We start from the raw sequence: 224,543 nt of genomic DNA on the forward strand, positions 1-224,543 counted from the left end.
CGCCGCGACCTGCGCATCCAGGGTTGAGCCCTGACCGAGGCGATAGCCCACGCGAATGGTCACCGCGGCGGCAAGCGACAGCGGCAGAACGAACATCAGCGAGCTGAAGTTAAGGGCGATCTGGTGACCAGCCACGTTTACTATCCCCAGCGGAGAGACCAGCAGCGCGACCACGGCGAACAGCGTCACCTCGAAGAACAGCGCCAGGGCGATGGGCAGGCCGAGCTGCACCAGACGTTTAACCACATCCATGTCCGGCTTGCTGAACCCCGCGTCGTTGCGGATATCGCGCATGGAGCGGGCGCGCTTCACATAGGAGAGCATACCGAAGTACATCACCCAGTAGACCGCCGCCGTGGCGACGCCGCAGCCGACACCGCCCAGTTCCGGCATGCCGAAATGACCATAAATAAAGATGTAGTTCACCGGAATATTGACCAGCAGGCCGATAAAGCCCATGACCATGCCCGGTTTGGTTTTTGCCAGGCCTTCACACTGATTACGCATCACCTGGAAGAATAAATAGCCTGGTGTACCCCAAAGCAGGGCACGTAAATAGCCGACGGCCTTATCCGCCAGGGCCGGATCGATATTGCGCATGGCGTGAATAATATAGCCGGCGTTCCACAGCACGATCATGATCAACACTGAAACAAAACCGGCCAGCCAGAAGCCCTGGCGGATCTGATGGGCGATACGTTCGCGACGCCCGGAGCCGTTCATCTGGGCGATGACCGGCGTCAGTGCCAGCAGCAGGCCGTGGCCGAAGAGGATAGCCGGGAGCCAGATAGAGGTGCCGATAGCCACCGCCGCCATGTCGGTGGCGCTGTAGCCGCCTGCCATTACGGTATCGACAAATCCCATTGCGGTCTGGGCGATTTGCGCGAGTATCACCGGGATTGCCAGAGCTAATAACTGACGCGCTTCACTCATGTACTTCTGCACGTGAACACCTTTGATATTGTTGTTATTTGAAAGAATAAAAGTCGCTGTGAAAAAACAGCAAAAAGAAGATGCGGGGAAGTCCAGCTATTGTAGCGGGGATAAGCTAATTATCTAGTGAAAAAAACGCCAGAAAAGGTGGGTACTGGCAACCTCTATTTTCAACTGTTATTGTGGTGGGATTAAACGGTGTTACCACCGAAGGAACAAACAGGAGTCGTAAGTATGTTTACTGGTATTGTGCAGGGCACCGCGAAGCTGGTGTCCATTGATGAAAAACCCAACTTCCGCACCCACGTCGTCGCCCTGCCGGATGAGATGCTCGATGGGCTGGAGACCGGGGCATCGGTTGCACACAACGGCTGTTGCCTGACGGTAACCGACATTAACGGTAACCTGGTTAGCTTTGATTTAATGAAAGAGACATTGCGTATCACCAATCTTGGCGATCTGGTTGAGGGTGATATTGTTAACGTTGAACGCGCCGCGAAATTCAGCGACGAAATTGGCGGACATTTAATGTCGGGCCATATTATGACCACTGCGGAAATTGCCAAAATCCTGACGTCGGAAAATAACCGTCAAATCTGGTTTAAAGTTCAGGATCCGTCATTAATGAAATACATCCTCTATAAAGGCTTTATCGGCGTGGACGGCATCAGCCTGACCGTGGGTGAAGTAACGCCAACCCGCTTCTGCGTGCACCTGATCCCGGAGACGCTGCAGCGCACGACGCTCGGCAGCAAAAAGCTGGGCCACAGGGTGAATATCGAGATCGACCCGCAAACCCAGGCGGTGGTGGATACCGTAGAGCGCGTGCTGGCGGCGAAAGAGGCCGCCGCCATTCAACAGACGCTCAACGACGCGTGATAAAAAATACCCCGGCATGCCGGGGTATTTTTTTAGCGGGCAACCCGCAGGCCGTGCTCCACGCCGCGGCTGAATACCACCTGCCACAGCTGAATATCACGGGCGCGAAACGCCCCGGCGCAGGCGTTCAGATAGTAGCTGAACATCCGTTTAAACCGTTCAGAATAGTTGTCGGCGATCTCCGGCCAGCTGGCAATAAAGCGCTCATGCCATGCCATCAGGGTGGTATCGTAGTCGGCGCCAAAGTTATGCCAGTCTTCCATCACAAAATGGGATTCGCTGGCATTGGCAATCTGGCGAACCGAGGGCAAACAGCCATTCGGAAAGATGTACTTATCTATCCAGGGATCGACGCGATGGTCGGTTTTGCGCGAACCGATGGTATGCAGCAGGAACAGGCCGTCGGGCTTCAGGTTACGATCCACCACCTCGAAATAGGTGCGGTAGTTTTTCGGCCCCACGTGTTCGAACATCCCCACCGAAACGATGCGATCGAACTGGTCGTTCAGGTCGCGGTAATCCTGCAAAAGAATGGTGACATCCAGACCGGCGCAGCGCGTCTGCGCCATGCGCTGCTGTTCCGCTGAAATGGTGACGCCCACCACGCTGACGCCATAGTGCTGCGCCATAAACTCTGCCAGGCCACCCCAGCCGCAGCCGATATCCAGCACCCTCATGCCGGGTTCCAGCTGCAGTTTTTCGCAGATGAGTCGCAGTTTATCCTGCTGCGCCTGCTCAAGGTTTGTCGCCTGTTTCCAGTATCCGCAGGAGTACTGCATGGCCGGGTCGAGCATACGGCTGAACAGATCGTTGCCGAGATCGTAATGCTCTTTGCCGACAATCCAGGCGCGCTTTTTACTTTGCAGATTGAACAGGCGGGCCGCGGCAATACGCAGGGTATCCTTGATATGGCCGGGCAGTTGTTGTTCCAGGCCCGCCCGCAGGACATTATTGAAAAATATATCGAGGCGCTCGCACTCCCACCAGCCGTCCATATAGCTTTCGCCAAGGCCAAGGGAGCCTTCCTGCAGGACGCGTTTAAAAAAATCGGGGTGTTTGACCTGCAAATCGAAGGATGCCGGGCCGTTGATGGTGATCCCTGCTCGGCTCAGCATTTCATTGATTATCCGGTACCAGTTATCTTTGCGAACGCTGACTTCTTCCAGACACGATGAACTCATAGCTTCTCCACCACATGATGTGATCAGAACCCTTCAACAGCGTAGCCGCTCTTTGGGGGTTGTGAGAAATCTCACGGTGTAACCCGCGAGGCTAATATCCGACGTAGAACAGAGGAAGGGAGACAACCCTTGCCGAAAGGCCATCCATGCTAAAACGGGAGCACTCCGGCTCCCGTTAATACTTAATAATTTTCGTATTTATCAGAATGCGCTAATAAGTATAGGCCTGATAAATGGGTGCTTCAACAGAAATTCGTTAGCACCCTAATCAGTTATCTCCTCAGGCGCGGGAGGTCTCAGTCTGCATCTCGTTATGCTGCCTGAGGGCAGGGAGATACTGCATCCGGTAGCCCAGAGCGGCCAGCACTACGGTCGCAACCATCACGCTGGTGGTGGTCAGCAGCGGGGTGGCAATCAGCCAGGAGACCAGCAGGCTGGCAAGGAAGCAGAGGCCCAGCTGCAGGGTGTTCTGCAGTGCCGCCGCGCTGCCGGTGGCCTGCGGGAAGGGACGCAGCGCCTGCGCCACCACGACAGGATAAATAGCGCCGTTTGCCACCGCCATCAGGCAGAAGGGCACCAGCAGCTCCGCCAGGCCCACGCCCGGGATAAACCCGACCGCCCAGGTGCCGATCACGCTGATCGCGAACAGGCCCAGCAGCCACGGCAGCATCTGATGACCCTGCCATTTTTGCAGGGCGGCGCGACAGCCATAGCCGCCAATCAGGAAGGCGATAGTTTGCGGCACGTAGCTCAGGCCGATCGCCGCCGGGCTGTAGCCCATGTCGCTGAGGATAAACGGCGAGCCGGTCAGCCAGGCGAAGAAGCTGGCGGAACAGGCGGCGTAGATCAGCACGTTACCGCGATAGATGCGGGAGCGAAGCAGGGTGAAGAACGTCACGCGGGATTCAGGCTGCTCTGCTTTTGCCGCCACAGGTTTCAGGAAAAACGCCGGGATCATCAGCACCAGGGTGATGGCAAACAGCACGGCAAAAATGGCCTGCCAGCTGAAGTGGGCGAGGATCCAGCTGCCGAGCAGCGGCGCCAGCGCCGGTGACAGCCCGACCAGCGGCATGATGGTGGCAAAAATACGGTTGGTTCGGTTGGCCGGGTAGTAATCCGTCACCAGCGCCTGCCAGGTGACCGCCGCGGCGCAGACGCCTACTGCCTGGATAAAGCGCAGCACCAGCAGCCAGGTGGCATCGCGCACCCACAGCATGCCCAGGCAGCCCAGCGCGAAAATGGCTAAGCCTGCCAGCAGAACCGGCTTACGTCCAAAGCGGTCGGACATTGGTCCCCATAACAGCTGCGCGAAGGCAAAACCGGCCAGGAACAGGCTCAGGCTGGCGCTGATGGCGGCAGCGGGGGTTTGCAAATCTTCCTGCATAACCGAGAAGGCAGGCAGATACATATCGGTGGCGAGGAAGCCGAGTACGCTCAGGCCGCCGAGCCAGACTAAAAATCCTTTCCTGGGTTGCATAGTTTTATTGTCCTTATGGGTGCAGGTTGAGATAGCCGCTGAGTGTAGGCAGTGCAATCCCGCTTGTGAAACGCTAATATTTGGCGGTTGCATTCAAATTTTTTGCAGGCAGAAAATGTGGTCTGAATATTCCCTTGAAGTGGTGGACGCCGTGGCGCGTAACGGCAGTTTCAGCGGCGCAGCGCAGGAGCTGCACCGTGTTCCCTCGGCCATCAGTTATACGGTGCGTCAACTTGAGGAGTGGCTGGCGGTGCCGCTGTTTGAACGGCGTCACCGCGACGTGGAGCTGACGCCAGCGGGCATGTGGTTTCTTAAGGAAGGGCGCTCTGTTATCAAAAAAATGCAGATCACCCGGGAGCAGTGCCAGCAGATCGCCAACGGCTGGCGCGGGCACATCTCCATCGCGGTGGACAACATTGTTCGCCCCGAGCGCACCCGGCAGATGATTGTCGACTTTTACCGTCACTTCTCCGACGTCGAGCTGCGGGTCTCCCAGGAGGTCTTTAATGGCGTGTGGGATGCGCTGGCGGACGGCAGGGTGGAGATGGCAATCGGCGCGACCCAGGCCATCCCGGTGGGGGGGCGCTATGCGTTTCGCGATATGGGCATGCTGAGCTGGATCTGCGTGGTGGCGAGCCATCACCCCCTGGCCGCGCTCCCCGGCCCGCTCAGCGATGATACCTTGCGCAACTGGCCGTCGCTGGTGCGGGAAGACACCTCCCGCTCGCTGCCAAAACGTATCACCTGGCTTCTGGACAACCAGCGGCGGATCGTTACCCCGGACTGGGAATCGGCGGCAACCTGCCTCTCGGCCGGGCTGTGCGTGGGGATGGTCCCGGTTCATTTCGCCCGCCCGTGGATCGACAGCGGCAAATGGGTGGAGCTGACGCTGGAAAACCCCTTCCCGGATGCGGCCTGCTGCCTCACATGGCAACAAAACGATATGTCACCGGCGCTGGCGTGGCTGCTGGATTATCTGGGGGACAGTGAAACGATGAACAGGGAGTGGCTGCGGGAGCCAGAGATACTGGCTCCCTGAGCGGATCAACGGCGGTAGTCGCGGAACGGGCCATCGGCGACGGAGCGGCGTTCGATCAAACGCGGATGCACTTCAATGGACTGCGACTCTTCGCGCTTGTTGACGATACGGTCAAGCAGCATGTTGAAGGCCGTTTCCCCTAGCGAATCTTTTGGCTGGTGAATAGTGGTCAGGGCCGGGGTGAAGAAGCGGGCGTTGCGCACGTTATCATACCCGATCAGCGAAACGTCCTGCGGCACGCGCAGCCCCATCTCGTCGGCGGCGCACAGGGCGCCCATCGCCATAATGTCGCCGCCGCAGAAAATCGCGGTCGGGCGCGGGCTCTGGGAGAGGATCTGCTGCATCGCGCGGTAGCCGGACTCCGGTTCAAAGTCGCCCTGCACGATCCAGTTTTCCGGCACCGTGATTAACGCTTCTTCCATCGCCTTCATAAAACCGGCCAGACGCCCGGCACCGGTATTGCGCTCCAGCGCCCCCGGAATAACGCCGATGTCGCGGTGACCGCGTTCAATGAGATACCGTCCTGCCATGTAGCCGCCTTCAAAGGCGTTATCGATCACCGAGTCGGTGAAGTCGGCTTTCGCTTCGCCCCAGTCCATCACCACCATCGGGATGTTGCGATACTCTTCCAGCATCGTCAGCAGGGGCTCCGGGTATTCGGAGCACATCACCAGCAGGCCGTCGACGCGCTTTTGCGCCATCATCGACAGATAGGCCCGCTGTTTCTCCAGGCTGTTCCAGGCGTTGCCAAGGATCAGGGTATAACCTTTCTGGAAGCAGTTTTTCTCTACCGCTTCAATAATTTCTGCGAAGTAGGGGGCTTCGCTGCTGGTCGCCAGCAGGCCGATCGATTTGGTGTGATTCACCTTCAGACTGCGGGCCACGGCGCTCGGAGAGTAGTGCAGCTCTTTAATCGCTGCCCAGACGTTATTACGCGTCTCTTCCGCGACAAAGCGGGTTTTGTTAATAACATGTGATACGGTTGTAGTGGAAACGTTTGCGCGTTTCGCTACGTCTTTAATTGTTGCCATCAGATGTCACTCCAGACCATATCTAAACTCCTGAAAAACCAATAGGTAAACGTTTGCCTTCACTCGCCCTAATTGCGCAATTTGAATTGCGGTACGCCGGGAAAACGACACAGGACGTCAGGAGGGGGTCAATGGCCGGTACGCTAATAAATTTAGCGTGGAATTTTGTCTGATCTTGACCAAAAGGGGAAGAGTAAAAATGGATATCAATCTAAATCCAGCAAGATTTTTACCCTGAACTGTGCAAAAATGAGCAGGCTCACTCTTCATGGGGTGATTCAAAAGGAGAAAAATTGATGAGTACCGATCTTAAGTTTTCGCTGGTTACCACCATTATTGTTCTGGGTCTGATCGTTGCGAGCGGTCTGACGGCTGCGCTGCACTGATATTCGCGAGGGAGCTATCGCTCCCTCGTCTTCCTGCCTTTATTGTTACGCGTCCGGCAAAAATCTTTTGCCAAATTGTTAACTTCTCATTTTTTGTGATTGATGTCATGCTTTCGCCTTCATTGTTCTGTGTCGCCTGACGACACGGTGTCTGGAGTTGAAGTATGAGAATCAATTTTCCGCTGCTGGCCCTGGCCATTGGCGCCTTTGGTATTGGCACCACCGAGTTTTCCCCGATGGGGCTGTTACCGGTTATCGCCCGGGGCGTGGATGTCTCTATTCCCGCTGCAGGCATGCTGATCAGCGCCTACGCCATCGGCGTGATGGTGGGGGCGCCGCTGATGACCCTGCTGCTGTCGCACCGCGGTCGCCGTAACGCGCTGATCTTCCTGATGGCGATCTTTACCCTCGGTAACGTTCTGTCTGCGCTGTCGCCGGATTACACCACGCTGCTCCTGTCACGTATTCTGACCAGCCTCAACCATGGCGCCTTCTTTGGTCTCGGGTCGGTGGTTGCCGCAAGCGTGGTGCCGAAGCACAAACAGGCCAGCGCCGTGGCAACCATGTTTATGGGGCTGACCATCGCCAACATCGGCGGCGTACCTGCCGCGACCTGGATGGGCGAGGCGATCGGCTGGCGTATGTCCTTCCTGGCGACTGCGCTGCTGGGCGTGGTTTCCATGATCGCGCTGTTCTTTTCCCTGCCAGCGGGCGGGGCGGGCGAAAAGCCGGAAGTGCGCAAAGAGCTGGCGGTGCTGATGCGCCCGCAGGTGCTCTCGGCGTTGCTGACCACGGTGCTCGGCGCCGGGGCGATGTTTACGCTTTACACCTACATTGCACCGGTTCTGCATGACATTAATAACGCGACGCCAGCCTTTTTCACCGCGATGCTGGTGCTGATTGGCGTTGGTTTCTCGCTGGGCAATTTCCTCGGAGGCAAGCTGGCGGACCGCTCCGTGAGCGGCACCCTGAAGGGTTTTTTGCTGCTGCTGATCGTCATCATGCTGGCGATCCCATGGCTGGCGCGTAACGAAGTGGGCGCGGCGTTTGCGATGGTGGTATGGGGGATGGCGACCTTTGCGGTAGTACCGCCGCTGCAGATGCGCGTGATGCGTGTCGCGAGCGATGCGCCGGGGCTATCCTCTTCCGTCAATATCGGAGCGTTCAACCTCGGGAATGCGCTGGGGGCGGCGGCCGGTGGGGCGGTGATTTCGGGCGGCCTGGGTTACAGCTTCGTTCCGGTGATGGGCGCTATCATTGCGGCACTGGGGCTGCTGCTGGTGCTGACTGCCGACAGAAAACAGCCTGAAGCGGTTTGCGCTACCGAATAAAACAATAAAGCAGAAGGCCGGGCCTTCTGCTTTTTTCGTTATGCCGCGAAGTTCTTCGCCACAAATTCCCAGTTTACCAGCGCCCAGAAATGCTCGAGGTAGTTCGGGCGCGCATTGCGGTAATCAATGTAGTAGGCGTGCTCCCAGACGTCCACCGTTAACAGCGGGGTGGCGTGGCTTGTCAACGGCGTGCCCGCGTTGGAAGTGGAAACGATCGCCAGTTTGCCGTCCGCCTCTTTCACCAGCCAGGTCCAGCCTGCGCCAAAATTCTTTACCGCAGCGTCGGTGAACTTCGCTTTAAATTCCGCAAAGCTGCCGAAGGCCGCGGCGATGGCGTCTGCCAGTTCACCCGTCGGTTCGCCACCCGCTTGTGGGGCCAGGCAGTGCCAGTAGAAGGTGTGGTTCCACACCTGAGCGGCGTTGTTAAACACGCCCCCCTCGGAACTGCGCACGATCTCTTCCAGCGTTTTCCCTTCAAAGTCGGTGCCGGCGATCAGGTTGTTCAGGTTGGTTACGTAGGTCTGGTGGTGTTTGCCGTAATGATACTCCAGGGTTTCCGCAGAGATGTGCGGAGCCAGGGCGTCTTTTGCATACGGTAATGCAGGTAATTCAAACGACATTGCTTCTCTCCTTATTATAGTGATCCATCCAATAACCCTATTGAATGAAGGGGTAGAGTAGCAAATTGAAAGGGTATGCAAAAGAGGAACTTACCCCGCTGGTATTCCAGCGGGGCAGGGGATTAACGCAGGGTGTTGGGTTTCATCACGCGGCGAGCGCCGACGTAATGGCGCTGCCAGTAGTCTTCGCTCAGGGAGGTGATCTGAATGTCCTGGCCGGTGCGCGGCGACTGGATAAATTTGCCGTTGCCCACATAAACGCCCACGTGATCGGCGGTGCCACGACCCCGGGTGCGGAAGAACACCAGATCGCCGCTCTCGAGTTCGCCGCGATCGACCGGGGAGGCGTCACGCAGGTGGTACATCTCGTTCGCGGTGCGCGGAATACGGAATTTAACCAGATCTTTATAGGCATAATAAACCAGGCCGCTGCAGTCGAAGCCGGTACGTGGCGAGGAACCGCCCCAGCGATAAGGTTTACCAATCTGGCCCATCAGTTTGTTTAACGCCGTTTTCTGCGCTTTTTGCACCCGGACTTTGTGCGCTTCAGCCAGCGTCGTGGTTTTGCTGGTTTTTACGCACTGCGCTTTGCGGCCTTTACGGGTAGTACATTTTTCTGTCACAGCGCGGGAGGCGGTTTGTGTTGAACGGGTCGCGCTGCGGGAGGAATTTTTGCTTTTCTTGCTGGAGGTGGCTGGCTGTGTTTTAGCGAGGCTACTTTTTTTGCTGCTGCTCTTTTTGCTGGTGGTGCTTTTTTTCGTGCTCTCTTTTTTGGTGGTTTTGCTGGTGCTGCTTTTTTTCTTGGGTTCGGTTGCTTTCGCCAGATGCGTTTTATGGGCGGCAGAAGGCCGCGCCTGCTCTGAGGCGTTTGCCACCGGCGTGAAGGTAAGAGATGAAAACAGCAAAGCACAGAGCGTGATCGAGAATGTATTTATTCGCGCCACTGGGCATTCCCCTGGTAATTGCAGGTGATAAATAAGCCTGCGTATGATTTACAAAACTTGTCGATTCTAATCTATAAAAAGCCCTGACGTTAATACTCTTTTTGCATCTAAAACTGCGTTTCGTTAAGGAGTGCAAAAAATCAGAATTTGAATGGGGTGTTTTGTACATTCGCTGAACAAAGCCGCAGGGAATCACGCGATAAGTTAGGTTTGCAATGCAACTTTACCTCCCGCGCGGTAAAATCACAGAGGTGACGAAAATGTTATTTTCCGTAGTCGGCCTGAAACGCTACAATGTCAGACTATTGCCGTAACAGAAGTTAAAGGAAGCAAGACATGAGCACTACTATTGAAAAAATTCAGCAACAAATCGCAGAAAACCCGATCCTGCTGTACATGAAAGGTTCTCCGAAGCTGCCAAGCTGCGGTTTCTCCGCTCAGGCGGTCCAGGCGCTGTCTGCCTGTGGCGAACGTTTTGCTTACGTTGATATTCTGCAGAACCCGGATATCCGCGCAGAGCTGCCAAAATTCGCTAACTGGCCGACCTTCCCGCAGCTGTGGGTGGACGGTGAACTGGTTGGCGGTTGCGACATCCTGATTGAGATGTACCAGCGCGGCGAACTGCAACAGCTGATCAAAGAGACGGCTGCAAAATACAAATCAGAAGAGCCAGGCGCCGAGTAAATCCGCGCTCCGGTAAATAGAAAAGCGACCCTGCGGTCGCTTTTTTTATGCGTTGTTTTCGGCGTCCGGTAACGGCCAGCCGCCAAGGCGTTTCCAGCGGTTAACGATTTCACAAAACAGTTCTGCCGTGCGCTCGGTGTCGTAAAGCGCGGAGTGCGCCTGGGTGCCGTCAAAATCGATACCGGCGGTGATGCAGGCTTTGGAGAGTACGGTCTGCCCCAGCGCCAGCCCGCTCAGGGCCGCGGTATCGAAGGTTACAAACGGATGGAACGGGTTACGCTTGAGCGACGCGCGCTCGGCGGCAGCCATCATAAAGCTGTGATCGAATGTGGCATTGTGCGCCACCATGATCGCGCGATTACAGTTCTGGTCTTTCATTCCCTTGCGCACCATTTTGAAGATGGCATGCAGCGCGTCATATTCGCTCACTGCCCCGCGCAGCGGGTTATGGGGATCGATGCCATTAAACGCCAGCGCCTCAGGCTGCAGGTTCGCCCCTTCAAAGGGTTCAACGTGGAAGTGCAGCGTGGAGTCCTGCAGCAAATTGCCCTGTTCATCCATTTTCAACGTGATGGCGGCAATTTCCAGCAGCGCATCGGTTTTGGCATTAAATCCAGCGGTTTCGACATCAATCACGACAGGATAAAAACCACGAAAACGGTCGCACAGACCGGTAAGTTGAGCGTTATCGGACATCTGGATCTCTTACAAGGGGAAAAAAGCAGTGCGCATTATGGCAAATTTCGCAATGAGATGCAGTAAAACAACGGGCGCATTGCGCGCCCGTCAGGATCAATTGCCCAGACCGCGACCGGCGTCTTTGGCTTCAATCAGTTCAATTTTGTAACCGTCCGGATCTTCAACGAAGGCAATCACCGTGGTGCCGCCTTTAACCGGACCCGCTTCACGGGTGACGTTGCCACCGTTTTTGCGGATACGCTCGCAGGCTTCCGCTGCGTTATCCACTTCCAGCGCAATGTGACCGTAGGCAGTGCCCAGCTCGTAGCTATCCACACCCCAGTTATAGGTGAGTTCGATAACCGCTTCTTCGCTCTCTTCGCCGTAACCCACGAAGGCGAGGGAGTATTTATACTCCGGGTTTTCGCTGGTACGCAGCAGGGTCATGCCCAGCACGTTGGTGTAAAACTCGATGGAACGTTGCAGATCGCCAACGCGCAGCATGGTGTGAAGTAGGCGCATATTATCCTCTTAGCTTTTTATCATCTTGAACAGAAACGATGTTTTAGTATAGCGGCGAATTGTCGCCGCTATCAATGCAGGGATTATAAAGAGGGATAATCGGTATAACCTTCTGCGCCGCCGCCGTAGAAGCTCTCCGGACGCTGCGGGTTCAGCTCGGCTTTGCGCTGCAGGCGGGCAACCAGATCCGGGTTTGCAATGTAGGCGCGGCCAAAGGCCACGGCATCAATCAGCCCTTTGTTGATCAGATCTTCGGCTTTCTCCGGCGTATAGGCGCCCGCGCCGATGATCACACCCGGGAAGCGGTCACGCACTTTCTGACGGAACGCATCTGAGTAGGGTTCGCCGCCAGCCCAGTCTGGCTCGGACATGTGCAGATAGGCGATGCCGCGCTTTGCCAGCTCTTCGATCAGGTACAGGGCGTCCGCTTCTTCGTTCGGGCCATTATCCACATTCTGGAAAGAGCCAATCGGCGAGACGCGGATCCCGATGCGGTCTGCGCTCCACTCTTTCGAGACGGCATCCACCACCTCCAGCACCAGACGGGCGCGGTTCTCCACGCTGCCGCCATACTGGTCGGTACGCTGGTTAGATGAAGGGGAGAGGAACTGGTGCAGCAGATAGCCGTGGGCAGAGTGCAGCTCTACCAGGTCGAAGCCAGCTTCGCGGGCATTGGCAACGGCCTGGCGGAAATCGTTCACGATGCCCGGGATTTCGTCCAGCTCCAGCGCGCGCGGGGTTGTGGTATCCACGCGAATCGCGTTGCCGTTCTCATCACGCAGGGAGGTACGGGTACCTGCGTTAAGCGCAGAGGCAGACACCGGCGCCTGACCGCCAGGCTGGATGCTGCTGTGGGAGATACGCCCGGTGTGCCAGAGCTGAACCGCGATGCGGCCATCTTCGGCGTGCACGCCGTCGGTAATTTTCTTCCACGCGGCGATCTGCTCCGGGCTGTGCAGGCCAGGTGCGCCAGCATAGCCTTTAGCCTGGGCTGAGATCTGCGTGGCTTCAGAGATGATGAGCCCCGAACTGACGCGCTGGCGATAGTATTCGCCCATTAACGGCGTCGGGATATCGCCTGGCTCGATACTGCGCAGACGGGTGAGGGGTGCCATAAAGACACGGTTTGGGGCCTGGATCGCGCCCACTTTGAGCGGGGTAAATAATTTTTCGGCTGACATAATGGCTCCTGAGTAGACCGGTCGTCTAGTAAATCGATAAATAAAAACGCCTGTTAACTGCCAGGCGTAGCAATGATGTTCTTCACATGATCCAGCGCGCTCTCCAGCGGCAGCGCGCTGCGGGACATTTTGGCCTGCAGGTTGGCACCCAGCCACAGGGAATAGAGCACCTGCGCCTGGGTAAGCGGCTCACCGACGAAGGTGAGGGATTTTTCGTCCCGCCCCTTCGCCAGCGCCTGCGCCAGCAGGGTGATGACACCCGTAGCTCCTTTATCCATCGCCGTGCGCATATCTTCGGAGAGATCGCACACTTCGGCAGAGAGTTTAACCGTCAGGCAACCGCTGATAATGCCCTGGGCACAGAACTGGGTCAGCGTCTCCTGATAATAAGCCAGAACACGATGGCGAGAGTTGCCCTTGCCGCTGGCGAAATGGTTGGCCAGACGCTGATGGTAGTCTGCATAGTGGCGCTCCAGCATGGCCACGCCAAACGCCTCTTTTGAGCGAAAGTAGTGATAAAACGACCCCTTCGGCACGTCGGCAGTTTTCAGCAGCTCGCTCAGACCCATCCCGGTAAACCCGCGGTGCATGCAAAGACGCTCGCCGGTCGCCAGGAGATGTTCGCGTGTATCGTGTTCAGTATGCTTATTCATGACGTCAATGTAGTAGACCAATCGGTCTAATGCAAGCTTTATGTTCGGCGACAGTGGCTAAGCAGATCCATTTGCGACTGATAAACCGAGGTCTGGATATTCATCATCCCCAGCACCGTGGAGAAGAGGTTGTCCTGTGACACCGCCTCTTTCGCGGCCTGGTCACGCAGGCACTGCTCATCTACGCCAAAGTTCTTTTTATAGTCCTGCGACAGCCAGAACATAAACGGAATGTGCGTCTGTTGCGAAGGGGCCAGCATGTACGGCGTGCCGTGCAGATAGAGTCCGTTCTCTCCCAGCGATTCGCCGTGATCCGAGAGATACACCAGCGCCGTATTCATCGTCGCCTGACGCGCTTTCAGGGCGTCGATGGTTTGACTCACGATGCTGTCGGTGTACAGGATGGTGTTGTCATAGGTGTTTATCAGCGCCTGATGATCGCAGTCCTGGATCTGGTTGGTGTCGCAGGTCGGGGTGAATTTGCGGTACTGCGCCGGATAGCGCTCATAGTAGGCCGGACCGTGGCTGCCCATCAGGTGGATCACCAGCACCGTATCCTGCTTCAGGCCATCCAGGGTGTCGTTCAGCCGATAGAGGTTAACGTCATCAATACAGGACTTGTCCTTACAGAATTGATCCAGCTTCCACTGCGTCATGTCGGTGTGCGGGATGCGGTTGCAGGCACCTTTACAGCCGCCGTCGTTGTCCCGCCACAGCAGGTTCACCCCGGCATGGCCCAGCACGTCCAGCAGCCCTTCCTGATGATGGGCCAGATCGGCATCGTATTTTTTACGCGGCATCCCGGAAAACATGCAGGGGACGGAGACGGCCGTTTCGGTACCGCAGGAGGAGGCCTGCGGGAAGTTAATCACGTCCTCCTTTTTCAGCTCCGGGTTGGTATCGCGGCTATAGCCGTTCAGGGAGTAGTTTTCCGCCCGGGAGGCTTCACCGATCACCAGCACCAGCACGGTTTTTTTATGCTGCGCCATCAGCACCGGGCCTTTTTGTGCATCTTCCCCAAGACGAATTAAGGTCTGGTCGCCCGCGAACCAGCGTGCCTTGCTGTATTTGGCGATGGCGCTGATGTAGTTGGCTGGGGTCACCATTTTGACAATGCCTTTGTTATTGCGAAACAGCGAGGCGTAATCCTTATAGAAAACCGCCGCCACCAGAATGATGACCACAAGGCTTGCGAGGATCGCCGCCACCCGCATCAGCAGCGTCTGCCACCACTTACCCGGACGGATACGGATCATCGCCAGCACCACGGCAGGGATCAGCCCGGCGACGGCCAGCCACAGCAGCAGCTGAGGCGTAATCAGCGCCGTTGCCTCCTGGGAATTCGTCTCGAAGACGTTGACCATCATATTCTGATCAATCACCGCCCCGTAGGTGAACATAAACCAGGTCGCCGCCGCGCAGCCCAGGGTGAGCATTACCAGCAGCGGTTTGCGGATCAGGGGAATATTGAGAATGCTGAAGACGATAACCCAGCCGCAGAACAGCACCAGCGGCACGGTAAGGGCAAAGATAAAATCATGCAGCCGCGCCGGGGAGATCACCTGCCAGCTGCGGTGAATAAAGAGGGCGTTTAATAGGGTAAACAGGAGTGCGCAGCCCAGGGTAAACTTTGTATCGTTACACTGTAACTTTCTGGATATCAGCATCATCATTAAAACCGGGGATTATTTTGATGAGGCGAGTATAGGGAGCGAAGATTAGTGAAACCTTAATGCCACAATTCTGTGGTTGTCCTCTTGCGTAACCCCGGCTTAAGGTCTTCACTTTACTAAATCTTGGGTCCGGGGAGGTGCGTGTGGCTGAACAACTGGAGTTCTTTCCTGTCCAGAGCCCGTGCCGGGGCATTTGCCAGTCGGATGAGCGCGGATTCTGCCGCGGCTGTATGCGCAGCCGGGAAGAGCGGTTTAACTGGCAGTCCATGAGCGATGCCCAGAAGCAGGAGATCCTGCGCCTGTGCCGTCAGCGTCTTTTGCGTAAAATGCGCGCAAACAAACCCACCGAAGCCGAAGAACCGCAGCAGCCCTCACTGTTTTAGCCCCGTAAAGGCGTATACTCTCCGCAGATTTTTTTAAAGGAAATAACTATGGTTCAGCGTATTACCCTTGCCCCGCAGGGCCCGGAGTTTTCCCGATTTGTGATGGGCTACTGGCGTCTGATGGACTGGAACATGTCCGCCCAACAGCTGGTCAGCTTTATTGAAGAGCATCTGGATTTGGGGATCACCACCGTCGATCACGCCGATATTTATGGTGGCTATCAGTGCGAAGCGGCCTTCGGCGAGGCGATGAAGCTCTCCCCGGCGCTGCGCCAGCGCATGGAGATCGTCACTAAGTGTGGGATCGCCACCACCGCGAAGCCAGAGCATGCCCTCGGCCACTATATTACCGACCGCGACCACATTATTCGCAGCGCCGAGCAGTCTCTCACCCATCTGGCGACCGATTATCTCGACCTGCTGTTGATTCACCGTCCCGACCCGCTGATGGATGCCGATGAGGTTGCCGAAGCCTTCCTCGCCCTGCACCAGAGCGGCAAGGTGCGCCACTTTGGCGTCTCCAACTTCACGCCAGCCCAGTTTGCGCTGCTGCAGTCGCGTCTGCCGTTCACCCTCGCGACCAACCAGGTTGAGATTTCCCCGGTGTATCAGCCGCTGCTGCTGGACGGCACCTTGGATCAGCTCCAGCAGTTGCGCATCCGCCCGATGGCCTGGTCCTGCCTCGGCGGTGGACGTCTGTTCAACGACGAATCCTTCCAGCCGCTGCGCGATGAGCTGGCGCAGGTGGCCCAGGAGCTGAACGCCGAAACCATCGAGCAGGTGGTGTATGCATGGATTTTACGCCTGCCATCCCAGCCGCTGCCGATCATCGGTTCCGGTAAAATCGAACGCGTGCGCTCTGCCCTGGCGGCAGAGCAGCTTAACATGACCCGTCAGCAGTGGTTCCGCATCCGTAAAGCCGCGCTGGGTTATGACGTGCCGTAATTCTCTATTTATCTGACTTTCCGGTTAAAACTTTGCCCCTGGTATAAACTTAAGGGGCAAAAAATAACCAAGGAGGTCATATGAAGCGATTTACTCTGGCAGTATTAACGCTGGTGGTGTGTGCAGGTGCGCAGGCCGCCAGCGAAGAAGTCAAGATGAACCTCGTCACCTCTCAGGGGATAGGCCAGTCCATCGGGACGGTGAAAATCACCGAAACCGATAAGGGCCTGGAGTTTTCCCCGGATCTCAAAGCCCTCCCGCCGGGCGAACACGGCTATCACGTTCACGCCAAAGGCTCCTGCGAACCCGCTATGAAAGACGGCAAACCGTCCGCCGCTGAGGCCGCAGGCGGACACCTCGATCCCCAGAACACCGGCAAACACGAAGGGCCAGAGGGTATGGGCCACTTAGGCGATCTGCCCGCGCTGGTGGTGAATAATGACGGTAAAGCCACCGATCCGGTGGTCGCGCCGCGCCTCAAAAAGCTGGATGAGGTGAAGGGCAAGGCGCTGATGATCCATGTCGGCGGCGATAATATGTCGGATCACCCAAAACCCCTTGGCGGTGGCGGGGCGCGTTACGCCTGCGGAGTGATCTGATCGCTCAGGGTGCCCGGTGCGGGCGCCTGTTCCAGCTGGGATAGCGAGCAGTGCAGCCGCCAGATCAGGGCTGCCAGCTCCTGCCCGGCCGGTTGTGGATGATGCCCCAGGGCATCGCAAATCCGCTGAAGTTCATCCAGGGTGGCGGCCAGCGGCCGCTGCTGTACCCCGCGTTCGCTCATGATATCCCGCAGCAGCGAGACGGCGACATCCCGCACCTGTGCCAGCGGATCCGAACGGGTTTGCCAGTCACGTAGCTGCCACACCACATGGCTGCAGTTAAGCAGCACCACGCCCCAGCGCAGCAGCCAGCGGCGCGCGAGCGCATCCTTGCTGCTGTTAAGCTGGCTCACATGGTGATACACCAGCGATTCATAACCATATTCACTCAGCCGCGGCTTACGGCTGAGCTGATCGACAAACCCCCGACGCAGCTCCCGAATGTGACGTCGGCTTTTTCGCGCGTCCGAGCCCGGGCGCAGCACCGCAAAGGCCAGCCAGGTCAGCCCTACGCCAAGGATTTTTGCCAGGTCATCATTGAGGAAATCGGCAAAGTCATACACCGGCGGGTTGGTCACCGATATAAATGAGCCCATAAAGACAATCAACTGTCCCCATAGCCCGGCCATGGCGGGCATCTGCTGCTTCAGCAATTGCATGGTGGTCAGGAGTGGGAACAGGAAAAGCAGGAACAGCCACAGATCCGAGATCTGCACCATCAGGCCAAATTTGACCACGAAACTGAACAGGGACAGCAGAACCAGGGTGCGCAGCAGCAGGGTGAGGGAGTTAAAGGGCGAGGCCGCTACCGAATAGAGCACGCTGCTGATCGCCGCCAGGGTCAGGGCCGCGCCTCCCGCGTCCCACTGGGCGGCGATGGTCCAGGCACCCACGAGGCTCAGGGCGCAAAAGGTACGAAAGCCGCTCCACAGGGCTTCGAGATTATCGGTATGGCGGGCCAGCGCCGGGCTGCGGGGCACCGCAAACTCCGTAATCGGGGTGGCCGTTTCAACGGCTTTAATCCAGCGGCTGCTGCGCAGATAAAGGCGGCAGAAGTAGCGTAAACGCTGCCAGAAGGCACGATGGCGGTAATCGTTGTTATGTTCCGGCCTGAGCGGGGCGATAATCCGCGCCACGGTATAAAAGTCAGTTTCTGGCCGGGCAAGGGCAGCGAGCAGCTGGTCGATCACTTCCCGGGTATGGGCTGGCGGGTTGGGCCAGTTTAACAGCATGCGGCGAAGGCTTGAGATGGCGCTGGTCATCCGCAGTTGCTGATGAAGAAGATAGTTAAGCAGGGCGTTCTGGCGGCGAAAACGGTAGTGGCTCCAGAAGGCCTGTATACGCAGCAGGTTCATGGTCAGAATCTGGGCGATAACCTTCTCATGGGCCAGGCGAATGGCATCGGTGCTTTCGGGCTGCCACAACAGGCTGGCATGCTCCAGCAGCCGGGTGTGCATGGTTTTCAGCGCCGTAATAAGGGCGGTGCCGTCGGAGGTGCTGGGGAGGATCATCATCATCACCCCGCCGCTGAGGATACCGATAATGACTTCGCACACCCGGGCCTGGGCGATATCCCACAGCTGGGTGGTGTCGAGGATGTCGATGACCGGAAAGGCGATGATTGCCGCCGTGTAACCGGCCAGCTGGAAAGCATAGGCAACGTTATTGGTGAAATGGGCGCAGGCCCAGGTACAGACGGCGAGCCAGGCCGCCATGCTGAACAGAAACAGCCACGGGTCATTAAGGGTATGACCCGCAATGATCAGCGCCGCGGTGGCACCCAGCAGGCTACCCGCCACGCGGCCAAGGCTTTTACTGATCACGCCGCCCACGGTCGGGAAGCTGACCACTGCTGCCGAGGTCATCGCCCAGTAGGGTTCATCCAGATTGAGACAATAGGCGACCGTCAGGGCCAGGCACATCGCAATCCCGTTGCGCAGGGCATAGCGCCACTGGGCCGGGGTCGCTTTCAGCCATGGCAGATTGCGCCAGGAAAAAGCGGGCAACTTCACCGGGCCGTTCCGATGGAGACGGTGCAGGTGGTGCCGGAGACCAGGGTCAGGTCATCTGGCAGCCTGTCAAAACTGATGCGCACCGGAATACGCTGCGCCAGCCGCACCCACGGGATATTGGGCTTCACGTCGGGCACCAGGCCCGAATCGGTCTCCACGCTCTGATCGTAAATGGCGCGACCAATACTGGAAACGTGACCCTGTAACCTTTGCGAACCGCTGTAAAGGACAATCTGCGCGGGCGCACCTTCACGAATATGGCGGAGCTTGGTCTCTTCAAAATAGCCCACGACGTAAAACGAGTGGCTGTCGACAAGGGCAAATACCGGCTGGCCGGTGGTGGCGTAATCTCCCACGCGGGTGGAGAGGTTGGTCACCCAGCCGTCAACCGGGGCTTTGACCACCGTCTGGGTCAGCTGCCACTGGGCCTGTTTAAGGGTTGCTTCTGCTACCGCCACGCTGGCCTGCATTGCTTTGACGTTGATGTTGGCGGTATCCAGATCTTCTGCGGAGATATAGTTTCGTGACAGATGGCGACGACGGTTGGCTTCGTTATTGGCTTTCGCCAGATCGGACTGGGCTTTCGCCACCTGGGCTTCGGCGTTCAGCACTGCAATATGGTATGGCGTGTCATCAATCTGGAACAGCACCTCTCCGGCATGCACGAACTGGTTATCTTTAACCTTAAGGGTGGTAATGGTGCCGGAGATCTGCGGCGTCACGCTGACCTGTTCGGCGCGCACTTTTCCGTCACGGGTCCAGGGGGACTGCATATAATAGTTCCAGAGCCACCAGCCTGCGATCAGCGCGAGGGCCAGAACCAGCAATGATGAAAAATATTTAATTGTTTTCATAATGTTAGTCACCACACAATCAACAGAACCAGGCTCAGGCATACTGCCAGGACAAACAGCGAAAGATCCATCAGCATGGGGTGCCAGATTTCACCGGAATAGATCCAGTCGCGCAGCAAGCGATGGGTGACAAGCCAGAGAATAAAACCCAGCATCACCGCTTTAAATAAAGGGGGAAAATAGATTGAGGCGCCGACAATCAGATCCTGAAGGGGTAACCCCGTGGCGTTTAACGTGAATTTCACGAGCCGGTTCCTTTACAATTGGGGATGTAACCAAAAAAAACAGTTTGACGCCCGCGGGCACCTTATAAAGTGTAAAACAGACAGGCATCAACTTCGAATTCAGTATTGCATTTGTTTTGGCAATATAAATGCTGCACACTATTCTAAAATCAGTATAATAACTTAGCAAGCTAATTATAAGGAGATGAAATTGGAATCGCCACTAGGCTCTGATCTGGCAAGGTTAGTACGCATCTGGCGTGCTCTGATTGACCATCGCCTGAAACCTCTGGAATTGACACAGACGCATTGGGTCACGCTGCATAACATTCACCAGCTGCCGCCCGACCAGTCACAGATCCAACTGGCAAAAGCGATAGGCATCGAGCAGCCTTCACTGGTACGAACGCTCGATCAACTGGAAGAGAAGGGGCTGATTTCACGCCAGACCTGCGCCAGCGATCGTCGTGCCAAGCGGATTAAACTCACGGATAAAGCGACGCCTATCATTACAGAGATGGAGGCGGTCATCAGCAAAACGCGCGGTGAAATTCTCTCCGGGATCTCACCGGCCGAACTGGAAATGCTGATCTCGCTGGTTGCCCGGCTTGAGCACAATATCAATGAGCTACAGTCTCGCGACTGACCTTTAAAAAAGCCTTGCTGACGCAAGGCTTTTTCTTTACTGAAACACGACCACCCGGTTGCGTCCGGTCTCTTTTGCCTCGTACATCGCCTTATCTGCGCATTCCACGCACTCTTCAGCGCTGATTTTCGACATGGTGGTGAAGACCCCCATACTGATGGTGACAGGCTCGGGGAGCTGCCCGTCCGAACTGGCCTTATCGAAGTTGCTCAGTTTTAAACGGATCCGCTCGGCCACCTGACGTGCCGCCTCGGGAGGGGTATGGGTTAACAGCAGGACAAACTCCTCTCCACCGATACGGGCCGCGACGTCCTGCGGCCGAACCGAATCCATCAGCAGTTGGGCGACAAACTGCAATACCTTATCCCCCTGCAGATGCCCGTAGCAGTCGTTGATGCGCTTAAAGCGATCGAGATCGCTGACGATAACCGAGACCGGTTCCGTCGGTTTTACCGTCCGAAGAGCGTGATTGAGCGTGTCATAAAAATAGCTGCGATTGTAGAGACGCGTCAGGGGATCGCGAATGGAGTTCTGATAAGACTGCTGATACTTCAGATGCGACTCGCGATAAAGATTAAAGACGTCATACAGCAGAACGAAAATAATCAGCAGCGTGGCGACGGCCTCAAATAGCCGGGCGTGATACCATGAGAGATCTTCAGCCTGTCCGCCTAAAAACAGCATCGCTAACGTTGTGATATAACAAATACATAAGAAATTACCGCCAATCCAGAAGAGATTACGTACGCGCGTAATACACATCAGGGTTGCTAATGAAATTACCCAGAGTGCAATAAGCGCTATATTCGTAGGGTGTTTCCACAGCAACATATATTGCCGGGTTTCATTATCGACCAGGTCTAAATGTAATAAAGGCGAATTACTCGAGTACAGCCAGGCTATTATCAATATCAGGGCCGTAAAAATAAACATTCCAGAAATGGCTGAGATGTGGAAAGCCCGTGACAGCGGTCTGTTGCGGATGGCATAAAGGATAGCCGATACAACAAAGAGCACGGCCAGCAGCAGATGGCGGAACGTAAAGTAGATCATGGCGTCGTTGTAGTTAACAACGCCAGTCTGATACAGGTCAAGCCATGCGGGATAGCTGGAGAGCGTGCCCACCATCAGTAGCGCCGAACCGGCAAAAGCGAATGCAAAGGCCATCAGATATAGCCGCATTCTGTCGCACCAGTATTTCATCGCCATAAAACTGGCAATAAAAAGGTGGAACACCAGTAAAAAGATGGTGAGCATGGGGAACAGCAGCGGTGAAAACGAGGGGATTTTTTCAACCAGTTCATTAAAGAGAGAGTGCAGGAGACCGATGATAATAAAACAACCCACAAAAAACTGAACATACTTGTTCTTAATATAATGATTTATCGCAAGCATAAATAACTTTAAAATAAAAAGATAAAAGGATTTGCGAATGTTCTCATAAACGCAGGTGTAATACTTTGCGCAGGAACAAGAGAGGGGCATTTTAAATATTAGCGGGGTGAATGTGTTAAGTAAATATATTCAAGAGAATGCTGTTAATGAAAACGGACGTGGTCAGGAGACCACGCCCATAAGGGTATTAGCGTGGAGAGACGGTAACCTGGCTGCCATTGCTGGCCAGCACGACGCGTTGGCCCGCTGCGAACCGGGTGTTGCCCTGCTTCTGGACCACCATAATGGTGCTGCCGTCGTCCTTGCGGATCTCTAACTCAACACCCTGGGATTTGTTTACCGCGCCCTGGACACCCTGACCGGCAACGCCACCGGCTACGGCACCCGCTGCGGTTGCCAGAGAACGGCCTGTGCCGCCACCGACGGTGTTACCAAGGAAACCACCCAGGACCGCACCACCCAGTGCGCCGATCACGTTGTTTTCATCACCGCCCTGAATTTGTACCGGGCGCGCGTTCACGATGGTGCCGTAAGTGACATTCTGAACCTGTTTCGCCTCAGAGGCACTGTATACATCCCCGGAAAGAGAACTGTCATTCACACAGCCAGCCAGAGTGAATCCAACCAGCGAAACGGCCAGTACACGTAAAATCATTTGAATCTCCTGTTCACCAAAAACGCTCTTTGAGCATCCGTCATGGCTAAATTATATGGCATGGAGAGCCATAAATCCTATCTTTGCTCAAACACAATCAGAATGATACTCGAATCTGAATCAACCATAGCTATACAAGCGGCGATCTCACTCTGCGGAAGATACGGATAATTCCTGGAATGATGCCCGACGCCAGCTATTGTTAAAAAGTATTAGTCCGCCGTAGCATTGATAATCGGTTTATGGTGGAGTGAGTCATCAGCCCATACGGATACAAGGAAAACGGATGAAATCGGGTCGCTACATTGGCGTAATGTCAGGAACCAGTCTGGATGGTGTGGATGTCGTTCTTGCGGCAATAGACGAGAATATGGTTGCGCAGCAGGCAAGCCTCAGCTGGCCTATTCCTCAGGAACTGAAACAAGCGATCCTGAATATCTGCCAGGGCCAACAGCTGACCCTGTCGCAGCTGGGGCAACTGGATACGCAACTGGGGCGCCTGTTCGGTGATGCAGTCCAGGCGCTGATGGATCAGGAAAACCTGCGCCCTCAGGATGTGGTGGCGATCGGCTGTCACGGACAAACGGTCTGGCATGAGCCGGGCGGCGAGGCTCCGCATACCCTGCAGATTGGCGATAACAACCAGATCGTCGCGAAAACCGGCGTGACGGTGGTGGGTGATTTCCGCCGCCGGGATATCGCTCTTGGCGGGCAGGGCGCACCGCTGGTTCCCGCGTTCCACCAGGCGCTGCTGGCGCATCCGACGGAGCGCCGCATGGTGCTGAACATCGGCGGCATCGCCAATCTCTCCCTATTGATCCCCGGCCAGCCGGTACGCGGTTTCGACACCGGCCCGGGCAATATGCTGATGGATGCCTGGATCTGGCGTCAGGCGGGTAAACCCTACGATAAAGATGCCCAGTGGGCCTGCAGCGGCAAGGTCATCATCCCGCTACTGCAAAGCATGCTGTGCGATCCCTATTTTGCCGCACCTGCGCCGAAAAGCACCGGCCGCGAATATTTCAACTACGGCTGGCTTGAACGTCAACTGGCGAACTTCCCCGGCCTGGCGCCTGAGGACGTGCAGGCCACGCTGGCAGAGCTCACCGCCGTGTCAGTGTCGGAACAGGTATTGCTGAGCGGCGGCTGCGAGCGTCTTCTGGTGTGCGGCGGCGGCGGCCGTAACCCGCTGGTGATGACGCGCCTCGCCGGTTTGCTGCCGGGCACGGAAGTGACCACCACAGACAAGGCGGGGATCAGCGGTGATGACATGGAAGCGCTGGCCTTTGCCTGGCTGGCGTGGCGCACGGTTGCCGGACTGCCGGGGAATCTACCCTCCGTCACCGGAGCCCGTGAAGCCAGCGTGTTAGGTGCTGTTTTTCCAGCAAATCCGCGGCAAAATCAGAGTTAACCGAATTTCGCTTAAGCACGCAGTGGGTAAAAATACCGGAAAAAACGGGAGGGCGTTCGCGCCCTCCGGGACCAGAAAAGTCTTCGGAATTTACCCATGAAAAAACTGCTTCTTGCTTTTACTCCCCTCCTGCTGGCGAGCTGTAGCGTCTATAACCAGTTCGTCGAGCGCATGCAAACCGACACGCTGGCCTACCAGTGCGATGAAAAACCCCTCACCGTTAAGCTCAATAATCCACGTCAGGAAGTCAGCTTCGTGTATGACAATAAGCTGTTGACGCTGAAGCAGGGCATGTCCGCCTCCGGTACCCGCTACAGTGACGGCGTGTATGTCTTCTGGTCGAAAGGCGACAGCGCGACGGTATACAAGCGCGATCGGATTGTGCTGAACAATTGTCAGATCGAAAATCCGAAGCGTTGAGATTTTGCAGGGGGCGGCGCACAATAGCGTCACCCATTGTCAATGTCAGCTAACGCCATGTCCGATAACGATGAATTGCAGAAAATCGCGCACCTCAGGCGCGAATACACCAAAGGCGGCCTGCGTCGTCAGGATCTCCCCGCCGAGCCGCTGGTGCTGTTTGAGCACTGGCTGAAACAGGCCTGCGAAGCAAAACTGGCCGACCCCACCGCGATGGTGGTCGCCACCGTCGACGAACAGGGTCAACCTTATCAGCGCATTGTCCTGCTTAAGCACTATGACGATAAAGGGCTGGTGTTCTACACCAACCTCGGCAGCCGTAAAGCGCAGCACCTCGAACACAACCCGCGCATCAGTTTGCTCTTCCCGTGGCATATGCTGGAACGTCAGGTGATGGTCACCGGCACCGTCGAGCGTCTCTCCACGCTTGAGGTGGTGAAATATTTCCATAGTCGCCCGCGCGACAGCCAGATTGGCGCCTGGGTCTCTAAACAGTCGAGCCGCATCTCTGCCCGCGGCGTGCTCGAAAGCAAGTTTCTCGAGCTGAAGCAGAAATTCCAGCAGGGCGAAGTCCCCCTGCCGAGCTTCTGGGGCGGTTTCCGCGTCTCAGTCCAGCAGATGGAGTTCTGGCAGGGCGGCGAGCATCGCCTCCACGACCGGTTTTTATACCAGCGCGATAACGGTGCCTGGAAAATCGATCGTCTGGCACCTTAATCCCCGAAATTTGTTCTCTTAAGCGCTGGTACAACGGGTGTCAGCGCTTTATTCTATGTACCTTTCGCGTCTGGCGAAAAGTCGTGTACCGGCAAAGGTGCAGTCGTTTTATACATGGAGAATTTGATGGCAAGCAGTAACTTGATTAAACAATTGCAAGAGCGGGGGCTGGTAGCCCAGGTGACGGACGAAGAAGCGTTAGCAGAGCGACTGGCGCAAGGCCCGATCGCGCTCTATTGCGGCTTCGATCCTACCGCTGACAGCTTGCATTTGGGGCATCTGGTTCCTTTGTTATGCCTGAAACGCTTCCAGCTGGCAGGCCATAAGCCTGTGGCACTGGTCGGTGGCGCAACGGGTCTGATTGGCGACCCGAGCTTTAAAGCCGCAGAGCGTAAACTGAATACGGCAGACACCGTGCAGGAGTGGGTGGCAAAAATCCGCAAACAGGTTGCCCCATTCCTCGACTTCGACTGTGGTGAGAACTCAGCGATTGCCGCCAACAACTACGACTGGTTTGGCAGCATGAACGTGCTGACCTTCCTGCGTGATATCGGCAAGCACTTCTCCGTTAACCAGATGATCAACAAAGAAGCGGTGAAGCAGCGTCTGAACCGTGACGATCAGGGCATCTCCTTTACCGAGTTCTCCTATAACCTGCTGCAGGGTTATGACTTCGCCTGCCTGAACGAGCTGCACGGCGTTGCGCTGCAGATTGGCGGCTCTGACCAGTGGGGTAACATCACCTCCGGTATCGACCTGACCCGTCGTCTGCACCAGAATCAGGTCTTTGGACTCACCGTTCCGCTGATCACCAAAGCCGACGGCACTAAGTTCGGTAAAACGGAAGGCGGCGCAGTGTGGCTCGATCCGAAGAAAACCAGCCCGTATAAGTTCTACCAGTTCTGGATCAATACTGCGGATGCTGACGTCTATCGCTTCCTGAAGTTCTTCACCTTTATGGACATTGAAGCGATCAATGCCCTGGAAGAAGAAGACAAGAACAGCGGTAAAGCACCGCGCGCCCAGTACGTGCTGGCGGATGAGGTGACTAAACTGGTTCACGGTGAAGAGGGCCTGGCGGCGGCGAAGCGTATCACTGCCAGCCTGTTTAACGGCACCCTGAGCGATCTGAGTGAAGCGGACTTCGAACAGCTGGCGCAGGATGGTGTGCCGATGGTTGAGATGGACAAAGGCGCCGATCTGATGCAGGCCCTGGTTGATTCTGAGCTGCAGCCGTCCCGCGGTCAGGCGCGTAAAACCATCGCCTCGAACGCCATCACCATCAACGGTGAAAAACAGTCTGACGCGGAGTACATCTTCGCTGACAGCGATCGCCTGTTTGGTCGTTATACCTTACTGCGTCGCGGCAAGAAAAATTACTGTCTGGTTTGCTGGAAATAATCATAAAAGCACAGGGGCGTGGGAAACCACGCCCCTTTATTTTTTCAGGGTTGTGGTAAGAAAATGAAGAATATCCTCGCCATCCAGTCCCACGTTGTCTTTGGGCATGCTGGCAACAGCGCCGCTGAGTTCCCAATGCGTCGTCTCGGGGCCAACGTCTGGCCGCTAAACACCGTTCAGTTTTCCAACCATACGCAATACGGCAAATGGACCGGTTGCGTGATGCCGCCCGCTCATCTCACGGAGATTGTTCAGGGCATCGCTGATATCGACAAACTCAAAACCTGCGATGCCGTGCTGAGCGGCTACCTGGGGTCTGCCGAACAGGGCGAGCATATTCTCGGTATTGTCCGCCAGGTGAAGGCGGCGAACCCGGCCGCGAAATACTTCTGCGATCCGGTGATGGGTCATCCGGAAAAGGGCTGTATTGTGGCGCCGGGCGTGGCGGAATTTCACGTGCGTCACGCCTTACCGGCCAGCGACATCATCGCCCCGAACCTGATCGAGCTGGAGATCCTTTGCGAACATCCGGTGAACAGCGTGGATGAGGCCGTTGCGGCGTCCCGCGAACTGATTGCGCTGGGGCCGGAGATCGTGCTGGTGAAGCATCTGGCGCGTGCCGGGATTAGCCCGGACCGCTTTGAGATGCTGCTGGTGACCAAAGAGGAAGCCTGGCATATCAGCCGTCCGCTGGTGGACTTTGGCAGCCGTCAGCCGGTGGGCGTGGGCGATGTCACCAGCGGTTTGCTGCTGGTGAAACTGCTGCAGGGGGCAACGGTGCGTGATGCGCTGGAACATGTCACGGCGGCGGTGTATGAGATCATGATCGCCACCAGAGAGATGCAGGAGTATGAATTGCAGGTGGTGGCTGCCCAGGATCGCATCGCGAAGCCAGAACACGTCTTTAGCGCGACTCAGTTGTAACATCAATGCCCGGCGGCGCTAGCGCTTGCCGGGCCTACAAAGCTCGTAGGCCGGGTTAGCGCTAGCGCCACCCGGCAACAAAACTTACTTCAACCCTTCCGCTTCCAGCGCTGCCGCCACGGCAGGACGCTCCGCCATACGCTGCATATAAGCGTCAATATGGCTTAACCCCTCCATGTTCAGCTTCACGGCGCGCGCCCAGCGCAGGACGGTAAACAGATACGCATCGGCGATGGTAAAGCGCTGACCGCAGATCCACTGCTCATCTTTCAGCGAGTCGTTGACGTACTGCAGCTTTTTCTCCAGCAGGGCGCGAACGGCAGGCTTGTACTCTTCCGGGGTATCCGGGCGGAACAGCGGGGTAAAGCCTTTGTGAAGTTCGGTGGCGATATAGTTCATCCACTCGATGGTCTTATAGCGGGCAATGCTGCCGGTAGGGGCCAGCAGCTGGCGGTCTGCCACGCTGTCCGCAAGGTATTGCATGATGGCAACCCCTTCGGTCAGCAGAGTACCGTCTTCCAGCAGCAGGGCAGGAACCTGGCCTTTAGGATTCACCGCGAAAAAATCATCGCCGTTTTCCAGACGCTTTTTCATCAGATCGACACCGTTGAGGGTGAAGTCTTTACCGCTCTCGCGCAGCGTGATGTGGGAGGCAAGAGAGCAGGCGCCTGGTTTATAGAACAGTTTCATCGGTCACTCCTGATTACGTAGGTTTACTCTATGTTAGTGCGCCACAAGGTAAAAAAAAAGCCGCTAACGCACAGTTAGCGGCTTCAGTTCAGTCGTTCCCCGATGACATTACGCGCTCGCGGTTTTGCTCGCTTTAGCGGTAGTGTCGTCGTCCTGAGTCATGCGGTTCAGTTTCGGTGCCGTCAGCATCATCAGCACTGCGATAACTGCGGTAGCGATACCAATCTGCAGGAACACGTCACCGTAGACATGCAGAGACTGCAGCGGATCGGTCACGTCAGACGGCACGGCCATCAGGTTTGCGATTTTACCGGCGATGATGGCAGCACCCGCAGTGGTCAGGAACCAGCTACCCATGATGAAGCCCATCAGACGCTGTGGAACTAGCTGGGCAACCATTGCCAGGCCCAGGCCGGAGATCATCAACTCACCGATAGACTGCAGCGCGTAGCTCAGGATCAGCCAGTTAACGGAGACGATACCCGCGTCGCTGGCGAATTTCGCACCCAGCGGCAGTACGAGGAAGGCACCCGAGCACAGCACCATACCCACAGCAAACTTGTGCGGCATTGGCAGGCGGTCGCCCATCTTATTGTAGATAGCGGCCAGAATCGGGCTACCAACCATGATCCAGAACGGGTTCAGGGCCTGGAACTGCTCAGGTTCGAACGCGATACCCAGGATAGAGTGCTCAACGTTACGGATCGCGAAGAAGTTCAGAGAAGTAGGCATCTGGCTGTACAGTACGAAGAAGACAATCGCTTCAACCATCAGGATGAAGGCAACGATCATCTTACGGCGCGCTGCGCCGTGCATGGCAAAGGCTTCTTTGGCGAAGATGCAGACGATACCCAGCGCAACCACGCCCAGAACGGCACGGGCGATACCCTGGTTGTGCAGCAGCCAGGTCGCAACAGCAACCAGCACCACAATACCCACGATAGTGGCCAGCAGTTTACCCATCTGTACCGGGGCAAAGTCAGGTTTTGAACCGTAGTCTTTCACCCAGCTGCGGCAGAAGAGGAAGTTCACCACGGTGATCAGCATACCGACGAAGCTCAGGGCAAACGCCACGCTCCAGCCGAATTTCGCTGCCAGCCACGGAGTCGCCAGCATAGAGAAGAAGGAACCGATGTTGATGGACATGTAGTACATGGTGAATGCACCGTCCAGACGCGGGTCGTCTTTCTTATAGCAGGTAGAAAGCAGAGCAGACGGGTTCGCTTTGAACAGGCCGTTACCCACCGCGATGGTCGCCATACCCATATAGACCACGCCGGCATCGTGACCGGACCAGGCTACCAGGCCATAACCGATCGCCAGAACGATGGCGCCCAGCAGGATAACACGTTTGGTACCCAGCACTTTATCGCCCAGCCAGCCGCCAATCGCGACCAGACCGTACACCAGAGCACTGAAGGAAGAGAACAGCGTGATGGAATCGGCTTCGGACATACCCAGTTGCTTAACCAGGTAAACCGCCATGATCCCTTGCAGACCGTAGTAACCAAAACGCTCCCACAGCTCAATAGAGAATATGAGATAGAAGGATTTCGGTTGTTTGAAAGCGTTAAGACTTACGCTCTCTTCAGCTGGTTTATTGTTTGCAGTAGACACATATACCTCTTTTTTTACATCCCATATTAACGGGGGTGTTCACAGCGTGATGACCGTAGTCCATCCGCTTTATAGTTATAGTGGGAGGGGAAACGGCGGGTAATGTTCACTATCCTGACCCATCTGGCAAGGTGTTTGTAATGGTCTGTTACATTTAACTCCTGCCCTATAATGCGCCGGAAACCTAAATGTTATTTAGCGTTAAATTTTACCGTTACGTTGAAACTGGTTTTTTTCACTATCCTTTAGCGGAAAAAATCCCCATGTGGCGATATGTTCTGCTGTTAAAGGCGTCAGGTAGTGATATGGCCTACATTCTGAAAAATAACCGGACATATCTACGGGTGTGTAGGGGATAATTCTTGATGCTATAGGGCCTTGGTAGCCTTTTGGACACATAAAATTAACAGCATGTGAACAGAGTGATCGCGATCACATTTGTATAGAAAATTTCGCTGACGAAAAAACAATTAACCTGTTTGATTGTTATATAGCCGCACAATGCGCGAAGCATAAACTCTGGATTAGGTGGAAAAACTGCAAAAGGCAGGGTAGAGAGATAGTCATTCTCAATGCAGGGAAATAGCATGATAAAAAACCGTCAGATGACGGTTTCAGGCGTCGGTTTTCTCTTTATATTCACAGAGATCTTCAATAATACAGGAGCCGCAGCGAGGTTTTCGCGCAATGCAGGTGTAGCGCCCGTGCAGAATCAGCCAGTGATGGCAGTCGACCTTAAACTCCGCAGGCACCACCTTCAGCAGCTTATCTTCAACCTGCTCCACGTTTTTGCCGGGGGCGAAATTTGTCCGGTTACACACGCGGAAGATATGGGTATCCACGGCAATGGTTGGCCAGCCAAAGGCGGTATTCAACACCACATTGGCGGTTTTACGGCCTACGCCGGGCAGGGCTTCCAGCGCGGCGCGATCTTCCGGTACCTCGCCACCGTGAAGCTCTATTAACATCCGGCAGGTCTTAATGACGTTCTCGGCTTTGCTGTTGAACAGGCCGATGGTCTTGATGTACGACTTCACCCCCTCGACGCCGAGCTCCAGCATCGCCTGTGGCGTGTTGGCAACGGGATAAAGCTTCGCGGTGGCTTTGTTCACGCTTACGTCAGTAGCCTGCGCAGAGAGCAGGACCGCAATCAGCAGTTCAAATGGCGAAGTGAAGTTCAGTTCGGTCGTCGGATGCGGGTTGTTCTCCCGCAGGCGCTGCAAAATAGTTAAACGCTTCTCTTTGTTCATGAGGCCTTCTCAGGGATCCCTTCCTCTGCGCTACGTGCGGCAGCGCGGCGCTTACGTTTCTCATCAATCAGGTATTTCACCGCCAGCATCATGCCGAGGCCAATAAAGGCACCCGGGGGCAGCATCGCCAGCAGGAACGGCGTATCGGTGTGGAACACTTCAATACGCAGGGCTTTGGCCCAGCCGCCCAGCAGCGCGTCTGCACCATCGAACAGGGTGCCGTTGCCGAGGATCTCACGCATCGAGCCCAGCACGAACATCGCCCCGGTTGCCCCCATACCGATGGCAAAGCCATCGAGGGCTGAAATCAACGGGTCGTTTTTCACCGCAAAGGCTTCGGCGCGTCCCACCACAATACAGTTGGTCACGATCAGCGGAATAAAAATCCCCAGCGACTGATAGAGGCCAAAGGCGTAGGCGTTGATCAGCATCTGCACGACGCTCACCACCGAGGCGATGATCATCACGTAGATCGGAATACGAATTTCTGAAGGTGTCCAGCGGCGCAGGGCAGAGATCGACAGATTGGTCAGGGTCAGCACCAGCGTGGTGGCAAGGCCCAGGCCCAGGGCGTTGGTGGCGGTCGACGTGACGGCCAGCAGCGGACACATCCCCAGCAGCTGCACCAGAGCGGAGTTGTTCTTCCACAGCCCCTGGACAAAAACCTCTTTAACCTGGCTCATGATCACTCCTCACAGGCGGGCAGATTGTTAAGTTGCGCAGGCAGCGTTTGCGCGTAGACGCCGGCGCGCTTAACGGCATTCACCACCGCGCGTGGAGTAATGGTTGCACCGGTAAACTGATCGATTTCGCCGCCATCTTTTTTCACCGCAAACGCCGGATCGTCAATACCATGAATAACTTTACCGGCAAAATGCAAAATCCAGTCGCTCAAACGGGTCTCGATTTTATCCCCAAGCCCTGGCGTTTCGTGATGTTGCGTCACGCGCGTGCCCAGCACGGTGCCCGAGAAATCAGTGCCAACCAGCAGCTGGATAGCACCGGAGTAACCATCCGGGGCCGTGGCCTCCATTACAGCGCCGACCGGCGTATCGCCTTTACGGGCAATAAAAATACGGTGAGGACCTTTGCCCAGCGCCGGGTCCTGGACAAGGTAGCAGCTCTTTTGCAACGCGTTATCGTACAAATCCGCCGGGATAACCTGGTCAAACAGCGCCTTCTGCTGTCGGGCCGCCTGTTCATCAATGGTGGATTTGGTCAAGCCGTTAACCAGCGCGGTCAGGCCGGTCAGCACCCCGGCAAAGAGCGCCAGCGTCACGCCGTGTTTTTGCATCGTTTTTAACATGGCGTATTCCTTAGCGATGGCCGTACACGCGCGGACGGGTGTAGTAGTCGATGAGCGGTACGGTGATGTTCGCCAGCAGCACGGCGAAGGCTAGGCCATCCGGATAACCGCCAAAGCTGCGGATCAGCCACACCAGCAGACCGGCCAGGGCACCAAAAATAAGTCGTCCACGGTTAGTGGTGGACGCCGTGACCGGGTCGGTAAGAATAAAGAAGGCGCCCAGCATGGTTGCCCCGGAGAGCAGATGGATCTGCGGCGAAGCCAGCGATTCCGGTGAGAATACCCAGCCCAGCCCGGAACAGACCGCGAGGGTCACCAGGAAGCTCACCGGGATATGCCAGCGGATCGCTTTCTGCCACAGCAGAAACAGCCCGCCCGCCAGATACGCGAGGTTAACCCACTGCCAGCCTGCACCCGCCAGCACACCGCTGTAAATCGGGTATTTCAGGATCTGCTCCACACTGTGACCGGCGTGCAGGGAGGTTTTAAACGTATCCAGCGGCGTGGCCTGGCTGATGCCGTCCACTCCCAGGCGCAGGCTGTTCATATCAGCGCCGCTGGCGGTGTGGCCAGAGAAGATCACCTGCACGGCATCGACAAAGCCTGGCACCGTCGCAGCGATGTCATGCGGCGGCAGCCAGCTGGTCATCTGTACCGGGAAGGAGATCAGCAGCACCACATAGCCAATCATCGCCGGGTTAAACGGGTTATGCCCCAGGCCGCCATACAGCTGCTTGGCGATGATTACCGCGAATACGGTGCCGAGCACCACCATCCACCACGGCGCGAAGGGGGGGATACTGATGGCCAGCAGCAGACCGGTAAGCAGGGCGGAGTTGTCCGCCAGAATTTTGCGCACCGCAACGTTACGCAGCCTGAGCACCAGGGCTTCGGCCGCCAGCGCGCTGACGCAGCCGAGGGTAATCTGCAGCAGCGTACCCCAGCCGAAAAACCAGAGCTGAACGGCAATGCCCGGCAGCGCGGCCAGGCAAACCAGCATCATAATGCGCGATGTCTGGCGCTGGTTATGGGTATAAGGGGAGCTTGCGATTCTGAAAACCATTTAATCCTCGTTAACTGCCTTCTGTGCGGCTTTCTTCGCCTGGACGCGCGCGATGGCGGCAGCAACTGCCGCTTTGCGTGGATCGTCATTGGCGGCCGGTTCTTCTTCCTGCTGCGCTGCCTTGCGCGCTTTAGCACGCGCAATGGCCGCTTCGACTGCGGCTTTACGCGGATCGACGGGCGTTTTCTCTTCCGTCGGCGCGGCCTGGCTTTCGTCCGGCTGGGCCGCTTTACGGGCTTTAGCGCGGGCAATAGCCGCTTCGACCGCCGCTTTACGCGGATCGACCGGGGTCGGCTCGATCTGGATATCGTCCGGCTGGGCCGCTTTACGGGCTTTGGCGCGGGCAATGGCCGCTTCGACTGCGGCTTTACGCGGATCGACGGGCGTTTTCTCTTCCGTCGGCGCGGCCTGGCTTTCGTCCGGCTGGGCCGCTTTACGGGCTTTGGCGCGGGCGATAGCCGCTTCAACCGCCGCTTTACGCGGATCGACCGGGGTCGGTTCGGCCTGGCTTTCGTCCGGCTGGGCCGCTTTGCGGGCTTTGGCGCGGGCGATAGCCGCTTCAACCGCCGCTTTACGCGGATCGGCTTCAGGCTGCGCTGCGGCGGCCTGAGCTTTTTCTGACTGACGCGCCCGGGCCTCTGCTTTACGCGCTTCGCGGGCGGCTATGACCTCGCTGTTGTCCGGACGCTGACCCGCCGGGATCACCACCTCTTCGGTGGCGTTCGCTTTCTTCTCGCGTACCCGTGCCAGGGCGGCATTAATGGCATCCTGATCTTTCGCCGCAGGCTGAACCGCGGCTTTCTTATGGCGCTCCTCGCGGGCGGCTTTTTCGCGCTCAAGGCGCTGCTGGCGCGCTTCAAAACGTGCTTTAGCTTCGGCGGCACGCTTCTCTTCCTGGGCGATGGCGTAGATTTCGGCTTTTTCAACGCGGAAATACTGCACCAGCGGAATGTTGCTTGGGCAGACCCAGGCGCAGGCCCCGCACTCAATGCAGTCGGCCAGGTTATGGGATTTCGCTTTGTCGTGGATCTGCCCTTTGCTGTACCAGTAGAGCTGCTGAGGCAGCAGATCGGCAGGGCAGGCGTCGGCGCAGGCGCTACAGCGAATGCAGCCTTTCTCTTCCTGCTCTTCACCCATCTCGCTGACGGACGGTGCCAGCAGGCAGTTGGTAATTTTCACCACCGGGACATCCAGCCACGGCAGGGTAAAGCCCATGAGTGGGCCACCCATGATCACCATCTGCTCAGCGCTCGGGCAGAAGCCAGCCTGGTCAAGCAGGTGACGAACAGGGGTGCCAAGGCGCGCCCAGACGTTGCCGGGGCGGCTGACGGCTTCACCGGTGAGGGTGACGACGCGCTCGGTGAGCGGCTCGCCGTCAATGACCGCACGTTTCACCGCATAGGCGGTGCCGACGTTCTGCATCAGAACGCCGATGTCAGAGGAGCGGCCACCGTGGGGAACCTGCTTGCCGGTTAATATCTGGGTCAGCTGCTTCGCACCGCCCGAAGGGTATTTGGTCGGGATCACGCGCAGGCCGATATCGTGGCTGCCTGCCAGCACCGCACGCAGCATGGAGATGGCCTGCGGTTTGTTATCTTCGATGCCGATCAGCACGTCCTGGGGCTGCAGAATGTGGGCCAGGATACGAATACCTTCGACGATCTGTGCCGCGCAGTCCTGCATCAGACGGTCGTCCGCCGTAATGTACGGCTCGCACTCGGCGGCGTTGATGATCAGGGTCTTAATTTTGTCGCCGCCGCCCTGCAGTTTGTTGCCGGTCGGAAAGCCTGCGCCGCCCAGCCCGGCGACGCCGGACTGATGAATGCGGGTGATGAGTTCTTCCCGGCTGTGGCTGCGATAGTCGCTCCAGCCGTCGCGTTCAATCCAGCGATCTTCGCCATCGGCCTCGATGACGATGCACATTTCAGACAGCGCGGAAGGGTGGGCCACCGTATGCGGAGCAATCGCCACTACGGTGCCGGAGGTCGGGGCGTGTACAGGCAGCATACGCCCGCGCCCGAAGGTCAGCGGCTGGCCGCGTAACACGCTGTCGCCAGGCTTCACGCACAGCTCACCCTCAGCGCCGATGTGCTGTTTCAGGGGGATAATAAAACGGTTGGCCAGCGGGATCTGGCGCAGCGGCGTGCCGCTGGACTGGGTTTTCATCTCCGGCGGATGAATACCGCCGTCGAAATCCCAGATCTTCTCTTTTCTGAAGGCAGAAAATAACTTAAGCATGTTGTTCCACAGGAATAATGCGCACCGGAATGGTCTGAAGATCCCATTTCCAGCTGTCAGTTGTGGTTGCTACCGGGCGTAATTCAATGCACTGGGTCGGGCAGGGGGCGACACAGAGATTACAGCCGGTACACAGGTCTTCCATCACGGTATGCATGGCGCGCGTGGCGCCCACGATGGCATCTACCGGACAGGCCTGAATACATTTGGTGCAGCCGATGCAGTTGGGCTCATCAATGACCGCCAGCATGCGCACCGGCTCCTGGGCGCTTTCATCACCGTCGACCGGCTGGGGATCAACGTTCAACAGCCCAGCTATTTTGAGCATCACCGCTTCGCCACCGGGGGCACAGCGGTTAATTTTCTCGCCGCCGGTGCCCACCGCCTCTGCGTAAGGGCGACAGCCAGGGTAGCCGCACTGTCCGCACTGGCTTTGCGGCAGCAGCTCATCAATTTTTTCAACAACCGGGTCGTCCTCCACTGCAAAGCGGCGCGAGGCATAACCGAGAATAATGCCAAATACCAGCCCCAAAACGCCGAGGACAGCAATGGCAATCCAGATTGCATTCATTACAACTTCACCAGACCACTAAAGCCCATAAAGGCCAGAGACATGAGACCGGCGGTAACCAGTGCGATAGCGTTACCGCGAAACGGTGCCGGGATATCGGCCGCGACAAGGCGTTCGCGGATCGCCGCAAACAGCACCATCACCAGCGAGAAGCCGACCGCGGCGGAAAAGCCGTACAGGGCCGACTGCAGAAAATTGTGCCCAAGGTTTATATTGAGCAGCGCCACGCCGAGCACCGCACAGTTGGTGGTGATCAGCGGCAGGAAGATGCCGAGCAGGCGGTACAGCGCCGGGCTGGTTTTACGCACCACCATTTCGGTGAACTGCACCACCACAGCGATAACCAGAATGAAGGCCAGCGTGCGCAGATAGGTCAGACCGAGGGGGATTAAGATCCAGGTATCTACCCACCAGGCGCAGATTGAGGCGAGGGTCAGCACGAAGGTTGTTGCCAGCCCCATCCCCATCGCGGTTTCCAGCTTTTTAGACACGCCCATAAACGGGCACAGGCCAAGAAACTTCACGAGGACGAAGTTGTTTACCAGCACCGTGCCGACGAAGAGCAGTAAGTAATCGGTCATTATTCAGCCTGACATAAAAAAGCCGCCCATTATCGGATAAACCGCCGCAGGCGACAACAGGTTAACTGTAAGGTTATTACGGGTTCACAAAGGTGTTCTTCACGCGTGCCGAGCGCTTAAAGTAGGGCACGAACAGCGCAGTCACCAGCAGTGGGAAGAAGAGTTGTCTTACTGCCAGCGCATCGGATACGGGCGAAAACGCGAAGGCTTTAACAGCCAGCAATACGGAGACCAGCAGCCAGATAATATAGTGCTTAGGCACGCTGCGGCGACGTTTGAAAAACGCAATGGTCAGCCACAGCGTGTAGTACCACATGGCTATCGCAAAGGCGAAAGAAATAAACCACATGACAATAGCAGTCGTATTTTGCGCACCGAGCGTTTTTAACGCGTGCGGCGTAATTAATGCAGTAGAGTAAAGTACCAGCGCCAGCGAGGCACTTAATAATGCAACCAGCAGCCAGGCAAGCGGAGCAAGTAACCAGCCGCCAATTTTTTCTCCAGCCGTTGTGGTCATGTTCTCTCCCGAAGTCATTAAAGCGCGAACCGCAATTTAGCAGGGGCGAGAGTATATAACATTTCCGGGGAATGGGTATCCTTTTAGAGCACGTAACGCCACACGGACTTTGGCACTTCACCGATGTTAAACAGGCGTCCGCCGGAGACCAGCTCTGCGCGACGGTGATCGGCGGCGCGGTACATGCTGATAATCTCCTGATTATCGTTCAGGGTATAATTCAGATGATCAAACAGCTTTTCCAGGCTTTCAAGGGAATTAATTTTGCGAAACTTTAATAAATAGTCCTGAACTGTCATTTTAATAATTTTCCATATAAGAGTGAGTAATGCCAAAGAAGTAATTCGGTCGAATAATAAACGGTTCAAAAAAGACGTAAACGTTTTGCAGAAACGCAGCGGTAAAAATAAGAATATTCTTTGCTGACGAAATCAGGCGTCGGTCGACGCCTGGCGAAGAAGGTTAACGCTGTTCATGACGGCTGGCAATACGCAACTGACATCATATGTCACTATTTTTGATCAGTGCATGAGGCTTGCCGTGATTGACCGTATTGACCGGTTCTGGCGGCTGGTAGTTATCAATATGGCTGGCCACGCCGAGCAGTATCACCGACACGCCCAGCACAATCCACCCTGCTAACTCGATAATTCGATTAATTATTGTCGTCATGATTCGTTATTTGTTTTATCCATAAATACAGATTCAGAATTTTACAGCGCACTCTGCCTTCCGGCAAGCGCTTTGCATTGATGTTTTGCGATTGTATTCAGCGAGTTATAATTGTTAATCAGAAATAACTGATTGCTTGTATTGTTTTAGGGGAGACGCGCCAGATTAATCTATTGTGAGGCGAGAGGAGATGGTGTGAAATAGAGATGTCAAAAGATGAGAGGCGATTTCATGAGCGACAAAATCCGTGTTGGATTAATAGGTTATGGTTATGCGAGTAAAACATTTCATGCCCCGCTGATTGATGGCACCCCGGGGATGGAGCTGGCAGCAATTTCCAGTAGCGATGCGACGAAGGTCCACGCCGACTGGCCAACCGTGCCGGTAGTTTCCGAGCCGAAGCATCTGTTTAACGATCCGAATATCGACCTGATCGTTATCCCGACACCAAACGATACCCATTTCCCGCTGGCAAAAGCCGCCCTGGAAGCGGGCAAGCATGTGGTGGTGGATAAGCCCTTCACCGTGACGTTGTCACAGGCTCGCGAGCTGGATGCGCTGGCGAAAAGCCTGGGTAAACTGCTCTCCGTCTTCCACAACCGCCGTTGGGACAGCGACTTCCTTACCGTTAAGGCGCTGATTGCCGACGGTTCCCTCGGGGAAGTGGCGTTCTTTGAGTCCCATTTCGACCGTTTCCGTCCGCAGGTGCGTAACCGCTGGCGTGAGCTGGCGGGGCCGGGCAGCGGCATCTGGTACGATCTGGCTCCGCATCTTCTCGACCAGGCCGTCAACCTGTTCGGACTGCCGGTGAGCCTGAACGTCGATCTTGCCCAGCTGCGCCCTGGCGCGCAGGCGACGGACTACTTCCACGCGGTGCTCAGCTACCCGCAGCGTCGCGTAGTGCTGCACGGCACCATGATGGCCGCGGCGGAATCCGCCCGTTATATCGTCCATGGTACCCGCGGCAGCTACGTGAAGTTTGGTCTCGACCCGCAGGAAGATCGTCTGAAAAACGGCGAACGTCTGCCGCAGGAAGACTGGGGCTACGATATGCGTGATGGCGTGCTGACCCGCGTTGAAGGCGAAGAGCGCGTGGAGGAGACCTGGCTGACCCTGCCGGGTAACTATCCGGCCTATTACGCCGGTATCCGCGATGCCCTGAACGGTGACGGGGAAAACCCGGTTCCGGCAAGTCAGGCGATTCAGATTATGGAACTGATTGAGCTGGGTATAGAGTCCGCGAAACATCGCGCGACCCTCTGTCTGGCATAAAAATAACGCCCGGCGGTGCCGGGCGTTCTCTTATCCGCGTGCAACCTTGTCGCGCAGCGCCTGCTTCTCTGCTGGCGTTAAAAATGCCATCTCCAGACCATTGATCTGCGCCTGGCGGATCTGCTCCCGGCTCAGTCCTGCCAGCGGAGCGGCCACATTGTACTCGTGAATGATATCCACCCCCTGAACCGCCGGGTCGTCGGTATTCAGCGACGCCATCACCCCATGCTCAAGGAACGTTTTCAGGGGATGGTGCGCCAGCGTCGCCACGGTGCTGGTCTGGATGTTGGAGGTCAGACAGGATTCGATCCCGATGCGCTGCTCGGCCAGAAAGTCCATCAGGGCTCTGTCTTCTACCGCCTTCACCCCATGCCCGATTCGCCCGGCGCCCAGTTCACGAATGGCCTGCCAGATACTCTCCGGCCCCGCCGCTTCACCGGCATGCACGGTGATGTGCCAGCCCGCATCGCGGGCGCGGTTGAAGTGGGAGAGGAACAGGCTCCCCGGGAAGCCCAGTTCGTCGCCTGCCAGATCCACCGCAACGATACCGTCCCGGTGCGCCAGCAGCGCCTCGAGCTCCTGCAGGCAGGCGGCTTCGCCAAAGGTACGGCTCATAATGCCAATCAGGCGTGCTTCCACGTTAAAGGTCTTGCACCCTTCGCGAACGCCTGCGATCACCGCCTCCACCACACCTTCGACCGGCAAGTTATGGTTCATCGCCATATAGCCCGGCGAGAAACGCAGCTCAACGTAGTGCAGGCCGTTACGCGCGGCATCTTCGATATTTTCAAAGGCGACGCGGCGGCAGGCGTCCAGCGAGGCGAGAACTTTTACCCCCCAGTCGAGTTTGCTTAAAAAGCTGACCAGATCCGGCTCGTTTTCCGTAACCTGCACATGCGGGATGAGTGTCTCAAGGGTTTGCGCGGGCAGGGTTAAATTATACTGACGACCAAGGTCCAGAATGGTCTGGGCGCGGATGTTGCCGTCAAGGTGGCGGTGAACGTCAGTTAGCGGGAGGGTGGTATCAATCATGGTCGCACTCTTTATTAATAGAAGTGCGACCCATTATAAAAACAAAACAGGTGAAAAAGCTAATTGCGCAAAATAAATATCCGTTGCGCAACAAATCACCGCAGGGCGTTGATTCCGGCAATCAGGCGTTCGACGCCTTGCTCCAGCTTGCTGCGCGGGCATCCGGCGTTGAGGCGGATAAAGCCGTTACCCTCTTCGCCGTAGGTATAACCCGGCATAATGGCCACTTTTTGCTGCTCAATCAGCACTTTTTGCAGCGCGCGATCGTCGATATTGAGTGGACGAAGATCCACCCATGCCAGGTAGGTCGCCTCCGGCACTTGCCAGTTTAACGTCGGTAAGGCGGCATTGAGCCTGTCGGCCACATACTGCAGGTTCGCCTCCAGATAACCGCGCAGCGCATCCAGCCAGGTTTCACCCTGCTCATACGCGGCAATATGCGCCACCAGTGCCAGCACCGAGGGCGAAGAGAGCCCGTCGCGCCCTTTAAGCGCCTGCAGATAGGCCGTGCGGCTGGCCTCGTCGCCGATCACCCCGTAAGCCCCGGTGAGGGCGGGAATGTTAAAGCTCTTGGAGCCGGAGGTCAGCAGAGCCCATTTACCGCGGGCCACTTCGCACCAGGGGGTATGTCGGTTGTTGCCCCAGACCATATCCATATGGATCTCATCGCTGATCACCGCCACGCCGTGGCGTGCGCACAGTTCAGCCATGGTGTTCAGCTCCTCCCGGCTCCAGACCTTGCCGGTGGGGTTGTGCGGGCTGCAAAGCAGCAAAATTTTGTTCTGCGGCTGGGCCAGCACCGCTTCCAGTTCAGCCATGTCGCACTGCCATCCCGTAGCGGTTTTATGCAGCCCCACAGAAACTACCTGACGGTCATTGCCCGCAACGGCATTGTAGAATGCGTCGTAGGCCGGGGTGTGGATCACCACGCCGTCCCCCGCAGCTGACCACTGGCGGATCAGCTCCGACACCATATAGATCACCGACGGGCCATAGACGATGGCGTCAGTGTCGATGAGGCTGTTGAAACGCTGATGGAACCAGTGCGCCACCGCGGCAAGAAATTCATCGTTTTTCCAGCGGCTATAGCCAAAGACGCCGTGGCCGATGCGCGACTGCAGGGCGTCGATGATGCAGGGGGCGGTGGCGAAATCCATGTCCGAGATGGTAAACGGCAGCAGATCGGCGGCCCCGAAGCGGTCCGCAATATAGTCCCACTGGGTACACCAGGTGCCGTGACGATCCACGACGGCTGAAAAATCAAACATAACGTGTCCTTAAAAGAAAACCCCCTCAGGTGAGGGGGCTGAGGCATCAGGCTTCTACTGTACGCATCAGGGTCGCCAGCTCATCTTTCACTGACTGTACCTGCGGGCCGATCACCACCTGCAAATTGTGCTGGTTAAGTTGCACCACGCCGATGGCGCGGTTGGCCTTCAGGGCATTGGTATCCACTTTGGACATATCCGCCACCGACAGACGCAGGCGGGTAATGCAGTTGTCCAGCGAGGTGATGTTATCCGCACCGCCCAGCGCCGCGAGGATCGCTGGCGTATTGTAGCCGGATTTGCCGGTCACGCCTGCCACCGCCTGTTCCACGTTTGCCGCGGTATCAACATCGCGTCCCGGGGTTTTCAGGTTAAAGCGGGTAATGGCGAAGCGGAAGATTCCGTAGTACACCGCAAACCAGATAGCGGCTACCACCGGTACCAGGTACCACTTGGTGGACAGGCCGTGCAGGATGCCGAACACCACAAAATCGATGACGTTGCCGTCGGTATTGCCGATGGTTACGCCCAGCACCGCCATGGTGGTGAAGCCCAGGCCGGTCAGCACGGCGTGAATCAGATACAGCACCGGGGCGACGAACAGGAACAGGAATTCGATAGGCTCGGTAGTACCGCCCACCACGCAGGCGATAACGCCGGAGATCAGCAGGCCTTTAATCTTATGACGGTTTTCCGGACGGGCGCAGTGATACATCGCCAGCGCCGCACCCGGCAGGCCGCCGAGGAAGGCCGGCATTTTACCCTGGGAGAGGAAGCGGGTGGCGCTCTCGGAGAAGCCGTGGGTTGTCGGGCAGCTCAGCTGCGCCTGGAAGATGGTCAGCGCGCCGCTGACATCGTGACCGCACACATCCATTGTGCCGCCCGCTTCCGTGAAGCGGATCAGGGCAACAAGAATATGCTGAAGCCCAAACGGCAGCAGCAGACGCTCGCCGGTGCCGAAGATCATCGGGCCAAAATCACCGGCACTGTTGATGATACGGCCAATGCCGGTAATCCCCATGGCGAAGATCGGCCAAATCAGCGGGATCACCAGACCAAACAGACCCATCACCACGAGAGTGATAATCGGCACAAAGCGGGTGCCGCCGAAGAAGGCCAGCGCGTCGGGCAGGCGAATATTGTGGAAGCGTTCGTGCAGCATCCAGATGATCACCCCCGCGATCACCGCCCCGAGGATCCCGGTATCAATGGACTGAATACCGATCACGCTCTGGATGTTGTTGGCTTTCAGTACCGCCGCGTCGGTCGTCGGCAGAATGCCTTTTGCGGTCAGCCAGAAGTTAACCGCCAGGTTCATCACCGCGTAGCCAACGAAACCGGCAAACGCCGCCACGCCTTTGTTTTCGCGGGCCAGACCCAGGGGGATAGCGATACAGAACATCACCGGCAGGAAGCTAAAGGCAAAGGAGCCGACCTTGCTCATCCAGATGAAGATCGCCTGCAGCACAGGGTTCCCCAGCGCCGGGATCAGGGTAATGACATCGTGGCTGCTGAGCGAGCTGCCGATCCCCAGCATGATCCCGCAGAAGGAGAGCAGAGCCACGGGCAGCATAAAGGTTTTACCCAGTTGCTGGAAAAACTCCCACAGCGAGATTTTTTGTGCTGCTTTCGCCGTCATAAAACGACTCCTTTATGGTTAGAATAAGTTTATCTGCCTCAGTGCTGCGAGAAGATAAAACGTTTTATCAAAGTTTAGTGCGCGCTAAATCACATTCTCAGGCATTAGCAGAGGGTATAAAGAGAACGTATTGATAAAACGTTTTACCGATCTCATTATCAGGGAGTCACGCCAACACATGGCTGAAGCGAAAAAGATCACCATTAACGACGTCGCGCTGGCGGCGGGCGTTTCCGTCAGCACGGTTTCACTGGTGCTGAGCGGTAAAGGACGCATCTCCCCCGCAACGGGTCAGCGCGTCAACGAGGCGGTTGAACAGCTGGGATTTGTCCGTAATCGCCAGGCATCGGCCCTGCGGGGTGGGCAAAGTGGGGTGATTGGCCTGATCGTCCGCGACCTCACGTCGCCGTTTTATGCCGAGCTCACCGCAGGCCTGACGGAAGCGCTGGAAGCCCAGGGGCGGATGGTCTTTTTGCTGGCCGGGGGACGCGAGGCCGACCAGCTGCTCCAGCGCCTCGACATGCTGTTGACCCAGGGGGTTGACGGGGTGATCGTCGCCGGCGCGTCCGGGGTGAGTAATGAACTGTGCGAGCGGGCCGCCCGGAAGGGCGTTCCGCTGGTGTTTGCCTCCCGCGCCAGCTATCTGGACGAAGCGGATACCCTGCGCCCGGACAACATGCAGGCGGCACAAATGCTGACCGAACATCTTATTCATCGCGGCCATCAGCGCATCGCCTGGCTGGGCGGTCAAAGCTCCTCCCTGACCCGCGCCGAACGGGTGGGGGGCTACTGCGCGACCCTGATTAAATATGGGCTGCCGTTCCACAGTGAATGGGTTGTGGAGTGTGGATCCAGCCAGAAGCAGGCCGCAGAGGCGATAAACGCGCTGCTGCGCGCCAGCCCGACCATCAGCGCCGTGATCTGCTACAACGACGTCATCGCCATGGGGGCCTGGTTTGGCCTGATCCGTGCCGGACGCCAGAGCGGGGAAGGCGGAGTGGAAACCTTCTTTGGTCATCAGGTGGCGCTCGGCGCCTTTGCGGATGTGTCAGAGAACGCCCTCGACGATCTGCCCATCGTCTGGGCCACGACCCCCGCGCGCGAAATGGGTTATACGCTGGCAGACCGCATTATGCAGCGCATTGAAAAATCCGACGTGCAGGCCGGACACCAGATTGTCCCGGCCCGGCTGGTGACGGTGAAGTAGTATCGGGTTTATGGCGTGAGCGGGTTAAGTACCAGCCGCGCCTCAAGCGCCTCAACAAATTTGCGCACCTTAGCGGGGATCAGCCGCGACGTGGGATACACGGCCCAGACGGCCAGGGCCTCCGGTTGGGCATCCTCCAGCACAATTCGCTCAAGCTGGCCCGTGGCGAAGGCGGGCTCAACGTACCAGCGTGAGAGGTTGGCGATACCCATTCCCCCCAGACACGCCTCAAAGATCGCCTCAATGGAATTGGCTGAAAATCGCCCGGAGACTTTCTGTTTGCTGCGCTGCCCGCCCTGGTCAAAGGTCCAGTGGGTCGTGTCGGAGGTGGTTAAGCAGCCGTGCGCCGCCAGCTCGCTGAGGGTTTTCGGATAGCCGTTCGCCGCCAGATACTCCGGGCTGGCACACAGGTCGCGGGGGTTATCACAGAGGTGATGCGCCACCAGACGGTTGTCCCGCAGCGGCGCGATACGCAACGCCACGTCGATTCCTCTGGCGACAATATCAATCTGCTCATCGGTGGCGAGCAGATCCACCTGCAGGGCGGGATGCTGGCGCATAAAGTCGGGCAGCATCGGGGCGATGATCTTACGCCCAAACGCCGCCGAGGCGGTGATGCGCAGCCGACCGGAAAGGTGCGTGCCATCGGGAAAGAGGTCGGCAAGGGCATTGGTTTTATCCTCCAGCAGCGCCTGGGCATGGGGCAAAAAAACCGCGCCGTCGCTGGTGGGGGAAAGGGAGCGCGTGGTGCGGTGCACCAGCCGGACCCCTAGCTCCGCCTCCAGATTATTCAGGCACCGCGAAGCCGCCATGGCGCTCATCGATAGCCGACGCGCGGCACCCGCCAGGCTACCCGCCTTGATCGCTTCCACGAACACTTCTACCTCTTCCAGTCTCATTATCTCGTTTCTCGTTATGCTGGCCTAACAAATTACACATCTACACTATTTATCGTTATAGCGCCATAGTCACTTCACATTCAGATTAACGGTGAATTGGGAGTGAAGATGAAAAAGATGACCGCAGCGTTAGCCCTCAGCAGCCTGTTTGTGGCGAGCGCCGTCCTGGCGGACGCGCCCGCCCAGATTAAACAGCAGGTGCCGGGATATTACCGCCTGGCTGTCGGGGCCTATGAAGTCACGGCGCTGTTCGACGGCTACAACGATCTCTCGCCGTCATTATTAAAAGGGCTGCCAGCCAGCAAAATAAGCGAGTTGCTGGCGCAACATAAGATCGATGCAGAACGCATGCCCACCTCCTTTAACGCTTTCCTGGTGAATACCGGGAAGCATCTGGTGATGATTGACAGCGGGGCGGGCCACTGTGTGCCACAAACGGCGGGGCAGCTCATCCCCAATATGACTGCATCCGGGTATCGCCCTGAGCAGGTTGACACCATCTTCCTGACGCATCTTCACCTGGATCACGTGTGCGGTCTGAGCGATACCGCCGGTAAAGCGCTGTTCCCCAATGCCACGGTTTACGTGCCGCAGGGTGAAGCCGACTACTGGCTGGATCCGGCGAACGAAGCCCGCGCGCCGGCGAATGCGAAGGAGTATTTCGCTATCGCCCGGAATGCCCTGGCAGCCTATAAGGCGGCCGGAAGACTGAAAACCTTTGTGCCGCCCGCCTCGCCCATTCCGGAGGTTCAGACCGCCTATGCCACCGGTCACACCCCTGGCAGCACCCTCTATCGTTTTGCTTCTCAAGGGAAGGCCGTTAACTTCATTGGCGATTTGATCCACGCCCCCGCCGTGCAGTTCCCGCACCCTGAAGTGACAATCCGCTTTGACGTGGACGCGAAGAAAGCCGCGTCGTCCCGTGAAAAAGAATTTAACGCCCTGGCGAAAGATGGCGAGTGGCTGGCGGCGGCGCATCTGGCTTTTCCGGGCATAGGGCAACTCTCCGCAAACCCGCAGGGTTATAGCTGGAACCCGGTGAACTACGGCCCCTGGCAGCGTGCGGCCGATGTGCCACTGCTGAAATAAGGCGAGGGAACAAAAATGAAAAGTTATACCCTTATGGCTAACGGTATCCGGCAGTATGTGGTGGAAGAGGGCGAAGGCGCGCCGGTTATCCTTCTGCACGGTTTTCCGGAAACCAACTATGCCTGGCGCTACCAGATGCCCGTCCTGTCAAAACATTACCGGGTGATTGCCCCGGATTTGCGCGGGTACGGCGAAACCGATAAACCCGTCTCCGGCTACGATAAACGCAACATGGCGCGAGATATCCGGGAGCTGATGCGCGCGCTGGGGCTGGAGAAAGTGGTGCTGGTGGGGCACGATCGCGGGGCGCGTGTCGCAACCCGTTTTGCGAAAGATTATCCGGAGCTGGTGGACCGCCTGGTGGTGATGGACAACGTCCCCACGCGTATCGTTGCGCGTGATCTGAATGCCGACATCGCCCGGGCGTACTGGTTCTTTCTGTTTCATCTGGTGCCCGATCTGCCGGAAGCCCTGATTGCCGGTCGGGAGCATATCTGGCTGCGGCACTTCTTCTCGGACTGGACGTTTGATCCCTCTGCCATCAGCGGCGAGGCCTTTGATACCTATGTCCGTGCGTATCAGGCCCCCGGTGCCGTGCGCGGAGCTATGGCGGATTATCGCGCTAACGCGGAGGACGTGGCCCAGGATCTTGCCGACGCTGACGTCAAAATTGCCTGTCCGGTGATGTCGCTGTGGGGTAATGATTTTCACGCCGTCGGGAAGCTGTTTGACATGCAAAGCGTCTGGGCGGAAATGGCGGACGATCTCAGAGCTTATGCCATTGAGGAGTGCGGCCATCTGCCGCAGGAGGAGCAGCCGGAGAAGGTCAACGCCCTGCTGCTGGATTTCCTTACCGGCTGGAGAGGATAAGAGGTAATAAAAAACCCCTCAGGAGAGGGGTTTTACCGTTACTGCTGAGGAACCGCAGGGGCTGCCGGAGCGGAAGGTGCTGGCGGTGCTGCAGGCTCTTCCGGTACCGCCAGGTTCAGGGCCGGTACGCCGAACATGCCGACGAACTCTTCCAGCGGCATTTTTTGTCCGTTCAGGGTTACCTGACCATTGCTGTACTGCAGGCTGGTGCTGATGACGTTATCTTCCACGGTGGTGATGCGGAACATCTGTCCCATCGCCGCCAGGCCTTTAACCTGCTGGCTGGCCAGCTTGCCGGCGTCATCCTCGTTGTAGCCTTCCAGTTTCGCAATCTGGGTCATGAACTCGGTGGCCATGTCCATTGGGATAGTCAGCTTGCTCTCCAGGGATTTCACGCTGCGGTCCACTTCCTGGGCCAGCGTCTGGGCTTCGCCCGTCGCGGTGGCCGGATCTTTCATGAACAGTGACAGGTTGAAGTTGGTTTCGCCTTTGCTGTTTTTCCAGCTCAGCGGGGCAAGCGTTATCACCGGCTCGCCTTTGAGAAGGATCGGCAGATTACCAAAGAACGCCTCGGCCACTTTCTGCTGATAGAGCGCCGGGTTATTGGTCATCAGCTCTTTATCTGCCAGCAATGCCTGGCTCTGGGCGCGATACTGCTGGCTGAACTGGTGCCACGCCTGACCATCGATATTGCCGATTTTCAACGTCAGCTTGCCGGCGCCCATGTCCTGATTCTGCACTTTCAGGCTCTTCAGGCTGTAATCCAGCTGGCTGTTGATGCTCTTGCCATCTTTGGACAGATCCGCGGTGGCTTTGAGATCCGTCCCTTCCAGCACCGCCATCTCTTTGCCTTCAATGGCGATAGCCATTTTGTCGAGCGTCAGTTTCTGATCGCCAATACGTTCATCAAAGCTGGTCAGACGGCTGTTGCCATCGATGTTCAGGTTATTGAACGTCAGCTGGACTTTCTGGTTGTACTCGTTCACGGCGTGAACCAGGCCGCTCGCCGCTTCGCCTTTCAGGGTGACGTTTTTGCCGTCGCGATCGGCATCAAGCTGGAAGTTACCGCCGCTGAACGCCACTTTTTCGTCGCCATTCTCGTAATTCAGCGCCTGCAGGGCGATATCGGAACGGGTGTCACCGGCATAGCTGATGCGGGTATTGACCTCGAAAGGTGACTCATTTTTCGCCAGATCGAACAGCGGTTTTGAGGCTTCGTTGTTAAACAGCGTCGATTTCACCGAAGCCATAGAAGGGATCAGGTTGAAGGTTTTCAGCTGGGCCAGCGGGAACGGGCCGTGGTCAACGTCTTCATTCAGCACCAGGCTTTGACCCGGCTGCAGCCACGGATTCGTGCTGCCGGCAACGGGCTTAACCACCATCTGCAGATGGCTGCTGAATACGCCTCGCTGATAATCCTGATAGCTCAGCTCCAGCCCGGCTTCCGGTGCGGTACGCTTAAGTTCACTGTTCGCCTGTGCCACCATCTCTGACAGACGACTCTCCAGCTGTTTCCCGGTGTACCAGGCTGCGCCCGTCCAGACCAGCCCTAACGCAACAATAACGCCTGCAGCTATAACCGATTTTTTCATCGTGATTATCCCTAAAATGAAACCGAGCGGTGAAAACCGCCCGGTGAGGTCATAAGATTACCAATAGCTTAGCAATAATTGTTAAAAAATTCAGCAGGTCACTAAAGCTTGTTGAAAACCCGTGCCAGACGACCCACGCCGCTGACGCTGACCGGGGAGTCATTCGCCGCGATAAAGGCCGACTCGCCAGGCTTAAGCACCAGGCGCTCGTCGCCCTTGCTCAGCACGGCTTCGCCCTCAACGCAGAACAGAATGGCCGCGCTCTGCTGGGCTATACGGGTTTCTTCGCTGCCGAGATCGTGCAGCGAGAAAGCAAAGTCATCCACCGGGATCGGGAAGTCCAGCTCTGCGCCATTTTTTACCGGCTGGGTGAGTAACTCCGCGGCCGGTTTGGCGACGAATTTGACGTTAGCCACCAGTTCAGGGATATCGATGTACTTCGGCGTCAGCCCCGCCCGCAGCACGTTATCGGAGTTCGCCATCACCTCCAGCGCCACCCCCTTAAGATAGGCGTGCGGCGTTTCGGCAAACAGGAACATCGCTTCGCCCGGCTCCAGTTTCACCACGTTCAGCAGCAGCGGAGAGAAGAGGCCGCTGTCGTCCGGGTAAAATTCCGAAATAACGCGGATAGTCTCCCAGGGTTCACCTTTCTGGCTGTTCAGGGCCGCTTTCAGCACCGCCAGGGCGCGAGATTTTTCGTCGCCCTGCATATTGAGCAGGCTGGCGAAGAGGTGGCTCAGGCGATCGGCGTCCGGCTTTTCGAGGAAGTGGGCAATAGCGCTGTGCGCCCCGGCGACCGGCTGCAGCAGGGAGACGATCTCAGAGAACTCGCGGAAGGCATTCATTGCCAGGAACGGGGTCAGGGCGAAGACCAGTTCCGGTTTGTGGTTCGGATCTTTATAGTTACGCTCGGCGGCGTCCAAAGGAATACCGGCGGCGTTCTCTTTCGCGAAGCCCTCTTCGGAGGCCTGCTTGTTCGGGTGAACCTGAATAGAGAGCGGCTGATCGGCGCAAAGCACCTTAAAGAGGAAAGGGAGTTCGCCGAAACGTTCAGCGACGGCACCGCCCAGCAGCGTGGCTTTATCGGCATCGATAACCTCACGCAGGGAACGCACGCCCTGTGCGTCTTCGATTTTTGAGCTGCTCTTCGGGTGCGCCCCCATCCACAGCTCTGCCATTGGCAGGTTGTCCGGGTTGGCAATACCGTAGAGATCCGTTAACGCAGTTTTACTTCCCCAGGCGTAGTTCTGCACTGAGTTGATGAGTTTTTGCATTATCAAGCCCTGTTTCATAGGTGGAATTATTTGCCCGTATTAAAGCAATAAACCGCCCGGAAGTAACCTGCGCGCGGAAAAAGTCGTACTAGTCTCAGTTTTTGTTAAAAATTTGTGTAGGATAGGCTAACTCGCTTTTAAGCCGAGCAGCGGAACATCTGCTCTACATAATCAGACCCAAGCAGTAAGTGAGAGATCAATGTCGAATAAACCCTTCCATTACCAGGATCCTTTCCCGCTGGCGAAGGATCAGACCGAATATTATCTGTTAACCCGCGACCACGTTTCTGTCTCCGAGTTTGAAGGACAGGAGATCCTGAAGGTTGACCCGCAGGCGCTGACCTTACTGGCGCAACACGCTTTCCACGATGCCTCGTTCATGCTGCGCCCGGCGCACCAGCAGCAGGTAGCGGACATCCTCAGCGATCCGCAGGCCAGTGAAAACGACAAATACGTGGCCCTGCAGTTCCTGCGTAACTCCGATATCGCAGCCAAAGGCATTCTGCCGACCTGCCAGGATACCGGCACCGCCATTATTACCGGCAAAAAAGGCCAGCGCGTCTGGACCGGCGGCGGCGATGAAGCCGCCCTGGCGCACGGGGTGTATAACACCTATGTCGAAGATAACCTGCGCTATTCGCAAAACGCCGCGCTGGATATGTACAAAGAGGTCAATACCGGCACCAACCTGCCGGCACAGATCGATATTTACAGCGTTGATGGCGACGAATACAAATTCCTGTGTATCGCCAAGGGTGGCGGTTCTGCCAACAAAACTTACCTCTACCAGGAGACCAAAGCGCTGCTGACGCCGGGCAAGCTGAAGAACTACCTGGTGGAGAAAATGCGCACCCTCGGCACCGCTGCCTGTCCGCCGTACCACATTGCGTTTGTTATCGGTGGCACCTCGGCAGAAAGCACCCTGAAAACCGTCAAGCTGGCCTCGACCAAGTACTACGACGGCCTGCCGACCGAAGGTAACGAGCACGGCCAGGCGTTCCGCGACGTTCAGCTGGAGCAGGAGCTGCTGGTGGAAGCGCAGAACCTCGGTCTCGGCGCGCAGTTTGGCGGCAAATATTTCGCCCACGATATCCGCGTGATCCGTCTGCCACGTCACGGCGCCTCCTGCCCGGTGGGCATGGGCGTCTCCTGCTCGGCGGACCGCAACATCAAGGCTAAGATCAACCGCGACGGCATCTGGATTGAAAAACTGGAAAACAACCCAGGTAAATACATCCCTGAAGCGCTGCGTAAAGCGGGCGAGGGGGAAGCGGTTCGCGTCGACCTGAACCGTCCGATGAGCGAGATCCTCGCGCAGCTTTCTCAGTACCCGGTCTCCACCCGTCTCTCCCTGAACGGCACCATCATCGTGGGCCGCGATATCGCCCACGCGAAGCTGAAAGAGCGTCTGGATAACGGCGAAGGGCTGCCGCAGTACATCAAAGATCACCCGATCTACTACGCAGGCCCGGCCAAAACGCCGGACGGTTATGCATCTGGCTCCTTAGGCCCGACCACTGCCGGTCGTATGGACTCCTACGTAGACCAGCTGCAGGCCAACGGCGGCAGCATGATCATGCTGGCGAAGGGTAACCGCAGCCAGCAGGTGACCGACGCCTGCCACAAACACGGCGGTTTCTACCTCGGCAGTATCGGCGGTCCGGCCGCGGTGCTGGCGCAGGGCAGCATCAAGAGCCTGGAGTGCGTGGAGTACCCGGAACTGGGTATGGAGGCTATCTGGAAGATTGAAGTGGAAGACTTCCCGGCGTTTATCCTTGTGGATGACAAAGGCAATGACTTCTTCAAACAGATCCAGTCTTCACAGTGTTCGGCCTGTGTGAAATAAGATATAAATTTCCCGGCGGCCTTGTAGGCCCGTACAAGCGCAGCGCCGCCGGGCAACAAAAAGAGCGCACAAAGCGCCATACTGTTTCCCCGATCTCATCAATACTTGTTTCTTTGAGCTGTGAGCAACCCACTTCGTTGTTATCAAGGAGAAAGTATGACCACCTCACGCAGTGAGAAAGATTCGATGGGTGCCATCGACGTCCCGCAGGACAAACTCTGGGGCGCACAAACCCAGCGTTCGCTGGAACATTTCCGCATCTCCACTGAAAAAATGCCGGTCTCGTTGATCCAGGCGCTGGCGTTGACCAAACGCGCCGCGGCGAAGGTCAATCAGGATTTGGGCCTGCTGGCGGCGGAAAAAGCCCATGCCATCATCACCGCCGCCGATGAAGTGCTGGCGGGCAAGCATCCCGATGAGTTCCCGCTCGCCATCTGGCAAACCGGCTCCGGTACGCAGAGCAATATGAACATGAACGAGGTGCTGGCGAACCGCGGCAGCGAACTGCTCGGCGGGGTGCGCGGCATGGAGCGCAAGATCCACCCGAATGATGACGTCAACAAAAGTCAGAGCTCTAACGACGTCTTCCCGACGGCGATGCACGTGGCGGCGTTGATTGCCCTGCGCGAACAGCTGATCCCTCAGCTGAACGTGCTGAAGCAGACCCTCAACGACAAAGCGCAGGCTTTTGCGGATATCGTCAAAATCGGCCGTACCCACCTGCAGGATGCCACGCCCCTGACCCTCGGCCAGGAGATCTCCGGCTGGGTGGCGATGCTTGAGCACAACCTGCGGCACATCGACCACAGCCTGCCGCATCTGGCAGAGCTGGCGCTGGGCGGCACGGCGGTGGGGACAGGGCTCAACACCCATCCCGAATACGCGGTACGTGTGGCGGAAGAGCTGGCCTCCATCACGGGGCAGCCGTTTGTCACCGCGCCGAATAAGTTCGAAGCGCTGGCCACCTGTGATGCGCTGGTGCATGCCCACGGAGCGCTGAAAGGGCTGGCGGCCTCGCTGATGAAAATTGCCAACGACGTGCGCTGGCTGGCTTCCGGCCCGCGCTGCGGCATCGGCGAGATCAGCATCCCCGAGAACGAGCCGGGCAGCTCCATCATGCCGGGCAAGGTCAACCCGACCCAGTGCGAAGCCATGACCATGCTCTGCTGTCAGGTGATGGGCAACGACGTGGCGGTGAATATGGGCGGCGCGTCGGGAAACTTTGAGCTTAACGTCTATCGTCCGATGGTCATCCATAACTTCCTGCAGTCGGTGCGTCTGCTGGCCGACGGGATGGAGAGCTTCAACGAGCACTGCGCGGTGGGCATTGAGCCCAATCGCGAGCGCATCAGCCAGCTGCTCAACGAGTCGTTAATGCTGGTGACGGCGCTCAATACCCACATCGGCTACGACAAGGCGGCAGAAATTGCTAAAAAAGCGCACAAAGAGGGGCTGACCCTGAAAGCCTCCGCGCTGGCGCTGGGGTATCTCACCGAGGCCGAGTTCGACAGCTGGGTGCGCCCGCAAGAGATGGTCGGCAGCCTGAAATAGTCACTCCGCCACGTACAGGTGCAGCCGCGGGATAATCAGGCGCAGCGGCTGCGCCTGCGGTTTATAGCGATGCTGAACGTTGTCAGCATCGTAATTCAGCAGCTCGCCGATGTCCGGGATCGTCGCCCCCTGGTCTGCATCGTACAGGGCGATCAGCGGCGTCGGGCAGGCGTACTGCACCTGTTTCTGCTGCCCGGCATACCAGACGCGGGCAATGGGCTGCACCTTCACTGGCCGCTTGATCTTCAACCGGGCATCCGCGGGCAGCGCGTGGATGGCGGTGTACTCTGCCTCCAGCCGCTCAATCCACTGATCCCGCGACCAGGGCGCCTGGGCGCGCGGCGATTTCAGGCTTTTCTCCAGCATCTCCAGCACCTCATCCCGGGTGAAATTCTTGATGATGTGCTTGTTGGCCCAGCCAAAGCGCAGGGTGGCGGGGCGATTGAGGACCGTCAGGGTGCGATAGGCGTTAAGGGTTATCAGTCCCGGCAGCTGGTGGTGCACCCACTCGAAACGGGCCGCGGGAGCGAGGCCCGATTCTTCGGTAACGATTTTTTCAAAGTCCGCTTTTAAGGCATTAATGCTGGCGATGCGGGCGGCGAGTTGCTCCCGGTGCGCGGCATCGCTCTGCAGGCAGATCACCCCCGGCAGGCGCACGGCGGCCTTGCTGCTGCGGGTCTCGGACTGCTGCTGAATAAACAGGTGACGATAGTGCTGGAGCGCCATCGTCAGCGCTTCCTGACCGAGATGCTGCTTCACCGCGATAGCGTTGAGCGGATCGTGTTCGGCGCCTTTGGCGACGTCCGGCAGGGAGAAAACGCGCCCGGCCAGCAACCGGCAGCTTTGTAGCTCGGGCGTCAACTTCGCCAGCGCGTGCTCCATCCGGCGGAAGGTTGAGTTTAAGCGTTCAATAAGATCGTAAGTGGCCATTTTGCACCATAATAGTTACAACATACTGAATATATAGCACAGCACGCCGGGTCAGGCCAGCGTGCGGTTAAGGTCAGTCAGGGATGGGCAGGGCGATGTGGTGCCAGACGGGCCAGTTAAAGCAAAACCGTGCCCCGCCGAGGTCGCTGGCGTCGCAGCTGACGTCGCCGCCCAGCGCCTGGGCGATGGAGTGAACGATCGCCAGCCCCAGGCCACAGCCCCCGGTGGCGCGGTCGCGGCTCGGATCAAGACGGACAAAGGGCTCAAAAACGCGCTGACGGGCCTCTGGTGCGATGCCGGGGCCATCATCTTCCACCGACAGACTGGCGCGGCTGCCGTCCAGCTGCAGTGAAATCCGCAGCCGGTTATCGCTGTAGCGCAGGGCATTGTTGACCAGGTTATCCAGCACGCGCTCCATCAAACGCATATCCAGCGCGCCGTAGTCGCCGTCCATACTGTTGATCAGCAGTGTGCGCTGCGGGTTCAGGCTCTGCACATCCTCCACGTAGCTGCGCAGCCAGGCGGGCAGATCCGGGGTGATGAGCTTAAGCTCGTTTTGCGGCCGGTCGAGGCGGGCGTAGGTCAGCAGCTCCTCAATCAGCGCTTCGAGTTGGCTGATATCGCGGTTCAGCGCCAGCGACTCCGCATCGGTCAGGTTTTCACTCATCTCCAGCCGGTAACGCAGCCGTACCAGCGGGGTGCGCAGTTCGTGGGCGATGCCGTCGATCAGCTGCTTTTTACTGGCAATCAGCGCGTTGATGTTGTCCGCCATCTGGTTAAAGGCCACCCCAAGACGCGCGAAGCTGGAACCGCTGTCAAAATGGATGCGTTCGTTCAGGTGTCCGTCACCAAAACGCTGCGCGGCAGCTTCCAGTCGTAGCATGTCCTGCCAGTGGGGGCGCATCCAGATAAAAACCGGGAAGGCGAGGGAAATGGCGATAAAGGCCAGCAGGGCGATATCCAGCAGGCGCATCTGGTGCAGGAAGTAGAGGTACGGCACCGGGCCGACCGCCAGAACATAATGGCTGCGCGGAATTCGCTGGATAAAGGTGTACTGATCGTCCAGGGCCACAATGTCACCCTGACGCAGTCGCTGCATCGTCGGGGCATCCAGGGTGTATTTCTTCAGCGGCTCGATGCGCAGTTTAAATGACAGATTCAGATCCAGCTCTTTAATGGTGCGCGCCCAGTCGTGAGGGGGGATCTCACGCAGTTCGCTGCGCATCAGGTAGAGCGAGCTTTTCATCAAATCATCCAGCGACTGTCTGCCCGCCCGCTCGGCGGTGAATTTATAGACCAGGCCAACCAACATGGTCATCACCAGAAAGCAGACAAACAGCAGCAGGTAAAACTGCACAAACAGTTTTTTCATGAAATATCACCCAAAAACAACGCGTTAATAATGCTGCCCTACCCAGGAATCACTTTCTCCGGGCGGGCATCGCCTACTTTACGCAATGGGCTGCCTCATGGCATAGCGAATGTTGAAGGTTTCGCCTTGCTTTATGACGTTTGCCTGCACGTGCCAGGCATTTTCAATCAGATGGGGCGTCAGCACAGCATCCGGCGGCCCGCTGGCTATTACCCTGCCGGACTTCAGCAGGACCAGCCGATGGCAGAAGTTGGCGGCGAGATTGAGATCGTGCAGGGCCACGACCACCGTAATGGGCAACCGGGTAATCTGCGTCATCAGTTCCAGCTGATGCTCAATATCCAGATGATTGGTGGGCTCATCGAGGATCAACACGCGCGGCTGCTGGGCCAGAGCGCGGGCAATCTGACAGCGCTGCCGCTCGCCGCCGGAGAGCTGACGCCAGAGCCGGTGACGCAGGGCAGGGAGCTTCATCTGACGGATGGCGCTCTCCACCGCCTGGTCATCACTCTCGCTCCAGCCAAAAAGCCCCCGGCGGTGCGGCGTGCGTCCCAGCCGGATAATGTGCTCCACGCTGAGGTCGCCATCCACCCCCGCATGCTGGGGAACAAACGCCAGCTGTTTTGCCCGATCCCTGACGGAGATTTTATTGAGCGGGGTGCCATCAAACTGAACATGGTGCGCATGCCGTGGGATTAACCCGGCCAGACAGCGCAGCAGCGTCGATTTTCCCGAGCCATTTGGCCCCAGCAAGCCAACGATCTCGCCGCTGCCCAGCTCCAGGTTGATATCCTGAAGCACTTTACGTGACTGCAGGGTAACCTGCAGTTCTCTCAATGAAAGGGTCATACGCTTTTCTCCCGGCTGCGACAGAGCAGAACGACAAAGGCAGGCGCGCCCACCAGAGCGGTGACCACGCCAATTGGTAGCACCTGATGGACAATCAGCGTGCGGGAAACCACATCGGCGAGGATCATAAAGTGACTCCCGACCAGGAAGGTCAGGGGAACCGCGCGACGGTGACCGGGGCCGCAAAGCATCAGGGTGATATGCGGGATCACCAGCCCGACAAACCCCACCGCGCCGATGATGCTGACCATCACCGCCGTCATCAGGGCGCAGGTGAGCAGCAGGATGATGCGTACCAGAGTCACCGGCACGCCAAGGGTGGTGGAGACCTCATCGCCAAAGGTGAAGGTATCCAGCGAGCGCGCAAAGGCGAATATCACCATGAATCCGGCCATGACCACCACCAGCGCCAGCAGAGCATCCGGCCAGCGTACGCCGCTCAGGCTGCCCAGCAGCCAGAACATCACGCTGCGCGACTGCTCGGCATTGGCGGAGGTGCTGACAATGTACGCGGTCATGGCGTTAAAAAGCTGGGTGCCGGCAATGCCCGCCAGCAGGATGCGGGGCGGGCTGTCGGTCATGCCGTGGGTGATCAGCATGATAAGCCCGAATGCGCAGCAGGCGCCGATAAAGGCCCCGCCGCTGATGCCCAGCGTGCTGCTGCCGATCCCGAGCAGCATCACGCAGACGGCACCCAGTGAAGCGCCGGAGGAGATCCCCAGCAGATACGGCTCCGCCAGCGGGTTACGCAGGATCGCCTGCATCACCAGGCCGCAGAGTGCCAGCCCGCCGCCGCTGCAGGCCGCCATCAGCGCCCGGCTCATGCGGTACTGCCAGACAATCCCCTCCTCAACCTGGGGCAGGACATAGCTTCCCAGCCCCAGGCCGTTGAGAATGGCTTTTCCCGCATTGCCATACGACACCGGCATATCCCCGACGGTGGCGGCAAAAACCAGCATCAGCGGCAGGGTCAGTAACCCGACAGCCAGCAGGCTTCCCTGTCGCCAGCGCGGCAGGGAAAAGGGGGCGCGCAGAGTCAACATACTCATCGTTCAGCCTGATACGTCGCCAGTTTATCGCTGATAACTTCGACGGCATCGACATTGCGCAGGGAAGGATTGAGCGACATCGCGGGCACCACTATGATGTGACCCTTCTTCACGGCGGGGATGTTTCGGGTCACAGGATCGTCTTCTAAAAACGCCTTTTTAACCGCCACATCATCGGCCGGGTAAAGCCGACGGGACATTTCAGCGATGACGATCACGTCTGGCTGAGCCTGGGCGATGTGCTCCCAGGTCACAGCGGGCCATTCATCATGGGAGTCAATGATATTTTTCAGCCCAAGGGTGTGGCTGATCCAGCCCGGCGCGCCATAATCGCCCGCGACCCAGGGATCGCCTTTCAGACGGCTGCTGGAGAACCAGTACACCACTTTCAGAGGGCGGGTGTGCTGCCCGGCGGCGCGGGACTGCGCGTTCTCAATACGCTGTTTCAGCGCCTCGTTAAGCGCTTTCCCCTGCGGCTGAACATCGAAGATCTCTGCCAGCTCGCTGATTTCACGCGCGATCTCTGCGATGGAAAAAGGGGTGCTGCGCGCCCCGTCGCTGTTCGAACTGTCGGTGACGCTTTTGCCGATGCAGTCGGCAGGGGAGATCCACGTCGGGATGCCAAGGGAAGCAAACTGCTCCCGGGTGCCGGTTTCTCCCTGCGGCCCGATGTGCCAGTGATATTGCGCCAGCACCAGATCGGGGTTTTGCGCGGTGACCGCTTCAAAGGAGGGGGCGTTATCCGCCAGCTTTTTCAGCCCCTGACCCTGCTCTGAAAGCGCCCCGGGCAGCGGGCCAAACCAGACCGAGGTCGCGCTGATTTTCTTCTCAAGCCCCAGCGCCAGCAGGAGTTCCGTCTCGTGTTGCCCGACCGTCACCACTCGCTGCGGAGCCTGGGTAAACGTCTCTTTCACCCCACAGTTTTCTACCGTCAGCGGGTAGTTTGTTGCGGCGATTGCCGGTTGCGCCAGTGCCGCAAGCACCAACGCCATTGCGCTGTTTTTACTGAACACGTTACCATCCTCACAAATGTTATGTTATAACATAATACATATTATGCGGACGGTAGCAAAAGGTTAATCATCGGGAGCAGGATAATGAACGAGGGCGCTTAATCCTGCGGACGCTGCAGCATCCGCTTACACGTCCCAGGCGTGCGGGGCGAAGAGATAGCCTTTGTTACGCACGGTTTTGATGCGGAACGGCTCGGTGGCGTTATCCAGCAGCTTCTTGCGCAGGCGGGAGATGGCCACGTCCACGCTGCGGTCCAGGCCATCGTAGCTGACGCCGCGCAGATTTTTCAGCAGCGCATCCCGGTCCATAATCTGTCCGGCATGGGTCGCCAGCTCCCACAGCAGATCGAAATCCGCCGTCGACAGCGCCACCTGCTCGCCCGAAAGGAGCACCTGGCGATTCACCGGATCGATGGAGAGCGTGCCGAAACGCAGCGCTTTGTGCGGGGTTAATTGCGGAGCCGGGTTATCGCTCGCGGTGGCAACATGCTGGCGCAGATGCAGGCGCACGCGCGCCAGCAGCACGGCCGGAGGGGTGGTTTTCAGGATGTAGTCGTTCGCACCCATTTCCAGAGAGAGAATATGATTCATGTCGCTGTCGAGAGAGGTGAGCAGCACAATCGGACCCTGCCAGCGGGCGCGCAGATCCCGGCACAGGGTCATGCCGTCTTTGCCCGGCAACATGATATCCAGCAGGACCAGATCGGGTTTTTCCCGCGCCACCACCTCTTCAGCGCGGTCACCGCGCGGTTCGACGATGACCTCAATATCATGTTTACCCAGGTAAGCGGCAATCAGCTGGCCAACTTCGGGCTCATCCTCAACGTATACGATCTTGTTCATACAAAGTCTGTGTCTGCGGAAAACGCCAACATACACCGCGCAACCTTAACCTTCCATTAATCATTCGCAAAATGTTGCCGTTCCGTTATGCTGCCCGGCACGGTTATTGATTTGTTATGGAGAATGGGATGGGGCTGGTGATCAAGGCGGCGATAGGCGCGCTGGTGGTGTTGCTGATTGGCGTTCTGGCGAAAACCAAAAATTACTATATTGCCGGGCTGATCCCGCTGTTTCCGACCTTTGCCTTAATTGCCCACTATATCGTCGCCTCTGAGCGCGGCATTGAGGCCCTGCGGGCAACCATCGTCTTTGGCATGTGGTCGATTATTCCCTATTTTCTCTATCTGCTCTCGCTGTGGTACTTCACCGGTATTATGCGTTTACCCCTGGCGCTGGGCGGGGCCGTGGTGTGCTGGAGCCTCAGCGCCTGGGTGTTAATCTTCTTCTGGAGCCGCTTTCACTAACGCAATGGCCGGCCGCCATCCACGCCAAATGACCGGCCCGTAACGTAGCAGCTGGTCAGAATGTAGTCGATCAAATCAATCACCTCTTTTTCACCCGGGGCGATCTTCATCAAAGACTTATTCAGCGCCTGCTGGCGGTAGTCGGCATCGTCGTGTTCATTGAACATGATCAGCGACGGGGCGATGGCGTTGACTTTGACCTCCGGTGCCAGCTTGCGGGCAAAGGAGCGGGTCATGTTATCCAGGGCGGCTTTGCTGGCGGCATAGGCAATGTGCTTATCGCTGCCGCGCTCAACCACGTAGTCGGTAAAGTGGATGATGTCGCTGGCGGCATGGCCGTGGCCGCGCAGGAGTTCCTGCAGGGCATGGTTCAGCAGGTAAGGGGCATGGACGTGGATCTGCAGCATGCAGGAGAGCGTTTCGCTGAGCGGCGTCTCCGGGCTCTCCGGCATCCATGCGCTGGCATTATGGATGATGGCGCGTAAACCTGTGGTTTCCGCTTTTATCCGTTCGGCAAAGGCCATAATGCCTTCATCGGTAGCGAAATCGGCCTGAATACAGGTGGCCCCCGCCTTGCAAAGCGTCTCGATCGCCGGATATTTCGTGCGATAGCTGATAATCACCGGCTGGTGAAGGTTCAGAAAATGGTGGGCAAGCGCGAGGCCGATGCGACGGCCTCCGCCAGTAATCAGGATCGGGAGCGGTTTTGCCTGTCCCATCGTGTTCTCCTTATCCGTTCGACGATGGGACGCGGTCGCTTATCCCATCAACATCCACGTTGCCGGTAATGCGGCAACCAGTAACAATCCAATCAGCACGATTTCACGACGCTTCAGCGCGTGCTGGAGCTGGTGCGTGCGACGGGCGTAAATAAACACCAGCAGCCCCGGCGCGTAGAGCACGACGGAGAGCAGCAGATGCATCGGTCCGGAGGCGTAGAGCAGCCATAAGCCGTAAATGCAGGCACCCATTCCCACGACAGTATGCATTGGTCGGGTCGCTATTTTTAGCAAATATGCACCCACCAGGAAATAGGGTACCAGAATCATCTCAGAGGCGATGGTTAACAAGGTGTTATAGTCAGAACCTGTGAGCCAGATCAGCACCAGAGAGACCTGCACGCTGAGATTGGTCAACCACAGCGACGCCGACGGGGCATTGTTCTTGTTCTGCTGGCTGAACAGACGCGGGAAGGCTTTATGCGTCGCAGCGAGGAAGGGCACTTCGGCCGCCATGATGGTCCAGCTCAGGTAAGCGCCGCACACGGAGACGATAAGACCAGCGGCAATCACCACTTCGCCCCAGGAGCCCATCATCGTCACCATCAGGCCCGCCATGGACGGGTTACGCATCTCCGCCAGTTCAGGACGCGCCACCACGCCCAGCGACAGCAGCGTCACCAGCAGATAAACGCTCAGGGCGGCCAGTACCGCCAGCAGCGTGGCGCGGCCCACATCGTGCTTATTGCGTGCCCGGGCCGAGACCACCACCGCACCTTCCACCCCGATAAACACCCACAGGGTGATCAGCATGGTATTTTTCACCTGCTCCCAGACCGGGACGCCCAGCGCCACGCCGGAAAAGTCCAGGCTGAAGAGATCGAGACGAAACGCGATAAACGCCAGCACGATAAACAGCCCCAGCGGCACCAGCTTCGCCAGGGTTGCCACCAGGTTGATGCTCGCTGCGGTCTGCACGCCGCGCAGCACCAGGAAGTGCACGACCCACAGCAGTACCGAGGAGCCAACGATGGATTGCCAGGTATTGCCATCGCCAAACAGTTTCAGTTCAGGGGTATCGGTAAAGAAACTCAGCGCAGAAAAGACGATCACCAGATACGAGACGTTGGCGATCACCGCGCACAGCCAGTAGCCCCAGGCGGAACAGAACCCCACCAGCTCACCAAAGCCTTCACGGGCGTAGGTAAAAATGCCGCCGTCGAGATCGGGACGGATGCGCGTCAGCAGCAGCATGGCGAAGGCCAGCAGCAGGATCCCGACGCCGGTGATCCCCCAGCCGATAAGCAGCGCAGACGGGCTGGCAACGGCGGCCATGTTCTGCGGCAGACTGAATACACCCGCACCGAGCATGGAGCTTAAAACGAGCGCAGTTAAAGCGCTCAGGCCAAGTTTCTTTTCCATTGGCTTCCTGTTTGAAAAGGGGTCAGATCCAGAATAATTATTTTGTCGAAGCGCATAAAAATGGTGGATCACGCTAAGGCGCGGGATTTTACGGAGTGTCACTAAAGCATGCAATGAGGATGGGCCGAAATCGGGGTAAAAAGCGAAAAAAAAGGCGGCTCCAGGCCGCCTGAGTGACACCGTTAACTTATTTGTACAGGTCGGCGCTGATGGTCATGTTATTACCGCGTTCCTGCCACTGGCGGGTAATGTGGTAATACTTGGCACCTTTCTTCGCTGCACGCTTCGCCACCTGATAGGAGACTTCGGTCATGTTGGCGTAGTTACCGGTGAATTTGATGCTGTCAAACGGCACCATCTGCGCGGCGGTGGCGTTGTTCAGCTCTTCAATTTTCGTGCCGTCGGTCAGCGTAACGCTGTAGCGGCCGCCTTTGGTGGATTGCGTTTCAAAGAAACGGCCCACGCCGGCAACGCTTGCGGCAGGTGCGGCGCTGGTCGCCACGCCCGGGATCTCAACTTTCTTCGCTTCTTCGCCGCCTTTAGCGACTGCTGCACGGCCTGCATCGGAGTCAGCCGGAATGGCATCCGGGCTCTGGACGATGCGTTTTTTGGCGTCTTTTTTGTAGATATAGGCAGTGATGCGCTGGTTACCGCCCTGGTTTGCATCGATCTGGCGAACGATATAGAAGGCGTCAGCCCCTTTCGCCTTCGCGGCTTTGGTGATGGCTTCGTTCACTTCTGGCTGGCTGCGGTAGAAGCCCTGGATGGTCACGGTGTCATAAGGCTCAAGCAGAACGGCCTGGTCTTTTGGCAGCTCCATCACGCCATTAATCACGCGATTTTTCTGCTCTTCGGCTTTCGGGGCATTTTCTTTATACAGCGCAACAAGTACTCGCTGGTTGCCGCTGTCACCGTAGTCTGAGTTATCAACCACGTAAAATGCGGCGGCGCCTTCTTTATCGGCGCGTTTTGATGCGGCGGAAACTGCATCGCCAATTGAGTTAAAACGACCTACGATCATAACGCGGTCGTAAGGTTTCGTTGCTGCCGCTTGCTCCGGCGTTAACTCTGTCGCTGCATTGGCAGACAGGGCGGTCGCAGAAAGGAGTGCGGACGCCAGGAGAGTGTTCTTAAGCTTCATAAAAAATTATCCTTCGCCTTACGCAAACCAGGTACTGGTGTAGTTGTTAATTTGAAAACGTTGACGATTATTGCATTTAACACCCTCTGCTGTCTGCGGCATTTTTTGCGGCCAATGTCGGGGTGACGATCTCTTTCCATAACATTTAGTGATATGTTGAAAAAACACGCGTTTGACCAGTAAAACTAATAAAGCATATGACTTTCACAAGTTGATTTAATGTTAATAAGTTGTTTCTGGCTGGCGCTATATCGTGTTTTTCCCGCCTCGACTGAGCTAAACATCGGCCCTGGCGGAGAAATAAAGGCAGATATGCCTGTCAGAGATGCCGATCGCTTATTTTTGTCAGTTTAAGACATAAAAAGTGTTTTCTTGCTGTGGATCACAGGCGGTATTTTCAGTAGGTTATAGAAAGTTTGTTACTGTTTATTTTCTGCGGGTATTCGTAAGTGGCAGGTTATGACCTGTCACCGTTGTTCTGTATCCGTGTTGAATGTTCGACAAACCATCATCATAAACCGATGGAAGGGATTACTATGCGTATTGGGGTACCAAAAGAACGGTTTGCCAATGAAACCCGCGTAGCGGCAACACCAAAAACGGTGGAACAGCTACTTAAACTGGGTTTTACCGTCGCGGTTGAAAGCGGCGCGGGCAAGCTGGCAAGTTTTGATGACGAGGCGTTCGTTCAGGCGGGCGCAGAGATTGTAGATGGCGCTAACGTCTGGCACTCGGACGTTATCCTGAAGGTCAATGCACCTGAAGAGGATGAAATCGCGCTGCTGAATCCGGGGACGACCCTGGTGAGCTTTATCTGGCCAGCCCAGAACCCGGAACTGATGGAGAAGCTGGCCGCGCGTGGCGTCACCGTCATGGCAATGGACTCCGTGCCGCGCATCTCGCGTGCGCAGTCGCTGGACGCCCTGAGCTCGATGGCGAATATCGCGGGTTACCGTGCCATCGTCGAGGCGGCTCACGAGTTTGGTCGCTTCTTTACCGGTCAGATCACCGCTGCGGGTAAAGTCCCGCCAGCAAAAGTAATGGTGATTGGTGCAGGCGTTGCGGGCCTCGCCGCCATTGGCGCGGCAAACAGTCTGGGCGCCATCGTCCGTGCTTTTGATACCCGTCCGGAAGTGAAAGAACAGGTGCAGAGTATGGGCGCCGAGTTCCTGGAACTGGACTTCAAAGAAGAAGCCGGCAGCGGCGACGGCTACGCGAAGGTGATGTCCGAGGCGTTCATCAAAGCTGAAATGGCGCTGTTTGCTGCTCAGGCGAAAGAGGTGGACATTATTGTCACCACCGCACTGATCCCGGGCAAGCCGGCGCCGAAGCTGATCACCCGTGAAATGGTTGATAGCATGAAGGCCGGCAGCGTGATCGTCGATCTGGCCGCGCAAAACGGCGGGAACTGCGAATACACCGTGCCGGGCGTAGTCACCACCACCGCCAACGGCGTAAAAGTGATCGGCTATACCGACCTGCCGGGCCGTCTGCCGACCCAGTCTTCTCAGCTGTATGGTACCAACCTGGTCAACCTGCTGAAGCTGCTGTGCAAAGAGAAAGACGGCAACGTCGCCATTGATTTTGAAGACGTCGTGGTGCGTGGCGTGACCGTAGTTCGTGAAGGTGAAATCACCTGGCCGGCACCGCCTATTCAGGTTTCCGCCCAGCCGCAGGCCGCTGCGAAAGCTGCTCCGGCACCACAAGAACCGGAAAAACCGGCCTCGCCGTGGCGCAAGTTCGCCTTTATGGCGCTGGCCATTATCCTCTTTGGCTGGCTGGCAGACGTCGCGCCGAAAGAGTTCCTTGGGCACTTTACGGTCTTCGCGCTCTCCTGCGTAGTGGGTTACTACGTGGTGTGGAACGTCTCCCATGCGCTGCATACCCCTCTGATGTCGGTGACGAACGCCATCTCAGGGATCATCGTGGTCGGGGCATTGCTGCAGATTGGTCACGGCGGCTGGGTCAGCTTCCTCAGCTTTATCGCGGTACTGATCGCCAGTATCAATATTTTCGGTGGTTTCACCGTGACTCAGCGCATGCTGAAAATGTTTCGTAAGGGATAAGGGGTAACCTATGTCTGGAGGATTAGTTACAGCTGCATACATTGTTGCCGCGATCCTGTTTATTTTCAGCCTCGCCGGGCTTTCAAAACATGAAACGTCGCAGCAGGGTAACAACTTTGGTATCGCCGGGATGGCGATTGCGCTGATTGCCACGATTTTCGGGCCGGATACCGGCAACGTGGCGTGGATCCTGGTGGCGATGATCATCGGCGGCGCCATTGGTATCCGTCTCGCTAAACGCGTTGAAATGACGGAAATGCCGGAGCTGGTGGCGATCCTGCACAGTTTCGTCGGTCTGGCGGCAGTGCTGGTTGGCTTTAACAGCTACCTGTATCACGAGCCGGGGATGGAGCCGATTCTGGTCAACATCCACCTGACCGAAGTGTTCCTCGGGATCTTCATCGGGGCGGTGACCTTTACCGGTTCCATCGTGGCATTCGGCAAGCTGCGCGGCAAAATCTCCTCTAAACCGCTGATGCTGCCAAACCGCCACAAGATGAACCTGGCCGCGCTGGTGGTCTCCTTCGTGCTGATGGTGGTGTTCGTGCGTACCGACAGCGTGGGCATGCAGGTGCTGGCGCTGCTGGTGATGACCATCATCGCGCTGGCGTTCGGCTGGCACCTGGTTGCCTCTATCGGCGGCGCTGACATGCCGGTGGTGGTCTCCATGCTGAACTCCTACTCCGGTTGGGCGGCAGCGGCGGCGGGCTTTATGCTGAGCAACGACCTGCTGATCGTTACCGGTGCGCTGGTGGGCTCGAGCGGTGCGATCCTCTCCTACATCATGTGTAAGGCGATGAACCGTTCGTTCATCAGCGTGATTGCCGGGGGCTTCGGTACCGACGGTCAAACCTCCGGCGGTGACGACGAAGTGGGTGAGCATCGTGAGATCAGCGCTGAAGATACCGCTGACATGCTGAAAAACTCGCACACGGTCATCATCACCCCAGGCTACGGCATGGCGGTGGCGCAGGCTCAGTATCCGGTGGCGGAAATCACCGAGCGTCTGCGTGCCCGCGGCATCAAGGTGCGTTTTGGTATTCACCCGGTTGCCGGTCGTCTGCCAGGCCACATGAACGTGCTGCTGGCGGAGGCGAAAGTGCCTTACGACATCGTGCTGGAGATGGATGAGATCAACGACGACTTCTCCGATACCGATACCGTGCTGGTTATCGGCGCCAACGACACCGTTAACCCGGCGGCGCAGGACGATCCGAAGAGCCCAATCGCCGGTATGCCGGTGCTGGAAGTGTGGAAGGCGCAGAACGTTATCGTCTTCAAACGCTCCATGAACACCGGTTACGCTGGCGTGCAGAACCCGCTGTTCTTCAAAGAGAACACTCACATGCTGTTTGGCGATGCCAAAGCCAGCGTGGATGCGATCCTGAAAGCGCTGTAAGCAAGGCGTAATGGCTGATAAAAAAACCGCCCACCAGGGCGGTTTTCTTATTTCTGCCTTCAGTCTATGCCATCTGTCTATACTTTTACCTTTGTGTAAAGGGAGGAGAGATAATGCAGTTTTTGTCCCACTTCAATATTCTGGCGCTCATGATGACCCCCACCTTCTGGATCGGCTTTGCCACCGTGGTGGTGGTGACCCTGCTGGTTTACTGGCTTCTGAAGCGCCTGATCACTTTTGTCCATAAAGGCATAACCAGCTGGGGCGATAAGCATCCCACCACCAACAGGATGCAGTTAGTCCTCACTGAGATGCTTAACAGAACCAGCAGAGTCCTGCTGTTCGTGGTCGCTTTTCTGTTCAGCCTGCGGTTTATTGATCTCCCCGATCGTCTGTTCGGCACCCTGAGCCATGCCTGGTTCCTGGTGTTTGCCATTCAGGTGGCGCTGTGGATGGATCAGGGTGTGGTCTCCTGGCTACGGCACGTGATGCTCGCGCCGGGGAGTCATAAAAACCCGGTCACCCTGGTAATAACCGGCCTGATCCTGCGGGCGATTGTCTGGTCAGTGATGCTGCTGTCTATTCTTGCCAACGCGGGCGTCAACATCACTGCTCTGGTTGCCAGTCTGGGGGTGGGGGGTATCGCCATCGCTCTGGCGGTGCAGACCATTCTCAGCGACGTCTTTGCGTCGCTCTCTATTGGCTTCGACAAGCCCTTTGAGATTGGCGATTTCGTGGTGTTCAACGACGTGGCCGGGACGGTGGAGCACATCGGCCTGAAAACGACGCGCATTCGTAGCCTGAGCGGGGAACAGATTGTCTGCGGCAATGCGATCCTGCTTCAGCAAACGCTGCATAACTACAAGCGTATGCAGACGCGCCGTATCGTCTTCACCTTCGGCGTGGCCAGCGACACCCCGCCAGAAAAGCTGCGCGTAATTGGCGATAACGTGAAGAAGATCATCACTGACATTGGCGAAACGCGCTTTGACCGCGCCCATCTGCTCGGTTTTGACAAGGACAGGCTGACCTTTGAGGTGGTGCATATCGTTAATACAGCTGATTACAACAAATACATGGATATCCAGCAGGAGATTAACATCCGGATTCTGGAGAGCCTGAATGATGAGGGCGTAAAACTGGCCCTGCCAAGCATGGTGCTGCATGCACCCTGGATGAAAGAGGGCGAGGGCGCACAGCCGTCTTCTCAACAGCCCGCCACCCAGAGCTAAAAAAAAGCCCGCCAGATGGCGGGCTTTTTTTCGCTTAGTCGTCTTCCTCGTCGTCGAGTTCGACCGGGGTCTGATACTGATCCGGCTTGATGACCAGCAGGTCACAGCGCAGATGGTCAATCACCTGTTCCGCGGTGTTGCCCAGGAACGCGGCGGAAATTCCGGTGCGGCCAATAGTGCCTAACACCACGATACCGGCCTGCAGATGCTCTGACAGGTCCGGGATCACCTCTTCCGGCAGCCCTTTTTCAACGTGGGTCAGTTTTTCATCGATGCCGAACTTCTGTCGCAGCGCTTTCATCGCCAGCAGATGCTGTCCGCGGATGGCATCGTTATAAACGGTGGGATCAAATTCCGGGAGTTCGATAGCAATGTTGATGGGGGTGATCGGGTAGGCGCCAACAAGGTGGACTTCAGTGTGGTTGACCTTCTCGGCGAGATAGACCGTCTCTTTGACCAGCTTCTCGTTCAGGGCGTTGTGGTAATTCTCTTCGCTGGCGAGGTTCACCGCCACTACCGCTTTACCGCCTTCCGGCCACGGCTGGTCTTTGACCATCCATACCGGGCACGGGCATTTGCGCAGCAGGTGCCAGTCGGTCGGGGTGAAAATCACCGCCTCAAGCTTATCGTGCTGGTGGGCCATTTTCAGCAGCAGATCGTGTTCGCCGCTGATCACTTCCTGAATGATGGCTTCAAACGGACGGTTGTGCCACACCACTTTAATTTCGATAGGCACACCGGCATCAAGATAGAATTTTGCCTGCTCGCGGATCCATGCGGTGCGCTGGCTGATCACTCCCTGACGCATAGCGGTGCGTTCGTCAGGCGACAGAAGGGTGGTCATTTCGTAAGAGAAGTCATATATCGGCAGAAACGCTTTGATTCTGCCACCAATCCGTTGATGTAAATAGACAGCTCGTCGTAACGCCGGTTGATCGTCCTGATTAGGATCGATGGCCACCAGCATGTTTTGATACTTTGCCATACAGGTCTCCTTACTACTGTCACCACAGTCTGTAATTAAAAGAGTAACCTATATATCTGAAATGAAACAGGGGGGAAGTTTTGCCAGATCAATAAATCAGTAAAATTACCGATCTGGCAAGCAGAAGTCAGATGAATTTATGCCACGTTGCGCGAGTGGCCCGCCAGCACCGCCAGCGCTTCACCGTTTTCAATGGTGATGTACTTGCCTTTTACCGCCAGCATGCCGCTTTTCTGGAAACGTCCCAGCAGACGGCTGATGGTTTCAACGGTCAGGCCCAGGTAGTTACCAATATCGCCACGGGTCATGGTCAGACGGAACTCGCGAGGAGAGAAACCGCGCTCGGCAAAACGACGGGAGAGGTTATAGATAAACGCCGCCAGACGCTCTTCTGCATTCTTTTTAGAAAGCAGCAGAATCATGTCCTGATCGCCTTTGATCTCGCCGCTCATCAGACGCATCATCTGCTGACGCAGGTTTGGCATTTTGCCTGACAGATCGTCGAGGGTTTCAAACGGGATTTCGCAAACCATTGAGGTCTCGAGCGCCTGAGCAAAGCTCGGGTGGTTACCGGTGCCGATAGCGTCAAAGCCAACCAGATCGCCTGCCAGGTGGAAGCCCGTGATCTGTTCGTCGCCCTGCTCGGTGATGGTATAGCTTTTGATGGTGCCAGAGCGGATAGCGTACAGCGACTTCAGTTCGTCTCCCGCTTTAAACAGCGTCTGCCCTTTCTGAATCGGCTTTTTACGCTCGATAATGTTATCAAGCTGATCAAGCTCGTGCTCATTCAGGGTAAACGGGATACAGAGCTGGCTGATGCTGCAGTCCTGACAATGGATAGCACAACCGCCAGACTGAATGCGTCGAATAATTCGCTTTTCCGGGATCATAGGTTTGCTCAAGCCTTAATTGATATTGGTCAATTTTAACATCTTTTTTGACCCTGTGTAAGCCTGGTAAACCATCATTAAGGACAAGTTACGTGAATGTGCCAGCATCTTCTTGAAATTCCACAACTTGGCTGCGGATATTTCGTCTAACTTAAGGAATATTAAGCACTAAAAGCCTGGAGCTACAGTAATAAATAGCCTTCGTGACGCAGTAACCACTCCTTGCGCTGCACCCCGCCTGCATAGCCTGTGAGGGCGCCGCTACGTCCGATTACGCGGTGGCAGGGCACCACAATACTGACCGGATTGGCGCCGTTTGCCGCACCGACGGCACGTGCCGCACCCGGGCGGCCAAGCTGCTCTGCCAGCTGCCCGTAATGCATCACCTGCCCGCAGGGGATCGCGCGCAACGCCTGCCACACTTCACGCTGAAAAGGGGTGCCGCCGGTTGCGGTGGGCAGGGTATCGATAATGCTGAGATCGCCCTCGAACCAGGCGGTGAGCTTATCGCTCAATCCGCCCGGATTGCGGGCGCTGATGCGCTCATAGCCCTGCGCCCGGTAGTGGATATTCAGCAGCTCCACCATCCGGTTGCTGTGCTCTTCCCACTCCACCGCGCGCAGGTTGAATTGCTCATCGGCAATTACCCACAGTGGCCCCAGGGGCGTCGCAATTTTGTCTTCGAGCAATCTCAGCATCAGGTGTTCCTTAGTTCAGTCGCGGGTAGATACCAGGCCCGATGGGCAGGCCGACAAGATACCACGCCACCAGCATCAGCAACCATACCCCTAAAAAGAGAAGCGGATAGGGCAGCACCAGCGAATAGTAGGTACCCAGCTTCGCCTCGGGCTTATAGCGTTGCAGGAAGCCCAGGAACAGCGGCACGAACGGCGACACCGGGGCCAGCGGGATCACCGACGAATCCGCCACGCGGAACAGGATCTGCGCAAATGCCGGGTGGAAGCCGAGCAGCATAAACATCGGCACGAAGATAGGGGCGAGGATGGACCAGATGGCCGACCCGCTGGCGATAAACATACACAGCAGGGACGACAGCAGCGCCAGGCCAACGAACGCCGGTACGCCACTCAGCCCGGCAGACTCCAGAATGTCGGTCAGCCCCACCGCCATAAACTTGCCCATGTTGCTCCAGTTAAACATGGCAACAAACTGCGCCAGCGGGAACACCATCACAATAAACCCGGCCATCTCTTTCATCGGCTCGATCATCAGCTGGGGCAGATCGCCCTGACGACGCACTTTGCCGGTGGCAATGCCGTAGGCCAGCGAGACAACAAAGAAGAAGAGGATGATCAGCGGCACGATACCTTTAATAAAGGGCGAGGGCAGGACGGTATGCTTCACCGGATCGCGCAGGATGCCGTTCTCCGGCACCACCATCAGCGCAATGGCGGCGATGAACAGCAGGGATACCACCCCGGCCACGCGCAGGCCCCGGCGCTGTTCAGGCGATAACGCATCCAGCTTCTCGTCGCTGCTACCCTGCCACTTGCCCAGACGCGGTTCGACAATCTTATCGGTAATAAGCCCGCCGACAATGGTCAGCACAATCACCGAACTGGCCATAAAGTACCAGTTGTCGATCACGCTGACGTGCATTGCAGCATCGATGGATTTTGCCGCCTCGGTGCTGATGCCCGAGAGCAGCACGTCGGTAGTGACAATCAGCAGGTTGGCGGTAAAGCCGCAGCCGACCCCGGCAATGGCCGCCAGCAGGCCCGCTACCGGATGCCGTCCTACCGCCAGGAAGATCAGCGCCCCCATTGGCGGCATGATCACCAGCGCGGCATCCGAGGAGATATGGCTGAAGAAAGCGATAAACAGCACCATATAGCTGGCATAACGGGCACTGACGTGAGAGGCCATTTTGACCATCAGCGCAGGCAGCAAGCCGGAGCGCTCAGCCAGACCCGCCCCGAGCACCAGCGCAAGGATGGCACCCAGCGGCGCAAAGCCGCTGAAGTTTTTGATCACGTTGGGTAAAAACCAGTGCAGGCCTTCGACGCTGAGCAGGTTTTTCACCGCCACCATGCTGCCGTCAGCCGGGTTGCGGGCGCTGACGTCAAAAGCGGACAGGACTGCGGTAGCGATCATCAAAATCACAATCAAATAGACAAAAAGCAGGAAAGGATGCGGCACTTTATTGCCGACCCTTTCAACCCAACCATAGAGCTTGCCGGATGGGGAATGCGAAGGTATGGATGACATACTCATGGGCGTTCCTCGGGAGTGTTGTGTTGTTATGTTGTTGTGATGTTTTATTATTTTAAAGGTGACGGCGTCACATTGTCTGGGATCGGACAGTGATACGGTTTGTCAGTGAGCTGTTGAGTAAACTCCTCCCGGCAGGCGGCCAGCAGCGCGGAATCCTGCATCAGGTTAAGGACGGTTGCGCCCATCACTTTGCCGGCGTGCAGCATGCCTTTATGGGCGATAGAGGTGCGGCCCTGCGCCACCAGTTGCCAGGTATGCAGCGGGGTGCCCACGGTGAAGCAGGGGCTGAAGCACTGGGCCACGGGCATTTTCCAGCTGACATCGCCCACGTCGGTGGAGCCTGCCAGCACGTCATCGGTGATGGCGTAAGGCGCCACTTCGTCAATCAGCAGGGTCTGCTGATGGCGGCGGGCGAACGCTTTACCCTCTTTCCCCCCGGTTGCGGCAATGTTTTTCAGGCTATTTTGCAGATCGTTGTCGCTCAGCGTGGCGCGGATCTCTGCGGCAAAGGCGCGTTCCTCCTCGCTCCATGCCGGGGTGCCGTAATGCTGAACGGCGCTGTACATAGCCGCCTCCAGCGTACGGTTAGGCAGATAGCTGGAGCAGGCCTTTTCAAAGCGACGTTCTACGGTGGTTTCAGTCATCATTGCTGCGCCCTGGGCAATCTTTTCGATACGCTCGTAGATCTGCTGCGCGTCGGCCATTTCCGGGGCGCGGATCAGATACAGCACTTCCGCCTGGGCCTGCACCACGTTCGGTGAAATCCCGCCGGTGTCGGTGATGGCGTAATGGACCCGGGCTTTCTCAATGATGTGTTCATTCAGGAAATTAGTGCCGGTCGTCATCAGCGTGACGGCATCCAGCGCGCTGCGCCCCAGATGCGGAGAGTTCGCCGCATGGGCCGCCGTGCCGTGAAAACGCCAGGCGACCTGGATGTTGGCCAGGGTACTGACGTTAAACATGCCGGCGAAGGCTTCGGGATGCCAGGTGACGGCAGCGTCCACGTCATCGAACAGCCCCTCGCGCACCATAAAGGTTTTACCCGAGCCGCCTTCTTCCCCTGGACAGCCGTAAAAGCGCACGGTGCCGCTGCCGCCGTGCTGCTCCAGCCAGCTTTTGACCGCCACGGCCCCTGCGAGAGCGGCGGTGCCAAGCAGGTTATGCCCGCAGCCGTGGCCGTTAGCACCCGGCGTATCGCTTTGTGGTGTGGCACAGTGCGCCTGCTGGCTCAAACCCGCCAGGGCGTCGTATTCCCCCAGCAGGGCGATAACCGGTTTCCCTTCGCCGTAGCTGGCAATAAAGGCGTTCGGCACGCCGCCGGCTTCACGGGTAAGGGTAAAACCTGCCTCTTCCAGGGCGCCGGCAAGCCGTTCGGCAGACCAGAACTCTTCAAATCGGGTTTCCGGATGATCCCAGATCTCATCGGCAATGGCGGTGAAATGGTGAGCGCGGGTCTCAATGGCATCATCAACAAAACGGTAAACTGGCTGCATTACACACCTCGCGTCCACGGGAAGTTAAGCGCGGTACGCGCCAGGGTTTCGATGGCAATCAGCATCACCGTCTCGTCAAAGTCGAATTTTTCGTTGTGATGTCCGGCGCTGAGGGTAGTGCCAAACACCATATAGGAGGCGAGCCCGCCGTTTTGCTGAACCCGCGCCATCATCAGGGTGGCGTCTTCAGAGCCGGCAGGGGCTTTCACCCTGTCGATGGCCTGCTCAACGCCGGGAACCTGGGCCGCCTGTTCGCGCAGGTAACTTACCCACGCCGGGGATGGCGTGCTGGAAGTCGCCGCACCCATCAGTCGTAGCTCATGGCTGACCCCGTGCATTGCTGCTGCGCCGTCGATCACCGCTTTCGCGCGCTCGAACACATAGTTGTTGATGGCTTCGCTCTCGCCGCGCGTCTCTATCTTCAGCAGGGCGCTGGCGGGCACAACGTTACGGCCGCTGCCCGCCTGCATCACGCCAACGTTCACCCGGGATGCCCCTTCGCTGTGCGGGGCGATACTGTGCAGACCGATGGCGGCTTGGGCGGCGGCCAGCAGGGCGTTACGCCCCTCTTCGGGTTTACCGCCTGCGTGCGCCGCCACGCCGGTGAAGCGCACGTCAAATTTGGTGGTGGCCATAAAGTTATCGCTGCCGCAGATCACGGTGCCCGCCGGTACGCCGGTGCCGATATGAATGGCGGTGAAGTAATCCACGCCGTCCAGCGCGCCTGCCGCAACCATTGCCCGCGCGCCGCGGGTGCCCTCTTCGGCAGGCTGGAAGATGAGTTTGATGGTGCCGTTAAGCTGCTCGCGGTACTGCATCAGCACGTGCGCCAGCCCAAGACCGATGGTGGTGTGACCGTCGTGGGCGCAGGCATGCATCATGCCGTCGTTACAGGAGGCAAAACCTTCCCGGAAGGGAAGATGGTCGTTGTCGCGGGCTTCATCCAGATCCAGCGCGTCCATATCCACGCGAAACGCCATCGTCGGCCCAGGGCGGCCGGAGTGCAACGTGGCGACAATACCGGCGAAGCCGCCTTCAAAAGCGCCAAGCCATTTTTCAGGCGCGCCCTGCTCACGGGCCCGGGCAAAGGCTGCTGCCAGAGTGGCATCGTCAGGCAGGCCCATCCGGCTGTCAGCATCGACCACATCGCGCCCCATTGCCAGGTCGTAGCCCAGCTGGTCCAGCACCTCTGCGACCTTTGCCGCCGTGCGGAACTCGACCCATCCGGATTCAGCAAAATGGTGGAAATCACGCCGCCAGGCGATGAGTTGCGGGAAGAGGGCCTTCAGATCCTGCGCCAGATTATGCATATCGTTTCCTGTATCATAAGAATATGTGAACTGCTTCACACTGTGATAGTTTTTACTTATCACTAACCGTTTTTTCACAGATTTAACCGTTCTTGGCTTACCCTGGCACAATCAATTCCATTACAGTAGATGACAGTTTCTTTTCTCTGATAAACAACGGTTATCGGTTCCGACATGACATTTCAGGTTAAATTTCATCAGCTGCGGGCGTTTGTGGAAGTGGCGAAACAGGGAAGCATTCGTGGTGCCAGCCGGGTGCTTAACCTGTCGCAACCGGCGTTAACCAAATCCATTAAAGAGCTGGAGGAAGGGATCTCGGCGCAGCTGTTTATCCGGCGCAGCAAAGGGGTAACCCTTACCGAGTGCGGCGAGAGCTTTTACCAGCATGCCAGCCTGATCCTCGAGGAGCTGCGCAACGCCCAGGATGATATCCGGCAGCGGCAGGGCCAGCAGGCCGGGCAGATTAATATCGGTATGGGTGCCAGTATCGCCCGTATGTTAATGCCTGCCGTTATTACCCGCTTTCATCAGCAGCATCCGCAGGTCAAGGTGCGGATAATGGAGGGGCAATTAGTTTCGATGATAAATGAATTACGCCAGGGCGAACTCGATTTCACGATTAATACCTATTACCAGGGGCCTTATGATCATGAATTCACGTTCGAAAAATTGTTTGAGAAACCCTTTGCGATATTTTGTCGGGAAGGCCATCCGGCGACTGGCGCTAAATCCATTAATGAGTTACTGAAATATAGCTGGACGATGCCAACCCCGCGCGGCAGTTATTATAAGCAACTGGAAGAGATGTTTTCCCACCGGGAACAGATCCCGCATATTGGCGTGGTATGTGAAACCTTTTCGTCGAGCATCAGCCTGGTGGCGCAAAGCGATTTTCTCAGCATTTTGCCGCAGGAGCTGGGCTGCGACCCGCTTCTGGCGCACCGTCTGGTGATGATCCCGGTGAAAGAGCCGTTACCCAGAGCAACCTATTACCTTATACAGAGAAGAGACTCTCGTCAGACGCCATTAACCGCGTCATTAATCACACAATTCAGACGACACGCCCGACAGGTTATTTCTTAACCAACTTAAGGATAAAAAAATGGAGCCTGTCGACATCCAACAGACCCCACAGTACACACAGCATTGCTCCACATGCGACTCTGCTTATTGTTTCCATAGTGCAGATACCTTTATATATAGCATTTCCTGACAATAATACAGATAAGAAAGCGCCTGGTTTTAAAAAGTTTAATGTAAGTCATAAAGTTAAACGTTCATAAAAATAAACTTAAGTACAGTTTAAATAATTAATAAATTAACTGTATTTATTATTGTTTTTTAAACGATGGGCAGGAACCCTGTCCGTCAGGACCACGGTGCATTGAGCCAGATGTTGGGCGCAGGTATAGTAGCCTGTCAGCTAAGCAGGAGGATGCCATGAAACCAGACGATAAATCGCTTTTTCTTGATGCGATGGGAGAGGTCCAGCCTCTCAAGCGCTGTACTGATGTCCACTGGCAACCCGCCCGCACCACGCGCACCCGCCAGCCTGTGGATACCAGCCAGCTCGATAACTTTCTGACGACCGGTTTTCTGGACGTCATCCCTCTGGCCGAGCCGCTGGCTTTCCAGCGTGAAGGGGTACAGCAGGGCGTCACGGACAAACTGCGTTCGGGAAAATACCCGCGCCAGGCGAGCCTGACCCTGCTTCGCCAGACCGTTGAGCAGTGCCGCCAGCAGCTGTATACCTTTATCCGCCAGGCGGAGCGCGACGGCCTGCGTAACCTGATCATCATTCACGGTAAAGGCCGCGATGATAACTCTCATGCCAACATCGTACGCAGTTATCTGGCGCGCTGGCTGACCGAGTTCGATGCGGTGCAGGCGTATTGCGTGGCCCAACCGCACCACGGCGGGAGCGGCGCCTGCTACGTTGCGCTGCGTAAATCCGGCGAAGCGAAGCAGGAAAACTTTGAGCGTCACGCCAAACGCAGCCGCTAAGTCCTGAAGCGTATGGAAAACACCGCGTTATATTACCGCCAGTTTGGTGAGCCCGAGGCTGTTCTGCAGCGGGAGACGGCGCTAAAAGCCCCGCTGCATCCGGGAGAACTTCGGGTGCAGATGCTGATGGCCCCCGTTAACGCCTCGGATTTGATCCCCATTACCGGTGCTTACCGGCATCGCATCAGGTTACCGGCCATCGCCGGATACGAGGGGGTGGGGCGCGTGATTGCCGCCCCGCCCAGCGCCGCGGCTCTGGTGGGTCAACGGGTGTTGCCCCTGCGTGGGGAAGGCACCTGGCAGCAGTGTGTGGATTGCCCGGCGGCACTGGCAATCCCGGTGCCCGATACTCTTGCCACATCCCTGGCGGCGCGAGCGTTTATCAACCCGATGGCGGCCTGGCTGATGCTCAGCCTTTACCCCGTTCAGGGTAAACGGGTGCTGCTGACCGCCGCCGGATCGGACTGCGGCATTCTGCTTGGGCAGTGGGCACGACGGCAGGGGGCCACGGCGGTGTATGGTATTCATCGTTCAGCGATCCATGCAGAGCGGCTGAGGGGGATGGGGATCGAACCCATTGCCCAACAGGACAGCGACAGCGTACGCGCCATTGCGGCGGAGAGCGATCTGGTTTTCGACGCCACCGGCGGTGAGCTGGCGCAGACAATCCTGGGCGCGATGGATAAAAGCGCGGCGTTTATCTGCTATGGATTGCTCTCCGGCCAACCCTTTTCGTTACAGCGTCACTTTCCATCCCTGCACTGGTTCCATATCCGTAACTATTTTGAGCGGCTCAATCCGCAGGCGTGGCAGGCGGCTTTTGCCGGGATCTGGCCATTGCTTGCCGCCAGCCAGTACAGTGACGCCACGTTAATGCCGTTCGCCGACTGGCCGTCGGCCCTTGCCCGCTACCGGCAGGCGGGACGAACCAGCAAGCCGGTGCTGGTTTTTGAATAACCGCTAACGGGAATGGCTCATATCACTGAGCAGCAACGCAATGCTTTTGCCGCCCTCGGTTTGCTCCAGCGCAATCTTAACGATAATTGTCAGGGGAACCGAGAGCAGCATCCCCACCGGCCCCAGCAGCCAGCCCCAGAAAATCAGCGACAAAAAGACCACCAGCGTGGAGAGGCCCAGCCCGCGACCCATTAAACGGGGCTCAAGGATGTTGCCGAAAATCAGATTCACTAACAGATAGCCAGCCAGCAGCACCAGCGCAGCATAAAAGCCGCTGAATACCAGCATCTGGGCAATGGGCGGGATGGCGGCCAGCACCGAGCCGATATTGGGAATATAGTTCAGGGCAAAGGCCAGCAGCGCCCAGACAAAGGCAAACCGCACCTCCAGCACCGTCAGCATCCCCCAGACCACCAGCCCGGTTACCAGACTGATGGCGGTTTTCAGCACCAGATAGTGCGACACGCTGTCGAGCGCGCGCTGAATGGCGGCCATGCCTTCAACCGGGCGGGTCATCAGGGGCTGCAGCTTGGCCGGTAGCTGCGGCACCTCCAGCAGCATAAACACCACGGTCAGCAGCAGTAAAAAGATAGAGGTCATGGCGCTGGAGAGCTGTGACAGCAGGGCGGTCACGAGGGTCATGGCGGCATTGGGATCGATATACCTCAGCAACTCTTCCATCGACACTTCAATCCCGGCCCGCTGCAGCCAGGGCTCCAGATGCAGCAGCGGAACGGCCAGCGAGGTGCGATAGTGCGGCAGGGTGCGGGCCAGTTCATTCAGCGAGGTGCCAAGATAGGCCACCAGTAACGCCATCAGCACCACGATAAGCACGATCGGCAGCGTGATTGCCAACACCCGCGGCAGGCGCAGGCGCATCAGACGCCGCACAACGGGCTGAAGTATCACGGCGATAAACAGCGCCAGGATAAAGGGCACAATAATATCCGCCGCGAAGCGGACCCCGGTCAGTACAATCACCAGCATGCCAAGCATGATGACTATTTTTAATCCGCTGAGAGTAATAATGGGCTTTGCCATGCTGGCTCCTGCTGCTGTCCTTTTTTATTTATTCTAACGGCGCCGCCCCTTTAATAAATTAACCAAAAACAAACAGAGAGGGTAAAGAAATGAAAAGGCTTTGAGTAAAATCCTGGCTTATGGTAAAAATCAGCTGTGTTTAACTACCGGAGACAATTTTCATCTGCACTGACGAGAAGCAACACCGCAGATAATTGTAATTTTATGGACAATCTGTTCAGCACCGTTTTATCAAATCTCAGTCCCGCTCTGTACTCCTCTTTTTGCCTGCTGTCTGGCGAGCAACACTGGCGCAACGCGCTGTAGACCCTCTCTCTGCCTGAGCTGGCGCATCGCGTCCGGCTAATCTGTCATATTTTTTTACCCGGCTGCCGCTAATGGCGAGCCGCGAAGGATTATATTCTCAAGCAGGAGAAAAACATGTTTTACTGGATCCTCTTAGCCCTGGCTATTCTCGCTGAAATAACCGGCACCCTTTCCATGAAATGGGCCAGCGTCACGGGCAGCCACAGCGGCTATATTTTAATGCTGTCGATGATTGCGCTGTCCTATATTTTCCTCAGTTTTGCGGTTAAAAAAATCGCACTGGGCGTGGCGTACGCGTTATGGGAAGGCATTGGTATTCTTTTAATTACCCTGTTCAGCGTTATGCTGTTCGATGAGTCGCTTTCAGCCATGAAAATTGCCGGCCTGACGACGCTGGTGGCGGGGATAATATTAATCAAATCCGGAACGCGCAAACCGGCGAAACCGCGTGCGGAGGTGCCCCATGCAACAGTTTGAGTGGGTGCATGCTGCCTGGTTAGGTTTTGCCATCGTGCTGGAGATCGCCGCCAACGTTCTGCTGAAATTTTCCGACGGTTTTCGCCGCAAAACCTATGGTCTGCTCTCCATCGCCGCCGTTCTCGGCGCGTTCAGCGCCCTGTCTCAGGCGGTAAAAGGCATCGATCTCTCGGTTGCGTATGCCCTGTGGAGCGGGTTTGGTATCGCGGCAACGCTTGCTGCGGGCTGGATCCTGTTTGGTCAACGGTTGAACCATAAAGGTTGGATGGGGCTGCTTCTGCTGCTCGCCGGAATGATCATGATAAAACTGGCCTGATAACGTCGCTGCCTGTCATTACAGGCAGCGAAATTCATGTCCTGTATTACGCTTAGACTGAGGCATAAAAAAGGACGGTGAATGAATGCGTAACCCTTTAAGCTGGCGTAAAATTCCTTCTGCCAGGACCTTGTTTGTTATGATCTTCATGGCAGGGGTCGGTTTAATCTTCTCCGTTGTCGCCCTGTTATACCTCTCCCTCAACCTCATCAGTACCAAAGCCAACGAAATCGACGAACAGCGCACGGCACTCTCGGTGCAGGGCGCGGTCCAGACCTCGGTAAACCGGGTCTGGTCGCTGGTTATTGATAATGCCGTCTGGGATGACGCGGTGCGTGAGGCTTACCGCCCGGCGCTCGACATCGACTGGCTCTATAACACCTGGGGAGCGGGCTATAAGGTCAATAATCTTTATGACGGCACCTTTGTGCTCGACGAGCGGTTTCGGGTGCTGTGGGGTTCGTTCAAAAGCCAGCCGTTCACGGAGAAAAACCTCGACTTCTTTGGTGACGGCTTAAAGTCGCTGATCCTGATGCACACCCACTCCCTGCGATCGGATAAGAATATCTATGCCGGGATCACCCGCACCCGGGCGGGTATCGCTTTTGTTGGCGTGGGCCTGATCCGCCCGACGATTGGCAGCCTGCAGGTGGGAGACAGTACCCGCCGCTATCTGGTGATCACCCGTCATATCAACCCGCAAATCCTGCAGGACCTCGGAGATACGTTTCAGATCGACGCCCTGACGTTTACGCCGGAACGGGTCAGCGACGTCAGCGTCCCGCTAAACAGCTCCTCAGGGGAAGTGCTGGGGTATCTGTCGTGGCAACCGCGTCTGCCGGGGGCGGCTGCGGCGAAAGCGGCATCTCTGGATATCACCCAGATTGTGTTGCTCACCGCGGCGCTGATTTTACTGTTTATCCTCTTCAGCTGCGTAGGGCTGTATAAACTGGCGCGCGGAGAGACGCTGGCACGTTCGGTGGCGCGAACCGACTGGCTCAGCCATTTGCCCAACCGCCGGGCGCTAATCGAAGAGCTGGAGCGGGTAAGCCAGCGCGGTGATACCGATCCCAAAAGCGTAGTGTTTATCGATCTCGATGGCTTTAAGGACGTCAATGATATCTACGGCCATGAGGTGGGCGACGAGCTGATTGTCACTATCGCGGGTGCGCTGCGCGACAATGTTCCCAAAGACGGCATGCTGGCCCGGATGGGCGGGGATGAGTTCGCCATGACCATCGGCGGTGACAACGCCGAAGCGCTGGCCTCGGCATTTGCAGGTTTTGTTCTGGATTACCTTCATTCGCCGATTATCGTTGGCGAGCGCTCCATCCATATTGGCGCCAGTATTGGCATCGCCAGCTGCACGCTGGTGGAGTGCACCAGCAACGAACTGTTTCGCCGGGCCGATATCGCCATGTACCACTCCAAAATCACCGGTAAAGGGCGGGTCACACACTATGATGCCGAACTGAACAACGCGCGTGAGCGTCGGATGGCCCTTGAAGGGCAGATCCGTCATGGTCTGGAGCATAACGAGTTTGATGTCTGGTATCAGCCGATCATTGATGCCCGCAGCCAGAAAATGGACGGCGTGGAGGCGCTGGTGCGCTGGCCGCGTCGACCGGAAGGGCCGCTGCCGCCGGATGAGTTTATCACCGTCGCCGAAACCAGCGGGCTGATTTACGCCCTGGGGCAGTTTGTCCTCAGCCGGGCCTGTCAGGATCTGGAGCCCTGCACCGACCTGAAGCTGTCGGTGAATATCTCCCCGGCGCAGTTTCGTGATCCTGAATTTGAAGCCAAAGTGGAGGGGGCGCTGGCGCTAAGCCATTTCCCCGCCACGCGCCTGCAGCTGGAAGTAACGGAAACCTATGTGCTGGAAAACCCGGAGCGCGCCCGTTCAGCTATCAATAATCTCAAGGCGCAGGGCATTGCGGTGGCGCTGGACGATTTTGGCACCGGCTACTCCAGCATTGGCTATCTGCGCCGCTTTAACTTCAATACCATCAAGATCGATAAATCGCTGGCCGGGCTGGTGGATCACGACGAACAGGCCTCGGCGCTGGTGAGCGGTACGGTGCGCATTGCCAGCGCGCTGGGAATGAAGGTGGTGGCTGAAGGCGTGGAGAACGAAAAACAGATGAAGCTGCTGCGACTGGCGGGCTGCGATCAGCTTCAGGGTTACTGGTACAGCCAGCCATTGCCGATAGAGGCGATTATGGCGCTACGCCAGCAGCGCCAGTGCTGATTCACTGCTGGGCCAGTTCGGCCAGTTTGTCACGAAAACCGGTGATCGCCAGGGCGCGGTTATCGGCCCGCCAGCGATCTTTCGCCGCCGGGGCTGAGCTTTGAACGCCAATAAGCTGCCAGCCCGCGGCGGTTTTCAGCATCAGGGGCGAACCGCTGTCGCCGGGCAGGGTATCGCACTGATGGGACAGGACGCTGTTTTGCGCCCAGCCGGTGACAATGCAGTCCTTATGGGTAAAGAGCACATCCAGATGATCTTCGGGGTAGCCCGCCTGGCTCACCTTGCGATCGGCCTCTTTCAGGGCGGCAGTCAGCTCTTCTTTCGTGCCGGCAAACAGCGGCAGCGGCGTGATGCCCGACGGCGGATTGCGCAACACCACCAGGCCAAAATCCCAGGACGCGGCAGAAGGCGGAACGATCCAGCCATCGCCGTCGGCTTTCAGCCGTCGGCCTAATGAGGCATCAACCCGGCCTTCAATGCCGTGGATTTCATAGCGCCAGCTCCCTTTTTGCGACACGAAGCGCAGGGCAACGGCGGTATCCGGTTTCCCTTTTGGCGGCACCAGCAGACAGTGGCCGGCAGTCAGCGCCAGCTGAGGAGTAATGAGGGTTGCAGTACAGAGGTTTCCGCTGGCCGTTTCCAGCTGACCAATGGCGTCCCACGGCGCACGGGAAGGATCGGCGACACGCGTGCGATCGTCATGCCCAAAAAACAGGGTTTGTACCTCTTTGGCGTTCGCGGCCTCGTCGTCACCATTGTCCGCATGACTAAATCCAGAAAAGAGAAAAAACGTTCCCAGTACAATCACAACAGATTTACGCATATCACACTCTGAAGGGAATAATTATGATTATTAAATATGAACCCTGGTAATTAACTATAGACGGGACAGCGCGAAAGTGGGAGTAAAATCAGCGTGCTACAATCAGGAAATGTAAAACACACCTGCGACGAGTGCGCATAAAATAAGCGTGATGAGAATCACCTCAAACCGATAGCGCTGCAACATAACGCCCTCCGGATAAAAAAACGGCGCTGCCACCATGCCGGGACAGCGCCGGATGACCAACGTGCCCGGACGGACACGTTGAGCTAAGCGGGCTTATGCAGCCGGTTGTGCAGCTGGAGCGGCTGCGTCGTGTTTCACCGCTTTCTTATGATGTTTTTTTGCAGCCTGCGCTTTCTGGGCGACCGGTGCGGTCTCTTCTTTCTTCACTGCTTTTTTGTGGTGTTTTTTAGCAGCCTGCGCTTTCTGCACAGCGGCTTTCTTGTGTTTTTTGTGGTGCACAGTTTTGGCTGCCGGCGCCGCGGTGGTGGTTTCGGTCGCAGCAGGTGCAGCGGTTTTAGCGACAGTGTCAGCCGCGAATGCAGCAGAAGAGAGACCCATAGCAGCGGCAACAACCAGAGCTAATACTTTTTTCATCATCTTACCCTCGAATTGGTTTTTTCATTTAACCCCACTGCGGGGCCGTTGAAAGAACTATATCCCTGAAAATTCGGGGCTTCCGTGAGTGATTGGTATCGGCGTGTAACCGTATGTACAACGCCGGACAGAAGCCCGGCGTGATGGGTTACAGATAACGTGAGGTCAGATGATCGCGGAAATAGCGGCTGTTGAGATCTTCCCCGGTCGCCTGCTCAATCAGCTGGGCGGTGGTGAAGCGGCTGCCGTGCTGCCAGATGTTCTGGCGCAGCCAGTCGAACAGGGCGCTGAAATCCCCGGCGGCGATGGCGTTATCCAGTCCAGGCAATGCATTTTTGGCGGCACTGAACAGCTGTGCGGCGTACATGGCGCCCAGGGTGTACGACGGGAAGTAACCGAAGCCGCCATCGGTCCAGTGAATATCCTGCATACAGCCGTTGCGGTAGTTATCTTTTGTCGACAGCCCCAGCCACGCCTGCATTTTCTCATCCCACAGCGCCGGGATGTCCTCCACCTCGATATCGCCATTGATCAGCGCCCGCTCAATCTCATAGCGCAGAACCACGTGCGCCGGATAGCTCACCTCGTCGGCATCCACGCGGATATAGCCGGGCTTCACCCGCTGGTTCCAGGCGACAAAATTATCCGGGGTAAACGCCGCCTGGCTACCGAAACGTTCCTGGACCGCAGGCAACAGGTGGTTAAGGAAGGCTTTGCTGCGCCCGAGCTGCATTTCAAAGAACAGGCTCTGTGATTCGTGGATGGCGGTTGAGCGCGCAAGGGCGATGGGCTGACCGAGCCAGTTACGGGGCAGGTTCTGTTCGTAGCGCGCGTGGCCGGTTTCGTGGATCACGCCAAACAGGGCGCTCAGCAGCTCATCTTCATCGTAACGGGTGGTGATGCGCACGTCTTCCGGTACGCCGCCGCAGAACGGATGGGCGCTGACGTCCAGACGCCCCGCGTTAAAATCGAACCCGAGGGTTTTCATCGCCTGCAGCCCCAGCTCACGCTGAACAGCGGTAGGGAACGGGCCCTGAGGGGGCACGAAGGACTGCTGCGCCTGCTTCTCGACCACCTGCGCCAGCAGATCCGGCAGCCAGGTTTTGAGATCGCCAAACAGGCCGTCCAGCCGGGCGCTGGTCATATCCGGTTCGAAAATATCCAGGAGCGCATCGTAAGGGGTGCAGCCTTTCGCTTCGGCACGCAGGCGAGCCTCTTCCCGGCTCAGCTTCACCACCTCTTTCAGGTTGGCGGAAAAACCCTGCCAGTCATTCGCCGGACGCTGGGTACGCCAGGCGTGCTCGCACTGGCTGCCCGCCAGGGATTTCGCTTCCACCAGTGATTCAGGGAGCAGCGCGGCCTGCTGATAGTGGCGGGCCATCTCGCGCAGGTTAGCCTGTTCGACGTCGTTAAGATCTTCGCATTCGGCCTGGCGTAGCCAGTCGGCCACTTTTTTGTCCGTCAGGATCTGGTGTTGCAGGACGCTCAACTCGGCCAGCGCTTCCCCTCTGGCGGCGCTGCCGCCGGGAGGCATCATGGTGAACATGTCCCAGCTGGCGATGGAAGAGAGATGGGAGAAGCGGGAGAGACGCTGGAAGGTGCGGGTGAGCTGCTGATAAGAAACGTTTTTCTGCATCGTTATTGTTCTCGTTCAGGTGAGTGTGTTGCAGGGAGTGTAACCTGATTGAGGCGCAATTCATGCACTTTTCATATATCAATCTCACCGCTATTGTGAACGATGCTTTAAAAGAGCCTGACAATGTCAGGCTCTGGATTACATTAGTAAGAAATAGTCATTACTGCGGTGCCTTTAACTTCACCTGGGGTGACGTTTGCGGCTGTTCTCACGTAAGTGGCTTTATAACGCAGATAGGTAGGAGTGCCGTACTGATAAGCGACAGTCTGGCTATGAGAACCGTCAAAATTAATACGGCTGTTATCACGATTGATTAATGTGACGGATGCATTCTGCGCAGCGCCTGAAGCGATCTGGTTGAGCAGAACATTGGGCATATCAGAGAGAGCTTCACCGCTGATATTGACATTCAGATTGCCCGAATAATTAGCGCCGCCCGTCTTACAATCTTCGACTTTATAGACAACGTCTTTAGCGGCCGCCAGGGAAGGGGTATTTACCGCCAGTCCTTCGAGAACGTCCGCTTTAATATCATCAAGAATGATGGTGTTGTTAACCAGGGCGCCTGCCTGGGTAACGTTACAAGATTCTGAGTCGTCGAAGACTTCTCCGTGGATAACAAGGTTTGCTGTGTTTCCTGCAGCCATAGCGGGAAGCGCTACCACTGCCGTCGCGGCAACAAAAATAGCGAGAATCGTTTTTTTCATTTTACAGTCCATATTAAATTGAATGGCAATTCCTGATGCAAATAGAATTCATCATTTCTATTTAAATTAATGATGAATTCTGCTTTGCTTTTTTGCTTTAAAGCACATTCAATAATATCTTTCTCTTTACTTCATCAGAAGGGGCTTTTTTCTGAATATAAACCCAGGCTACAAAATGGTTATCGTTATTTTTCATTCAGCCATTGAAAGGTTGCATTACAGACGTGTTTTGCGTGGCGAAGCGGTTTATGAATGTGTCATTAATAAAGGCCCGGCAGGATTTATGATTCCGGGCCTGAAAAGCGTTCTATTAACACGCTTATTTTAATCGTCGGTGAAGGCTTCTGCCCACCATAAGCGCTACACACAACATTAATGCAATAAACCCGCCCACGCCGTTCCAGCCGTACTGGTGCCAGAATACGCCGCCGAGCGTCCCGGCGATGCTGGAGCCGAGATAGTAGCTGAAGAGATAGAGCGACGAGGCCTGGCCTTTTGCGCGGCGCGCCCGCGGGCCGATCCAGCTGCTGGCAACGGAGTGGGCGGCAAAGAACCCCGCGGAGAAGAGCAGCATCCCGCCGAAAATCACCCACAGGTTGCCGGACAGGGTCAACACTACCCCGGCCAGCATAATCCCCGTCGAGGTCAGCATCACCGGACCGCGTCCAAAGCGGGTGGTCATCGCCCCTGCTTTCGGGGAGCTCCAGGTACCGGTCAGATAGGCCACCGACAACAGGCCGACCAGCGCCTGGCTCAGATGCCATGGCGAGAGCATCAGCCGGTAGCCAATGTAGTTAAACAGGGTCACAAAGGAGCCCATCAGCAGAAAACCGGTGAGAAACAGCAGGGGCAGCCCTTTATCGCGCCAGTGCAGGCGAAAGTTAATCAGCAGCGTTTTGGGCCGCAATGCGGTGGGGCGAAAGTGGCGCGATTCCGGCAGGATTTTCCAGAACATCAGCGCGGAGGCCAGCGCAAAACAGCCGATCGCCGCCAGGGCTATCCGCCAGCTAAATAAATCGGTAAATACGCCGCTCAGCAGTCGTCCGCTCATGCCGCCAATGGAGTTGCCGCTGATGTAGAGCCCCATTGAGAAGGCGACGACGCTGGGATGGATCTCCTCGCTGAGGTAGGTCATCCCTACCGCCGCCACGCCGCTAAGAGAAAGACCGATCAGCGCGCGCATAATCAAAATCCCGTGCCAGCTGGTCATCATCGTCGACAGCAAGGTACAGACCGACGCCAGCAGCAGCGCGGTGACCATCACCGGTTTACGCCCGATGGCGTCCGAGAGCGGGCCGGTAAACAGCAGGCCGACCGCCAGCATCCCGGTCGAGATCGACAGCGAAATACTGCTGCTGGCCGGAGAGACGCCAAACTCATGGGATAGCACCGGCAGGATGGGCTGCACGCAATAGAGCAGGGCGAAGGTGGCAAGACCGGCGGAAAAGAGCGCCAGGGTAACGCGCATAAACTGCCGGGTGCCGCGCTTGATGAACTGCGCCGGTAAGGCGTTGTTCGGTAAGAGATCGATATCATTGCCGGGGGCGATATCAGCCGTTGTTGTACGACTCACGTAAATTCCTTGCTTCAACATCCCCGTGATTTCTGGTGACGGGTATGACCACAAGGATCAGGGTAGGAAATTGTAAATATTCTGTCTAATATATTAATAATCTCAAATGATACGTTAAAAATATGAATATCGAACTGCGTCATCTGCGCTATTTTGTTGCTGTCGCCGAAGAGCTGCATTTTGGTCGCGCGGCGGCGCGGCTCAATATCTCGCAACCGCCGCTGAGCCAGCAAGTTCAGGCGCTGGAGCAGCAGGTGGGGGCCCGCCTGCTGGCGCGAACCAATCGCAGCGTCGGGCTGACGGCGGCAGGGCGTCAGTTTCTGGCCGACAGCCGCCAGATTTTGAGCATGGTAGACGAGGCGGCAGCCCGGGCAGAGCGCCTGCACCTGGGTGAAACCGGCGAGCTACGCATCGGATTTACCTCCTCCGCCCCCTTTATCAGTGCTATCTCGCACACGCTGTCCTCGTTTCGTCGCCTGTCGCCGGATGTGCATATACAGACCCGGGAGATGAATACCCGCGAGCAGATCGTCCCGCTCAGCGAAGGCTCGCTCGATCTCGGCCTGATGCGTAATACCCAACTGCCGGATACCCTGTCCTGGCAACGGGTGCTGCGCGAACCGCTGCTGGCGATGATCCATCGGGACCACCCCCTGGCGGCAAAGCCTGAAATCTCGGTGACGGAACTGGCCCAGGAGCCCTTTGTCTTTTTCGACCCCCATGTCGGCACTGGCCTGTACGACGACATCCTGGGATTGCTGCGCCGCCACGGAGTAAACCCGGTCATTACCCAGGAGGTGGGTGAGGCGATGACCATTATCGGGCTGGTGGCGGCAGGGCTCGGGGTATCTATCCTGCCCGCCTCGTTCAGGCGGCTTCAGCTGCAAGAAATGCGCTGGGTGGCGATTGCTGAACCGGACGCGGTTTCAGAGATGTGGCTGGTGTGGTCCCGACATCATGAACTCAGCGCAGCGGCACAGCGATTTAAGGATCTCCTGATTAGCGCCTCTCCGGGGGGCTAAGCGGCAAAAAAAGCGGGTAAAAATGTGCTGTAAATCACAAGGCTAAGTAAAAATTTGACGATTACTGTAGAAGTGCTTCACCATAGCCCACAGTTTATTTCGAAGCGCGAAAATAAGGGAGTACGTGGTGGTTGCTGATAGTCAGCCAGGGCATATAGATCAGATTAAGCAGACCAATGCGGGCGCAGTGTATCGCCTGATTGATCAGCTTGGGCCGGTCTCGCGCATCGATCTTTCCCGTCTTGCGCAACTGGCGCCAGCCAGTATCACCAAGATTGTGCGTGAGATGCTTGAAGCGCATCTGGTGCAGGAAACAGAAATTCAGGAGCCGGGCAGCCGTGGCCGTCCGGCCGTCGGGCTGGTGGTGGAAACCGAAGCCTGGCACTACCTCTCGTTGCGCATCAGTCGCGGTGAGATCTACCTTGCGCTGCGCGATCTCAGCAGCAAGCTGGTGGTGGAAGACAAGCTGCCGCTCGAACTGAAAGCCGCCGAGCCGCTGGAAGTGCGGATCACAGCCCTTATCGATCGGTTTTTTATTCATCATCAGCAGAAGCTGGAACGTCTTACTGCCATCGCGATCACGTTGCCGGGAATCATTGATACGGAAAATGGCATCGTGCACCGCATGCCGTTTTACGATGACGTCAAAGAGATGCCGCTCGGTGAGGTGCTGAGAAATCACACCGGCGTCCCGGTCTATATTCAGCATGACATCAGCGCCTGGACGATGGCCGAGGCGCTGTTTGGCGCCTCTCGCGGCGCGCGGGACGTCATTCAGGTGGTGATCGACCACAACGTGGGGGCCGGGGTGATCACCGATGGCCGCCTGCTGCACGCAGGCAGCAGCAGCCTGGTGGAGATCGGCCACACCCAGGTCGATCCCTATGGCAAGCGCTGTTACTGCGGTAACCACGGCTGCCTGGAAACCATCGCCAGCGTCGAAAGCGTGCTGGAGCTGGCCCAGCTCAGGCTCGGTCAGTCGATGAGTTCGACGCTGCACGGCCAGCCCCTGACGGTGGAGTCGCTTTGCGCGGCCGCGCAGCAGGGCGATCTGCTGGCAAAAGATATTATTACCGGCGTCGGCATTAACGTCGGGCGCATTATTGCCATCATGGTTAACCTCTTTAACCCGCAAAAAATACTGATTGGCTCGCCCCTGAGCCAGGCATCCGACGTTCTTTTCCCGGCGATCGCTGACTCGATCCGCCAGCAGTCATTACCGGCCTACAGCAGGCACATTGTGGTTGAAAGCACCCAGTTCACCAATCAGGGCACCATGGCAGGGGCGGCGCTGGTAAAAGATGCGATGTATAACGGTTCACTATTGATCCGTTTGTTGCAGGGTTAACTGTTTTTTACAGTCTTACCAAAAATTGCGCTATCTCAAACCGGGCAGATAGCGCATGCCTTAGACTCCCTCCACTGAATTATTTCCTTCATTTATATTTTCAGAGCATAACGGTGGAGTAAGTGATGCTTAAGCGTTTCTTTGTAACGGGTACTGATACTTCTGTCGGCAAGACGGTGGTGTCCCGCGCCTTGCTGCAAGCCATGATGGCCAGCGGTAAGCGTGTTGCAGGGTACAAGCCGGTAGCCAAAGGGAGTAAAGAGACGCCAGAAGGATTGCGCAATAAAGATGCGCTGGTGCTACAAAGCGTCTCCTCTTTAGACCTGCCTTATCACGCCATTAATCCCATTGCCCTCAGCGAAGATGAGAGCAGCGTGGCGCACAGCGGGCTGGTGAATTACACCCTGTTGTCGAACGGCCTTGCCAGCCTGTGCGAAAAAGTCGATCACGTGGTGGTGGAAGGCACCGGCGGCTGGCGCAGTCTGATGAATGATTTGCGCCCGCTCTCAGAGTGGGTGGTGCAGGAGCAACTGCCGGTGCTGATGGTGGTGGGTATTCAGGAAGGCTGTATCAATCACGCCCTGCTGACGGCGCAGGCCATCGCCAATGACGGCCTGCCGCTGGTGGGGTGGGTGGCAAACCGCATCAACCCGGGCCTGGCGCATTATGCCGAAATTATTGAGGTGCTCGGCAAAAAGCTGCCCGCTCCGCTGGTGGGTGAACTACCCTACCTGCCGCGCGCCGAACAGCGCGAACTAGCGCACTATATCGATCTCTCTGCTTTCGGCAGCGTGCTCTCCGTAGATCGAGTCGTGGCGTAACGTCCGCGACAGTACCGACGCCACCACGCAGGCAATCAACAGGCCGGGCAACAGGAAATACTGCCCGGTCATTTCACAGACCATCAGCGCCGACATGATCGGCGCGTGCGTCGTGGCGGCGAGCAGCGTCGCCATCCCTGCCAGTCCCAGCAAAATCGCCGTTTCTGAACCGGGTAGCCACAGCATAAACAGCTGGGCGAACAGCATCCCGGTCGCCATGCCGACAAACAGCGTTGGCGTGAACACGCCGCCCGGCGCGCCAGAGCCGCTGCTGGCCAGCACCGCCAGCAGCTTGCAGATGAATACCCCCGCAATCACCGACAGCAGCGGTGGCGCGAGCAGGAACCCCTGCAGCACGCTGTAGCCATTGCCCCATACTTTAGGTGTCAGCAGCGACAGCAGCCCGACGATGAGTCCCCCCAGCGCCAGCTGCCATGGCGGAGAGAGCTTAAGGCGCAGAAAAAGAGAGTGGCTGAAGGCCATGAGCCACATCAGCCCCGGGCCGCAGAGGCCCGCCAGCAATCCCATTCCCACAATCAATGAATAATCCATCGCGGTCAGCGTCTCGCTGAGGTGTACTTCGTACAAAGTGTTCGCGCCAGGGCTAAGCAGGCGGGTGGTGAGCAGCGCCACCACGGCGGCAATGACCACCGGCCCCAGCGACGCCAGCATCAGCGTGCCAAACAGGATCTCAGCGATAAACAGGCTGCCGGCTAACGGGGCGTGATAGGCGCTGGCCATCCCGGCGGCGGCCCCGCAGGCGATCCACAGCTTCCATTCGGTTCTGGGCGTAAAGCGTTGTGCAAAAAAAGAGGCGGCGAGGGCGGCCAGCAGGATCATCGCCCCTTCGCGGCCAATGGCGCTGCCGCTGGCGACCACCAGTAGCGACGCCAGGGATTTCACCAGGCTGGCGGCATAGTCAAACTGCCCGTCACCCGTCTCCAGCGCTTCCATATAGTCGGTGGGGGCATGGGGACGCTGGGCGGTCATTCGCTGCCATCCCCAGAGCAACAGCCCGGCAGCCAGCCCGCCAAGAGCAGGCGTCAGCGCGCGTCGCCAGGGCGAAAGGCCGCTGGCGGCATTCACCAGGCTGCCGCTGTCGTTACTCAGAAAAAGCCACTCCAGCAGATACAGGGCATGTCGAAACAGGGCCACGGCAAGCGCCGCCAGCACGCCGGTAACGCTGGCAATCAGTAACCGGCGAAACATGGCCCGGATATCAGGGTAAGCATGAAGTCGATGCATGGGCTACGCGTAAACGGGAAAGATACAATATTCTGGCGGGAAAACGCGGGCTTAGCAATGCGAAGAGCCGGGCAATGCCCGGCTATTAAGATTAATTTTCGCTGTGAATATTCAGCGCCCGGCGCGTGCGGCCAGAGCTCAGGTATTCCGCAATATAGTCCTGAGAAATTTCGCCGTTGTAGCGGCCTTCCTCATCGACAATCGGCATCCAGCTGGTGTTGCTCTCGTACAGGCGGGAGAGCACCACGCGCAGGTTGTCTTCGGCTTTACCGGTCATGCGGAACGGATGCAGAATATCGGCGCAGCTGCCGCTGGCGTTACGCGCTTCGCGGCGCTTAACAAAGCCCAGCGGTTTGCCGTTTTCATCCACCACGGTAACGGCGCGAATGTCGTTTTCATCCATGATGCCAAACGCCTCGCTGAGCGGCGTGGCCGGGCGCACGGTAAGGGTAGGCTGCTGATCCGTGACGTCGCCTGCCGATACCAGCAGCAGACGCTTCAGGGTGCGGTCCTGGCCGACAAAGGAGCCGACAAACTCGTTGGCCGGTTTCGCCAGCAGTTCGTCCGGGCTGGCGCACTGGACAATTTTCCCCTGGCGGAAGACGGCGATACGATCCCCCAGCTTCAGGGCTTCGTCGATGTCATGGCTCACCAGCATCACCGTCTTTTTCAGCTTACGCTGCATCTCCAGGAACTGGTTCTGGATCACCTCGCGGTTAATCGGGTCCACTGCGCCGAAAGGTTCATCCATGAGCAGAACCGGAGGATCCGCCGCCAGGGCGCGGATAACGCCGATACGCTGCTGCTGGCCGCCGGACATCTCGCGCGGATAGCGGTTTAGGAATTTATGCGGATCCATCGCCACCATATCCATCAGCTCCTCGGCGCGGGTTTTGCACCGGGCTTTATCCCAGCCCAGCATCCGCGGCACCACGGTGATGTTCTCTTCAATGGTCATGTTCGGGAACAGACCAATCTGCTGGATCACGTAGCCGATGTTGCGGCGCAGGGTCACGGTGTCCATGTCGGTGGTGTCCTGGCCGTTAATCTGGATGGTGCCGCTGCTCGGGGTAATCAGCCGGTTAATCATCTTCAGGGTGGTAGTTTTGCCGCAGCCCGACGGACCAAGCAGGACGCACATCTCCCCTTCAGGTACGTTCAGGTTAACATTGTCCACGGCTTTAAACGTCTGGCCCTGCTTCTGTGAAAATTGTTTGGTGAGGTTTTCCAGTTTTATCATTATCGAATCCCCTTTGGAGTCAGTACGATCTGCAGACGGTGCAGTAACCAGTCGAGCACAATCGCTAAAAGACAAATCATCAGCGCGCCCGCAATCAGCATACGAATATCGCTTCCGCCAATGCCGTTAAGCAGCAGCAGGCCCAGTCCGCCCGCGCCGATGACGGCGGCAATGGCCATCACGCCGATATTCATGACGACGGCGGTGCGGATGCCGCCGAAAATCACCGGCAGCGCCATCGGAATCTCTACCCAGCGCAGGCGCTGCCAGAAGGTCATGCCGATACCGCGACCCGCTTCGCGCAGGCCGGGCGGCAGGCTGTCCAGCGCGGTATGGGTGTTACGCACAATCGGCAGCAGCGAGTAAAGAAACACCGCCGTAATTGCGGGCAGGGCGCCAATGCCCTGACCGATCAGCGAAAAGAGCGGGATCATCAGGCCGAACAGGGCAATGGACGGAATGGTCAGCACCAGGGTGGCAATCCCCAGCACTGGCGTGGCCAGCCATTTGTGGCGCACAATCAGAATGCCCAGCGGCACGCCGATAATAATGGCCAGGCCCACGGCCAGCGCGACCAGCCACAGATGTTGCAGCGTCAGGCTTAACAGATAGCCCCAGTTATCCATGATGTAGTGAACGGTTTCCATAGCGCCTCCTTACAGCAGCTGCTTGCTACGCAGGAAATCACGGGCGACCTGCTGCGGTGACTGATGATCGATATCCACCTTCTTGTTCAGCTCGGTGATAACGTCGTTATTAAGCTGGGCGGAGAGGGTGTTCAGCGCCTCTTCCAGGCCCGGGTTCGCCTCCAGCGTGTCCTTACGCACCACCGGCGTCACCGCGTAGCTCGGGAAGAAGCCTTTGTCATCTTCCAGCACCTTCAGGTCAAAGCCTTTTACGCGCCCGTCGGTGGTGTAAACAAGGCCCGCATCGACAAAGCCGTCTCGCACCGCGTTATAGACCAGACCCGGGTCCATCTGACGGATTTGCGGGCGATCCAGCTCCATTTGATAGGCGGCCTGCAGCGGCTTCATGCCGTCGCTGCGCCCGGCAAACTCCAGGTCTAAGCCCAGCATCCAGTTGTTATCCGGATCGGTTTTACGCACCTGCTCAATCTTCGCCACCATCTCGGACATGGTGTTGATGTGCTCTGCTTCGGCGCGCTTACGCTGCATGGCAAAGGCGTAGGTATTGTTCATGTTGGCGGGTTTGAGCCATACCAGACCGTGCTTCGCATCCAGGCGTTTTACCGTCTCGTAAGACTCCTCCGGCGACATGCGCTTATTGATGTGGTTAAAGATGATCAGCGATGTGCCGGTGTACTCCCACGTCATATCGATTTGCTTGTTGATCATCGCGTTACGGGAGATCACGGTGGCGATGTTTGTTTTGGGCTGAACCTGAAAGCCTTTCTTCTGCAGGTACTGCACGGTCAGGGCCGACAGGATATGCTGCTCGGTAAAACTTTTGGTCGCCAGTGTGACGGGCGCAGCAAGCGCCTGGCTGGTAAAGAGCGCGGCGGTACAGAGCGCCGCCAGGCCGGAAAACAGTCTCATAGAAGCTCCTTGTTATAATTATCGCGCGAGATGCGGGCTCATCAGACGGCCCAGCGCCGCCAGCAACGTATCCAGGATCAGGGCAAACAGGGCGGTGGCCGCCGCGCCCAGAATCAGCGTCGGGAAGTCGTTCAGATAAATGCCGGGGAAAATCAGTTCGCCGTAGCTGCTGGCGCCAATCAGGAAGGCCAGCGGAGCGGTACCGACGTTGATGGCGGTCGCGATGCGAATGCCGGAGAGCATCACCGGCCAGGCGTTAGGCAGTTCCACCTGGCGAAGACGCTGCCATTTTGTCATCCCGATGCCGTTTGCCGCTTCCAGCAGTGAAGACGGAACCGAGCACAGCCCGGCGTAAGTGTTACGCACAATGGGCAGCAGCGAGGCGAGGAAGAGGGCAATAATGGCTGGCGTATCGCCGATACCAATCACCACCATCGCCAGGGCCAGCACCGCCAGCGGTGGCAGGGTGTTGCCCACGTTAAAGATTTGCATGACGTATTCTGCGATGCCGCGTGCAGCGGGGCGGCTCAGCATAATACCGCTGGGAATACCGACCAGCAGCGCGAAGAACATCGACGAGAAGACTAAAATCAGGTGCTGTTGCCCGAGATAGACCAGATCGACCTGACGCGCTTTTATCGTTTCAGGCCCGATCCCCCAGACGAGGAGGGCGATAACCACGATAATGGCGCCGACAAATAGCAGCGAGCGTTTGAGTAATGGATGCATTGCGGTGTGTCTCCCTGTGCGCATGCGTTATAGCAACCACCGGTTGCCTGTTGTTATGCCATGTTTAGGCAGGGGTATTTGAGCTATAGCAAGGGATCGGGAAGGGTTCCAGCGAGGCGGCTAAATTCGTAACCCTATGAAAGTTGCGGAAACCCGGGCTTAAGCCTTACGGGGTAAGGCCTGGTCAGGGGGTAGACAGAATAGTCTTAAAGGCGGTTGCATTAAGTGACACCGTCACTTAATGTAAAAGTGCTGTCTCTTATTTGCTCAGCACAGCGCGAACTTTTCGAACGCGTAGCGAGGTACTCAAAATAGAAAAGGCAGCCACCAATACCAGCATCAGCCCCAGGGCCAGCATCGCGCTAAAGCCAAACCATCTGAACAGTATCAGCCCTGCAATGCCACCGCTTATAAACGAGAAAAGGGTGGTGAGATGGGTTTTGAGCTGGTTACTTTGGGCTGTCGTATCTTTGGAGAAATCCCGGCGCAGCATCGCCACCACAACGGAGGCCAGTGAAATGCCTGCGTCGGTTAAGGTGCCGGTGATGTGAGTGGATCTTACCCGTCCGCCGGAGAGCTGCGTGGAGGTGGAATTATGGATCCCCATCAGGCCGCAGAGAAAAACAATAATTTCACGATTGGTGGTCAGCGTATGAAAGAACAATTCGTACAGGGAGACGCCGGTCAGTAATATTCCTTCAATGAATAACACCTGGCAAAAAATGAGCCGGACATTGTGAATAATGCCCCACATAACGATAATTCGCGCAATAATTGCGCCGGTCACAAACGACAGAATAATTGTCGCGAAGAAAATAATATCGTTCAGATCCGTTGAAGAGACTTCGCTGGAAAATTGCGAGGTATTGCCTGTCATATGGGAAGGAAAAAAGCCGAATGCCCCCAGCGCAATGGCGTTCAGCAATCCTGCGGAGGTCGCGAGCCAGAGGGCAAGGCGACGATCCTCCTGATGCGTTCGTTCTTTCTTCAGTTTAATCAGCAAAGAATACCTCCGGTTTGCGCTTTGCCTGAATCATCAGGCTAGCAAAGCCAATTTCTGAATTGTCCAGGATAGTACTTAATTCTTAAGTCTCCGGAGGCGGATATGGATTATGTAATTAATTAAAATAACCGTGATAAAAAAGGGATTATTTCACCTCATCGCGCCAGGCTCACAACATGCCATTATTACCGTGGCGTAAAAATGCCGGGCGCTGGTTTAAGCGTTCAAACCAGGCTTCAATTGCGGGCATCTCCGGATGTTCAAAGGGCGTCATCTTCCAACGGTTCACTGACAATCCCAGCACCACGTCCGCCAGGGTAAAGGTCTCTCCGGCCGCCCAGGCGCCGGTTTTTTGCAGCTGCTGTTCCAGGATGGCGACGCAGTGATTCCACTCCTCAATTCCCGCGGCAATGCGATTCGGGTCGTTGAAATCAGGATCTTTGCGCCCCAGCGCGGGGACCACATATCGCCAGGCGTTGTTAAATTCTGATGCCTGCCAGTCCATCCAGCGCTCAACGTTGGCGCAGGCCTGGGGTTCAACGGGAAGCAGGTCGTCGCGCCCGGTTTTACGTACCAGATAGCGGCAGATGGCGTTGGATTCCCACAGCACGAAATCATCGTCAATCAGCACCGGCACCATGGCGTTCGGGTTCAACTGGCGAAACTCATCGGTTTGGGTGGAGGCAAAGCCGCTGCCGTAATCTTCCTGCAGATAGTCCAGGCCCGCTTCTTCGCAGGTCCAGAGTACTTTGCGTACGTTGATGGAGGTGGTCTTGCCGAGGATTTTTAGCATGATGCAGATGTCCTTTTTAAATGTGTTTAAGAGCAGGTCAACCCTAAATAGGGTAGTAGTTCCTCCCGCCTTTATCGCGTTAGTCTGTCGGCGCCACAAGGAACGCATAAAGGGAAAATTCATGCATACCGCAACTCTCCGTACAATGATCCAGGGGACTTTTTTATTGATGTCAGTCTTATTCTCAGCGTCCGCAGCGCAGTCTCTTCCAGTACCTTCCGAACAGCCGAACGCGCAGCGTATCTCTGTGCAGACGCAAGGTTCAGGAACGGATGTCATATTGATTCCGGGGCTGGCGTCGTCTCGCGAAGTTTGGGCCGGTTTAGCATCAGGATTACGTATGAACCACCGCATTCATCTTATAGAGCTTGCGGGATTTGCGAATACACCAGCTATTTCCAGGCCGGAGGGGAAGGTCGTCGCTCCGGCAGTTGACGCCATCGCAGAATACATCCGCACTCAGCACATCAACGCCCCTGCGGTTATTGGTCACTCTCTTGGAGGAGAAATCGCATTGATGTTGGGAGCCCGTCATCCCGACCTGGTGGGGCGCTTGATGATCGTCGATGCTTTGCCGTTCTATACGTTGATGATTGACCCTGCTGCGACCAGCGAAACTGCGGCACCCCATGCCACGGCTATGCGGGATTGGCTCTTGTCGCAGTCGCCGGAGCAGGTCGCAGAGTTTCAGAATACCTCCATCGTCCGTTTAGCGAAGACCGAGGCGGTGAGACCTGCTCTGGTGGCTGCGGGGATCAATTCCGATCGCAAAACCGTAGCGGATGCCATGTATGAATTGATGACTACCGATCTGCGTCCCGAGCTTGGCCGCATTCGAGTGCCGGTTGAGATCCTGTATGCCTGGGACCCTTTATTCGGGGTACCTGCAGCCAGCGTGGATACAATGTACCGTCAAGCCTATGCCTCTGCGCAAGTTGTCCGTTTCACGCGTATTGATGACAGTTTTCACTTTGTGATGCTCGATCAGCCAGAACGGTTCTCCAGCGCGGTCGAGTCATTCCTGAATGAATAGACGCCCATCAGGGCGGTGTTGCTCTGGCCCGAGGCGTAATCTCAGACCCCAGGCTCATATCGTAACGTCTCAATAATCATCGACAGGGCTGGCAACAGTTGTCGCTCGCTGGCGTAGAAAATGTGGAAGCCCTGGCGCAGCGGGCACCACTCATCAAGCACTGAGTGAAGACGGCCCTTATCCAGCCAGGGGCGGGCGATGCTCTCCGGCACAAAAGCCAGGCCATATCCCGCCAGTGCGGCGTCGAGCGCGGCATATACCGAGTTAAAGATCAAAGGGCCATCGACACGAAAAGCCTCCAGTGTGTCGCCCTTTTTCAGTTCCCAGGGGCTGATCCCCTCCTTCATGGAGTAGCGGGTATTGATGTAGGCATGCCGGGCCAAATCCTCCGGCGTGAGCGGCAGATGTCTTCTGGAAAGATAATCCGGGGAGCCCACAATGACATTTCGCCACTCGGGAGAGATCCGGACCGAAGCCATATTTTTGCCGATCCTGTCCCCTGGCCTGATACCGGCGTCAAAGCGCTCGGCAACGATATCGGTGAGGGCCGGATCGTTCGACACCTCCAGTTTTACGTCTGGATAGTGAAGCAAAGCAGTGGAAAGGCGCGGCCAGACAAACGTGTTCCACGCGAAATCCGAAACCGTGATGCGGACCGTTCCGGCGATCTTGCTGCCCAGCTCGCTCAGGGAGGCCAGTTCATTGGCAATCACATCGAAGCGGGGAGAAACCCGCTCGAGCAAGCGTAGCCCCGCCTCAGTAGGAGAGACGCTGCGCGTGGTGCGGATCAGCAGGCGTAGCCCCAGCCGCGCTTCAAGATTGCGGATGGTATGGCTTAACGCCGACTGGGAAACGCCCAGCTCAGCGGCAGCCCGGGTAAAACTGCGCTCCCGGGCGATAGTGATAAACGCCACGATATCCCTGAAGATTTCGCCTGACATAGTCCGCCTCCGTTATGCCTGATTTTCATGGAAACGCAACGCTTCAACCATCAGCGTCATGGCCCGGGAATGCTGGCGCCGGTTAGGGTAGTAGAGATGCAGGCCCGGCCAGAGCGGACACCACTCTTCGAGTACCGATACCAGCTCCCCTGAATCCAGCCAGGGCTGAACCATATCCTGCGGCAGGTAGGCAAGTCCCAATCCCGCTTTCGCGGCCTCAAGAATGTCGTAGGCGTTGTTACAGATGATCGGGCCGCTAATCCTGACGGCAAACTCACGCTGACCCTCGGTAAATTCCCAGTCATAAAGGCCACCATAGGTAGAGGTGCGCAGCCGAATGCATCTGTGCTGGTCGAGTGCCTCTGGCCGTCCGGGGAGTGGAAAACGCGTAAAATAGTCAGCCGAGCCGACCACCGTATTCTTCACATCCGGGCCGATACGCACGGAGATCATATCCTGCGCCAGCTCCATGCCAAATCTGACCCCGGCGTCATAGCCTCTGGCGGCTATATCGACGCTGGCATACTCGCTGATCAGCTCAACGGTGATATCCGGATACTGCTGCAAAAAGGGGGAGAGTTTAGGCCACAATACCTGGCGAATGGCGTAGTCAATGGCCGTGATGCGCAGGGTGCCGGTCGGCTTGTCCCGCAGATCGTTCAGGGATTCGAGCTCTTTCTCGATGTAGTCAAATTCGGGAACGATCCTGTCCACCAGATGTTGCCCCGCCATGGTCAGGCTTACCCGACGCGTGCTACGCAGCAGCACACGTACGCCGAGCCGCTCCTCCAGACCGCGGATGCTGGCGCTGAGGGCTGGCTGCGTAACGCCCAGTTGCGCCGCTGCCCGGGTAAAACTTCCGGTTTGCGCCACCGCAATAAGCGCTAATAAATCGCTGAAACCCTCACGAGCCATCTTTTCCTCACGCAGACGCGACACAGAGATAAGTCAGATTTAAAAAACATTAATGAATTCTGTTTATAAATGCAAGAAACGGGCCGCACTGTTCGGGGCGGACAACCTTATGTATATTTATCAGCAGGCAAAGACGGAGGGCAGAAAATAATTCCGTCAGGCGCGATTAAACAAGAGTGCCAAATATATTAAACGACGCAGATGAATAATTCCATCACGCTGGTCGTTTGCAATAAATATCACCGCAACACATCAATCATACTGATATCAATATCGGTCAGGAGGCGTCATGCCATTATCTAAAGTTTCATTATTGCTGGCATCATTACTTATTACCAGCGCTGCATATGCTGAACAAACCCAGCCAACCACCGTTGCTGAAGGTATTAATACCATGAACGCGAAAAAAGTATCGTTTCAGAATGGCGATGTCAAAATGGCGGCTAATCTTTACCTGCCACCGAATTACGATAGCGCAAAAAAATATCCTGCTATCGTGGTTTCTCATCCCTGGGGCGGAGTAAAAGAGCAGACCTCGGGTCTCTACGCCCGGCAGCTGGCAAAGCGCGGATTTATTACCCTGGCCTATGATGCATCTCACTACGGTGAAAGCGGCGGTTTGCCGCGTGACCTGGAAAACCCGGCAGACCGGGTGCAGGATATTCGCAGTGCGATTGGCTACCTGAGCAGTCTGCCGCAGGTTGATGCCGCCCGCATCGGGACGCTGGGCATCTGTGCTGGCGGCGGGTATACCCTCCACGAAGCGCAAACCGATCTGCGGGTAAAAGCGGTCGCCGGGGTCGTGACCTACGACATTGGGGATGCGACCCGTAACGGTATTGAGGGATCGCCGGTCACTGCTGCCGACCGGCTCACATTATTGCAAAGCGTTGATGCCCAGTTAAATAAAGAGGCCGCCGGCGCCCCGCTGAGGGTTGAACAGCTGCTCCCGGCGCGTGATAGCCTTGATGCCAGTACACCGAATTTCGTGCGGGAAGCGACGGAATATTATCTCACCCCACGGGGGGCGCATCCAAATGCCCGAAATCGCTATGTCGTGACCAGCCCGGGGCTGCATATGGCCTATTATCCGCTGGAGCATATGGGGAATATTTCTCCCCGGCCGGTATTATTAATTGCGGGCGAAAAAGCAGAAACCCGTAAATTTAGCCAGCAGGCCTACGATAATGCCAGACAGCCGAAGGAATTAACGATTATTCCGGGCGCATCGCATTTCGACCTGTATGACAAGCCGCAGTATGTCACTCCGGCGGTAGATAAACTCGCCGCGTTCTTCGCTAAAAATCTTTAATAGCCAGCGTTGTATATAAACAGGAAAATATGATGACCTATTCACTCAATAATAAAATTGCTTTAGTGACCGGTGCCGCTTCGGGTATTGGTCTCGCCACCGCACAGGCCTATGCCGCGGCCGGGGCTTCCGTCGTGCTGGCGGATATTAACGGCGGGGCGGTGACGCAGGCCGCCGAGTCGCTGGTGGCTTCCGGCTATATCGCCAAAGCGGTGACCTGCAATGCAGCGGATCTGGATAGCGTCGCCGCGATGGTGCAGGAGACCGTTGCGACCTTTGGCCGCCTGGATATCGCCTTCAACAACGCCGGGATCCAGAATGTGCTGGCCGAGATCGCGGACGCAACAACAGAGGATTTCGACCGCGTCACGGCGGTGAACCTGCGCGGCGTCTGGGGCTGCATGAAATACGAGCTGCAGCAGATGCGTAAGCAGGGCAGCGGCGTTATTGTGAACTGCTCCTCTATCGGCGGGATTGTGGGCGGCGCAGAACGCGCTAACTACCACGCTGCCAAGCACGGCGTACTTGGCCTGACCAAAAGTGCTGCGCTTGAGTATGCCGCGCGCAATATTCGCGTCAATGCCGTCTGTCCGGGGCTTATCTGGACACCTATGGTTGACGCCATGGTCGCCTCGGGTCAGAAGGAGGCGCTGGAAGCGATGGTGCAGGGGGTACCTATGCAGCGCCATGGCAGGGCAGAAGAAATTGCAGACGTGGTCCTTTGGCTCTCCAGCGATGCCTCCTCCTACGTAACGGGCCAGTCCATATCCATTGATGGTGGCCTGACCATGCGTTAACGCAGCGATATCGCGCAGGCCTGAAGCCTCGAGCTCGATATCGATCCTGAAAACGTCTGGCAAGAGTGGGTGATGTTCAAAGCAGGCTGACTCAATAACGTCGGGTCAGCCTGTCTGAGAGATAAAGCCTATTTCACCAGCGCGAAGAGATCGTTCAGCGATTCGCTCATGGTGGGGTGGGTGAAGATCTGATCCCGCAGCACGCTGTAAGGCAGATTTGCATCCATCACCGTTTTCACGATGTTGATCACCTCGTGGGAATCCGCCGCCAGCAATGTCACGCCCAGTATCCGCTGGCTGTCATTATCGACCACGGCCTTCAGCACACCCCGGGTATCGTTGATAACCCGTGCCCGTGGGATCGCCGCTACCGGCAGTGACACCACCTGGATATTTTTCCCCAGCTCCCGCGCCTGCGCTTCCGTTAAGCCGATGCGCGACAGCGTTGGGGTCATAAATACGGAATAAGGGATGTTCACCCGATCGTCCGTGGTACGCCTGTCCTTGCCCAGCAGTTGATCGTGCACAATACGGTAATCATCGAGGGAGACATAGGTAAACTGCGGCCCGCCGGTGACGTCACCCATCGCCCAGATATGATCTGTCGAGGTTTTCAGTCTCTTATCGACCTGGATGGCGCCACGCGCGTCCGTCAACACCCCGGCATTTTCCAGCTTCAGCGCCCCGGTTGCCGGGCGGCGCCCGGTGGCAACCAGCAGGACATCCATCGGACGATCCCCCTGCGGGGTGTGCAGGGTCACGCTGTCACTGCTGCTGGTAACGGATTTCACTGACGCGTTCAGCTCTATAGTGACGCCCTGATCCTTCAGGATAGTGGCGACGGCCGCGCTGATATCATCATCTTCACGGGCCAGAAATTTTGGTGCAGTTTCAAAGAGGGTGACCTTGCTGCCGAAACGGGCAAACATGGAGGCGAACTCTACGCCGATATAGCCGCCACCAAGAATACCTAGACGTTCAGGCAGGCGGGTTAAATTCAGGATACCGGTGCTGTCCACAATGCGCGGCCCGGCGATCAGACCATCGATGTCCGGAAAACGGGCTTCAGCGCCGGTATTAATGAAAATGCGGTCTGCGCTGAGCGTGCGGATCTCCTCCTGCGAGGTGATTTTTAACGTATGGGGATCGAGGAACTCCGCCTGCCCGTCAATAACGTCAACTGTCTCCAGATTAGCCAGATTGAGATAGTTTTTTTCCCGCAGGAATTCAACCACTGACGCTTTACGCTGCGCGGCTTCACTGAAGTCAGTGGCCGTTTGCGCATCATGGACCAGCGCTTTAGTGGGAATACAGCCGATGTTAATACAGGTGCCGCCGTACATGGATTTCGACTTTTCGACGATCGCCACACGCCAGCCCGCGCGACCCAGCGCCGCTGCCAGCGTTTTGCCTGCTTTGCCAAAGCCAATAATGGCTGCCTGATAATGGTTCATGATGTTCTCCGCTGTAGAGGCGTTAACAGGTCCACGCCGTTATCTACCATTCAACCGTGATTTTCCCGAAGTGCTTTCCACCCGCCAGATGGCTGAATGCATCAGCAACCGAAGCCAGGCCTTCAAACCTGTCGGAAATGACGGGACGGATCCCTGTCTGATTCAGCGCTCTGACAAACTCCTGCTGCATACGATTGCTGCCGACAACCAGCCCCTGGAGACGGGCCTGTTTCGCCATCAGCATCGCGGTCGGCACAACGCCCTCCATACCCGTCAGGACGCCAATCAAGGCAATATGGCCGCCAATACGCACCGCGTTTATCGACTGCGCCAGCGTCCCCGGCCCGCCGAGCTCAATGACGACATCCGCACCGCGGCCGTGGGTGATTTCCCTGACCTTTTCACCCCACTGCGGGGTTGAGCGGTAATTAATAACGTGATCGGCGCCCAGCGCTTTCACCCGCGCCAGCTTCTCATCCGAAGAGGAGGTGACAATCACCTTCGCCCCCATACTTTTCGCTATCTGCAGGGCCGTAATGGAAACCCCACCGGTCCCTAAGGTCAGCACCGTATCGCCCGCCTTTAATCCTGCATCCACCACCAGGGCGCGCCATGCCGTCAGGCCAGAGGTGGTCAGCGTGGCGGCTTCAGCGTGACTCCAGCCAGCAGGCGCAAGGGTAAAATGCGAGGCAGGACGAACAACGTATTCCGCGGCAAACCCTTCGGCACCGTCACCGGGCGTCTGACCGAAATCACCGACGCCCTCCATCGCTGCACCCTCTGTCCACTGGGGGAAAAAGGTGGATACAACCCTGTCGCCGGGCTTGAACTCAGTGACCCCGTCGCCAGTCGCCTCTACGACGCCGGCGCCGTCCGCCATCAGGATGCGCCGATCGGCGGTTGGCACCTTACCGCTGGCGACCAGTAAGTCGTGAAAGTTTAAGGACGTAGCATGGATCGCCACGCGAAGCTGGCCCGGACCGGGTTGGCCCGGGTCTGGCAGATCTTCTAACGCAATATGATCGAGCCCACCAGGGGCGTTCAGCACGACTGCCTTCATAAACGTCTCGCTTTGACTATAAGACGGTTGAGTCACCGTCGATACTATGGATGAAGGCCAGCGTTACTGGCTGGCCGCCGGGATTACTGCAGATGGATTTTAAGCTGATAACCCGCCTGGTTGAGCGCGGCTCTCACCGCAGGCTCCTCGCTCAGGGCGTTTAACAGGCCATAATCATGGATCAAACCGTTATAACGGGTGACGGTGACAGGCACACCCGCCTTATCGAGCTTACGTCCGAACGCTTCGCCTTCGTCACGCAGCACGTCCAGCTCTGCGGTCTGAATAAGGGTAGGCGGCAGCCCCTGGAGTTGTTCCGTTGTCGCGCGTAAAGGCGAGGCCAGAACAGTATTTCGCTCTTTCTCGGATGGGGTGTAATTATCCCAGAACCATTTCATCATGTTGCGGGTAAGAAAATAACCGTCAGCGAACTCAGTATAGGAGGCGGTATCAAAGTGCGCGTCCGTTACCGGCCACAGCATGACGTTATAACGGATCGCCGGGCTATGATGTTGTTTTGCCTGGAGCGCAACGGCAGCCACCATATTTCCGCCGACGCTGTTCCCGGCCAGCGCCAGCCGTTTTCCGTCGACCCCAATTTCTTCGCCGTTTTCAGCCACCCATTTTGTCGCTTCATAGGCCTGCGTGATAGCAACGGGATAGTGGGATTCAGGAGAAGGATCGTAATTGACGAAAACGGCAGCCGCACCCGATGCGTTTACCAGATCCCGAACCAGCCGCTCATGGGTTGGATAATCCCCCAGTACCCAGCCGCCCCCATGGAAGAACATAAACACCGGCAGCGTCTGCGCCGCGGCATTTTCAGGCTTTACAATTGTCAGGGTGAGTGGCTTGCCCTGGACAGTAATTGTTTTTTCGCTGACCTGCGCCGGAGGCAATTTTGCCCCTTGCTGGGCTGAAACCAGGACCTGCCGCGCCTCCTGTGGGGTCAGGGCTTCCATCGGCTTTCCGTCGCTGCTGTTGAGCACCTTAAGAAATGCCGCCACGCCTGCAGTGGGCTGCGGGCTGTTTTGCGCGGGTGCGCCCCATGCTGCGGTGACCTGCGTCGCTAATAACAAGGCACTGACGCTCAGTTTCGTTTTCATTATTTTTCCTGGTGAAGAGTTGAAGGTGAATATCCGATGAAACCTGTTGGCCACGCTGTTCCTGTGGCATTACCCCTTTTAAGAAGGCCGATAGCGCGCAGCCGGCACGTTGTGAGAGAAGTCTTCAATGATCGCCTGACGCGCCTGCTCCCACTGCTGAAAACGGCTTTCATCATGCAGCGAAGGGATGGTAATCAGCTCGCCGCGCTGGAACCCAACCAGTGCCGCATTGACCATCTCTTCCGCCTGCATCACGATACCCGGATCCAGCTTACTCAGCGGCAGACCGCCGTTATCCCAGAATGGCGTGGCTGTTGCGCCAGGCAGTACCGCCTGAACCTGAATACCTTTGTCGGCTAATTCACGGTGAAGAGAGCGGGTAAATGCCAGCACATAGGCTTTACTGCCGCCGTATACCCCATTTAATACTTCCGGGGCGATACCCACGATGGAGGCAATATTGATGATGGCTCCCCGGCCACGCTTAACGAAGCCGGGCACCACCGCGTAGGTCAGCCGGGTGAGGGCGACGACGTTCAGGTTAATCATGCTGGTCATCTGTTCGACGTTACTGTCCAGCAGCTGAGTGTGTGTGCCCATTCCGGCGTTATTCACCAGCAGCGTGATGCTCGCGTCGTTGCGAAGCCGCTCTTCCAGGGCCGCCAGTTGCTGCGGATCGTTCAGGTCCGCCGCCACAACCTCCACGTTTCGCGCGCTGTCGGCGGTGATGTGGCTTGCCATCTGATTAAGCCGGTTATGATTGCGGGCAACGATGATCAGGTCGTAACCCATTCTTGCAAGCCGGGCAGCATACAGGGCGCCCATTCCGGTTGATGCGCCCGTGACAACCGCCGTTCCTTTCGCTGAATCACTCATTTAATTAACCTCAATTGGGTGTGTGGGATGAATTGAGATTACGTGAAGACGCCAGAGAGAAAATGACGTAAAGGGGCACGATTTCAGACATAGTGCAGCGTCGCGTTGATAAACCGGGAAAAGCGAGTGATTGCCGGAAATTAACCTGTTGCCTGATGATTCATTTTTTTGGTAAATGTTTGCCTATGAAAATGATGAAAACAGGCGTCCAGACAGCGGTGCTTTTAACCCGCTATTAATAAGGGTTATTGAGACGTTACTGAAAGAGGATTAATAATATGCATCGGGTCGGGCTCCTTATTTCTGAACAGTTTCAGTCTCTCGCGCTATCGACACTGACCATTTTTGAATTTGCTAACCTGGTATTAGGTGAACCCTTCTACCAGTGCACCGTTTATTCAGAAAAGGGGGGAGAGGTTGCGTCCTCTTACGGAATAAGTGTTATCAGCCAGCCTCTGTCCGAAGAGATCCCGGTGGATACCTGGCTGGTGGGAGGCGTGCTGACGCCGGTCACCTTACCGGCCACGGCGGGGGTGATCCATTTTTTGCAAAATCATGCATCCGGCGCGCGCCGTATTGCCGGTATTTGTACCGGCGCCTTCGTTCTGGCGCAGGCCGGGCTTTTGCAGGATAAACGCGCCACCACGCACTGGGTCTATACGGACAGTCTCAAAGTCCTTCATCCCACCATACAAACTGAAGACGACCTGATCTACATCATCGACGATCAGATCTGGACCTCGGCAGGGATGACCGCCGGGTTTGATATGGTGCTGGCGATGGTTGAAAAAGATCACGGTACCGATATCGCACGTAATATCGCGCACCGGATGGTTATGAATCAGCGCCGGACAGGGGGGCAGCGCCAGCACTCGGAACTGCTGGCGCTCTCTCCAAAAAGCGACCGCCTGCAGATGGCGATTGAGTATGTCCGGAAGAATCTGAGCAAAACGCTCACCGTTGAACACCTGGCGCACGCCGTCCATCTGAGCGCCCGTCAACTCAATCGCCTGTTCTTAAATGAAACAGGTAAATCCCCGGCGCGCGTTATTGAGCGGTTGCGGCTTGAGGCGGCACGGCTGATGATTGAGAAGAGCCGCTTACCGCTGGAGGTGATCGCCCGTGAGTCTGGCTTCCGGGATCGCCGTCATATGCGCAACGTCTTTATGCGCGGATACGGTATTCCTCCGCAGTCATTACGAACGGGCAAGAGCGCGCTGGTATCCTGATGTTCAGCCATTCCGGTTACTCTCCATAACAGTTGCGGCGCACCGATCCTGGCTCAGGGCGTTTGTCCCGGAATCTCCTTTGCGCGCAATTTGCCACGCCAGCAGCGCCAGTCCCAGGGCGATCGCCGACAGCAGCGCGCCTGCCCAGTCAGGCGAATCCAGACGCCGCCATCAGGAATACGCAGGCCGCAGCGATAATCTGATTATCCACGTTGACCCAGAGGACGAGCAGAACCACAGCCTGCGCCGCAAGGGTGATTAACAGGGCGCCAAACAGCGAACAGTCTGCGAAGCGTCCAAAGCGAAGCGCCCCCGGCAAGCCCTTTCTGGAATGCGCCTCGCAAACCCCAAATTAACCCTGTGTAATTCAGGGTTAACGCTTTTCTTCGCACCGTCCCGGTCGTAAAGTCACTGCGTTGCGGCATATCCGCAATCGGGCGCAGGAACCCGTGAGCATAAAGCGATATGGTTTTGTCGCCACAGCGTGCTGTCACGGTGGCGCTGGCAGAGCAGCCGTAGGGCTGGCCGTTTTCTTTATGCGCGGTATTCCTACCTCCGTCAGCGCTACCTCCATGAGCGTAGGAACTCAGGGAAGTGAATGTTTGCATAAAGAGGATCTTTTATATGACTACTGTCCCAACTCTGGCTTATCGCCAGACTGACGAACATATTATTCAGCAACTTATTGCCCAGCCGGTTCCGGCCGATCTTGTCGAGACCGCCGATCGTTGCGCCGCCCTGGCGAGCGTGCTGCTGGAAACCGACGATACCCCAATCCGCGCCGCGCTCGGCGAGCGTCTGCTGCAAACCCTTCGTCAGCTGCGACAGCTCTGTGATGCCGATCTTCCGCCGCATTGGGTAGCCCAGCTCATCGAAGGGGACAAACTCACCTCCTGCGTGCCGGCCTGCTGGCAGGACACCGCGATCCAGGTGGACCATGCTCTGGCCCTGACGCAAGCGATTATGGGCGGAACCCTTCCTGCCAGCGTCGAGGAAGGTCTGACCGGGTTGCTGCACGATCTGGTCTGGTTGCTGGCGGAGTTTGTGAAGGAGCCCCATATTCCGGCGCACTGATTGCAGGGGATGTAATAAGGGGCTTATCGCCCCTTTGATGACAGCGGCCAGGATAAGTGAACTGAAGGTCTGCCTGGAGTGAAAAGTGGATGTCAAAATCCTGAACAAAAAAATAGCCAGATTTGGCTGTCAGGACTAGATTGAATTCAGTTTATAACTGGTATGACCACGTGAGTAAGGCTCAGCGAATGAATTCAATAACAATACCTGTAAAAGAAAGCGGGTTTCTGGCTGCCACGCTCTGGGAAAGACGAGATGCTAAAGCACTGGTCATTCTCCACCCGGCAACGGCGGTTGTGCAGACGTTTTATAAGGGGTTCGCAGAATACCTTTTTGACAAAGGATTCAGCGTCCTCACTTATGATTATCGTGGCACAGGTCTTTCTAAGTCCGGGAAGCTCCGTAACTGCAGCGTCTCAATGTCAGACTGGATCGAGCAGGACGTCGAATGCGTAACAGCCTGGGCTAACACATCTTTCCCTGACGTCACCTTGCTGGCGGTAGGGCACAGTATAGGAGGACATGCTGTTCTGCTTTCGACAGCCACTCATGCCCTGAAGGCCGCAGTTATTGTGGCGTCACATGCCGGTGTGACGAGTTCCATAAAGCACACGAAAGAAAAGGTGCGAGTCTGGTGCCTGCTGCGTGTTCTGGGTCCTGTCCTCTGCCGTATTTTCGGGTATATGCCTGCCAGACGCCTGGGACTGGGAGAAGATTTACCGGCGCCGGTGATGCTTCAGTGGGGGCGCTGGAGCGCTATGCCTGGTTATTTCTACGATGATCCCAGCTGGAATGCGCGTCAGCGAGCAAGTGAGATCACACTGCCTCTACTGGTAATGGGGTTTGATGACGATCCCTGGGCCAACCCTGAAGCCATTGCGCAACTGATTGAGCCGGTGCGTAACGCAAAAGTGGAACGCCGTGACATACGGCGCGCGGATTATGGTATATCCGCCATTGGTCATATGGGCTTTTTTCGTAAACGATGTGCTGAAGCGTTATGGCCTGACGTCGGTCAATGGTTGCAGGAGAAGTGTCAGGATTGAACGATGCGCGGGCGTTACGTTATGAGCTCGTCATATGGTCCGCTTCTGGCACGGAGCGGACCGTCTGAAGGACTTTAGTTGCACCGTCCGTTCTGCATGCATCGGATGCCCGGCATCTGCGCATATAGCCAGGCCGACATTGAACGTGCGTGCCGTAATAACACACTCCGCTTCCCCGGATAAAAAATAATCCGACTCGCCGGGATGAAGATACATTTTTCGGTAAAAGGAAACAGGTTGCTTCGAAGAGATGACACATGCGCCGATGCCTGGCTTACGGTTTGTGACTTGCAAAGGTGCACCTGCAACAATCGTCATATCATACCGCTCAGCTAAGGTCTGAAGCGGCAGGAGGCAGGTCTTATCGGCGAGAGCCAATCTAAGAGCCATCTCGGGTTCATAACCCGTTAAAGAGAGTTCCGGAAAAATGATGAGGTTAACGCCTGCGGATGCAGCTGTACTAATCAACAATTCGTGATAGCGCATATTCTCTTCAATACAGCCGCGAACCGGAGCAACTGTCCCGCGGCGATCCTCAACCTTTTCTGAAAACTGGCCATTATTATTCCCGCAATGTTCTTAAAATCAGTAGCTAACATACAAAAATAAGCTCCATTCTTCATCTCAAGACTGCATCGAGCTGAAAGGTACGTAATACTTTAATTTCAAAAAGCTTAAAATAAGTTAGATGCATAACATATAAAGCTAAAGGACAGACATGACAGCATATTCAAACATTGATGCGGCAAGGGATTTACGCCCGGCTTTAGACAAGGCGCCCGCTGGCGCTGTAAAGGGTGAATGGTTCTTTATCACCGAACAGGCTGGAGTCTCCTCACAAACCGGAGGCTATATGTATGCCAACGGGAGTCACGCTGCAGACAATTTCTCTTTAAAACGCGTTAGGGAGGTTGTCGAGAAACTCGAAGCATCACAGAGAGAGACCTTTAATAAGGTAATTGTCCGCTGGACAAGGCCTAAAATACCTTTCATGCGGGGTCGCGTTACGGTTGATACAATATTCGATGAGGCAATTGTGCCGCGTGGTCCTCAACATCCAGTTTATGAAGCAGCCGCTGTGGCAAGGCGAGCATTTTGGGAAATGTATGGCGACGTCTCAGAGGGTTTTAGTGTTGAACAAGGCGACGCAAATGTACACAACCAGACAAATTGGTTCGGACCCCATCGCCGTGTGCTCAATACTAAGAGCAACACCAGATTGACGCTGGCCACTGATGGCCTCTCCACGCCCTGGGCCGGCATTGCAGAGCCGGAAAACGGCGTAGGATGCGAACTTTTCATGGAGTTAGATGCTTCGGATATTACCCCCCGCCAGATTGATGACTGGGCGCATCTCCTGATGAGTGTGGGGGATCTCGTTGCCGATGGGTATCAGGTTGCTGCCGATGTTGAAAAATATGGAGCAATCCTGTTTTGCGCTCTTGCAGACGAATATAGCCCAATGACCCGAATCATTCTCAGCCGCGATGCCCGCAGGATCGATAATTTGCCTTTTGGTTCAGTTCCGCTAATTCGTGTTACGCCGATAGCAGAGTCAGAGATTGAACACCTGGACCCACTCGATGAATGGGCATCAAACGTAGCAAGACATGCTCTCGCAGAAAGGCGGATAGAAATATAGTCAATTATCAGATCGTTATTCACACCTTATTATGAGGCAGAGTGAGTTCAGCCAGCGTCCTGAAGGAAGAACAGCCAGCATCAAATGATTTAACCGTTATCCGCCGTGAGCGAGAAGCAGACCAGAAACAGCTCAGCTAATTACGTTATGTAAGTTGATTGTGATGGGGCTGTGCATTGGGTCATGTCTTAAGTTTACAGCCGTCAGGCAGCGGGCGAGCCTGATCCAGGCTTTCTTGCAACCCACTTCAGGCCGTTCATCTATAATGACTATTGCAGTTGAAATTGCACAGGAAGCCGCACCCTGGTCAACGATAAAACTCAAGAATGAACAAAGTTCTGCTTATCCGGGAGATTAAAATGAAATTAATCAGGTTTGTCTATTCCGCTTTGATTGGCGTTGTCGCCAGCTGCCGTTCTATGACGCCGATGGCGGCCCTGGCAGCAGCACGCCTTGCCAGGCGCGACACACCGGGGAGCCTCATGCTGCTGGACCGTCCGTTATTCAAATATGGCGCCTTAGCGATGGGGGCAGGTGAGCTGTATGGCGACAAGATGAAGTCAGCGCCAGACCGCACCGTGTTTCTGGGCTTGTCTGCGCGTGTGGCCAGTGCAGGAATTGCGGGCGCCGCGTTGGCACCCAGGGGAGAAGAAAAAACCGGGGCAGCGATCGCTATCTCCGCCGCTGTGCCACTTGCCTATGCCACACTTGCGGCACGCAAAAAAGCCATAGCAGAAATTGGGCAGACCAGAAGTGGCCTGATTGAAGATACGCTCATCGTCGCTATCGGAGCCGCGGTAGTCTACTTCGCAACACGGCCAAAACGTTATTAAACGTGCTCAGTCTTAAAAGGTTGATCCCGCCAGTTTTTCGCGAGTTGGGCCTTCAAAGTAGATGCTACTGATATGGCAACTACGCGGTTGAGTCAGCACAAATCGAATTGTTTCCCAGACTGAACGCCCATTCAGCAGACGTTCCCCCATCCTGGGTTGGCTATCGACAAGCGCATCCAGCCCTGTCAGTTCGAAATCCGGGGGATATAACCCAGTCACACGTATATTTTCTTCGGACAACTGGTTGGAAATTTTAGTTGTAAACCCGCTAAGCCCATGTTTGCTGGCAAAAAAAGCGGGGTGTGCAATTGAATCTGTAAAATTCGGGATCCCGCATGAAGATATAATTGAGACGATATCCGCGCTTTCTGAACGTCTTAACCCGGGCAGTAATGCCTGAGTCAGCAGAATCGAACCTGTCAGTCCTGAACTGACGGTATTGATGATTTCTGTGTCGGGTTGATCGTCTAACGTTCCTGACAGCCACTGAGCCGCATTGAGGATCAAAATATCTATGGGCTTGTCTGACGTTAACAATTGTGAAGAAAACTGAGAAAGAGATTCAGGCTGGGTCAAATCACAGACGTACCCTTTGGCTATTCCGCCTTCAGACGCGATGATACTGCAAGTTTTTTGAATATCATCAGCTCGCCTCGCGCAAAATTCCACCTCGACGCCTTCTCGCGCCAGCCATACGCTCAGCGCCTGACCCAATCCCGCGCCGCCACCGGTAATCACAGCTCTTTTACCACTCAGCATCTTCATCCATCCTTTCTTAATGACTCTGTGTGGATATAGATATACATGAGGGGAAAAAGTGGCATCTTCCCGTGAGTGCCTTTTTACACGGGGGGGCGAATGCAATGTCTGCGCCTGCATGAAGCGAGTAAGCTGGCCGGGTCGACGGTCCGCTACGAGCGTGGAGCGGAAATGAGCATTTATCAGAGCTTAAAATTCACGACCAACGTTAAAGCGATGCAACGCTCACTGTTTACTAAGGAACTATGAGAAATCCCAATTAAGAACGATAGCGCCACAGTGTTTACATGAGAATTTATAAACGCCCTGATCTCCTCCGGGTACGTATCCGCTCATAAAGCTATCCCAGTCATTCCGACTCTGGTCATATCTTTCCATCCAGATTTGGATAGTGTTTTCATCTGCTCACTCTGATTATGCGCGGCTTTCTGACCTTAATCCGAAACCAGCCACATATCGGCTTCTTCAAACATCTCTTCCAGCATACGGTTCAGCTTTTCCCGATCGCTTTTACTGGCATCGCTGTTCAGGCCGTTTGCCTGCATCGGCTTAACCTTCACCTCGGCATCCGGAAAGATCCGGTGTACGCGCCGGGTTAATTCCTCCAGGATGATCTCCCGGGCATTTGCGAGTCCAGCAACATTTCTTTTATCGTAAACCAGTTCAACGAACATAACAGACCCTATAAATACTGTTTTAATGTACAGCATTTTCACCGGGGTAATGATATCTGTCAAGGTCAAAGGTAGGGCCGCTTCAGAGCATGTTGAGCGTGCTGTCTAACCAGCCGGGAAGATGTTCCTGATACCATTTTTGGTACAGGGGGAATGCGCTTTTTTGGCGTTCATGGAGTAATACAATGACTTCAGTAACGATCCAGGCTTTGGCGATGGCTATTTCCCGCGCCAGTTCATTAACCTTATGGTGGCAGGAGAGGTGGCAGTAGCGTTCAGCAAGGTCCATAAATGCTTGTGTTGTTCCCATCCCCTTTATCAGAGGAGCAAGGTCGATAGCTGGACTTCCTTTGCCAAACCTCTCCCAGTCGAAAAGCACCAACTCACCGTTTTCTCTTCTCCCCCAGTTTCCCGCGTTGCTGTCGCCGGAAACCAGGCTTTGATCGTTAAACAATCCATCACTACACCGCTGAAATCGCCGTAGCTTGCGGGCGCTTTTATCCACCAGGGCCAGCAGCCCGAGCGATTGTTCAAGCGCGATCTCTGTCCATGAGTGGGTGTGGTAGCGCCACGCGGCATTCACCGGATAACGATGCAGGTGTGCCAGCATCGTTAAAACATCATCACTGGCAATGACTGACTGCTCAACCGGGTGAGGAATATACTCCATGCGTAATTTGCGCAGGATGGCATCGGCGGAAAAGAGCCTGGGGGTCGCGATACCTGCCTGATTAAGCTCAGCCGCCGCATCCTGATAAAAGCGAAATTCCACCTCGCCAACGGGACACTTTTCAATAACGGCCTGGCCACTATGACTGACAGTTATCGCTACATTGGCGGCGCCCATTCTGGATATATCCCTTGCAGGCATACCGAATCCTCTCAGCATTAGCGGGTGGGTACTCAGGATCCAGAGTGTAACGTAAACGGGCCGTTGCGCTAAACACTGCCGCCCGCGTTGCAGGCGGCAGCCACTGTCAGAACAGAACCGAGTAGTTCAGGCCGAAGGTACGGCCGCGGCCCTTGTAGGTGTAGAGGTTTTCAGCACCGTAGGTTGGGCTGTAGAGTCCCGGGGCGCGCTGTCCCCACGCGGTGGTGTAGTCTTCATCCAGAATGTTTTCTACGCTGAAGCTCAGCTTGCCCACCGGCAGCAGGTAACTGCCGATGAAGTCAGCGGTGTTGTAGCCCTCGATCTTCTTACCAGCTTCATCAGACAGATCGAATGTCTGGGTGCTTTGCACGCGCAACGTCCAGTCGCCCGGCGCCCAGGTGACCCATGCGCTCATCTTCGACGGGCTGGCGCTGTCGACCGTCAGCTTTTCCCATTTTCCGTCGACGCGGGTTTCCGATTTGATGACGTTGAAGTTGGTACCGGTGCTCCACTCGCTGTCGGTGAAGAAATAGTCGATCTGGCCTTCAACGCCGTAGATGCGGCGCTCGTCATCTTCGACGTTGATGGTCATATCGCTTTTATTGATGTTGATGGTTTTGTCAGAAAGGGAGTAGTACCCGGCAATCTGCGTGCGCAGGTTATCGCCGGTGTAGCGCCAGCCCAGCTCGTAAGCATCAACTTTAATTCCGTCGAGTTTGGAGTCGTTCACGTTCACGCTGTTGACCAGACGATAATGGCCGTTCACCAGCTGGTAGGTGCCTGAGCCGTAATATTTCGCCAGATCCGGGATCTCAAAGCCCTGGGAGAAGTTAAACCACAGCTGCTGGCGTTCGGTCAGATGTCCCAGAATACCGGCGTTAAACAGCAGGTTGTTGTAGTCGGTTTTCCCGCCCGGCACGGCGTCCGCCGAGGTGGCCCGGCCCGTGGCGATAGCCTGCTGCTGGGCATAGCCCACAAAGTCATCGACTTTGTTTTCGGTGTACTGATAGCGCACGCCGCCGCTCAGGGTGATAGCCGAGAAGTCGTAGCTGCTCTGCAGGAACGGCGCGAGGTTGGTGATGCTGTAGCCCGGGTAGCGTCCCACGTTATAGGCGTTATCCAGCTTCATACCGCCGCTGGCCGCGGCCTTGTTGAGGTCGAAAAATTGCTGGTTGGCGTCGAAGGTTTCATGCTCGGCGTCCACACCCCACGTCAGCGTCAACGCATCCAGCGGCTTGCTGTTGATGGTGAGCTTGCCGCCGTAGAAGTCGGTTTTCTGCTGTGATGCGCCGATGCTGGTCACCCGGCCACCGGAAAGCGTAGGGAAGGGGTAGTACGTCAGGCTTTCATCGCGGTAGTAAATCTGCGCGAGCAGATCCTGGCCCCAGAAATCGGTGTTGGAATACTGAAGGTTGATCAGGTGACGTTCGGTGCCGGGAATTCGGTCCGAGTCGAGATTATTTTTGTTGTAGGCGTCGCCAGCCCCTGTTACCGCCGAGAAGTTCTCGCCAAGATAGAGGCCGTGCTTACCGTCGGATTCACTCTTGTAATACTGGGTGGTGAGCTGCAGCTGCTGAGTATCGTCGATATTCAGCGTGCCGGTGCCCATCACGTCCAGACGGTCAGAGTACTGCAGGCCGGTCTGGGTGTTATCAATGATCACCTCGTCGCCGTTGCCGTCGTACCAGCCGCCAAAACGCTGATATGCCACTGACAGACGGCCGGAAGCGTTGTCATTACCCCCGCTGACCGCTGCCGCGACGTTTTCGTCGTTGTCGTTATGGCTGTTGAAGCCGGTTTTCAGGCCGGTCTGGAACTCAACTTCGGTTTCCGGCTGGCCCTTTTTGGTGACGATATTGATCAAGCCGCCGGTACTGCCGCCGCCGTACAGGGAGGTGGCGCCGGAGATAACCTCGATGCGGGCGATATTAAAGGGATCGATAGAATCCAGCTGGCGGCTGTCGCTGCGCGAGGAGTTTAAACGTACGCCGTCGACCATCACCATCATGGATCGACCACGCATGTTCATACCGTAGTTGGTACGTCCCTGGCTGCTGACATCCATGCCGGGAATTAACTGCGCCAGCACCTCTTTAAGCTCTTTGCCGCCCTGAACCTGCTGTTCGATTTCAGCCTGTTCAACGACCCAGGTGGTCTGGGCCATGTCGGCAATGCTGTGGTTGGTACGGCTGGCGGCCACCACCAGCGTGTCATCTTTTTGTACTTCGGCAGAGGCATTGGCGGCTAATGTCATAAATAAACAAGAACTTAGCGCGCGATAACTGTGCGATTTCATTATTATGATCGTCCTGAATTTTCAACGTGCCGGGGACAAAGCGACCCCGTAGCGCAAGAACATCACCGTCAAAGGTGATAGTGATTATCAAGATGATATGAATAATCATTACAAAGTAAACAGCTAGTGTTAAAAATTGTTTCCGCAAAGGCATGATATTCATGGGGTTTTTGATGGATGATACAGATAAGAAAAAACGGGCCGTGAAAGAAAGCCCATGAATACCGGGAAGGGAGAGCGGTTAAAGGTCCAGGGAGGAGTAAGGGGGCGCTCGTCTGTTGGTAACGCTTTATGCCGCCCCCTGATAATGGGGGGGACCTCTCCTCGCGTCAGAAGAGAGCCGAATGTTACCATGGGCCTCGCTTGATTCTCGCCCCTGCGGGTCGCGACAAATCTTGTACGTTTTTGAACACGAATCACTTTTTACAGTCGCCGCCTGTATCCAGGTGGGTGATCCAGAACGGAAATCGCTATGTCTGAACTAAACACTATTCGCATTGCTGCAGCGGTCATCATGGATGAAAAAGGGCGCTTACTCCTTGTCAGGAAAAGAGGCACCCTGTTTTTTATGCAGCCCGGCGGAAAGATTGAGCCAGGAGAAGACGCTCAGTCAGCACTCGTTCGTGAACTCAGGGAAGAGCTGAATATTGAAATCACGCCTGAGGAGCTGACACCGCTTGGCGAATTTACAGATATAGCGGCTAATGAGCCCGGACATCAGCTTCATGCCTGTATGTTCAGAACAGCAAACTGGATTCAGGACGTGCAACCCGCCGCTGAAATTGAGGAGATCCTCTGGTTATCCCCGTCGGATACCACTTCTCATCAACTGGCGCCGCTAACGGCAAACAAAATTGTCCCACGCGTTTGGCCATCGGCACTCCAGACAACCGGTTGAGATCTTTCCCCTCCGTCAACCGGAGGGGAGAGGCGCTGATAGAGGGATCAGGCTTCATTGTTACAGGGCTCCGGGAGCATCACGGGTTTTGTCAGCTTTTCCGACAGCCGCAGGCTGACCAGCGCCAGCAAAATAAAGACCACAGACATGCCGGCCAGCCCGTAAAACCCCGCGAGTGGATAAACCCACGAAGCTACCGCCGAGCCAAAGCCGATGCCGCCAAACATAAAGGCGCTGGTCAGCGCCAGAGCAATGCCGCGATGCCGGACAGAGGAGAGTTCGACGATCCTGCGTTGCTGGCTGGGCCAGAGCAGGTCTGTGGCAAAGGCCCAGACAATGAGCATCACCAGCAATACTCCCACTATTTTTGGCAGCAGGGCAATCAGCGCGGTGTCCACAATCAGCAGAACCATGCCCGTCGTCAGCAGCTTTTCCGAGGTAAAGCGTGCTGCAGAACGGGTGACCCAGAGGTTTCCCAGCACGCCCGCGATGCCCAGTACCGCAAGCGCCGCGGAGACGGCATGCGTCCCGCCGGTGTAGGTATCGCGAATGAGCGGGGCGATGAATGAATAAAAGCTGTAAACACCGGAGGTGATGAAAAACACCACCAGGAATGCCGTCAGGTATTTCCCTTGCGACAGCACGTTAACCATCTCAGTAAGCCGGATGCGGGAACCTGTACTCTCATTGGGTACCGTCAGGAGAATATTCAGCCCGCTCAGCAGGCTGACGACGCCCACCAGAGCAAAAAGCGCCTTTGCTCCCCACAGGCTGGCAATCCACGCGGCGAGGGGAATACCGGCAAGGCTCGCCATTGATACCCCCAGCAGCACCATGCCGATAGCCCGCCCGCGTTGCTCCTCATGCACCAGCTCAGCGCCCAGCGCAACCAGCACCGGGCCAATAAATCCTGCCCCTGCGCCCATCACTATGCGGGAAGCCAGTAGTGCGTCGTAGGCTGGTGACAGCGCAAAAGCGAAGGCGCCAAGGCCAAAAAGCCCGATCCCCGTGAGCACCAGCTGGCGACGGCGCCAGTGGCCAAACATCACCTGTACCAGCGGGGCGGCCAGCGCAAAGGTCAGGCCGAAAATACTCAGTAAGCGTGCGCTCTGTGCATCGGTTAGCTGCCAGGCGGCGGAAATAGCGGGCAGGCTTCCTGCGACAGAGAGAGCACCGGTCGCCTGGACAAAATAAGCGATGCCCAGCGCGCGGAGGGCGCGGCGCTGGGAGGACGTGATGACAGCGTTCATGATTCATCTCCGGCAATACAGGGGCGCGAGGCCCCTGCTGAGGTTACTGAACTGGGATGGGGTTATCCGCGACCGACTGGTTGAACTGGTTCACCAGGGTATGTTCGTTTGCACCCGGGTTATCGCGAACAGGCAGCACGCGGTCGACGATGGCTTCAATGGTGTCGGTACCGAGCTTGTCAAACGTCTCGCTGATAAACGCATCCAGCGGCATGGCGCGCGGGTCACCGCTCTTGTAAATCAGATCCGTATCCACCCACGGCGGAGAGATTTCGATCACCTGCACGCTGGTATCGCGCAGCAGGAAACGCTGTGAAAGGGTGTAGGAGTGAATCGCAGCCTTCGTCGCCGAGTAAAGCGCGTTGGTCGCCAGCGGCAGGAAAGCCAGCACCGAGCTGTTGTTGATCAGCACGGCGTCCGGCTGCTGTTTGAGGTGCTCAATAAACGCCGCGCTGACGCGTACCGGTCCCAGAATGTTGGTGTTCAGCAGCGTAACCGCCTGGGCGTCATCCAGCTCGCCTGCCGCGTTGTCAAACGGCATGATACCGGCGTTATTGATGACCACGTTCAGGGCCGGATAACGCTTAAGCACCTGCTCTGCGGCGGCCTGAATGCTGTCGGCGCGGGTCACGTCCAGCACCACATAATCCATGCCCGGACTGGCGGCGGTAACGTCCTTCAGCAGCGCCTCCCGACGCCCGGAGATGATCACCTGGTTGCCCAGCTGATGGAATTTTTCTGCCATGGCGCGGCCGATGCCAGAGGTGCCGCCAGTGATAAAGATGGTGTTATTGGTCAGTTTCATGGTCTTACTCCTTCACAGAATAGTTATTAAGGTTATGGGGTGAAAAATCGTTAGTGCACGGTTACAGGCTGGTAGCGTTCAGCGGGTGCGTTACTGCCCAGGTGCGGCATCATGGCCTGACGCGCCTGTTCATAGCGCAACCAGAGCATCTCGTCATGCAGTGACGGGATGGTAATGAGTTCGCCGCGAGCAAATCCGATGAGCGCCGCGTCAACCATCTCCTGTGCGCTCATGACGATGTTGGGATCGAGCTGCTCAACCGGCAGACCGCCGTTGTCCCAGAACGCTGTGGCGGTGGCGCCGGGCAGTACGGCCTGTACCTGAATGCCTTTATCGGCCAGCTCGTGATGCAGTGACTGGCTGAACGCCAGGACGTAAGCCTTGCTCCCGCCGTAGACACCGTTTAACAGCTCCGGAGCCACGCTGACGATAGAGGCGATGTTGATGATGGCCCCGCGACCGCGAGCCACCATGCCGGGCACCACTGCGCGGGTCAGGCGGGTCAGGGCGATGACGTTGAGGTTAATCATGGCGGTCATCTGTTCAATGTCGCTCTGCAGCAACGGCGTGTGCGTACCGATACCGGCGTTATTGACCAGCAGGGTGACGCTCGCGTCCTGGCGCAGCTTTTCTTCCAGCATGCTCAACTGGGCGGCATCGGCCAGGTCTGCGGCAACCACTTCCACGCTGCGGCCGCTGTCGGTGGTGATCTGTTTCGCCAGTTCATTCAGGCGATGGTGATTGCGCGCCACAATGATGAGGTCATACCCCATGCGTGCCAGACGGCCTGCATAAAGTGCGCCCATGCCGGTAGAGGCGCCGGTGATGACGGCAGTGCCGCGGTCGGGGTGTGATTGCTGCGTCATGTTGTTCACCTTGTCAGTTATTGGGTTGGTGAATACATAGTACGCAGTCAGGTGCCGGCGCGGCTGACGAGAAAGGTCGTGATTTCGGACATCATGATGGCCGGGGACCGGTCATCATGAGTGGAGAGGGAGAGGAGCCAGAAAAAAGAGGACGGTCAGGCTTTACCGGTGCGCAGTGACTGGGGCGGGATGCCGTAACCACGGATGAAGACCTCACGCATATGGCGGCGATCGCGGAAGCCGGACTCACGGGCAATGACCTCCATCGACAGCTTGCTCTGCTCGATCAGCAGCCGGGCATTTTCCAGCCGCAGTCCCTCTATCGCTTTGGCTGGCGACTTACCCGTTTCAGTGCGGAACAGGCGGCTGAGCTGCCGCGCGCTGACGTGGACCGCATCCGCAATGCTCTCGATGGTCAGGGGTTTGCTGAGGTTGTTGCGCGCATACTCCAGGGCTGACTGCAGGCGGTCGCTGCGAGGGGAGAGCATCAGCATCTCAGAGTGCTGCGTCTGCCCGCCGGAGCGTCGGTGGTGCATAACCAGCAGGTGTGCCACGGAGCGGGCCACTTCGGCACCGAGATCTTTCTCAACCATGCCCAGCGCCATATCCAGTCCGGCGGTAAGACCCGCGGATGTCCAGATTGCATCGTCAATAATAAAGATACGATCTTCTTCTACCCGGGTGGTGGGATGCAGGGCCTTGAGGCTCTGCGCATGCACCCAGTGGGTAGTGGCGCGACGGTCAGATAACAGGCCCGCCTGACCCAGCACAAAGGCTCCGGTACAGATCCCTGCCACCCGTCGCGCCCGGGGCGCGTGCGTCTGCAGAAAATCAACAATGCCCGGCGAAGCGGGCAGCTCCAGCGGCGTCAACACGCCCGCAACCAGCCAGGTATCGATCTCCATATTTGCAGCAACAGGCTGGCTGTCAACGCCAAAGCCGTAAGAGGTTTTCACCGAGCCGCCGTGCTCTGAATAAACGTGACAGTCGTAGAAAGGTTCGCCAGCCACCTGATTTGCAAACTCAAAGATACTTAGCGTGGACAACCCCAGAATCTGAAAATGATCGGAAATCAGTAAGCCTACCCGGTGCATCATTGTCTCCTTAATATTGCTGTGCCCAGTACCCGGCTGCGGACAGCCCGGACGTCACCACAGCGCTAAAAATTATCTTCACATCCAGAGTGAAAGTCTTTGCTGCAACCCGATCTGTTTCATCTGAACGCAGAAGCCTATTATTCATTTCACGCAAGGCAGATAGCTCATGCATCGCTTTGAAAATCATGAATATTCTATTAATACTGCATAAGGTACATAGTATGAAAATTGTAAAATCCGTTCTGATGATTGCCGCTCTGTCAGCCGTTTCATTTGGCAGCTTTGCCCAGAGCATTACGGCCACCGCGACCACCCTGGATGATGCGGAAGCGCAAATTGCCCGCCAGGCGCAGCAGGCGGGGGCAGAATATAAAATCACCGAAAGCTATAACGGCAATCAGGTTCATATGACCGCAACGCTGTCAAAATAAGCCCGGAAAGGCCATTTCAATGAAATGGCCTTTTGTTATGCGCTCTGGTTTGCGGGCTGCGCCTCCTGAGCACCTGGCAAAAAAGCAGGGTGAGTGTGCATCAGCGCCGTGACAGCTTTGAGTTGTTCACGCAACTGCGTATGCAGCTCGCGTATCGCAGGGGAGAACTGTTTACGGTGAGGGCAGATAAGATTAAGCGGTACCCCTTCCCCGGGCTGTTCCGGCAGCAGCACCTCAAGCCGCCCTGCCAGGACGTCCGCGCTGACATCGATCCATGATTTATACGCAATCCCCATCCCCGCCACGGCCCAGCGACGGGTAAGATCCGCATCGTCACACAGCATCCGGCTGCTCACGGTCAACTGGCGTCTGACGCCATTCTCCGGGAAAGTCCATTTGTCATAAACGTGGCCGTTGAGGGTAAAAAGCAGACAGTGATGCAGAACCAGATCGTCAAGCTGACGGGGGCGGCCATGCTTATTCAGATAGGAGGGAGAGGCGACCAGCACGCGCCTGTTATCTTCAGCCAGAGGCAGGGCAACGTAGCTGCTGTTTTCCAGTACGCCGTAGCGGATAGCCACGTCCACCGGATCGCGAAACACATCGCTGACGTTATCGGACATGAAGATACGCAGCGATACACCGGGATGCTTCTCACAGAACGCGGTGATCACCGGCAGTAAAACGTTGCGCCCGAGATCTGACGGAACGGAAATTTTTAGCTCACCCTGGATTTCATTCTCACTGCCCTGGAGCCGTTCACTACCCGCCTGCAGGATATTCAGCATCTCCTGGGCATAGGGCAGCCAGGCTTCGCCTTCGGCGGTGAGACGAAGGCTGCGGGTTGAGCGTGCAAACAGCCGTTTATTCAGATCCCGCTCAAGGCGATTAACCGCGGCGCTGACCTGGCCGGGGAGAATATCGGCTTCACGGGCCGCGCTGGAAAAACTGCCCAGCGCGGCGGAACGGACGAACAAGGTAACATCTTCAAGACGTATCATGCAGGCTCCAGAGTACGAAAGGTTTGCAGTTCCACGCTGACAGCGGGCTTATCGTTAGCGGCCAGGCTTAAGAAATGTCAGCAGACGCGTCACCCGCTGCCGCCAGGCCTTTTTGTCGAGGGCATCGTTCGCCTCAAGGCAGGCTTCAGCCAGGGTAGACCAGATAATGTCAGCCATCACGTCGCGGTTCTCTCCGGCCTCTTCATCAGGAATGTTCAGCCCTATCTGCGCCACGACCGTGCTGCGGAAGTTGCGCACAATGGTCAGTGCTTCGGCAGGGAGATCCCCCACCTCGCGGGAAGAGTTAACCAGAAAACAGCCGTCAAAGGCGGGGTTGTTGAAGGGCGCGGCCAGCAGGAAGGCTTCAATGTTGTCCCAGCCATGCGGTTGTTTTTGCAGCAAAAACTGGGCCGGGGCGCGACTGACATAATGTTCCAGCGCGCTTACGAACAGCCGTTCTTTACTGCAGAAGGCGGCGTACAGGCTTGAGCGGTTAACATCCGTGGCTTCCTCCAGCTGCCCGAGGCTGGTGCCCGCCAGTCCACTTTTCCAGAAGACCGGGATGGCCCTATCCAGGACATCTTCATTACTTATCTTTTTGGGTCTGGCCATCAGCCACCTCCATTTTAAACCAATCGTTTTAATATGCGCGCTGAGCGTCAAAAAAGCCAGAGCATCGAAAATAAGAAACTGATCAGTTTAAAATACCTTGCTATTTGAGAAGAAGTGCGGCTAGTTTTAAAACGAACAGTTTAAAACTAAGGTTGCCCGATGAAATCACCCCTCAAGTCTGCCCGGTTCGCTTTCTGGATCAGCGCCGCCGTTGTGGCACACACGCTGTGGACGAGCGCGGCGCCCTCCATGATCTATCCACTCTACGCCGCGCAGTGGAAGCTGACGATGACGGTGCTGGCGGTTATCTTTGGCCTCTATCCGCTGAGCGTGGTTCTGACCATGCTGCTGTCGGCTGGGCTGTCCGACAGGGTGGGGCGAAAGCGGGTCATGCTGGCGGGCCTGGCCAGCTCCGCCGCAGGCGTACTGTTGTTTGCCGTGGCCGGTGAGGTCTCTACCCTGATGGCGGGCAGAGTGATGATGGGGATCGGGGTCGGGCTATCAGCCGGTCCTTCCGCCGCGGCCCTCGTTGACTATGCCGGTAAGGGTGGCGCAGGCCGCGCCGCCTCGGTCACCCTCGGTGCTCAGTCGGTGGGTTTCGCCGGTGCGCTGCTGCTTGCGGGGGCGCTGGTCACCTGGGCACCAGCGCCCACACGCCTGAGCTTTTACGTTCTCTTCGTGCTGCTGCTTCTGCTTTTCCTGCTTTGCCTGTTTATTTCCTCCGATCGGCCATCCGGTTCAAGCCGCCTGCTGGCGCGCCCTCAGGTTCCGCGCTACCTGCGCCGCAGCTTTATCTATGCCGCACTGGCGATTATGGGCGCTTATACCCACGGGGTGATGATCGCCTCTCTTGGTGCCCAGGTTGCCCGCAGCCTGATTGGCTCCCCGGACGCGTGGGTAAACAGTCTGGCGCTGGCGCTGTTTCCGGCGGCGCTCGGCATCGCTGGTGGCCTCGCCAGAAAGATTGAAGCCCGGCGGGCGATCGTAACGGGATCCGCGCTATCCGTGATGGGTATGGCGTGCCTTTGCGTATCCGTATCCACTCACAGCCTGGCCTGTTTTGTCGGCGCCTCACTGGTGTCGGGGGCCGGATACGCCTTTATGACCTTTGGCGGGCTGGCGATGATTGCGCAGGAAGCCCGGCGCGAAGATCGGGGAAATGCCATGTCCATGCTGTTTGTCTTTGCTTATCTCTTTACCGGCGGGCTGGCTATCGCCCTGGGTAAAACCGCCACCAGCCTCAACCTTTCAACTGCCGTTTACGCCGGCGCACTCATTCTCACCGCTGTCTGTCTGGGACTGATTGTTCAGGGCCTGTATCAGCGGCGCTCCCGGCATCCGCTTTCCGTTAACGATGCCTGAACTCTGTTTTATTCCCGCAGCGCGCAACGATGGTGCGCTGCGACAACCTTTAAATGAAATCTGGAGAACGCCATGGCTTTAAAAATTTACCCCCTGAACCTCGGTAATATCACGCTGGACAAGTCGGGGCTGGTCTTATTCCAGGATGCCGGGATCAAAACCACTATTCCAACGCTCTCGTTTTTGATCACCGGCGGAGAATATCCTGTGCTGGTGGATTCCGGATCGCGTTCCACCGAATATTACAGCCAGTTTGGCTTTGAAGCGGAACAGACGCGGGAAATGACGCTGGAGTGGAATCTCGCCCGGCATGGCCTGACGCCTGCGGATATCCGCTACGTTATTCATACCCACGCCCACGTTGACCATGCCGGCGGCGACCACCTTTTCCCTATGACCACTACGGTCAGCCTCTCCCGCCGTGAGCTCGCTTTTGCCGCGTCCGGTATTATGGGGCCGGCCATGTATGCCCTTGAGGATACGCGGCATCAGCTCGACAGGCTGTATACGCGGGGGGCGCTGCGCCTGTTTGACGTGGACGGCAGCTTTGAAGAAGAGGTGATCCCGGGCGTGACGGTGCGTCTCAGCGGGGGTCATACGCCAGGCTCCATTTCCGTTCTGGTGGAGACGGAAGAAGGGCTGGCAAACATCTGCGGAGACGTGGTTTATAACCTGGAAGGCAGCCTCATCGATCCTTTCCTCGACAGCCTTAACCCCGGAGAGCCTACCATCACCGGTAACCGGGCCATGTCCACGCTGGAGGAGAAAACGGCGATCAAGAAAGCGCTATCCGGCGTGCGGTTTATCCTCCCCAGCCATGACCTGCCCGCGCTGGTGCAGGGCGGACGGGTAACCGGACTTCTGCACAACGCCATTTCAAATCCGCAAGCTCGCGTCAGCGATATTTCAGCCTATACCCTTCTGTAGCTTCCTTCGGGCCTGCGGGCCCGCTTTCTGCCCAGCGCTGCCCGGATTTTCACTCCCCGAGTGAAAGTGCTGATGCCCACACCCCGTTTTTCTGCGTCAGTGGCTTCCGTACTCTGCACTTAACGCGCCGGAACCCCGGCCGCCATATCACCTCTTAATGAACCGGGAACAGACTATGAAAGCGATTGTTTATACCCAGCACGGGCTACCCATCACCGACCCCCGTTCGCTCTTTGAGACCGAACTGCCAAAACCCCAGCCGGGCGGCCATGACCTGCTGGTGAAGATCCGGGCCATCTCCGTTAACCCGGCAGACACCAAAGTGCGCGCCAGTTCACCCGTCACCCAGCCGCGCATTCTCGGCTGGGATGCGGTAGGCGTGGTCGAAGCCATCGGCAATGACGTCACGCTGTTCAGACCCGGCGATGAAGTGTACTACGCGGGCGCCATTAACCGCCCGGGCTCCTATGCAGAATACGGCCTGGTGGATGAACGTATCGCGGCCCGCAAACCGGCTTCCCTGAGTGATGCCGGGGCGGCCGCACTACCGCTTACCTCACTCACCGCCTGGGAACTGCTGTTTGACCGTCTGGAGGTCAGGGAAGGGGATGGCGATGCGATCCTTATCATCGGTGCTGGCGGGGGCGTCGGCTCGGTTCTTACTCAGCTGGCCAGCAGGCTGACCGGCCTGCGCGTTATCGGTACCGCCTCTCGCGCGGAGACGGCGGAATGGGTACGTGAGCTCGGCGCCCATGACGTGATCGACCATTCCCGCCCGCTGCTGGAGGGCCTGCGTGAAATTGGCCTCTCCTCCGTGCGTTATGTCGCAAGCCTGACGCAGACCGATAAACACTATCAGCAGATCGTGGAAGTCCTGGCGCCCCAGGGTCGTCTGGCGGTGATTGACGACCCGGATTCGCTCGATGCGGTTCCGCTAAAACGTAAAGCCGCTTCCCTCCACTGGGAACTGATGTTTACCCGCTCGCTGTTCCAGACCCCGGACATGATCCGCCAGCACGAGATTCTGGAGAGCGTGCGCAAGCTGATCGAGGAGGGCACCCTGCGCACCACGAAAGGGGAGCATTACGGAAAAATCAGCGCGGAAAATCTCCGCCGGGCCCATGCTTTTATCGAAAGCGGGCGGGCGCGCGGAAAAATTGTTCTGGAAGGTTTCTGATTTCCCTGCCGGTCAGGCAACAGGCTGGCCGGCTCACTCAATATCTCAGGAAGATGCAAAGATGAAAAAAACGATGATGAAAACGGCGTTAGCGCTGTCTGTCGCTCTGGTGACAGGCAGCACCGCCCTCAATGCTCTGGCGGCGGAAGCCCGGGCGCTGCCTGCTCTCAGCGAGTTGGCTCAGGATCGCGCAATCGGCAAACCCGAAGTGGTGGCGACGTTTAGCGGTGCCATGCCGACCGGGGTCACCGTCAGCGAAACGGGCCGTATTTTCGTGAATTTCCCGCGCTGGGGTGACGACGTGCCCTTTACCGTGGCCGAGGTAAAAGGTAACCGACTGATACCGTACCCGGACGCCGCGATAAATACCCCGGACAATGCCGCTGCCCGCACGCATCTGCTGAGCGTGCAGAGCGTAGTGGCCGATGGCCGGGGCAGGGTCTGGATACTGGACACCGCCGCGCCGGGCTTTTCCACACCGGTGGCGGGCGGCGCCAAGCTTGTCGCGGTTAACCTGAAAACCAATCAGGTGGAGAAAACGGTTGTTTTCCCGGCTGACGTCATTAAGCCCGCCACCTACGTCAACGATATGCGTTTTGATTTTCGCATCGGGAAAGCCGGCGTAGCGTACGTGACCGACTCCTCGCTGTCCGGTACCGGGGCTATCATCGTTATTGACCTGGACAGCGGCAAAGCGCTTCGCCGTCTGGAAGGGGACCGCACAACGTCACCCGAAGCTGGTTTTTCACCTGTCGTAGAGGGCGAGAAGCTGTTGCAGCGCCACCCGGACGGCACGACCGCGCCGTTCAGCGTGGCCTCCGACGGCATTGCTATCTCGCCGGACGGTAAAACCCTCTATTACAGTCCGCTGTCGGGGCGTCACCTGTATGCCGTGTCCACGGCGCTGCTTCGCGATCCGAACGTCACCGAGGCTCAGCTCTCCGCGTCCGTGAAGGATCTGGGAGAAAAAGGGGCGTCAGATGGTCTTGAAAGCGATGCGGAAGGTACGGTCTATGCGGGTGACTATGAGCGTAACGCTATCCGTAAGCTGCCGGCAGGCGGGGCGTGGACAACCATCGCCCACGGCCCGGAAATCCTCTGGCCGGATACGCTGTCGGTGGGGCCGGATGGTTATCTCTACTTCACTACCAACCAGTTAAACCGCCAGCCCGGTTTCCACGGCGGTAAAGATCTGCGTCAGAAGCCTTACGCCCTGTTACGCATCAAGATCAATGCCGCACCTGCACCAACGCACTAAATCCCTTCACCTCAGGGGCCTTGCGCCCCTGCCATCACGTTCAGCCAACGTTCCCGGCGGGGTAAAAGCCTTTTGCCGTCCCATAAAGAAGGGCCCGACGCTTTACGCACCGGGCCCGTTAAACAGTAAAATTTCGCAGGAGAGGCGGTTGCTCTCCTGCGTCTCTGTCCTAAAGAAAATCAGCTCACTTTGGGAAAATCGACAACGGTGTCGTTCACGCGGTTGACCATATTGGTAAACAGGATGGCGCTAACGGCACCGATAGTTTCCACGACCTGCTGGTCGCTGAATCCCGCCTGACGGAAGGTCTCGACATGCTCAGCCGCCACGGTACCGCGGGATGAAACCAGGTACTGAACGAACTTCACCAGCGCATCAATGTGCGCATCATCGCTGAAGCGGGCTTCGCGTAATTCACGCGTCTGATCGTCACTGTATCCGGCCTTTTTTGCCATCAGCGTATGTGCCGCCAGGCAGTAGTCACAGCCAGACTCTTCGCTCACCGCAAGATTAATGGCTTCCAGCTCGCGTGCGCTGAGGCTTCCCTTATGCAGTGCGGCGTTCAGCTGCAGCATCTGACCCAGAATCTCCGGGGACTGCGTGCCGATGGTCAGATAGGCGTTCGGCACTTTACCCATGCTGCCTTTGATAGCGCTGAACAGCTGCGCGGTTTTACCGGTGGCTTCGCCTTCGGTGATGGTATGTAAACGGCTCATCATTTGCTCCTGATTTCATTGAGGTAATAGTCAGGTGACGGAACGTGAATTGTTTTGTCACGCTGGGTTCAGCAGCACAATACTGCGCCAGCAGAAGAGGAAAAAGTGACCAGCCGAATTAAGACTTTCTCTCGAAGAGGTAAAATGGGGGGATGCTGCGGTAAAGATTCCCATTCAATCAGGGGGAGAAGAATGATCCCCTATACTGACAACTGCGGTTGTCATTGATACAGGAGGCGACGCGCGGTTAATGACCTGACACTACCCTACCTATGACTTTCAGGAGAACACTATGCAAAAGCGTAACACCTTTAAAATGCTGCTGACCGCATCGGCAGTAGCCGCAATGTTCTGCACCGTCGGCGTACAGGCGCAGACGACGAGCTCCGCGCAGTCCAGCGCCGCAAAACCGTCCGCTTCGGGCGAAAAGCTCAGCTCTGGTGATGAAAAAGCGTTAAAGGATATGGCCCAGGCCAATATCAATGAAGTTGCCGCCGGGAAGCTTGCGCTGAGTAAGGCCGAGAGCAGCGATGTCAAAGCCTTCGCCCAGAAGATGGTTGACGACCACGGTAGCGCCCTGACCAAAGTCCAGGCGGTCGCGGAGAAAAAAGGCGTGACGCTGCCGACGGAGCCAGACGCTAAGCATAAGGCGATGGCCGATAAGCTGGAGAAAGCGAGCGGCGCCGAATTCGACAAGATGTATATGGAGAACGCCGGCACTAAAGATCATGAGATGGTGCTGTCTAAACTGAAAAGTGATGCCAAAAACATCAAGGATGCAGATGTGATGGCCCTGGCCGACGCACACACCCCGGTGGTGGAGCAGCACCTCAAGTCAGCCGAGCAGATGACGATGAATTCAGACAAGAAAGAGAACAAGTAATCCGGTTGTTCGGCGGGCGCGGAATAGCCAGCGCCCGCCAGGCACCATCACAGTGCACTATCTTCGTTCCCCCTCACCAAAACGGTGATAACCCCTCGCCTGAAAATTCCAGGCTACTGATAATCCTGATAAAAAATTCCTGGCACATCCTTTGCTTTAACAAAAGTGAAAGGGCAGTGCACCACACAATCTGAAAATAGCTGGCTAGGGTTCCGGTTCACGTAAGTGAATGGCTGGTCCAAGAGCTGGCGACCTCTGAGAGGTTACACGGCGGGACAAAAGCCCGGGAGACAGCAGCACCCACGGTGTCGCGCTGCCCCCTAATTTTGTGCCACTCAGAGGTCAAGCATGAAGAAAACGCCATTACTCCGCACCCTTGTACTGTCGCTGGCGATGCTGGTCAGTCTCCCCACCTTTGCCGCCGTCAAAAAAGAGTTCAACGTCTGCTGGACCATCTACGCCGGGTGGATGCCCTGGGGCACTATCAGCACCAGTAAAATCATCGATAAATGGGCCGACAAATACGGCATCAAAATCAACGTCGTACAGCTCAACGACTACATCGAATCCATCAACCAGTACACCGCCGGCCAGTTTGACGGCTGCACCATGACCAACATGGATGCACTCACCATTCCCGCGGCGGGCGGGGTGGACACCACGGCGCTGATCCTCGGCAGCTACTCGGAAGGCAACGACGGGGTGGTGATGAAAGGCGAGGGCAAAACCCTCTCCGACCTGAAAGGGATGAAAATCTACCTGCCGGAGCTGTCGGTATCCCACTATCTGCTGGTGCGCGGGCTGGAGAAGGCCGGGCTGGCGGAGAAAGACGTCACCGTGGTCAACACCTCCGACGCGGACATCGTCTCCGCCTTCGGCACCGACGGCGTGCAGGCCGCCGTGGCCTGGAACCCGCAGCTGTCGGTGATTAAAGCCACGCCGAAAACCACCGAAGTGTTCAGCTCCTCGCAGGTGCCGGGGGAGTTGATCGACATGATGGTGGTCAACAGCGAAACCCTGAAGGATAACCCGGCGCTGGGCAAAGCGCTCACCGGGGCATGGTACGAGATGATGGGCCTGATGAAAGCCCAGGACGCCAGCGCCCTGAATGCGATGGCGGCGGCGTCGGGCACCGATCTGGCGGGCTACCAGGCCCAGCTGAAAACCACCCATCTGTTCTACACCCCGCAGGACAACCTGGCCTTTGTGACCTCGCCGGAGCTGGCAAAAACCATGCAGCGCGTGGCGGCATTCTCCTTTGATAAGGGGCTGCTGGGCGAGGGGGCGCAGAGCGCCGATTTTATCGGCATGAGCTTCCCCGGCAACCTGACCCAGGGGGATGCTGGCAACGTGAAGCTGCGCTTTGACGACAGCTTCGTGAAAATGGCCGCCGCGGGCCAGCTGTGATGAGTGACGGAGTCTCCATGCGACAGATTAATCGCCATCCCACCTCAGGCATGCGGCTGATGCTGGTGATGCTGCCGTTTGTCCTCCTGCTGGCCGCTTACTTCTTCGGCTCAGCGGTGCGGCTGGATGCCAATCCGCATGACAAGCTGCTGCCCGGCCTGCAGCAGATGCTGGATGCCGTCTCCCGGATGGCATTCACTCCGGACAAGCGCAGCGGCGAGTATCTGTTCTGGGTTGACACCCTGGTGAGCCTCGCCCGGCTGCTGGTGGGGCTGGCGATCGCCTCCCTTATCGGTCTGTGCATCGGCATCACCGCCGGGGTGTTTCCGATGTGGCGTGCGTCCCTTTCGCCGCTGATGACGGTGCTGTCGATGATCCCGCCCCTGGCGATCCTGCCGGTGCTGTTTATCGTCTTCGGTCTGGACGAGCTGTCGAAAATCATGCTGATTGTTATCGGCATCACGCCGATGCTGGCCCGGGATCTGGAGCACCGCGCCTGCGAAATCCCGCCGGAAATCCTGATTAAGGCCCAGACGCTGGGGGCCAACAGCTGGACGCTGGTGCTGCGGGTGGTGCTTCCGCAGCTGCTGTCGCGCCTGCTCACCTCCCTGCGCCTGCTGCTGGGGTCGGCGTGGTTATTCCTTATCTCGGCTGAGGCCATCTCGTCCACCGCCGGGCTCGGATACCGCATATTCCTTGTGCGCCGCTATATGGCGATGGACGTCATCATCCCGTATGTCCTGTGGATCACCCTGCTGGCCTGGCTGATGGATCTGGCCCTGCGCCGGCTGCACAAGCGCTGTTTCCCGTGGGCGGAAGGAGGCAAAGCATGAGTTTTATCACTATCGACAATATCTGGCAGGAGTACGGCGACCACGTGGTGCTGGAGCGCCTGAACCTGCAGATCAAAGAGGGCGAGTTCTGCTCGATGGTCGGCGCGTCCGGCTGCGGGAAATCGACCTTTCTGCGCCTGCTGCTTGGTCAGGAGCGGCCCAGCCGGGGCGTCATCACCCTCGACGGCAAGCCGCTGGTCGCCGAGCCGGACAGCCGCCGGGGCGTAGTGTTCCAGCGCTACTCCGTCTTTCCGCATCTCAGCGTGCTGGATAACGTAGCCATCGGCCTCGAACTGCCGCAATCCCCGCTGCTCGGAAGACTCTTTGGCGCGAAAAAACGCGCTGCCCGGGCGCAGGCGGCAGAGATGCTGGAGAAGGTCGGCCTCGGTCATGCCCTGGATAAATACCCGGCCCAGCTCTCGGGCGGCATGCAGCAGCGCCTGGCCATTGCCCAGGCCTTCATCATGCAGCCGCGGGTGTTGCTGCTTGACGAGCCCTTTGGCGCGCTCGACCCGGGCATCCGCAAGGATATGCATGGGCTGCTGCTGAAGCTGTGGGGCGAAACCCGCATGACGGTCTTTATGGTCACCCACGATCTCTCCGAAGGCTTTAACCTCGGCACCCGCCTGCTGGTGTTCGACAAGGTGCGCCTCGATCCCCAGGCCCCGAACGCCTACGGGGCGCGCATTACCTACGACATTCCGCTCAACGAGACGCGACTCTCCACCCTGAGCGGGACGGTTTCCAATAACGTTTATGCATTGAGAGGGTAAACCTGTGAACACGACTCTACGCGACGAGATCCTGCCGGGCGGCGGCCATCTCTCTTTTGTGCTCAAGCGCGGGCAGATCCTGCGTATCACCGACATCGAAGGCGGGGCCAACGTCAGCCTGATGCTGCTCAACGCCCATGAGAAAAGCGAGCGCCTGAACCTGCCGGATACCCTGAAGGGCCAGCACACCGCGCGCCTCACCGCCGGGCACTGCTTCTACTCCGATATGGGCCGCGTGCTGGCGGGCATCACCACCGATACCTGCGGCTGGCACGACCCCTTCGGCGGCGTGCTCAACGCCGCCGAAACCACGGAAAAATACGGTCAGGGGCGCTATCAGGAGCTGCGCAACGGCTTCTTCCGCAACGGCACCGATAACCTGCTGGTGGAGATGGGCAAGTGGGATCTTAACCTTGAAGATCTGCTGATGGTGGTGAACCTCTTCAGCAAAGTGACGGTGGATCAGCAGGGCCAGTTCAGCTTCCACAGCGGCTACTCGCAGCCGGGCAGCTATGTGGATCTGTTCGCCCCGATGGACACCCTGGTGGTGATGACCGCGCTGCAACACCCGATGGATCCCTCCCGGGAGTATGCCCCGCGCCCGGTACAGCTCTGCTGGCGACAGGCAGAGGACGAACAGGCGGCGATTAACGCCCTGTTGACGCGTCCTGAAAACGAACGCGCCATCACCAACACCCAACTTTTCGCCCTGTAAGGAGCCACATCATGACCGTAGCCAGCGAAAAACATACCCAGGACGCCAGCTTCCGCCATGTGATCCCGGCGGGGGAGCCTTACCTGTTTGAAGTCAAAAAAGGCCAGACCCTGCGCCTGCTGGATCTGGAAGGTAACCAGGCGGTAGACACCCTGTTTTATAACGCCGATAACCCGCGCGAGCGCTACGACGCCCAGCGCACCCTGCGTCGCCAGAACAACGCCTATCTCACCCGCGGCAGCGTGCTCTGGTCCAACCTGGGTAATCCGCTGCTGACTATTGTGGCGGATACCTGCGGACGGCACGACACCCTCGGCGGCGCCTGCGCCCAGGAGAGCAACACCGTGCGTTATGCCCTCGACAAAGGCCACATGCACAGCTGCCGGGATAACTTCCTCTGCGCCTGTCTGCACGATGGCCGTCTGCAAAAGCGGGATATCGCGGCCAACATCAACTTCTTTATGAACGTGCCGGTTACCCCGGAGGGGGGCCTGACCTTTGCCGACGGCATCTCGGCCCCGGGTAAATACGTCGAGCTGCGCGCGGAGTGCAACGTCATCGTGCTGATCTCCAACTGCCCGCAGCTGAATAACCCCTGCAACGGCTGGAACCCGACGCCCGCGGAGGTGCTGGTATGGAATTAACCACAACCCGCTGGCAGCGCCTGCGCCAGATGATTTACCGCCTGTTTGAAGTGCGAGCCGGACGGATCCTGCCGTAAATCTTTTATCCCCGTGGACGACCATGCGGTGAGCCAGTTTCCGGCGGGACGACCCGCCACCATTGAGTCTGAACTATGTTGACGAAACTCCTGATTGCTAACCGCGGGGCGATTGCCTGCCGCATTCTGCGCACCCTGCGCGCCATGAACATCGGCGGCGTGGCGGTCTATTCCGAGGCGGATATCAGCAGCCTGCATATCCGCGAGGCCGACGACGCCCTGAGCCTGGGCGATGGCCCGGCGGCGAATACCTATCTGGTGAGTGACAAAATTATCGCCGCAGCGCTTGCGAGCGGGGCAGAGGCTATTCACCCCGGCTACGGCTTTCTCTCGGAGAACGCCGCCTTTGCCGAAGCCTGCGAAGCCGCGGGCATTGCCTTTGTCGGCCCCACGCCGGAGCAGCTGCGCCTGTTTGGCCTGAAACACACCGCCCGGGCGCTGGCGAAAACGCACGGCGTGCCGATGCTGGAGGGCACCGGGCTGCTGGCGGATGTGCATGATGCCTTGCAGGCGGCAGAGCAGGTCGGCTATCCGGTGATGCTCAAAAGCACGGCGGGCGGGGGCGGGATCGGCATGCGCGTCTGTTACAGCGCGGCGGAACTCTCGGATGCCTACGACGCCGTAGTGCGGCTGGGTAAAAACAACTTCAGCGATGCGGGCGTCTTTATCGAGAAGTACATCGAGCGGGCGCGTCACCTTGAGGTGCAACTCTTTGGCGACGGCAACGGAGAGGTGATTGCCCTGGGCGTACGGGACTGTTCTGTACAGCGCCGCAACCAGAAGGTCATCGAAGAGACCCCCGCGCCCAACCTGCCGGACGGCATGGCGGAGGCGCTCTGCGCGGCCGCAATCAAGCTCGGCAAAGCGGTCAACTACCGCAGCGCGGGCACGGTGGAGTTTGTCTATGACAGCGACGCGGCCCGGTTCTATTTCCTCGAAGTGAATACCCGTTTACAGGTGGAGCACGGCGTCACCGAGCAGGTGTGGGGCGTGGATCTGGTGCGCTGGATGATTGAGCTGGCGGCAGGCACCCTGCCGCCGCTGGCGATTCTGGCTGAAAGCCTGACCCCTGAGGGCCACGTCATTCAGGCGCGGGTCTATGCCGAAGATCCGGGCCGCCAGTTCCAGCCTTCACCCGGCCTGCTGACCGAAGTGGTGTTCCCGGCAGACGATCGCCGCACGCTGCGCATCGACAGCTGGGTGGAGTCGGGCTGCGAGGTGCCGCCCTTTTTTGACCCGATGCTGGCGAAAATCATCGCCTGGCAACCGACGCGTGAAGCCGCCATTGACGCCCTGCACGCCGCGCTGGGTGATACCCGCCTGTATGGCGTGGAGACTAACCGCAGCTACCTGCAGCAGATTTTAACCTTCACGCCGTTTGCCCGCGGCGAGCCCTGGACCCGCTGTCTGGAAGGGCTCGTTTATCAGGCCGTGACCCTTGAGGTGCTCAGCCCCGGGACGCAAACCACGATTCAGGACTATCCGGGACGCACCGGCTACTGGGCGGTGGGCGTACCGCCATCAGGTCCGATGGACAGCCGCGCGCTGCGTCTTGGCAACCGGCTTCTCGGCAACGACGAGGGGGCCGCCGGGCTGGAGATCACCCTCAGCGGCCCGACGCTGAAGTTTAACTGCGATGCCCAGCTGGCGGTGACCGGGGCGGAAATTGCCCTGACCCTGGACGGCGAGCCGCTGGAGAACAACCGGGTCTACCGGGTGCGGAGCGGCATGACGCTGCGGATGGGCGATATTCGCGGCGAGGGCGTGCGCAGCTATCTCTGCCTGCGCGGGGGCGTCAACGTGCCGGATTATCTCGGCAGCAAAAGCACCTTTACGCTGGGGCAGTTTGGCGGCCACGCCGGTCGCGCGCTGCGTACCGGCGACGTGCTGCATCTTTCGCCATTGACATCGTTATGCCCGGCGCAGTCGCTGCCCCCGGCCCTGCGCACCACCCTGGCTGCCGTGCGCACTCTGAGGGTGATCTACGGCCCGCACGGCGCGCCGGAGTATTTCACGCCTGGCTACATGAACACCTTTTTTGCCACCGACTGGGAGGTGCATTTCAACTCCAGCCGCACCGGCGTGCGCCTGATCGGGCCTAAACCCGAGTGGGTGCGCGAGAGCGGCGGCGAGGCGGGGCTGCATCCGTCGAATATTCACGACAACCCCTACGCCATCGGCGCGGTGGATTTTACCGGCGACATGCCGGTGATCCTCGGCCCGGATGGCCCCAGCCTGGGCGGGTTCGTCTGCCCGGTGACCATCATTGAAGCCGACCTCCACGCGGTAGGGCAGCTGAAGGCGGGGGATAAGGTGCGCTTTGTGCCGGTGGATATCGCCACCGCCCGCCAGCTGGCCCAGGCGCAGGCCACGCAGATCGCCAGCCTGCACCCGATGGACGTGGCATGGCAGCCCGTGGAACCGGCCTCGCCGGTGGTGCTGGTGCAGGGACAGGCCGATAAGCGGCTGGTGGCCCGGCTCTCCGGCGACACCCATCTGCTGCTGGAGATTGGCGACCCGGAGCTGGATCTGGTCCTGCGTTTTCGCGCCCACGCCCTGATGCAGGCCCTTGAGGCGCGGGCGCTGGACGGCGTTATCGATCTGACCCCGGGGATCCGCTCCCTGCAGATCCACTATCAGCCGGAGTCGCTCACGCTGGCGAGCCTGCTGGATACCCTCGCCGGGCTGTGGCAGGCGGTCTGCGAGCAGGATGCCCTTGAGGTGCCGTCGCGCATCGTCTGGCTGCCGCTCTCCTGGGACGACCCGGCCTGCCAGAAGGCCATCGACAAATACATGACCACCGTGCGCCGGGACGCCCCCTGGTGTCCGAGCAACCTGGAGTTCATCCGCCGGATTAACGATCTGGCGAATGTGGATGAAGTCTACCGAACGGTGTTCGACGCCAGCTATCTGGTGATGGGGCTGGGAGATGTCTACCTCGGTGCGCCGGTGGCTACGCCGCTGGATCCGCGGCATCGTCTGGTCACCACCAAGTACAACCCGGCCCGCACCTGGACGGCAGAAAACTCGGTGGGCATCGGCGGAGCCTATCTCTGCGTCTACGGCATGGAGGGGCCGGGGGGGTATCAGTTTGTCGGCCGCACCCTGCAGATGTGGAGTCGCTATCACGCGGTGGCGGATTTTGGCGGCAAGCCCTGGCTGCTGCGCTTCTTCGACCAGATCCGCTTCTACCCGGTCTCGGCCGACGAGCTGCTCACCATTCGCCGCGATTTCCCGCTGGGGCGCTATCCGCTGCGCATCGAGCACACCAGCCTGAAGCTGGCGGAGTATCAGCAGTTCCTCGCCGACGACGCCCAGGAGATAGACGCCTTTCGCGCTCATCAGCAGGCGGCTTTTAACGCCGAGCGCGAGCGCTGGATCGCCAACGGCCAGGCGCATTTCGACAGCAGCGACGTGCTGGCGGAGGAGGGCGACGATGCGCCGCTCCAGCCGGGACAGGAGGGCATCGACAGCCCGGTCTCCGGCAACCTGTGGCAGGTGAGCGTTGAGGTCGGCAAAGCCGTGCGCGAGGGCGATGTGCTGGTGGTGCTGGAGTCGATGAAGATGGAGATCCCGCTGCTTGCCACGCAGGACGGTATTGTCAGCCAGGTGCGCGTCCAGCCGGGTTCTCCGGTCCGGGCGGGTCAGTGTGTGGTGGTTCTGGAGAAAACAGCATGAAGCATCTTTATGATTTACGCCTCGATGTCCTGGCGCAGGCTTACGGTGAAGGCCGCCTTACGCCGCGGGAAGTGGTGAGTAACCTGCGCGAGCGGGCGCTGGCCCTGAACCCGGAGTTCAATGCCTTTATCTGTCTGCTCACCCCGGAAGAGCTGGAACCTTATCTGACGGCGCTTGAGGGCCACTCCTTGCAGACGCTGCCGCTTTATGGCGTGCCCTTTGCCATTAAAGATAATATCGATCTGGCGGGCGTCGTGACGACCGCCGCCTGCCCGGCGTTTGCTTATCGTGCAGAGCAGGACGCCACCGTCGTCGGGCAGCTGATCGCCCTGGGGGCAATCCCGCTGGGGAAAACCAATCTCGACCAGTTCGCCACCGGACTGAACGGCACCCGCTCCCCCTATGGCGCGTGTCGCAACAGCGTGCATGCGGACTATCCGTCGGGCGGCTCCAGCGCCGGGTCATCGCTGGCGGTGGCGCTGGGGCTGGTGAGTTTTGCGCTCGGCACCGACACCGCCGGGAGCGGACGCGTGCCCGCCGCGCTGAACAACCTCGTCGGGCTGAAAGCCACCAAAGGGTTGATCTCCACCGCTGGGGTGGTGCCTGCCTGCCGCACGCTGGACTGCGTGACCTTCTTTACCACCACCGCAGCGGAAGCCAGCCAGCTGCTGGCCCTGACGGCGGTTCAGGATCCGCGTGATGACTACAGCCGCGCTAACCCGGCGTGGAACGGGGCGCAGGCGTTTGGCGTACCCGCAGCAGGTTTTCGTTTCGGCGTGCCGGACCGGCTGGAATTTCTCGGCTGCACCGAGAGCGAGGCGCTGTATCACGCCGCCAAAGACCGCTTAATCGCCCTGGGGGGCGTGCCGGTGACCATCGATTTCTCGCCGTTTCTGGCGGCGGCGTCGCTGCTCTATAATGGCCCGTGGGTGGCGGAGCGTTATCATGTGGCGGGCAAACTCATTGAACAGCAGCCGGATGCGGTGCTGCCGGTTATTCGCGATGTGCTGAGCAACGCCCCGGGCACCGATGCGGTGGCGGCCTTTGAAGCCCAGTACCAGCTTCAGCATTTCAAACGCCAGTGCGATGAGATAATGGCGGATCTGGACTGCGTGCTCACGCCCACTTACCCGCGCCCGGTGACCCTGGCGGAGCTGGCGGAAGAGCCGGTTAAGCGCAACTCCGATCTGGGGATCTACACCAACTTTATGAACCTACTGGACTATGCCGCCGTGGCGGTGCCTGACGGGCATATGGCCAACGGTCTGCCCTCGGGCGTGACGTTGTTTGGCCGGGCGTTCACCGACCAGTATCTGCTGAGCCTTGCCGGTGCCCTGGAGCGTCACCAGAATCTGGTGCTGCCCGGGGATCGCGCCCTGCACGAAACTGTCCCTGACAACACGGCCAGCCACGATCGCCTGTCGATCGTGGTTTGCGGGGCGCATCTGGACGGGCTGGCGCTCAATCACCAGCTGCGCCAGCGTGGAGCAAGGTTACGCGAGACCACCCGTAGCGCGCCGCACTATTGCCTGTATGCCCTGGCCGACGGAAAACGGCCCGGCATGGTCCGCGACCGCGAACGGGGGGCGGCGATTGCCGTGGAAGTGTGGGAGCTGCCCCACGCCGAAGTGGGATCCTTTCTGGCAGGAATTCCTGCCCCGCTGGGGCTCGGGAAAGTGGAACTGGAGGACGGGCGCTGGTTGACCGGTTTCATCTGCGAGGAGTATGGCCTGCAGGGGGCGAAGGATATTACGGCGTTCGGTGGCTGGAGAGCCTGGCTTACTCAGGCTGAGTAAGCCAGGGAGAGGTTAACGGTAGAGCGGTTTTTCGGCCACGGGTATCAGCAGGCCGGATTGCCACTCTGCCAGCGTCAACCGGGTCAGTTTGCCCAGCGCGCGGTAGAAGGGGTGGTTTGCGTTTTCAATGAACACGGAAAGAAAACGGCTGCTCCAGGGCAGCAGATGCCAGGCCAGAAGCTGGTCGCGCTCCGCGTCACGGCCGGTTTCAGACAGCCAGGCCGCCATCAGCAGCAGGGCACCAAAGTGATCTTCCGGCTCGTTTTGCGCCATCTCGAAGGCAATGCCGTTGTCCCGCATCCACTGGCGCAGCGCCAGGGTGGAATCCCCGAACAGCACCGACTCGCGATCCAGCCACACTGACCCCCACGGCGGCGCGGGCAGCGCCCACGGGCCGACAAACAGACGCTGCCAGGCGGTGCGTAACGGCTCATCCCCCGGCTCGCGCAGTTCGTCGGCGACGGGGCCCAGCAGGGTGTTATCCAGCGGCCAGTCGTGCAGCCAGTCGGTCTGCGTCAAACCCGTAACCAGCGGCGCAGCCTCAGGGCTGTCCGGCGCGTAGTAAAACAGTGCGCCCAACACGCGGGCAGTAAAAGCAAACGACTCTCTCATACTTCATCCTTCAACGGCGCGGGTTGCCCCGCGCGAACTCATTGTGACTACGCTTTTTCGATTTGTACCAGGTTGGTGTGCTGCGGGTTGCCCTTCGCCAGCGGGGACGGGCGGTGGGTGGTCAGGGTGTTGATGCACGAACCGTGGTCAATGCGATCCCCGGTCATGTTGGCATCGTGCCACGCCCCCTGGCCCATGGCGCTGACGCCCGGCATGATGCGCGGCGTGACTTTGGCCGGAATGCGCAGCTCGCCCCGGGCGTTCCAGACCCGCACCATGTCACCGTTTTCGATCCCGCGGGATGCAGCATCCACCGGGTTAAGCCACACCTCCTGACGGCAGGCGGCCTGCAGTACATCGACGTTGCCATAGCTGGAGTGGGTGCGGGCCTTGTAGTGGAAGCCAAACAGCTGCAGCGGGAACTGGCTGCGGTCGGGATCGTCCCAGCCTTCAAAGGTGGAGGCATACACCGGCAGGGGACTGATGGTTTCATCTTTTTCCAGCTGCCATTTCCCGGCAATATCGGCCAGCCTGCTGGAGTAGATCTCGATTTTCCCCGACGGCGTTTTCAGCGGGTTAGCCGCCGGATCCTCGCGGAATTTTTTATAGGCGACGAAATGCCCGTTCGGATCTTTACGTTTATAGATGCCCATCGCTTTCAACGCCTCATAAGAGGGGAGCTGCGGATCTTTAGCCACCATCTTAGCGTAAAGGTACTGCAACCATTCCGCCTGGGTCCGGCCTTCGGTAAAGCGCTGATAAACGTTCGGCCCCAGGCGCTTCGCCACTTCGCTCATGATCCAGTAGATGGGCTTGCGTTCAAATTTGGGCGCGGTCACCGGTTGGAGGAAGATCAGATACCCCATATTCCCGGCATAGTCGTTGGGAATGATGTCCTCCTGCTCGACGGTCATCAGATCCGGCAGCAGCAGATCGGCGTATTTCGCCGAGGAGGTCATAAAGTTGTCGATCACCACAATCATTTCGCACTTGCTCTCGTCCTGCAAAATGTCGTGGGTTTTGTTGATATCCGAATGCTGGTTAATGATGGTGTTACCGGCATAGTTCCAGATGAACTTGATCGGCACGTCGAGCTTATCCTTGCCGCGCACCCCATCCCGGGTGGCGGTCATCTCCGGGCCGCGGGCGATGGCGTCGGTCCAGCTGAAGCAGGAGATCTGGGTTTTAACCGGGTTCTCCGGCAGCGGCATACGTTCGATGGTGATGGTGTAGGTGGATTCACGTGCGCCGCTGTTGCCGCCGTTAATGCCGACGTTGCCGGTGAGGATCGGCAGCATAGCGATGGCCCGGGAGGTCAGCTCGCCATTGGCCTGACGCTGCGGCCCCCAGCCCTGGCAGATGTAAGCCGGTTTCGCCGTGCCGATTTCCCGGGCCAGCTTAACGATCCGATCGACGGGAATGCCGGTGATACGCGAGGCCCACTCCGGCGTTTTGGCGGTGGCGTCCTCGCCCTGGCCCAGAATATAGGCCTTGTAGTGGCCGTTAGCGGGCGCGCCTTCCGGCAGGGTGGTTTCGTCGTAACCGACGCAGTATTTATCCAGGAACGGCTGATCGACGAGATCTTCATTAATCAGGACCCAGGCGATGCCCGCTACCAGCGCGGCATCTGTCCCCGGCCGAATCGGGATCCACTCATCTTCACGCCCGGCGGCGGTGTCGGTATAGCGAGGATCGATAACGATCATGCGCGCATTCGAGCGTTCCCGCGCCTGTTCAAGGTAGTACGTGATCCCGCCGCCGCTCATGCGCGTTTCCGCCGGGTTATTGCCGAACATCACCACCAGCTTGCTGTTTTCGATATCAGACGTGCTGTTGCCTTCGTTGCTGCCGTAGGTGTAAGGCATGGCGCAGGCGATCTGCGCGGTGCTGTAGGTACCGTAATGGCTCAGGAACCCGCCGTAGCAGTTCATCAGTCGGGCAACCAGAGAGGCATAAGGCGAGGAGCGGGTGATGTTACCGCCAACAATTCCGGAAGAGTAATTAATGTAGACCGCTTCGTTGCCGTATTTAGCCACCACGTCGCGCAGGCTGGTGGTGAGCAGATCCAGGGCTTCATCCCAGGAGATTCGTTCGAACTTGCCTTCTCCGCGTTTACCCACCCGCTTCATGGGGTAGTTCAGGCGGTCGGGATGGTTGATGCGCCGACGGATCGAGCGTCCGCGCAGGCAGGCGCGCACCTGATGGTTGCCATAGATGTCGTCGCCGGTGTTATCGGTTTCTACCCAGTAAACTTCATCGTCACGTACGTGCAGGCGCAGCGCGCAGCGGCTGCCGCAGTTGACCGAACAGGCGCCCCAGACCACTTTGTCCTCGCGCGCCTGCTGCACGGCAGCGGCAGCGGGGCGTAAACCAAAGGGCAATGACAGACCGCCCGCGGCAAGCGCAAGGGATCCGATGGCGGTCGATTTGACGAGGGTACGGCGGCTAATCCCGCCGCTATGCTCATTATCTGACATGACTCACTCCATTACGTTCGTCGTTGAAAACTGATTTCAGCCGTGATGACGATCGGGCTAATGGAGAGGAGTGTTACCCATTAAGGGGGAGTTGTTATTAATGTATATCAAAACAAAGGGGATTCCCCCGCGTTAACGGGGGAAAACTCACTGCGGCTCGCGGGGGGCAGGAGCCTGATTGCCGCCTCCGCTCACCGGATAGTTGCCGCTGCTGGTGCGGGTATAGAGGATTTTGAGGGTGTCATTGGCGCAGTGGCCTACCACTTCGGCGTCGGGTTTATCGGCCTGATCGTTAGGCACAATGTTCAGCATAAAGCCGCTCTCCGGCACGCCGTTATTGATAATCCGCTGTTGAATGTCGCTTTTGATCCGCTCGCAGTTATCGGGTGCCGCCAGCGCGGCCGGGGCAATGCCCGCGAGCAAAAGTGCAGTAATCCAGGGTAACCGTTTCATATCTGCCTCCTTACGACTGTGTGTGACTATAATAATAGCTAATGTAAACGGTTGTATTTGTTAATATGCCTGGAATTATCTTCTGCTATCGGTAGGTCATGTGAATAAACACGCGCTTATGCTTGTCCTGGCAGCTCTGTTGATGGGGTGTGACAACACCGCCGCGCCGCTGTCGTTTACGCCAGAAATGGCCAGTTTTTCAAACGAATTTGATTTCGATCCCCTGCGCGGGCCGGTGAAAGACTTCAGCCAGACGCTGATCAATGAAAAAGGGGAAGTGGCCAAGCGCGTCAGCGGCACGCTCTCGGAGGAAGGCTGCTTTGACAGCCTGGAGCTGCACGATCTCGAAGCTAACACCGGCATCGCGCTGGTGCTGGACGCCAACTACTATCTGGATGCCCAGACCCACCAGAAAAGGCTGCGCCTGCAGGGGAAATGCCAGCTGGCGGAACTGCCCGCGTCGGGGATTTCATGGGATACGGATGACAACGGCTTTATCGTCAGCGCCCACGGCAAGGATATGGAAGTAAACTATCGCTATGATGCCGACGGCTATCCGCTGGGCAAAACCACCGTGTCCGGGGAGCAGCATCTCTCCATTACGGCGACCCCCGCGGCTGACAAGCGTAAGAAGCTCGACTACACCTCGATCAGCCAGTTGAACGATAAGCCGCTGGGCAATGTGAAACAGACCTGTGATTACGACAGCCACGACAACCCGGTAGAATGCGAGCTGGTCGTGGTGGATGAAAGCGTGAAGCCTGCAGTGTCGCGTAAGTACACCATCAAAAATAACATCGAATACTACTAAACACCGCGCAGCGTGCTGCGCGGTGGCTGCGAAAAGTCATCAGGGGGCCATCACGCGGCCGGTACGACGGTCGAGGCAGCGCAGGGTGTTGGGCTCCCAGTAGGCGTTGACATTGGCGCTCTGCTGGCATTTATCCCGCGCGTCAAAGGCCACATCCTCTTTGTCCCACTCTTTCTCCGCGCGGGTATTCACCTTCTGGCGCAGGCTGCGGGTGTCGTTCCATTGCTCTTTATCCATGGCGGCATTCTGACGGCTCTGGGCGCTGTCGCCGGATTCAATAATCAGTTTGCTGGTGTTGGCGGAGACTGGCGCGATGAAAACAGCGGCCAGCAGGGCAGCCAGACAGAGGCGTGTGTTCAGTTTACGCATAGTGTTTTCCTTACAGACGGTGGACATTCGAATAACCACCGGGGTTCTACAACAGTCCATTGTGAGGTCATACCCACATCAGGTATGTGGAAGGGTTCCTTTCACATTCGGTTATGATAACCCATCCCTCACTAGACAACGTTAAATATGTTTAAAACAACTCTGCTCTTTTTTGCTACCGCCCTGTGTGAAATTCTCGGCTGTTTTCTGCCCTGGCTATGGCTGAAGAAAGGAGCCTCGGTTCTGCTGCTCATTCCCGCTGGCGTTGCCCTGGCGCTGTTTGTCTGGCTGCTGACGCTGCACCCGGCGGCAAGCGGACGCGTCTACGCCGCCTATGGCGGGGTGTACGTTTGCACCGCGCTGCTGTGGCTGCGGGTGGTGGATGGGGTCAGGCTGAGCCTGTATGACTGGGCGGGTGCCGCGGTTGCGCTGTGCGGCATGCTGATCATCGTGGCGGGTTGGGGGCGCGCTTAAGCGCCCAATCTGTGATCGAGCGAGGATTTTTCGATCTTCATACTTGTATGGTAGTAGGGTGATTGCGTAGATTTCTTCCATCACAACACATGATGTAAGGAACCGGAACATGAAGATCGTAGGGGCTGAAGTATTTGTCACCTGTCCTGGGCGTAACTTTGTCACGCTGAAAATCACCACCGACGAAGGGATCGTCGGCCTGGGTGATGCCACCCTGAATGGCCGCGAGCTCTCCGTCGCGTCCTACCTGAAAGATCATCTCTGCCCGCAGTTAATTGGCCGCGATGCTCACCGTATCGAAGATATCTGGCAGTTCTTCTATAAAGGCGCGTACTGGCGTCGCGGCCCGGTCACCATGTCGGCCATTTCCGCCATCGACATGGCGCTGTGGGATATCAAAGCCAAAGCCGCCAATATGCCGCTGTACCAGCTGCTGGGCGGCGCCTCCCGTGAAGGGGTGATGGTGTACTGCCACACCACCGGTCACACCATCGACGACGTGCTGGAAGATTACGCCCGCCACAAAGAGATGGGCTTCAAGGCGATCCGCGTTCAGTGCGGCGTGCCGGGAATGAAAACCACTTACGGCATGTCTAAAGGGAAAGGGCTGGCGTATGAGCCAGCCACCAAAGGCAACTGGCCGGAAGAGCAGCTGTGGTCAACCGAAAAATACCTCGATTTTACGCCGAAATTATTTGACGCCGTACGTAACAAGTATGGCTTTAATGAACACCTGCTGCACGACATGCACCACCGTCTGACGCCGATCGAAGCGGCGCGTTTCGGTAAGAGCATCGAACAGTACCGGATGTTCTGGATGGAAGACCCGACCCCAGCCGAGAACCAGGAGTGCTTCCGTCTGATCCGCCAGCACACCGTCACCCCAATTGCCGTGGGCGAAGTGTTCAACAGCATCTGGGACTGCAAGCAGCTGATCGAAGAGCAGCTGATCGACTACATCCGCACCACCATCACCCATGCGGGCGGGATTACCGGAATGCGTCGGATTGCCGATTTCGCCTCGCTCTACCAGGTGCGTACCGGCTCGCATGGCCCATCGGATCTCTCCCCGATTTGCCACGCGGCGGCACTGCACTTCGACCTGTGGGTACCGAACTTTGGCGTGCAGGAGTACATGGGTTATTCCGAACAGATGCTGGAAGTGTTCCACCATAACTGGACCTTCGAAGATGGCTACATGCATCCGGGCGATAAGCCGGGCCTGGGCATCGATTTTGACGAGAAACTGGCGGCGAAATATCCCTACGATCCCGCTTACCTGCCGGTTGCGCGTCTTGAAGATGGCACGCTGTGGAACTGGTAAAGGAGCAGAAGATGAAAAGTATCGTTATTCAACAACCGAATGCGCTGGCGATCGAAGAGCGTCCGTTACCGACGCCTGCCGCAGGCGAAGTGCGCGTCAAGGTAAAGCTGGCGGGGATCTGCGGTTCCGACAGCCACATCTATCGCGGCCACAACCCGTTCGCCAAATACCCGCGCGTGATTGGCCATGAGTTCTTTGGCGTCATCGATGCTGTCGGCGAAGGCGTCGACGCCGCGCGCCTGGGCCAGCGCGTCTCGGTTGATCCGGTGATCAGCTGCGGTCATTGCTACCCGTGCTCGGTGGGCAAGCCGAACGTCTGCACCTCGCTGGTGGTGCTGGGCGTCCACCGCGACGGCGGTTTCAGTGAATTCGCCGTTGTGCCGGCTAAAAATGCCTGGGTCATTCCGAATGCCATCAGCGATAAGCACGCGGTAATGGTTGAACCCTTCACGATTGCCGCCAACGTCACCGGCCATGTCAGTCCGACAGAGCAGGATATTGCGCTGATTTATGGCGCCGGGCCGATGGGGCTGGTCACCGTTCAGGCGCTGAAGGGCGTCTACAAGGTGAAACAGGTGATTGTGGTTGATCGCATCGAAGAGCGTCTGGCGATGGCAGAGCGCAGCGGGGCAGACTGGGTCATCAACAACAGCGATCAGTCCCTGCAGGCGCTGCTGGAAGAGAAGGGCATCAAGCCGACGCTGATTATTGATGCGGCCTGTCACCCGTCTATTTTGCAGGAAGCGGTCAATCTGGCCTCGCCGGGCGGGCGGATTGTGCTGATGGGCTTCTCCAGCGATCCAAGCCAGGTTGCGCAGCAGGGGATCACCGGCAAAGAGCTCTCGATTTTCTCATCACGCCTGAACGCCAATAAGTTCCCGGTGGTTATCAACTGGCTGGAGAAAAGGCTTATCGATCCCGACAAATTGATTACTCACAGCTTTGAGTATCAGCACGTTAAAGACGCCATTGAACTGTTTGAAAAAGACCAGCGGCAGTGCTGCAAGGTATTACTGACGTTCTCTGAATAATAATTCTGAATGCGGTTTAGCGGTACGCATCTTACCCTGTTGAGATAGCTAATATGACTCAAGTACAACATGAAAGATCAACATCAGATCTGATCAAAGCCGCCGTGTCAGGGTGGCTCGGCACTGCGTTAGAGTTCATGGACTTCCAGCTTTATTCCCTGGGCGCGGCGTTAGTTTTCCATGAGATCTTCTTCCCGGAGCAATCCGCGGCGATGGCGCTAATTCTGGCGATGGGCACCTATGGCGCGGGCTATATAGCCCGTATCGTCGGCGCCTTTATTTTCGGCAAAATGGGCGACCGCGTGGGCCGTAAGAAGGTGCTGTTTATCACCATCACCATGATGGGGATCTGTACCACCCTCATCGGCGTGCTGCCAACCTATGCACAGATTGGTATTTTCGCCCCGGTGCTGCTGGTGACCCTGCGAATTATCCAGGGGCTGGGGGCAGGCGCGGAGATCTCCGGTGCAGGCACCATGCTGGCGGAATACGCGCCGAAAGGGAAACGCGGCATCATCTCTTCCCTGGTGGCGATGGGCACCAACTGCGGCACCCTGAGCGCCACGGCGATTTGGGCGGTGATGTTCTTTGCCCTCGACCGTGAAGAGCTGATTGCCTGGGGCTGGCGTGTGCCGTTCCTCGCGAGCGTGGTGGTGATGATCTTTGCCATCTGGCTGCGTATGAACCTGAAAGAGAGCCCGGTCTTTGAGCAGGTTGCGGAAGATGCGCCGGTGCAGGCGGTTGCACAGGAAAACACCCTGGGCGCAATGCTGAAGAGCAAATCGTTCTGGCTTGCCACCGGCCTGCGTTTCGGCCAGGCGGGTAACTCAGGCCTGATCCAGACCTTCCTTGCGGGTTATCTGGTGCAGAGCCTGATGTTTGATAAAGCGATTCCGACCGACGCCTTAATGATCAGCTCTATTCTCGGGTTTATTACTATTCCGCTGCTGGGCTGGTTGTCCGATAAATTTGGCCGTCGTCTGCCTTATATTCTGCTGAGCATTTCGGCCATTATTCTGGCCTACCCGATGATATCGATTATTGTCGATAAGTCGTACAGCCCTGGCGTCATCATGGCCTCGATTATCGTGATTCATAACTTTGCGGTACTTGGCCTGTTTGCCCTGGAAAACATCACCATGGCAGAGATGTTTGGCTCCCGTAACCGCTTTACCCGGATGGCCATTTCGAAAGAGGCGGGCGGTCTTGTGGCGGTGGGCTTTGGTCCGGTGCTGGCGGGTATCTTCTGCAACATGACCGGTTCCTGGTGGCCCATTGTCGCGATGGTGATTGTCTACTCCTGCATCGGCCTGATCTCAGCCCTGCTGATGCCTGAAGTGTGTGACCGCGACCTCAGCACGCTGGAAGACGCCGCAGACGACAAATCTGCTGCGCTGGGGATTAACGGTAAGCATCGCGCCATCTCCTGATATCTCAGGACTCCCCTGTAAAAGCAGGGGAGTCTTTTCACCTTTCAAAAGCGCACTAATGAGTTTCCCGCCATCTCCTCACATCATTGGTTTATAGCCTTGAGGTTTTTATCGAATGCTGTCACACAACTTTTAATTGATGTCACACCAGATGGTGAAAAGTTAACGTAAATCAATATCGACGTACCAACAATCAGTATGGTTAACGGCAGAGAAATATTTATTTTATCTACCATTCTAGTTGGGTTAGTTGGCCGGGCAGGGTGAAGCAGACCGGCCCGGATCCATCGCTTAATCACATTAACGAGTACAATCATGAAAAATCCGTTATTACATGCGCAAGCCACGCTTCCTCAATACAACCGCGACAACCTGCAGACACGCATCGTGCATCTGGGGTTCGGAGCCTTTCATCGCGCGCACCAGGCGGTCTATGCCGATATTCTGGCCGCCGGGCACGGCAGCGACTGGGGCTACTGCGAGGTCAATCTGATTGGCGGCGAGCAGCAGATCGCGGATCTCAAGGCGCAGGATAATCTCTTCACCGTGGCTGAAATGTCTGCCGATGCCTGGACGGCGCGGGTTGTTGGCGTGGTCAAAAAAGCGCTGCATGCCCAGGTTGATGGGCTGGAAGCGGTGCTGGCGGCCATGTGCGAACCGCAGGTGGCGATCGTCTCGTTAACCATCACCGAAAAAGGATACTGCCACGCCCCGGCCACCGGAGAGTTGATGCTCGATCATCCGCTGATCGCCGCCGATCTGCAAAATCCGCACCAGCCGGTTTCCGCTGTGGGCGTGGTGGTAGAAGCCCTGGCCCGACGTAAAAATGCCGGACTGCCGGCCTTTACCGTGATGTCCTGCGACAACATGCCGGAAAACGGCCACGTAATGCGCAACGTCACCTGTGCCTATGCCCGCGCGGTGAGCGCTGAGCTGGCGGAGTGGATCGAAACGCACGTTACGTTCCCGTCGACCATGGTCGACCGTATTGTGCCTGCCGTCACTGCCGATACCCTGAACAAAATCGAGCAGATCACCGGCGTGCGCGATCCGGCAGGTGTGGCCTGTGAACCGTTCCGCCAGTGGGTGATTGAAGATAACTTTGTTGCGGGTCGTCCGGCGTGGGAGAAAGCCGGGGCCGAGCTGGTGGCCGACGTTATTCCGTTCGAAGAGATGAAGCTGCGCATGCTGAACGGCAGCCACTCCTTCCTGGCCTATCTGGGCTATCTGGCGGGCTATCAGCACATTAACGACTGCATGGAGGATGCAAATTACAAGCGCGCCGCCCGCGCACTGATGCTCAACGAGCAGGCTCCAACCCTGAAAGTCACCGGCGTGGACCTCGGGCGTTACGCCGATCTGCTGATCGAACGTTACAGCAACCCGGCCCTGCGCCACCGCACCTGGCAGATCGCCATGGACGGCAGCCAGAAGCTGCCGCAGCGTATGCTGGACTCCGTGCGCTGGCACCGGGTGCATCAGAAGCCGTTCCCGCTGCTGGCGCTGGGCGTTGCGGGCTGGATGCGTTATGTCGGTGGAGTGGATGAGCAGGGTGAAACCATTGAGGTGTGCGACCCGCTGCTGCCGGTCATTCAGGCAGCGGTTAAAGGCAGTGCGGAAGGTGAAGACCGCGTCAAAGCCCTGCTGGGAATTGACACTATTTTCGGTAAAGAGTTACCTCAGGACCGCGTATTTGTTGATGCCGTCATGAACGCCTACGCGGCATTATTAAAAGACGGGGCGAAAGCCACAGTGGCACAATACGCCGCAGATATTTAATCTCCTTTTATGCCGCCGTTCGCGGCGGCATAGTCTAAACACTTCTTTACTTCTGACGCTTATTTCCTGACCGAGTCGTTTAAGGTTCGTTTCATGACATCATGCCACTCTTAATATCGTTAACAAGCAAGTTATCGATATAAGGAGAAAGGCTATGTATAAAAAAATATTGATGCCTGTCGATGTATTTGAAATGGATTTAAGTGATAAGGCTGTGCGTCATGCCGCGTTTCTGGCGAGGGCGGATAACGCTGAAATCACGCTGTTAAATGTTCTTCCAGTCAACAGTCGCGCACTGCTCCGGGGCTTCTCTTCGGATATCATTAAGTTCGAAACCTATATGACCGAAGAGTCCAGGAAAAAGATGAACGAATTAAAACGGCTCTTTGATGTACCGCCGGAGAGAATGCATACCGAAGTGCGTTTTGGCAGCGTGCGCGATGAAATCATCGCGATGGGGACTGAGGGTAAATTCGATATTATTGTTATCGGTTCGAAAAAGCCTGGCGTAACTACCCATCTGCTGGGTTCAAATGCGGAATCGGTATTACGCTATGCTAAAATTCCGGTATTAGTGGTGCGCTAACAAACCTGTTTGCCGCATCCCGGATAAACGACGGGATGCGGAAGTTTTACTCTTCGCTAAACCAGTCGCTGTTTTCCTGACGAATTAACTGTACCGACTCGCCAATTTCCTGCAAATGCAGGGTCATCGCTTTTTCAACCGCATCGGCGTCGCGTTTTTCCAGGGCGTGGAAAATATCCAGATGCTGACGCAGCAGCATCTCCGGCGGTGAAACGTGGTCAAGACTCATATAACGCACCCGATCCATGGTCGCCTTGATGTTCTCGATGGTATCCCACGCCAGCTGACAACCGGCAATTTGCGCCAGCTTCTGGTGAAATTCGTCGTCAAGCAGGAAGAAATCATTCAGCTGTTTACGTTCAATGGCGATGCGCTGTTGATGCAGATTCTGCTCAAGGTGATAGCACTGATTGTCGTCGACCAGACTTGCCGCCCGACGGACCACGGCACACTCGATGGCCTGACGGACAAAACAGCCGTTTTGCACCTGGCTGAGTGAGATCTTATTGACGTAGCTGCCGCGCTGGGGGCGGATCTGGATCAGGCCATTTTCGGCAAGCTTGATAAAGGCTTCGCGAACCGGCTGGCGGGAGACGTCAAAGCGGACCGACACCTCTTTTTCAGAAAGTGGGGTACCCGGTGGGATCAGACAATGCACGATGTCGCTGCGCAAAATACGATAAATTTGCTGATTAACGGGTTGGGTCGGATTAAGTTGCGATTCAGCGGCCATTCGATGTGATTTCTCAGAGAGTTAACCAGGAAATACTACCATTCTTTTGCCCGCTAGCCCATACCCGGCCAGCAGGCCGGGCGGGGAAAAATCATCCGCGGTGGACGCTCAGGCCAGCAAAACTCTGCGTAACCGGCATCATTTCAACGGTATTGATGTTGACGTGTTTCGGCAGGGTCGCTACCCACCAGACGGCTTCGGTAACGTCTTCCGGCGTCAGGGCGGTGGTGTTCTCGTAGGTTTTACCTGCTTTGTCGTCATCGCCTTTAAAGCGGACGTTGGAGAACTCTGTGCCGCCAACCAGACCCGGCTCAATATCCGTCACCCGGATGGCGGTACCGTGCAGGTCGGTGCGCAGGTTCAGGCTGAACTGGCGCACAAAGGCTTTGGTCGCGCCATAGACGTTGCCGCCTGCATACGGCCAGCTACCGGCAGTGGAGCCGATGTTGATCACGTGACCGCGGTTGCGCTCGACCATGCCAGGCAACACGGCGCGGGTCATGTAGACCAGGCCTTTGTTGTTGGTGTCAATCATCGTTTCCCAGTCTTCGACGCTGGCTTTGTGCGCAGGCTCAAGCCCCAGCGCCAGCCCGGCGTTGTTAACCAGCACGTCGATGTCACGCCATTCGGCAGGCAGGTTGGCAATCATCTCTTCAATGGATGCGCGGTTACGCACGTCCAGCTGCGCGGTCAGAATGCTGTCGCCGAGCGCATCTTTCAGCTCCTGCAGACGCTCCTGACGACGGCCGGTAGCAATCACTTTATGTCCGTTGGCAACAAAACGACGCGTGATGCTTTCACCAAAACCCGCAGTCGCTCCGGTAACTAAAATTATCATCTCACTGTTCCTCAACGCTTTTTGTGTTGTACTACCATAGCATGCGATCTGACGCAGGGTAAGGTGACTTTTTATGCCCTGAAGACGAGAAGGATTGCAGCGCATGTCGGGCTGGCCTACTCTGGGGAGATTCACCCTATTCAGGAGTCTGATATGTCTGGCACCAATCCTTTTTTTGCAGGCAGCACGCTGCCGTACCAGGCGCCGCATTTTGATCTGATCCGCGACGAAGATTACCGTCCGGCCTTCGACGAGGCTATTCGCCAGAAACGCGACGAGATCGCGGCGATTGCCGGGTCTGCGGCTGCCCCCGATTTCGCCAATACCGTGCTGGCGCTGGAGAAAAGCGGCGAACTGCTTGGCCGGGTAAGCAGCGTCTTCTTCGCCATGACCTCGGCGCACACCAATGACTATCTGCAGCAGCTGGAAGAGGCGATTTCAACCGAGCTGGCGGCGCTGGCTAACGATATCTGGCTGAATGACGCGCTCTTTGCGCGCGTGGATGCCCTCTACAACGATCGGCAGGCGCTGGCGCCGGACGCTGAGTCTCTGCGCCTGATTGAGGAGCTGCACCAGCGCTTTATTCTGGCCGGTGCCCGGCTGGGCGAAGCGGAAAAGCAGGCGCTGAAAGCGCTTAATACCGAAGCCGCCACCCTGATCAGCCAGTTTAACCAGCGCCTGCTGGCCGCTGACAAAGCGGGCGGGCTGGTGGTGGATTTTCTGCACCAGCTGGATGGCCTGAGCCAGGCGGAACAGGCGTCGGCAGCCCAGGCTGCGGCGGATAAGGGGCTCAACGACCGCTGGCTTATTCCCCTGTTGAACACCACCCAGCAACCGGCGCTGCAACAACTGCGCGACCGTAAGGTCAGGGAAAATCTCTTCAAGGCGGGCTGGCTGCGCACGCAAAAAAACGATGCTAACGACACCCGGGAGGTGGTCGCCCGGCTGGTGGCATTGCGCGCCCGTCAGGCGGAACTGCTGGGCTACAGCAACTACGCCAGCTGGAAAATCGCCGATCAGATGGCCAAAACCCCCGATGCCGCGCTGCAGTTTATGCGCGGTATCGTTCCGGCCGCACGGGGCCGCGCCCTGCAGGAGCAGGCGGACATTCAGAAAGTGATCGATGACGAGCAGGGACATTTCCAGGTGCAGGCCTGGGACTGGTCGTACTACGCCGAGCGCGTGCGTCTGGCGAAGTACGCCCTGGATGAGGCACAGGTTAAACCCTATTTTGCCCTCAACAGCGTCCTGACCGACGGCGTTTTCTGGGCGGCGACCCAGCTCTTTGGCATTACCTTTGCCGAGCGCAATGACATTCCGGTCTACCATCCTGACGTGCGCGTCTGGGAGATCTTCGATCACAACGGGGAGGGGATGGCGCTGTTTTACGGTGACTTCTTCGCACGCGACTCAAAAGGCGGCGGGGCGTGGATGGGCAACTTTGTCGAGCAATCCACTGAGTTCGGGACGCGTCCGGTTATTTATAACGTCTGCAACTATCAAAAACCCGCGGAAGGCCAGCCGGCGCTGATCTCCTGGGATGATGTCATCACCGTGTTCCATGAGTTTGGCCATACCCTGCACGGCCTGTTTGCCAGCCAGCGTTACGCCACGCTCTCCGGCACCAACACGCCGCGCGATTTTGTCGAATTCCCGTCGCAAATTAACGAACACTGGGCCAGCCATCCCGATGTCTTTGCCCACTATGCCCGCCACTATCAGACCGGGGAGCCGATGCCCGACGCCCTGCGCGAGAAAATGCTCAGCGCCACCCAGTTTAATAAAGGCTACGACATGACCGAGCTGCTCAGCGCCGCGCTGCTGGATATGAACTGGCACGGAATTGCCGTCAGCGAGGCGCCCGCAGACGTCGAGGCGTTTGAAACCGCAGCGCTGAAACGTGAGCAACTGGATCTCCCTGCCGTACCGCCGCGCTACCGCAGCAGTTACTTCGCCCATATCTTCGGGGGCGGCTACGCGGCGGGTTATTACGCCTATCTGTGGACGCAAATGCTGGCCGACGACGGCTATCAGTGGTTCGTGGAAGAGGGCGGATTAACCCGCGAAAACGGACAGAAATTCCGCGAGGCGATTTTGTCGCGCGGGAATAGTACTGATTTAGCTGAACTTTATCGCCAGTGGCGCGGGCACGATCCGCAGATTGAACCGATGCTGGTGAATCGCGGGTTGAGCGCGTAAGGTTTTTTCAGGCTGGAAACAGAACCGGGCGCGATGCCCGGTTTTTTGTCCGTTTTTTCTTCCCCAAAACTCCTCCAAAATTCCTCCCCAAAATGAATCCTTAAATTCTGCGAAATTTGCAGGGGGATACGGCCCAATTATTCACGTAGCTACACCTTCACTTTCACCCAGTCGAGTCCGCGATCGTTATGATACTGCGCAGTCATCCTGTCTGATGAGTGACCCAGTAGCTGCTGGGTGTTGATGCCTTGTTCCTCATACAGACGCTCGGATAGAGAGCGCTGCTCGTGAAACGTAGGCATTGTTTTCCCGTCATCTACGGAAATGCCCGTGCTGTCGATCGCGAGTTTGAAGGAGACGCTAAGGCTGTTCTCGCCAATCTGATCGCCCGCCTTCACATTACCGCTTGATGTCACATGATGAAGAAGCCAAGGGCTCACGACCCGGTCTCTACATCGCTTAATCACCTGCGCCAGGGTGATATCCAACATCTCGCACCGTAGCGAGAGAGGTATAGCCAGTTTCACCCCCGTCTTTTGCTGCTCAATATGGAGATAGCCGTCCCAGACATCCGAGAACTTCATCTTGGCGATATCACCGCGGCGTTGCCCGGTGACCACCGCCAGAAGCATGGAGTTTTGGACGTAGGGCGCCATATTGCCGGCCGTTTCAAATATCACTTTCCACATTTCCAGGTTCAGTCGAGAACGGGTCACCCGGACAGTGACTTTTCTTGTGGCCAACGCCGGGTTATATCCCGGCTCAACTTCACCTGCGTGCTGCGCTTCTCTGAACAGATCAATCCAGACACTCCTGAGCGTTTGCGCCATCCGCGCTTTGCCTCTGGCTTTATATTCGTCGGTAATGGACGCCAGCATTTTGGTGGTGACCTCCTGAATGCCAATGTCAGGCATCCTTTCAGCCAGCACGTTGGTGCAGGTCCTTCTGGATTTAAGCGTATTATTTTTTATCTCCTTATTACTAAGCCGCTCCTCCTGAATTTTCAAATACCGTTCGATCCATACGCGCATTCTTATCGATTTCTTTGAGTTAACCTTCTTGTGGTTGACCATATCGATCAGGGCGAACGACTGCGCAGCTTCCTGCTGCGCCAGCAGTCGATTCAACTCAGTGGCGGCCAGTCTGGCCGCCTCCTGATCTGTACCAAAACCGATAAATTGACCGGTTAAAGGGTGCCGGTATTGCCAGTAGGTTTTGCTGTTGCGCTTATCCAGCTTGCAGTAGAGATTTGGGATATCAACCCTGTGATTACGTGGTCTGGCTGCCATTAATTACTCGCTCCATAAGCGTCTTCACCGCTTTCGGCATGCGTGGTGGTAGAACCGGCGAGGCGAGTAAACCAATGAATTTGGCCTCTTCATCAATAACCCACCGCCGACCTTGTTTCAGCGCCCTTGGAATTGTTTGTCCTGTTTTTGCAATCCTGTGCAGCGACGCTCTGGATGGTGGTTGCTTAAAGCCGTTTGGACCGGAAGCCCAGTCCTCCAGGCTAACGAGCTGTCCCATGAAAACCTCCAGTTGATTAATATGAGCAATCAAAGCCCGATAGGGTGATATTTCAATATCAGGCAGCCTGCCCGGGTAAGGATCGCAGGCGGCGCATGCCGGTCATCGCCGTGGCCACGTAGCTCGCCTTGCGGTTCACCACCTCCACCCAGACCTTCACTCCCTCCACCCGCACCGTGTATGTTTCTTTCATCCGGCTGCGCCCGTAGTTGCCATAGCGTTCCTGATGGGCTGCCAGGGCGATGTCGCATGCTTGGCGCGTCAGCGGTGACTGTGTGCTGCGGTTTATTAATCGCATAATTTTTCTATCGGGAGGGCGAACCCTCCCGCCTCCCTTAGGCCACGTATTCCGGTTTCATATCTGCCAGGGTGATGCTGAACTTATCGTGCAGGTCATCGCCCAAGTGACGTTTGGCCGCCGCCAGTACGCGCTCGACTTCCTCGAAGCGCTCGGCACCATCCGGTTCGCCGGATTGCGGCAGGGAGTTGATCGCCGCCTCGACCCGGTTATACGCATCAACCAGGTGGTAACGCTTCACGGCCTTGTTTTTCAGCTCGGTATACAGGGCTGAGCCAAGGGTGTTCTTGGCGCTTTCGATGTCGGCCCGTACTGCTTTGGCGTTATCCACGTCCTGCGCCGCTTCAATGCGATCCCGGAAATCATCGGCCAGACCATCGATGTTGGCGGCCGATTCCTGCGCGCTGTGCGTTGTTGTTACGCTGTCACTTTTGATATCAGACAGGCTCACGCGCTGGGCGGGGGCCGGGTTGATTTCCTTCTCGGTGCGCTGCTCAACTTCATCCGGGGTGTACACACCGAGGACGACCGCAGGGCAGTAAAGGCGCGCCCAGTATTTGAGAGCCAGGTAAGCGATCTGCTGTTTCGGATTTGAAATCCACAGCGGAGAGTTACGCGTAATCACACTGGAGAGGAACACCGGTTCGCCCCAGGTGATCTCGCTCTCGCCACGAATAACGGCACCCACACGAACCGACAGACCCTGTTCGTCAGCACTGGTCCAGCCTCGAACCATTTCTTTCTTGTCGTACGTACCACCGCCTTTTGCCGGCTTCTTCACGATCTCTTCGCGGCTGCTGGCGCATTTCGACCAGTCGCCCTCGTACTCATAGTGGAAGCGGCCCACAATGGCGTTAGAGCTGGAGATTACTGCGTTTACCAGTTGCGCCTCGTAGCCCAACACGCCGTTGACCAGGTGCGTTTTCTGCGCCACCGCGTACGGGTTCATGCCCCACTGCATGGCCTGCATAATGATGGCCATGCAGTCGGCTGGGTTACCGCGAAGATGTTCAGGGACCGTTACGGCGGCCTGAGCCATCAAACCGGCAACGGCCTGCAGTTGGGTTAATGCCTGCACATTGAAGATGGCGTTGCTGGCAGAGATAGTGTTTGGAGCCTGCTGCTCCGCAGTTACGATATTCATGTTTTCCATCGTCATTCCCCTTATGCCTGAGTACGCAGCGCTTCAAGGCGGCGCAGGTCGAAGTCGTTCAGTTCGTCGGTGTAGTCTTCGGTGATCGGCGCTGGCCACTCGCCAGTGTCGAACGCGTTAGCGATGCGGTTCATCGCCTGGCGATACTCCAGCATGCCAAGCTCAATCAGCTCCTCGCTGGCCTCGACGATGGCGATCCAGTGATAACCTTCGTCTTTGTTGACGAAAATCCAGAAGAACTGGTCCAGTGCAGCGGTCTGCATATACATGGCCGCGCTGAGGTGATAATCGCGGTCGATGATTTCCCGATGCAGGCGGGCGCGCAGGCCGGACTGCTTCACGTTCCACATGCTGATGGTTTTCAGGTCGGCGCCGACCCGCACGCCGTCGATGTCGATTTCCAGATCCGGGCGCACGCGGATTTCCAGCCCGGTCTCTTCGTCGATACCGAAATAGCTCGTCTCAACAGCGCGATCAGGGTGCAGCAGCAGTTTCCCGGCGGTCGGGTGCTCATGCAGCGCTTTCTGAATGGCCAGCGCCGTTTGCATCTGCTGTTGGGTCACTAGAATCTTGTCGCCCGGGTTCTCGCGCCAGGCGTCCAGCAGTTCGTCAGCAAATACCGCATCCGGCTTCACAGACTTCACCGCCTGGATCATCTCCGCTTTGGTGCCGGACACTTTCAGCGGTGCCGGTTTCTGCGCTTCCTGCGCCACCAGGTCAGGATTGATGATCGCCAGCTGCTCCAGCAGCGCGTCGCGGCTGCCGCTGGTTTTCACCTGCGCGGGCAGGATGGCGTTGTACTCTTTGATGCAGGCCTTCATCGCGGCAGCAGCCTGCTTCTGGTCTGCCTCGATACGCTGAAACTCAGCTGGCAGCGTCATATAGCTCTGCGCTGTTTCTTCGAGGCTGCCGCCCATCGGCACCTGCGCGGGCAGGGTGGCGTTGTGCTCTTCCAGCAGCGCTTTGATATCGTCAGCGCTCAGCAGTGCCGGCAGGCTGGCATTGTGCTCGTCGATAAAGGCGCGCAGGGTCGCCGCAGTAGTGAATGCCCCCTCTGGGATCACCGGCTCCACGCTGAACTCTTCGTCGAGGTTTTCTGGCTGCAGTGCCAGCGCATGAACCAGGTTTCCCATATCCAGCACTTTGGAACCTTCGCGCGGGATGGTCTTGGCGACGTGGCGCGCGTTGAAGTACATCAGGCTGACGCGCGCGTCTTTCACTTGGGTGCTGCTGATCCCGTTCGCTGCGTGATAAACGTTATTCGGCAGGCTCACATAGCGGCCCGGTTCGAAGTAGGCAGGGTATTCCGGCGTTTCGATGGTTACTTCCGGCTGCGTGGCGTTCGCCAGCTCCGGCGCCGCGGCGGCAAGTACCTCAGCCGGGATCAGGGCATTTGTTTGCGGATCAGCTGCATTAGTGCTTTCGCCTGGTTGAACCGGGTTACCAGCTTCTCCTTCCGCCGGGTCAGTCTCTTCCATCTGCACATCGCTGGTGGTCTCCTCTGTAACCGGTGAACGGTCATCTGTTTGTGGTTGTTTTTCGTTCATCAGACCCTCGATGGAGAACATCCCGCCACCGAGGTTTGCGACATGCGGCTGGCTGGTAGTGGTCAGGTCTTCTTTAACCCACTTCGGATCGGCTGGGTCGCTGACGCCTTCGACAAATTCGCCGCGGTCGGCCGCCAGCTGCCCATCAATAAATTGGCTTTCAATTTCAGGTTCTGGTTGTGCGATCGGGAGTGGCAGCAGCTCAGTTGCAGCATTGAAATCAGCCGTCATCGTCTGGTTAACGAACTCCAGATGCGCAGCCGGCGTCAGGTGGATATTCTCCGGCGCGATGCGCACCAGGTTGAAGATGGCCGCGCGGTTAACTGCCAGAACTCCTGGCTGATTGCGCAGAATTTTGCTCCACGATTTCCATGGTTCTTCTTTGGTCGCGACAATCTCTTTGGCGCGGCGCAAAATACTGGAAGGAATTTCAAAGGGATGGAAATCCATCGGCAGCAGGGCGCAGGCGATTTCCAGATCGAGGGTGTCCAGGGTGTGGTGTGCGCCTTCGCCACGGTCAGTTACATATCCGCCGTCGGCATTGGTGCCTGCGTCAGTGCGTTGTACGAGGTTAATGCGATTGCCGGCGGCCCATTCACGCGTCAGGATCCCGCGGTCGATATATGGGGTGGCTACCCAGGCCTTTGTGAACTGCAAAAGCAAAGCCAGTTCATGGCTTTTTTCCATGCTGAAGACTTCTCGGATCGCTTTCGTGTAACGCCACAGGTCTTTGGTGTCATAAGCCTTAACTTCTGGAGAATTCTCGGCGGCCAGGAGCAGGTTCTGGACATATCCGTTATCCGTGTCCATTTCCATCACATGGATTTCCGCGTGTTCTTTGCGGCTGATGTGATGGCGCAGTTCGCTTGCTGTCAGTTGGGACAGCAACTGTTTGCGGAATGGCATTTTGCAGACGGGGTAGTGGGCACCACCATCATCGTGCTCGCTGATCTTCAGGCCATACTCATATAGGGGTTTTGCAGTCTCAGAGATATCTGCTTCGCTGGAAACTGAAGGCAAAGTGTGGCGCGGGGTTACAAAATTCGCACGCAGTTGGCTTAAGGCATCAGCGCCGTGCTGATCTTCTGTTGCACCTGTGTCAGGGTTATTGCTACCAGGGATCACGTTCCAGGTGCGCTGGTCGTCGGCCAGGGTGTAGCGCTTACAGAACTCGAAGCAGACGACACCTTCTTCAGGCAGATCGTTAATAACTGGAATGTCGGTGCGTACTGGCTTGGCGTAGTCTTTACCACGGCCAGTTTCGATGCCTGCATCTTCCAGCGCGACATCCAGCTGCAACGCAGCTCGTGATTGGGTGTTGGCGGAGAGCCACACTACAGCGTCAGGCTTCCCTGACTTCTGAGTGGCCTTAACCAGGTAGAAAAATTCCATGTCAGATCCTCATTTTTGGATGTAAGATCCCCGGGCCAGAGATTGCGCCCATTGGGTGTGTTTTTGGTTTTGAGTAGTTTTCCGGTGTAACTTTGGTCGGTGGCACCGGACGTAGACCCCGCCTTGCGCGGGTTTTACGTTAGGCTTCGTGGGCCATCTGGTCGTACGAAGCGCAACGCACAGAACAGTAATCACGTTCTTCGCGCGCCAGCTGGGTGCCGCGGATGAAGAGCAAAACGTTTTTAACTTCTTTCCCTTGCTCGATTGGTTTGCGGCAGTACGCGCATTCTTTCGAGTCACACATCAGGATTCCCCTTCTGCGCCAGCAGGTAACAGATGCGGCGAATAAACGCCCCAAGAGAACTCAGTTTTACGGCCTGCTGCCGTACTGGTTTACGTGCGAAATCAGTCATACCTCCCCCTTACCAGACCTTTGGCCAGCCTGCTATTACGGCAGCGGTGCCAATTTCATATTCCGGCTCATCCGGTCGTTCGCAGCGATAGATGGTCGTGGCAATCTGGTCTGCCTCTTTCCAATCATTCGCTTTCACCTGATATGTGCGATATCCACCACTGCCGGAGATCACGACGGTAAATCTCAACTTAGCCATGTATACCTCTTTGCCTTTGTCGCCAGGCTGGCGGAACGTAACTTGAACCTGATGCGCGTTAATCACTCCACCTCATCCGACTATTCGTATGCCGTCGGCGGCTACTTAGTGGGCTCCATGCCTGGGTGGTTCGTGGTGCGTCTTGGTGGGATTATATTAAGTCTGCGGCTTAAATTGTGTCAAGCCTAGAGCGAAGTTAATTTGTAAGTTTGAAGCTTAATCGTGATGTTTGATGTAGAAATAGAGCGCAAACTCACTCTGTTTAGTGGCAGTTTGTCGCTAAACACGCTCAGTTTTAGTTCGATTCTGGTGGTGCTAATCTTTCTGAGGGTACAACGGAGCGGAACGATGAAGAACAAAGACGAACAGACTGGGTTGGTTGGCTTGGCGATTGGCGCTGCAGTTATTGGCCTGGTATCAGCTCAAAAAACCATTAACCGGGCGAGCATCATTGACGAACTGGTGAGGCTGGGGAGACAGAAGGGCGATGGTGTTCAGGATGAGGTGTTTGATAAGGCGGCGGAGCTGGTAAGTAAAGGGATATAAAAAACCCGGCGCAGTGGCCGGGTGGAATTTTATGAGTCTATTATTGACTATGTGCAACCCCTCGAAAAATAATAAGAGGTGTTATACCGAATGAACCAAAGGGCCTGCCCATTATGCTTCGCATCATGTTCAACATGCCTTGCATACCCTGTTTTAATTCATTGGTCGCTGTAGGATATGGTGCATCAGGATTATCAAGCTTGAGATCGTCAGCATAAGCATCGACAATGCAAAGAATATACCATTCACCAGGAATGAAAGGACCATACTTTAACGAAACATCACTTAATGTTGTTGTCAAATTTGAGGGTTCAACAGACATCCAGCTCTGGTTTCCACACGAATCAGCAAAATCAATATGAGTGGTTGGAGGTAGTATTTTTACCAATTCTTCTGCATTATCGAGATTGGCAATTTCATTTTTTAATAACGCCTTAGCCTGAGCGTTTCTTTCTTTTTTTATTTCGTTTAACTTTATTTTCTTAACAATAGGCATACAAAGATGAACCATCTGAGCATCGAATATTTTCATCATGCCTTTGATTAAAACCAGATCACCTAGTTTAGCATCATTGAGACTTGTTTTAACTATCCCAGTTTCTGACAGTTTATTTAATAGATTTAATGGCATGCTCCATGAAGAATCAAAAGTCCTTTCTTGGGTGCGTGAATATGCTTCTGATGCGCTAGAACGTCCCCCTAAGAGAGGTATGCCTGCCTTCAACTCATTTAGGCCATTTTCAGATTCGGAGGAGGTCTGTTTAACTGAATTTAATACACCAGAGGGATAAAGTTGCGCTGTTAATGCACTAACACGCTCCTTGTCATAATAAAAATAATCAAATAGTGAATCTATGCTTTGTGAGTCTTGAGCCATCAAAATGTTCCTCTTTGATTTTTTTTCTTTCTTCAGCAATTTTCTTTTGCGCAGACTCGATATCATCCTGAATTTTTTGCAAATCATCGACGCCCACCTTAGATGGTTGTTCAGTGACTTGTTTCAGTAGTCTGCGAATCATGACAAATTCTCCAAAGAGGTTATAGCTTGATTATGTCCTCTCCAAAGTGATAAAGCAATTTTGTCATGCAGGGTCAAAAAAGCCGTGTCTGTCAAGTGACTGTATTTACTGTTTTTTTCCAAAAAATAACAAACCACGACTGTTATCTGCTTTAGCGACCAAGTCGATGCTGTATTTTCAACTCAGTTCTCTTGCGACCGAATCCGCCCCTTCATGTACTTCTCATACAGTTCATCCAGTTCTTTCAGGCGGATCGCGAAGATGCGGAGCATGTTCTGCTGCTCTTCTTCAGGCAACTGACGGTAGAGCTCCAGCAGGCGCTGTTCGTCAGGCTTGAGTCCGTCTTTCTCTCCGACATCTTCACCGAGCAGCCAAGGCACCGAAACGCCAGCTGCGTCAGCAACCGCTAAGGCTGATTTCTTACTGATCACACCTTTCTTGAACCAGCCGTTTACTGACTGCGGAGTTACCCCAGCAACCCGGGCCATATCAGATTTGGTCATGCCGCGCCCATTCAGCTCTGAAAGGCGCTCGACAAGTGTCGGATTAAGTACGGTTTTCTCTTTCATGGTTAGAAGAATAAGCCTTTTGCTTAAACTTGAAAATTCGCCTCAGACTTGACAATAAATTAAGTCTCAGGCTTAATTTGATTGTATTCAAATCGGAGACAACGATGAACGGGTTAACAAAAGCCATTAAGTCTGCAGGTACTGCAACAAATCTCGCAACCATGCTGGGCATCAAGCCGATGTCAGTCAGCCGCTGGAAAAACCGGTACCAGGGCGTGGTGCCTGCTGATCGGGTCCTTCAAATCCACGCAGCCACCGGTGTGACTCCCCACGAACTGCGCCCTGATCTTTACCCAAATCCCACTGACGGTTTACCAAAGTAGGAGAACTGGCAATGCAAACACGAATTTTTAACCATGATAGCAGCCCGGCCCCAAGCCGGGTGACATCGAAATATCAAGAGCTTCCGCGCCAATCGTGCAAACTCTCGAACATCCGGGAGGCTGTAAAAGCCTGGAACAGGGCAACGCCCGGCGATGCGCAAAACTACATCTCGCAGCTGGTTGCGAAAGAGTGGTTTGCCAGTGGTGGTCGTGGCCTGCTACTGGCCGGTTCGGTGCATGGCACCAAAGTTAACTTCTTCCGGATGATTAATAACACCGGGCCGAAGTATGACAAGTACCTGGTGATGCTGACTCCGGCGATCGTGGCGGTGATGGCTCGCGATAACGAAGCAGTAGCGCGCGAGTTCGGCCTGGTGACCGGCAAAACCAATGAAGAGCTAATCGCAGATGCCATCAAAGAGTGTGGCGAAGCGCAGCAGGCGAAGTTACTTGGTCAGCCAATTCAGCGACTGGAGAAAGAGGTCCGGGAAGCAGCAGAAGCATTACTGCGTTTTCTGCCGACTGATTCCCTCGGCCCGGTTCTGGCGAGCCTGGCGACGATGGTTCCGGGGGTAATGTGATGGCAGGTATCAAAAAGGCGAAAGCCGCGGTGCTCGAACACCAACGGCTTTCTGGTGCAACAAACGTCAGTCAATTGCGGAGATAAGTATGTCAAATACCGCTGAAATATACAAATTCCCCGCGCAGCAGGGGAAACAGGAGAGCCGCATGGCTGAACTGGAAAACGGCTATTTGCGTTTAGCCAACCAGATTCAGGATGCCCTGTGTATCGTCGAGCTATCGGGTCGGGAATTCCGTGTTCTGAATGCCATCGTTCGGCTGACGTATGGCTGGTCGAAAAAATCTGACCGGATCGCCAATAGCCTCATCGCAGACAAAACGACGCTGAAGGTGAAGCATGTTTCTGAAGCCGTTCTGAGCCTGGCTTACCGGAACATCATCATCCTGCGCCGGATTGGGCAAACCAGATACATAGGGATTAATACCCACCTGGATAAATGGGCTTACGCCAAGCCGAATTGTATGAAGTGTCCAGCGGCTTTCCCTGCTGCTGAAGTTGTCACATGGGTTATCACCATCCCTGAATTCAGGGATGGCAATTTTACCCCTTCAACCATCCCTGAAAACGGGGATAACCATCCCCAAAAACAGGGAAAGGGATCCCTGAAAACAGGGAACACCAAAGACATTCTTCCAAAGACAAATATAAATACAGATCTAACCCCCTCTAATCCCCCAAGGGGGAAGGTGAAGTTTGACCCGTTGAGTATCCCGGTTCCTGAATGGCTGGATGCGTCGTCATGGGGTGAGTGGGTTGCCTATCGTCAGCAATCTGGCAAAGCCATTAAAACCGAACTGACTGTCACCAAGGCGTTCGGCCTGCTGAAACAGTGTCTGGACGAAGGTCACGATCCGGTAGCCGTAATCAACGCCAGTATCGCCAACGGGTACCAGGGACTGTTTAAGCCGAAATTCGGACTGAGTAGCCGCAATGCGGGCCGGGATGTTAATCACATTTCCCAGCCGGACAAAAAAATTCCAGCGGGTTTCAGGGGGGCAAAATGAAGAGCGTCATCGGAACTGGCAGTGCGCTTGAGCGCCTGAAGAAGTTCATCCCGGCCAGCGTGCAGCCGAAATTTAACAGCGTCGAAGAGTGGCAGGCCTGGCAGGAAGCTGAGGGCCGCAAGCGTTCTGAGGAGATCGACAAGCAGAATCAGCGTGCGCGCTCGGAGAAGATTTTTGGTCGTGCCGGCATCCAGGCTCTGCACCGCAGCTGCTCGTTCGCAAATTACCAGGTGTCCAGCCAGGAGCAGCGCCAGGCGTACAGCATGGCCAAGAGCTACGCGCAGAACTTTGGTGGCGGCGGATTCGCAAGCTTCGTATTCAGCGGCGCGCCGGGGACCGGAAAGAACCACCTGGCGGCGGCGATCGGTAACTACCTGCTGGCCGCTGGCCACTCCGTTCTGGTGGTGACCATCCCTGACCTGATGCTCCGTGTGCGCGAATGCTACGACGACGGCCAGTCCGAATCGTCACTTCTGAATGACCTGTGCAACGTCGATCTGCTGGTACTGGACGAGGTAGGGATTCAGCGCGGCTCGAGCGGTGAGAAGGTGATCATCAACCAGGTAATCGACCGCCGCCTATCCGCCATGAAGCCAGTAGGCATCCTGAGCAACCTGAATTACGACGAACTGGTGGCCACCCTGGGCGCACGGGTCATCGATCGTCTGCGGATGGACTCGGGTATCTGGGTCAACTTCGACTGGGCAAGCTATCGCGGGAACGTGTCGCACCTGCGCTCTGTTAAATAATTTTCGGAAGGCAAAACGATGGAAACAGTAACTCAAGCACTGGAAAAGATGGGCAGGGCAACGTACCGCGAAGTGGCAGCCCGTCTGGATATCGAACCTGTTGACGCTCTGAACATGCTGCGCGAACAGCGCGATCAGGGGCTGTGTGATTTTTCCGATGGCGGCTGGTTCATTGGCAAAGTGACTGGTGCGAAACGCACTGCGCTGGCGCCAGCGGCTAAACCAGTACTTCATGGCGTAGCGCCTGATCCCGTTGACCCTGAAGTAATCAAGGCGCTGCTGGCGAAGAACGGCGCCATGGATACAGCGTCGTTGGCTCTGGCAGTTAATCGCAACGGGCGTGGGATGACCTCGGCAATGCGCGCGCTCGAGCGCCAGGGTGTCGTTGTGAAGAACGGGCAGGGCAAGGGCGTAACCTGGTCACTGCCGTCGGTGCCAGCTAAACCTGAGCCGGTACCTGCAGCGCCTGCAGTTCCCGTGTTAACCGATGCCGATAAGCCGCTGGAGCAGTTCGTCAGCGAGATACCCGCGTTCACCGAACGGCATGTTGCAGGGCAGGTGATCCCGACGGCCCAGGTTATTTCCCGAGAAATCCGCCGCACCAGAAACAAACTGGCGAGCCTGGAGAAACTGCGTGATGAGGTCCGGGTTGTTGGCCGCCACAAAAATCTCGTTAACCAGCTGGTGGAGGAGGCGAATCATGCCAAGGCCCAAAACTCGTAAAGAACGCTCCCTGTTCATCGCCTGGATTATCGAGCTGGTGAAAACGCATGGCCGCGCAACGACCAACGAGGTCGCCGCCATGTTCGGCCTGCATCGCACCACCGCCGAGAAATACATCCGGGCTGCCATAGAGCAGGGCCAGCTTATCCGCCACGGTCGCAGCGGCGTCTTCCGCGACCAGCGCGCAGTTATCGACTTTGACATGGAACGTTATACGCACCGAGGAGCATCCCATGAGTGATTCACTGAACAACAAAGAGCTGGTGGCCGTTGGTCATCATTTTGCCAAAGCGATGAGCAGCGACACGCCGATCATGGATATCGCGAAGATTGTTTCTCGCCTGGCCGAACGGCTGGACTGCACAACAGCTGCGCTGCGCGAGATTACGAAGCAGCGGGACGCGCTGGCGGCCATGCAGCAGCGGGGTATCCGCAAAGCGCTGGATGAATGCTCCGAGTATCTCGACAGGGACTGCATCATGGAGACGAACGGCATTAGCTACGAAGAAGCAGCTCAGCGAGAAGTCGGCGCAAAGGCTCTTCATGATGCGTTACTTCGCCAGGGAGCAGCCCAATGAGCAGACGCACGAACACCAAAGCTCGTATTGAGAAAAAATTTACTAAATCTGCAAAAGACTTGCTGTTGAAGTTAATGCCAAAGACCTTTACTGATGACGATTTGAGTTTTGAGGGTGATCGTATTCATTGCCTGCACGGTACCGTTTATTACGACGTGTGGGTTGTATGGGATGCACCGGATTATTAGACCGGTGAGCAAGATTATCGAGATACATTCTACGCGCTGCATGAGGTGCTGATTGCTAACACAACGAATTGGGACGGGATTGGTAAGGCTCATGACGCTGTAGGTTGGGAGCCGGGCATCAAGGTTGATGAATCGCCGTTTTACTCGCCGTGGCGCTTGGGTGATGCAAGCCGCGCCCAGGTTATTTCACACTGCCGCAAACTGGCCGCCGCTGGCGTTACATGGGGATGAGGGATATGTCCGAGCTTACTATTTTGGACATGTGCTGCGGTTCTCGCATGTTCTGGTTCGATAAGCAGGATAAGCGCGCCGTATTCAGCGACATCCGCGCCGAGGAGCACACCCTTTGTGATGGACGCCATCTGGTCATCAGTCCGGATGTGATCGCCGACTTCCGTGCGCTTCCGTTCGCTGAGAACACTTTCCCTGTGGTGGTGTTCGACCCGCCACATCTTGAACGCGTTGGTGACGATGCCTGGATGGGTAAGAAATACGGGAGGCTGAACAAAGACAGCTGGCGCGACGATCTGCGCGCCGGGTTTGCTGAGGCGTTCCGGGTCTTGCGGCCACACGGCGTTCTCATCTTCAAATGGAACGAAACGCAGATCCCGGTTAGCCAGATTCTGGCGCTTACAGACGTTAAGCCAATCATCGGCCAGCGCACCGGGAAGAATGACAAGACCCACTGGATAATTTTTGTGAAGGACTAATGCAGAAGGTTGGCTACATAGCGCGCAAAAAAAAGCAGGATAATAATCCTGCTTTATTCTGTGGATTCTTAGTTATTTTCCAGACAGCTTTTTCCAGATGCCCTGGCTAATGCCAAAAGCAATAGCTAAGAAAACAAGACCAGACCAACGCTCTATCCCTTGCGCCATCACCAGCATAGCAACTCCGATACATCCTAGAGGAATTGCAGTGATAACAAAAAGAATAATACCCCAAAAAAATTGGCCTGCAGTGGGCTCTTGAGACATAACAACACCTTTAATGAAGGAAACCGTTTACTAACGCGCGAATTTTTTTAGTTATTATGTAGTTCCATGTAGCACTGAGGCTGATGTAGTTGCTGTACCTTCCATAGGCGTGTCGTATAATTTTACAAAGGTAACTAATTGTTTCAATCCCCATTTTTAGTAGGAATTTAGTTCCGTCAGGCCATGAACAGACCATTAAAGCGATATGGGAATCCCCATATCGACAGGAACGCCCTCTACAAAGGGGCCTTCTTGCACAGTTTGATTCCACATAACCAATAAGTCATAATATCACCGCCGTCGGATTTGAACGCCCGGCGGTACCCCTGCGCATATAATGGGGACGTTATATGCGTAAAAAAACTTGGGGATTTATCCCCAAACTTGTATATGTTTCCGTTACCTGTGTCTTTTGCTTAACCACCATAATAAGTTTTGCACTGTTTGCTTTGCTGGGACTGGGCATTGTTGAATTGAGTGATACGGCTATAAGAACACTCGGAGGTATGACTATTGCTCTCGTCACTTTAATGAGAACGATTGTTAAGCTGGCCGGGCAGGTGATGTTACACGGAAGCTAAAAACCTCCTTTGCGGGAGGTTTTTTTTCGCCCTTCGCTCAGCCTCTCCTCCATGAGCTCAAGCTTGTTCTGCTTCAAATCTTGTCGGCTCAGGGTCCATGCGACACCTGATCGATAATACCGATCGATATCAGAATATTGATCTATGAAATCGATCAGTTAATAACCGTGGCGCGGCAACAAATTACCAACCTGACAGGATACGTCACCGCCGCAATATACCCTCAGAGGCTGGCCCGCATACGGTTATACGCTGCTCAGGGTCTTCTAATCAGATATTTACTCCAGCAGTTTCTGCCGCGCGGAAGTGTTAAAAATAACGGTCAGTTTTTAAAGGTAAGTATCAACAAAATTTATTCAAATCAATCAGATGAATGGACTTGCACAGACATGTATTTCATGTGCATACTTAAGCGAAACGAATAAATACTGTTTATGCATACAGTATTTTGTTGTATGGTTTAGATGCTACAGAGAAAAATGAATTTTTCTTCCGGCGAACCTATTAGGAAATTTGCGTCATTTGTAATTTTGGCTCTGTGGAGTGGAGTTCTCCCCGCCGGGAGAGGGTATTTGTGGATAGCAAAGTGAGGGGGTTGATGTGAGAGAGAGTAAGGCGCAGGGTGACTGGTATGACATTATCAGGCGTTCAGACGGCAAGGTTATTGGTTCTATGCCGTTCGAAAGCCGATGTCTCGTTTATACCCGAAATGGGCTTGTATCATGCCGCCCGCTGCTGGAGGATGAAGGGATCTTCAATCTCTCGTCCGGAACTCGTTTTCTTCGCCGTCTCGGCTACCACGTCAAGCAACCCTCTGATATTATGATATCAACGGACTGAACACCCGTTGACCTGATGCGCCACGGAGAACACCATGGCGCAGTTACAACTCATCAAGCAGTCATCAGGAATCCTGATCCCGGCCACGCCCGAGACCAGCGATTTTCTGCATTCAAAATGTAAGCTCGGCGCCGTGCTGGTGGCCGACTTTAAACAGGTCCGTAACCCGGCCTTTCATCGTCGCTTCTTCGCTCTGCTAAACCTCGGCTTCGAATACTGGGAGCCAACCGGCGGTGCTATCTCATCCAACGAACGCAAGCTGGTGACCGGCTATGCGAAGTTCCTGGCCTCGATCGGTGGTAGCGAAGCTGCACTGCTGGACGCTGCTGAGCAGTATCTCGAGCAGGTGGGCAGCCGCCGCATCACCAATGGCATCAGCCTGTGCAAATCCTTCGACGCCTACCGCGCTTGGGTGACCATCGAATCCGGCCACTATGACACCATCCAGCTGCCTGACGGAACCCTCCGGAAACATCCCCGCAGCATCGCCTTCGCCAATATGGACGAGACCGAGTTTCAGCAACTCTACAGGGCCGCGCTCGATGTACTGTGGCGCTGGATTCTGTCACGGGCATTCAGGGACCAGCGCGAGGCCGAGAACGCCGCTGCGCAGCTGCTGAGCTTCGGGGGCTGACCAGATGGCGAAATCATGGTTCCACTACACCGAGTGCACAACTGAGCAGGCCGATGAACTTCAGCGGCAGTACCAGCGCCGCGGCGTAGTTGTTAAGCGCAGCCTCAATCCTGATTACCTCACCTGGACCGTCAGCGTAGAGCGGCAGGAGGTTACGTACCTCGAGCCCACGCCGCGGACATACCTCCAAAAGGCGTGGAGGTGAGCATGGCTAAACTACCTCGCAAAAAATGCATCAATAAATCGTGCCGCCAGTGGTTTCACCCGGTGCGCAACGGGCAGGTGGTCTGCTGCTACGAGTGCGCCACCGCCGTTGCCAAAGCGCAGACCGCGAAGAATCGGGCCGAGGCTCTGCGTGCTGAGAAGAAACGCCAGCGCGAAGAGGAGAAGGCGGGGCGCCAGCGCCGCAAGGAGCGACTGGCAGAACTACGGCCTGCGGGTTACTACAAGGCACAGGCTCAGCAAGCATTCAACGCCTTCATCCGCGCGCGTGATGCTGATTTGCCATGCATCAGCTGTGGAGAGACCAATCCTCCCGATCTGCACGGCGGCCAGTGGGATTGCGGTCACTTCAAAACGGTAGGCGCTAACCCTGAGTTGCGATTTGAAGAGCGCAACGCGCATAAGCAATGCAAGTCCTGCAATGCCGGCTCCGGTAAGTACACAGCCAAAGAGGCGACTGTGGCTAAGAACTACGAAGACGGGCTGATCGCTCGTTACGGGCAGGAGTATGTCGACTGGCTGAATGGACCTCACGAAATGACCAATTACCGCCGCGATGACTTCATCCGGATCCGCGACGAGTATCGCGCAAAACTCAAAGAACTTAAGCAGCAGGTGGCCGCATGAAACCAGAACTGATTGAATCGCTTCGCATGCGCTGGCTGCGCCTCCGCATTTATCGCCGCCCGGGTACGGTGCTGGTGGACTACCGCATTCTTCGAAACTTTATTCGCATCTACCAGATTGCAGGAGCTGCAGCGTGAACACTCAATACCTGGAATTTGTACGCCAGCAGCTCATCGTTGCGACCGCAGATCTGAGCGGGGCGACGAAAGGGCAGTTGATGGCCTGGCTGGAGAACGCCCAGTTTGAAACGAAGACCTTTAAGCGGAAGAAGCCGCGCGTGAAGGATGAAGTGACTGGGGAGATGATAACGCTGGATAACCCTCCGATCCCCGGCAAACAGTCACACGCGAAGGGCTCACACATCCCTCTGGTTCAGCCGGTCGAATACTCCACCGCATCGTGGCGCCGGGCGGTCCTGTCGCTTGAGGAGCACCAGAAAGCATGGTTGCTATGGAACTACAGCGAAAACACGCGCTGGGAGAACCAGGTGGCGATTACCCAATGGGCCTGGGCCGAGTTCATGGCGCAACTGGGCACCAGGAAGATTGCCGGCAAAACCATGGACAGGCTGAAGGCGTTAATCTGGTTGGCGGCGCAGGACGTGAAGGAGGTATTGGCGGGGCGTGACCCTTATCAGTATGGGGATCTGGCCGCGCTGGTGGGCGTGAACAAAACCAATTGGTCTCAGAACTATGTCGAGCATTGGGAGAAGATGACAGGGCTGTTTTGCCGCTTGGATACCAGCTCACTGAAGCAAGTTTCGCGATCACGTTCACAACAAAAAGCAACAAATTACCAACCAAGTATTGCAGAAATGAACTAATTGACGTATATTTCGACTAAATCTGATATCGTCGCCATAGCTTTGGTTGTCGACCGAATCACACAAAAGAGCCCGAGGTTAACGCCTTGGGCTTTTTGTTTGTGTTGGTAGATCCCTTTGCTTACCGCCCACTCCGTGATATGTAAATACCTTAGAAACTAAAGGGAGGGGGAAGGCGATGAGCAATGCGGTTTGCAGCAATGAAAAATGCAAGAAAGAATTTATTTACTGGGAGCACAGCGGTGGTTATCCAGGCGGTAAAGAAAAAGAAACAATAGTCTGCCCATACTGTGACCACGAGAACGGCTATATAATGACCAGTGGGTTGATTTCAAGTAAGAAACTTGAGGATAAGTAGTTAACAGGTCTCGGCAATCCGCCGGGCTTTTTTCATTTCAAAAGGCTGCCGATTGGTGGCCTTTTTCTATTTCAGGCTCCCGGAACCCCCATCACTCGTCTTGTCGTTAATTCGTCCGGAGAGCCTGATCCTACCTACGCACAGCACCCCGGAACTATCGGAGGTGAGAGATGTTACGAATGGACAAAATAACCACAGGCGCAGCTTATGGCGCCTCTGCGGGGAGCGTGTTGAACGGCATTCTTAACGCATACAGCCCTGAGCAGTGGAACGCCATCGGCGTGCTGGTGGGCATAGTAGTTGCTGTTCTTACGTACCTGACAAATTTGTATTTCAAAATCCGCGAAGAAAACCGTCGCAACAGGAGCCGGCATGAACCCGACGTTGAGGAATAAGCTGGTGGCCGCAATCGCTGGCGGCTCGGGAGCTATCACGATTGCAGCAGTAATGCTGGGCAATGCTGATGGGCTGGAAGGGCGACGTTATTACGCTTACCAGGATGTCGTTGGCGTCTGGACTGTATGCGATGGGCACACTGGAACTGACGTACGCCGCGGTCACCGCTATACCGACCGGGAATGCGATGCTCTATTGCAGTCAGACCTGCGCAAGGTGGCAGCAGCCATCGATCCACTGATTAAGATTCGTATCCCTGAAACCACCAGGGCGGCGCTTTACTCGTTCACATATAACGTGGGCGCTGGCGCATTCGGCAAATCCACGCTGCTGAAAAAGCTGAATACTGGTGATGTAGCTGGTGCCTGCAAAGAGCTTCAGCGCTGGACGTATGCTGGCGGGCAGCAGTGGAAAGGCCTCATCACCCGGCGCGAGATAGAACGCTCAGTCTGTGAGTGGCAGCAAAAGCCGCAGCTGTTTAACGGTGGCGCCGGGCCGCTTAACGCAGGAACTCCACCATCAGCCCCGGGAGTATTCTGATGAAACTCCATTACCTTATCGCGATCGCCTTATTCATCATCTGCCTGTTCGGCGGGGCGTGCTGGTCAGCCTGGTATTACAGCGACAAAGCCAGTCGGGAAAAGGTGCGAGCGGATAGCGCAGAACAGCAGGCCGAATCGGCAAACATCATCACCGCCAACGTCATTCAGGCCGTGAACATCATCGACGCCATTTCAGAGGCTAACCAGGATGCAAAGAACCAGAACGCACTGGAGTCACAGAGAGCCCAGGCAGATATCAAAGTGGCTGTTGCGAATGATGACTGCGCTAATCGGCCTGTGCCTACTGCAGCTGCTGACCGGCTGCGGCAATTCGCGGACAGTTTACGTGAAGATTCCGGTGGTGCCGCTTCCGGCAAACCTGACAGCTGAGACGCAACATCCAGCCATTCCCGACCCGCTGACCTACGGGGCCAGTCTGGATCTGAATGTGAGTCTGCTGTCGGCGCTGGGCCAGTGCAACATCGATAAGGCCAGTATCAGGAAGGTTGAAGTATCGCGAGCCTCACAATAGCGGGGCTTTATAACATCTGAGGAAATCTAATGAGCGAAGCAAAACCGCAGGACGGAAGCACCGTAAAGGGATATCGAACCTTAACGGAAGGTGACATTCAGGTGATGAACCGCCTCAAAGACGTAAGCCGACATTTTTTGAGCTTGCTGGATACCGCCAAAGAAACCGGCGCTGATCCGCGCTGGGTTGCAATGGCGAAAACTGAGATGCAAAAGGCATGCATGTTCGCCTGCCGCTCAGTGGCAAAGCCTGACGAAGACTGCTAGCCATTCCAAAGCGTCCTATCCCGGGCGCTTGATAATGGTGACAAATATCTCAATTTTTATTGTGGTTGACATAAAATCCTTTATTTTCATTGTGATATAATCATCAGGCATCAATGAAAAGGAGGTGCATATGTTTGAGGTGATAATGTTTGGCGGCGGGGAAAACGGTAACATTACGCATACAGAAAAGATTGAACGCGTAATTAAATTGTCCGACCCACGCTTTCAACACCACCCGATTGTAAATGGTGTAGCTACCGCTCCAGAGATCGAATACCGAGTTGTCGAGTTCCAGCTTGATGGCTCAATATATCTGGTTGGCTACCATGGGAATAAGCCAAGCGATGCTGTTATTAGTTCTAACATCAGGCATAGCGATCCCAAGCTCAAGCCATACAAAACACTGTAACCGCCTCCGGGCGGTTTTTTATTGTCATCACCATGGGTAGACTCATCGTAATGGCTATAACGGTTAAATCGTAAATATACCCTACAGGGGGTAAAGAGGTTTTATGGCTGACATTCACCAGATCACGATAACCCTTGATATGAAGGAGCACGTTGCACGCTCTCAAGAAGTGCTTGAGGAACTGCAGCGAAGGGTGAGTGAGCTTAGTCCGCGTGTCTCAGAAGAGGACGCGCTGCGGATCCTTCTTCTCGACATGACATTTGATTACTTGAAGGCTAAGAAATCATTGGCGGATTAAAACTACTGTCTTTGAATGTTTTCCCATTGGCGTCGATGCTCCTCCTTCTCATCCACACAGGAAGGGCACAGTAATCCGCCGTAGTACATGTCATTTTGAATGGCGCTCTCAAGATCATCACCTTCAAGAACGTGCTGGCAGTCATTGTGATACCCGCCAGGGTCGGTTACTCCATCGCAAGGTTTGGTGAGAAACGGCACTAGTACCGCTTTTTGTCGTGGAGTTAAGCTTTCATAACCATTGTTTACAGCCCTCTGAGCTATTCCAGCCACCATAGCATCTTGGCCATGGAAGCGATCATGTTCGAGCATGGTATTGAGAAGAGATTCCGTAGACATAAATAAACCTTTCATTGTGGAATAAAAATGGCACTCACCGACAAACAAGATATGTTCTGTCGCGAGTACCTCATCGATTTAAACGCCACGCAAGCGGCTATTCGGGCGGGGTACAGCGTCAAAACTGCCAACCGCATCGCCGCCAAGTTATTGTCAAAAGTTGACATCCAAAACAGAATCGCCGAACTCAAAACGAAGCGCAATGAAGTTGTGGGTATTGATGCCGATTATGTGCTCCGGCGCTTGGTTGAGATCGACCAGATGGATGTATTGGACATCCTGAATGACGACGGCAGCCTAAGGCCGATCACCTCATGGCCTAAAGCCTGGCGAATTTCGCTAACCGGTTTGGACATCAGCACGACCATTCAAAACTTCGACGAAGAGACCGCCGAGACCATCCTTAAAAAGATTAAGTGGCCTGATAAGGTTAAAAACCTCGAATTGCTCGGCAAGCATGTGCGCGTGCAGGCATTCAAAGAGCAGGTGGAGCAGAAGGTCACCGCAACCCACAGCATCATGCCGGTCCCGTCCTGCGATAACGTAGACGACTGGGAAGCAGCAGCGCAGAAGCAACAGAACGAGGTTCTTGGTGGATGAATTACAAAGCCGTCTGGAAACCTTTGCCGGGATCGCAGTCGCTCTCCCTGAGTTGCCCGTGTAACGAAATTCTCTACGAGGGGACGCGCGGACCGGGTAAAACTGCCGCGCAGCTGGCGCGCTTTCGTCGCCTGGTTGGTCTGGGCTACGGCTCGTTCTGGCGTGGCGTGATATTCGATACCGAGTATAAAAACCTCACCGATATCATCACCCAGTCAAAGCGCATGTATCGCCTGTTTAATGACGGCGCACGCTATCTGGCGTCAGCGTCTGAACTACGCTGGGTGTGGCCAACTGGCGAAGAGCTGCTGTTCCGCTTCGGGAAGGAGGAGGGCGACTACTGGGACTATCACGGTCAGGAGTTCCCGTTCATCGGCTTTAACGAGCTGACCAAGCAGCAGTCGGGTGAATTCTACGAGATGATGTTCTCCTGCCGACGCTCATCGTTCAGGCCGGAGAACTATCCGCGGGATGATGGCTCGTTACTAAAGCCGATCCCGCTGGAGACGTTCAGCACCACGAACCCGTTTGGCATCGGCCATACCTGGGTGAAGAAACGCTTCATCGAGCCAGCTCCCCGCGGCACCATCATTCGCGAGACGCAAAAGGTGTTCAACCCGCAGACCGAGCGAGAAGAGGACGTGACGCTGACGCGCGTTGCGATTCATGGCTCGTTCAAAGAGAACCCATATCTCGACCCGCAGTACATCGCAACACTGATGGCAATCAAAGATCCCAACCGGCGCAAAGCCTGGGTTGAGGGTTCCTGGGACGTTACCAGCGGCGGACGCTTTGACCATCTGTGGAATGCCTCGCTGCACGTCATTAAGCCGTTCCGCATTCCGGACAGTTGGACTGTTGACCGCTCCCATGACTGGGGCGAGTCGAAGCCGTTCTCAAACCTGTGGTGGGCACGCGCCGACGGCACCGCCGCCGAGCTGCCTGATGGTCGCCAGTTCTGCCCGCCTGCCGGGTCGCTGATCCTGATTGGGGAATGGTATGGCTGCCCGCCTGATGAACTCAACAAAGGTCTGAATATGTCGTCCACAAACGTCGCCAAAGGTGTGGCGTGGGTGGATAAGCGGCTGGTGGGCGAAGAGCTTGCTGAGCCCGAAGAGATAAAACTCAACGGGGTAACTCAGGGGCAACTGAACATCATGCCCGGCATCTGCAAGAAGGTTATACCCGGCCCGGCTGACGGGGCTATCTACAACACCGGCGATGACGAACTCTCCATTGCCCAGAAGATGGAATCGCAGGGCGTTAAGTGGGTTCCATCCAACAAGAAACCGGGATCGCGCGTGAACGGCGCGGCCCTGTTTGCTGACATGCTTGAGGCCGTCATTGAAGGTAAGAAGCTGGAATCAGGCATGCCAGAGAAGCCAGCATTCTACGTATTCGACTACTGCAGGGGCTGGATAAGCCGTGTTCCGGTGCTCGTGCGCGACAGTAAGAACCCTGACGACGTAGATACCCAGCAGGAAGATCACGACTGGGATGGCACACGCTACGCCGTCCTCCATTCACCGCCGAAGAAAGTCGGCAAAGTCACCAACCTACGGATCTAACCCCATGCCTGATATTTCAACCCCCAATCTGGACTATGGGAACATGGTGCAGGCGTGGGACATTAACGACGCCCTGATGGGCGGTACGCTGTACATGCGCCAGTTGGGTGAGGCTTATCTCCCGCGCTGGCCGAAAGAGGATAAAGAGGATTACAAAAAGCGCCTGGCTGTGGCCACGCTCCTCCCGGCATACGAAGAGACGATCAACCAGAACGTCGGACGCGTTTTCGCGGAGCCAATCCAACTGGGCGAGAACGTCCCGGATGCTCTGCGCGAGTTCGCGAAGAACGTGGATCTTGAAGGCAGTCGCCTCGATGTATGGGCGCAGGCGTTCTTCAGCCTGGCGATGCAGTACGGTCTGTCCCATGCGCTGGTGGACTACCCTCGTATCGATGCCGAACAGGTGAAGACCAAGGCTGATGAAAAGGCCACCGGCGCACGCCCCTACGTGACGATGCTGAATCCCCGCCAGGTGATCGGCTGGAAGTCGAAGATGACCGGGGGCAAGGTGGTGCTCACGGCTCTGCGTATCAAAGAGGTGGTGGTCGAAGACGGTGACGACTTCGGGCAGACGAAAGTAGAACAGATACGCCTGCTCACGCCCGGGCAGGTGCAAATCTACCGCAAGGCCACTGGTGCCGACGGCCAGGCGAACTGGGCGCTGCACGATGAATGGACAACATCCCGGCAGGACATCACCCTGGTCACGCTCTACACCAAACGCACCGGCTTTATGTGTGGCTCACCGCCGCTGCTCAATATGGCGCTGCTGAACGTCAAGCACTGGCAGAGCCAGAGCGAGCAGGACAACATCCTCCACGTCGCCCGGGTGCCCATCCTCACCGTGTTCGGGCTGGAGGAGGGGCAGGAGCTGGTAATTGGTTCTTCATCTGCGGCAAGTTTCAATGATCGGCAGAAACAGGGCCTCGAGTACGTCGAGCACACCGGCTCCTCCATCGGCGCTGGCAAAGAGTCGCTGGCTGAGCTGGTGGAGCAGATGCGCCAGGCTGGCGCGAAGCTGCTGCGCACCGACAATACCTCGACCAAGTCCGTAGACCAGACCTCAGAAGAGAAGATGCAGGAGCAGTCCCCGCTCTACACCATGGCAACCAGCCTGGAAGACGCGATCGACAACATCCTGCAAATCATGGCCGAGTACATCGGGGAGAAAGACGGCGGCAGTGTCGATGTCCGCACTGAACTGGATGTCGAGTCGAAAGAGTTCAACCCTCCGGCGGCGCTGGCTATTCAGTCCCTGCGTCAGGGTGGTGACCTCCGTCGTATTGATGCCATCAAAGCCCTGCAGAAGCTCAACCTGATTGATGCTGATGCCGACCCTGAGAAGGTCCTGGATGAACTACTGACTGAATCGGCCTCGCTGACGGAACCGCCACTGGACGAGGTGTGATATGGCCCGCTCCGTCAACGATCGCCTGCAGGACGAGACGATAGCGCATGGTCTGTATGTGAACCGCTACGGTACGGGCGTCGCCCGGCGCATGGTGTCGCTGCTGAACAAGCTGGACGCCGACCTGGCCGCAAAGTTGCTGGTGCTGCTGGATGGCAAGCGCGCGGACACCTACAGTGCCCGCCGCCTGGCTTCGCTGCTGGCTGGGGTACGTGACCTCAACCAACAGGCCTATGAGCCAGTTAACGATGCGCTGGCGAGGGAACTGACGCGCTACGTTGAGTATGAGGTCGGGTACCAGCTGGACCTGTTCAGTAGCATCATTCCGAACCAGATCCTCAAGCATGTGCCGCTACAGAGCATTGCACCCGAGCAGGTTTACGCCGCAGCAGTGGCGCAGCCTTTCCAGGGGCGCTTGCTGAAAGAGTGGGGCCAGAAGCTTGAAGCCGATCGGCTGGACAAAATCACCAACGCTGTGCGCTCCGGGTTCCTCCAGGGTGAGACGGTAGAGCAGATTGTCCGGCGCGTTACCGGCACACCGAAACTCAATCGTGAAGACGGGGTGATTAACGCATCCCGGCGCGACCTGGCGGTGGTGACCCGCACCGCTGTGAATCACATGGCCGCCACGGCGCGTCAGGACTTCGCCCAGGCCAACAGCGATATCGTGAAGGCCAAGCAGTGGTCCTCCACGCTGGATACGCATACCAGCCAGTGGTGCATCATCCGCGACCGCAAGCTCTACACGCTCGACGGCAAGCCGCTGGGGCATGTGGTCCCGTACCTGCGCGGTCCTGGCAAAATCCACTTCTGCTGCCGCTCCGGCGAAATCCTGATTACCAAATCGTGGGAAGAATTGCAGATAGCCTCTGACGAGCTGAGCAGCGCCACACGTGCTTCTATGGATGGGCAGGTGCCAGCGCATACCAACTACGCCGACTGGCTCGCCAGGCAGCCATACGCGCGGCAGGAGCAGGTGCTGGGCGTCACCCGGGCGCAGATGCTACGTGACGGCAAAATTACCGTGCCGGAGATGTTCAACGATGCCGGGGAATTCCTGACCCTGGACGAACTGCGCCGCGTGGATGCGTCGGCATTTGAATAACACAATCCTAATCAACATCAAGGCTGCCTCCGGGCAGCTTTTTTTATGCCTGCCGCCGAGCGGATGCGACGCGGTGACCGGGTCGGATGACCCACTACCAATGGCCGGAAGGCTGGAGCAAAACAATGAAACTCAAACTCGATGCTAACGGCAATGTGGTCGTTGAAAACGGTATGCCTGTGTACGTCCATGACGACGGCAAAGAGATCCCGTTCGATGCGGTCGCAGCTATGAACAAAATCACTTCCCTGAATGGCGAGGCGAAAACTCACCGTGAAGCGAAGGAAGCGGCGGAAGCCAGTCTCGCGAAATTCGCTGGCATCTCCGACCCGACCAAGGCGCTCGAAGCCCTGGAGATGATGACCAAAATCGACCAGAAGAAGCTGATCGACGCTGGCGCCGTTGACCAGGTGAAGGCTGAAATCACCAAGGTATTCCAGCAGCAACTGGACGAAGCGAACGGCAAGACCAAACAGCTGGAAACCCAGCTCTACGACGAGATGATCGGCGGCCGCTTCGGTGGTTCGAAGTTCATCTCCGAGAAGATGGCGATCCCGGCTGAGTTCGTGCGTTCCCACTTCGGTCAGAACTTCAAAATCGAAGATGGCAAGGTCGTGGCTTACGACGGGCAGGGCAATAAGGTGTTCTCCCGTACCAAACCCGGTGAACTCGCTAGCTTTGACGAAGCGCTGGAATCACTGGTCGAGTTGCATCCGCAGAAAGACTACATCCTCAAAGCGTCCGGCAACAGCGGCGGTGGCTCTCATCAGTCGCAGTATCAGGCCGGGCAGAAAACCATGAAACGCGCTGCTTTCGACGCCTTACCGCCTGTTGAACAACAAACGGTAATTGGCGGCGGCACGAGCATCGTTGATTAACCGAAAGGAAACCTAAATGTCCAACACCCTCACTGGCCTCATCCCAACCATCTTCACCGCCCTGAATCGCGTATCGCGCGAGCAGGTGGGCTTTATCCCGGCGGTGGCCCGTAACGCCAAAGCCGATGCCGCGGCTAAAGACCAAACCGTGACCGCACCGGTGGCACCAAAAACCACCACCGTTGATATCACCCCGGCGGCAACCGCGCCAAACGACGGTGATCAGAACATTGGTACTGTGGACGTCAAAATCACCAAATCCAAAATGGCCCCGGTCAAATGGAATGGTGAAGAGCAGCTTGCCATCGGACCATCAGGCACCTATGACATTGTCCTGGCTGACCAGTTCTCTCAGGCGTTCCGCGCACTGAGCAACGAAATGGATGCTGACCTGGCATCGCTGGCTTACAAGTCTTCCCGCGCTGTTGGTGCTCCAAAAGATACACCGTTCAGTGTCAAAGACGACCTGTCTGATGCGGCGAACGCTCGCCAGGTGCTGACTGATAACGGCGCACCTACCACTGACCTGCGCATGGTACTGGGCGGCGAAGCGATGGCATCCATTCGTGGCAAACAGTCCGTACTGTTCAAAGCGAACGAAGCAGGTACCGATCAGCTTCTGCGTGAAGGCATCATTGGTCGTGTGATGGGCTTTAACCTGCACGAATCCGCCAACATCAAGCGCACTGCGAAAAGCACTGCGGCGGGCTATAAGGTCAACGGCGCGAAGAAAGAGGGCGACATCATTGTTGCTATCTCTGCTGGCACTGGCGGTATTGCTGCCGGGACTGCAGTGAAGTTCGATGGCGATGACAACCAGTACATGGTCGTAGCGGCAACCTCTTCCACTATCACCATCGGCGCGCCGGGCCTGCGCCAGGATCTTGCAGACCAGGCAACTGTCACTGTGCTGAGCGAGTTCGCGCCAAACGTTGCTTTTGACCGTAACGCATTCCTGCTGGCTTGCCGTACCCCGGCCATGCCAAAAGGCGGCGATACCGCTGACGATGTGATGAACGTAACCGATCCTGTCTCTGGTATTACCTTCCAGATCGCGCTGTACCGCCAGTACCGTCAGGTGCGTTACGAGGTTGGCCTGGCGTGGGGTGTGGCATCCGTTCAGCCTGAACATTCCACCATCATCATGGGTTAACCACTGGGGCTTCGGCCCCTTTGTTTTAAGGAGGCCCAATGGCCGGATTGACCAAAGAGCAGCGCGCACAGCGTGAGGCTGAAAAGCTTGCCGCGCAGAATGGCGCTGAACAAACTTCTGCCCAGCAGGACCAGCAGCAGGACCAGCAGCAGGACCAGCAGCAGGACCAGCAGCAGGACCAGCAGGGTGTTGAGCTTGTGGTGATGGTGCGCGATGAGCCTGAATTCCCCGGCGGCCCGCTGAGCGCTGAGGTTCACCCTGACGAGGTGGATAACTGGCTGGCGCTGGACTGGCGTCTGGAGGACTAACCATGCTGGTTGTCGATCCCCATTCGCCTGACTTCAACAGCTACGCCAGCGTTATGGACCTGCGCACGTTCGCGGCGGGGCGCGGATATGCCGTTCCTTCGGATGATGGCGAATGTAGCCAGATGCTGATGCAGGCAATGGACTATCTGGAAGGCAAGACATGGCGCGGCGAGCGCTCCAGTGCATCACAGCCGCTATCGTGGCCGCGCGCGGGCGTGCGCTTCGACGGCGTTGACCTACCAGATGACACCATCCCACAGCGCCTGGTTGATGCGCAGTGCCGCCTGGCTCTCGAATCGCAGGAGATTGATCTCACGCCGTCTGTCGCTGGTGGTGGTGCGGTAACGATGGAGCGCGTAGAGGGCGCAGTCACGGTCCAGTACGAACCAGGTACGAATAAGGCGGCACCGTCATTCCCCTGGCTCTACTCCTCGTTGCGTGGGCTGGTGGTGGGCGGCAATCAGATCCGCATCGAAAGGGGGTGATATGCCAATCGACTACCGCCGCATGCGAAACACCGCAACGCGACTGCTGACCGAGAACGGGAAGGCTTATCCGCTTACCCGCGGTGGCGGCACTACCCGCGATCAGTCCGGCAAAGAGGTATCCACCCCGGCTATAACTGCGACCGTCACTGGCGTTGTCACTGAATACTCCTCTCGTGAAATAGATGGCTCTCTGATTACTACTGGCGATAAAAAGCTGGCGGCCACAGCCGAAACGGAAGTGCGTATTGACGACCGCATCGAGATCGACGGCAAAGCATGGCGGGTGGTGCAGCCTAATCCGGTTAAGCCTGCCGATGTACTCATCTCATATAACATCCAGTTGAGGGCGTGACTATGGCCAGCTCTGTTAATCAGCCGTTCCTGGCTGCCATTCAGTTATTTGTGGATAGTTCGAAGCAGGAGATGGATCAGGCAGTGCGCCGGACGGGCATTAAAATCCTCGCTCAACTGGTTGAGATGTCCCCGGTGGGCCAGCCGGATATCTGGCAGGTCAACCAGACCGCGACGGCGTACAACACTGCGGTGCGGGAACATAACGCGACCCTGCGTGATGATCCTGCCAACCTGACCAAATCAGGACGGCTTAAGCGCGGGCTGCGAGTGAACGACTCGATGGACATCAAAAAGCCTGATGGCTATGTCGGTGGGCGGTTCAAAAACAACTGGTATGTGGGGTTTGATAGCCAACCGACCCAGACCAATGATACACCGGACGCTTCCGGCCAGGGTTCAAACTCCCGCGGCCTGGCAGTGCTGGAGGTGTTCCGGGTAGGGCAGGTCAGCTCGATCTACTTCACCAATAACCTGCCGTATGCACAGGCGCTGGAGAACGGGCACTCCGGTCAGGCCCCCGGTGGCATGGTGGGCATCACCGCGCTGGATGCCGCGCAGCTGTTCCGTCAGGCAATGAGCGAGGTGCGCAATGGCCGGTGACCAGTCAATGCGGATCGCGGACCTGCTGGAAGGTCGTGTCGCGGCTATCTGCTCTTCGCTCGGGCTGCCAGTGGCGTGGCCGAACATCGCGTTTACTCCCCCGGATGATGCGCCTTACGGGCGTGTTTACGTTCTACCGGCGCAAACCGTGGGACAGGACCTGGAAGGCCAGTTGCGTACGTACCAGGGCATTCTGCAGCTCAATATCGTTGCGCCAGCAGGCAGTGGCGTGAATCAGGCCAGAGAGCTGGCTCAGTCCATCGCTGACGCCTTCCCCGAAGGGCTGCCGCTGGTGGATGGTGACCTGACTGTTTATATCAACGGCCCGCCGCAGGTGCGTACGCCGATACAGGATCGCCCGACATCTGCACCAAACGGCAGTAGCGGCTCCATCACCTACACCACCCCCGTCAGCATGCAGTACCGCGCTGATTACTGACCCGCCGCCTGGCGGGTTTTTTATTACCTCAATTCAGGAGAATGCAATGGCATTCGCAATCCCTAACGGGTCACGTGTGAACGTGGCCAGGGCCTATCAGGTCCCCATTACCTTTACCGCAGCCTCCAACGCGACGGAATGCGAACTGACCGTTGCCTCGGCTGCCGGGATCCTTGCGGGCGATGTCGTCCAGGTAAACTCTGGCTGGCTCAAGCTCGATAACATGGTGCTGCGCGTTAAGTCCGTAACCACCACCAAAATTGTGCTGGAAGCCTTCGATACCACCGACACCAAGAAATTCCCGGCGGGCACTGGCGCGGGTACGCTGCGCAAAGTCGACTCCTGGATCACCATGCCGCAGGTGATGACCCTGTCCACAGAAGGCGGTGACCAGCAGTCCATCTCTATCCAGTTCCTGGAAGATGATAAGGCTCGCACTATCCCGACGTTCAAAAACGCCGTGGTTCAGGTCTACACCTTCGCGCATGACCCGATGCTGGCGATCTACAAGCGCCTCATCGACCTGGACGACTCCAGCGACACCACGGCGGTCTGGTTCCATAACCCGCGCGGTAAAGCGGATCGTTACTACTCCGCCAAAGTGTCGTTCCAGCGCGTGCCGCGCACCGAAATTAACGCAGTAGAAAGTAACGAAGCGCGTATGAACTTCGAATCGGATATGCAGATTTACCCGATCGCTGATTCATCCGTGCTGCCGCTGGCATTCCTGACTGACCTGCCGTCCACTAAAGCACTCGCAACTGGCGCTGCGCTGGATCTGGCTGTGGTTATGCAGGGTGGTTCCGCGCCCTACACCTACGTGTGGAAGAAGGGCAGCACCGCTATCCCTGGCAAAACCGCCTCGACGTTCAACATCCCGTCGGTCGCATCCAGCGATGCTGGTGTCTACACCTGCGAGGTCACAGACGCCGCAGGCAAAACCATTACCTCAGCTGCGTGCACCGTCACTGTCAGCTAACCAACAAGGCCCGGTTCGTCGGGCCATTCTGAGATGAATCAATGACCCAATTCTCCCTGATCCCAAATCCTACCTTTTCCGTCACTGCCAGCATCCCGCGCGCTGGCGCTGAAGACGGCAAACTCACCTTCACCTTCCGCCACAAGACGCTGCAGGAACTCCGCGCAATGGACGAGAAGCTGCAAAAAGCAACTGAAGGCAAAAAGGCAGCAGTAGAGCCGCAGGCCGATTACCTCATGGAAATCGTCGAAGGCTGGGCGCTGCCGGACGAATTTACCCGCGATAACGTGATCGTCCTCCTGCAGAACTACCCTCGCGCGTTCGACAGCATCGGTCTGGCCTACACCAAAGAGCTGATGGGCATCCGCGAAAAAAACTGAGGCAGGTCGCCGCAGCGATGTATACACCGGGACCGACTCTCGCGGAATTAGCCGCTTTTGGTTTAACGCCTGAGGACGTGGAGGAAGAGGTGGGGATCCTGCCATCCATATGGGAGGCCTTTACCGTCTTCTCCGCCCTGGCGACCCAATGGCGCGTCGGTGCGAGCGGTGCGACCGGTCTTGATTACAACGTTCTCCCTTGGCTGTTTCAGTTGCACGGGGTTGAGGATGCGGCGGCCTGCATGGCTGATATTCGAATCATGGAAAGCGAGGCTCTCAAAGTGATGCATAAGGAGACGGCCTGATGAGTGATCAAATCGCCTCGATCACATTGCGTGCTGACGTATCCGATCTGAAAACGGCCAGCAATGAACTGGATAAACTCGGTGAAGCCGCGGCGGGTGCCGTAGGTAAAGCCGACGACCTTAACAGCGTATTTCGCGCTGGCGCTGAGTCTGCAAAGCAGGGCAGCGAAGGTCTCAAAGAGCAACAGACCGCGCTCAAAGGCCTGCTGGAGAACATCGACCCGGTCACTAAGGCGCTGAACCGCCTGGACGAACAGCAGGCCGCGCTGCGTAACTTCCAGACCAGGGGCTTTCTGGATACCGATACCTTCCAGGCCTATAACAAGATCCTGGATGACACCCGGCTGAAGCTGACCGACACCGCCGAGGCAGCGGCGCGGGCGCAGGCAGAACTGGCCGCCACCCAGGCGGCAGAGAAGCAGTCCGCCGCGCTGAAAAACCTGCTGGGTTCTATCGACCCGACTATCCGCGCCTTCCACTCACTGGATGAGCAGCATGCTCAGCTGGTGGCGCACTTCGAAGCTGGCCGCATCAATGGCGCTCAATTCGAGCACTTCAACAGCATCCTCAATCAGACACGTGAGCGGCTCTCTAATGTGGCTGACGTGCTGCCCGAGGCGTTATCCCGGCAGGAGCTGGCCGCCCGCCGTGCTGGTATCTCTGTGGGCCAGTACAGCGCGGCCATGCGCACGTTGCCAGCCCAGTTCACTGATATCGCCACGCAGCTGGCTGGTGGGCAGTCACCGTTCCTTATCCTGCTCCAGCAGGGCGGCCAGATTAAGGACCAGTTTGGCTCAGTGCAGGGGGCGCTGTCCGGCGTCGGCGAATACATCCGCAGCATGGCCGGGATGATTAACCCAACCACGATTGCCCTGGGCGGCCTGGTGGGCACCATCGGCCTGCTGGCAGCAGCCGCTTACAATTCGTCTGAACAGTTCGATCAGGTGGCCCGCTCTGTCATTATGATGGGCGGTGCCGGTTTCGCCTCAATGCAGCAGCTCAACCAGGCCGCTGAAGAGGTGGCGGGTAAGACAAACACCTCGGTCAGTTCCACCGTCGATACCCTGGTTGCGCTGAATGACACTGGCAAGTACACCGCCAGCCAGATGAAGCAGATCGCCACGTCCATTACCCTGATGGGCAAGGCAGGCAGCGACACCATAACGGCAATGTCCGACTTTGGCAAGATCGTCAGCGACCCGGTAAAAGGGCTGGCCAGCCTGAATGAGCAATATGGCTTTGTCGATGAAGCCATGATGAAGCACATCATCCAGTTGCGTAAGCAGAAGGGGGAACAGGCGGCGGTTACCGAAGCCATTGATCTGTTTGCTGGCGTGATGGCAAAACGAGCAGAAGAGACCAATAAGGCCACTGATAATATCGGGCAGACATGGCAGTGGCTGAAGAAAACAGCATCTGACACCTTCGATGATATCGGGATTACTGTCCGTGCCTGGGGAAATCAGGTGATCGATATTTTCAACCTGTTTGAAGCTTCGATAAAGGATCTATTCCTCAATATCACCTCACTGGATGCCAAGTTTACGGGAACCATAGCTGGCTGGGCAGAAAAAATCCCGGGCGGCGGGGCGCTGGCTAATTTCCTCGGCATGGACGTTGAGTCCATGAAAAAGGCCGGGGTCGAAGCTGACAAAGAGATCGCTGCAAACAAAAAACGCTACGAAGAGCTCTGGAAACGGGTCAAAGCGCCTAACGCGCAGGCGAACTATGAAGCCGAGGCGCGAGGGGCCAGTGTTAAAGGGGAAGGGGGCTCGAGCCGCGAATCGAGGGATGCGGTATCAAAACTTGCTGAAGATTCTGCCAAAAAGACCAAAGAGGCCAAGTCCACGCTGGATGCTGGCGATCGCACCCTGGAGAATTACCGCGCCCAGGCAAGAACTCTAACGGAAACCCTCGAAACCCTGCGGCAGACCGGAGAAACCCACGCCAAAAATACCGAGTTCAGTAAACAGCAATCCCACTTTGCTGAGCTGGATGAGGCCGCCAAAACCCGCGCGCTGACCGCTCAGGAGAAGTCCCTCCTGTCGAGCCGCGAGGCCATTCTGAACGCCGCTAAGGTGGTGGATCAGAAGAATAAGGAAGTCGAAGTCCAGCAGAAGATTAATGGTCTGGCGCAGCAGGCTAATAAGTACGTCACCCAAATGTCGGAGAAGACCGATGCTTTGCGCGATAGTGCAGGCCTCAGCAGTCGTCAGACGCAGCGCTTGATGGAGGAGGCGCAACTTCGTCAGGGCTGGCTGAACGGAGGCGGCAAGCTTGAAGACGCTGGATATGAGAAGGAGCTAGCAGCGCTTCGAAAATATTATGCTGAAGAAGATAAGCTGCGCGGCGACTGGAAATCAGGCGCTATTAGCGGCTGGAATGAGTATCTGGACGCTGCCACCAATACTTATGACACCGTTAAAAATGTAGCCAGTTCAACCCTGACAGGTCTTAGCGACATGCTGACCGAACTCATGACCACCGGCAAAGCATCAGTTAAAGAGTTCGGCAAATCGATGCTCAAGATGATCCTGGATGTAACCAATCGTCTCATGGTTGCCTATGCGGTACAGGCGGCTATGGGGTGGGTTAGTGGCAGTGCTGGCGGCGGTTCAACACCCGGCGTGGCTTATGCCAATGCTGCTGCAGGTGTAACGTTCAATGCTAAAGGCAGTGTGTACGAGTCATCCGGTCTCAGTAAGTATGTGAATGGGGTCTATGACTCTCCTCAGTACTTCACTTTCCAGGGCGCGTCGAAGTTTGCTAAAGGGGGCGTGTTTGCCGAGGCCGGGCCGGAGGCGATCATGCCACTTACTCGTGACTCTGCTGGTCGGCTTGGTGTTAGAGCGCAAGGTGGGGTTGGGGCGCAGCCGCAGGTTAACATTGATATCTACGTCGATAACAAGGGTAACGCATCATCAAACACGTCTGGAGATGGAAGTGCTGCGGCGCGGGCTTTAGGGAGGGAAATCGAAGCCAAGGTGACCGAGATCCTTATGAGGGCGGCTAGAAGCGATGGCCTACTTGGTAGGCAGTTCCAGTCCAAGTAATAATCTCCTGGCTTTGGTTTTGAGATAGTAATATCAGCCGTGCCTGGTTACACCTATGCACACCCTAGTTATCATGTTCATAAACATACTAATCAGGGGATGATAGTGCTTAAAAAAATACTCATGAAGATTCTCAAGACCATTGGGCTGCTCATTCTTCTTATCATTGTGATCGGTATTGCTGCAGTACTTAACAAGCCTTCCGAAGCAGAAAAAAAGCAAAAGGAAGCCAAAGAACTATCCGATACAAAAATGGATGAGCTTCGGGGAGCGTGTGAGGCTTATGTGAAAAAGTCGGTCATTAACAAAAGCACCTTGGATATGTCGACGTTCGACTCGAAGAGGTGGCAGGGGAATGATGGAAAGTTTTATGCAACGCAGGAGTTTAGCGCCAAGAACAAATTCGGCCTTGAGCAAAAATTCAGGGCCGTTTGCATCGAAGATAAATATGGTAAAAGTGATTATCGACTTGAAGAAGTGACCGGAAGTTAAGTCGAAGTGAGTACTTAACCTAGCCCACCCGGGCCACCCAACCGACCTCGAGCCTCGCTAACGCGGGGCTTTTAGGTCTATAGTCGATTGAGATCAATGAATCAGCATTTGCCGTTGCGCCTGTGCTATCCCCTGATAGGATTAATCTTATCTTTAACTGATGGGGATAGGGATGTGGAGAAAATTCTTGTTGTTCTATTGGTGTCACTTTTCTCGCTAACAGCAACGGCTGCAAACAAACCATGCTCAGGTAAGAAAGGTGGAATATCGCATTGCTCAGGTGAAAAGTTTGTTTGTAATGATGGAACTATCAGCAAGTCTAAGAAGGTTTGCCAGAAATAGCTGTTTATAAATGGCTCCCACTATCTAATTCAAACCCAGCTCCGGCTGGGTTTTTTTATGGAGTAAATATGGTAGTTGAAACCTACGGCTGGCGCTCACAGCTGGGCGCTGGCCCTGTTGAATATGACCAGACGGTGCGCGTTGCGCAGTTTGGCGATGGCTATGAACAGGTGGCCGAGAACGGCATCAACTCCACAGCCATTCAGGTGCCGATGAAGCACACCGGCACAGAGGCCGAGGTAAACGCGATCCGCGACTTTCTGCTGGCCCATACCGTAAAGGCTTTCATCATCACGCCGCCAGGCGAAGAGAAGGGGCTTTACCGGACTGTCGCTAACTCGGTGCGCAAGAACCAGATCAGCAGCAAATTCTCTGAGCTGACCTTCACCATCAAACGGGCCTACGGGGTATACGCATAATGGCACTTGTTGATCAGGCGGCAAAGCTGGCACCGGGCGGCAGGGTCCGCCTGGTCGAAGTGGATGCCTCAGAATTCAGCGGCGGGATCCACCGCTTCCATTACGCACCATTCCCCCATACGCCAGCAGAAATTGATGCGGCGAACGACGACGAGTCGAAGCTGGGGCCGAAGCCAATAATCTGGGCTGGCAACGCATACGAGTTCTGGCCCTTCCAGATGGCCGGGCTGGAGCTGTCAACGGATCAGGCCGCAGAGCCGACGCTCAGTGTTTCCAATCTTGATGGTCATATCACCGCGCTGTGCCTTCAGTTTAAAGACATGGTTAACGCGAAGGTGAGCATCATCGACACCTACGCCGTATATCTCGATGCGGTGAACTTCCCGGGCGGCGTTAACCCGTCAGCAGATCCAACCGCCTTCTCCCTGCAAACCTTCTGGCTGGATACCAAAACGGCTGAAGACGATGAGGTCGTTTCGTGGTCGCTGAGCAGCCCGGCAGACCTGCAGGGGCAGGTGATCCCGACCCGGCAGATAACCTCGCTCTGCGAGTGGGCGCTGCGCGGGCAATACCGCAGCGGTGACGGCTGCACCTACAACGGCACGGCGTATTTCGATGCCAAGGGTAATGCAGTGGCCGACCCTGCATTTGATGTATGCGGCGGCTGCCTGAGCGACTGCCGTAAGCGTTTCGGTGCCGGGCTGGCAGAGCCTAACGCGGCAAACCTCGATTTTGGCGGCTTCCCGGCAACCGTTCTCTTCTCCCGATAACCGGACATCAAAATGAACAAAACCATTATGGCGGCGATCCGCGCGCATGCGCTGGAGGAATCCCCACGCGAGTGCTGCGGCTTCGTCATCCAGTCGGGGCGACGCCAGCGTTACATCCCGGTGCCGAACAGCCACGAAAACCCGACGGAGCATTTCCGCATTGACGGCGAGCACTGGGCGAATGCTGAGGATGCCGGAACCATTATCCGGGTCATTCACTCCCACCCGGGCGACGGCGCACGGCCTATCCCGTCAGACCTCGACCGCCAGCAGTGCAATAACTCCGGCGTGGTCTGGGGCATCTATGCGTCGGACTGTGATGAATACGCAGAAATAACGCCGGACGCCATACCGCTGATTGGCCGACCGTTCATTCTGGGCTCGCACGACTGCTGGGGGCTGGTCATGGACTGGCACGCCACCCAGGGCGTGATACTTAACGATTTCCGCGTTGATTACCCATGGTGGGAAAGCCAGTACCCGGACAACCTCTATTTCGAGAACTGGGAGCGGGAAGGGTTTGTCGAATGCGACCCGGCACCCGGCTGCATGGTCATCATGCAGGTGGAGTCTGCCAAGTGGAACCACGCGGGGATCATCACCGAAGAAGGCGAACTGCTTCACCACCTCTACGGGCAGCCATCCTGCATCACGCCGTATGCCCGGGGTTACTTCAAAGACCGGACCATGATCTGCGTTCGCCACAAAGACTTGCCGCAGGAGATACAGCCATGGCGCGTTTGACCACGATTCGATTGTATGGGGTCCTGGGGGCCCGGTTTGGCCGCGTTCACCGGCTGGCGGTTCAGACTTCAGCAGAAGCTGTAAAGGCGCTATGCATCAATCTCGACGGGCTGGAAAGCTACCTCCTGGACGCCAAAAAGAATGGCATGACGTTCGCAGTGTTTCGCGGTAAACGCAACATCGGCGTTGATGACTTTAAGGCGCTGTCAGGGGACACCGATATCCGCATCGCACCAGTGATGGAGGGGGCCAAAAAAGCCGGCATTTTTCAAACCATCCTTGGTGCCGTGATGGTGGTTGCGGGCATTGTAGTGTCTGGCCTTTCTGCAGGCTGGGCCAGTCCTGTTGGTGGGGCGATGATATCCGCTGGTATCGGCATGATGGCTGGCGGCATTTACCAGATGCTCTCACCACAGCCCAAAGGCCTGCAGGGGCGCGATGACCCGGACAACAAACCCAGCTATGCCTTCGGCGGTGCAGTGAATACCCTGGCAATGGGTAACCCGGTCGCATTGCTGTATGGCGAGCGCGAGATCGGTGGCGCGATTATCAGTGCGGGGATCTTGGCCGAGGACATCTGACAACTTCTTTCTCTTCAATTAGCACTCAATCGGGTGCTTTTTTTATGGATGCAATATGGCAACGATTACTGGTGCAAAGGGCGGCAGCCAGAAGCAGCACACGCCTGTAGAACAGCCTGATTCAGCCCAATCCATGGCGCGTTGCCGCATGCTGCTGGCGCTTGGCGAAGGTGAATTTGCTGGTGGGCTGGATGCGACCCGGATCTTCCTGGATGGCACGCCGCTGGGCAACGCCGACGGCTCAATGAACTTTGAGAACGTCTCCTGGGATTTTCGCCCCGGAACGCAGACGCAGACGCCGATCCCCGGTTTTCCCGCCGTGGAGAACGAGACAAGCATCGGCGTATCGCTGACGAAGGCAACTCCCTGGACCCGCGCTATCAGCAATACCCAGATTGATGCGGTGCTGGTGCGCATCGGTATCACCGGTCTGCAACTGCAGGAGAACGACGGCGATATCGTCGGAACGACCGTCGCATACCACATTGACGTTGCGGTCGATGGCGGGGCTTACCAGACAGTGCTCACCAAAACGGTAACGGAAAAGCTCAGTTCACTGTACGAACTGACGCACCGCATTAATCTGCCTAAAGCTACTACTGGCTGGCAGATCCGCGTGGTCCGCGATACTGCCGACAGCGCCAGCCAGATGCTGCAGAACAAAACGCAGGTGCAGGCCATCACCGAGGTCATCGACGCCCGCCTGCGCTACCCGCATACCGCGCTGCTGTATGTGTCGTTTAACGCTAAAGCATTCAGCAACATCCCGAAGATATCCTGCAAGCCGAAAGGCCGGGTGATCCGCATCCCGCAGAACTACGATCCAGACACGCGGACGTACATCGGCACATGGGACGGTACATTCAAGTGGGGCTGGACCAATAACCCGGCGTGGATCTGGTTTGACGTGCTAACTGAGCCGCGCTTTGGCCTTGGCCGCCGGGTCACGGTGGATATGCTCGATAAATGGGAACTCTACCGCATCGCTCAGCGCTGCGATCAGCAGGTGCCGGACGGGAAGGGCGGTACCGGCACAGAGCCGCGTTTCATGTTTGACGTCTATATCCAGTCGCAGGCCGACGCCTGGCAGGTGATCAAGGATATCGCTGCTGGATTCAACGGCATGACGTTCTGGGGCAACAACATGTTCAATGTTGTCTCTGATATGCCGGCAGATACCTCGAAACTGCAGATCCTCACCCGCGCATCAGTGGTGGGCAAGCCGACCTATTCCAGCGGCAGCGAAAAGACGCGATTCTCGAGCGCGCTGATTAACTTCAGCGACCCGGATAACCATTATCAGGACCGCACCACCGCAGTAATGTTTCCTGAGTTGGTGAAGCAGTTCAAATTTAAGCAGACTCAGCTTACGGCCATCGGCTGTACGCGGGAGAGCGAGGCGCAGCGCCGTGGCGGATGGGCGGTTTATTCTAACTCGCTGGACCGCATCATTACATTGCAGACCGGGCTGGACGGCTTCGCCTATGTACCGGGCACGGTGTTTGCCTTTGCTGATGAGCGCGTCTCAGGGCGGGTTTATGGCGGGCGCGTCATGGACTATAACGCCGGGCTTAAAGCGGTAACAACTGACCGCGGTACCAGCGCAGTGGCGGGCGATACACTGATGATCCGCACCCTGGGCGGTATTGTTGAAAGCCGGGTGATCCAGGCGGTCAACGGTACGCAGTTGATTGTGGACAAAGCATTCACGGCAGCGCCAGCGCCAAATGCCGTCTTCGTTATTGATGCCGGTCAGTTGCGCCTCCAGTATTTCCGCGTTACGAACCTGGCTTTTAACGACGAGGAGAACACCTATTCGATCACCGGCGCAGAATACAACGCATCTAAATATGATGCTGTGGACCACAATGCCCGGCTGGATATTCCGCCGATCAGCCTCATCCCCACGGGGGTTGTATCACAGCCCGGCAATATCGTGGTGTCGAGTTACGAGTCGGTGCGCCAGGGCCAGCGCATAGCGACGCTGACCGCATCCTGGGATGTTCCGCTGGATAAAGCAGGTAAGCCTCAGGCCGATGTGATCGCCTATCAGGCTCAGTGGCGCCGGAACGACAGCGAGTGGATAAACGTCCCTCAGACAGGCCTTCGCAATATTGAGGTACCCGGCATTTTTGAAGGTGATTACCTGGTGCGGGTCCGGGCGATAAACTCAGGCGGGGCGTCCAGCCTGTGGGCAACGTCAACGCTGACACACCTCAAAGGCCGGGTGGGTGATGTTCCAAAGCCAGTGAATTTCCGCACTACGCCATTGCTCTGGGGCGTGCAACTGGATTGGGATTTCCCTGCGGGCACCGGCGATACGCTGCAGACAGAAATTCAGTATTCCACGGCATCAACCGGTGCGAATCCCATGCTGCTGGCTGGCGTGCCGTATCCCCAGCAAATATACCAGCAGTTGGGCCTGAAAGCCGGGGTAGGGTTCTGGTACCGGGCGCGGCTGGTCGATCGCACCGGCAACAAGTCTGCCTGGACTGACTTCATTCAGGGCAGCAGCAGCTCGGTTGCCGCTGATTACCTGGTGGATATCGATAACCAGATCAAACAGACCGACGCCTATAAGAACCTTGTTTCGGACATCACGGATCTGGGTGATGATCTAAAGTCTGCGCATGACGACATCAAGACGGTTACGACGGAATCGGCGACGACGAAAGCAGGTCTGGCGCAGGAAGTCACGGACCGAAAGAAAGCCATCACCGACGAGGCCGCCGCGCGCGGGCAGGCGCTGCTGACCGAGAAGAACGAGCGTCTGGCGGATATCAGCAACGTCAACCAGACGATTCAGACCAGCACCGAATCGCTGGCGCAGCAGATCGCCCAGGTATCAGCTGGCACCGGCTCGCAGTTCGATCCGGCCAAAATCTGGTATTTCGATACATCAGTCGAGGGCTGGTCCGGGAACGGGACACCGACCATTGTCGATGGCTGGCTTCGTCCTGCTAACCATGCATCTGATCCTTGGGTGTCATCACCGGGCTCGCTGGGCATAACAGCTGCTGCTTATCGCTTTCTGAAGCTGCGCATCAAGAAAGTGGGTACTCCCGCCTGGGTGGGGGAAATTCGCTGGCGCAACACGGCTGGTTTCAACGACACTAACCGGTTCACCGTGGCGGAGCCCGCTTATAACTCTGACGGCGTCGCCACACTTGAGTGTGACGATATCCCCTGGCTGGCCGACACGACGATCAACCAGATTCGACTGGACCTGTCCACGAAACAGGACGCGACGAACTACTTTCTGATTGACTGGGTGGCAGTCGGGCGGCCAACGCCGGGAGCCGGGATGGCGGCGCTGCAGCAGGAAACGGCGGCGCGCGTATCAGGTGACCAGGCGGAAGCCACGGCGCGCGAGACACTGGCGACGCAGATCCGGGGCGGCTATACCGGTGACGACCCGTCAAAACTGGCATCGGGGCTGCTGTATACCGAACGCCAGGCGCGCATCACCGCGCAGGAAGCAGAGGTGACAGAGCGGAAGAAGCTGGAGTCGACCGTCAACGCTAACCAAGCTTCCGTTACACAGGAGCTGGCGACGCTGACAACTGAGCAGGATGCTCAGGCCACTACGCTTTCGGGACTGCAGGTTACCGTCGGCAAAAACACCGCTGATATCACTACGGTCACCAAAGCCGTTGCTGATAACAATAAGGCGCAGACCACCGCGCTGGCTGCGGTTAAGGCCACGACTGACCAGAATAAGACGGATATCAGCACGGAAACCACGGCCCGCACGGATAGTGACAGCGCGCTGGGCCGCCGTATTGACAGTCTGAAAGTTGATGTGGACGGCAACACGGCCAGCCGGGACGCCGGGATTATCGGCAACGTCACCAATGCGCTCGCCAACTTCACAGCGTTCTCGGATCAGCGCGTCACGTTCGCTGTTGGCGAAACGAAAACGATGGCCGAGATCACCGACGTCAGGAAGACCTCTGCAGACGCCACAAGCGCCGTTGCGGAGCAGGTCACCTCGCTTAAGGCCACGGTTGAGCAGAACGGCCAGACCAACGCTGCCGCCATTACGCGCATTGATAAAGCCGTTACGGATCTGGAGAGCGCCACGGCGACCAGCATTCAGCAGGTCACGGCATCGATTGGGCAAACCAACGCCAACGTCCAGACGACAAGTCAGGCTGTTGCTGATATCAACGGTAAGCTGAGTGCTCAGTGGGGCGTAAAAGTCCAGGTCGAAGCGAACGGCATCAAACGTATCGCGGGTATCCAGTTGGGCATTGATGCCTCGGGCTCTTCTAACTTCCTCGTCAGCGCCGACACGTTCGCGGTGTATAACCCGACGACTACCGGACAGGAACTGGTGTTTGCGGCGACCGGCGGGCAGATGTTTTTGCGATCGGTGTTCATCCAGGATGGTTCTATGGATAACGCCAAGATCGGCAATTACATCCAGTCCAGTAACTGGGACGGGACCGGCAACGTTGGCTGGCATATCAATAAATCCGGGTATGCCACGTTCAACGGCGTGACCGTTCGCGGGACGATCTATGCCACTGACGGGAGTTTTAAAGGCAGAGTTGAGGCGACCAGCGGGAGCTTCAGGGGCACGGTTGAAGCGACATCTTTCATTGGAGATGTAGCCAACACTGGGGTATTCCCCGACGCCACCGGCAGATCAAACGGCATCGCAACTGCGACCGTGAACATGTATTACACCGATTCCAGCAATAACGGACTCGGCAAAAACGCCGTTGTGGAGGCGATGATCTACGTGCGGGGGATTACAGGTGCGGTCACGGCCACCGTGCAGATGGTCATTGCAGGCAACATCCGCACGATTAACTACGATGTCCCCATTGGTGGGGTATGGCTCACCGCCCGACATGCGGCGTCCGGCATGGGCGGCCAGCGTATCGACGCCAGCATCACCGTTACTTCCAGTAATGCGTCGGTCGGTGTTACTGCCCCGACAATGACGGTAACGCGCGGCACCGGCTCTTTCTCCTCCTGATCCTCATAACTTCACCTCAATAACCCGGCTCCGGCTGGGTTTTTCATTTTAAGGACATCACGAATGGCAACGATTGATGACGATTTAGCGAAATCCGTCACGGAAGGATTTCGCCAGGCGCAAATTGATATCGTCAACCAGGACCTGATTTTATCGGGTACCGGTGACGTCACAGTAACGCTGGCTGACGGTTCGAAAAAGACCGGCCCGAGCTGGTCCAGGCTGATCACCGCAGCTAACGCGGCAGGAACCAGCGCCGCTGCAGCCAAAACCAGTGAAACGAATGCTCTGGCGTCAAAAAATGCAGCAGCACAAAGCGCCACGAACGCGGCAACGTCTGAGGGTAACGCACTCGCATCGAAGAATGCCGCCAAAACCTCAGAAACCAATGCGAAAACGTCTGAGACGAATGCCAAAACGTCGGAGACTAACGCAACAGCCAGTGCCAGCAGTGCCGCATCCTCCCTGGCCGCCGCCCAGCTGCTGACGTCTGTGCCCTATGAGGCCGCGCCGCACCCGGATGTGTGGGTGCCGTTCAACGATAGTATGAAAATGGAAGGTATTGCACCTTACGATACTTTGACTATTTCCGGAAAGATGGTGGAATTACCATCAAAGTCTGCAACATTCACCCGGTCAACTGTCGCAACTTATATCGAGAAATCCGGGATAATGCGAAACGCGGATATTAATGAACCTCGTTTCGAGAAAGAGGGACTATTAATTGAGCCACAAATCACGAACCTGTATACCTATTCTGAGCAATGGGGGACAGGTTCAAGAGTCGTTACGACCAATAATAGCGGCGACTCGCCTCGCGCCGATAAGACAATGGCGCTGGTAGTTGAAGATACAGCAACCGCGGAACACTACGCGCAAGACCGTAACATCACCTTAACTGCCGGCACGATATACTGTTATTCAGTATTTGTTAAAGCTCATACAAACTCTCGTCTTTTATATTTACGCGTCGCAACGGGAACCACAGCGGGCGTGTTCTTTGACCCCGTTGCAGGGGCCTTCGTTGGTGGCGCTGTCGGTGCTCAATACCTTGATCGTGGTTTTGAAGACCTCGGAAATGGTGTTTACCGTGTCTGGATGGCAGTTACAGCCGGGGCTACTCAGAGTAGCGTTTTCCGTCTGCAATTAGCGAAAGATGGTGTGACCGCAAGCTATGCCGGTGACGGTGTATCTGGTTTATATGTCTGGGGCGCACAGGTAGAAGATGGACCATTCCCGACATCATACATTCAGACCGGAGCATCAGCAGCTACAAGAGGTGCGGATCTCTGGCAAATCCCCAAAGAAAACTGCGGATACCCGTCTCTCGCAAGTTTATTTAACAGGACTTTGGCGTTTGAGTTTTACCCTAAATATTTGCAAAGCGCCGCGGGTTATGTCGAGGTTGTTAAAGTGCAGGGTCCAAGCAATGACATTATTTGCAGGTGGGCTAACGACAATACTATAAGGTCATACCGTGACGGCGGAGGTATAAGTGTGCCCTGCCCTCAGGGTGGAAGCGGTGTATTTGTCCACACGACGGAAGGAAATAAAATATCCAGTTATTACAGCGGTGCAACCAATTCAAAAACCAGCCCTCCAAACGGCACGACTCAGGGCATTTCTTACATAGGAAATATAAACCAATCGCTATCTGTGAGATTTGTTTACCACATTCGCAACTTCCGTATCTGGCATCGCCTGTTAACCCCTAACCAAATTAATGGACTCCGCTAATGAGAGACTTATATCTGCGTTTTAACGACGCTGCTGAAATGCGCATGCAATTAATCGCGGCTGGGTTTGTGGATGATGATGAGCAGGGTGGTCTATCTCACCCGGATATCAGCCTGGATGTGGTCGGCGTGATTATCGTACCCGGAGAAATTATTAATCCCGGTGAGGAAAACGAAACTATTAAATACACCACTGAACCCGGCTATCACGTCAATTTGCGTGTCACTGACGACTCACTGGAACTGGCATCATTAGACCCGTTCAACGTATTCCCTGCCACCCCATACCGGGTCTGGGCATAAGGAGCACAACATGGCAAACAGAAAAGATACTATTAGCCTTGCCGCTGCGGACATCTCTGGGCTGAAGTCAGCTGCACAGCGGGATGTCGGAACATCCTCAGGAAACGTGATGGAGGTCGGTGCTTTTGGACTGGGCAGCAGTAATTTGGCGAGCATCAACCAGGGTGATCGTAAAGGATTTGGGGCTTATAACGCCAAGATGCTGCTGGGCGGCATCGACAACAATACTGCAGTGCTGGGCATGCCCTTTGATGCCTCAACCGCATTTCAGTTTTGCTTCCCGGCACGCCTTGATGTGCCGCCTGAGTTATACCTGCGGCTGCTCAGTTCATCTCCAACGTATGACGGGAAAATCTGTAAGGTATATACCGATTCCAATACCACCAAAGCAGCCGATGGCACGTTAAAGTCAGCATCCCCAATCGTCAAAGTTTATGCCGATGGCTCTTCGGAAACGAACTATGAATCTGAAGGCGTGACCGTAACGCGCCAGGGGGAAGGCGTTTATCTCATCACGGGCTGTCTCGGGCTGAATGCTGATGCAGCGTGGGGTGGTATCGATGGCGGGTTTGATATCCCCAAAGACCGCAATCGCCAGCCGCTGATCTGGCTGGATTACAAAGTGAACCCGGACGGTTCAGTGCTGGTGAAAACGTATCATCGGACTCACCCGGGCGCGCCGGAGTTCGCCCGTAACGAACGGGAAGGTTTTAACGAAGGTGACCCAATCGACATTCCAGCGGATCAGTATGTCTCCATCCGCGTGGAGATGCCGGTGGACAGCATCTGGAATGAGCGCCAGCTGGAGGCCGCGGCTGCTATGGCTGAAACAGTCCCAGAAGAACAGCCGGATGTTCAGCCATAATTATCATCAGCCGTATCTGCGAACAACTCAAGATAGAAAAAAAGCCCGCACGGGAGCGGGCGTAACTCCCTAAGTGTTGTTATCAATCCCGCGTTCAGGGCGCAGGTTATTAACGTATCGGCAGCATAAGCCATTACTTTAGGTAGATAGCATTAGCGCTTCGTTTAAAATCATCTAAATTTAATGAAGTTGAATCCCCCTGTGCGGCGGGGCAATCCAGTTAACTGCTGAATGCAGATATGCTTGCGGCTCGTGTGACTGATAACGAGTCACCGGGAGACACCCGGCACCTGTATCAGGGTAAGCTATATGTTTGTGCTGATTTCATTTGCCTGCTTAATCGGCAGGCATTTTTTACAACTTTGAGAAGGAATCTCTGATGGCGGGAGTTGTTTTGTTAGCCGTTTTGTTTGTGCTTATCGTGTCGGGTCTTATCGGTCTTTCCCGGGCATTATTAAATATCTGGTGCGGTCCGGAGCAACATTAACTCGTTCAGGATGACGCGTGGCTCTACCCTAAACTGCGAGCGCTGCTGGTTCATTGCATTTGGTCATGTTTGTTAGTCAGTGCTTTTAAGCCTGGCTACAAAAACATTAAGAAATGTTAATCATTGCACCTTTATTTATAACGAAACTATGTATGATGTCAGTTCAGCCAGCGCCGTGAGGGTCATACCTGTTATGAAATTTCTCTGTCCTGTATGCAGAAGTAACCGGTTCTTTTTCACATCCTTCGATCCCATACAAAATCTGCCACACGGTGCGTTATGTTCTGTATGCGGAACCCGGCTTACTACGCGCTCCATCCTTCCAGCGTCGCGCAAAAGGCGCTGGCCTAAACAAGTGGTTTAGGCTTCTTGTGATACAAAGCTGACCACCTGAAGCGTCGCGAGGTCTGCTAAGAGCGAAAAGCGGACGCCCGCATAGCGTAAACAGGCGTCCGATATTTTGAAGTGGGCAGATTACTTAACCCGCTTCCCCGTTTCGTCAATGACCTTCTCGCCATCCTCTTTGGTAAACACTCCTTTCTGGCCTTCCGGTAGAATATCCAGCACTATTTCTGAAGGACGGCAAAGACGAGTGCCAAGCGGCGTAACGACAATCGGCCGATTAATCAGGATCGGATGTTGAAGCATGAAATCAATCAACTGCTCATCACTAAATTTCTCTTCATCAAGTCCCAGTTGTTCATAAGGCTCAACATTCTTACGCAGCAATGCACGTACCGTAATTCCCATATCTGAAATAAGTTTAATCAACTCATCGTGGGTCGGGGGCGTATCGAGATAATAAATTATCGTCGGTTCGTTGCCGCTGTTACGGATCATCTCCAGCGTGTTGCGTGAGGTGCCACAGGCTGGGTTGTGATAGATGGTAATGTTGCTCATATCAGTATCTCATTACAAAGTGACAGAGAGCCGCCACGCCAGCGCGGCCAAGGTGACAAACAGCACCGGCACAGTCATGACAATGCCGGTACGGAAGTAATATCCCCAGGTAATCTTTATATTTTTCTGGGCAAGCACATGCAGCCACAGCAGGGTTGCCAGACTGCCAATCGGGGTGATTTTCGGGCCTAAATCGCAGCCAATCACATTGGCATAAACCATTGCCTCTTTGACGACGCCGGTCGCCGTACTCCCGTCAATCGAGAGCGCGCCAATCAGTACCGTCGGCATATTGTTCATCACAGACGACAGAAACGCAGTCATAAAACCGGTACCAAACGTGGCAGCCCATAAACCTTTGTCTGCCAACATATTGAGTACGGCAGAAAGATATTCAGTTAGTCCTGCGTTACGCATACCGTAGACGACCAGATACATGCCCAGCGAGAAAATAACGATCTGCCATGGCGCACCGCGCAGGACTTTCCCGGTGTTGATGGCATGGCCTCGTTTCGCCACCACAAACAACACTGCTGCGCCAGCCGCCGCTATCGCACTGACCGGGATCCCCAGCGGCTCCAGAACAAAGAAACCGACAAGCAGCAATAACAGGACAATCCAGCCCGCCCTGAAGGTTGCCGGATCCTTGATTGCACTGGCAGGCTTCTTCAGCAGCGAAACGTCATACGTTGCCGGAATATCCCTGCGGAAGAAGAGATGCAGCATGACCAGTGTGGCCGCAATCGCTGCCGCATCCACGGGGATCATCACGGAGGCGTACTGCGTAAAGCCCAGACCGAAGAAGTCTGCCGAGACGATATTCACAAGGTTAGAAACAATGAGCGGCAGGCTGGCCGTATCTGCAATAAATCCTGCGGCCATGACAAAGGCCAGTGTCGTGCCCTGGCTGAATCCCAGTGCGAGCAGCATCGCAATTACAATCGGCGTCAGGATTAGTGCGGCGCCGTCATTGGCAAATAACGCAGCAACAGCAGCCCCGAGCAAGACTATCCAGGTAAACAAAAGGCGGCCACGTCCGTTACCCCAGCGGGAGACGTGCAGTGCGGCCCATTCAAAGAAGCCGGACTCATCGAGCAACAGGCTGATGATGATGACCGCAATAAATGCCGCTGTCGCGTTCCAGACGATATTCCAGACAACGGGAATATCAGCGATATGGATGACTCCAGTACCCAGCGCCAGCGCAGCTCCGATACTCGCGCTCCAGCCAATACTCAGGCCTCTGGGTTGCCAGATCACCAGTACCAGCGTCAGTAAAAATATACTCCCTGCCAGAAGCATCTCAGACTCCATCATATATGGTTATGTATATGTATTTTCCTGCCTCAGCAGGAGGTGCAGGCTGATTTATCCAGCCATTCACGCACATCCTCGCGCATACACTGCCAGGACGTTGTGATTGTCTCAGCTGCCCACGCCGGTATGTGGGGTGACAGACGATAGTGGATCCATTTGCCTTCACGACGGTCAAGAACCAGCCCAGCATCGCGAAGGATAGCCATATGTCGCGAGATTTTGGGCTGCGATTCGGAGGTGGCCGCGCAGATATCGCAGACGCACAGTTCACCGGTCTCCCGGAGAAGCATGATGATGGCGAGCCGGGTTTCATCCGACAGGATTTTGAAAAGCTGAACAGGTTGTAGCATTTTTCACTCCGTTCCCTTTAGAATATACATATGATAAATCATATATGTTAACTTTGAAATCATCTGCTCTCTCTGGAGGAGAAAAATGGAACAATTTCCTGCCCTGAACACCGAATGCTTTGATCAACACATCGCTGAACGCCTGCACCTGCAGGAGCCGCCACGGATTCTGATCCTGTATGGCTCAGTAAGAGAGCGCTCCTACAGCCGCTTTGCCGCGGAAGAAGCCGGTCGCCTGCTGACGGCAATGGGCGCGGAGGTAAAACTCTTTAACCCCTCCGGTTTACCCCTGCCGGATGATGCTCCGGACACGAATCCTAAAGTCACAGAGCTACGCGGTCTGGTCAGATGGTGTGACGGGATGGTGTGGAGTTCTCCGGAACGGCACGGGGCTATGAGCGCAGTTATGAAGGCGCAGATCGACTGGATACCCTTAAGTGAAGGCGCGGTTCGTCCTTCACAGGGCAAAACACTGGCAGTAATGCAGGTTTGCGGCGGCTCCCAGTCCTTCAATGCAGTAAACCAGATGCGTATTCTGGGCCGCTGGATGCGGATGTTTACGATCCCCAACCAGTCTTCTGTGGCTAAAGCCTGGCAGGAATTCGATGAAAATGGACGTATGAAACCTTCGTCATGGTATGACCGCATCGTCGATGTAGCCGAGGAGCTGTTTAAAATCACGCTGCTGCTTAAGGGACAAACCGGCTATCTTGCGGATCGTTACAGCGAGCGAAAAGAGAGCCATCAGGAGCTTTCATCCCGTGTCAATCAGGACAAAATATAATGCCTTTTCTTCGTTAATCCATACTGCATGAGCTTAACAACGTCCGCTATTGGCACACAGCGGACGAAGTGTACGAAGCGGTGCGTACCTTCAAATCTTACAAACGGATTGATGGCAATTTTGCCAAGGTGGGTGTCGTTGTAGAGCGGCGGGTGTGATTTCTGGAAGCGGTTACGCAAAGTTTCAATGGTATGGTTTTTATGTCTCCTAGCGGTTTTTAGGTATTAATTGTGTGAAATGTGAGCATTATGAGTGGGTGTATGGTGTTTCTGTGAGAAATTCTTCCCCAAAACGATATGCAACCTACTGAATAGCATGGAGTTGTATTGGTAGCGGAAATGGTGCAAATCAACACTTCAATTGCAACTTATCCCTTTGTTTTCAATTAATAAAAATGCCATTTGAATAGTATGCTTCGCCCATATCTTCGGGGGCGGCTACGCAGCCGGCTATTACGCCTATCTGTGGACCCAAATGCTGGCCGACGACGGCTATCAGTGGTTCGTAGAAGAGGGCGGACTGACCCGCGAAAACGGCCAGAAATTCCGCGAGGCGATTTTGTCCCGCGGGAACAGCACTGATTTAGCTGAACTTTATCGCCAGTGGCGCGGGCACGATCCGCAGATCGAGCCGATGCTGGTGAATCGCGGCTTGAGCGCGTAAGGGCTTTTTCAGGCTGGAAACAGAACCGGGCGCAATGCCCGGTTTTTTGTTCGCTTTTTTCTTGCCCAAAATGAATCCTTAAATTCTGCGAAATTTGCAGGGGGATACGGCCCGATTATTCACGTAGCCACATCTTCACATTTCCGCTTGAGATTACATGATAAAGAAGCCAGGGGCTAAAGACCCATCCGGACATTCCGCGAGGCGATTGCCGCCAACGCAGCAAAAAATATCCCTTCCTAATCGAAATCCTACGCTTCAGAAGGGAGACCAAATGGTCATCGTTTCAAGGAGACGTGAATGTAATTGAATTGTTAGGAAAAGTCTCAGTTATAAGAATTTATATCTGATAATTTAGGTTTAGGGTTTCATCTAATACTGGAGCGCGACAACCACTAAAGAGATTAATCACGCCTTGGACACAACAGATGATTAGGTTTGGGGAGGAACGGGAATGGGTGTCGTCCTTGACATTGTCTCCAGCCGGTAACGCCAGGCGTAACCGTAAAGTTATCTTCTACATCGTTCCCGGCCGGAGCCGGACTACATTTCGGAGTATCTGATCTTTTCGTCGTTCAGGCCCAATATCGTCTTAATATAAGGCACGGACACTACATCTCTTTCGGTGGCCTGAATAAGCCAGTTTCTGGTCTCAGAAATTGAATAAATACGCTCCTCGCTTATGCTTCCCTCAGCCATGCGGGTGAGTTCTCTGATAATAGATGGAACAGTAATATCCAGATCTTTGAGTGCGAGTGAGAGTGCCGCTTCTCCGATTATGACATAGCCTTTTTCGTCGTATAGATTAGACAATAAAACCTCCAGTTTGTTGATGATAACTTCATAATCAATGCTAGCCAAAGTTAGAGGAACTGCATTCAGAATGCTCTTCACTTTAACTATTGCGGTTGCCACTATGACGTTGGCCTTCTCTTTATGAGCAAGTTGTATGTTGTACCGGATAATTATTCTGAATTGCCCGCCAAAGATAAAAAAATGAAATGTAAAAGCGCCTGCACAGCAGTCCAGAGGCTGAGGGTCTGTTGGGCATTTTCAGACGGGAGACAGAACCGGGCGCGATGCCCGGTTTTTTTCATTTTTGGTTAAGTTTTGCGAGCTAACGCTTTGAGCATTCAATAAATAAAATAATTGCTTACGTCTTTATGCTCTCGCCTCGCTCGATATAACCATAAGCATGTCTTATATTTTAAGAGCGGCAGGTTGCCGCATACACCCACAGGAGTTCAAAATGAAATCCAACGATCAAGGTGCTAACAAAGATCAGTCTAAGCAGTCTCAAAAGAACCCGAAAGACGATCAGTCCCAACAGAAACCGGGTAAAGCTAAGTAGTCCCTCATACCATGTTTGACGGAGGTTTTATGACCGATCGTCCCGATTACGTTGATCCTCTTCCTGATGATGAACCGCTTCCTGATGATGACATTCCTGACGTACCCGATGTGAATGACCCGCCGGTCGTTGACGATCCTGACGTAACCAGGAAACCGCTCTAAAAACATTTTAACCGCCTTCGGGCGGTTTTTTACGTTCTGAACAAATGCCCTGCTAAGGCCCGGAAATCTTTCTTTCATATTCCTGCGCAGTCTTATTATGATGGCGCGTTTAACGTTGCCTGTTTAAAGGATGATGATGGATTTTTCCCCTGTACTACATGCCTTAGCGGCCGTCACTGTTCAGTGTTTATGTGGCCTGAAAGGGGGCCGGTGGGGCGTCGGCGGGGCGCTGGGTGCGCTGTGGTTTATCGCCCGGGAGCAGACCCAGGCTGAATACCGCTGGATTGCGCTCTTTGGGCACGGCAAGCGGGCCAACATGCCGTGGTGGGGCGGGTTTGACTGGCAGGTATGGAATGTGGCCAGCCTGCTCGACTGGCTGGTGCCGGTGGTGGCCTGCACCCTGGTGTGGCTGTTGTCCCGGGCCTTGCGCCAGAAAAGTGCCAGCAGACAGGGGGCGTAGAGCAAGGTTGTTTAGTCTTCATTTATCTTCACCATGCTAGCTTGTTCAGGATCCGCAGCCCGGTATGGATTGCCGGGTCCGTAGATATCAAAATACAAATCTATCCATGCAAGCATTTACCGCCAGTCTCTGGCGGTTTTTTTTGCCCTTTCGCTGGATCATGAATTTTTTTCAACACCGATGAATTTTTCTCGTTTGCTCCCGAGCCCGCGCTGTGACATCTTTTGGACATATAGCCATCCAGAAGTCTAAATATTCAAATAATGAATTATCACTGTCGGCAATTACCTGGCGGCAGTTAAAGGAGATAAGCATGCAGCGACAACACGCCCCGTACCGTGCCGATGTGGTAGGTAGCTTTTTACGTCCCGACGCCATCAAACAGGCGCGAGTGAAATTTGCCAGCGGTGAGATCGATGCCCAGCAGCTGCGTGCCGTAGAAGATGAAGCGATTCGTCATGTGGTTGAACAGCAGTGCGCCTGCGGTCTTCATGTAGTAACGGACGGCGAGTTTCGTCGCGCCTGGTGGCACTTTGATTTCTTCGACGGCCTGCAGGGCGTGGAGCGTTACGAATCCGAGCAGGGGATCCAGTTCAACGGCGTGCAGACCAAAGCCCACGGGGTGCGCGTCACCGGTAAGCTGGGCTTTGGCAGCCATCCGATGCTCGACGACTTCCGCTATCTGCAAAGCGTCAGCGGCAATGCTCAGCCGAAGATGACCATCCCGAGCCCGAGCGTGCTGCATTTCCGCGGCGGGCGTAAGGTCATCGACGCCACAGTTTATCCGGATCTGGAGGTCTACTTCGATGACCTGGCCCGGACCTGGCGCGATGCAATCCATGCCTTCTATGCCGCGGGCTGCCGCAACCTGCAGCTGGACGACACCGTCTGGGCCTACCTTTGCTCGGACGATCAGCGCCGTCAGATTCTGGAGCGTGGCGACGACCCGGACCAGCTGGCGCGTACCTATGCTCGCGTATTAAACAAGGCGCTGGAAGGCAAACCGGACGATCTGACCATCGGGCTGCACGTCTGCCGGGGTAACTTCCGCTCGACCTGGATCTCTGAAGGGGGCTACGAGCCGGTGGCGGAGATCCTGTTCGGCACCGTCAACGTCGATGCATTCTTCCTGGAATACGATAACGATCGCAGCGGCGACTTTGCCCCGTTACGCTTTATTCGTCCCGGCAAGCAGCAGGTAGTCCTGGGACTTATCACCACCAAAAGCGGCGAGCTGGAGAACCCGGAAGGGGTGAAAGCGCGTCTGGAAGAGGCGGCGAAATATGTGGCGAAAGACCAGATCTGCCTTAGCCCGCAGTGCGGCTTTGCCTCTACCGAAGAGGGTAACGCCCTGACCGAAGCCCAGCAGTGGGACAAGGTTCGCCTGGTCACGCAAATCGCCAGCGAAGTCTGGTAATCCCTTATCCACAGCGTTGCATTAATAAAGTGCAACGCTGTGCCATCCTGATCCGCGCCTGCCTGTCAAATCCTCTCCAGCCTCCTGAACTCGCTGAATTTTCGTTCTGGCATCCTTTTTGCTCTGTCTGATCCTGAATGCTTTTTCTGCGTCCACGCCGTAACGGACGATTTCGCACAGCTTTCTTTTCAGGAGTGAAAATTATGCATCGTCGTACCTTGTTAAAAGCCTTTGCTTTATCGGCCTCCGTGGTGGCCATGGGGATGAGTTTTAGCGTGCAGGCCGCCGACACCATAAAAATTGGCATCATGCATTCGCTCTCCGGGACGATGGCCATCTCCGAAACGCCGCTGAAAGACGTGGCGCTGATGACCATCGATGAAATCAACGCCAAAGGCGGCGTACTGGGCAAAAAACTGGAGCCGGTGGTGGTCGACCCGGCCTCTAACTGGCCGCTGTTTGCCGAGAAAGCCCGCCAGCTGTTAAGCCAGGATAAGGTGGCTGCGGTGTTTGGCTGCTGGACCTCGGTGTCGCGCAAATCGGTCCTGCCGGTGTTTGAGGAGCTGAACGGCCTGCTGTTCTATCCGGTGCAGTACGAAGGGGAAGAGATGTCCCCGAACGTTTTCTACACCGGGGCTGCGCCTAACCAGCAGGCTATTCCGGCGGTGGAATACCTGATGAGCGAGGACGGCGGGGCGGCGAAGCGCTTCTTCCTGCTGGGCACCGACTACGTCTACCCACGCACCACCAACAAGATCCTGCGCGCCTTCCTGCACTCGAAAGGGGTACAGGATAAAGACATCGAAGAGGTCTACACCCCGTTCGGCCACAGCGATTACCAGACCATCGTTGCCAGCATTAAGAAGTTCTCCGCTGGCGGCAAAACTGCGGTGGTCTCTACCATCAACGGCGACTCCAACGTGCCGTTCTACAAAGAGCTGGCGAACCAGGGGGTGAAAGCCACCGACGTGCCGGTCGTTGCCTTCTCCGTGGGTGAAGAGGAGCTGCGCGGTATCGATACCAAACCGCTGGTGGGTAACCTGGCGGCGTGGAACTACTTCGAATCGGTGGATAACCCGGCCAACCAGACCTTCGTGGCGGCGTACAAAAACTGGGCGAAAACGCAGAAGCTGCCGAACGCCGATACGGTCGTGACCAACGACCCGATGGAAGCCACCTACGTGGGGATCCATATGTGGGCCCAGGCGGTGGAAAAAGCCGGTACTACCGACGTGGATAAGGTGCGTGCCGCCATGGCGGGCCAGTCCTTCAAAGCCCCGTCGGGCTTCACCCTGACCATGGATGCCACCAACCACCATCTGCATAAACCGGTGATGATTGGCGAAATCGAAGGCAACGGCCAGTTCAACGTGGTGTGGCAGACCGAAGAGCCGGTACGCGCCCAGCCGTGGAGCCCATACATCGCCGGGAATGACAAAAAGCCCGACACGCCGATTAAAACAGCCAGCAACTGATTACGGATCATAAAGGGGTAAAGCCATGAACGTCATGCGCATGATCTTCGCTCTCGTATGGCTTGCCGGGCTGCTGCCAGGGATGGCACAGGCAACGGACGCCGATAATTTTGTTGCCGCCAGCCGCAGCCAGCAGGCCGTACTGCTGGAGCAGTGGGCCGCCGCGCCGGATCCGGCCCGGCTGCCGCTCCTGCGCGCGCTGAAGCAAGAGAACCTCGTTGTCGACGACAACAAACATGCCTTTACCCGCCAGGACGGCGGGGTTATTGCCCTGGGGGAAGCCGCTCGGGCACAGGGCTCCACGAAGGCGGTGCGTCTCACTAACCGCCTCAGGGTGCTGGCCGCCACGGCACTCGCCACCCATCAACTTACAGGTGACAGTGTCACTGAAAGGCTGGCGGCCGCACGTCAACTGCAGCGCGACCCGCAGCCGCAGATGCTGCCCTTTTTACAACGCCAGCTGGTGGGCGAAAAAGACGATGCCGTGCGCCAGGTACTGAGCCTTGCCGTCGCCAGCCTGCAACTGACCAGCCCGCAACCTGCGGTGCGCAAGCAGGCCGTGACGCTGCTGGGTGAGTCGAGCGATCCGGAAGTGCAGGCCCGTCTGTTGCCCTATACCCGCGCGCAGACGGAGCCAGATGCCGGCGTGCGTGAAGCCGCCGCGGAAAGCCTGCGCCAGATCCAGCATCGCCAGACGATCGGCGACCTGCTGGGCCAGGCCTTTATGGGCCTCTCGCTGGGTTCCATTCTGCTGCTGGCGGCGCTCGGGCTGGCGATCACCTACGGCCTGCTGGGCGTGATTAATATGGCCCACGGGGAGATGCTGATGCTCGGGGCCTATGCCACCTGGCTGGTGCAGCAGGCGATGGCGCAGTTTACCCCGCAGTGGCTCACCTTTTACCCGCTGGTGGCGCTGCCGGTCGCCTTTATGCTGACGGCGACGGTGGGGATGGCCCTTGAGCGCACGGTGATCCGCCACCTGTATGGCCGACCGCTGGAGACGCTGCTCGCAACATGGGGCATCAGCCTGATGCTGATCCAGCTGGTGCGGATGCTGTTTGGCGCCCAAAACCTCGAAGTGGCCAACCCGGCGTGGCTCTCCGGGGGCGTGCAGGTGTATGCCAGCCTGATCCTGCCGTGGAACCGGCTGGTGGTGCTCGGCTTTGTCCTGCTGGTGCTGTTCTTCACCTGGCTCATCCTCAATAAAACCCGTCTGGGGCTGAACGTGCGGGCGGTGACGCAGAACCGCAGCATGGCGGCCTGTTGCGGGGTGCCCACCGGGCGCGTGGACATGCTCGCCTTCGGGCTGGGTTCCGGAATTGCTGGGCTCGGCGGGGTGGCGCTGTCGCAGCTGGGCAACGTCGGGCCGGAGCTGGGCCAGGGCTACATTATCGATTCCTTCCTGGTGGTCGTGCTTGGCGGCGTCGGGCAACTGGCCGGGAGCGTGGCGGCCGCCTTCGGGCTTGGGATTTTCAATAAAATCCTCGAGCCGCAGATGGGCGCCGTGCTCGGCAAAATCGTGATTCTGGTGGCGATCGTTCTGTTTATTCAGAAACGTCCGCAGGGGTTATTTGCACTGAAAGGGAGGGTAATCGACTGATGAGCCAGCCAATGACCTTAACGCTGGCGCGCAAGGCGCCGCGCAGCGTATCGATACTCGGCGCCCTGATCCTGACGGCACTGCTGGTGCTGCCGTTTCTGGCCCTGCTGCCCGCCAGCCATCCGCTTGCCGTATCCACCTGGATGCTGACGCTGGTGGGTAAAATTCTCTGCTACGCCATTGTCGCGGTGGCGCTCGATCTGGTGTGGGGCTACGCCGGGATGCTGTCTCTCGGCCACGGCCTGTTTTTTGCCCTTGGCGGCTATGCCATGGGGATGTACCTGATGCGCCAGGCCGCAGGCGACGGTTTACCGGCCTTTATGTCGTTCCTCTCCTGGAGCGAGCTGCCCTGGTACTGGTGGGGTACCCAGCATTTTGCCTGGGCGCTGGCGCTGATTGTCCTGGTGCCGGGCCTGCTGGCGCTGTTGTTCGGCTGGTTTGCCTTCCGCTCAAAAATCAAAGGGGTCTATTTCTCCATCATGACCCAGGCGCTGACCTTCGCCGGAATGCTGCTGTTCTTTCGCAATGAAACCGGCTTTGGCGGCAACAACGGTTTTACCGGCTTCACCACGCTGCTGGGCTTCCCGGTTACGGCCACCACAACGCGTATCGGGCTCTTTATTGCCACCGTGCTGCTGCTGGCCGTGTCGCTGGCGGTGGGCTATGCGCTGGCGAAAAGCAAATTTGGCCGCATTCTGACCGCGGTGCGCGATGCGGAAAACCGCCTGACCTTCTGCGGCTACGATCCTCGCGGCTTTAAGTTGCTGGTCTGGACATTATCCGCCGTGCTGTGCGGGCTGGCCGGGGCGCTCTATGTTCCGCAGGTGGGGATCATCAACCCCGGCGAGATGTCGCCCACCAACTCCATTGAAGCGGCGATCTGGGTGGCCCTTGGCGGGCGCGGAACCCTGATTGGCCCGGTGGTAGGCGCTGCCCTGGTTAACGGGGCGAAAAGCCTCTTTACGGTGGTGATGCCGGAGTACTGGCAGCTGTTTCTGGGGCTGATCTTTATTGCCGTCACGCTGTTTTTACCGCACGGGGTCATGGGCCTGTTGCGCAAAGGGGATAAATGATGCAGCCAGCCGAAGCGTTATTCACCCGCCAGCTTCCCGGGGATCGCTATCGCGACCAGACCGACCCGGTGTTGCAGCTGGAGGGGATCAACGTCAGCTTTGACGGTTTTAAGGCCCTTACCGACCTGTCGCTGAACATCGGCGTGGGGGAACTGCGCTGCGTGATCGGCCCCAACGGCGCGGGCAAAACCACGCTGATGGACGTCATCACCGGTAAAACGCGCCCCCAGAGCGGGCGGGCGATTTACGATCAGTCCACGGATCTCACCAGTCTCGATTCGATAGCCATTGCCCGCCAGGGCATCGGGCGCAAGTTCCAGAAGCCGACCGTGTTTGAGGCGCTGACGGTATGGGAAAACCTCGAGCTGGCGATGAAGGGCGATAAATCGGTGTGGGCCAGCCTGCGCGCCCGGCTGAACAGCGAGCAGGGCGACCGCATCAATGAGATGCTGGGCCTGCTGCGGCTGGGGGCGGAGCGTCATCGCCGGGCGGGGCTGCTGTCCCACGGTCAAAAGCAGTTTCTGGAGATCGGCATGCTGCTGGTGCAGGAGCCGCATCTGCTGCTGCTCGATGAACCGGCCGCGGGGATGACCGACGCCGAAACCGAGTACACCGCGGAGCTGTTTCGCACTCTGGCGGGCAAACATTCGCTGATGGTGGTGGAGCATGACATGGGCTTTGTCGAAACCATTGCCGATCGCGTGACGGTTCTCCATCAGGGCCGGGTGCTGGCGGAGGGCTCGCTGCGCGAGGTGCAGGCCAACGAGCAGGTGATTGAAGTCTATCTTGGACGCTAAGGAGCGCGGATGCTTAAGGTTAACGAACTGAATCAGTATTACGGCGGGAGCCACATCCTGCGCGGGGTCAGTTTTGAGGCGCTGCCCGGCGAAGTCACCTGCCTGCTCGGGCGCAACGGGGTGGGTAAAACCACGCTGCTGAAGTGCCTGATGGGGCTGATCCCGGCGCGCAACGGCGAGATCCTCTGGCAGGGCAAAAACATCACTCAGGCCCGACCGCACCAGCGGGTGCAGGCGGGGGTGGCTTACGTGCCCCAGGGGCGGGATATTTTCCCCCGCCTCACGGTGGAGGAAAACCTGCTGCTGGGGCTGTCGCGATTCCCCGCCAAAGAGGCCAGGCAGGTCCCCGACGAAATCTGGCGGCTGTTTCCGGTTTTACAGGAGATGAAGCAGCGCCGGGGCGGCGATCTCTCGGGCGGCCAGCAACAGCAGCTGGCGATTGGCCGGGCGCTGGCCAGCCGTCCGCAGTTGCTCATTCTGGACGAACCGACGGAGGGCATTCAGCCGTCGGTGATCAAGGAGATTGGGCAGGTGATCCGCCAGCTCGCGAACCGGGGCGACATGGCGATCCTGCTGGTGGAGCAGTTCTATGACTTTGCCGCCGAACTGGCCGACAGCTATCTGCTCATGTCCAGGGGAAGCATCATCCAGCGCGGACGCGGCGAGAATATGGAGCAGGAGGGCGTTCGCGGCCTGGTGGCGATTTAACAGGGTTGTCTTGTGAGATGTTATACTATAACATCCTCACTCTCTAAACGGAGTGAGGACATCATCTTGGCAGGACATATTGGTAAATTTGCAATGACTCTGGGGGCGCTGCTGGTCAGCGGCCAGCTTTATGCCCATTCGCATGGACATCAGATGACCGAGGCGGAACAAAAAGCGGCAAACGGCGTATTCGACGATAAAGACGTCAAGGATCGCCCGCTCTCCAACTGGGACGGCGTCTGGCAGTCGGTTTATCCGTTTTTGCTGAGCGGCGATCTCGACCCGGTGTTTAAAAAGAAAGCCGAAAAAGACAAGAGTAAAACCTTTGAGCAGGTGAAAGCCTATTACCGTACCGGTTATGCCACCGACGTCGAGACCATCGGTATCGAAAATAACGTGATGGAATTTCATCGCGGGAAAAACGTCGCCAGCTGTGAATATGTCTCTAACGGCTACAAAATTCTGACCTACGCGTCCGGTAAAAAGGGTGTGCGCTATTTGTTTGAATGTAAGGACGCCAGCAGCCAGGCACCGAAGTTTGTCCAGTTCAGCGACCATACTATCGGCCCGCGCCAGTCCAGCCATTTCCATATCTTTATGGGCAACACTTCCCACGAGGCGTTATTAAAAGAGATGGATAACTGGCCAACCTATTATCCGAACGAAATGTATAAAGAGCAGGTGGTTGAGGAGATGTTGCACCATTAATTTGAGTGCGACCTGCGTGCCGGGTGGCGCATCGCTTACCCGGCCTACGGTTTGTTGACTTTGTAGGCCCGTGCAAGCGGAGCGCCGCCGGGCAATTACCGCGATACTAAATTGGGCATTTCAACCCACGCCTTCACCTGCATTCCGCGCAGAATCATCAGCCACGCCAGCACGATGGCAACCATCATGATCGCAAACAGTGACCAGTGCGGGAGATGGGTCAGGATCAGCCCGGTGATCATCGGGTTGAACGCCGCGCCGAGCCAGCCGAGCGCCTGGGCGGAGAAGTAGCTGGCTTTCATACCCGGAGGAGCGATGTTGTCGATCAGCATATATTCACCCGGAGCATAGATGATTTCACCGATGGTAAACACTGCCGCGGCGATCCCCCAGTAAACCAGGTTCTCACCGGAGAGCATAAACCCAGCCAGACCGAGGACAAAAAACAGGGTGCCGAGGGTCATTAGCGGGCGGATATTACGCGCCGACAGCTTGCGGCCAATGATGTACTGCAGCGAGACCACCATCGCGGCGTTCACCGGCAGCACTACGGCCACCACGTTCTGGGCAAAATCACTGTCATAATCCGCCGCCAGCACGTACTGCGAAATACAGCTGGCGAACGAGCCGCCCACGTAGGAGGCCAGCAGCCCGGAGAGCGTGTACCAGAGCAGCGCCCGGTCGCGCAGCAGTACCGACGGCTGCCACGGCACCGGGGCCTGTTCAGCGTCCGCCGCCACGCTTTTCTTTACATAGCGCTGAATCAAAACCAGCGGCAGCGCAGCGCAGAAGGCCGCGACCCAGAACGGCAGTTGCAGGCTGTACATTACCAGCAGGGTGCTGAGCGGCGGCCCGATGGTCCAGCCGATATTCAGAAAGCTGTAGTTAAGGGAGAATACCCGCGCCTTTTCCGCCGGGTTCAGCACGTCGGAAAACCAGGCTTTCAGCACCGTGGAAAAGACCGAATAGGCACAGTTGATCAGCGAAAAGGCCAGCACCACCAGCACCACGTTATTCACCAGCGGGATCGCGAGGAAACCCAGCGCCACCGCGATAATGGCGATCAGCATGTAGCGGTTTTTATCGAACTTATCGGCCAGAATGCCAAAACCCAGGCTGAACACCACCCCAATCGTCAGGGCTACCGTCAGGGCATAACCAATATTCTCCACGCTCATGTTATAGACGCGGGTCAGATAGATGGTCATAAACGGCAGCGTGGCACCGCGGCCAATGGTGAGGAGTAGCGATGACGCCAGCAGCGCTGCGGTTGAACGCCTGAGAGAGTGCTTCATTTGTATGCCCGACAATTGCGTGTAAATTTTTGTAATGTGTTATCAGGATTAACACGCCATAAGCGTCTTGTATAGCGCCTAATTTATCCGTAAGTGCTTCGCCTGCCTGTCAGAAATAATGATCTGTTCCTTCCCGGATTTTTTCGTTACTTTGGTAAGTGTTTACAAAAATTTAATAAACAGGGGCAGGGTATGACGCGCAAAGACGGGCTGCTGGCATTGCTGGTGGTGGTGGTTTGGGGGCTGAATTTTGTGGTGATCAAGGTCGGGTTGCACAATATGCCTCCGCTGATGCTGGCCGGTTTACGCTTTATGCTGGTGGCCTTCCCGGCGCTGTTCTTTGTTGCCCGTCCGAAGATCCCGTTTCGTCTGCTGCTGGGCTACGGCCTGACCATCAGCTTCGGCCAGTTCGCCTTCCTGTTTTGCGCCATTAACTTCGGCATGCCCGCCGGGCTGGCTTCGCTGGTGCTGCAGGCCCAGGCATTCTTTACCATCATTCTGGGGGCGGTGGTGTTTGGCGAGCGGTTGCAGAGCAAACAGCTGGCGGGTATCGCCCTGGCGGTAGTGGGCGTGCTGGTGCTGGCCGAAGCCAGCCTCAACGGGCAGCATGTTGCGCTGCTGGGCTTCTTGCTGACCCTGGCGGCCGCCTTCAGCTGGGCGTGCGGCAATATCTTCAACAAAAAGATCATGCAGCTCGAGGCGCGCCCGGCGGTCATGTCGCTGGTGGTGTGGAGCGCCCTGATCCCGATCGTGCCGTTTATGCTGGCGTCGTATCTGCTGGATGGCCCGACGGTGATGCTCAACAGTCTCGTAACCATTGACGTGACCACCATTCTGTCGCTGGTCTATCTGGCGTTTGTTGCCACCATCATCGGCTACGGTATCTGGGGCACGCTGCTCGGGCGCTATGAAACCTGGCGGGTGGCACCGCTGTCGCTGCTCGTCCCGGTTGTCGGGATCGCCAGTGCGGCGCTGCTGCTGGATGAAAAACTCGGTGCGTTGCAGCTGGTCGGGGCCGTTCTGGTGATGGCAGGACTCTATATTAATGTCTTTGGCTTTCGCGTACGCCGGACGGCGCGGGTGAGAGGCTAAAAAAAGCCCCGCGCGGGCGGGGCAAAACGAATTAATTGTGCTGATTGTAATACGGCACCCCTAACTCGTCGGATTTGTCGCTGCCTGCGCCCATATGGTTAAAATCGTGGGGCGACTGACCGTTTGCGGTCGGCAGGATCATGGTGTCGCGGCTGTGTGGCTGCGGCACAGAAGGCGTTTGCTCCGCAAAACTCTGAGCAGAGACCAGCACCAGGGCGGTGAAGGCGGCGGATGCGAATAATTTCATAAATTCCTCGATACGTCTTAAAGCCTGGCCCATTAGGCTATTTTATTTGCCATTTTGAACCTGGGCAGTGCTCACAATCCTCACGTACTTCAAGTACGCTCCGGTTGTTCCGCGCTGGCCATGTTCAAACTGGCTGCAACAATTACGCCTACTGGGCCAGGCTCTTTTACAGGCGATTAGCAGTTACAGTGATTGATCGGAAGCAGATACCGGGATTCCCCGTGCATGTTGGTAATACGGTATTTATGCGGTGGCACATCGAAGTAGTTCTTGAACGTGCGGGTCAGCGTCTGCTGCGATTCAAACCCGTAACGCTCAGCCAGATAGAGGATCGGCTCGTTACTTTCCTTCAGTTTCTGTGCGATTTCCGTTAATTTGCGGCTGCGGATGTACTGGCCTAATGAGTGGCCGGTCTCTTTTTTAAACATCCGTTGCAGGTGCCATTTTGAGTAACCTGAACGCTCAGACACTTTCTCAAGCGAGAGCGGCGACTCCAGGTTATCTTCGATCCAGCCCAAAATGCTATGAATAGTGATGGCGTCAGTATTGCGTCTGGACATCGTCATACCTCTTTCTGTTTACGGCAGGATTTTCTTAAGCAAAAGCTCAAGAGTTGCCACTTCATCTGCCGTTAAGTTTTTTGTTAGTTCCTGGTGCAGTTCTTGTCCTACTAATTGATGACATTGTTCACACATTGCCGCGCCGTCGCTGGTCAGTTGCAACAGCACGCCGCGTTTGTCATTCGGATTAGGGCGGCGCTCAATCCAGCCCTTGCAGACCAGCCTGTCGATCATTCGCGTCAACGCGCCAAGGTCGACGGATAAGATTTTCTTAAGCTCAACCGGCGTAATACACACTTCGCAGCGCACGGAGCAGAGCACCTTAAATTGCGTTGCGGTGATATCCAGCGGTGACAGATAGTCATTGAGCAGGCGATCTTTCTTCTGGTTAACCATATAGATAAGGCGACCCAGCGGAATGATTTCGTTAAAGAGGTCACTGGTGCTTTTCACAATGGTTGCCCTGGCAAGTAGTTTAATCACGGCAGATATTATTGCTCAGGCAACTATAAGTCAACTGAATGCATTTGCTTATGACACGATTTGCTAAAGCGATTCAGATCACTTTTTTGCCCGGTTTGCCGAACGACATATAAATGGGGTGAATTGATTTCGGAGAGAAAATATTACTTACGCTACGCGCATAGTCTAAACCGGGGTTTTCACCTTATACTTGCCAGGATAATTTTTGATAAGGACAACTCCGTAAAATGGTTGATTTAATTAAAGCAATTGGCCTTGGGCTGGTGGTTCTGCTGCCGCTGGCTAACCCATTGACCACCGTTGCGCTGTTCCTGGGCCTGGCGGGGGATATGAACCGTACTGAGCGTAATCATCAGTCGCTCATGGCGTCTGTTTACGTCTTCGCGATCATGATGGTGGCCTATTACGCCGGACAGCTGGTGATGAATACCTTCGGGATCTCTATTCCCGGTCTGCGTATCGCGGGTGGTCTGATCGTTGCCTTTATCGGTTTCAGAATGCTTTTCCCGGCGCAGAAAGCGACGGATACCACTGACGCGCAGGAGGCGCTTGAAGACAGACCGGGTAGACAGGCGCCAAATATCGCCTTTGTCCCGCTGGCGATGCCAAGCACCGCAGGCCCGGGTACCATCGCCATGATCATCAGCTCCGCCTCAACGGTGCGCAGCGGCACGGACTTCCCGGACTGGGTCGTGACGGTTGCGCCGCCGCTGATCTTCGCCCTTATCGGGGTGATCCTGTGGGGTTGTCTGCGTAGCTCAGGGGCGATTATGCGCTGGGTAGGCAAAGACGGTATCGAAGCGATCTCGCGTCTGATGGGCTTTTTGCTGGTCTGTATGGGCGTGCAGTTTATTATCAACGGCGTGCTGGAAATTATTAAAAACTATCCGGCATAACCTGACCGGGTGGCGTCCTGCCACCCGCAATTTTTATCCGTGATGCGGCTGCTCTTCCAGAGTAACGGGCCATTTGCGGAAGATCAGCACTGACCAGATCAACGCCGCCAGGGCCGGTATCGCCCCCAGATAGCCAACCGACGCCATCGACAGATGCAGGCTGATTTGATTCCCAACCAGCGCTCCTGCGCCAATCCCCAGATTGAAAATCCCGGAAAAGAGCGCCATCGCCACGTCGGTGGCATCCGGCGCCAGCGCCAGCACCTTAACCTGCATCCCGAGACCGATAATCATGATCGCCACACCCCAGACAATGCTCAGCAGCGCCAGGTTCATCTCGCTTCCCGAGGCGGGCAGCAGAAGCAGCAGACACGCCATCAGCAGGCCTATCGCGCTGCTTACCAGCAGGGAGGCGTGACGGTTGCCGAGCTTGCCAAACAGCACGCTGCCGATAATGCCTGCGCCCCCCAGCAGCAACAGCAGGATAGTGGCGAAACGGGCGCTAAACCCGGCGACCGACTGCACAAAAGGCTCGATATAGCTGTAGGCGGTGTAGTGCGCCGTCACCACAACGACCGTCAGCAGATAAATACTCATCAGCGCCGGACGGCGCACCAGCAGAGGCAGGCTTTTCAGCGAACCGGAGTGCTCGCTCGGCAGTTTCGGCAGCAGTTTAATCAGGCACAGCAGGGTGAACAGCGCCCCGAGACCGATAACGAAAAAGGTGGTGCGCCAGCCAAACATCTGCCCGACGATGCGTCCGAGCGGCAGGCCAAGCACCATCGCCAGGGCTGTACCGGTCGCCAGCAGGCTCAGCGCCTGGGCACGCTTTCCGGCCGGGGCCAGCCGGATAGCCAGCGAGGCAGTTATCGACCAGAAAATCGCGTGGGCGAAGGCAATGCCGATCCGGCTTATCACCAGCACCCTGAAGTCCCACGCCAGGAACGACAGCACATGGCTGGCGATGAACAGCACGAAGAGCCCGATCAGCAGTTTGCGGCGTTCAATCTGGCTGGTGAGCAGCATAAAGGGCAACGACATCAGCGCCACGACCCAGGCGTAAATGGTGAGCATGATCCCCACCTGGGCGGTCTCCATGCCGAAGCTGCTGGCGATATCCGAGAGCAGGCCGACAGGAACAAATTCCGTGGTGTTGAAGATAAACGCGGCAACGGCGAGCGTCACCACCCGTAGCCATGCGACCCGGCGGGAGACTGTGTGAGTTGTCATAGGGATGTCTGGGATGGGTTACGTAAATGTGGTGTAACGATCTTAAAACCATCCCTGATGAAAATACAATCATTTTGTGATCAAGATCTCACTATGGCGCCGCAGTATTCGCTGGTGAAATCGGTTATTTTCCATGAATATAGGATGCAACATAACGTTAACAACAGGTAAAGCGATGCAGGATATCGAGTTTTTTCTGGTCGATGCGTTCAGCGATGACGCATTTGGCGGTAACCCGGCGGCGGTGTGCCCGCTGCCGGAATGGTTGCCCGACGACACGCTGCTGAAGATGACGCAAGAGCATAACCAGTCGGAGACCGCCTTTTTCGTGCGCCACAAAGGCGGCATTGAACTGCGCTGGTTTACCACCTACGGCGAGGTTAATCTCTGCGGCCATGCGACCCTGGCCACCGCCTGGGTGTTGTTCAACGAGATGGACTATCCCGATGCCCGGATCCATTTTGATACGGCATCCGGCAGGCTTACCGTTACCCGCGACGGCGACTGGTTAACGCTCGATTTTCCGGCCTGTCCGACGCAACCAGAGACCCCACCACCAGAGATGCTCCGCGCGCTGGGGTTAAGCCATTACCTTGAAGCCCGCAAGGGGCGCGCCTGGGTGCTGGTGCTGGAAAACCGCCAGCAGGTTGAGGCGGTAGTGCCGGATATCCACGCCATGACGCCGGGCGAGCACAAAGTGTCGATCACCGCCCGGGGCGAAGGCGAATACGATTTTGTGAGCCGCTTTTTCTCGCCAGGCGTGGCGCTGTGGGAAGACCCGGTCACTGGCTCGGCGCACACGATGCTGATCCCGTACTGGAGTGAAAAACTCAACAAAACGGCGCTCTTTGCCCGGCAGGTCTCTGCCCGGGGCGGCGACGTCCGTTGTGAACTGAAGGGCGACCGGGTGCTAATGAGCGGCAAGGCATCGCTGTATATGAAAGGTCATCTGTTTTTGCGCTAAATAAGGGTTAACCCAATGAAAGAAATAGAATTCTATCTGGTCGATGCGTTTAGTGACCGCGCGTTTGGTGGAAATCCCGCAGCCGTTTGCCCGCTGGAGGCCTGGCTGCCGGATGACGTGCTGTTGAAAATGGCACAGCAGCATAACCAGTCGGAAACCGCGTTTTTCGTGCGCAACGACACCGGCTTTGAGCTGCGCTGGTTTACCACGCAGTATGAAATCAACCTTTGCGGTCACGCCACGCTTGCCAGCGCGCACGTGATTTTTGAGTATCTCGACTATCCGCAGACCGAGATTGTCTTCTCCACCCGCTTCGTGGGCGACCTCAGGGTCAAGCGCAGCGGCGACTGGCTGACGCTCGACTTCCCGGCATGGGGCTGCGATCCGGTCGCCAACCCGCCTGAACTGCTGTTCAAAACGCTGGGCATCCGCGAGGCGAAGGAGGTGCGGGTAGGGCGCGATTACCTGGTGGTGCTGGAAAACCAGCAGCAGGTAGAGGCCTTAACCCCGGATATCGACGGCATGATGCCGCTGGACAAGATGGTCTGCGTGACCGCGCCGGGGGACGAGTATGATTTTGTCAGCCGCTTTTTCTGCCCGGGGGAAGGTGTGGCGGAAGATCCGGTCACCGGCTCTGCTCACAGCATGCTGATCCCCTACTGGAGCGAGAAGCTGGGTAAAACCACGATGCTGGCCCGCCAGGTTTCCGCCCGCGGCGGGGATCTGCGCTGCGAGCTGAAGGGCGACCGGGTGTTGATCGGCGGGCAGGCGGCGCTTTATCTCAAAGGCACCGTGTTCCTGCGTTAGCATCAAAAGCCTTTGTTGTGTTTAAGCCACTCCACCTCTTGAGGGGTGGAGTGGCGATTTAGCAGGCTGTTGCGGTGCGGATAGCGGCCAAAGCGCTCAATGATGGCCCGGTGTTTAATCTCCGCCTTCAAAAAGCCCGGCTCGTTCAGGGCGATAAACAGCCGCTCGGCCTCCTGATGAATGACCCTCGATTCCGCATGCATCATTGGCAGCAGCGATACCCCTTTTTCATTGTTGTTGAGTTCATTCCACATCGGTTGATACACCAGCTCCTGGGAGAGGATCAGCGCCATGCCGTCCTGCTGCCAGGCCTTGCCATCGTTGCGGTTAAGGTTGCGGGATAACTGATCCAGAAGAATGATTTCAGCCAGCCGCCCGTGGGCCGTGGCGCGCCAGTGAAACAGCTCACCCCGGCAGGCGGCCTGCCATAGCGGGGCGAAGCGATATTTGCACTTGGCGTCAAACGCGTCGTTGCGGGTAAACCAAAGGGGTTGATGCTGGTCGTGAAACCAGAATTCAAGCAGAGGGGTGTATTCCATAAGGTGTCCGGGGTTGAGTTTTTGGTGGTTACACCGTAGCACAACTCCGCCCGGCAGCGCTGCGCTTGCACGGGCCTACGAACACCCCTCCCGAAAAGTAGGCCGGGTAAGGCGCAGCCGCCACCCGGCAAACAGGCCGCACCTTACCCCTCTGCATCGCCCGGCGGCGCTGCGCTTGCACGGGTCTGCGAACACTACCCCGAAAAGTAGGCCGGGTAAGGCGTAGCCGCCACCCGGCAAACAGGCCGCACAAATCACCCCAAAGACGCCCCGCCGCACAGCACCAGTTCCTGCCCGGTGACGGGGGCGGCATCATCGCTCAGCAGATAACTTACCATCGCTGCCACCTCGTCCGGGGTGATTAATCTCCCCATCGGCGGCACTTTTGGCGGCGACGTCTGGCGTCCCGGCGCGCTTAGCATTGGGGTCTGGGTCGCGCCCGGGGCTACAACGTTGGCGGTGATCCCGCGCGGAGCCAGCTCTGCTGCCCAGCTGCGCATCATCCCCACCAGCGCCGCTTTGGTCGCCACGTACTGCGAACGCCCGGCGGCACCCCGGGAGGTGCGGCTGCCGATGGCGACCAGCCGTCCACCCGCGCTCATTCGTGGTGCAAAGTGGTTAAACAAAACCTCGGCGGCGTGAATATGCAGCCCCCAAAGACGGGCGCTGACCGCATGTTCAAGCTCCCCGAGCGGGGCGGCGGCCATCATTCCTGCGGCGTGAACAATCG

Annotated in this window: 236 protein-coding genes, 1 pseudogene and 1 riboswitch (2 of these 238 running past the window's edge); of the genes and pseudogenes, 128 read left to right on the forward strand and 109 right to left on the reverse strand. The window is 56.7% G+C overall.

The window, feature by feature from the left end; translation table 11 throughout:
* Positions 1-945, reverse strand: the 5' portion of a protein-coding gene (mdtK, locus tag NB069_RS09560) for an MdtK family multidrug efflux MATE transporter (protein WP_250589120.1). 429 nt of this gene lie to the left of the window's left edge; only the first 945 of its 1,374 coding nucleotides appear in the window; the start codon lies at positions 943-945; its stop codon lies off the left edge, out of view.
* Between the two features lie 222 nt (positions 946-1,167).
* On the opposite strand from mdtK, the gene NB069_RS09565 reads away from it, so the two are divergent.
* Positions 1,168-1,812 (forward strand): riboflavin synthase subunit alpha, encoded by a 645-nt coding sequence (locus tag NB069_RS09565; protein WP_250589121.1) that lies wholly within the window; start codon positions 1,168-1,170, stop codon positions 1,810-1,812.
* Between the two features lie 32 nt (positions 1,813-1,844).
* Here the strand turns inward: NB069_RS09565 and cfa are convergent, their stop codons facing one another.
* Both cfa and punC read right to left on the reverse strand, forming a co-directional pair.
* Entirely contained in the window at positions 1,845-2,993 is a 1,149-nt protein-coding gene (cfa, locus tag NB069_RS09570) for a cyclopropane fatty acyl phospholipid synthase (RefSeq protein WP_250589122.1), read from the reverse strand.
* A gap of 280 nt (positions 2,994-3,273) precedes the next feature.
* Positions 3,274-4,470, reverse strand: coding sequence for a purine nucleoside transporter PunC (gene punC / locus NB069_RS09575; RefSeq protein WP_250589123.1), 1,197 nt, complete (start codon positions 4,468-4,470; stop codon positions 3,274-3,276).
* A 115-nt stretch (positions 4,471-4,585) separates the two neighbouring features.
* On the opposite strand from punC, the gene punR reads away from it, so the two are divergent.
* A complete protein-coding gene (gene punR / locus NB069_RS09580; RefSeq protein ID WP_250589124.1) occupies positions 4,586-5,509 on the forward strand; it encodes a DNA-binding transcriptional activator PunR in 924 nt (307 codons plus the stop codon).
* A gap of 5 nt (positions 5,510-5,514) precedes the next feature.
* On the opposite strand, the gene purR is transcribed toward punR, so the two are convergent.
* Positions 5,515-6,540, reverse strand: a complete 1,026-nt coding sequence (gene purR, locus NB069_RS09585) for an HTH-type transcriptional repressor PurR (RefSeq protein ID WP_039029137.1) — start codon at positions 6,538-6,540, stop codon at positions 5,515-5,517.
* A 296-nt stretch (positions 6,541-6,836) separates the two neighbouring features.
* Between purR and cydH the strand changes: the two genes are divergently transcribed.
* Both cydH and NB069_RS09595 read left to right on the forward strand, forming a co-directional pair.
* A complete protein-coding gene (gene cydH / locus NB069_RS09590; protein ID WP_072036634.1) occupies positions 6,837-6,926 on the forward strand; it encodes a cytochrome bd-I accessory subunit CydH in 90 nt (29 codons plus the stop codon).
* Positions 6,927-7,090: 164 nt separating this feature from the next.
* On the forward strand, positions 7,091-8,257 hold the full coding sequence (locus NB069_RS09595; RefSeq protein WP_250589125.1) for an MFS transporter: 1,167 nt from the start codon (positions 7,091-7,093) through the stop codon (positions 8,255-8,257).
* A 38-nt stretch (positions 8,258-8,295) separates the two neighbouring features.
* On the opposite strand, the gene sodB is transcribed toward NB069_RS09595, so the two are convergent.
* The gene (gene sodB / locus NB069_RS09600; RefSeq protein ID WP_250589126.1) at positions 8,296-8,877 is read right to left on the reverse strand and encodes a superoxide dismutase [Fe]; all 582 of its coding nucleotides are present in this window, start codon (positions 8,875-8,877) and stop codon (positions 8,296-8,298) included.
* 122 nt (positions 8,878-8,999) lie between these two features.
* Positions 9,000-9,821 (reverse strand): C40 family peptidase, encoded by an 822-nt coding sequence (locus tag NB069_RS09605; protein ID WP_250589127.1) that lies wholly within the window; start codon positions 9,819-9,821, stop codon positions 9,000-9,002.
* Between the two features lie 336 nt (positions 9,822-10,157).
* Between NB069_RS09605 and grxD the strand changes: the two genes are divergently transcribed.
* Positions 10,158-10,505: a monothiol glutaredoxin 4 gene (gene grxD, locus NB069_RS09610; protein ID WP_250589128.1), complete on the forward strand. Its 348-nt coding sequence runs from the start codon at positions 10,158-10,160 to the stop codon at positions 10,503-10,505.
* Positions 10,506-10,550: 45 nt separating this feature from the next.
* Here the strand turns inward: grxD and rnt are convergent, their stop codons facing one another.
* The 5 genes from rnt to eptA all read right to left on the reverse strand — a co-directional run bounded on the left by rnt (position 10,551) and on the right by eptA (position 15,206).
* Positions 10,551-11,201, reverse strand: a complete 651-nt coding sequence (gene rnt, locus NB069_RS09615) for a ribonuclease T (RefSeq protein WP_138368829.1) — start codon at positions 11,199-11,201, stop codon at positions 10,551-10,553.
* Between the two features lie 96 nt (positions 11,202-11,297).
* Complete coding sequence (gloA, locus tag NB069_RS09620; RefSeq protein ID WP_250589129.1) at positions 11,298-11,705, reverse strand: lactoylglutathione lyase; 408 nt, start codon at positions 11,703-11,705, stop codon at positions 11,298-11,300.
* 83 nt (positions 11,706-11,788) lie between these two features.
* Positions 11,789-12,886 carry an alkene reductase gene (locus tag NB069_RS09625; protein WP_250589130.1) on the reverse strand — a complete coding sequence of 366 codons (1,098 nt, stop codon included), beginning with the start codon at positions 12,884-12,886 and terminating at the stop codon, positions 11,789-11,791.
* Positions 12,887-12,939: 53 nt separating this feature from the next.
* On the reverse strand, positions 12,940-13,539 hold the full coding sequence (locus tag NB069_RS09630; RefSeq protein ID WP_250589131.1) for a TetR/AcrR family transcriptional regulator: 600 nt from the start codon (positions 13,537-13,539) through the stop codon (positions 12,940-12,942).
* Positions 13,540-13,577: 38 nt separating this feature from the next.
* The gene (gene eptA / locus NB069_RS09635; RefSeq protein WP_250589483.1) at positions 13,578-15,206 is read right to left on the reverse strand and encodes a phosphoethanolamine transferase EptA; all 1,629 of its coding nucleotides are present in this window, start codon (positions 15,204-15,206) and stop codon (positions 13,578-13,580) included.
* A gap of 149 nt (positions 15,207-15,355) precedes the next feature.
* Between eptA and NB069_RS09640 the strand changes: the two genes are divergently transcribed.
* From NB069_RS09640 to sodC, 3 genes are all read left to right on the forward strand, one after another.
* The gene (locus NB069_RS09640; protein ID WP_250589132.1) at positions 15,356-15,595 is read left to right on the forward strand and encodes a DUF1289 domain-containing protein; all 240 of its coding nucleotides are present in this window, start codon (positions 15,356-15,358) and stop codon (positions 15,593-15,595) included.
* Positions 15,596-15,643: 48 nt separating this feature from the next.
* Positions 15,644-16,540, forward strand: coding sequence for an aldo/keto reductase (locus tag NB069_RS09645; protein ID WP_250589133.1), 897 nt, complete (start codon positions 15,644-15,646; stop codon positions 16,538-16,540).
* Positions 16,541-16,620: 80 nt separating this feature from the next.
* Positions 16,621-17,139, forward strand: a complete 519-nt coding sequence (gene sodC / locus NB069_RS09650) for a superoxide dismutase [Cu-Zn] SodC (RefSeq protein ID WP_250589134.1) — start codon at positions 16,621-16,623, stop codon at positions 17,137-17,139.
* Here the strand turns inward: sodC and NB069_RS09655 are convergent.
* The 3 genes from NB069_RS09655 to NB069_RS09665 are packed head-to-tail and all read right to left on the reverse strand — an operon-like array spanning position 17,118 to position 20,250.
* On the reverse strand, positions 17,118-19,151 hold the full coding sequence (locus NB069_RS09655) for an FUSC family protein (protein WP_250589135.1): 2,034 nt from the start codon (positions 19,149-19,151) through the stop codon (positions 17,118-17,120). The two genes, sodC and NB069_RS09655, sit on opposite strands and share 22 nt — an antisense overlap.
* Positions 19,148-20,005, reverse strand: coding sequence for an efflux RND transporter periplasmic adaptor subunit (locus NB069_RS09660; protein ID WP_250589136.1), 858 nt, complete (start codon positions 20,003-20,005; stop codon positions 19,148-19,150). The genes NB069_RS09655 and NB069_RS09660 overlap by 4 nt, the downstream gene beginning before the upstream one ends.
* 8 nt (positions 20,006-20,013) lie before the next feature.
* On the reverse strand, positions 20,014-20,250 hold the full coding sequence (locus NB069_RS09665) for a DUF1656 domain-containing protein (protein ID WP_250589137.1): 237 nt from the start codon (positions 20,248-20,250) through the stop codon (positions 20,014-20,016).
* 184 nt (positions 20,251-20,434) lie between these two features.
* Between NB069_RS09665 and slyA the strand changes: the two genes are divergently transcribed.
* The gene (gene slyA, locus NB069_RS09670; RefSeq protein ID WP_250589138.1) at positions 20,435-20,875 is read left to right on the forward strand and encodes a transcriptional regulator SlyA; all 441 of its coding nucleotides are present in this window, start codon (positions 20,435-20,437) and stop codon (positions 20,873-20,875) included.
* 36 nt (positions 20,876-20,911) lie between these two features.
* Here the strand turns inward: slyA and NB069_RS09675 are convergent, their stop codons facing one another.
* Together NB069_RS09675 and slyB are read right to left on the reverse strand one after the other, a co-directional pair.
* Positions 20,912-22,270 (reverse strand): sensor domain-containing diguanylate cyclase, encoded by a 1,359-nt coding sequence (locus NB069_RS09675; protein ID WP_250589139.1) that lies wholly within the window; start codon positions 22,268-22,270, stop codon positions 20,912-20,914.
* A gap of 187 nt (positions 22,271-22,457) precedes the next feature.
* A complete protein-coding gene (gene slyB, locus NB069_RS09680) occupies positions 22,458-22,925 on the reverse strand; it encodes an outer membrane lipoprotein SlyB (RefSeq protein ID WP_250589140.1) in 468 nt (155 codons plus the stop codon).
* A gap of 286 nt (positions 22,926-23,211) precedes the next feature.
* Between slyB and anmK the strand changes: the two genes are divergently transcribed.
* From anmK to pdxY, 5 genes are all read left to right on the forward strand, one after another.
* Positions 23,212-24,336, forward strand: coding sequence for an anhydro-N-acetylmuramic acid kinase (gene anmK / locus NB069_RS09685; protein ID WP_250589141.1), 1,125 nt, complete (start codon positions 23,212-23,214; stop codon positions 24,334-24,336).
* Positions 24,337-24,432: 96 nt separating this feature from the next.
* Positions 24,433-24,756 (forward strand): C-type lysozyme inhibitor, encoded by a 324-nt coding sequence (gene mliC, locus NB069_RS09690; RefSeq protein ID WP_250589142.1) that lies wholly within the window; start codon positions 24,433-24,435, stop codon positions 24,754-24,756.
* Positions 24,757-24,813: 57 nt separating this feature from the next.
* Positions 24,814-25,470 carry a pyridoxamine 5'-phosphate oxidase gene (gene pdxH / locus NB069_RS09695; protein WP_250589143.1) on the forward strand — a complete coding sequence of 219 codons (657 nt, stop codon included), beginning with the start codon at positions 24,814-24,816 and terminating at the stop codon, positions 25,468-25,470.
* Positions 25,471-25,596: 126 nt separating this feature from the next.
* The gene (gene tyrS / locus NB069_RS09700; RefSeq protein WP_250589144.1) at positions 25,597-26,871 is read left to right on the forward strand and encodes a tyrosine--tRNA ligase; all 1,275 of its coding nucleotides are present in this window, start codon (positions 25,597-25,599) and stop codon (positions 26,869-26,871) included.
* Positions 26,872-26,934: 63 nt separating this feature from the next.
* Positions 26,935-27,795: a pyridoxal kinase PdxY gene (gene pdxY, locus NB069_RS09705; RefSeq protein ID WP_250589145.1), complete on the forward strand. Its 861-nt coding sequence runs from the start codon at positions 26,935-26,937 to the stop codon at positions 27,793-27,795.
* Between the two features lie 84 nt (positions 27,796-27,879).
* Here the strand turns inward: pdxY and gstA are convergent, their stop codons facing one another.
* The 12 genes from gstA to blr form a co-directional block, all read right to left on the reverse strand.
* Entirely contained in the window at positions 27,880-28,485 is a 606-nt protein-coding gene (gstA, locus tag NB069_RS09710) for a glutathione transferase GstA (protein WP_250589146.1), read from the reverse strand.
* Between the two features lie 108 nt (positions 28,486-28,593).
* Positions 28,594-30,102, reverse strand: a complete 1,509-nt coding sequence (dtpA, locus tag NB069_RS09715) for a dipeptide/tripeptide permease DtpA (RefSeq protein WP_250589147.1) — start codon at positions 30,100-30,102, stop codon at positions 28,594-28,596.
* Between the two features lie 614 nt (positions 30,103-30,716).
* Positions 30,717-31,352, reverse strand: coding sequence for an endonuclease III (gene nth / locus NB069_RS09720; RefSeq protein ID WP_250589148.1), 636 nt, complete (start codon positions 31,350-31,352; stop codon positions 30,717-30,719).
* Positions 31,349-32,035 carry an electron transport complex subunit E gene (locus tag NB069_RS09725; RefSeq protein ID WP_250589149.1) on the reverse strand — a complete coding sequence of 229 codons (687 nt, stop codon included), beginning with the start codon at positions 32,033-32,035 and terminating at the stop codon, positions 31,349-31,351. The genes nth and NB069_RS09725 overlap by 4 nt, the downstream gene beginning before the upstream one ends.
* A 2-nt stretch (positions 32,036-32,037) precedes the next feature.
* On the reverse strand, positions 32,038-32,658 hold the full coding sequence (gene rsxG, locus NB069_RS09730; RefSeq protein ID WP_250589150.1) for an electron transport complex subunit RsxG: 621 nt from the start codon (positions 32,656-32,658) through the stop codon (positions 32,038-32,040).
* Positions 32,659-32,668: 10 nt separating this feature from the next.
* Positions 32,669-33,721, reverse strand: a complete 1,053-nt coding sequence (gene rsxD, locus NB069_RS09735; protein ID WP_250589151.1) for an electron transport complex subunit RsxD — start codon at positions 33,719-33,721, stop codon at positions 32,669-32,671.
* On the reverse strand, positions 33,722-35,959 hold the full coding sequence (gene rsxC, locus NB069_RS09740) for an electron transport complex subunit RsxC (protein WP_250589152.1): 2,238 nt from the start codon (positions 35,957-35,959) through the stop codon (positions 33,722-33,724).
* Complete coding sequence (rsxB, locus tag NB069_RS09745; RefSeq protein ID WP_250589153.1) at positions 35,952-36,530, reverse strand: electron transport complex subunit RsxB; 579 nt, start codon at positions 36,528-36,530, stop codon at positions 35,952-35,954. The genes rsxC and rsxB overlap by 8 nt, the downstream gene beginning before the upstream one ends.
* Positions 36,530-37,111: an electron transport complex subunit RsxA gene (rsxA, locus tag NB069_RS09750; RefSeq protein WP_039029166.1), complete on the reverse strand. Its 582-nt coding sequence runs from the start codon at positions 37,109-37,111 to the stop codon at positions 36,530-36,532. Before rsxA ends, rsxB begins: the two co-directional genes overlap by 1 nt.
* 76 nt (positions 37,112-37,187) lie before the next feature.
* Positions 37,188-37,628 carry a DUF2569 domain-containing protein gene (locus NB069_RS09755; RefSeq protein WP_250589154.1) on the reverse strand — a complete coding sequence of 147 codons (441 nt, stop codon included), beginning with the start codon at positions 37,626-37,628 and terminating at the stop codon, positions 37,188-37,190.
* 83 nt (positions 37,629-37,711) lie between these two features.
* A complete protein-coding gene (gene ydgT, locus NB069_RS09760; RefSeq protein WP_250589155.1) occupies positions 37,712-37,927 on the reverse strand; it encodes a transcription modulator YdgT in 216 nt (71 codons plus the stop codon).
* Positions 37,928-38,129: 202 nt separating this feature from the next.
* Entirely contained in the window at positions 38,130-38,288 is a 159-nt protein-coding gene (gene blr, locus NB069_RS22610; RefSeq protein ID WP_434543624.1) for a division septum protein Blr, read from the reverse strand.
* Between the two features lie 243 nt (positions 38,289-38,531).
* Between blr and NB069_RS09770 the strand changes: the two genes are divergently transcribed.
* Complete coding sequence (locus NB069_RS09770) at positions 38,532-39,572, forward strand: oxidoreductase (RefSeq protein ID WP_250589156.1); 1,041 nt, start codon at positions 38,532-38,534, stop codon at positions 39,570-39,572.
* A 30-nt stretch (positions 39,573-39,602) separates the two neighbouring features.
* Here the strand turns inward: NB069_RS09770 and add are convergent, their stop codons facing one another.
* From add to malX, 3 genes are all read right to left on the reverse strand, one after another.
* Complete coding sequence (gene add / locus NB069_RS09775; RefSeq protein WP_250589157.1) at positions 39,603-40,604, reverse strand: adenosine deaminase; 1,002 nt, start codon at positions 40,602-40,604, stop codon at positions 39,603-39,605.
* Positions 40,605-40,699: 95 nt separating this feature from the next.
* Positions 40,700-41,872: a MalY/PatB family protein gene (locus tag NB069_RS09780; RefSeq protein WP_250589158.1), complete on the reverse strand. Its 1,173-nt coding sequence runs from the start codon at positions 41,870-41,872 to the stop codon at positions 40,700-40,702.
* 46 nt (positions 41,873-41,918) lie between these two features.
* Complete coding sequence (malX, locus tag NB069_RS09785) at positions 41,919-43,511, reverse strand: maltose/glucose-specific PTS transporter subunit IIBC (RefSeq protein WP_250589159.1); 1,593 nt, start codon at positions 43,509-43,511, stop codon at positions 41,919-41,921.
* Between the two features lie 178 nt (positions 43,512-43,689).
* On the opposite strand from malX, the gene NB069_RS09790 reads away from it, so the two are divergent.
* A complete protein-coding gene (locus NB069_RS09790) occupies positions 43,690-44,718 on the forward strand; it encodes a Mal regulon transcriptional regulator MalI (protein ID WP_250589160.1) in 1,029 nt (342 codons plus the stop codon).
* 8 nt (positions 44,719-44,726) lie between these two features.
* On the opposite strand, the gene NB069_RS09795 is transcribed toward NB069_RS09790, so the two are convergent.
* Positions 44,727-45,617 (reverse strand): LysR family transcriptional regulator, encoded by an 891-nt coding sequence (locus tag NB069_RS09795; RefSeq protein WP_250589161.1) that lies wholly within the window; start codon positions 45,615-45,617, stop codon positions 44,727-44,729.
* A gap of 108 nt (positions 45,618-45,725) precedes the next feature.
* On the opposite strand from NB069_RS09795, the gene NB069_RS09800 reads away from it, so the two are divergent.
* On the forward strand, positions 45,726-46,706 hold the full coding sequence (locus tag NB069_RS09800) for an MBL fold metallo-hydrolase (protein ID WP_250589162.1): 981 nt from the start codon (positions 45,726-45,728) through the stop codon (positions 46,704-46,706).
* A gap of 15 nt (positions 46,707-46,721) precedes the next feature.
* The gene (locus tag NB069_RS09805; RefSeq protein WP_250589163.1) at positions 46,722-47,576 is read left to right on the forward strand and encodes an alpha/beta fold hydrolase; all 855 of its coding nucleotides are present in this window, start codon (positions 46,722-46,724) and stop codon (positions 47,574-47,576) included.
* Positions 47,577-47,614: 38 nt separating this feature from the next.
* Here NB069_RS09805 and NB069_RS09810 read toward each other — a convergent pair whose 3' ends face one another.
* Together NB069_RS09810 and manA are read right to left on the reverse strand one after the other, a co-directional pair.
* The gene (locus NB069_RS09810; protein ID WP_250589164.1) at positions 47,615-49,168 is read right to left on the reverse strand and encodes a YdgA family protein; all 1,554 of its coding nucleotides are present in this window, start codon (positions 49,166-49,168) and stop codon (positions 47,615-47,617) included.
* Positions 49,169-49,269: 101 nt separating this feature from the next.
* Positions 49,270-50,442: a mannose-6-phosphate isomerase gene (manA, locus tag NB069_RS09815; RefSeq protein WP_250589165.1), complete on the reverse strand. Its 1,173-nt coding sequence runs from the start codon at positions 50,440-50,442 to the stop codon at positions 49,270-49,272.
* Positions 50,443-50,641: 199 nt separating this feature from the next.
* On the opposite strand from manA, the gene fumA reads away from it, so the two are divergent.
* The gene (fumA, locus tag NB069_RS09820) at positions 50,642-52,288 is read left to right on the forward strand and encodes a class I fumarate hydratase FumA (RefSeq protein WP_250589166.1); all 1,647 of its coding nucleotides are present in this window, start codon (positions 50,642-50,644) and stop codon (positions 52,286-52,288) included.
* 156 nt (positions 52,289-52,444) lie between these two features.
* Positions 52,445-53,839 (forward strand): class II fumarate hydratase, encoded by a 1,395-nt coding sequence (gene fumC / locus NB069_RS09825; RefSeq protein ID WP_250589167.1) that lies wholly within the window; start codon positions 52,445-52,447, stop codon positions 53,837-53,839.
* On the opposite strand, the gene tus is transcribed toward fumC, so the two are convergent.
* The 6 genes from tus to rstA all read right to left on the reverse strand — a co-directional run bounded on the left by tus (position 53,840) and on the right by rstA (position 59,895).
* Positions 53,840-54,769: a DNA replication terminus site-binding protein gene (gene tus, locus NB069_RS09830; protein WP_250589168.1), complete on the reverse strand. Its 930-nt coding sequence runs from the start codon at positions 54,767-54,769 to the stop codon at positions 53,840-53,842.
* 73 nt (positions 54,770-54,842) lie between these two features.
* Positions 54,843-56,141 carry a two-component system sensor histidine kinase RstB gene (gene rstB / locus NB069_RS09835; protein ID WP_250589169.1) on the reverse strand — a complete coding sequence of 433 codons (1,299 nt, stop codon included), beginning with the start codon at positions 56,139-56,141 and terminating at the stop codon, positions 54,843-54,845.
* A gap of 78 nt (positions 56,142-56,219) precedes the next feature.
* A complete protein-coding gene (locus NB069_RS09840; RefSeq protein ID WP_250589170.1) occupies positions 56,220-56,990 on the reverse strand; it encodes an ABC transporter ATP-binding protein in 771 nt (256 codons plus the stop codon).
* Positions 56,987-58,033 carry a FecCD family ABC transporter permease gene (locus tag NB069_RS09845; protein WP_434543625.1) on the reverse strand — a complete coding sequence of 349 codons (1,047 nt, stop codon included), beginning with the start codon at positions 58,031-58,033 and terminating at the stop codon, positions 56,987-56,989. The genes NB069_RS09840 and NB069_RS09845 overlap by 4 nt, the downstream gene beginning before the upstream one ends.
* A gap of 2 nt (positions 58,034-58,035) precedes the next feature.
* The gene (locus tag NB069_RS09850) at positions 58,036-59,031 is read right to left on the reverse strand and encodes an ABC transporter substrate-binding protein (RefSeq protein WP_250589484.1); all 996 of its coding nucleotides are present in this window, start codon (positions 59,029-59,031) and stop codon (positions 58,036-58,038) included.
* A gap of 147 nt (positions 59,032-59,178) precedes the next feature.
* Positions 59,179-59,895, reverse strand: a complete 717-nt coding sequence (gene rstA, locus NB069_RS09855; RefSeq protein ID WP_250589172.1) for a two-component system response regulator RstA — start codon at positions 59,893-59,895, stop codon at positions 59,179-59,181.
* A 128-nt stretch (positions 59,896-60,023) separates the two neighbouring features.
* Here rstA and NB069_RS09860 point away from each other — a divergent pair, with 128 nt between their 5' ends.
* Positions 60,024-60,359 carry a GlpM family protein gene (locus NB069_RS09860; RefSeq protein ID WP_250589485.1) on the forward strand — a complete coding sequence of 112 codons (336 nt, stop codon included), beginning with the start codon at positions 60,024-60,026 and terminating at the stop codon, positions 60,357-60,359.
* Here NB069_RS09860 and folM read toward each other — a convergent pair.
* From folM to ydgH, 3 genes are all read right to left on the reverse strand, one after another.
* Positions 60,356-61,078 carry a dihydromonapterin reductase gene (gene folM, locus NB069_RS09865; RefSeq protein ID WP_250589173.1) on the reverse strand — a complete coding sequence of 241 codons (723 nt, stop codon included), beginning with the start codon at positions 61,076-61,078 and terminating at the stop codon, positions 60,356-60,358. The genes NB069_RS09860 and folM overlap by 4 nt on opposite strands.
* A gap of 39 nt (positions 61,079-61,117) precedes the next feature.
* Entirely contained in the window at positions 61,118-62,500 is a 1,383-nt protein-coding gene (locus NB069_RS09870) for an amino acid permease (RefSeq protein ID WP_250589174.1), read from the reverse strand.
* A 187-nt stretch (positions 62,501-62,687) separates the two neighbouring features.
* Entirely contained in the window at positions 62,688-63,641 is a 954-nt protein-coding gene (gene ydgH, locus NB069_RS09875; RefSeq protein WP_250589175.1) for a DUF1471 family protein YdgH, read from the reverse strand.
* Between the two features lie 536 nt (positions 63,642-64,177).
* Here ydgH and pntA point away from each other — a divergent pair.
* From pntA to NB069_RS09890, 3 genes are all read left to right on the forward strand, one after another.
* The gene (gene pntA, locus NB069_RS09880) at positions 64,178-65,707 is read left to right on the forward strand and encodes a Re/Si-specific NAD(P)(+) transhydrogenase subunit alpha (protein ID WP_250589176.1); all 1,530 of its coding nucleotides are present in this window, start codon (positions 64,178-64,180) and stop codon (positions 65,705-65,707) included.
* Between the two features lie 10 nt (positions 65,708-65,717).
* Positions 65,718-67,106: a Re/Si-specific NAD(P)(+) transhydrogenase subunit beta gene (gene pntB / locus NB069_RS09885; protein ID WP_250589177.1), complete on the forward strand. Its 1,389-nt coding sequence runs from the start codon at positions 65,718-65,720 to the stop codon at positions 67,104-67,106.
* A gap of 113 nt (positions 67,107-67,219) precedes the next feature.
* Positions 67,220-68,338, forward strand: coding sequence for a mechanosensitive ion channel family protein (locus NB069_RS09890; protein WP_250589178.1), 1,119 nt, complete (start codon positions 67,220-67,222; stop codon positions 68,336-68,338).
* Between the two features lie 34 nt (positions 68,339-68,372).
* Here the strand turns inward: NB069_RS09890 and uspE are convergent, their stop codons facing one another.
* From uspE to NB069_RS09920, 6 genes are all read right to left on the reverse strand, one after another.
* The gene (gene uspE, locus NB069_RS09895; RefSeq protein ID WP_250589179.1) at positions 68,373-69,323 is read right to left on the reverse strand and encodes a universal stress protein UspE; all 951 of its coding nucleotides are present in this window, start codon (positions 69,321-69,323) and stop codon (positions 68,373-68,375) included.
* A 137-nt stretch (positions 69,324-69,460) separates the two neighbouring features.
* Complete coding sequence (fnr, locus tag NB069_RS09900) at positions 69,461-70,213, reverse strand: fumarate/nitrate reduction transcriptional regulator Fnr (protein ID WP_032617879.1); 753 nt, start codon at positions 70,211-70,213, stop codon at positions 69,461-69,463.
* Positions 70,214-70,395: 182 nt separating this feature from the next.
* Positions 70,396-70,911 (reverse strand): methylated-DNA--[protein]-cysteine S-methyltransferase, encoded by a 516-nt coding sequence (gene ogt, locus NB069_RS09905; RefSeq protein WP_250589181.1) that lies wholly within the window; start codon positions 70,909-70,911, stop codon positions 70,396-70,398.
* 10 nt (positions 70,912-70,921) lie between these two features.
* A complete protein-coding gene (abgT, locus tag NB069_RS09910; protein WP_250589182.1) occupies positions 70,922-72,448 on the reverse strand; it encodes a p-aminobenzoyl-glutamate transporter in 1,527 nt (508 codons plus the stop codon).
* A gap of 47 nt (positions 72,449-72,495) precedes the next feature.
* Positions 72,496-73,941, reverse strand: a complete 1,446-nt coding sequence (locus NB069_RS09915; protein WP_250589183.1) for a M20 family metallopeptidase — start codon at positions 73,939-73,941, stop codon at positions 72,496-72,498.
* The gene (locus NB069_RS09920) at positions 73,941-75,251 is read right to left on the reverse strand and encodes a M20 family metallo-hydrolase (protein ID WP_250589184.1); all 1,311 of its coding nucleotides are present in this window, start codon (positions 75,249-75,251) and stop codon (positions 73,941-73,943) included. Before NB069_RS09920 ends, NB069_RS09915 begins: the two co-directional genes overlap by 1 nt.
* Positions 75,252-75,425: 174 nt before the next feature.
* On the opposite strand from NB069_RS09920, the gene NB069_RS09925 reads away from it, so the two are divergent.
* The 3 genes from NB069_RS09925 (at position 75,426) to NB069_RS09935 (ending at position 78,212) form a co-directional block, all read left to right on the forward strand.
* Positions 75,426-76,334 carry a LysR family transcriptional regulator gene (locus NB069_RS09925; RefSeq protein WP_250589185.1) on the forward strand — a complete coding sequence of 303 codons (909 nt, stop codon included), beginning with the start codon at positions 75,426-75,428 and terminating at the stop codon, positions 76,332-76,334.
* A 357-nt stretch (positions 76,335-76,691) separates the two neighbouring features.
* Positions 76,692-77,255, forward strand: a complete 564-nt coding sequence (smrA, locus tag NB069_RS09930; protein ID WP_250589186.1) for a DNA endonuclease SmrA — start codon at positions 76,692-76,694, stop codon at positions 77,253-77,255.
* A gap of 12 nt (positions 77,256-77,267) precedes the next feature.
* Positions 77,268-78,212: a zinc-dependent alcohol dehydrogenase family protein gene (locus tag NB069_RS09935; RefSeq protein ID WP_250589187.1), complete on the forward strand. Its 945-nt coding sequence runs from the start codon at positions 77,268-77,270 to the stop codon at positions 78,210-78,212.
* Between the two features lie 3 nt (positions 78,213-78,215).
* On the opposite strand, the gene NB069_RS09940 is transcribed toward NB069_RS09935, so the two are convergent.
* Positions 78,216-79,253: an AI-2E family transporter gene (locus NB069_RS09940; RefSeq protein ID WP_250589188.1), complete on the reverse strand. Its 1,038-nt coding sequence runs from the start codon at positions 79,251-79,253 to the stop codon at positions 78,216-78,218.
* Positions 79,254-79,388: 135 nt separating this feature from the next.
* On the opposite strand from NB069_RS09940, the gene NB069_RS22615 reads away from it, so the two are divergent.
* From NB069_RS22615 to NB069_RS09955, 4 genes are all read left to right on the forward strand, one after another.
* Positions 79,389-79,559 (forward strand): protein YdgV, encoded by a 171-nt coding sequence (locus tag NB069_RS22615; protein WP_434543611.1) that lies wholly within the window; start codon positions 79,389-79,391, stop codon positions 79,557-79,559.
* 114 nt (positions 79,560-79,673) lie between these two features.
* Positions 79,674-80,036: a multidrug/spermidine efflux SMR transporter subunit MdtJ gene (mdtJ, locus tag NB069_RS09945; protein WP_250589189.1), complete on the forward strand. Its 363-nt coding sequence runs from the start codon at positions 79,674-79,676 to the stop codon at positions 80,034-80,036.
* Positions 80,023-80,352 (forward strand): multidrug/spermidine efflux SMR transporter subunit MdtI, encoded by a 330-nt coding sequence (gene mdtI / locus NB069_RS09950; protein ID WP_250589190.1) that lies wholly within the window; start codon positions 80,023-80,025, stop codon positions 80,350-80,352. The genes mdtJ and mdtI overlap by 14 nt, the downstream gene beginning before the upstream one ends.
* 85 nt (positions 80,353-80,437) lie before the next feature.
* The gene (locus NB069_RS09955; protein ID WP_250589191.1) at positions 80,438-82,600 is read left to right on the forward strand and encodes a bifunctional diguanylate cyclase/phosphodiesterase; all 2,163 of its coding nucleotides are present in this window, start codon (positions 80,438-80,440) and stop codon (positions 82,598-82,600) included.
* A gap of 1 nt (position 82,601) precedes the next feature.
* Here NB069_RS09955 and NB069_RS09960 read toward each other — a convergent pair whose 3' ends face one another.
* From NB069_RS09960 to NB069_RS09980, 5 genes are all read right to left on the reverse strand, one after another.
* Positions 82,602-83,423: a trypsin-like serine peptidase gene (locus NB069_RS09960; RefSeq protein WP_250589192.1), complete on the reverse strand. Its 822-nt coding sequence runs from the start codon at positions 83,421-83,423 to the stop codon at positions 82,602-82,604.
* A gap of 279 nt (positions 83,424-83,702) precedes the next feature.
* Entirely contained in the window at positions 83,703-84,023 is a 321-nt protein-coding gene (gene asr / locus NB069_RS09965; protein ID WP_250589193.1) for an acid resistance repetitive basic protein Asr, read from the reverse strand.
* A gap of 148 nt (positions 84,024-84,171) precedes the next feature.
* Positions 84,172-85,659 carry a carboxypeptidase M32 gene (locus NB069_RS09970; RefSeq protein ID WP_250589194.1) on the reverse strand — a complete coding sequence of 496 codons (1,488 nt, stop codon included), beginning with the start codon at positions 85,657-85,659 and terminating at the stop codon, positions 84,172-84,174.
* Between the two features lie 143 nt (positions 85,660-85,802).
* Positions 85,803-86,366, reverse strand: a complete 564-nt coding sequence (locus tag NB069_RS09975; RefSeq protein ID WP_250589195.1) for a fimbrial protein — start codon at positions 86,364-86,366, stop codon at positions 85,803-85,805.
* Positions 86,367-86,685: 319 nt separating this feature from the next.
* Entirely contained in the window at positions 86,686-87,939 is a 1,254-nt protein-coding gene (locus tag NB069_RS09980) for an MFS transporter (RefSeq protein ID WP_250589196.1), read from the reverse strand.
* A 122-nt stretch (positions 87,940-88,061) separates the two neighbouring features.
* On the opposite strand from NB069_RS09980, the gene NB069_RS09985 reads away from it, so the two are divergent.
* The 3 genes from NB069_RS09985 (at position 88,062) to bioD (ending at position 91,130) form a co-directional block, all read left to right on the forward strand.
* Positions 88,062-88,961, forward strand: coding sequence for a LysR family transcriptional regulator (locus NB069_RS09985; RefSeq protein WP_250589197.1), 900 nt, complete (start codon positions 88,062-88,064; stop codon positions 88,959-88,961).
* 127 nt (positions 88,962-89,088) lie between these two features.
* A complete protein-coding gene (mlc, locus tag NB069_RS09990) occupies positions 89,089-90,309 on the forward strand; it encodes a sugar metabolism global transcriptional regulator Mlc (protein ID WP_250589198.1) in 1,221 nt (406 codons plus the stop codon).
* Positions 90,310-90,434: 125 nt separating this feature from the next.
* The gene (gene bioD / locus NB069_RS09995; protein WP_250589199.1) at positions 90,435-91,130 is read left to right on the forward strand and encodes a dethiobiotin synthase; all 696 of its coding nucleotides are present in this window, start codon (positions 90,435-90,437) and stop codon (positions 91,128-91,130) included.
* Here the strand turns inward: bioD and clcB are convergent.
* The 7 genes from clcB to NB069_RS10030 form a co-directional block, all read right to left on the reverse strand.
* Entirely contained in the window at positions 91,065-92,375 is a 1,311-nt protein-coding gene (gene clcB / locus NB069_RS10000) for a voltage-gated ClC-type chloride channel ClcB (protein WP_250589200.1), read from the reverse strand. The two genes, bioD and clcB, sit on opposite strands and share 66 nt — an antisense overlap.
* A 91-nt stretch (positions 92,376-92,466) precedes the next feature.
* Positions 92,467-93,615, reverse strand: coding sequence for an osmoprotectant ABC transporter ATP-binding protein OsmV (gene osmV, locus NB069_RS10005; RefSeq protein ID WP_250589201.1), 1,149 nt, complete (start codon positions 93,613-93,615; stop codon positions 92,467-92,469).
* The gene (osmW, locus tag NB069_RS10010) at positions 93,615-94,262 is read right to left on the reverse strand and encodes an osmoprotectant ABC transporter permease OsmW (protein ID WP_250589202.1); all 648 of its coding nucleotides are present in this window, start codon (positions 94,260-94,262) and stop codon (positions 93,615-93,617) included. Before osmW ends, osmV begins: the two co-directional genes overlap by 1 nt.
* Before the next feature lie 9 nt (positions 94,263-94,271).
* Positions 94,272-95,171 (reverse strand): osmoprotectant ABC transporter substrate-binding protein OsmX, encoded by a 900-nt coding sequence (gene osmX / locus NB069_RS10015; protein WP_250589203.1) that lies wholly within the window; start codon positions 95,169-95,171, stop codon positions 94,272-94,274.
* Between the two features lie 18 nt (positions 95,172-95,189).
* Entirely contained in the window at positions 95,190-95,900 is a 711-nt protein-coding gene (osmY, locus tag NB069_RS10020; RefSeq protein ID WP_250589204.1) for an osmoprotectant ABC transporter permease OsmY, read from the reverse strand.
* 259 nt (positions 95,901-96,159) lie between these two features.
* Positions 96,160-96,903, reverse strand: coding sequence for a YoaK family protein (locus NB069_RS10025; RefSeq protein WP_250589205.1), 744 nt, complete (start codon positions 96,901-96,903; stop codon positions 96,160-96,162).
* Between the two features lie 169 nt (positions 96,904-97,072).
* Positions 97,073-97,696, reverse strand: coding sequence for a glutathione S-transferase family protein (locus NB069_RS10030; protein WP_250589206.1), 624 nt, complete (start codon positions 97,694-97,696; stop codon positions 97,073-97,075).
* A 121-nt stretch (positions 97,697-97,817) separates the two neighbouring features.
* Between NB069_RS10030 and NB069_RS10035 the strand changes: the two genes are divergently transcribed.
* Positions 97,818-98,729, forward strand: coding sequence for an alpha/beta fold hydrolase (locus NB069_RS10035; RefSeq protein WP_250589486.1), 912 nt, complete (start codon positions 97,818-97,820; stop codon positions 98,727-98,729).
* A 41-nt stretch (positions 98,730-98,770) separates the two neighbouring features.
* Here the strand turns inward: NB069_RS10035 and NB069_RS10040 are convergent, their stop codons facing one another.
* Together NB069_RS10040 and NB069_RS10045 are read right to left on the reverse strand one after the other, a co-directional pair.
* Entirely contained in the window at positions 98,771-99,670 is a 900-nt protein-coding gene (locus NB069_RS10040) for a LysR family transcriptional regulator (RefSeq protein WP_250589207.1), read from the reverse strand.
* 12 nt (positions 99,671-99,682) lie between these two features.
* A complete protein-coding gene (locus NB069_RS10045; RefSeq protein WP_250589208.1) occupies positions 99,683-100,585 on the reverse strand; it encodes a LysR family transcriptional regulator in 903 nt (300 codons plus the stop codon).
* A 289-nt stretch (positions 100,586-100,874) separates the two neighbouring features.
* Between NB069_RS10045 and NB069_RS10050 the strand changes: the two genes are divergently transcribed.
* Complete coding sequence (locus tag NB069_RS10050) at positions 100,875-101,897, forward strand: alpha/beta hydrolase (protein ID WP_250589209.1); 1,023 nt, start codon at positions 100,875-100,877, stop codon at positions 101,895-101,897.
* 29 nt (positions 101,898-101,926) lie between these two features.
* A complete protein-coding gene (locus tag NB069_RS10055; RefSeq protein WP_250589210.1) occupies positions 101,927-102,694 on the forward strand; it encodes an SDR family NAD(P)-dependent oxidoreductase in 768 nt (255 codons plus the stop codon).
* A 128-nt stretch (positions 102,695-102,822) separates the two neighbouring features.
* Here the strand turns inward: NB069_RS10055 and rclA are convergent, their stop codons facing one another.
* From rclA to NB069_RS10075, 4 genes are all read right to left on the reverse strand, one after another.
* Positions 102,823-104,148: a reactive chlorine resistance oxidoreductase RclA gene (rclA, locus tag NB069_RS10060; RefSeq protein ID WP_250589211.1), complete on the reverse strand. Its 1,326-nt coding sequence runs from the start codon at positions 104,146-104,148 to the stop codon at positions 102,823-102,825.
* A 43-nt stretch (positions 104,149-104,191) separates the two neighbouring features.
* On the reverse strand, positions 104,192-105,208 hold the full coding sequence (locus NB069_RS10065) for a zinc-dependent alcohol dehydrogenase family protein (protein ID WP_250589212.1): 1,017 nt from the start codon (positions 105,206-105,208) through the stop codon (positions 104,192-104,194).
* A gap of 83 nt (positions 105,209-105,291) precedes the next feature.
* On the reverse strand, positions 105,292-106,314 hold the full coding sequence (locus NB069_RS10070; RefSeq protein WP_250589213.1) for an alpha/beta hydrolase: 1,023 nt from the start codon (positions 106,312-106,314) through the stop codon (positions 105,292-105,294).
* Between the two features lie 78 nt (positions 106,315-106,392).
* Entirely contained in the window at positions 106,393-107,190 is a 798-nt protein-coding gene (locus NB069_RS10075; RefSeq protein WP_250589214.1) for an SDR family NAD(P)-dependent oxidoreductase, read from the reverse strand.
* A gap of 278 nt (positions 107,191-107,468) precedes the next feature.
* Here NB069_RS10075 and NB069_RS10080 point away from each other — a divergent pair, with 278 nt between their 5' ends.
* From NB069_RS10080 to NB069_RS10095, 4 genes are all read left to right on the forward strand, one after another.
* Positions 107,469-108,419: a GlxA family transcriptional regulator gene (locus tag NB069_RS10080; RefSeq protein ID WP_250589215.1), complete on the forward strand. Its 951-nt coding sequence runs from the start codon at positions 107,469-107,471 to the stop codon at positions 108,417-108,419.
* A gap of 79 nt (positions 108,420-108,498) precedes the next feature.
* Complete coding sequence (locus NB069_RS10085; protein ID WP_250589216.1) at positions 108,499-108,681, forward strand: hypothetical protein; 183 nt, start codon at positions 108,499-108,501, stop codon at positions 108,679-108,681.
* 362 nt (positions 108,682-109,043) lie between these two features.
* Complete coding sequence (locus NB069_RS10090) at positions 109,044-109,493, forward strand: hypothetical protein (protein ID WP_250589217.1); 450 nt, start codon at positions 109,044-109,046, stop codon at positions 109,491-109,493.
* A 188-nt stretch (positions 109,494-109,681) separates the two neighbouring features.
* Positions 109,682-110,539, forward strand: a complete 858-nt coding sequence (locus tag NB069_RS10095; protein WP_250589218.1) for an alpha/beta hydrolase family protein — start codon at positions 109,682-109,684, stop codon at positions 110,537-110,539.
* Positions 110,540-110,569: 30 nt separating this feature from the next.
* Here NB069_RS10095 and NB069_RS10100 read toward each other — a convergent pair whose 3' ends face one another.
* On the reverse strand, positions 110,570-111,025 hold the full coding sequence (locus tag NB069_RS10100) for a carbon-nitrogen hydrolase family protein (RefSeq protein ID WP_250589219.1): 456 nt from the start codon (positions 111,023-111,025) through the stop codon (positions 110,570-110,572).
* Positions 111,026-111,257: 232 nt separating this feature from the next.
* Between NB069_RS10100 and NB069_RS10105 the strand changes: the two genes are divergently transcribed.
* Both NB069_RS10105 and NB069_RS10110 read left to right on the forward strand, forming a co-directional pair.
* The gene (locus NB069_RS10105; protein ID WP_250589220.1) at positions 111,258-112,181 is read left to right on the forward strand and encodes a hypothetical protein; all 924 of its coding nucleotides are present in this window, start codon (positions 111,258-111,260) and stop codon (positions 112,179-112,181) included.
* Positions 112,182-112,507: 326 nt separating this feature from the next.
* Positions 112,508-113,014 (forward strand): hypothetical protein, encoded by a 507-nt coding sequence (locus NB069_RS10110; RefSeq protein WP_250589221.1) that lies wholly within the window; start codon positions 112,508-112,510, stop codon positions 113,012-113,014.
* Positions 113,015-113,026: 12 nt separating this feature from the next.
* On the opposite strand, the gene NB069_RS10115 is transcribed toward NB069_RS10110, so the two are convergent.
* From NB069_RS10115 to NB069_RS10130, 4 genes are all read right to left on the reverse strand, one after another.
* A complete protein-coding gene (locus NB069_RS10115; RefSeq protein WP_250589487.1) occupies positions 113,027-113,773 on the reverse strand; it encodes an SDR family oxidoreductase in 747 nt (248 codons plus the stop codon).
* A gap of 434 nt (positions 113,774-114,207) precedes the next feature.
* Positions 114,208-114,447, reverse strand: coding sequence for a DinI family protein (locus NB069_RS10120; RefSeq protein ID WP_250589222.1), 240 nt, complete (start codon positions 114,445-114,447; stop codon positions 114,208-114,210).
* Positions 114,448-114,529: 82 nt separating this feature from the next.
* Entirely contained in the window at positions 114,530-115,318 is a 789-nt protein-coding gene (locus tag NB069_RS10125; RefSeq protein WP_250589223.1) for a phosphotransferase, read from the reverse strand.
* A 106-nt stretch (positions 115,319-115,424) separates the two neighbouring features.
* Positions 115,425-117,614, reverse strand: a complete 2,190-nt coding sequence (locus NB069_RS10130; RefSeq protein WP_284677028.1) for a TonB-dependent siderophore receptor — start codon at positions 117,612-117,614, stop codon at positions 115,425-115,427.
* A 472-nt stretch (positions 117,615-118,086) separates the two neighbouring features.
* Here NB069_RS10130 and NB069_RS10135 point away from each other — a divergent pair, with 472 nt between their 5' ends.
* Positions 118,087-118,512 (forward strand): NUDIX hydrolase, encoded by a 426-nt coding sequence (locus tag NB069_RS10135; RefSeq protein ID WP_250589225.1) that lies wholly within the window; start codon positions 118,087-118,089, stop codon positions 118,510-118,512.
* Positions 118,513-118,559: 47 nt separating this feature from the next.
* Here NB069_RS10135 and NB069_RS10140 read toward each other — a convergent pair whose 3' ends face one another.
* From NB069_RS10140 to NB069_RS10155, 4 genes are all read right to left on the reverse strand, one after another.
* Positions 118,560-119,762, reverse strand: coding sequence for an MFS transporter (locus tag NB069_RS10140; RefSeq protein WP_250589226.1), 1,203 nt, complete (start codon positions 119,760-119,762; stop codon positions 118,560-118,562).
* A 43-nt stretch (positions 119,763-119,805) separates the two neighbouring features.
* Positions 119,806-120,567: an SDR family oxidoreductase gene (locus tag NB069_RS10145; protein ID WP_250589227.1), complete on the reverse strand. Its 762-nt coding sequence runs from the start codon at positions 120,565-120,567 to the stop codon at positions 119,806-119,808.
* Positions 120,568-120,617: 50 nt separating this feature from the next.
* Positions 120,618-121,433, reverse strand: a complete 816-nt coding sequence (locus NB069_RS10150) for an SDR family NAD(P)-dependent oxidoreductase (protein ID WP_250589228.1) — start codon at positions 121,431-121,433, stop codon at positions 120,618-120,620.
* A gap of 155 nt (positions 121,434-121,588) precedes the next feature.
* Positions 121,589-122,527, reverse strand: coding sequence for a GlxA family transcriptional regulator (locus NB069_RS10155; RefSeq protein ID WP_350223414.1), 939 nt, complete (start codon positions 122,525-122,527; stop codon positions 121,589-121,591).
* 224 nt (positions 122,528-122,751) lie between these two features.
* On the opposite strand from NB069_RS10155, the gene NB069_RS10160 reads away from it, so the two are divergent.
* The gene (locus NB069_RS10160) at positions 122,752-122,961 is read left to right on the forward strand and encodes a YdgH/BhsA/McbA-like domain containing protein (protein WP_250589230.1); all 210 of its coding nucleotides are present in this window, start codon (positions 122,752-122,754) and stop codon (positions 122,959-122,961) included.
* Positions 122,962-122,996: 35 nt separating this feature from the next.
* Here NB069_RS10160 and NB069_RS10165 read toward each other — a convergent pair whose 3' ends face one another.
* Both NB069_RS10165 and NB069_RS10170 read right to left on the reverse strand, forming a co-directional pair.
* Positions 122,997-123,962: a LysR family transcriptional regulator gene (locus NB069_RS10165; RefSeq protein ID WP_250589231.1), complete on the reverse strand. Its 966-nt coding sequence runs from the start codon at positions 123,960-123,962 to the stop codon at positions 122,997-122,999.
* A 54-nt stretch (positions 123,963-124,016) separates the two neighbouring features.
* Entirely contained in the window at positions 124,017-124,574 is a 558-nt protein-coding gene (locus tag NB069_RS10170) for a TetR/AcrR family transcriptional regulator (protein ID WP_250589232.1), read from the reverse strand.
* Between the two features lie 159 nt (positions 124,575-124,733).
* Here NB069_RS10170 and NB069_RS10175 point away from each other — a divergent pair, with 159 nt between their 5' ends.
* The 4 genes from NB069_RS10175 (at position 124,734) to NB069_RS10190 (ending at position 129,298) form a co-directional block, all read left to right on the forward strand.
* Positions 124,734-125,936, forward strand: coding sequence for an MFS transporter (locus NB069_RS10175; RefSeq protein ID WP_250589233.1), 1,203 nt, complete (start codon positions 124,734-124,736; stop codon positions 125,934-125,936).
* Between the two features lie 72 nt (positions 125,937-126,008).
* A complete protein-coding gene (locus NB069_RS10180; RefSeq protein ID WP_250589234.1) occupies positions 126,009-126,863 on the forward strand; it encodes an N-acyl homoserine lactonase family protein in 855 nt (284 codons plus the stop codon).
* Between the two features lie 175 nt (positions 126,864-127,038).
* A complete protein-coding gene (locus NB069_RS10185) occupies positions 127,039-128,040 on the forward strand; it encodes a zinc-binding alcohol dehydrogenase family protein (RefSeq protein ID WP_250589235.1) in 1,002 nt (333 codons plus the stop codon).
* A gap of 61 nt (positions 128,041-128,101) precedes the next feature.
* On the forward strand, positions 128,102-129,298 hold the full coding sequence (locus NB069_RS10190; protein ID WP_250589236.1) for a major royal jelly family protein: 1,197 nt from the start codon (positions 128,102-128,104) through the stop codon (positions 129,296-129,298).
* Between the two features lie 179 nt (positions 129,299-129,477).
* Here NB069_RS10190 and NB069_RS10195 read toward each other — a convergent pair whose 3' ends face one another.
* A complete protein-coding gene (locus NB069_RS10195) occupies positions 129,478-130,014 on the reverse strand; it encodes a carboxymuconolactone decarboxylase family protein (RefSeq protein ID WP_250589237.1) in 537 nt (178 codons plus the stop codon).
* Between the two features lie 292 nt (positions 130,015-130,306).
* Here NB069_RS10195 and NB069_RS10200 point away from each other — a divergent pair, with 292 nt between their 5' ends.
* The 8 genes from NB069_RS10200 to atzF all read left to right on the forward strand — a co-directional run bounded on the left by NB069_RS10200 (position 130,307) and on the right by atzF (position 140,820).
* Complete coding sequence (locus NB069_RS10200; protein ID WP_250589238.1) at positions 130,307-130,897, forward strand: DUF4142 domain-containing protein; 591 nt, start codon at positions 130,307-130,309, stop codon at positions 130,895-130,897.
* A 193-nt stretch (positions 130,898-131,090) separates the two neighbouring features.
* A riboswitch (guanidine-I (ykkC/yxkD leader) is annotated at positions 131,091-131,189 on the forward strand.
* Positions 131,190-131,245: 56 nt separating this feature from the next.
* Positions 131,246-132,304 (forward strand): putative urea ABC transporter substrate-binding protein, encoded by a 1,059-nt coding sequence (locus tag NB069_RS10205; RefSeq protein ID WP_250589239.1) that lies wholly within the window; start codon positions 131,246-131,248, stop codon positions 132,302-132,304.
* 17 nt (positions 132,305-132,321) lie between these two features.
* On the forward strand, positions 132,322-133,137 hold the full coding sequence (locus NB069_RS10210) for an ABC transporter permease (protein WP_250589240.1): 816 nt from the start codon (positions 132,322-132,324) through the stop codon (positions 133,135-133,137).
* Positions 133,134-133,910: an ABC transporter ATP-binding protein gene (locus NB069_RS10215; protein ID WP_250589241.1), complete on the forward strand. Its 777-nt coding sequence runs from the start codon at positions 133,134-133,136 to the stop codon at positions 133,908-133,910. The genes NB069_RS10210 and NB069_RS10215 overlap by 4 nt, the downstream gene beginning before the upstream one ends.
* Before the next feature lie 4 nt (positions 133,911-133,914).
* Positions 133,915-134,625 carry an urea amidolyase associated protein UAAP1 gene (locus NB069_RS10220; RefSeq protein WP_250589242.1) on the forward strand — a complete coding sequence of 237 codons (711 nt, stop codon included), beginning with the start codon at positions 133,915-133,917 and terminating at the stop codon, positions 134,623-134,625.
* Between the two features lie 11 nt (positions 134,626-134,636).
* Positions 134,637-135,269 (forward strand): urea amidolyase associated protein UAAP2, encoded by a 633-nt coding sequence (locus tag NB069_RS10225; RefSeq protein ID WP_434543612.1) that lies wholly within the window; start codon positions 134,637-134,639, stop codon positions 135,267-135,269.
* Between the two features lie 152 nt (positions 135,270-135,421).
* Positions 135,422-139,024, forward strand: coding sequence for an urea carboxylase (gene uca / locus NB069_RS10230; RefSeq protein ID WP_250589243.1), 3,603 nt, complete (start codon positions 135,422-135,424; stop codon positions 139,022-139,024).
* Positions 139,021-140,820: an allophanate hydrolase gene (atzF, locus tag NB069_RS10235; protein WP_250589244.1), complete on the forward strand. Its 1,800-nt coding sequence runs from the start codon at positions 139,021-139,023 to the stop codon at positions 140,818-140,820. The genes uca and atzF overlap by 4 nt, the downstream gene beginning before the upstream one ends.
* A 12-nt stretch (positions 140,821-140,832) precedes the next feature.
* Here atzF and dmsD read toward each other — a convergent pair whose 3' ends face one another.
* The 3 genes from dmsD to NB069_RS10250 form a co-directional block, all read right to left on the reverse strand.
* Positions 140,833-141,432 (reverse strand): Tat proofreading chaperone DmsD, encoded by a 600-nt coding sequence (gene dmsD / locus NB069_RS10240; RefSeq protein ID WP_250589245.1) that lies wholly within the window; start codon positions 141,430-141,432, stop codon positions 140,833-140,835.
* Between the two features lie 47 nt (positions 141,433-141,479).
* A complete protein-coding gene (ynfE, locus tag NB069_RS10245; RefSeq protein ID WP_250589246.1) occupies positions 141,480-143,909 on the reverse strand; it encodes a selenate/tellurate reductase subunit YnfE in 2,430 nt (809 codons plus the stop codon).
* A 147-nt stretch (positions 143,910-144,056) separates the two neighbouring features.
* The gene (locus NB069_RS10250) at positions 144,057-144,362 is read right to left on the reverse strand and encodes a DUF1161 domain-containing protein (RefSeq protein WP_103824474.1); all 306 of its coding nucleotides are present in this window, start codon (positions 144,360-144,362) and stop codon (positions 144,057-144,059) included.
* A 118-nt stretch (positions 144,363-144,480) separates the two neighbouring features.
* On the opposite strand from NB069_RS10250, the gene NB069_RS10255 reads away from it, so the two are divergent.
* Positions 144,481-145,173, forward strand: coding sequence for a YnfC family lipoprotein (locus tag NB069_RS10255; protein WP_434543613.1), 693 nt, complete (start codon positions 144,481-144,483; stop codon positions 145,171-145,173).
* 39 nt (positions 145,174-145,212) lie between these two features.
* Here the strand turns inward: NB069_RS10255 and NB069_RS10260 are convergent, their stop codons facing one another.
* On the reverse strand, positions 145,213-145,542 hold the full coding sequence (locus tag NB069_RS10260; RefSeq protein ID WP_434543614.1) for a DUF1283 family protein: 330 nt from the start codon (positions 145,540-145,542) through the stop codon (positions 145,213-145,215).
* A gap of 147 nt (positions 145,543-145,689) precedes the next feature.
* Here NB069_RS10260 and NB069_RS10265 point away from each other — a divergent pair, with 147 nt between their 5' ends.
* The 6 genes from NB069_RS10265 (at position 145,690) to NB069_RS10290 (ending at position 152,166) form a co-directional block, all read left to right on the forward strand.
* Positions 145,690-146,016, forward strand: a complete 327-nt coding sequence (locus tag NB069_RS10265; protein ID WP_250589249.1) for a YnfA family protein — start codon at positions 145,690-145,692, stop codon at positions 146,014-146,016.
* Positions 146,017-146,125: 109 nt separating this feature from the next.
* Positions 146,126-147,340 (forward strand): D-mannonate dehydratase ManD, encoded by a 1,215-nt coding sequence (gene manD / locus NB069_RS10270; RefSeq protein ID WP_039029243.1) that lies wholly within the window; start codon positions 146,126-146,128, stop codon positions 147,338-147,340.
* Between the two features lie 11 nt (positions 147,341-147,351).
* Complete coding sequence (locus NB069_RS10275) at positions 147,352-148,371, forward strand: Zn-dependent oxidoreductase (RefSeq protein WP_250589250.1); 1,020 nt, start codon at positions 147,352-147,354, stop codon at positions 148,369-148,371.
* A gap of 53 nt (positions 148,372-148,424) precedes the next feature.
* Complete coding sequence (locus NB069_RS10280) at positions 148,425-149,801, forward strand: MFS transporter (protein ID WP_250589251.1); 1,377 nt, start codon at positions 148,425-148,427, stop codon at positions 149,799-149,801.
* Between the two features lie 315 nt (positions 149,802-150,116).
* A complete protein-coding gene (locus NB069_RS10285; RefSeq protein ID WP_250589252.1) occupies positions 150,117-151,580 on the forward strand; it encodes a mannitol dehydrogenase family protein in 1,464 nt (487 codons plus the stop codon).
* A 154-nt stretch (positions 151,581-151,734) separates the two neighbouring features.
* A complete protein-coding gene (locus NB069_RS10290; protein ID WP_250589253.1) occupies positions 151,735-152,166 on the forward strand; it encodes a universal stress protein in 432 nt (143 codons plus the stop codon).
* 46 nt (positions 152,167-152,212) lie between these two features.
* Here the strand turns inward: NB069_RS10290 and NB069_RS10295 are convergent, their stop codons facing one another.
* Both NB069_RS10295 and ydfG read right to left on the reverse strand, forming a co-directional pair.
* A complete protein-coding gene (locus tag NB069_RS10295; protein WP_250589254.1) occupies positions 152,213-152,899 on the reverse strand; it encodes a GntR family transcriptional regulator in 687 nt (228 codons plus the stop codon).
* A 91-nt stretch (positions 152,900-152,990) separates the two neighbouring features.
* On the reverse strand, positions 152,991-153,737 hold the full coding sequence (ydfG, locus tag NB069_RS10300; protein WP_250589255.1) for a bifunctional NADP-dependent 3-hydroxy acid dehydrogenase/3-hydroxypropionate dehydrogenase YdfG: 747 nt from the start codon (positions 153,735-153,737) through the stop codon (positions 152,991-152,993).
* A 153-nt stretch (positions 153,738-153,890) separates the two neighbouring features.
* On the opposite strand from ydfG, the gene dcp reads away from it, so the two are divergent.
* Complete coding sequence (dcp, locus tag NB069_RS10305; RefSeq protein ID WP_250589256.1) at positions 153,891-155,936, forward strand: peptidyl-dipeptidase Dcp; 2,046 nt, start codon at positions 153,891-153,893, stop codon at positions 155,934-155,936.
* Positions 155,937-156,085: 149 nt separating this feature from the next.
* Here dcp and NB069_RS10310 read toward each other — a convergent pair whose 3' ends face one another.
* From NB069_RS10310 to NB069_RS10340, 7 genes are all read right to left on the reverse strand, one after another.
* A complete protein-coding gene (locus NB069_RS10310) occupies positions 156,086-157,225 on the reverse strand; it encodes a phage integrase Arm DNA-binding domain-containing protein (RefSeq protein WP_250589257.1) in 1,140 nt (379 codons plus the stop codon).
* Complete coding sequence (locus NB069_RS10315; protein WP_072140054.1) at positions 157,206-157,463, reverse strand: excisionase; 258 nt, start codon at positions 157,461-157,463, stop codon at positions 157,206-157,208. Before NB069_RS10315 ends, NB069_RS10310 begins: the two co-directional genes overlap by 20 nt.
* Before the next feature lie 58 nt (positions 157,464-157,521).
* The gene (locus tag NB069_RS10320) at positions 157,522-157,761 is read right to left on the reverse strand and encodes a DUF4060 family protein (protein WP_250589258.1); all 240 of its coding nucleotides are present in this window, start codon (positions 157,759-157,761) and stop codon (positions 157,522-157,524) included.
* A 37-nt stretch (positions 157,762-157,798) separates the two neighbouring features.
* Positions 157,799-158,914, reverse strand: a complete 1,116-nt coding sequence (locus NB069_RS10325; RefSeq protein WP_250589259.1) for a RecT family recombinase — start codon at positions 158,912-158,914, stop codon at positions 157,799-157,801.
* Positions 158,915-158,925: 11 nt separating this feature from the next.
* A complete protein-coding gene (locus tag NB069_RS10330; RefSeq protein WP_250589260.1) occupies positions 158,926-161,853 on the reverse strand; it encodes a RecE family exodeoxyribonuclease in 2,928 nt (975 codons plus the stop codon).
* Positions 161,854-161,992: 139 nt separating this feature from the next.
* Complete coding sequence (locus NB069_RS10335) at positions 161,993-162,157, reverse strand: YdaE family protein (protein ID WP_250589261.1); 165 nt, start codon at positions 162,155-162,157, stop codon at positions 161,993-161,995.
* A gap of 118 nt (positions 162,158-162,275) precedes the next feature.
* On the reverse strand, positions 162,276-162,464 hold the full coding sequence (locus NB069_RS10340; RefSeq protein WP_250589262.1) for a hypothetical protein: 189 nt from the start codon (positions 162,462-162,464) through the stop codon (positions 162,276-162,278).
* A gap of 348 nt (positions 162,465-162,812) precedes the next feature.
* Between NB069_RS10340 and NB069_RS10345 the strand changes: the two genes are divergently transcribed.
* Positions 162,813-163,010, forward strand: a complete 198-nt coding sequence (locus NB069_RS10345) for a hypothetical protein (RefSeq protein WP_250589263.1) — start codon at positions 162,813-162,815, stop codon at positions 163,008-163,010.
* Positions 163,011-163,050: 40 nt separating this feature from the next.
* On the opposite strand, the gene NB069_RS10350 is transcribed toward NB069_RS10345, so the two are convergent.
* The 3 genes from NB069_RS10350 to NB069_RS10360 all read right to left on the reverse strand — a co-directional run bounded on the left by NB069_RS10350 (position 163,051) and on the right by NB069_RS10360 (position 164,598).
* Positions 163,051-163,887, reverse strand: a complete 837-nt coding sequence (locus tag NB069_RS10350) for a hypothetical protein (protein WP_250589264.1) — start codon at positions 163,885-163,887, stop codon at positions 163,051-163,053.
* Entirely contained in the window at positions 163,850-164,029 is a 180-nt protein-coding gene (locus NB069_RS10355; protein ID WP_250589265.1) for a hypothetical protein, read from the reverse strand. The genes NB069_RS10350 and NB069_RS10355 overlap by 38 nt, the downstream gene beginning before the upstream one ends.
* A gap of 182 nt (positions 164,030-164,211) precedes the next feature.
* Complete coding sequence (locus NB069_RS10360; protein ID WP_250589266.1) at positions 164,212-164,598, reverse strand: helix-turn-helix domain-containing protein; 387 nt, start codon at positions 164,596-164,598, stop codon at positions 164,212-164,214.
* 104 nt (positions 164,599-164,702) lie between these two features.
* Between NB069_RS10360 and NB069_RS10365 the strand changes: the two genes are divergently transcribed.
* From NB069_RS10365 to NB069_RS10405, 9 genes are all read left to right on the forward strand, one after another.
* Positions 164,703-164,921: a transcriptional regulator gene (locus tag NB069_RS10365; RefSeq protein WP_250589267.1), complete on the forward strand. Its 219-nt coding sequence runs from the start codon at positions 164,703-164,705 to the stop codon at positions 164,919-164,921.
* An 11-nt stretch (positions 164,922-164,932) separates the two neighbouring features.
* Positions 164,933-165,502: a toxin YdaT family protein gene (locus NB069_RS10370; RefSeq protein ID WP_250589268.1), complete on the forward strand. Its 570-nt coding sequence runs from the start codon at positions 164,933-164,935 to the stop codon at positions 165,500-165,502.
* A gap of 82 nt (positions 165,503-165,584) precedes the next feature.
* Complete coding sequence (locus NB069_RS10375) at positions 165,585-166,508, forward strand: replication protein (RefSeq protein WP_250589489.1); 924 nt, start codon at positions 165,585-165,587, stop codon at positions 166,506-166,508.
* A complete protein-coding gene (locus NB069_RS10380; protein ID WP_250589269.1) occupies positions 166,505-167,257 on the forward strand; it encodes an ATP-binding protein in 753 nt (250 codons plus the stop codon). The genes NB069_RS10375 and NB069_RS10380 overlap by 4 nt, the downstream gene beginning before the upstream one ends.
* Positions 167,258-167,275: 18 nt before the next feature.
* Entirely contained in the window at positions 167,276-167,980 is a 705-nt protein-coding gene (locus NB069_RS10385; protein ID WP_250589270.1) for a DUF1627 domain-containing protein, read from the forward strand.
* A complete protein-coding gene (locus NB069_RS10390; protein ID WP_250589271.1) occupies positions 167,958-168,221 on the forward strand; it encodes a DUF977 family protein in 264 nt (87 codons plus the stop codon). Before NB069_RS10385 ends, NB069_RS10390 begins: the two co-directional genes overlap by 23 nt.
* Positions 168,214-168,558 (forward strand): hypothetical protein, encoded by a 345-nt coding sequence (locus NB069_RS10395; RefSeq protein WP_250589272.1) that lies wholly within the window; start codon positions 168,214-168,216, stop codon positions 168,556-168,558. Before NB069_RS10390 ends, NB069_RS10395 begins: the two co-directional genes overlap by 8 nt.
* The gene (locus tag NB069_RS10400) at positions 168,555-168,746 is read left to right on the forward strand and encodes a hypothetical protein (RefSeq protein ID WP_250589273.1); all 192 of its coding nucleotides are present in this window, start codon (positions 168,555-168,557) and stop codon (positions 168,744-168,746) included. Before NB069_RS10395 ends, NB069_RS10400 begins: the two co-directional genes overlap by 4 nt.
* A 236-nt stretch (positions 168,747-168,982) precedes the next feature.
* Positions 168,983-169,456 (forward strand): class I SAM-dependent methyltransferase, encoded by a 474-nt coding sequence (locus NB069_RS10405; protein WP_250589274.1) that lies wholly within the window; start codon positions 168,983-168,985, stop codon positions 169,454-169,456.
* A 72-nt stretch (positions 169,457-169,528) separates the two neighbouring features.
* Here NB069_RS10405 and NB069_RS10410 read toward each other — a convergent pair whose 3' ends face one another.
* The gene (locus NB069_RS10410) at positions 169,529-169,723 is read right to left on the reverse strand and encodes a hypothetical protein (protein ID WP_032651382.1); all 195 of its coding nucleotides are present in this window, start codon (positions 169,721-169,723) and stop codon (positions 169,529-169,531) included.
* A gap of 350 nt (positions 169,724-170,073) precedes the next feature.
* On the opposite strand from NB069_RS10410, the gene NB069_RS10415 reads away from it, so the two are divergent.
* From NB069_RS10415 to NB069_RS10480, 13 genes are all read left to right on the forward strand, one after another.
* On the forward strand, positions 170,074-170,304 hold the full coding sequence (locus NB069_RS10415; RefSeq protein ID WP_250589275.1) for a hypothetical protein: 231 nt from the start codon (positions 170,074-170,076) through the stop codon (positions 170,302-170,304).
* Positions 170,305-171,178: 874 nt separating this feature from the next.
* The gene (locus NB069_RS10420; RefSeq protein WP_250589276.1) at positions 171,179-171,778 is read left to right on the forward strand and encodes a DUF1367 family protein; all 600 of its coding nucleotides are present in this window, start codon (positions 171,179-171,181) and stop codon (positions 171,776-171,778) included.
* Between the two features lie 4 nt (positions 171,779-171,782).
* Positions 171,783-171,983, forward strand: a complete 201-nt coding sequence (locus NB069_RS10425; protein WP_250589277.1) for a hypothetical protein — start codon at positions 171,783-171,785, stop codon at positions 171,981-171,983.
* A gap of 2 nt (positions 171,984-171,985) precedes the next feature.
* Positions 171,986-172,627, forward strand: a complete 642-nt coding sequence (locus NB069_RS10430; protein ID WP_250589278.1) for a recombination protein NinG — start codon at positions 171,986-171,988, stop codon at positions 172,625-172,627.
* A complete protein-coding gene (locus tag NB069_RS10435; RefSeq protein WP_057107415.1) occupies positions 172,624-172,764 on the forward strand; it encodes a YlcG family protein in 141 nt (46 codons plus the stop codon). The genes NB069_RS10430 and NB069_RS10435 overlap by 4 nt, the downstream gene beginning before the upstream one ends.
* Positions 172,761-173,450 carry a bacteriophage antitermination protein Q gene (locus NB069_RS10440; protein WP_250589279.1) on the forward strand — a complete coding sequence of 230 codons (690 nt, stop codon included), beginning with the start codon at positions 172,761-172,763 and terminating at the stop codon, positions 173,448-173,450. Before NB069_RS10435 ends, NB069_RS10440 begins: the two co-directional genes overlap by 4 nt.
* A gap of 178 nt (positions 173,451-173,628) precedes the next feature.
* Positions 173,629-173,808: a hypothetical protein gene (locus NB069_RS10445; RefSeq protein ID WP_250589280.1), complete on the forward strand. Its 180-nt coding sequence runs from the start codon at positions 173,629-173,631 to the stop codon at positions 173,806-173,808.
* Between the two features lie 170 nt (positions 173,809-173,978).
* Positions 173,979-174,203 carry a class II holin family protein gene (locus NB069_RS10450; RefSeq protein WP_250589281.1) on the forward strand — a complete coding sequence of 75 codons (225 nt, stop codon included), beginning with the start codon at positions 173,979-173,981 and terminating at the stop codon, positions 174,201-174,203.
* Positions 174,181-174,744, forward strand: coding sequence for a lysozyme (locus tag NB069_RS10455; RefSeq protein WP_250589282.1), 564 nt, complete (start codon positions 174,181-174,183; stop codon positions 174,742-174,744). The genes NB069_RS10450 and NB069_RS10455 overlap by 23 nt, the downstream gene beginning before the upstream one ends.
* A 210-nt stretch (positions 174,745-174,954) precedes the next feature.
* Positions 174,955-175,278 carry an Rz1-like lysis system protein LysC gene (gene lysC, locus NB069_RS10465; RefSeq protein ID WP_434543615.1) on the forward strand — a complete coding sequence of 108 codons (324 nt, stop codon included), beginning with the start codon at positions 174,955-174,957 and terminating at the stop codon, positions 175,276-175,278.
* A 29-nt stretch (positions 175,279-175,307) separates the two neighbouring features.
* Entirely contained in the window at positions 175,308-175,544 is a 237-nt protein-coding gene (locus NB069_RS10470; RefSeq protein WP_039031995.1) for an Acb2/Tad1 domain-containing protein, read from the forward strand.
* Between the two features lie 130 nt (positions 175,545-175,674).
* Entirely contained in the window at positions 175,675-175,953 is a 279-nt protein-coding gene (locus NB069_RS10475; protein ID WP_250589285.1) for a hypothetical protein, read from the forward strand.
* 103 nt (positions 175,954-176,056) lie between these two features.
* On the forward strand, positions 176,057-176,251 hold the full coding sequence (locus tag NB069_RS10480; RefSeq protein ID WP_250589286.1) for a hypothetical protein: 195 nt from the start codon (positions 176,057-176,059) through the stop codon (positions 176,249-176,251).
* Positions 176,252-176,253: 2 nt separating this feature from the next.
* Here the strand turns inward: NB069_RS10480 and NB069_RS10485 are convergent, their stop codons facing one another.
* Positions 176,254-176,589, reverse strand: coding sequence for a hypothetical protein (locus NB069_RS10485; RefSeq protein ID WP_250589287.1), 336 nt, complete (start codon positions 176,587-176,589; stop codon positions 176,254-176,256).
* Between the two features lie 27 nt (positions 176,590-176,616).
* On the opposite strand from NB069_RS10485, the gene NB069_RS10490 reads away from it, so the two are divergent.
* The 25 genes from NB069_RS10490 (at position 176,617) to NB069_RS22620 (ending at position 201,446) form a co-directional block, all read left to right on the forward strand.
* On the forward strand, positions 176,617-177,189 hold the full coding sequence (locus NB069_RS10490; RefSeq protein ID WP_250589288.1) for a terminase small subunit: 573 nt from the start codon (positions 176,617-176,619) through the stop codon (positions 177,187-177,189).
* Complete coding sequence (locus tag NB069_RS10495) at positions 177,186-178,757, forward strand: terminase (RefSeq protein ID WP_250589289.1); 1,572 nt, start codon at positions 177,186-177,188, stop codon at positions 178,755-178,757. The genes NB069_RS10490 and NB069_RS10495 overlap by 4 nt, the downstream gene beginning before the upstream one ends.
* 4 nt (positions 178,758-178,761) lie before the next feature.
* On the forward strand, positions 178,762-180,165 hold the full coding sequence (locus tag NB069_RS10500; RefSeq protein WP_250589290.1) for a DUF4055 domain-containing protein: 1,404 nt from the start codon (positions 178,762-178,764) through the stop codon (positions 180,163-180,165).
* A gap of 1 nt (position 180,166) precedes the next feature.
* A complete protein-coding gene (locus NB069_RS10505; protein WP_250589291.1) occupies positions 180,167-181,270 on the forward strand; it encodes a phage head morphogenesis protein in 1,104 nt (367 codons plus the stop codon).
* A gap of 125 nt (positions 181,271-181,395) precedes the next feature.
* Positions 181,396-182,148, forward strand: coding sequence for a DUF6651 domain-containing protein (locus NB069_RS10510; RefSeq protein ID WP_250589292.1), 753 nt, complete (start codon positions 181,396-181,398; stop codon positions 182,146-182,148).
* Between the two features lie 16 nt (positions 182,149-182,164).
* A complete protein-coding gene (locus tag NB069_RS10515; RefSeq protein WP_250589293.1) occupies positions 182,165-183,301 on the forward strand; it encodes a P22 phage major capsid protein family protein in 1,137 nt (378 codons plus the stop codon).
* Positions 183,302-183,339: 38 nt separating this feature from the next.
* Positions 183,340-183,609: a hypothetical protein gene (locus tag NB069_RS10520; protein WP_250589294.1), complete on the forward strand. Its 270-nt coding sequence runs from the start codon at positions 183,340-183,342 to the stop codon at positions 183,607-183,609.
* Positions 183,610-183,611: 2 nt separating this feature from the next.
* Positions 183,612-184,094 carry a DnaT-like ssDNA-binding protein gene (locus NB069_RS10525; protein ID WP_250589295.1) on the forward strand — a complete coding sequence of 161 codons (483 nt, stop codon included), beginning with the start codon at positions 183,612-183,614 and terminating at the stop codon, positions 184,092-184,094.
* A 1-nt stretch (position 184,095) separates the two neighbouring features.
* A complete protein-coding gene (locus tag NB069_RS10530) occupies positions 184,096-184,449 on the forward strand; it encodes a hypothetical protein (protein WP_250589296.1) in 354 nt (117 codons plus the stop codon).
* Between the two features lie 2 nt (positions 184,450-184,451).
* Entirely contained in the window at positions 184,452-185,051 is a 600-nt protein-coding gene (locus tag NB069_RS10535; RefSeq protein ID WP_250589297.1) for a hypothetical protein, read from the forward strand.
* Between the two features lie 7 nt (positions 185,052-185,058).
* Entirely contained in the window at positions 185,059-185,490 is a 432-nt protein-coding gene (locus tag NB069_RS10540; protein ID WP_250589298.1) for a DUF4128 domain-containing protein, read from the forward strand.
* A gap of 46 nt (positions 185,491-185,536) precedes the next feature.
* Entirely contained in the window at positions 185,537-186,469 is a 933-nt protein-coding gene (locus NB069_RS10545; RefSeq protein WP_250589299.1) for a phage tail tube protein, read from the forward strand.
* 41 nt (positions 186,470-186,510) lie between these two features.
* Positions 186,511-186,849 carry a phage tail assembly chaperone gene (locus NB069_RS10550; protein ID WP_250589300.1) on the forward strand — a complete coding sequence of 113 codons (339 nt, stop codon included), beginning with the start codon at positions 186,511-186,513 and terminating at the stop codon, positions 186,847-186,849.
* A gap of 17 nt (positions 186,850-186,866) precedes the next feature.
* Entirely contained in the window at positions 186,867-187,154 is a 288-nt protein-coding gene (locus NB069_RS10555) for a DUF1799 domain-containing protein (protein WP_250589301.1), read from the forward strand.
* Positions 187,154-190,207: a phage tail tape measure protein gene (locus NB069_RS10560; RefSeq protein ID WP_250589302.1), complete on the forward strand. Its 3,054-nt coding sequence runs from the start codon at positions 187,154-187,156 to the stop codon at positions 190,205-190,207. Before NB069_RS10555 ends, NB069_RS10560 begins: the two co-directional genes overlap by 1 nt.
* A 105-nt stretch (positions 190,208-190,312) precedes the next feature.
* Positions 190,313-190,699, forward strand: a complete 387-nt coding sequence (locus tag NB069_RS10565; protein ID WP_250589303.1) for a hypothetical protein — start codon at positions 190,313-190,315, stop codon at positions 190,697-190,699.
* 183 nt (positions 190,700-190,882) lie between these two features.
* Entirely contained in the window at positions 190,883-191,041 is a 159-nt protein-coding gene (locus tag NB069_RS10570; protein WP_373407777.1) for a hypothetical protein, read from the forward strand.
* Positions 191,042-191,109: 68 nt separating this feature from the next.
* Positions 191,110-191,460, forward strand: a complete 351-nt coding sequence (locus NB069_RS10575; protein ID WP_250589304.1) for a phage tail protein — start codon at positions 191,110-191,112, stop codon at positions 191,458-191,460.
* Positions 191,460-192,230, forward strand: coding sequence for a phage minor tail protein L (locus NB069_RS10580; protein WP_250589305.1), 771 nt, complete (start codon positions 191,460-191,462; stop codon positions 192,228-192,230). Before NB069_RS10575 ends, NB069_RS10580 begins: the two co-directional genes overlap by 1 nt.
* A 12-nt stretch (positions 192,231-192,242) precedes the next feature.
* Positions 192,243-192,974, forward strand: coding sequence for a C40 family peptidase (locus NB069_RS10585; protein ID WP_250589306.1), 732 nt, complete (start codon positions 192,243-192,245; stop codon positions 192,972-192,974).
* A complete protein-coding gene (locus NB069_RS10590) occupies positions 192,962-193,555 on the forward strand; it encodes a tail assembly protein (RefSeq protein WP_250589307.1) in 594 nt (197 codons plus the stop codon). Before NB069_RS10585 ends, NB069_RS10590 begins: the two co-directional genes overlap by 13 nt.
* Before the next feature lie 55 nt (positions 193,556-193,610).
* Positions 193,611-198,542, forward strand: coding sequence for a TipJ family phage tail tip protein (gene gpJ, locus NB069_RS10595; protein ID WP_250589308.1), 4,932 nt, complete (start codon positions 193,611-193,613; stop codon positions 198,540-198,542).
* A gap of 63 nt (positions 198,543-198,605) precedes the next feature.
* Complete coding sequence (locus NB069_RS10600) at positions 198,606-200,279, forward strand: LamG domain-containing protein (RefSeq protein WP_250589309.1); 1,674 nt, start codon at positions 198,606-198,608, stop codon at positions 200,277-200,279.
* Positions 200,279-200,581 carry a hypothetical protein gene (locus NB069_RS10605; protein WP_250589310.1) on the forward strand — a complete coding sequence of 101 codons (303 nt, stop codon included), beginning with the start codon at positions 200,279-200,281 and terminating at the stop codon, positions 200,579-200,581. Before NB069_RS10600 ends, NB069_RS10605 begins: the two co-directional genes overlap by 1 nt.
* 10 nt (positions 200,582-200,591) lie before the next feature.
* Entirely contained in the window at positions 200,592-201,446 is an 855-nt protein-coding gene (locus NB069_RS22620) for a hypothetical protein (RefSeq protein ID WP_414672017.1), read from the forward strand.
* A gap of 961 nt (positions 201,447-202,407) precedes the next feature.
* On the opposite strand, the gene arsC is transcribed toward NB069_RS22620, so the two are convergent.
* Genes arsC through NB069_RS10625 form a run of 3 tightly spaced genes read right to left on the reverse strand, consistent with a single transcriptional unit; the run spans position 202,408 to position 204,500 of the window.
* Positions 202,408-202,833: a glutaredoxin-dependent arsenate reductase gene (arsC, locus tag NB069_RS10615; protein WP_250589311.1), complete on the reverse strand. Its 426-nt coding sequence runs from the start codon at positions 202,831-202,833 to the stop codon at positions 202,408-202,410.
* A 12-nt stretch (positions 202,834-202,845) separates the two neighbouring features.
* Positions 202,846-204,135: an arsenic transporter gene (locus NB069_RS10620; RefSeq protein ID WP_250589312.1), complete on the reverse strand. Its 1,290-nt coding sequence runs from the start codon at positions 204,133-204,135 to the stop codon at positions 202,846-202,848.
* Positions 204,136-204,179: 44 nt separating this feature from the next.
* Positions 204,180-204,500 carry a transcriptional regulator gene (locus tag NB069_RS10625; RefSeq protein ID WP_250589313.1) on the reverse strand — a complete coding sequence of 107 codons (321 nt, stop codon included), beginning with the start codon at positions 204,498-204,500 and terminating at the stop codon, positions 204,180-204,182.
* Between the two features lie 85 nt (positions 204,501-204,585).
* On the opposite strand from NB069_RS10625, the gene arsH reads away from it, so the two are divergent.
* Positions 204,586-205,284, forward strand: coding sequence for an arsenical resistance protein ArsH (arsH, locus tag NB069_RS10630; protein WP_250589314.1), 699 nt, complete (start codon positions 204,586-204,588; stop codon positions 205,282-205,284).
* A gap of 414 nt (positions 205,285-205,698) precedes the next feature.
* Positions 205,699-205,947, forward strand: a pseudogene (locus NB069_RS10635) (M3 family metallopeptidase); the annotation flags it as partial.
* Positions 205,948-206,490: 543 nt separating this feature from the next.
* Here NB069_RS10635 and NB069_RS10640 read toward each other — a convergent pair.
* Positions 206,491-206,862 carry a hypothetical protein gene (locus NB069_RS10640; RefSeq protein ID WP_250589315.1) on the reverse strand — a complete coding sequence of 124 codons (372 nt, stop codon included), beginning with the start codon at positions 206,860-206,862 and terminating at the stop codon, positions 206,491-206,493.
* Between the two features lie 465 nt (positions 206,863-207,327).
* On the opposite strand from NB069_RS10640, the gene NB069_RS22490 reads away from it, so the two are divergent.
* The 9 genes from NB069_RS22490 to zinT all read left to right on the forward strand — a co-directional run bounded on the left by NB069_RS22490 (position 207,328) and on the right by zinT (position 215,700).
* The gene (locus tag NB069_RS22490) at positions 207,328-207,462 is read left to right on the forward strand and encodes a hypothetical protein (protein ID WP_255296466.1); all 135 of its coding nucleotides are present in this window, start codon (positions 207,328-207,330) and stop codon (positions 207,460-207,462) included.
* Positions 207,463-207,592: 130 nt separating this feature from the next.
* Positions 207,593-207,922, forward strand: coding sequence for a hypothetical protein (locus NB069_RS10645; RefSeq protein WP_250589316.1), 330 nt, complete (start codon positions 207,593-207,595; stop codon positions 207,920-207,922).
* A gap of 313 nt (positions 207,923-208,235) precedes the next feature.
* On the forward strand, positions 208,236-209,339 hold the full coding sequence (locus tag NB069_RS10650) for a cobalamin-independent methionine synthase II family protein (protein ID WP_250589317.1): 1,104 nt from the start codon (positions 208,236-208,238) through the stop codon (positions 209,337-209,339).
* Between the two features lie 203 nt (positions 209,340-209,542).
* Positions 209,543-210,814 (forward strand): urea ABC transporter substrate-binding protein, encoded by a 1,272-nt coding sequence (gene urtA / locus NB069_RS10655; protein ID WP_250589318.1) that lies wholly within the window; start codon positions 209,543-209,545, stop codon positions 210,812-210,814.
* A 25-nt stretch (positions 210,815-210,839) separates the two neighbouring features.
* Positions 210,840-212,414, forward strand: a complete 1,575-nt coding sequence (gene urtB, locus NB069_RS10660; protein WP_250589319.1) for an urea ABC transporter permease subunit UrtB — start codon at positions 210,840-210,842, stop codon at positions 212,412-212,414.
* Entirely contained in the window at positions 212,414-213,487 is a 1,074-nt protein-coding gene (urtC, locus tag NB069_RS10665; RefSeq protein ID WP_250589320.1) for an urea ABC transporter permease subunit UrtC, read from the forward strand. The genes urtB and urtC overlap by 1 nt, the downstream gene beginning before the upstream one ends.
* Positions 213,487-214,284 (forward strand): urea ABC transporter ATP-binding protein UrtD, encoded by a 798-nt coding sequence (gene urtD / locus NB069_RS10670; protein WP_250589491.1) that lies wholly within the window; start codon positions 213,487-213,489, stop codon positions 214,282-214,284. The genes urtC and urtD overlap by 1 nt, the downstream gene beginning before the upstream one ends.
* Positions 214,285-214,293: 9 nt before the next feature.
* A complete protein-coding gene (gene urtE / locus NB069_RS10675) occupies positions 214,294-214,992 on the forward strand; it encodes an urea ABC transporter ATP-binding subunit UrtE (protein ID WP_250589321.1) in 699 nt (232 codons plus the stop codon).
* A 66-nt stretch (positions 214,993-215,058) separates the two neighbouring features.
* Positions 215,059-215,700, forward strand: coding sequence for a metal-binding protein ZinT (gene zinT, locus NB069_RS10680; protein WP_250589322.1), 642 nt, complete (start codon positions 215,059-215,061; stop codon positions 215,698-215,700).
* A gap of 95 nt (positions 215,701-215,795) precedes the next feature.
* Here zinT and ydeE read toward each other — a convergent pair whose 3' ends face one another.
* Complete coding sequence (ydeE, locus tag NB069_RS10685; protein ID WP_250589323.1) at positions 215,796-216,995, reverse strand: efflux MFS transporter YdeE; 1,200 nt, start codon at positions 216,993-216,995, stop codon at positions 215,796-215,798.
* 192 nt (positions 216,996-217,187) lie between these two features.
* On the opposite strand from ydeE, the gene eamA reads away from it, so the two are divergent.
* Positions 217,188-218,087, forward strand: a complete 900-nt coding sequence (gene eamA, locus NB069_RS10690) for an O-acetylserine/cysteine exporter (protein WP_250589324.1) — start codon at positions 217,188-217,190, stop codon at positions 218,085-218,087.
* A 31-nt stretch (positions 218,088-218,118) separates the two neighbouring features.
* On the opposite strand, the gene marB is transcribed toward eamA, so the two are convergent.
* The 3 genes from marB to marR all read right to left on the reverse strand — a co-directional run bounded on the left by marB (position 218,119) and on the right by marR (position 219,347).
* Entirely contained in the window at positions 218,119-218,334 is a 216-nt protein-coding gene (gene marB, locus NB069_RS10695; protein ID WP_250589325.1) for a multiple antibiotic resistance protein MarB, read from the reverse strand.
* 176 nt (positions 218,335-218,510) lie between these two features.
* Positions 218,511-218,894: an MDR efflux pump AcrAB transcriptional activator MarA gene (gene marA, locus NB069_RS10700; protein ID WP_138369239.1), complete on the reverse strand. Its 384-nt coding sequence runs from the start codon at positions 218,892-218,894 to the stop codon at positions 218,511-218,513.
* Between the two features lie 18 nt (positions 218,895-218,912).
* Positions 218,913-219,347 (reverse strand): multiple antibiotic resistance transcriptional regulator MarR, encoded by a 435-nt coding sequence (marR, locus tag NB069_RS10705; RefSeq protein ID WP_250589326.1) that lies wholly within the window; start codon positions 219,345-219,347, stop codon positions 218,913-218,915.
* Between the two features lie 257 nt (positions 219,348-219,604).
* On the opposite strand from marR, the gene NB069_RS10710 reads away from it, so the two are divergent.
* Positions 219,605-220,273 (forward strand): MarC family NAAT transporter, encoded by a 669-nt coding sequence (locus NB069_RS10710; RefSeq protein ID WP_250589327.1) that lies wholly within the window; start codon positions 219,605-219,607, stop codon positions 220,271-220,273.
* Positions 220,274-220,306: 33 nt separating this feature from the next.
* On the opposite strand, the gene NB069_RS10715 is transcribed toward NB069_RS10710, so the two are convergent.
* Complete coding sequence (locus tag NB069_RS10715) at positions 220,307-221,503, reverse strand: sugar transporter (protein ID WP_250589328.1); 1,197 nt, start codon at positions 221,501-221,503, stop codon at positions 220,307-220,309.
* A gap of 175 nt (positions 221,504-221,678) precedes the next feature.
* Between NB069_RS10715 and NB069_RS10720 the strand changes: the two genes are divergently transcribed.
* On the forward strand, positions 221,679-222,467 hold the full coding sequence (locus NB069_RS10720) for a PhzF family phenazine biosynthesis protein (RefSeq protein ID WP_250589329.1): 789 nt from the start codon (positions 221,679-221,681) through the stop codon (positions 222,465-222,467).
* Positions 222,468-222,482: 15 nt separating this feature from the next.
* Positions 222,483-223,274 (forward strand): PhzF family phenazine biosynthesis protein, encoded by a 792-nt coding sequence (locus NB069_RS10725; protein WP_250589330.1) that lies wholly within the window; start codon positions 222,483-222,485, stop codon positions 223,272-223,274.
* 2 nt (positions 223,275-223,276) lie between these two features.
* Here the strand turns inward: NB069_RS10725 and NB069_RS10730 are convergent, their stop codons facing one another.
* On the reverse strand, positions 223,277-223,813 hold the full coding sequence (locus NB069_RS10730) for a DUF924 family protein (RefSeq protein ID WP_250589331.1): 537 nt from the start codon (positions 223,811-223,813) through the stop codon (positions 223,277-223,279).
* A gap of 254 nt (positions 223,814-224,067) precedes the next feature.
* A protein-coding gene (locus tag NB069_RS10735; protein WP_250589332.1) for an SDR family NAD(P)-dependent oxidoreductase crosses the window boundary here: on the reverse strand, positions 224,068-224,543 show its 3' portion. 202 nt of this gene lie beyond the right edge of the window; only the last 476 of its 678 coding nucleotides appear in the window; its start codon lies off the right edge, out of view — the gene reads right to left on this strand; the stop codon is at positions 224,068-224,070.

The sequence above is a fragment of the Leclercia adecarboxylata genome, assembly GCF_023639785.1.
Classification (GTDB): domain Bacteria; phylum Pseudomonadota; class Gammaproteobacteria; order Enterobacterales; family Enterobacteriaceae; genus Enterobacter; species Enterobacter adecarboxylatus_D.

What these genes read in the sequence shown, in the direction of transcription:
- NB069_RS09645 (WP_250589133.1), top strand. Translation starts at nt 15,644, where the DNA reads ATGGTTCAGCGTATTACCCTTGCCCCGCAGGGCCCGGAGTTTTCCCGA.
- asr (WP_250589193.1), bottom strand. Translation starts at nt 84,023, where the DNA reads ATGAAAAAAGTATTAGCTCTGGTTGTTGCCGCTGCTATGGGTCTCTCT.
- NB069_RS09840 (WP_250589170.1), bottom strand. Translation starts at nt 56,990, where the DNA reads ATGACCCTTTCATTGAGAGAACTGCAGGTTACCCTGCAGTCACGTAAA.
- NB069_RS09675 (WP_250589139.1), bottom strand. Translation starts at nt 22,270, where the DNA reads ATGCTTGCGATAAATCATTATATTAAGAACAAGTATGTTCAGTTTTTT.
- fumC (WP_250589167.1), top strand. Translation starts at nt 52,445, where the DNA reads ATGACCACCTCACGCAGTGAGAAAGATTCGATGGGTGCCATCGACGTC.
- NB069_RS09925 (WP_250589185.1), top strand. Translation starts at nt 75,426, where the DNA reads ATGACATTTCAGGTTAAATTTCATCAGCTGCGGGCGTTTGTGGAAGTG.
- NB069_RS09795 (WP_250589161.1), bottom strand. Translation starts at nt 45,617, where the DNA reads ATGAGACTGGAAGAGGTAGAAGTGTTCGTGGAAGCGATCAAGGCGGGT.
- NB069_RS10385 (WP_250589270.1), top strand. Translation starts at nt 167,276, where the DNA reads ATGGAAACAGTAACTCAAGCACTGGAAAAGATGGGCAGGGCAACGTAC.
- NB069_RS10365 (WP_250589267.1), top strand. Translation starts at nt 164,703, where the DNA reads ATGAACGGGTTAACAAAAGCCATTAAGTCTGCAGGTACTGCAACAAAT.
- ydgT (WP_250589155.1), bottom strand. Translation starts at nt 37,927, where the DNA reads ATGACAGTTCAGGACTATTTATTAAAGTTTCGCAAAATTAATTCCCTT.
- osmW (WP_250589202.1), bottom strand. Translation starts at nt 94,262, where the DNA reads ATGGAAACCGTTCACTACATCATGGATAACTGGGGCTATCTGTTAAGC.
- NB069_RS10075 (WP_250589214.1), bottom strand. Translation starts at nt 107,190, where the DNA reads ATGAGTGATTCAGCGAAAGGAACGGCGGTTGTCACGGGCGCATCAACC.
- fumA (WP_250589166.1), top strand. Translation starts at nt 50,642, where the DNA reads ATGTCGAATAAACCCTTCCATTACCAGGATCCTTTCCCGCTGGCGAAG.
- NB069_RS10550 (WP_250589300.1), top strand. Translation starts at nt 186,511, where the DNA reads ATGACCCAATTCTCCCTGATCCCAAATCCTACCTTTTCCGTCACTGCC.
- NB069_RS10100 (WP_250589219.1), bottom strand. Translation starts at nt 111,025, where the DNA reads ATGCGCTATCACGAATTGTTGATTAGTACAGCTGCATCCGCAGGCGTT.
- NB069_RS10575 (WP_250589304.1), top strand. Translation starts at nt 191,110, where the DNA reads ATGGTAGTTGAAACCTACGGCTGGCGCTCACAGCTGGGCGCTGGCCCT.
- NB069_RS10265 (WP_250589249.1), top strand. Translation starts at nt 145,690, where the DNA reads ATGTTTAAAACAACTCTGCTCTTTTTTGCTACCGCCCTGTGTGAAATT.
- NB069_RS10205 (WP_250589239.1), top strand. Translation starts at nt 131,246, where the DNA reads ATGAAGAAAACGCCATTACTCCGCACCCTTGTACTGTCGCTGGCGATG.
- ydgH (WP_250589175.1), bottom strand. Translation starts at nt 63,641, where the DNA reads ATGAAGCTTAAGAACACTCTCCTGGCGTCCGCACTCCTTTCTGCGACC.
- lysC (WP_434543615.1), top strand. Translation starts at nt 174,955, where the DNA reads ATGCAAAGAACCAGAACGCACTGGAGTCACAGAGAGCCCAGGCAGATA.
- NB069_RS10190 (WP_250589236.1), top strand. Translation starts at nt 128,102, where the DNA reads ATGAAAAAAACGATGATGAAAACGGCGTTAGCGCTGTCTGTCGCTCTG.
- smrA (WP_250589186.1), top strand. Translation starts at nt 76,692, where the DNA reads ATGAAACCAGACGATAAATCGCTTTTTCTTGATGCGATGGGAGAGGTC.
- NB069_RS10455 (WP_250589282.1), top strand. Translation starts at nt 174,181, where the DNA reads ATGAACCCGACGTTGAGGAATAAGCTGGTGGCCGCAATCGCTGGCGGC.
- NB069_RS10370 (WP_250589268.1), top strand. Translation starts at nt 164,933, where the DNA reads ATGCAAACACGAATTTTTAACCATGATAGCAGCCCGGCCCCAAGCCGG.
- NB069_RS10435 (WP_057107415.1), top strand. Translation starts at nt 172,624, where the DNA reads ATGAAACCAGAACTGATTGAATCGCTTCGCATGCGCTGGCTGCGCCTC.
- NB069_RS10725 (WP_250589330.1), top strand. Translation starts at nt 222,483, where the DNA reads ATGAAAGAAATAGAATTCTATCTGGTCGATGCGTTTAGTGACCGCGCG.
- NB069_RS10345 (WP_250589263.1), top strand. Translation starts at nt 162,813, where the DNA reads ATGAAGAACAAAGACGAACAGACTGGGTTGGTTGGCTTGGCGATTGGC.
- NB069_RS10415 (WP_250589275.1), top strand. Translation starts at nt 170,074, where the DNA reads ATGCGTAAAAAAACTTGGGGATTTATCCCCAAACTTGTATATGTTTCC.
- rsxB (WP_250589153.1), bottom strand. Translation starts at nt 36,530, where the DNA reads ATGAATGCAATCTGGATTGCCATTGCTGTCCTCGGCGTTTTGGGGCTG.
- NB069_RS10105 (WP_250589220.1), top strand. Translation starts at nt 111,258, where the DNA reads ATGACAGCATATTCAAACATTGATGCGGCAAGGGATTTACGCCCGGCT.
- NB069_RS09890 (WP_250589178.1), top strand. Translation starts at nt 67,220, where the DNA reads ATGCAGTTTTTGTCCCACTTCAATATTCTGGCGCTCATGATGACCCCC.
- NB069_RS10340 (WP_250589262.1), bottom strand. Translation starts at nt 162,464, where the DNA reads ATGGCTAAGTTGAGATTTACCGTCGTGATCTCCGGCAGTGGTGGATAT.
- anmK (WP_250589141.1), top strand. Translation starts at nt 23,212, where the DNA reads ATGAAATCGGGTCGCTACATTGGCGTAATGTCAGGAACCAGTCTGGAT.
- NB069_RS10520 (WP_250589294.1), top strand. Translation starts at nt 183,340, where the DNA reads ATGGCCGGATTGACCAAAGAGCAGCGCGCACAGCGTGAGGCTGAAAAG.
- NB069_RS09805 (WP_250589163.1), top strand. Translation starts at nt 46,722, where the DNA reads ATGAAAAGTTATACCCTTATGGCTAACGGTATCCGGCAGTATGTGGTG.
- ogt (WP_250589181.1), bottom strand. Translation starts at nt 70,911, where the DNA reads ATGCTGAGATTGCTCGAAGACAAAATTGCGACGCCCCTGGGGCCACTG.
- NB069_RS10485 (WP_250589287.1), bottom strand. Translation starts at nt 176,589, where the DNA reads ATGTCTACGGAATCTCTTCTCAATACCATGCTCGAACATGATCGCTTC.
- NB069_RS10355 (WP_250589265.1), bottom strand. Translation starts at nt 164,029, where the DNA reads ATGATTCGCAGACTACTGAAACAAGTCACTGAACAACCATCTAAGGTG.
- NB069_RS10360 (WP_250589266.1), bottom strand. Translation starts at nt 164,598, where the DNA reads ATGAAAGAGAAAACCGTACTTAATCCGACACTTGTCGAGCGCCTTTCA.
- nth (WP_250589148.1), bottom strand. Translation starts at nt 31,352, where the DNA reads ATGAACAAAGAGAAGCGTTTAACTATTTTGCAGCGCCTGCGGGAGAAC.
- abgT (WP_250589182.1), bottom strand. Translation starts at nt 72,448, where the DNA reads ATGAGTATGTCATCCATACCTTCGCATTCCCCATCCGGCAAGCTCTAT.
- NB069_RS10095 (WP_250589218.1), top strand. Translation starts at nt 109,682, where the DNA reads ATGAATTCAATAACAATACCTGTAAAAGAAAGCGGGTTTCTGGCTGCC.
- rstA (WP_250589172.1), bottom strand. Translation starts at nt 59,895, where the DNA reads ATGAACAAGATCGTATACGTTGAGGATGAGCCCGAAGTTGGCCAGCTG.
- rsxA (WP_039029166.1), bottom strand. Translation starts at nt 37,111, where the DNA reads ATGACCGATTACTTACTGCTCTTCGTCGGCACGGTGCTGGTAAACAAC.
- NB069_RS10040 (WP_250589207.1), bottom strand. Translation starts at nt 99,670, where the DNA reads ATGTCAGGCGAAATCTTCAGGGATATCGTGGCGTTTATCACTATCGCC.
- eptA (WP_250589483.1), bottom strand. Translation starts at nt 15,206, where the DNA reads ATGCTGATATCCAGAAAGTTACAGTGTAACGATACAAAGTTTACCCTG.
- NB069_RS10515 (WP_250589293.1), top strand. Translation starts at nt 182,165, where the DNA reads ATGTCCAACACCCTCACTGGCCTCATCCCAACCATCTTCACCGCCCTG.
- NB069_RS10475 (WP_250589285.1), top strand. Translation starts at nt 175,675, where the DNA reads ATGTTTGAGGTGATAATGTTTGGCGGCGGGGAAAACGGTAACATTACG.
- NB069_RS10380 (WP_250589269.1), top strand. Translation starts at nt 166,505, where the DNA reads ATGAAGAGCGTCATCGGAACTGGCAGTGCGCTTGAGCGCCTGAAGAAG.
- NB069_RS10080 (WP_250589215.1), top strand. Translation starts at nt 107,469, where the DNA reads ATGCATCGGGTCGGGCTCCTTATTTCTGAACAGTTTCAGTCTCTCGCG.
- NB069_RS09790 (WP_250589160.1), top strand. Translation starts at nt 43,690, where the DNA reads ATGGCTGAAGCGAAAAAGATCACCATTAACGACGTCGCGCTGGCGGCG.
- NB069_RS10330 (WP_250589260.1), bottom strand. Translation starts at nt 161,853, where the DNA reads ATGGAATTTTTCTACCTGGTTAAGGCCACTCAGAAGTCAGGGAAGCCT.
- NB069_RS10050 (WP_250589209.1), top strand. Translation starts at nt 100,875, where the DNA reads ATGCCATTATCTAAAGTTTCATTATTGCTGGCATCATTACTTATTACC.
- sodB (WP_250589126.1), bottom strand. Translation starts at nt 8,877, where the DNA reads ATGTCGTTTGAATTACCTGCATTACCGTATGCAAAAGACGCCCTGGCT.
- rsxD (WP_250589151.1), bottom strand. Translation starts at nt 33,721, where the DNA reads ATGGTTTTCAGAATCGCAAGCTCCCCTTATACCCATAACCAGCGCCAG.
- osmY (WP_250589204.1), bottom strand. Translation starts at nt 95,900, where the DNA reads ATGCATCCATTACTCAAACGCTCGCTGCTATTTGTCGGCGCCATTATC.
- NB069_RS10150 (WP_250589228.1), bottom strand. Translation starts at nt 121,433, where the DNA reads ATGACGCAGCAATCACACCCCGACCGCGGCACTGCCGTCATCACCGGC.
- NB069_RS09915 (WP_250589183.1), bottom strand. Translation starts at nt 73,941, where the DNA reads ATGCAGCCAGTTTACCGTTTTGTTGATGATGCCATTGAGACCCGCGCT.
- NB069_RS10395 (WP_250589272.1), top strand. Translation starts at nt 168,214, where the DNA reads ATGAGTGATTCACTGAACAACAAAGAGCTGGTGGCCGTTGGTCATCAT.
- urtC (WP_250589320.1), top strand. Translation starts at nt 212,414, where the DNA reads ATGAGCCAGCCAATGACCTTAACGCTGGCGCGCAAGGCGCCGCGCAGC.
- NB069_RS10200 (WP_250589238.1), top strand. Translation starts at nt 130,307, where the DNA reads ATGCAAAAGCGTAACACCTTTAAAATGCTGCTGACCGCATCGGCAGTA.
- slyB (WP_250589140.1), bottom strand. Translation starts at nt 22,925, where the DNA reads ATGATTTTACGTGTACTGGCCGTTTCGCTGGTTGGATTCACTCTGGCT.
- NB069_RS10480 (WP_250589286.1), top strand. Translation starts at nt 176,057, where the DNA reads ATGGCTGACATTCACCAGATCACGATAACCCTTGATATGAAGGAGCAC.
- dmsD (WP_250589245.1), bottom strand. Translation starts at nt 141,432, where the DNA reads ATGAGAGAGTCGTTTGCTTTTACTGCCCGCGTGTTGGGCGCACTGTTT.
- eamA (WP_250589324.1), top strand. Translation starts at nt 217,188, where the DNA reads ATGACGCGCAAAGACGGGCTGCTGGCATTGCTGGTGGTGGTGGTTTGG.
- NB069_RS10115 (WP_250589487.1), bottom strand. Translation starts at nt 113,773, where the DNA reads ATGCTGAGTGGTAAAAGAGCTGTGATTACCGGTGGCGGCGCGGGATTG.
- NB069_RS09630 (WP_250589131.1), bottom strand. Translation starts at nt 13,539, where the DNA reads ATGAATAAGCATACTGAACACGATACACGCGAACATCTCCTGGCGACC.
- NB069_RS10445 (WP_250589280.1), top strand. Translation starts at nt 173,629, where the DNA reads ATGAGCAATGCGGTTTGCAGCAATGAAAAATGCAAGAAAGAATTTATT.
- NB069_RS10600 (WP_250589309.1), top strand. Translation starts at nt 198,606, where the DNA reads ATGGCAACGATTGATGACGATTTAGCGAAATCCGTCACGGAAGGATTT.
- NB069_RS10030 (WP_250589206.1), bottom strand. Translation starts at nt 97,696, where the DNA reads ATGCTAAAAATCCTCGGCAAGACCACCTCCATCAACGTACGCAAAGTA.
- gstA (WP_250589146.1), bottom strand. Translation starts at nt 28,485, where the DNA reads ATGAAACTGTTCTATAAACCAGGCGCCTGCTCTCTTGCCTCCCACATC.
- NB069_RS09565 (WP_250589121.1), top strand. Translation starts at nt 1,168, where the DNA reads ATGTTTACTGGTATTGTGCAGGGCACCGCGAAGCTGGTGTCCATTGAT.
- NB069_RS10165 (WP_250589231.1), bottom strand. Translation starts at nt 123,962, where the DNA reads ATGATACGTCTTGAAGATGTTACCTTGTTCGTCCGTTCCGCCGCGCTG.
- NB069_RS09940 (WP_250589188.1), bottom strand. Translation starts at nt 79,253, where the DNA reads ATGGCAAAGCCCATTATTACTCTCAGCGGATTAAAAATAGTCATCATG.
- NB069_RS10620 (WP_250589312.1), bottom strand. Translation starts at nt 204,135, where the DNA reads ATGCTTCTGGCAGGGAGTATATTTTTACTGACGCTGGTACTGGTGATC.
- NB069_RS10410 (WP_032651382.1), bottom strand. Translation starts at nt 169,723, where the DNA reads ATGTCTCAAGAGCCCACTGCAGGCCAATTTTTTTGGGGTATTATTCTT.
- NB069_RS10490 (WP_250589288.1), top strand. Translation starts at nt 176,617, where the DNA reads ATGGCACTCACCGACAAACAAGATATGTTCTGTCGCGAGTACCTCATC.
- NB069_RS10540 (WP_250589298.1), top strand. Translation starts at nt 185,059, where the DNA reads ATGCGGATCGCGGACCTGCTGGAAGGTCGTGTCGCGGCTATCTGCTCT.
- NB069_RS09595 (WP_250589125.1), top strand. Translation starts at nt 7,091, where the DNA reads ATGAGAATCAATTTTCCGCTGCTGGCCCTGGCCATTGGCGCCTTTGGT.
- punC (WP_250589123.1), bottom strand. Translation starts at nt 4,470, where the DNA reads ATGCAACCCAGGAAAGGATTTTTAGTCTGGCTCGGCGGCCTGAGCGTA.
- NB069_RS10405 (WP_250589274.1), top strand. Translation starts at nt 168,983, where the DNA reads ATGTCCGAGCTTACTATTTTGGACATGTGCTGCGGTTCTCGCATGTTC.
- NB069_RS10450 (WP_250589281.1), top strand. Translation starts at nt 173,979, where the DNA reads ATGTTACGAATGGACAAAATAACCACAGGCGCAGCTTATGGCGCCTCT.
- NB069_RS09845 (WP_434543625.1), bottom strand. Translation starts at nt 58,033, where the DNA reads ATGTTGACTCTGCGCGCCCCCTTTTCCCTGCCGCGCTGGCGACAGGGA.
- NB069_RS10650 (WP_250589317.1), top strand. Translation starts at nt 208,236, where the DNA reads ATGCAGCGACAACACGCCCCGTACCGTGCCGATGTGGTAGGTAGCTTT.
- NB069_RS10530 (WP_250589296.1), top strand. Translation starts at nt 184,096, where the DNA reads ATGCCAATCGACTACCGCCGCATGCGAAACACCGCAACGCGACTGCTG.
- NB069_RS10275 (WP_250589250.1), top strand. Translation starts at nt 147,352, where the DNA reads ATGAAAAGTATCGTTATTCAACAACCGAATGCGCTGGCGATCGAAGAG.
- NB069_RS09985 (WP_250589197.1), top strand. Translation starts at nt 88,062, where the DNA reads ATGAATATCGAACTGCGTCATCTGCGCTATTTTGTTGCTGTCGCCGAA.
- NB069_RS10420 (WP_250589276.1), top strand. Translation starts at nt 171,179, where the DNA reads ATGGCGCAGTTACAACTCATCAAGCAGTCATCAGGAATCCTGATCCCG.
- NB069_RS10430 (WP_250589278.1), top strand. Translation starts at nt 171,986, where the DNA reads ATGGCTAAACTACCTCGCAAAAAATGCATCAATAAATCGTGCCGCCAG.
- NB069_RS10425 (WP_250589277.1), top strand. Translation starts at nt 171,783, where the DNA reads ATGGCGAAATCATGGTTCCACTACACCGAGTGCACAACTGAGCAGGCC.
- NB069_RS10470 (WP_039031995.1), top strand. Translation starts at nt 175,308, where the DNA reads ATGAGCGAAGCAAAACCGCAGGACGGAAGCACCGTAAAGGGATATCGA.
- purR (WP_039029137.1), bottom strand. Translation starts at nt 6,540, where the DNA reads ATGGCAACAATTAAAGACGTAGCGAAACGCGCAAACGTTTCCACTACA.
- urtB (WP_250589319.1), top strand. Translation starts at nt 210,840, where the DNA reads ATGAACGTCATGCGCATGATCTTCGCTCTCGTATGGCTTGCCGGGCTG.
- NB069_RS10045 (WP_250589208.1), bottom strand. Translation starts at nt 100,585, where the DNA reads ATGGCTCGTGAGGGTTTCAGCGATTTATTAGCGCTTATTGCGGTGGCG.
- NB069_RS10625 (WP_250589313.1), bottom strand. Translation starts at nt 204,500, where the DNA reads ATGCTACAACCTGTTCAGCTTTTCAAAATCCTGTCGGATGAAACCCGG.
- folM (WP_250589173.1), bottom strand. Translation starts at nt 61,078, where the DNA reads ATGGGACAGGCAAAACCGCTCCCGATCCTGATTACTGGCGGAGGCCGT.
- gloA (WP_250589129.1), bottom strand. Translation starts at nt 11,705, where the DNA reads ATGCGCCTACTTCACACCATGCTGCGCGTTGGCGATCTGCAACGTTCC.
- NB069_RS10285 (WP_250589252.1), top strand. Translation starts at nt 150,117, where the DNA reads ATGAAAAATCCGTTATTACATGCGCAAGCCACGCTTCCTCAATACAAC.
- NB069_RS10320 (WP_250589258.1), bottom strand. Translation starts at nt 157,761, where the DNA reads ATGCGATTAATAAACCGCAGCACACAGTCACCGCTGACGCGCCAAGCA.
- NB069_RS10130 (WP_284677028.1), bottom strand. Translation starts at nt 117,614, where the DNA reads ATGAAATCGCACAGTTATCGCGCGCTAAGTTCTTGTTTATTTATGACA.
- NB069_RS10585 (WP_250589306.1), top strand. Translation starts at nt 192,243, where the DNA reads ATGAACAAAACCATTATGGCGGCGATCCGCGCGCATGCGCTGGAGGAA.
- malX (WP_250589159.1), bottom strand. Translation starts at nt 43,511, where the DNA reads ATGACGGCGAAAGCAGCACAAAAAATCTCGCTGTGGGAGTTTTTCCAG.
- NB069_RS09960 (WP_250589192.1), bottom strand. Translation starts at nt 83,423, where the DNA reads ATGCGTAAATCTGTTGTGATTGTACTGGGAACGTTTTTTCTCTTTTCT.
- tyrS (WP_250589144.1), top strand. Translation starts at nt 25,597, where the DNA reads ATGGCAAGCAGTAACTTGATTAAACAATTGCAAGAGCGGGGGCTGGTA.
- NB069_RS10110 (WP_250589221.1), top strand. Translation starts at nt 112,508, where the DNA reads ATGAACAAAGTTCTGCTTATCCGGGAGATTAAAATGAAATTAATCAGG.
- rnt (WP_138368829.1), bottom strand. Translation starts at nt 11,201, where the DNA reads ATGTCCGATAACGCTCAACTTACCGGTCTGTGCGACCGTTTTCGTGGT.
- NB069_RS10180 (WP_250589234.1), top strand. Translation starts at nt 126,009, where the DNA reads ATGGCTTTAAAAATTTACCCCCTGAACCTCGGTAATATCACGCTGGAC.
- pdxY (WP_250589145.1), top strand. Translation starts at nt 26,935, where the DNA reads ATGAAGAATATCCTCGCCATCCAGTCCCACGTTGTCTTTGGGCATGCT.
- NB069_RS09625 (WP_250589130.1), bottom strand. Translation starts at nt 12,886, where the DNA reads ATGTCAGCCGAAAAATTATTTACCCCGCTCAAAGTGGGCGCGATCCAG.
- marB (WP_250589325.1), bottom strand. Translation starts at nt 218,334, where the DNA reads ATGAAATTATTCGCATCCGCCGCCTTCACCGCCCTGGTGCTGGTCTCT.
- NB069_RS09955 (WP_250589191.1), top strand. Translation starts at nt 80,438, where the DNA reads ATGCGTAACCCTTTAAGCTGGCGTAAAATTCCTTCTGCCAGGACCTTG.
- NB069_RS09755 (WP_250589154.1), bottom strand. Translation starts at nt 37,628, where the DNA reads ATGACCACAACGGCTGGAGAAAAAATTGGCGGCTGGTTACTTGCTCCG.
- urtD (WP_250589491.1), top strand. Translation starts at nt 213,487, where the DNA reads ATGCAGCCAGCCGAAGCGTTATTCACCCGCCAGCTTCCCGGGGATCGC.
- NB069_RS10155 (WP_350223414.1), bottom strand. Translation starts at nt 122,527, where the DNA reads ATGCACCGGGTAGGCTTACTGATTTCCGATCATTTTCAGATTCTGGGG.
- NB069_RS09975 (WP_250589195.1), bottom strand. Translation starts at nt 86,366, where the DNA reads ATGAAAAAAACGATTCTCGCTATTTTTGTTGCCGCGACGGCAGTGGTA.
- NB069_RS10720 (WP_250589329.1), top strand. Translation starts at nt 221,679, where the DNA reads ATGCAGGATATCGAGTTTTTTCTGGTCGATGCGTTCAGCGATGACGCA.
- pntB (WP_250589177.1), top strand. Translation starts at nt 65,718, where the DNA reads ATGTCTGGAGGATTAGTTACAGCTGCATACATTGTTGCCGCGATCCTG.
- pntA (WP_250589176.1), top strand. Translation starts at nt 64,178, where the DNA reads ATGCGTATTGGGGTACCAAAAGAACGGTTTGCCAATGAAACCCGCGTA.
- mdtJ (WP_250589189.1), top strand. Translation starts at nt 79,674, where the DNA reads ATGTTTTACTGGATCCTCTTAGCCCTGGCTATTCTCGCTGAAATAACC.
- rsxG (WP_250589150.1), bottom strand. Translation starts at nt 32,658, where the DNA reads ATGTTAAAAACGATGCAAAAACACGGCGTGACGCTGGCGCTCTTTGCC.
- marA (WP_138369239.1), bottom strand. Translation starts at nt 218,894, where the DNA reads ATGTCCAGACGCAATACTGACGCCATCACTATTCATAGCATTTTGGGC.
- fnr (WP_032617879.1), bottom strand. Translation starts at nt 70,213, where the DNA reads ATGATCCCGGAAAAGCGAATTATTCGACGCATTCAGTCTGGCGGTTGT.
- NB069_RS10605 (WP_250589310.1), top strand. Translation starts at nt 200,279, where the DNA reads ATGAGAGACTTATATCTGCGTTTTAACGACGCTGCTGAAATGCGCATG.
- dcp (WP_250589256.1), top strand. Translation starts at nt 153,891, where the DNA reads ATGTCTGGCACCAATCCTTTTTTTGCAGGCAGCACGCTGCCGTACCAG.
- NB069_RS10170 (WP_250589232.1), bottom strand. Translation starts at nt 124,574, where the DNA reads ATGGCCAGACCCAAAAAGATAAGTAATGAAGATGTCCTGGATAGGGCC.
- grxD (WP_250589128.1), top strand. Translation starts at nt 10,158, where the DNA reads ATGAGCACTACTATTGAAAAAATTCAGCAACAAATCGCAGAAAACCCG.
- NB069_RS10555 (WP_250589301.1), top strand. Translation starts at nt 186,867, where the DNA reads ATGTATACACCGGGACCGACTCTCGCGGAATTAGCCGCTTTTGGTTTA.
- NB069_RS09660 (WP_250589136.1), bottom strand. Translation starts at nt 20,005, where the DNA reads ATGAAAACAATTAAATATTTTTCATCATTGCTGGTTCTGGCCCTCGCG.
- NB069_RS22620 (WP_414672017.1), top strand. Translation starts at nt 200,592, where the DNA reads ATGGCAAACAGAAAAGATACTATTAGCCTTGCCGCTGCGGACATCTCT.
- urtE (WP_250589321.1), top strand. Translation starts at nt 214,294, where the DNA reads ATGCTTAAGGTTAACGAACTGAATCAGTATTACGGCGGGAGCCACATC.
- NB069_RS10580 (WP_250589305.1), top strand. Translation starts at nt 191,460, where the DNA reads ATGGCACTTGTTGATCAGGCGGCAAAGCTGGCACCGGGCGGCAGGGTC.
- gpJ (WP_250589308.1), top strand. Translation starts at nt 193,611, where the DNA reads ATGGCAACGATTACTGGTGCAAAGGGCGGCAGCCAGAAGCAGCACACG.
- NB069_RS09810 (WP_250589164.1), bottom strand. Translation starts at nt 49,168, where the DNA reads ATGAAAAAATCGGTTATAGCTGCAGGCGTTATTGTTGCGTTAGGGCTG.
- NB069_RS10315 (WP_072140054.1), bottom strand. Translation starts at nt 157,463, where the DNA reads ATGGGACAGCTCGTTAGCCTGGAGGACTGGGCTTCCGGTCCAAACGGC.
- clcB (WP_250589200.1), bottom strand. Translation starts at nt 92,375, where the DNA reads ATGCATCGACTTCATGCTTACCCTGATATCCGGGCCATGTTTCGCCGG.
- NB069_RS10335 (WP_250589261.1), bottom strand. Translation starts at nt 162,157, where the DNA reads ATGTGTGACTCGAAAGAATGCGCGTACTGCCGCAAACCAATCGAGCAA.
- NB069_RS10510 (WP_250589292.1), top strand. Translation starts at nt 181,396, where the DNA reads ATGAAACTCAAACTCGATGCTAACGGCAATGTGGTCGTTGAAAACGGT.
- NB069_RS10145 (WP_250589227.1), bottom strand. Translation starts at nt 120,567, where the DNA reads ATGAAACTGACCAATAACACCATCTTTATCACTGGCGGCACCTCTGGC.
- NB069_RS10120 (WP_250589222.1), bottom strand. Translation starts at nt 114,447, where the DNA reads ATGTTCGTTGAACTGGTTTACGATAAAAGAAATGTTGCTGGACTCGCA.
- osmV (WP_250589201.1), bottom strand. Translation starts at nt 93,615, where the DNA reads ATGATAAAACTGGAAAACCTCACCAAACAATTTTCACAGAAGCAGGGC.
- tus (WP_250589168.1), bottom strand. Translation starts at nt 54,769, where the DNA reads ATGGCCACTTACGATCTTATTGAACGCTTAAACTCAACCTTCCGCCGG.
- mdtI (WP_250589190.1), top strand. Translation starts at nt 80,023, where the DNA reads ATGCAACAGTTTGAGTGGGTGCATGCTGCCTGGTTAGGTTTTGCCATC.
- NB069_RS10495 (WP_250589289.1), top strand. Translation starts at nt 177,186, where the DNA reads ATGAATTACAAAGCCGTCTGGAAACCTTTGCCGGGATCGCAGTCGCTC.
- NB069_RS10090 (WP_250589217.1), top strand. Translation starts at nt 109,044, where the DNA reads ATGACTACTGTCCCAACTCTGGCTTATCGCCAGACTGACGAACATATT.
- NB069_RS09780 (WP_250589158.1), bottom strand. Translation starts at nt 41,872, where the DNA reads ATGTTTGATTTTTCAGCCGTCGTGGATCGTCACGGCACCTGGTGTACC.
- NB069_RS09850 (WP_250589484.1), bottom strand. Translation starts at nt 59,031, where the DNA reads ATGGCGTTGGTGCTTGCGGCACTGGCGCAACCGGCAATCGCCGCAACA.
- manA (WP_250589165.1), bottom strand. Translation starts at nt 50,442, where the DNA reads ATGCAAAAACTCATCAACTCAGTGCAGAACTACGCCTGGGGAAGTAAA.
- sodC (WP_250589134.1), top strand. Translation starts at nt 16,621, where the DNA reads ATGAAGCGATTTACTCTGGCAGTATTAACGCTGGTGGTGTGTGCAGGT.
- ynfE (WP_250589246.1), bottom strand. Translation starts at nt 143,909, where the DNA reads ATGTCAGATAATGAGCATAGCGGCGGGATTAGCCGCCGTACCCTCGTC.
- arsH (WP_250589314.1), top strand. Translation starts at nt 204,586, where the DNA reads ATGGAACAATTTCCTGCCCTGAACACCGAATGCTTTGATCAACACATC.
- NB069_RS09935 (WP_250589187.1), top strand. Translation starts at nt 77,268, where the DNA reads ATGGAAAACACCGCGTTATATTACCGCCAGTTTGGTGAGCCCGAGGCT.
- NB069_RS10295 (WP_250589254.1), bottom strand. Translation starts at nt 152,899, where the DNA reads ATGGCCGCTGAATCGCAACTTAATCCGACCCAACCCGTTAATCAGCAA.
- NB069_RS10185 (WP_250589235.1), top strand. Translation starts at nt 127,039, where the DNA reads ATGAAAGCGATTGTTTATACCCAGCACGGGCTACCCATCACCGACCCC.
- manD (WP_039029243.1), top strand. Translation starts at nt 146,126, where the DNA reads ATGAAGATCGTAGGGGCTGAAGTATTTGTCACCTGTCCTGGGCGTAAC.
- NB069_RS09860 (WP_250589485.1), top strand. Translation starts at nt 60,024, where the DNA reads ATGGGGCTGGTGATCAAGGCGGCGATAGGCGCGCTGGTGGTGTTGCTG.
- cfa (WP_250589122.1), bottom strand. Translation starts at nt 2,993, where the DNA reads ATGAGTTCATCGTGTCTGGAAGAAGTCAGCGTTCGCAAAGATAACTGG.
- NB069_RS10225 (WP_434543612.1), top strand. Translation starts at nt 134,637, where the DNA reads ATGACCGTAGCCAGCGAAAAACATACCCAGGACGCCAGCTTCCGCCAT.
- NB069_RS10125 (WP_250589223.1), bottom strand. Translation starts at nt 115,318, where the DNA reads ATGCCTGCAAGGGATATATCCAGAATGGGCGCCGCCAATGTAGCGATA.
- ydeE (WP_250589323.1), bottom strand. Translation starts at nt 216,995, where the DNA reads ATGAAGCACTCTCTCAGGCGTTCAACCGCAGCGCTGCTGGCGTCATCG.
- NB069_RS10195 (WP_250589237.1), bottom strand. Translation starts at nt 130,014, where the DNA reads ATGAGCCGTTTACATACCATCACCGAAGGCGAAGCCACCGGTAAAACC.
- NB069_RS10070 (WP_250589213.1), bottom strand. Translation starts at nt 106,314, where the DNA reads ATGAAAACGAAACTGAGCGTCAGTGCCTTGTTATTAGCGACGCAGGTC.
- mliC (WP_250589142.1), top strand. Translation starts at nt 24,433, where the DNA reads ATGAAAAAACTGCTTCTTGCTTTTACTCCCCTCCTGCTGGCGAGCTGT.
- NB069_RS10325 (WP_250589259.1), bottom strand. Translation starts at nt 158,914, where the DNA reads ATGGAAAACATGAATATCGTAACTGCGGAGCAGCAGGCTCCAAACACT.
- cydH (WP_072036634.1), top strand. Translation starts at nt 6,837, where the DNA reads ATGAGTACCGATCTTAAGTTTTCGCTGGTTACCACCATTATTGTTCTG.
- NB069_RS10545 (WP_250589299.1), top strand. Translation starts at nt 185,537, where the DNA reads ATGGCATTCGCAATCCCTAACGGGTCACGTGTGAACGTGGCCAGGGCC.
- NB069_RS10065 (WP_250589212.1), bottom strand. Translation starts at nt 105,208, where the DNA reads ATGAAGGCAGTCGTGCTGAACGCCCCTGGTGGGCTCGATCATATTGCG.
- NB069_RS09970 (WP_250589194.1), bottom strand. Translation starts at nt 85,659, where the DNA reads ATGCAGAAAAACGTTTCTTATCAGCAGCTCACCCGCACCTTCCAGCGT.
- rclA (WP_250589211.1), bottom strand. Translation starts at nt 104,148, where the DNA reads ATGAACCATTATCAGGCAGCCATTATTGGCTTTGGCAAAGCAGGCAAA.
- NB069_RS10210 (WP_250589240.1), top strand. Translation starts at nt 132,322, where the DNA reads ATGCGACAGATTAATCGCCATCCCACCTCAGGCATGCGGCTGATGCTG.
- NB069_RS09870 (WP_250589174.1), bottom strand. Translation starts at nt 62,500, where the DNA reads ATGGAAAAGAAACTTGGCCTGAGCGCTTTAACTGCGCTCGTTTTAAGC.
- rstB (WP_250589169.1), bottom strand. Translation starts at nt 56,141, where the DNA reads ATGAAAAAACTGTTTGTGCAGTTTTACCTGCTGCTGTTTGTCTGCTTT.
- punR (WP_250589124.1), top strand. Translation starts at nt 4,586, where the DNA reads ATGTGGTCTGAATATTCCCTTGAAGTGGTGGACGCCGTGGCGCGTAAC.
- NB069_RS09770 (WP_250589156.1), top strand. Translation starts at nt 38,532, where the DNA reads ATGAGCGACAAAATCCGTGTTGGATTAATAGGTTATGGTTATGCGAGT.
- NB069_RS10590 (WP_250589307.1), top strand. Translation starts at nt 192,962, where the DNA reads ATGGCGCGTTTGACCACGATTCGATTGTATGGGGTCCTGGGGGCCCGG.
- arsC (WP_250589311.1), bottom strand. Translation starts at nt 202,833, where the DNA reads ATGAGCAACATTACCATCTATCACAACCCAGCCTGTGGCACCTCACGC.
- NB069_RS09725 (WP_250589149.1), bottom strand. Translation starts at nt 32,035, where the DNA reads ATGAGCCAGGTTAAAGAGGTTTTTGTCCAGGGGCTGTGGAAGAACAAC.
- NB069_RS10525 (WP_250589295.1), top strand. Translation starts at nt 183,612, where the DNA reads ATGCTGGTTGTCGATCCCCATTCGCCTGACTTCAACAGCTACGCCAGC.
- NB069_RS10290 (WP_250589253.1), top strand. Translation starts at nt 151,735, where the DNA reads ATGTATAAAAAAATATTGATGCCTGTCGATGTATTTGAAATGGATTTA.
- NB069_RS10350 (WP_250589264.1), bottom strand. Translation starts at nt 163,887, where the DNA reads ATGGCTCAAGACTCACAAAGCATAGATTCACTATTTGATTATTTTTAT.
- NB069_RS10175 (WP_250589233.1), top strand. Translation starts at nt 124,734, where the DNA reads ATGAAATCACCCCTCAAGTCTGCCCGGTTCGCTTTCTGGATCAGCGCC.
- NB069_RS22490 (WP_255296466.1), top strand. Translation starts at nt 207,328, where the DNA reads ATGACCGATCGTCCCGATTACGTTGATCCTCTTCCTGATGATGAACCG.
- NB069_RS10255 (WP_434543613.1), top strand. Translation starts at nt 144,481, where the DNA reads ATGCTTGTCCTGGCAGCTCTGTTGATGGGGTGTGACAACACCGCCGCG.
- NB069_RS10400 (WP_250589273.1), top strand. Translation starts at nt 168,555, where the DNA reads ATGAGCAGACGCACGAACACCAAAGCTCGTATTGAGAAAAAATTTACT.
- NB069_RS10500 (WP_250589290.1), top strand. Translation starts at nt 178,762, where the DNA reads ATGCCTGATATTTCAACCCCCAATCTGGACTATGGGAACATGGTGCAG.
- NB069_RS09800 (WP_250589162.1), top strand. Translation starts at nt 45,726, where the DNA reads ATGAAAAAGATGACCGCAGCGTTAGCCCTCAGCAGCCTGTTTGTGGCG.
- NB069_RS10055 (WP_250589210.1), top strand. Translation starts at nt 101,927, where the DNA reads ATGATGACCTATTCACTCAATAATAAAATTGCTTTAGTGACCGGTGCC.
- uspE (WP_250589179.1), bottom strand. Translation starts at nt 69,323, where the DNA reads ATGGCAAAGTATCAAAACATGCTGGTGGCCATCGATCCTAATCAGGAC.
- uca (WP_250589243.1), top strand. Translation starts at nt 135,422, where the DNA reads ATGTTGACGAAACTCCTGATTGCTAACCGCGGGGCGATTGCCTGCCGC.
- add (WP_250589157.1), bottom strand. Translation starts at nt 40,604, where the DNA reads ATGATTGATACCACCCTCCCGCTAACTGACGTTCACCGCCACCTTGAC.
- NB069_RS10250 (WP_103824474.1), bottom strand. Translation starts at nt 144,362, where the DNA reads ATGAAACGGTTACCCTGGATTACTGCACTTTTGCTCGCGGGCATTGCC.
- NB069_RS10730 (WP_250589331.1), bottom strand. Translation starts at nt 223,813, where the DNA reads ATGGAATACACCCCTCTGCTTGAATTCTGGTTTCACGACCAGCATCAA.
- NB069_RS10560 (WP_250589302.1), top strand. Translation starts at nt 187,154, where the DNA reads ATGAGTGATCAAATCGCCTCGATCACATTGCGTGCTGACGTATCCGAT.
- NB069_RS10260 (WP_434543614.1), bottom strand. Translation starts at nt 145,542, where the DNA reads ATGCGTAAACTGAACACACGCCTCTGTCTGGCTGCCCTGCTGGCCGCT.
- pdxH (WP_250589143.1), top strand. Translation starts at nt 24,814, where the DNA reads ATGTCCGATAACGATGAATTGCAGAAAATCGCGCACCTCAGGCGCGAA.
- urtA (WP_250589318.1), top strand. Translation starts at nt 209,543, where the DNA reads ATGCATCGTCGTACCTTGTTAAAAGCCTTTGCTTTATCGGCCTCCGTG.
- osmX (WP_250589203.1), bottom strand. Translation starts at nt 95,171, where the DNA reads ATGAGACTGTTTTCCGGCCTGGCGGCGCTCTGTACCGCCGCGCTCTTT.
- NB069_RS10035 (WP_250589486.1), top strand. Translation starts at nt 97,818, where the DNA reads ATGCATACCGCAACTCTCCGTACAATGATCCAGGGGACTTTTTTATTG.
- NB069_RS10505 (WP_250589291.1), top strand. Translation starts at nt 180,167, where the DNA reads ATGGCCCGCTCCGTCAACGATCGCCTGCAGGACGAGACGATAGCGCAT.
- NB069_RS10645 (WP_250589316.1), top strand. Translation starts at nt 207,593, where the DNA reads ATGATGATGGATTTTTCCCCTGTACTACATGCCTTAGCGGCCGTCACT.
- NB069_RS10310 (WP_250589257.1), bottom strand. Translation starts at nt 157,225, where the DNA reads ATGGCAGCCAGACCACGTAATCACAGGGTTGATATCCCAAATCTCTAC.
- ydfG (WP_250589255.1), bottom strand. Translation starts at nt 153,737, where the DNA reads ATGATAATTTTAGTTACCGGAGCGACTGCGGGTTTTGGTGAAAGCATC.
- bioD (WP_250589199.1), top strand. Translation starts at nt 90,435, where the DNA reads ATGCTTAAGCGTTTCTTTGTAACGGGTACTGATACTTCTGTCGGCAAG.
- NB069_RS10140 (WP_250589226.1), bottom strand. Translation starts at nt 119,762, where the DNA reads ATGAACGCTGTCATCACGTCCTCCCAGCGCCGCGCCCTCCGCGCGCTG.
- NB069_RS09920 (WP_250589184.1), bottom strand. Translation starts at nt 75,251, where the DNA reads ATGCATAATCTGGCGCAGGATCTGAAGGCCCTCTTCCCGCAACTCATC.
- slyA (WP_250589138.1), top strand. Translation starts at nt 20,435, where the DNA reads ATGAAATTGGAATCGCCACTAGGCTCTGATCTGGCAAGGTTAGTACGC.
- NB069_RS10160 (WP_250589230.1), top strand. Translation starts at nt 122,752, where the DNA reads ATGAAAATTGTAAAATCCGTTCTGATGATTGCCGCTCTGTCAGCCGTT.
- rsxC (WP_250589152.1), bottom strand. Translation starts at nt 35,959, where the DNA reads ATGCTTAAGTTATTTTCTGCCTTCAGAAAAGAGAAGATCTGGGATTTC.
- NB069_RS10390 (WP_250589271.1), top strand. Translation starts at nt 167,958, where the DNA reads ATGCCAAGGCCCAAAACTCGTAAAGAACGCTCCCTGTTCATCGCCTGG.
- NB069_RS10135 (WP_250589225.1), top strand. Translation starts at nt 118,087, where the DNA reads ATGTCTGAACTAAACACTATTCGCATTGCTGCAGCGGTCATCATGGAT.
- NB069_RS10710 (WP_250589327.1), top strand. Translation starts at nt 219,605, where the DNA reads ATGGTTGATTTAATTAAAGCAATTGGCCTTGGGCTGGTGGTTCTGCTG.
- NB069_RS10280 (WP_250589251.1), top strand. Translation starts at nt 148,425, where the DNA reads ATGACTCAAGTACAACATGAAAGATCAACATCAGATCTGATCAAAGCC.
- NB069_RS10715 (WP_250589328.1), bottom strand. Translation starts at nt 221,503, where the DNA reads ATGACAACTCACACAGTCTCCCGCCGGGTCGCATGGCTACGGGTGGTG.
- NB069_RS10215 (WP_250589241.1), top strand. Translation starts at nt 133,134, where the DNA reads ATGAGTTTTATCACTATCGACAATATCTGGCAGGAGTACGGCGACCAC.
- atzF (WP_250589244.1), top strand. Translation starts at nt 139,021, where the DNA reads ATGAAGCATCTTTATGATTTACGCCTCGATGTCCTGGCGCAGGCTTAC.
- NB069_RS10535 (WP_250589297.1), top strand. Translation starts at nt 184,452, where the DNA reads ATGGCCAGCTCTGTTAATCAGCCGTTCCTGGCTGCCATTCAGTTATTT.